Annotated in this window: 130 protein-coding genes, 1 tRNA gene, 2 pseudogenes and 1 riboswitch (1 of these 134 only partly in view); of the genes and pseudogenes, 67 read left to right on the top strand and 66 right to left on the bottom strand. The window is 39.4% G+C overall.

Annotated elements, in window-relative coordinates:
* Window positions 1-78 precede the first annotated feature (78 nt).
* The 4 genes from AC559H_RS11190 to AC559H_RS11175 form a co-directional block, all read right to left on the bottom strand.
* Window positions 79-765 (bottom strand): GvpL/GvpF family gas vesicle protein, encoded by a 687-nt coding sequence (locus AC559H_RS11190; protein WP_036832386.1) that lies wholly within the window; start codon window positions 763-765, stop codon window positions 79-81.
* 205 nt (window positions 766-970) lie between these two features.
* Window positions 971-2,689: a hypothetical protein gene (locus AC559H_RS11185; protein WP_026794601.1), complete on the bottom strand. Its 1,719-nt coding sequence runs from the start codon at window positions 2,687-2,689 to the stop codon at window positions 971-973.
* A 546-nt stretch (window positions 2,690-3,235) separates the two neighbouring features.
* Window positions 3,236-3,973 (bottom strand): RRXRR domain-containing protein, encoded by a 738-nt coding sequence (locus tag AC559H_RS11180; protein ID WP_036832383.1) that lies wholly within the window; start codon window positions 3,971-3,973, stop codon window positions 3,236-3,238.
* Window positions 3,974-4,173: 200 nt separating this feature from the next.
* A complete protein-coding gene (locus AC559H_RS11175; protein ID WP_026794600.1) occupies window positions 4,174-6,111 on the bottom strand; it encodes a serine/threonine protein kinase in 1,938 nt (645 codons plus the stop codon).
* Window positions 6,112-6,201: 90 nt separating this feature from the next.
* On the opposite strand from AC559H_RS11175, the gene AC559H_RS11170 reads away from it, so the two are divergent.
* The 3 genes from AC559H_RS11170 (at window position 6,202) to AC559H_RS11160 (ending at window position 7,838) form a co-directional block, all read left to right on the top strand.
* Window positions 6,202-6,507 carry a hypothetical protein gene (locus AC559H_RS11170; RefSeq protein ID WP_026788752.1) on the top strand — a complete coding sequence of 102 codons (306 nt, stop codon included), beginning with the start codon at window positions 6,202-6,204 and terminating at the stop codon, window positions 6,505-6,507.
* 162 nt (window positions 6,508-6,669) lie between these two features.
* Window positions 6,670-7,161 carry a 2Fe-2S iron-sulfur cluster-binding protein gene (locus AC559H_RS11165; protein ID WP_026788753.1) on the top strand — a complete coding sequence of 164 codons (492 nt, stop codon included), beginning with the start codon at window positions 6,670-6,672 and terminating at the stop codon, window positions 7,159-7,161.
* Window positions 7,162-7,355: 194 nt separating this feature from the next.
* Window positions 7,356-7,838, top strand: a complete 483-nt coding sequence (locus AC559H_RS11160) for a bilin-binding protein (RefSeq protein ID WP_026788754.1) — start codon at window positions 7,356-7,358, stop codon at window positions 7,836-7,838.
* Between the two features lie 13 nt (window positions 7,839-7,851).
* On the opposite strand, the gene AC559H_RS11155 is transcribed toward AC559H_RS11160, so the two are convergent.
* The 20 genes from AC559H_RS11155 to AC559H_RS11060 all read right to left on the bottom strand — a co-directional run bounded on the left by AC559H_RS11155 (window position 7,852) and on the right by AC559H_RS11060 (window position 29,598).
* Window positions 7,852-9,015 carry a pentapeptide repeat-containing protein gene (locus AC559H_RS11155; protein ID WP_026788755.1) on the bottom strand — a complete coding sequence of 388 codons (1,164 nt, stop codon included), beginning with the start codon at window positions 9,013-9,015 and terminating at the stop codon, window positions 7,852-7,854.
* Between the two features lie 102 nt (window positions 9,016-9,117).
* Window positions 9,118-9,771 carry a V4R domain-containing protein gene (locus AC559H_RS11150; RefSeq protein WP_026794599.1) on the bottom strand — a complete coding sequence of 218 codons (654 nt, stop codon included), beginning with the start codon at window positions 9,769-9,771 and terminating at the stop codon, window positions 9,118-9,120.
* A gap of 119 nt (window positions 9,772-9,890) precedes the next feature.
* The gene (locus AC559H_RS11145; RefSeq protein WP_026794598.1) at window positions 9,891-10,352 is read right to left on the bottom strand and encodes a bilin-binding protein; all 462 of its coding nucleotides are present in this window, start codon (window positions 10,350-10,352) and stop codon (window positions 9,891-9,893) included.
* A gap of 133 nt (window positions 10,353-10,485) precedes the next feature.
* Entirely contained in the window at window positions 10,486-10,752 is a 267-nt protein-coding gene (locus AC559H_RS11140; RefSeq protein ID WP_026788758.1) for a hypothetical protein, read from the bottom strand.
* On the bottom strand, window positions 10,749-11,450 hold the full coding sequence (locus AC559H_RS11135; protein WP_026788759.1) for a V4R domain-containing protein: 702 nt from the start codon (window positions 11,448-11,450) through the stop codon (window positions 10,749-10,751). The genes AC559H_RS11140 and AC559H_RS11135 overlap by 4 nt, the downstream gene beginning before the upstream one ends.
* A gap of 350 nt (window positions 11,451-11,800) precedes the next feature.
* Window positions 11,801-12,199: a hypothetical protein gene (locus AC559H_RS11130; RefSeq protein ID WP_036832378.1), complete on the bottom strand. Its 399-nt coding sequence runs from the start codon at window positions 12,197-12,199 to the stop codon at window positions 11,801-11,803.
* 15 nt (window positions 12,200-12,214) lie between these two features.
* Complete coding sequence (locus AC559H_RS11125) at window positions 12,215-13,717, bottom strand: arylsulfatase (protein WP_026788761.1); 1,503 nt, start codon at window positions 13,715-13,717, stop codon at window positions 12,215-12,217.
* Window positions 13,718-13,771: 54 nt separating this feature from the next.
* Window positions 13,772-14,452, bottom strand: a complete 681-nt coding sequence (locus tag AC559H_RS11120) for a MarC family protein (RefSeq protein ID WP_026788762.1) — start codon at window positions 14,450-14,452, stop codon at window positions 13,772-13,774.
* Window positions 14,453-14,631: 179 nt separating this feature from the next.
* The gene (locus tag AC559H_RS11115) at window positions 14,632-15,216 is read right to left on the bottom strand and encodes a Uma2 family endonuclease (protein ID WP_026788763.1); all 585 of its coding nucleotides are present in this window, start codon (window positions 15,214-15,216) and stop codon (window positions 14,632-14,634) included.
* Window positions 15,217-15,383: 167 nt separating this feature from the next.
* Window positions 15,384-16,880: a hypothetical protein gene (locus tag AC559H_RS11110; protein WP_026794597.1), complete on the bottom strand. Its 1,497-nt coding sequence runs from the start codon at window positions 16,878-16,880 to the stop codon at window positions 15,384-15,386.
* A gap of 47 nt (window positions 16,881-16,927) precedes the next feature.
* Entirely contained in the window at window positions 16,928-17,365 is a 438-nt protein-coding gene (locus AC559H_RS11105; protein ID WP_026788765.1) for a YidH family protein, read from the bottom strand.
* A gap of 6 nt (window positions 17,366-17,371) precedes the next feature.
* Window positions 17,372-18,232: a bile acid:sodium symporter family protein gene (locus AC559H_RS11100; RefSeq protein ID WP_026788769.1), complete on the bottom strand. Its 861-nt coding sequence runs from the start codon at window positions 18,230-18,232 to the stop codon at window positions 17,372-17,374.
* A 127-nt stretch (window positions 18,233-18,359) separates the two neighbouring features.
* The gene (gene gloA, locus AC559H_RS11095) at window positions 18,360-18,794 is read right to left on the bottom strand and encodes a lactoylglutathione lyase (protein WP_026788770.1); all 435 of its coding nucleotides are present in this window, start codon (window positions 18,792-18,794) and stop codon (window positions 18,360-18,362) included.
* Between the two features lie 164 nt (window positions 18,795-18,958).
* Window positions 18,959-19,747, bottom strand: coding sequence for an ABC transporter permease (locus AC559H_RS11090; RefSeq protein ID WP_026788771.1), 789 nt, complete (start codon window positions 19,745-19,747; stop codon window positions 18,959-18,961).
* A gap of 4 nt (window positions 19,748-19,751) precedes the next feature.
* Complete coding sequence (locus tag AC559H_RS11085) at window positions 19,752-20,780, bottom strand: glycosyltransferase family 2 protein (protein ID WP_026794596.1); 1,029 nt, start codon at window positions 20,778-20,780, stop codon at window positions 19,752-19,754.
* A gap of 101 nt (window positions 20,781-20,881) precedes the next feature.
* Window positions 20,882-22,360, bottom strand: coding sequence for a carotenoid oxygenase family protein (locus AC559H_RS11080; protein WP_026788773.1), 1,479 nt, complete (start codon window positions 22,358-22,360; stop codon window positions 20,882-20,884).
* A gap of 9 nt (window positions 22,361-22,369) precedes the next feature.
* A complete protein-coding gene (locus tag AC559H_RS11075) occupies window positions 22,370-23,731 on the bottom strand; it encodes a folate/biopterin family MFS transporter (protein ID WP_087882133.1) in 1,362 nt (453 codons plus the stop codon).
* A gap of 231 nt (window positions 23,732-23,962) precedes the next feature.
* Window positions 23,963-25,279: a homoserine dehydrogenase gene (locus AC559H_RS11070; protein WP_026794595.1), complete on the bottom strand. Its 1,317-nt coding sequence runs from the start codon at window positions 25,277-25,279 to the stop codon at window positions 23,963-23,965.
* A 149-nt stretch (window positions 25,280-25,428) separates the two neighbouring features.
* A complete protein-coding gene (locus AC559H_RS11065) occupies window positions 25,429-26,253 on the bottom strand; it encodes an SWIM zinc finger family protein (RefSeq protein WP_026788775.1) in 825 nt (274 codons plus the stop codon).
* A 216-nt stretch (window positions 26,254-26,469) separates the two neighbouring features.
* Complete coding sequence (locus AC559H_RS11060) at window positions 26,470-29,598, bottom strand: sll1366 family intein-prone helicase (protein ID WP_026794594.1); 3,129 nt, start codon at window positions 29,596-29,598, stop codon at window positions 26,470-26,472.
* A gap of 142 nt (window positions 29,599-29,740) precedes the next feature.
* On the opposite strand from AC559H_RS11060, the gene AC559H_RS11055 reads away from it, so the two are divergent.
* The 7 genes and pseudogenes from AC559H_RS11055 to AC559H_RS11025 all read left to right on the top strand — a co-directional run bounded on the left by AC559H_RS11055 (window position 29,741) and on the right by AC559H_RS11025 (window position 33,518).
* A complete protein-coding gene (locus tag AC559H_RS11055) occupies window positions 29,741-29,998 on the top strand; it encodes a DUF262 domain-containing protein (RefSeq protein ID WP_026788777.1) in 258 nt (85 codons plus the stop codon).
* Between the two features lie 213 nt (window positions 29,999-30,211).
* Window positions 30,212-30,304: pseudogene (locus AC559H_RS11050) on the top strand (type II toxin-antitoxin system HicB family antitoxin); the annotation flags it as partial.
* A gap of 68 nt (window positions 30,305-30,372) precedes the next feature.
* Window positions 30,373-30,513 (top strand): type II toxin-antitoxin system HicA family toxin, encoded by a 141-nt coding sequence (locus AC559H_RS11045; protein WP_237745569.1) that lies wholly within the window; start codon window positions 30,373-30,375, stop codon window positions 30,511-30,513.
* Complete coding sequence (locus AC559H_RS11040) at window positions 30,510-30,755, top strand: type II toxin-antitoxin system Phd/YefM family antitoxin (protein WP_026794593.1); 246 nt, start codon at window positions 30,510-30,512, stop codon at window positions 30,753-30,755. Before AC559H_RS11045 ends, AC559H_RS11040 begins: the two co-directional genes overlap by 4 nt.
* On the top strand, window positions 30,752-31,138 hold the full coding sequence (locus tag AC559H_RS11035; RefSeq protein WP_026794592.1) for a type II toxin-antitoxin system VapC family toxin: 387 nt from the start codon (window positions 30,752-30,754) through the stop codon (window positions 31,136-31,138). The genes AC559H_RS11040 and AC559H_RS11035 overlap by 4 nt, the downstream gene beginning before the upstream one ends.
* Window positions 31,139-31,355: 217 nt before the next feature.
* A complete protein-coding gene (gene bioD, locus AC559H_RS11030) occupies window positions 31,356-32,036 on the top strand; it encodes a dethiobiotin synthase (RefSeq protein WP_026794591.1) in 681 nt (226 codons plus the stop codon).
* Window positions 32,037-32,282: 246 nt separating this feature from the next.
* Window positions 32,283-33,518 (top strand): M20 family metallopeptidase, encoded by a 1,236-nt coding sequence (locus tag AC559H_RS11025; protein ID WP_026788780.1) that lies wholly within the window; start codon window positions 32,283-32,285, stop codon window positions 33,516-33,518.
* A 38-nt stretch (window positions 33,519-33,556) separates the two neighbouring features.
* On the opposite strand, the gene AC559H_RS11020 is transcribed toward AC559H_RS11025, so the two are convergent.
* Window positions 33,557-34,072: a hypothetical protein gene (locus AC559H_RS11020; protein WP_026788781.1), complete on the bottom strand. Its 516-nt coding sequence runs from the start codon at window positions 34,070-34,072 to the stop codon at window positions 33,557-33,559.
* 56 nt (window positions 34,073-34,128) lie between these two features.
* Window positions 34,129-34,755: an orotate phosphoribosyltransferase gene (pyrE, locus tag AC559H_RS11015; protein WP_051319593.1), complete on the bottom strand. Its 627-nt coding sequence runs from the start codon at window positions 34,753-34,755 to the stop codon at window positions 34,129-34,131.
* Between the two features lie 152 nt (window positions 34,756-34,907).
* Here pyrE and AC559H_RS11010 point away from each other — a divergent pair, with 152 nt between their 5' ends.
* A complete protein-coding gene (locus AC559H_RS11010) occupies window positions 34,908-43,700 on the top strand; it encodes a CHAT domain-containing protein (protein WP_026798498.1) in 8,793 nt (2,930 codons plus the stop codon).
* 305 nt (window positions 43,701-44,005) lie between these two features.
* On the opposite strand, the gene AC559H_RS11005 is transcribed toward AC559H_RS11010, so the two are convergent.
* Window positions 44,006-45,928, bottom strand: a complete 1,923-nt coding sequence (locus AC559H_RS11005; RefSeq protein ID WP_026788785.1) for a tetratricopeptide repeat protein — start codon at window positions 45,926-45,928, stop codon at window positions 44,006-44,008.
* 665 nt (window positions 45,929-46,593) lie between these two features.
* Between AC559H_RS11005 and AC559H_RS11000 the strand changes: the two genes are divergently transcribed.
* Window positions 46,594-46,818 carry a hypothetical protein gene (locus tag AC559H_RS11000; protein WP_141295399.1) on the top strand — a complete coding sequence of 75 codons (225 nt, stop codon included), beginning with the start codon at window positions 46,594-46,596 and terminating at the stop codon, window positions 46,816-46,818.
* Between the two features lie 177 nt (window positions 46,819-46,995).
* Here AC559H_RS11000 and AC559H_RS10995 read toward each other — a convergent pair whose 3' ends face one another.
* Window positions 46,996-51,351 (bottom strand): Calx-beta domain-containing protein, encoded by a 4,356-nt coding sequence (locus AC559H_RS10995; RefSeq protein ID WP_026798497.1) that lies wholly within the window; start codon window positions 51,349-51,351, stop codon window positions 46,996-46,998.
* A 412-nt stretch (window positions 51,352-51,763) separates the two neighbouring features.
* Between AC559H_RS10995 and AC559H_RS10990 the strand changes: the two genes are divergently transcribed.
* Window positions 51,764-51,949: a hypothetical protein gene (locus AC559H_RS10990; RefSeq protein ID WP_036832366.1), complete on the top strand. Its 186-nt coding sequence runs from the start codon at window positions 51,764-51,766 to the stop codon at window positions 51,947-51,949.
* Between the two features lie 20 nt (window positions 51,950-51,969).
* Here the strand turns inward: AC559H_RS10990 and AC559H_RS10985 are convergent, their stop codons facing one another.
* Both AC559H_RS10985 and cpcD/petH read right to left on the bottom strand, forming a co-directional pair.
* Window positions 51,970-52,923 (bottom strand): GDSL-type esterase/lipase family protein, encoded by a 954-nt coding sequence (locus AC559H_RS10985; protein WP_036832364.1) that lies wholly within the window; start codon window positions 52,921-52,923, stop codon window positions 51,970-51,972.
* A 303-nt stretch (window positions 52,924-53,226) separates the two neighbouring features.
* A complete protein-coding gene (gene cpcD/petH, locus AC559H_RS10980) occupies window positions 53,227-54,429 on the bottom strand; it encodes a bifunctional rod-capping linker CpcD/ferredoxin--NADP reductase PetH (RefSeq protein WP_026794586.1) in 1,203 nt (400 codons plus the stop codon).
* Window positions 54,430-54,711: 282 nt separating this feature from the next.
* On the opposite strand from cpcD/petH, the gene AC559H_RS10975 reads away from it, so the two are divergent.
* On the top strand, window positions 54,712-55,512 hold the full coding sequence (locus AC559H_RS10975; protein ID WP_173400987.1) for a sulfite exporter TauE/SafE family protein: 801 nt from the start codon (window positions 54,712-54,714) through the stop codon (window positions 55,510-55,512).
* 29 nt (window positions 55,513-55,541) lie between these two features.
* Here AC559H_RS10975 and AC559H_RS10970 read toward each other — a convergent pair whose 3' ends face one another.
* The 4 genes and pseudogenes from AC559H_RS10970 to AC559H_RS10955 all read right to left on the bottom strand — a co-directional run bounded on the left by AC559H_RS10970 (window position 55,542) and on the right by AC559H_RS10955 (window position 62,166).
* Window positions 55,542-56,351: a tetratricopeptide repeat protein gene (locus AC559H_RS10970; RefSeq protein WP_026794585.1), complete on the bottom strand. Its 810-nt coding sequence runs from the start codon at window positions 56,349-56,351 to the stop codon at window positions 55,542-55,544.
* Between the two features lie 388 nt (window positions 56,352-56,739).
* Complete coding sequence (gene leuS, locus AC559H_RS10965; RefSeq protein WP_026794584.1) at window positions 56,740-59,307, bottom strand: leucine--tRNA ligase; 2,568 nt, start codon at window positions 59,305-59,307, stop codon at window positions 56,740-56,742.
* Window positions 59,308-59,624: 317 nt separating this feature from the next.
* Window positions 59,625-60,446, bottom strand: a complete 822-nt coding sequence (locus AC559H_RS10960; protein WP_026794583.1) for a DUF3800 domain-containing protein — start codon at window positions 60,444-60,446, stop codon at window positions 59,625-59,627.
* 428 nt (window positions 60,447-60,874) lie between these two features.
* Window positions 60,875-62,166, bottom strand: a pseudogene (locus tag AC559H_RS10955) (carotenoid oxygenase family protein).
* Between the two features lie 110 nt (window positions 62,167-62,276).
* On the opposite strand from AC559H_RS10955, the gene AC559H_RS10950 reads away from it, so the two are divergent.
* Window positions 62,277-62,780: a hypothetical protein gene (locus AC559H_RS10950; RefSeq protein ID WP_026788793.1), complete on the top strand. Its 504-nt coding sequence runs from the start codon at window positions 62,277-62,279 to the stop codon at window positions 62,778-62,780.
* A gap of 95 nt (window positions 62,781-62,875) precedes the next feature.
* The gene (locus tag AC559H_RS10945) at window positions 62,876-63,367 is read left to right on the top strand and encodes a YajQ family cyclic di-GMP-binding protein (RefSeq protein ID WP_026788794.1); all 492 of its coding nucleotides are present in this window, start codon (window positions 62,876-62,878) and stop codon (window positions 63,365-63,367) included.
* A gap of 69 nt (window positions 63,368-63,436) precedes the next feature.
* Here the strand turns inward: AC559H_RS10945 and AC559H_RS10940 are convergent, their stop codons facing one another.
* Together AC559H_RS10940 and AC559H_RS10935 are read right to left on the bottom strand one after the other, a co-directional pair.
* On the bottom strand, window positions 63,437-64,390 hold the full coding sequence (locus tag AC559H_RS10940) for an Rpn family recombination-promoting nuclease/putative transposase (protein ID WP_026794582.1): 954 nt from the start codon (window positions 64,388-64,390) through the stop codon (window positions 63,437-63,439).
* Between the two features lie 53 nt (window positions 64,391-64,443).
* Complete coding sequence (locus AC559H_RS10935; protein WP_026794581.1) at window positions 64,444-65,397, bottom strand: Rpn family recombination-promoting nuclease/putative transposase; 954 nt, start codon at window positions 65,395-65,397, stop codon at window positions 64,444-64,446.
* A gap of 302 nt (window positions 65,398-65,699) precedes the next feature.
* Between AC559H_RS10935 and AC559H_RS10930 the strand changes: the two genes are divergently transcribed.
* On the top strand, window positions 65,700-68,927 hold the full coding sequence (locus tag AC559H_RS10930) for a DUF4347 domain-containing protein (RefSeq protein WP_026798496.1): 3,228 nt from the start codon (window positions 65,700-65,702) through the stop codon (window positions 68,925-68,927).
* Between the two features lie 124 nt (window positions 68,928-69,051).
* Here the strand turns inward: AC559H_RS10930 and AC559H_RS10925 are convergent, their stop codons facing one another.
* Entirely contained in the window at window positions 69,052-69,306 is a 255-nt protein-coding gene (locus AC559H_RS10925; protein ID WP_148292216.1) for a hypothetical protein, read from the bottom strand.
* Between AC559H_RS10925 and AC559H_RS10920 the strand changes: the two genes are divergently transcribed.
* From AC559H_RS10920 to AC559H_RS10890, 7 genes are all read left to right on the top strand, one after another.
* The gene (locus AC559H_RS10920; RefSeq protein WP_052349593.1) at window positions 69,290-71,842 is read left to right on the top strand and encodes a calcium-binding protein; all 2,553 of its coding nucleotides are present in this window, start codon (window positions 69,290-69,292) and stop codon (window positions 71,840-71,842) included. The genes AC559H_RS10925 and AC559H_RS10920 overlap by 17 nt on opposite strands.
* Window positions 71,843-72,012: 170 nt before the next feature.
* Window positions 72,013-72,477 carry a (2Fe-2S) ferredoxin domain-containing protein gene (locus tag AC559H_RS10915; RefSeq protein ID WP_036833738.1) on the top strand — a complete coding sequence of 155 codons (465 nt, stop codon included), beginning with the start codon at window positions 72,013-72,015 and terminating at the stop codon, window positions 72,475-72,477.
* 155 nt (window positions 72,478-72,632) lie between these two features.
* Window positions 72,633-73,280: a response regulator transcription factor gene (locus AC559H_RS10910; protein ID WP_026788798.1), complete on the top strand. Its 648-nt coding sequence runs from the start codon at window positions 72,633-72,635 to the stop codon at window positions 73,278-73,280.
* A 378-nt stretch (window positions 73,281-73,658) separates the two neighbouring features.
* Entirely contained in the window at window positions 73,659-74,180 is a 522-nt protein-coding gene (locus tag AC559H_RS10905) for a LabA-like NYN domain-containing protein (protein ID WP_026788799.1), read from the top strand.
* 143 nt (window positions 74,181-74,323) lie between these two features.
* Window positions 74,324-75,943, top strand: a complete 1,620-nt coding sequence (locus tag AC559H_RS10900) for a 2-isopropylmalate synthase (protein ID WP_026788800.1) — start codon at window positions 74,324-74,326, stop codon at window positions 75,941-75,943.
* A gap of 61 nt (window positions 75,944-76,004) precedes the next feature.
* Entirely contained in the window at window positions 76,005-76,202 is a 198-nt protein-coding gene (locus AC559H_RS10895; RefSeq protein WP_026788801.1) for a hypothetical protein, read from the top strand.
* Window positions 76,203-76,481: 279 nt separating this feature from the next.
* Window positions 76,482-76,922: a hypothetical protein gene (locus AC559H_RS10890; RefSeq protein WP_026788803.1), complete on the top strand. Its 441-nt coding sequence runs from the start codon at window positions 76,482-76,484 to the stop codon at window positions 76,920-76,922.
* Here the strand turns inward: AC559H_RS10890 and AC559H_RS10885 are convergent.
* Window positions 76,919-77,965, bottom strand: a complete 1,047-nt coding sequence (locus tag AC559H_RS10885) for a glycosyltransferase family 2 protein (protein WP_026794577.1) — start codon at window positions 77,963-77,965, stop codon at window positions 76,919-76,921. The genes AC559H_RS10890 and AC559H_RS10885 overlap by 4 nt on opposite strands.
* A gap of 188 nt (window positions 77,966-78,153) precedes the next feature.
* On the opposite strand from AC559H_RS10885, the gene AC559H_RS10880 reads away from it, so the two are divergent.
* Window positions 78,154-79,548 carry an NACHT domain-containing protein gene (locus AC559H_RS10880; protein ID WP_026798495.1) on the top strand — a complete coding sequence of 465 codons (1,395 nt, stop codon included), beginning with the start codon at window positions 78,154-78,156 and terminating at the stop codon, window positions 79,546-79,548.
* Here the strand turns inward: AC559H_RS10880 and AC559H_RS10875 are convergent.
* From AC559H_RS10875 to lpxC, 4 genes are read right to left on the bottom strand one after another with little or no spacing between them, the layout of a single operon-like run.
* Window positions 79,545-79,982 (bottom strand): DUF29 domain-containing protein, encoded by a 438-nt coding sequence (locus tag AC559H_RS10875; RefSeq protein WP_237745617.1) that lies wholly within the window; start codon window positions 79,980-79,982, stop codon window positions 79,545-79,547. The two genes, AC559H_RS10880 and AC559H_RS10875, sit on opposite strands and share 4 nt — an antisense overlap.
* Before the next feature lie 41 nt (window positions 79,983-80,023).
* On the bottom strand, window positions 80,024-80,839 hold the full coding sequence (gene lpxA / locus AC559H_RS10870) for an acyl-ACP--UDP-N-acetylglucosamine O-acyltransferase (RefSeq protein WP_026794574.1): 816 nt from the start codon (window positions 80,837-80,839) through the stop codon (window positions 80,024-80,026).
* A gap of 40 nt (window positions 80,840-80,879) precedes the next feature.
* Window positions 80,880-81,341 (bottom strand): 3-hydroxyacyl-ACP dehydratase FabZ, encoded by a 462-nt coding sequence (gene fabZ, locus AC559H_RS10865; RefSeq protein WP_042153372.1) that lies wholly within the window; start codon window positions 81,339-81,341, stop codon window positions 80,880-80,882.
* Window positions 81,342-81,394: 53 nt separating this feature from the next.
* Entirely contained in the window at window positions 81,395-82,231 is an 837-nt protein-coding gene (gene lpxC / locus AC559H_RS10860; protein WP_026788809.1) for a UDP-3-O-acyl-N-acetylglucosamine deacetylase, read from the bottom strand.
* A 217-nt stretch (window positions 82,232-82,448) separates the two neighbouring features.
* On the opposite strand from lpxC, the gene AC559H_RS10855 reads away from it, so the two are divergent.
* Entirely contained in the window at window positions 82,449-83,306 is an 858-nt protein-coding gene (locus AC559H_RS10855) for a 2OG-Fe(II) oxygenase (protein WP_026794572.1), read from the top strand.
* 49 nt (window positions 83,307-83,355) lie between these two features.
* Here the strand turns inward: AC559H_RS10855 and AC559H_RS10850 are convergent, their stop codons facing one another.
* The 6 genes from AC559H_RS10850 to nadA all read right to left on the bottom strand — a co-directional run bounded on the left by AC559H_RS10850 (window position 83,356) and on the right by nadA (window position 88,278).
* The gene (locus AC559H_RS10850) at window positions 83,356-83,538 is read right to left on the bottom strand and encodes a PDC sensor domain-containing protein (protein WP_026794571.1); all 183 of its coding nucleotides are present in this window, start codon (window positions 83,536-83,538) and stop codon (window positions 83,356-83,358) included.
* A 160-nt stretch (window positions 83,539-83,698) separates the two neighbouring features.
* Window positions 83,699-84,316 (bottom strand): CP12 domain-containing protein, encoded by a 618-nt coding sequence (locus AC559H_RS10845; RefSeq protein ID WP_026788812.1) that lies wholly within the window; start codon window positions 84,314-84,316, stop codon window positions 83,699-83,701.
* A 163-nt stretch (window positions 84,317-84,479) separates the two neighbouring features.
* Entirely contained in the window at window positions 84,480-85,472 is a 993-nt protein-coding gene (locus AC559H_RS10840; RefSeq protein WP_026794570.1) for a pentapeptide repeat-containing protein, read from the bottom strand.
* A gap of 30 nt (window positions 85,473-85,502) precedes the next feature.
* Window positions 85,503-86,330 carry a pentapeptide repeat-containing protein gene (locus AC559H_RS10835; protein ID WP_026788814.1) on the bottom strand — a complete coding sequence of 276 codons (828 nt, stop codon included), beginning with the start codon at window positions 86,328-86,330 and terminating at the stop codon, window positions 85,503-85,505.
* Between the two features lie 129 nt (window positions 86,331-86,459).
* Window positions 86,460-87,092 (bottom strand): TIGR04282 family arsenosugar biosynthesis glycosyltransferase, encoded by a 633-nt coding sequence (locus AC559H_RS10830; RefSeq protein WP_026794569.1) that lies wholly within the window; start codon window positions 87,090-87,092, stop codon window positions 86,460-86,462.
* A 190-nt stretch (window positions 87,093-87,282) separates the two neighbouring features.
* A complete protein-coding gene (nadA, locus tag AC559H_RS10825) occupies window positions 87,283-88,278 on the bottom strand; it encodes a quinolinate synthase NadA (protein ID WP_026788816.1) in 996 nt (331 codons plus the stop codon).
* Window positions 88,279-88,404: 126 nt separating this feature from the next.
* Between nadA and AC559H_RS10820 the strand changes: the two genes are divergently transcribed.
* The 3 genes from AC559H_RS10820 to AC559H_RS10810 all read left to right on the top strand — a co-directional run bounded on the left by AC559H_RS10820 (window position 88,405) and on the right by AC559H_RS10810 (window position 90,585).
* A complete protein-coding gene (locus tag AC559H_RS10820) occupies window positions 88,405-89,328 on the top strand; it encodes a TIGR04168 family protein (protein ID WP_026794568.1) in 924 nt (307 codons plus the stop codon).
* A gap of 25 nt (window positions 89,329-89,353) precedes the next feature.
* Window positions 89,354-89,438, top strand: a tRNA-Ser gene (locus AC559H_RS10815).
* Between the two features lie 46 nt (window positions 89,439-89,484).
* On the top strand, window positions 89,485-90,585 hold the full coding sequence (locus tag AC559H_RS10810; RefSeq protein WP_036833732.1) for a DNA-methyltransferase: 1,101 nt from the start codon (window positions 89,485-89,487) through the stop codon (window positions 90,583-90,585).
* Window positions 90,586-91,461: 876 nt separating this feature from the next.
* On the opposite strand, the gene AC559H_RS10805 is transcribed toward AC559H_RS10810, so the two are convergent.
* Window positions 91,462-92,088 carry a ribonuclease D gene (locus AC559H_RS10805; protein WP_026788818.1) on the bottom strand — a complete coding sequence of 209 codons (627 nt, stop codon included), beginning with the start codon at window positions 92,086-92,088 and terminating at the stop codon, window positions 91,462-91,464.
* A gap of 115 nt (window positions 92,089-92,203) precedes the next feature.
* Window positions 92,204-92,719 carry a CAP domain-containing protein gene (locus AC559H_RS10800; RefSeq protein WP_026794566.1) on the bottom strand — a complete coding sequence of 172 codons (516 nt, stop codon included), beginning with the start codon at window positions 92,717-92,719 and terminating at the stop codon, window positions 92,204-92,206.
* Window positions 92,720-93,241: 522 nt separating this feature from the next.
* On the opposite strand from AC559H_RS10800, the gene AC559H_RS10795 reads away from it, so the two are divergent.
* Window positions 93,242-93,997, top strand: a complete 756-nt coding sequence (locus AC559H_RS10795; RefSeq protein WP_051319873.1) for a uracil-DNA glycosylase family protein — start codon at window positions 93,242-93,244, stop codon at window positions 93,995-93,997.
* 53 nt (window positions 93,998-94,050) lie between these two features.
* On the opposite strand, the gene trpB is transcribed toward AC559H_RS10795, so the two are convergent.
* Entirely contained in the window at window positions 94,051-95,301 is a 1,251-nt protein-coding gene (trpB, locus tag AC559H_RS10790) for a tryptophan synthase subunit beta (RefSeq protein WP_026794565.1), read from the bottom strand.
* A 471-nt stretch (window positions 95,302-95,772) separates the two neighbouring features.
* Here trpB and cphA point away from each other — a divergent pair, with 471 nt between their 5' ends.
* The 3 genes from cphA to AC559H_RS10775 all read left to right on the top strand — a co-directional run bounded on the left by cphA (window position 95,773) and on the right by AC559H_RS10775 (window position 100,944).
* Complete coding sequence (cphA, locus tag AC559H_RS10785) at window positions 95,773-98,370, top strand: cyanophycin synthetase (RefSeq protein WP_026794564.1); 2,598 nt, start codon at window positions 95,773-95,775, stop codon at window positions 98,368-98,370.
* 551 nt (window positions 98,371-98,921) lie between these two features.
* The gene (locus AC559H_RS10780) at window positions 98,922-99,224 is read left to right on the top strand and encodes a hypothetical protein (protein ID WP_026788822.1); all 303 of its coding nucleotides are present in this window, start codon (window positions 98,922-98,924) and stop codon (window positions 99,222-99,224) included.
* A 229-nt stretch (window positions 99,225-99,453) separates the two neighbouring features.
* Complete coding sequence (locus tag AC559H_RS10775) at window positions 99,454-100,944, top strand: ATP-binding protein (protein WP_026794563.1); 1,491 nt, start codon at window positions 99,454-99,456, stop codon at window positions 100,942-100,944.
* A gap of 18 nt (window positions 100,945-100,962) precedes the next feature.
* On the opposite strand, the gene ftsW is transcribed toward AC559H_RS10775, so the two are convergent.
* Window positions 100,963-102,165 carry a putative lipid II flippase FtsW gene (gene ftsW, locus AC559H_RS10770; RefSeq protein ID WP_026794562.1) on the bottom strand — a complete coding sequence of 401 codons (1,203 nt, stop codon included), beginning with the start codon at window positions 102,163-102,165 and terminating at the stop codon, window positions 100,963-100,965.
* Window positions 102,166-102,298: 133 nt separating this feature from the next.
* On the bottom strand, window positions 102,299-103,465 hold the full coding sequence (locus tag AC559H_RS10765; RefSeq protein WP_233422939.1) for an RNA-guided endonuclease InsQ/TnpB family protein: 1,167 nt from the start codon (window positions 103,463-103,465) through the stop codon (window positions 102,299-102,301).
* Window positions 103,466-103,702: 237 nt separating this feature from the next.
* A riboswitch (guanidine-I (ykkC/yxkD leader) is annotated at window positions 103,703-103,843 on the top strand.
* A gap of 81 nt (window positions 103,844-103,924) precedes the next feature.
* On the opposite strand from AC559H_RS10765, the gene speB reads away from it, so the two are divergent.
* From speB to AC559H_RS10735, 6 genes are all read left to right on the top strand, one after another.
* Entirely contained in the window at window positions 103,925-105,118 is a 1,194-nt protein-coding gene (speB, locus tag AC559H_RS10760; RefSeq protein ID WP_026794561.1) for an agmatinase, read from the top strand.
* 72 nt (window positions 105,119-105,190) lie between these two features.
* Window positions 105,191-105,607, top strand: coding sequence for a hydrogenase maturation nickel metallochaperone HypA (hypA, locus tag AC559H_RS10755; RefSeq protein WP_026794560.1), 417 nt, complete (start codon window positions 105,191-105,193; stop codon window positions 105,605-105,607).
* Window positions 105,608-105,656: 49 nt separating this feature from the next.
* Entirely contained in the window at window positions 105,657-106,370 is a 714-nt protein-coding gene (gene hypB, locus AC559H_RS10750) for a hydrogenase nickel incorporation protein HypB (protein ID WP_036832815.1), read from the top strand.
* Between the two features lie 38 nt (window positions 106,371-106,408).
* Window positions 106,409-107,446 (top strand): ABC transporter substrate-binding protein, encoded by a 1,038-nt coding sequence (locus AC559H_RS10745; protein ID WP_026794558.1) that lies wholly within the window; start codon window positions 106,409-106,411, stop codon window positions 107,444-107,446.
* Between the two features lie 4 nt (window positions 107,447-107,450).
* Window positions 107,451-108,260 carry an ABC transporter permease gene (locus AC559H_RS10740; RefSeq protein WP_026788828.1) on the top strand — a complete coding sequence of 270 codons (810 nt, stop codon included), beginning with the start codon at window positions 107,451-107,453 and terminating at the stop codon, window positions 108,258-108,260.
* 179 nt (window positions 108,261-108,439) lie between these two features.
* Complete coding sequence (locus AC559H_RS10735; RefSeq protein WP_081696193.1) at window positions 108,440-109,303, top strand: ABC transporter ATP-binding protein; 864 nt, start codon at window positions 108,440-108,442, stop codon at window positions 109,301-109,303.
* 116 nt (window positions 109,304-109,419) lie between these two features.
* On the opposite strand, the gene tkt is transcribed toward AC559H_RS10735, so the two are convergent.
* On the bottom strand, window positions 109,420-111,426 hold the full coding sequence (gene tkt / locus AC559H_RS10730) for a transketolase (RefSeq protein WP_026794557.1): 2,007 nt from the start codon (window positions 111,424-111,426) through the stop codon (window positions 109,420-109,422).
* Window positions 111,427-111,682: 256 nt separating this feature from the next.
* Window positions 111,683-112,258 (bottom strand): (2Fe-2S) ferredoxin domain-containing protein, encoded by a 576-nt coding sequence (locus tag AC559H_RS10725; protein WP_026794556.1) that lies wholly within the window; start codon window positions 112,256-112,258, stop codon window positions 111,683-111,685.
* 291 nt (window positions 112,259-112,549) lie between these two features.
* On the opposite strand from AC559H_RS10725, the gene AC559H_RS10720 reads away from it, so the two are divergent.
* Complete coding sequence (locus tag AC559H_RS10720) at window positions 112,550-112,819, top strand: hypothetical protein (RefSeq protein ID WP_233422940.1); 270 nt, start codon at window positions 112,550-112,552, stop codon at window positions 112,817-112,819.
* Here the strand turns inward: AC559H_RS10720 and AC559H_RS10715 are convergent.
* From AC559H_RS10715 to AC559H_RS10705, 3 genes are all read right to left on the bottom strand, one after another.
* Window positions 112,794-114,023 (bottom strand): Sll1247 family protein, encoded by a 1,230-nt coding sequence (locus AC559H_RS10715; protein WP_026794555.1) that lies wholly within the window; start codon window positions 114,021-114,023, stop codon window positions 112,794-112,796. The genes AC559H_RS10720 and AC559H_RS10715 overlap by 26 nt on opposite strands.
* Before the next feature lie 392 nt (window positions 114,024-114,415).
* The gene (locus AC559H_RS10710; protein WP_051319640.1) at window positions 114,416-118,069 is read right to left on the bottom strand and encodes a WD40 domain-containing protein; all 3,654 of its coding nucleotides are present in this window, start codon (window positions 118,067-118,069) and stop codon (window positions 114,416-114,418) included.
* Window positions 118,070-118,431: 362 nt separating this feature from the next.
* Complete coding sequence (locus AC559H_RS10705; protein ID WP_081692362.1) at window positions 118,432-118,722, bottom strand: DUF2949 domain-containing protein; 291 nt, start codon at window positions 118,720-118,722, stop codon at window positions 118,432-118,434.
* 366 nt (window positions 118,723-119,088) lie between these two features.
* Here AC559H_RS10705 and AC559H_RS10700 point away from each other — a divergent pair, with 366 nt between their 5' ends.
* Together AC559H_RS10700 and AC559H_RS10695 are read left to right on the top strand one after the other, a co-directional pair.
* Window positions 119,089-119,865 (top strand): DUF362 domain-containing protein, encoded by a 777-nt coding sequence (locus AC559H_RS10700; RefSeq protein ID WP_036832819.1) that lies wholly within the window; start codon window positions 119,089-119,091, stop codon window positions 119,863-119,865.
* A gap of 386 nt (window positions 119,866-120,251) precedes the next feature.
* A complete protein-coding gene (locus AC559H_RS10695; protein ID WP_148292214.1) occupies window positions 120,252-120,983 on the top strand; it encodes a hypothetical protein in 732 nt (243 codons plus the stop codon).
* Window positions 120,984-121,070: 87 nt separating this feature from the next.
* Here AC559H_RS10695 and AC559H_RS10690 read toward each other — a convergent pair whose 3' ends face one another.
* On the bottom strand, window positions 121,071-121,817 hold the full coding sequence (locus AC559H_RS10690) for a Uma2 family endonuclease (RefSeq protein WP_026794552.1): 747 nt from the start codon (window positions 121,815-121,817) through the stop codon (window positions 121,071-121,073).
* 123 nt (window positions 121,818-121,940) lie between these two features.
* On the opposite strand from AC559H_RS10690, the gene AC559H_RS10685 reads away from it, so the two are divergent.
* Together AC559H_RS10685 and AC559H_RS10680 are read left to right on the top strand one after the other, a co-directional pair.
* Window positions 121,941-122,141, top strand: coding sequence for a type II toxin-antitoxin system Phd/YefM family antitoxin (locus AC559H_RS10685; RefSeq protein WP_148292213.1), 201 nt, complete (start codon window positions 121,941-121,943; stop codon window positions 122,139-122,141).
* 44 nt (window positions 122,142-122,185) lie between these two features.
* On the top strand, window positions 122,186-123,682 hold the full coding sequence (locus AC559H_RS10680; protein ID WP_051319642.1) for a hypothetical protein: 1,497 nt from the start codon (window positions 122,186-122,188) through the stop codon (window positions 123,680-123,682).
* A gap of 220 nt (window positions 123,683-123,902) precedes the next feature.
* Here the strand turns inward: AC559H_RS10680 and AC559H_RS10675 are convergent, their stop codons facing one another.
* Window positions 123,903-124,880 carry a LamG domain-containing protein gene (locus tag AC559H_RS10675; RefSeq protein ID WP_026794551.1) on the bottom strand — a complete coding sequence of 326 codons (978 nt, stop codon included), beginning with the start codon at window positions 124,878-124,880 and terminating at the stop codon, window positions 123,903-123,905.
* 296 nt (window positions 124,881-125,176) lie between these two features.
* Complete coding sequence (locus AC559H_RS10670) at window positions 125,177-127,600, bottom strand: CHAT domain-containing protein (RefSeq protein WP_026794550.1); 2,424 nt, start codon at window positions 127,598-127,600, stop codon at window positions 125,177-125,179.
* A gap of 390 nt (window positions 127,601-127,990) precedes the next feature.
* On the opposite strand from AC559H_RS10670, the gene AC559H_RS10665 reads away from it, so the two are divergent.
* From AC559H_RS10665 to petP, 12 genes are all read left to right on the top strand, one after another.
* The gene (locus AC559H_RS10665) at window positions 127,991-128,221 is read left to right on the top strand and encodes a hypothetical protein (RefSeq protein WP_227350388.1); all 231 of its coding nucleotides are present in this window, start codon (window positions 127,991-127,993) and stop codon (window positions 128,219-128,221) included.
* Complete coding sequence (locus AC559H_RS10660) at window positions 128,218-128,484, top strand: type II toxin-antitoxin system RelE family toxin (RefSeq protein ID WP_026788846.1); 267 nt, start codon at window positions 128,218-128,220, stop codon at window positions 128,482-128,484. Before AC559H_RS10665 ends, AC559H_RS10660 begins: the two co-directional genes overlap by 4 nt.
* Before the next feature lie 363 nt (window positions 128,485-128,847).
* A complete protein-coding gene (locus AC559H_RS10655; RefSeq protein ID WP_026794549.1) occupies window positions 128,848-130,224 on the top strand; it encodes a DUF3370 domain-containing protein in 1,377 nt (458 codons plus the stop codon).
* 73 nt (window positions 130,225-130,297) lie between these two features.
* A complete protein-coding gene (locus AC559H_RS10650; protein ID WP_036832821.1) occupies window positions 130,298-131,227 on the top strand; it encodes a DHH family phosphoesterase in 930 nt (309 codons plus the stop codon).
* A gap of 322 nt (window positions 131,228-131,549) precedes the next feature.
* Complete coding sequence (locus tag AC559H_RS10645; RefSeq protein ID WP_237746358.1) at window positions 131,550-134,177, top strand: zinc-dependent metalloprotease; 2,628 nt, start codon at window positions 131,550-131,552, stop codon at window positions 134,175-134,177.
* A gap of 27 nt (window positions 134,178-134,204) precedes the next feature.
* The gene (locus AC559H_RS10640; RefSeq protein WP_051319643.1) at window positions 134,205-136,850 is read left to right on the top strand and encodes a tetratricopeptide repeat protein; all 2,646 of its coding nucleotides are present in this window, start codon (window positions 134,205-134,207) and stop codon (window positions 136,848-136,850) included.
* Window positions 136,851-137,191: 341 nt separating this feature from the next.
* Window positions 137,192-138,721 carry a glucose-6-phosphate dehydrogenase gene (gene zwf, locus AC559H_RS10635; protein WP_026788848.1) on the top strand — a complete coding sequence of 510 codons (1,530 nt, stop codon included), beginning with the start codon at window positions 137,192-137,194 and terminating at the stop codon, window positions 138,719-138,721.
* 188 nt (window positions 138,722-138,909) lie between these two features.
* The gene (opcA, locus tag AC559H_RS10630; RefSeq protein ID WP_026794547.1) at window positions 138,910-140,241 is read left to right on the top strand and encodes a glucose-6-phosphate dehydrogenase assembly protein OpcA; all 1,332 of its coding nucleotides are present in this window, start codon (window positions 138,910-138,912) and stop codon (window positions 140,239-140,241) included.
* 317 nt (window positions 140,242-140,558) lie between these two features.
* A complete protein-coding gene (locus AC559H_RS10625; protein ID WP_026794546.1) occupies window positions 140,559-141,902 on the top strand; it encodes a hybrid sensor histidine kinase/response regulator in 1,344 nt (447 codons plus the stop codon).
* A 71-nt stretch (window positions 141,903-141,973) separates the two neighbouring features.
* Window positions 141,974-143,455, top strand: a complete 1,482-nt coding sequence (locus AC559H_RS10620; RefSeq protein WP_026794545.1) for a dolichyl-phosphate-mannose--protein mannosyltransferase — start codon at window positions 141,974-141,976, stop codon at window positions 143,453-143,455.
* Between the two features lie 146 nt (window positions 143,456-143,601).
* Complete coding sequence (locus AC559H_RS10615) at window positions 143,602-143,814, top strand: hypothetical protein (protein WP_026794544.1); 213 nt, start codon at window positions 143,602-143,604, stop codon at window positions 143,812-143,814.
* 83 nt (window positions 143,815-143,897) lie between these two features.
* Window positions 143,898-144,104: a cytochrome b6f subunit PetP gene (petP, locus tag AC559H_RS10610; protein ID WP_026788853.1), complete on the top strand. Its 207-nt coding sequence runs from the start codon at window positions 143,898-143,900 to the stop codon at window positions 144,102-144,104.
* A 198-nt stretch (window positions 144,105-144,302) separates the two neighbouring features.
* On the opposite strand, the gene AC559H_RS10605 is transcribed toward petP, so the two are convergent.
* On the bottom strand, window positions 144,303-144,791 hold the full coding sequence (locus AC559H_RS10605) for a DUF29 domain-containing protein (protein WP_026788854.1): 489 nt from the start codon (window positions 144,789-144,791) through the stop codon (window positions 144,303-144,305).
* Between the two features lie 107 nt (window positions 144,792-144,898).
* Here AC559H_RS10605 and AC559H_RS10600 point away from each other — a divergent pair, with 107 nt between their 5' ends.
* Window positions 144,899-145,993, top strand: a complete 1,095-nt coding sequence (locus AC559H_RS10600; protein ID WP_026788855.1) for a Get3/ArsA fold putative tail anchor-mediating ATPase NosAFP — start codon at window positions 144,899-144,901, stop codon at window positions 145,991-145,993.
* 230 nt (window positions 145,994-146,223) lie between these two features.
* On the opposite strand, the gene AC559H_RS10595 is transcribed toward AC559H_RS10600, so the two are convergent.
* Window positions 146,224-146,616, bottom strand: a complete 393-nt coding sequence (locus AC559H_RS10595; RefSeq protein WP_026788856.1) for a hypothetical protein — start codon at window positions 146,614-146,616, stop codon at window positions 146,224-146,226.
* A gap of 256 nt (window positions 146,617-146,872) precedes the next feature.
* Between AC559H_RS10595 and AC559H_RS10590 the strand changes: the two genes are divergently transcribed.
* The 3 genes from AC559H_RS10590 to AC559H_RS10580 all read left to right on the top strand — a co-directional run bounded on the left by AC559H_RS10590 (window position 146,873) and on the right by AC559H_RS10580 (window position 151,525).
* Complete coding sequence (locus AC559H_RS10590) at window positions 146,873-149,917, top strand: MFS transporter (RefSeq protein ID WP_026794543.1); 3,045 nt, start codon at window positions 146,873-146,875, stop codon at window positions 149,915-149,917.
* A gap of 105 nt (window positions 149,918-150,022) precedes the next feature.
* Window positions 150,023-150,508, top strand: a complete 486-nt coding sequence (locus AC559H_RS10585) for a Crp/Fnr family transcriptional regulator (RefSeq protein WP_026788858.1) — start codon at window positions 150,023-150,025, stop codon at window positions 150,506-150,508.
* A gap of 45 nt (window positions 150,509-150,553) precedes the next feature.
* The gene (locus AC559H_RS10580; RefSeq protein WP_043937957.1) at window positions 150,554-151,525 is read left to right on the top strand and encodes a bestrophin family protein; all 972 of its coding nucleotides are present in this window, start codon (window positions 150,554-150,556) and stop codon (window positions 151,523-151,525) included.
* 212 nt (window positions 151,526-151,737) lie between these two features.
* Here the strand turns inward: AC559H_RS10580 and AC559H_RS10575 are convergent, their stop codons facing one another.
* Window positions 151,738-152,076: a DUF4870 domain-containing protein gene (locus AC559H_RS10575; RefSeq protein WP_026788859.1), complete on the bottom strand. Its 339-nt coding sequence runs from the start codon at window positions 152,074-152,076 to the stop codon at window positions 151,738-151,740.
* 119 nt (window positions 152,077-152,195) lie between these two features.
* On the opposite strand from AC559H_RS10575, the gene AC559H_RS10570 reads away from it, so the two are divergent.
* Window positions 152,196-153,296, top strand: a complete 1,101-nt coding sequence (locus AC559H_RS10570; RefSeq protein ID WP_026788860.1) for a nucleotidyltransferase domain-containing protein — start codon at window positions 152,196-152,198, stop codon at window positions 153,294-153,296.
* A gap of 106 nt (window positions 153,297-153,402) precedes the next feature.
* Here the strand turns inward: AC559H_RS10570 and AC559H_RS10565 are convergent, their stop codons facing one another.
* Window positions 153,403-154,365 carry an aldo/keto reductase gene (locus AC559H_RS10565; protein ID WP_026794542.1) on the bottom strand — a complete coding sequence of 321 codons (963 nt, stop codon included), beginning with the start codon at window positions 154,363-154,365 and terminating at the stop codon, window positions 153,403-153,405.
* Between the two features lie 69 nt (window positions 154,366-154,434).
* On the opposite strand from AC559H_RS10565, the gene AC559H_RS10560 reads away from it, so the two are divergent.
* From AC559H_RS10560 to AC559H_RS10535, 6 genes are all read left to right on the top strand, one after another.
* The gene (locus AC559H_RS10560) at window positions 154,435-155,016 is read left to right on the top strand and encodes a DUF1802 family protein (RefSeq protein ID WP_026794541.1); all 582 of its coding nucleotides are present in this window, start codon (window positions 154,435-154,437) and stop codon (window positions 155,014-155,016) included.
* A 361-nt stretch (window positions 155,017-155,377) separates the two neighbouring features.
* Window positions 155,378-157,753, top strand: coding sequence for a dynamin family protein (locus AC559H_RS10555; RefSeq protein WP_026794540.1), 2,376 nt, complete (start codon window positions 155,378-155,380; stop codon window positions 157,751-157,753).
* Between the two features lie 6 nt (window positions 157,754-157,759).
* Window positions 157,760-158,581: a hypothetical protein gene (locus AC559H_RS10550; RefSeq protein ID WP_026798494.1), complete on the top strand. Its 822-nt coding sequence runs from the start codon at window positions 157,760-157,762 to the stop codon at window positions 158,579-158,581.
* Between the two features lie 11 nt (window positions 158,582-158,592).
* Window positions 158,593-160,056 (top strand): dynamin family protein, encoded by a 1,464-nt coding sequence (locus AC559H_RS10545; RefSeq protein WP_237746357.1) that lies wholly within the window; start codon window positions 158,593-158,595, stop codon window positions 160,054-160,056.
* Between the two features lie 22 nt (window positions 160,057-160,078).
* Window positions 160,079-160,918 carry a hypothetical protein gene (locus AC559H_RS10540; protein WP_237746356.1) on the top strand — a complete coding sequence of 280 codons (840 nt, stop codon included), beginning with the start codon at window positions 160,079-160,081 and terminating at the stop codon, window positions 160,916-160,918.
* A gap of 398 nt (window positions 160,919-161,316) precedes the next feature.
* Window positions 161,317-162,915: a YcjF family protein gene (locus tag AC559H_RS10535; protein WP_026794536.1), complete on the top strand. Its 1,599-nt coding sequence runs from the start codon at window positions 161,317-161,319 to the stop codon at window positions 162,913-162,915.
* 216 nt (window positions 162,916-163,131) lie between these two features.
* Here AC559H_RS10535 and AC559H_RS10530 read toward each other — a convergent pair whose 3' ends face one another.
* A protein-coding gene (locus AC559H_RS10530) for a M23 family metallopeptidase (protein ID WP_026794535.1) crosses the window boundary here: on the bottom strand, window positions 163,132-163,234 show its final stretch. The gene runs 1,001 nt beyond the window's last position; 103 of the gene's 1,104 nt are visible here — the last part of the coding sequence; its start codon lies beyond the right edge, outside the window; the stop codon is at window positions 163,132-163,134.

Raw genomic sequence — 163,234 nt, 5'->3', positions numbered from 1 at the left:
CTTTCAGACGATTGCTTCTTTCAATATTTATATGGAAAGGATGGAAATTTTTTTGAGACTGGTTTTGGCAGTTGACTTTTATAAGAAATGGTAGGGAGGTAGAGCATCCCCAAGGCTTAACTGCCAATGGTGGGACTGGCTTTGCCATTGGTTGAATTGGTCTTGCAGTTGGAGGGTTTGGGTTTGGTCAATCAATATATAGATGCGTTCTCGGTTGGGTTGGCTGTCGGCGAAACGGTTTTCTGGATAGGTTTGGCTAATGGTGCCAACTAGCTCTTGCCATTCTTGAGCTTGTTGCTGTTGATATTCCAGTTGACGCTGATGGAATTGTTTTTTGCCTAAGAAGTAGTCTCGCCCTCTCTGGGGGGACGAGTTTATGGGGTTGGGTTGAGTAAGAACTGGGGTGGGTTCGAGAGGAATTCCCTGTAAACAATACTCGGTCTTATGTTGGAATTGCTCTAGTTTTTGCAAGTAGTCCTGTTGATGTAGGGCTAAATGCTCGGAAAGTGCTATGTCAGAAGGAAAACAAATGCCAAAGCGTAGCGGTAAGAGGGTGGTTTGTTCAAAAACGGAACGGATAATTTGATCATGAATTAAAATAGCTTGTATTAATTGTTCATCGGTATCTGGGAGGTCTTGAGCTTTTAAATCAGTTTCTACCAAGGCGGATAATCCTTGAAAATTGATAATTTCTAAACAACCTCTGATCCCAGAAGAAAGTTTAAGGGGTGATATGGGTGTTTTGAAAAAAGCATAAGTGTACATTTCAGTCACCAGTTATGAGTGTAAAAGTTTCATTTGAAAGCTAATGACTATAAATTAAGTCTTAACTGTTTCAGGACTTACGCACAAGACCAAAGAAACCGGGTTTCTGACCCTGATTTTACGGATAAAATCGGTGATTTATCGTTCAAAAACCCGGTTTCTGCGTAAGTCCGATGTTTAAGAATCATTGATGATTAGAAATGACTTAAAACTGATTTTTCACTGATGACTGATTGGGAATCCATTCAAAATCAAAGCTGAGTTGGGCAAATCCAGATTTCCAAGGAATAGATAGTGTTAAATTTTCATGGGAATTACCCCAATCTATTTTGACTCCTTTGATCCAACTTTTAAGTTCAGGAGTGGTTTCTAATAAATTAATGATTTGCATTTTTAAAAATTCTAGTGATTGAGGAAATCGACACCATTCATGGTCATCTGACTGGATAATCGAGTTAGAGATAAGGAGATTTATGTCAAATTTCAGAGGTTGGCTGCTGGCAATATCTACTTCCCAAGAATCGTTTAGAAATTCGGCATTTAAAACTGCTAATAATCTCAAGTGTCCGGTTTGCCAAACCAATCCAGGTTGCAGGACTTTGGCTTTAATTCCACTAATAAGTTGCATAATATTATAACTGCTTTTAACCATCTGCCATAGCAATCTTAGGGATAATTCTGTTAGTGGTATTTCAGGTTGAAGACGCATCAAACTGGAAGGAGATTGGGGACTGTAAATAATATCAACTAATTCATCTGCAATTTCAATTAAGTCAATTAAATAAGACTGTTCGGCTTGCAGATCAAGATTTGAAATGGGTTCGGCGGAAAGGTTCAGATTATAGGATTGTTTTTGTTGTTTAAGCCAGTGTAAACCATGATTTTGGATTTGGTTTTGAATATAAGGTTGAATGATTCCTGGGTCAGTTAGTCGAATTTGTGTTTTGAATAAAGACGCCTGAGAAACGGAAGCTAGGATCGAATATTCAACATTTTGAATGGGTGTATGGATAAAAAGTTCTTCGTCTTTTTTGTCATTTTCTAGCGAATAATAAAAGGGACTGACTTCTGATGTTTCAGGGTCAGCAATAAATTGAAATCCCATCTTTATGTGGATTTGACTTGATTCCCATTGACTTTTTGGATAAATAATTTCAGTGTTGATGGGATCATTAAAAAAATTAATTTGATTAAAACTATCTTGAAGGTTATGGGTAATTTGTGTTAATAAAGATTGAACTTCTAAAGGATGTTGACATAGGGAACAGTCATTAGATTGAACATAGGCTTCAGTCGGAATCAAGGGAGGAGGAAAAAAACTGGTTGCCAGATCGATTGAACTCTCTAGATTTTCTGTTTTAATAATTAAACTGGCAACTAATCTTAATTTTCCAGGTGTCCAATCTTGATTAGGTAATAAAATTTCAGCATTAATTCCGGTTAAAAGTCGCATAAATTGATAGGAAGTCTGGGATAAATTCCATAATAATTGAGGAACTAATGTATTAAGAAATAAAATAACTGGGGGCTGGAGCAGGGGAGCAGGGGAAGTAAAATATTCCCCATTCGTAATTCGTAATTCGCAATTCGTAATTCCCCTATAAGCTGTTAATACTTCAGAAACTTCTTCTATAACATAAGGAATGAGGTTTTCAGGGGTTTGGGGTAAATTGCTTGGCCATGCTCCATTAGGAGATCGCAAATGAGCAAGAATTTGAATCAATTCTTGCATGGCTTGGACTAAATTAGCGGGAATTTCAGGAGAGTTAGAGATAGAATTAAAGGAAACTAAATCAATAAATTTAATTAGGGTTTGATCGAGAAAATCATCTAGGTTTTGAGGTTGGGTTGTTGATGATTTTTCAATAGTATTTATTGTGATTTCTATGGAATCAATTGATTCTATTAATGGATTGTTATTCATCGAAAATTTGGGTAGAAACCCCGTCCTTTAGCGAAGCGGAGGACGGCTTTATATTTCTTTAACAAGTAATAATTAAACCGTTTGAACGTCTAATTAAGGTTATTTTGCTAAAGGCTATCTGTCCTAACCGTTTCCAGTTAGCATCGCTGACAGATATTTGTTTTTTAGTTTGACCAGAAACGTAGCCAATTCCTTTTGGAGAATTAACGCGCGTCGCCTTTTCTCAAACCAAATTCTGTTGTAGTGCCACCATATTTTCGTCTAACGTTACCCTTGGAAGGAACCATTAAATGAAGTTGGCGACGACTAATAGGGGGACGTTTAATTACTGCAAAAGGACAAGACGTTATCGTTACATTCCCTTGCCAACTATGCCCATGAGTATTGCTAGAAAAATGAGCTTTATACTCAAGAAAATAATAAGTAGTTACACAAAATAAATTACCTAGTTGAGAGAGGGAACAGCCCCCCCAAACCCCCCGTGCACGGGGGGCTAGGGGGGGAGGGAACAGGGTGGAGGATGTGTAATTAATTTTGTTTAGGTACTTAGCAAGCTAAAGTAATACCATCTACAGCATGAGATTTGACTGTTTGTTCTGACTTGTCTTTTGATTTCTCTAACTTAAGATATTTTCTTAGATTAGATGTTTGCCAACCATAAATAGTATGTACAGTAGCTAATTGACTCAACCAATTAACCATGTATTTTTGACCTACCATAACGGCTGAAAATCCTTTTCCTGATTTAGCTCCTTTCCGTCCAGACGTTAAATCAACATCAGCTTTGACGTACTCAAAATAAATGTCGGTAATTGGAAACATTTTAAAAAGCTCTTTTACAACTCGTAATTCAAGTTGTCGATTAGCTCTAATTGATGGGGATAATTTACCTTGCCTACGGTTTGAAAATCGTACTTGACGATGCGCTCTTTGGTTAAAAGGAATATTACGGTTAATCCGTCTTCCCCTTCTTCCATGCCGCATCATTCGTCGATTATCCATGCGTTCTCGAACTTTCTTAAAAGGTAATTCAAGATGTCCTGTCCAGAGGGTGAAATTGGCTGATTGAACACCAATTCCTGAGTACAGCTTCCCAGGATCAATACCGACAGCAATGGGTTGAATTTTGTCGTCAAGTGGTTCAACTTTTAGTTGGACATAAAATTGTCCTAAATCGTTAAATTTACCAATAGCTTTACCTTCTTTGATCCATCGTCTAGCTCGACTAGATTTAGTCGGCATTAAAGGTTGATTATTAGAAGATATTACAGGTACTCTTTGCATGGAGATAATCCTCAAGAGTTAAGTTAATAGTCCCTTTGCCCACCGTTAGAAATATGACTTGTCTTTAACAACACCTGAACCAATCAGGTTTAGAAGGAATCCGAACTAGGGAAGTATTCGGAGGTCTGTAACATCTAACGGCTCTGCGGGCTATTCACCTCTTGCGTCAACCGAATTGGTTCGGTCAATCCCCGTCCGTTTTACGGCGGGGTTGGTGAAAGGTCTTGCTCAAGATTAATAGATTTTACAAAGTGTAAGTCACCCTGGGGTTCGGAAGCGGTGAGAATTGCTAAACCTGTTTTTCCCCAAGAGGTTATGGCTTGAGGATGAACAGGGCCAAGATAATCTCCTAACAATTTTCCTTCTAAATTAAAGAAGGTATATTTTCCCTGTTTATCTACTATAACATATCCCCAGGAGGTAGCGCAAGCGATGGTGGGCGGAGAGTTTAAGGAGATGCGAATAATACTTAAGGGCTTTAGGTGTAAAAGAATAAGCTGAGGTTGATCATCGCATCCAATACCCAATACAGTATAGGGTTGAGGAGTGGGAATGATTTGTTTTAAAGGAATGAATAATTTAAGGTTGCCAATGGGGGTTCCTCGGCGGGTATAAACCCTGAGCAACGTGCAGTTTTTTTGTTTGAAGTTTAGCCAAACTCCGAGTAAATATCTACGGTCTAAAAATATAAGTTCTGGAATTTGAGGAACAGAAAGAGATAATTTTTTAATCAGTTTTAAAGCGGGAGAACCATGTTTATCCGTAAGGGAATAAAATCGTAATTGTCCCGAAAAAGCTAAAGCCATATAATGACTCTTTGGTTCAATGGCAACTCTATATAATAAATCTTTATGTGAAGCTATATTTAAAGGATTTAAAGGATGGTTTTTTTCTGCTTTAACTTGATTAGAGTCTTGTGATTCTTGATCATAAGATGTATGAGATTGAATCGCACTTAAATTCAATAAGGATTTAGGATTGTCTTGAAAATTAGTCGCATAATAAATTTTATTTTTGGTCATCACACAACACCCATTTCTCATCATTTGCATGGCTAAAATCGGTTCTGGGAAATGAATTGGATTTTGAGCAATAACCTGAGTTTCTTCAGGAGGGGGAGAAGACCAAATTTTTAATGTTTGACCAAACGCTGTATAAAGATAGGGAAAATTAGTAATACAATTTAGGGGGAATTTGGAATTTCCAACGGAATATAATGGAATAGAATGATCAACTGATAAAGTTAGATTAGAAATCTGAGCTTTGGAGAATTGTTCGTCTTCGGGGGAATCAGGAAATTTCCCCAAAATAATAGAGTTAGCTAGACTTTGAATTTGAGGATTAACTATGGCTGTTTGCAATGCTTCTGCCATCTCTGCTGCGGTTTTATAGCGACGGGCTGGGAGTTTTTCTAAGGCTTTTTGAATGATTGTTTGTAGGGCTTCAGGAATCTCTGTAGACATCTCTAACCGCTGATTTAAGTGGGCTGACATCAACTCACCGGGTAACCCATGAAAGGGGCGATCGCCCACCAATAGTTCAAATAAGACAACCCCCACCGCATAAATATCTGATCGAGGAGAATAAATACCATAAAATCTTTCTGGAGCCATGTAAGCAGGAGATCCTCCAGTAAAAGTGGGGGGCTTTTCTGAAGAGGACAGTTTTCCAGCTATGGGAAGACGGCGAGCAATGCCAAAGTCTGATAATTTTGGATGCCACCCTTGGGATTTGAGGGTGAGTAGGATATTTTCAGGTTTAATATCACAGTGAATAATACCCCGTTGATGGGCGTAGTCTAAACCCTCTAAAACGCCGATGATCAAGTTTAATGCTTCTTGTAGACGTAGAGAATTCTGTTGTTCGACAAGATGACGAAGTGTTCCTCCTTCACAATATTCCATGACTAAATAGCGTCCGGTCTGGATGTGTTCAAGACCTAGACAAGCGACAATATTAGGATGTTGTAGACTGATAATAAACCATAGTTCTTGTAAAAATTGGTGAGTAGGGGCGCTTTGATGACTCAGTTCCTTCAGAGCTACGAGTTTTCCAGTACGGCGATCGCTGGCACAGTAAACCTTACCAAACTGGCCTTGTCCTACTAACCCTAAAATTCGGTATCGAGAAGCCTGCATGGTGTGTTTTAGACCGCCTCGTTAATTCCCTATCCTATAGTATATGGGTATTACTGACAAATTAACCTTATCCAGTAACCAGGGGTGTTTATGTTTTCGACCGTTGAATCAGACTCTACAACACCAGTTACAGGGCCAGCCCCAACTAAAATCATTCAATCTCAAAATCAGTATCGCACTTGTCGGATCAAGGTGCCGGATTTGGAGCAACCTGTTCCTGCGGTTTGTGTTGATCAGGAATACTACAGTTTTTTTAAGGCGGTAGAGAATGCTGAGAAAACTTTAGAAATCGTTGCTAAACTGGGAAAGGTCGGAGACAGCACTGTCATTACTAAAACTCCAAAAGGTTATGCAATTTGGGTGCAAGAGCCTAATGCTCAACTTCATCGCTCTTAAGGCTTGAATTTGTTATGAAAATAACAGGGGAGATGAAAAACGAGCCTGTATAAGGATACTGAAACTGTTAATGTGCCAGAATAATGGGACGTTAATGTCCCTGAAATTTTGAATCTAACTGCTAACTTGTGCAATCTACATTTGATTCTCTAATCTAAACAAATGGCTAAAATACTTCGACTAGAACCGATTGCGGAAGAAATGGCAGTTCAGACTAATTCTAATTTGCTTTCGGCATTGATGACCAAGGAACTTCATGTTCTGAAAGAATGCGGGGGGCGGGGAATGTGTGCCACCTGTCATGTTTTTATTAAGGATGGCATGGATGGTTTATCTAAAGTCAGCCGCCGTGAACAAAGAACCTTAGAAGTGATTACAACGGCTAAACCTAATTCCCGTTTGGCCTGTCAAGCTCATGTTCTTGGGGAGGGTATTGTTGTTGAATTACCCTCTGGGATGTATATTGATGCCATCGAAGATATAGAATCTTTAGTCGGGCGACGAGCAGAACAGGAACTTCTACATCCTATTACTGGGGAAGTGGTTGTGGAAACTGGAAAACTAATCACTCGATCAATTCTGAATCAATTGAAAGAAACTCGTTTACAAGTGGGCGAATATTTAGCTCGAACTCGGAATGCGAAAGATGAGTAATAAACAGTTATAGCAGGGAACAGGGAACAGGCTGCGTCGTGAGCCGTGAGCCAGTCGAACGGTCGAACGAGAACAGGGAACGCCGGATCTGGGAGGAAAAGACTTCACCGTCTAGCTTTGCTGCATCACTCTTTGTCCTAATAGGTCTGGCGACTGCTATATCAGTTATCAGTCAACAGTTATCAGTATAAGATATGTTTACTAATTTAGAACGTTTGAGTGTGGAAGTTGATGGTCGTTATGCAACACCGGAAGAACTGGATTTTTTAAAATCCTATTTTGGTACGTTTAAATATCGGATCAGTGCCTATCAAAAAATCAAAAATAATGAATCGCTTATCATGAATCAAATTCAAGAGAATTTGGAAAAAATGAACCCTGATATTTTCATGCAAGGTTCAGTTAATTTAAAATCAAAATGGCATTTAGATACAGTTAGAGTTTTACGGTATTCAGCCATGGCGTTATTGATCGATGATCCCGAATATTTGCAACAACGCCTATTAATTTGGTTTTCGACAATTTTACAAGCCTTTAAAGTTCAAGCTCTAACTGAATTAACACATCAAACCATGTCCGATGTAATTAAAGGTTATTTAACCTCGGAAGAAAATAATCTATTTTTACCTATAATTGAAATGAATTACAATACTTTATGCAAAAAAAGACCTTCATAAAATTCCTTTACTTTTAAGAGTTATAAACTTTTCCATTCGGTAATGTAGCTCCATGTAACTTTGCACCCTTAATTTCGGCATTGGCTAGAATTGCCCCCTTTAAAATTGCCCCTCTTAAATCAGCCCCGCTCAAATTAGCTCCCATTAAATTCGCATCGGCTAAGTTAGCATTACCCAGATGACTATTTCTTAAATCGGCATTAATTAGACAAGATTTACTCAAATTAGCAGAACTTAAATTACTGGCATTTAAGTTAGCATCCATTAATAAAGCGCCTTCCAAGTTGGCTTCACTTAAATATGCCCCCGCTAAATTGATTCCCGTTAATAATTTTTGTCTTAAATCAATTCCGCCCAAATCCGCCCCACTCAAATTAATTCCACTTAAATGAGCACCATTTAAACAGACATTCCTCAGATAAGTTTTGCTCAAATTGGCTTTACTCAGATTAGCACGAGTTAAGTTAGCTTCATTGAGATCGGCTTCTAATAAAGTTGCAGAATTAAGAAAAGCATCGGTTAAATCAGCGTGTCTTAAATTAGTTTTTAACATTTGGGCCTTGGTTAAATCAGCCCCGGTGCAATTAGCTCCACTTAAATTAGCTCGGACAATAATAGCTTGAGTCAAATCTGCACCGGATAAGTCTACATCTTTCAAATTAGCCTGAGTTAAATCCGTATTTTTCAAGATAGCTTGGTGAAGATTCGCCTTAATTAAATAGGCCTTAACCAGAGAGGATTGAGTCAAAATAGCTTCTAGGAGAATTGCGGAACTAAAATCAGCACCTTTGAGATTGCCATGATTAAGATCTGCCTCTTGCAAATTAGCCCAATTTAGATGAGCGCCTTCGAGATTAACCCGACTCAAATTAGCCCCGGTTAAAATAGTGCCACTGAGACTGGCTCCACTGAGATTAGCCCCGGTTAAATTGGCTCCAGTCAAATTAGCCTTACTGAGATTAACTAAACTAAGATGGGCTTCGCTTAAGTCAGCATGACTCAAATCGACACCAATTAAATGCGGTCGATTTTGGGGTTCTCGAATATTAGCCAAACCCATAGTTGGTAAGGTATTGGGTCGATAAGAATTGGTACTCAGAATCATACCCCGCAGACTCACGCCCTTAAAATCCCGTTCTCCATCTCGATATCGACTCAGCAGTTCAATCGCATCCATGGGTTAAACCTAATACGAATTATGAATTACGAATTATGAATTACGAATTAATATTCTCGTAATTTGTAACTCTTAATTTTTAATTCTTAATTAATTAATATTTCATGCCAGTGATTTTAGAATAGTGTCATGATCTTTCCCCTGATCTACTAAGGCTTCGACTGATTGTAAACGATTACTCAAACCGAGAATAAATTGGTTAGAATCTGCACCCATGGACTCACAGGTTGTTTGAACACAATGGAGGTCTCGTCCGGTTAATCGGCTAAAAAAGGAGCTAAAAATTCCAGCTTCCAAAAAACAAACTGGTCGATTCCAGTCCTTAGCAACACTAGCAAAGGGGGAATTTTTGGTAATCAGGATCAAAAATCCCGTGTTAGTATATTGGGCATCCAAATCAAATGTTCCCCAACCATGGGTTTTCCAACATTGTTGTAAACATTGAATGAATTCGATCATTTCCATTTGCGCCACAGTTTTGTCATAATATTCGCTGATTTCTTCACAAAAACGGACATAAAAATTTTTTCCCCACCAGCGACCACAATTGAATAAGACTAAGCGGGCGGCTTGACCTGTTTCTTGTTCTAATCCAGTGTAAATTGCTTCAAGTAAGGTTGAGGGAAGACCTAGTAAACGACCTCCGAGGCGATTTTCTAGTAAGCCCAATTCCAGATCCCCTTTCACATAAGCATCATAAGCAAAATAGTTGCCCGGAAGTTGAGGTTTAATTAGTAAATTGTTGATTTCAATCATGATTTAAACAGGTGATATTGACGGTTGATAGTTAACCGAATCGCGGTTGTGATGAACAGATATTTTTTTACCAGGGTTTCCATAAAAGTGCTAATCAGAATCAATTAACTCTTTTTTATTCAAGGTTTTAGCAAGTAACTTTTAACTTGTTCTAGGAATGGTTGGATAAAAACCATTGCCTTTGCCGAGAGTAATTCATTTAAACGGGTATTAAGCAATTGGTAGACTTGAGTATCAATTGCTTGGGTATTATGGGCTTGAACTATACCTGATAACCAATCAATCACTCGTCGCTGAAGGTATTCTGAATCATTTAATAACATCGCCATTGCACTATGGCGCAAAATCAGAATCCATTGTTGTAAAACCTGTTCTAAGCGTTCTTGTTTTTCCTGGGGAAATATAACTGAAATTTGATCGGCAACAGGCTGAAAAATCACCACTTCTCGATCACGAAGAAATTCATAAATTTTTAATCGTTGGGCTAAAGTTTCTGAATAGCTCTTGAAACCCAGCAATTCTTCGGTTTGAAGATAGCGATTTTCCGCTTTGACTAATAATTGATTTAATTCAGCTTGCATAGTAATCAGTAATCAGTAATCAGTAATCAGTAATCAGTAATCAGTTACTAATCATCAGTCATCAGTTGAGGAGTTAATAAATTAACTGTAAACTTCTTAACTGATAACTGTTAACTGTTAACTGATAACTGATTTAAAATAAACCCATTAAATCGTCGATGGTGACATCAAGTTGATCCGGGGTATTAGAAGCAGCAGCAGGTATAATCGGCATAACTCCGACCTGGGGAACTCCTTCCCAATCAATCCGTTGAAAAAAATCAGCGACGGATAGGGTTAAATTGGACTGTGATGAAGTAGTCGGATGACTCTTTTCTACCCTCGCGGGTGTACCTAACCAGTTAAGATTACTGAAAAAGTCTTGAACAGATTCACTGAGCCAACCCGGGGGATTATTCATCGCAAGACCACTCCATCCTGTAATTTTCGCTGAATATCCCTGGCGGTGGCTCCTTCATTCAGCCAAAAACCCGCAGCATCAATCCGGTCTGGGTTTCCCAAAAGAAACTTACAATAGGTTTCTCCCATGGAATAACATTGCAGTTCGATACAACTTAGGCTTTTTTTAACCAGATTACTAAAAAATCCAGCAAATAATCCAGCATAGATATGACAAACGGGTTTGCCCACATCGCCTAACGTCCGGGCAACGGCTGAGTCAAATAGGTTAATAAAGATACAGCCATGTTTGCGATCGCTCATGTCCACTTCCCAGCGTCCCCAACCTTGGGCAGTAAAAGGCCACCACCAAGTTTCTAGGAGAAACATCAGGTTAGACTGTCGAATACTTTGGCCATATTCGGCTTCATACCACTGCTGGAAAAAGATAGCATCCTTAACGCCCCATTCTTTGCCAATGGTATACATGATTACCGAGGAGGCGCTACCGACTTCTTCCTCTAATCCTTCGACCAAACCGATGATAAAATCTTCACTGGTAAAGATATTTCGCATTTGATTCCAGTCTGTGACCGTACCCATAGACGGATCAAAGCTGAAAAAATCTTGAAATCGATAATGATTATGGGCTTTAGGATTACTTATTTTGAGTTTGGATTGATGCTCAACAGGATGTTGAGGGGCGGCGCTTGAAGCCATTAGCTGCATACTCCTTTTTAATCGACAGGGTTTAAAACTGGGGTCAAATTTCTCAACCTAGGACTGACAAATAGTAGGGAACACTGGAATAGGGAACATCGGAACAGGGGTATACCTTTTGCCTCTTGCTCCTTTCTTCGGTAGATTCAAATTATAGGGGATTAATTCTCCTAGCGGATGTTCTGAGTCAGTTTGATTAATGCACCTGTTGTATCTAATTTAACTCGATTCTTCGCCATGAAGCACTACATTTTTTGAGACTCACTGACAGATAGGGAAATCAACACCACTTTTGAGGGGAGTGGGTATCAGATTTTGGAATTGATTTTTGTTTAACTTACACCGCCTACTTACTGATCTTTTGGTTGTAATTCGGTCAGGAATTTTCTCTTAAACCAAGCGTAGGTGAGAAGGATGCTAAAGACTGTGTGAAGTGTCGCAGCCAACCACAACAATCTCCCAACCCATTCACCTCTGATTCCCAAATAAATAAGGTAGATTGCTATCAAGATATTGTAGGTGAGCATCCCCAGAACTACTTGATCGGAACTGTCAATATCGTGCGATCGCGGATAACAAGCCAATCCCAAAGCAAACAAACCAAAGCTAGCTACCCGACTTACCACAGTCCCGATACCAGAAACCCCATCCCCTAGCAACAACATAGCGACATCCGAAGGAGCGATGATTAGGGCTAAACCTGTGAGTATTTCGAGAACAGATGCTAGACCGAGCAGCTTTTTGATCATGATTTTTCTTGCTGATTAACGACTTGCAATACCAGAGGTAATTTTCTCCATCACCTGATCAACAGTAAAACTGGCAGCTTTTTGGCGTGGGGGAAACTCTTGGAAAGTGGCGATAAATTTGGCAACGATAGGCTGGGCTGCTAATACTAAAGGAATGTGATCAAACATCCAATCCCAATAGGTATTTGAGGTAATATCTGCACGCTCATAGGGATCGGTACGGAGATTAAACAGTTTTGGAACTCGCAACGTGACCAAAGGTTCGGCCCAGATTTGGCAAGTGCCTTTTACCCGTTGCTCCATGAAAACCGTCTTCCAGTGGTCATAACGCAATGCCATCAGGTCGCCATCATCACTAAAGTAAAAGTATTCGACTCGTGGGCTTTTGTCCACCTCGCCTTTGAGATAAGGCACAAGGTTATAGCCATCCAGATGTACCTTGAAGGTTTTATTACCCGCCTGATAGCCTGTGAGTAATTTTTCCTTAATATCTGGATCACCTGCCATCGCCACAAAAGTTGGCAACCAGTCCAGATGACTCACAATTTCATTCGAGACACTACCCGGCTCAATTACACCGGGCCAGCGCACCAATTTGGGTACACGGAATGCGCCTTCCCAATTAGTATTTTTTTCACTCCGAAAAGGGGTCATCCCGGCATCAGGCCAGGAGTTGATATGGGGGCCGTTATCGGTGCTATACATGACAAACGTATTATCAGTGATACCGAGGGCATCGAGATAATTGAGCAATTCCCCAACGCACTTGTCATGGTCAATCATAACGTCGTGGTATTCCGACTGCCAGCGTCCCGACTGCCCTAAACTCTCAGGCTTGGCATGGGTACGGAAGTGCATGTGGGTCGTATTAAACCAGAGAAGGAAGGGAATACCTGCCTTTACCTGACGATCGATAAAATCCTTGGCTTTGGCCAGCACTTCATCATCAATGGTTTCCATCCGCTTCTTGGTCAGCGCACCCGTATCGACAATGGTTTGAGTCCCGTCTGGGTTGGCTTTACAGTCGAGGACACCGCGCGGGCCAAACATTTTCTTGTAATTAGGAAAATCTGCGGCCGGGGGATAGTCTCGTAATTCCGGTTCTTCTTCTGCGTTGAGGTGATAGAGATTACCAAAAAATTCGTCGAAGCCGTGGTTGGTGGGCAGCATTTCGTCTTTGTCGCCCAGGTGGTTTTTGCCAAATTGTCCGGTGGCGTAACCCAAGGGCTTCAGGAGTTCGGCAATAGTCGGATCTTCAGCACGCATTCCCAGATTAGCTCCAGGCATCCCGACTTTACTTAAGCCCGTGCGAAAAACACATTGACCCGTGATAAATGCCGATCGCCCGGCTGTACAACTCTGCTCGGCGTAGGAGTCGGTAAATAGCATCCCCTCTTTGGCAATCCGATCAATATTAGGGGTTTTATAGCCCATCAAACCGTGAGTATAACAACTGATGTTGGATTGACCAATATCATCACCCCAAATGATGACAATGTTTGGTTTTTTATCGGTCATTTTTAGTTGCTCCTTGGATCTAGAATTGTATTGATATGGTAATCGCCTTTAATTTTATCGGAGTTTCAAAATTTCAGGCACAATTTGAACAACAATGATATTGGTTAAACCTGTCACCATAAATTGAACACCGATCGCCGCCACAAAGAGTCCAAGAGTTCGTTGAGCAATACTGAGTCCCGTATCTCCGATCATGCGCTGTAACCCTCTACCCGATAAGAGAATAACGAACACGAAGAAACTGACTAAAATTGTCATCAAGATTAATCCCAGCAGCAGGCCACTCTCTTTCTTTGCCTCGGCTTCACTGGCATAAAGTATGACGTTGGCAATTACACCGGGCCCTACCAATAAAGGCATCGCCATCGGGATCACGATTTGGCGATAGATAGATTGGGCTTGGGTTAAATCGCTTTCTTTTGCCTTGGTAATGGTAATTTCTGTTGTCGTGGATGCTACTCCATTTACAATGTTAATCCCAATAATTAATAATAGGATGCCTCCCGCAATCCGAAAGGAATTCAGGGTGACACCAAAAAATTGCAGGATAGATGCACCTGTTAACATAAACAACAGTAGCAAGCCCAACACAGTCACAGAAATAAACAAAGCTAACCAGCGTTGCACCCCTGGTCGCTCACGACCCACATAACTGATAAAAATTGGCAGCATCCCTAAAGGATTTAAAAGGGCAAATAGGGTAATTCCAAAGTTTCTTAAAAACGACCATTCCATAGGATAAAAAATTACCTCCTAATTTTGAAATACTTCGATATTATCGTGGTATTTTAGAGGTAATGTCATAGGAAATTTGCAATCTTAATATATTGACATAATTACTAAAATGTGTATAACAACAATACTGACCAGAATATTGATATCTAATGAGTAAAAGACCAACAAATTGCCCTCAATTAGTCTATCAACGGCCTCTGTTTTAACCAACCAAAAATTTGAGAGACCGTTAAATTAATATCAATTGATTCTAAAATGGGTAACTTTTCTGCTGAATCAATCTTATAATTCTTCAAAATTTGATTGGGTTGAAATACAAAAATTGATCGTTCATCTGGATCAATTAACCATCCCAATTTACAACCATATTCTAAACAATGCAGAATATTATCGATGACTTTTGTTGGTTTTTGATTGGGTGATAAAATCTCAATAGTCCAGTCAGGGAAAGAATCAAATTGATTAGCAATTTCTTCTTCTGGGGTTAGGGGTATTCTATTCCATAAAAAGACAGCAATATCAGGTACAATGGAACGCCCGCCAAAAGTACAACGGAGTTCCGGTAAAGCATAAGCGATTTTAGAAGGTTCTGCTATTTGGTTAATCGTTTCACAGAATTTATATTGTAGTTTACTATGTTGTCCTTGAGGCATTGGTTTTTGTCTGATTTTACCATCAATATATTCCCAGGCAGGAGATTCATCAATATAATATTGTTGAAGAAAAGATTCTAGACTTAAGGATTTAAGTTGGGTAGTAGTCATGGCAAATTTAAGGTATTATTTTACATTTTATAGCAATTTTAAGATATTATCGGATAGTCTGATTATATCAAACCGTCTGCTTCAGTAAGGGAAAGCATGGATTAAAATTTTAAAATTCTAATCCATAAGCTAAACCTTTAATCAGTTTCAGTGGGTTTGTGTTTAAACTAGAAAGACCAAGCTAATCCTAAACGCATTCCTTGTGCAGTCATCTTAACCGTTGAGGTGCCAATATTCCCGGCTTGTTCGACTTTTAATTGATATAAACGATAGCCTGTAGATAAGGTTAAATCCCGCGATATTTGCCAATCCAAAGCTACTAATAAATCCCAATTGGCTAGGGCTTCACTTCCTCCTGTGATTGCGGTTCCGCCTCTAGTTTTAATTTTAAGATTATCGGCTAAATTGAGTGTAATTTGCGCTCCCAAGGAAGGATCAAACCAATCCGGTCGATAGTTGATTTTGGGGCCAGGATTAAAATCAAAATCCGTATCGAGATAACCAAAACGAGTCCCACCATAGACTTCAAAATCAAGGGAAGGATAGACACTATTCGGTTTTGAGGTATCTTTAACAGTAGTTAAGGGAAGGGTTCCTAAATGCCATGCAAGTAAGACTTCTGCGACTAATAATTGAGTATTAAAATCAATATTAATCTCTGAACCTTTGTTAGTTAAACCGATTTCAGTATATGACCCCTGAAAGATTAATCCAATATCCCCATTCCATGCTTCTAAACGGGTTCCTAACTGTAAAATTTTGGTAAAATTAAGATCGAGAAGTTTTCCTATACCCAAATTAAAATCAACTTGAATCGGAACTTGACCGTAGGGAACTCGATTTATTATTGTTTGTACTCCTTCTCGAATTTGAGTTTCTAAGCGTGCTGTTAGGTCTTGTCCCCGTTCTTTTAAACGGTCTCTTACTCCTTGAGCAATGCGGTCTTCTAACCGAGTATTACTGCGATCAAAGGGTAGGCGTTCTAAGACTCGATTAACGCTTTTTTCAATGATATCTTTGGGCAATTGATTTAAGATTCGATTCGTTATTTCAGCCGTAATTAAGTCAACTAAAACCACTCGATTTACACTTGCACCTTCTCCGACAATGGCATAACCCTGAATATTAAAAGGCACAAATAACATCGGTTCAACTTTAAATCTCCATCGGGATTTCTGTTTAGATGCTTCAACCTCTGGAGTGGAATTAGGTATATCTTCAGCTAAGAATTCATTGACAATATTATTGGGATTTTGGCTGAGTGTATTTCTCTCAATATTAGGTTGAGTTAGAATATTCGTTTCTGGAGCGATCGCATAATTAATTGTTCCCTGTTGGGAGGATTGCAAATCAGCAGCATTAATGCTAGGATTTAAGAAGGTTGAAGTGAGTTGAGAGAGTTTATAATCTGCTGCATTTTTTTCAGTTAATTGTTGTGATGGAGGAGGAGCGATCGCAATTTTTTCAACGGAAACCGGATTAATTTCAACCGAATATTTATCTACGGGAAAATGCAGATCAGAATTAATCAAAAACTGACCTTGATCTTCAGAAAAAGCTGAGGATACCGTCGGATCAGAATCCAGATTAACAGCACTCGCCCAAGCAGGTGCAGCCACCAGAAATGTTAATATACTTAAACCAGAACTTAAAGTTGATTTCATTTGATAATTGTTATTTACTTGAACGAGTTTTCTAAATTTAGATTATATCAAAAATTTAGGCTTCTAATTACTACTCCAATAAAACTAACTAACCCAATTACAAGCAAAGCAATTCCGATAATTTCCGCACTGTAAGAGGTTTCGTATGTATAGCGATCGCTTTCAATTCGTTGAAGTAACCGACGGTGTTCTCTTAATCCTAAAGCCATTCCTACCATTCCCGTACTAATAAAAGATAGTCCAACGATAACAGAAAATCTTACGGGGTCAAGCTTAGGATGAAGGTGGGTTTGTTCAATTGTTCTAACAATAGTGGGAATACCAAAACCAAAAGCAATTAACGAGAGACAGGTGCGTATCCAAGCCATTAAGGTGCGATCGGCGGCGGCTCGACTGCGGTATTTAGCCATTTCGGTACGATCTGTGGCTAATTCATCATTAGAAAGATGTTTAGGGGGTTCTGAATTGACGGGTGGCTGATTCATAATGGGTTAGGTTTCGGGGGGTAATGTAGCTAATTTGCGCTTATTCCAAATGGAGTAAGGAACACCTAAAATAGCTCCCAAAATTAAATAAGCTATCAGTGTCGGAATCACTTGCTGTTGTACATTATTCAAAATAGCAATAAATAGGGCTAAACCGACATTACGAGCAATACAAGAAACCGCTAGAATTGACCGATTATGATCATCTGGCCCCCCTAAAGTGTGTCCAATACCTAGAGATGTAATTACCATAATAGCGATCGCAATCATCGGTAATCCCCAAACTTTCAACAATAAAGGGAATCCCAATACACATAGTAATATGGCTAATACAAAAAACAAACCATTCGACATAAAAGTTAAAAATTTAGCGATAGCATCTACATATTTAGCTCCATATTTTTGTAATAAAAGACCAATAGTAACAGGTAAAAATTGCGCCACTGTTACTTGTTTAGCGACTTCTAAAATTGTTGTTTTTTCTGGAATTTCTTTAAATAAAATAGCGAAAATAGCTAAGGTTATAGGAGTAATGAAGACCGCCAGTAAAGCTAGGGTTAGCTGAAGACTGGCTGAGTAACGAAATCTACCTCCAGCAATTTGCGATCGCATTGTGGTTAGAGGCGCGCCAGGAGAGGCTGCTAACAGCACTAATCCTATTATTACTCCCGGCGGTAAATTAAACAGTTTGATCAGGATAATAACAACTAGGGGAACCAAGACAACAACGGCTAGAAGCGCACGGAATAGTAAAGCAGGTTTGCGCCAAAAGGAGAGCATTTTCTCAAAAGAAAGATTGAGTCCGATGGCTAACATCAGAGCAAAAATCGTGACTTTGACGAAAATCAGTAATAAAGGATATTGCATAACTTTAAAAGCTTACTTTTTGTGATGATTTGTGGCTATAAAAGATGCGCGATCGCAATTTAACAAAAACTTAACTAAAAATCCTGTCCCCTCCCCTTACCAAGAGGAGGGTTAGGGTAGGGTTTTATTATGTTTTAGAAGCAGAAACAGTAGTTTCTTTTTCGGAATTTGATCCCTGAGTTCCTAACTGAATTAACTCAATTTTATAACCATCGGGATCTTCCACAAACGCAATTACAGTGTTTCCATGTTTCATTGGGCCGGGTTCACGGGTAATTTTACCCCCGGCGGCTCTAATTTGTTCACAAGTGGCGTAAATATCATCAACACCGAGGGCTATATGACCATAACCTGTACCAATTTCATATTGTTCGACGCCCCAGTTATAGGTTAACTCAATCACGCTATGATCGGATTCATCACCATAACCGACAAAGGCTAAGGTAAATTCACCCCCTGGATAGTCTTTCTGGCGCAGTAGTTTCATTCCTAAAATATCACAGTAAAATTTTAAGGAATGGTCTAGGTTTCCCACCCGTAACATTGTGTGAAGTAGTCTCATTGTTGTTTTTTTTGGTGATGTATTTATATTAATATAACCCATTAAATCGTAGTAAGCCCTTTAGGGCTTTATCCTAGAAAGAGAGTCCTAAAGGACTCACTACGAGTTTTGTAGTAAGCCCTTTAGGGCTTTATCCTAGAAAGAGAGTCCTAAAGGACTCACTACTAGGCGCCCATTCCTGAATATTGTTTTAATCCCCGTTTCCATAGCCAACGGTTGATAATTAAAAACAAAATTCCCCAAAAGAACATGATCAATAAACCTCGAAATAAATCAACGGGAAATCCCACAATAATAGAAGCGGGAAAATAAATTAGGTAGGGAAAGGGAGTCCATAATGTTATTTCCCGAATTAAGGGAGGAAAGACTGTTAAAGGGGCAATTATTCCTGATAAAAATATATAGGGTAAATACCAAATTTTTTCAATAGCACTGGCTCTTTCTATCCAAAATGACAATAAAGCAAAGGTATATTGAATAATAAACCGTAGCATAAAAGCTAAAATTAATACTAATAAAAATAATAAGGTTTGTCCTAAACTGGGTATCCAAAAAGATTCAGGATAGAGGGCAAAAAATAAAAGAATTAGCCCAACAATAAAGGGAAAACGGGCAAATCGTTCGGCAATATGGCTAAGAAAATGATGCCAAACTGGATCAATGGGCTGTAATAATCGAGGGGAAAGTTTTCCTTGAATTACTTCTTTTTCAAACTCCCAAATTACCCAAACTACATTACTTTGTCGGACAATAAAAGCAGCCAAAAAATATCGAGCAAATTCAATAGAAGTGAGTCCAATATTACCTGTTTCGGAGGCTTTTATCCAAATTCCCATTAAAATAAAAGGTAAGGAACCCGACAATACCCAGAAAAACAATTCGGCTCGATATTCAACCATATAAGCATAGTAGGTTGATAGGAAAGTTTGAGCTATTTTTAAAATATATTTCATAATATTATTCAATTAAAATTATTTTTTTCACGGAAAGTTCTGAGGTTTTATCTACTTTTAACATTTGTTTTAATTTTGACCATTGTTGTCTTCGATTTAAAAGAGAGGATATTAATAATTTCCAGCCTTGAGCAGAAAACAAAGATTTTGAGGAAAAACAAATAGCGTTTTTAATTTTAGCTCTTTTTAATGCTACCAGACTCCAATGCAGTTTCAGATAATCACGAATATTTTCCATCCTAGGGAGTTGGATTTGATGTTTTTTATTAACTAATTGATAAATTTTTTCCTTGATTAAAATATTGGTATCTAATCGTTTTTTTAGGGATATTTTTTGATTAAAAGCTCCTGGCCAAATTGTTCGATAAGCTAAACACTGATTAATAAAAATTGCATCCCCAAATTGAGAAATTTTAATCCAAGAATCAATATCATCACAATTAGTATCCAAACTCGAATCCCAGCCACCGGATTTGATAAATGCTTCTTTGGAATAGGCAACTTGAACAGGGGTTCCAAATGGCACTTGTTCCAATAACATTCCATAGTGAATATCTTCCTGGGGAATATAATAAACTTTGCCAGGGCCGGTTAAGCGAGTCCGACTTAATTCTGTACCATTCGGGTCTATTTGACTCGCTTGACAAGAACAAATTACCGCCTGGGAGGATGAATTTTGATTGACTTTAGTTTGATAGGTTTCAATAGCTTTATTCATTTCCTCGATGCAATTTAACGCCAAATAATCATCATCATCTACGGGTTTAATCCAGTCTCCAGAAGCGGCTTTAACTCCAGCATTCATTGTGGCAGAATGACCGAGATTACTGGGGTTACGATGATAAACTAAACGGTGATCTCCCTGTTGAATTAAGGAGGAAGATAAACTACGAACATAGTCTTCTGTTTGATCAGAGGAAGCATCATCAGCAACAACAACTTCACAAGGAATTGTTTGTTTCAATGCGGAATCAATTGCCCGTTTCAGTAAAGCAATGCGGTTATAGGTTGTAATCACGATGCTAAACTTCATCGGACTTCCTCGCTTAATGGTCTGCTAATTCTGTTATTATTAGCCTAACATATTTAGGGATCTCCTATATTGTTGTTTTTAGGATCGTCGGAGGCTGAATATTAAAAGCTCACAAAGTTTCCATGCAAACCGTAGGGAATATGATGTTTTAAGTGTAATCGAGCGATCGCACCTTTGCTCAAATCTCGACCATCTAAAATCACAATATCTGAGCGATGATTTTGGGAATCATACACTACTGTTAACACCCATCCATCATCTTCGGCGATCGCATTTTTACGCGGAACAAATATGGGTTCACTCACAAATCCTTCCGGTGCTGCACTCCATAATTGACGCTGATTTGTGTTTAAATCCACTTTCAAAATTGCCTGTAAGGGGGCATTTACTTCGGCGTCGTGGGCGGCTGCTAAATATAAATAACGATAGGGTCTACCGACATAATTCGGATGTAAAGTCGGAAATTCACAACAGCGAGATTCAATCAGTTGACGTTCTACTTTTCCCGTAGTTAAACCCAAGGAAAAACGCCATAATTGTCCGGGGTCTAATAGACTAAAATCCGTTTCTCGATAATCTTGATTTGGGCTAATTTGGGATAAGGATTTATAACAAATAGAATCCACAAAAATAGTATCATCTTGTTCATAAGCATTGGCATGATGAAACACAAATCCCAAAGGCATTTCAAAATATTGAATTTTGCCATTTTTACCCCTGGGAATTACAATAATTTTAGTCGGTTTTTCGGTTTGAAAGTTAATACATTCTCCCGCTCCCGATAATCCTAATAAATAGGGAATGGGATTAAACTGGACTGGATTTTGGAAGAAAATACAATAATTAGGAGTAATAGCAAAATCGTGAATAAAAGCAAATCCAGGTACAGAATGAACCTGTTTTCTGAGTAACTTTCCTTGAGTAGAAATTTCATAAATTGTAATGGTGGTTGATAACATCGGTTTAATCGAAAAATTGACTAAACAGGGTTCACCGCCATTCCATTCACAATTAGGATCAATTCGAGGATGGGCTGAAAAGGCATCTCCGGGTTCTAAAATTCCCTCTAAATTATCAATTCCAATGGTTTCTAAGGTATTTGCATCCAGATGATAGGGTTGGGCAGCTTCCCATAATGCTAATAGTTTTCCCGCCCAATAAATGACGCTTGTATTAGCAATATTTTTGATTTTTAAATCCATAAAATTTGCTAACCATCCCCCAGCTTTTTGGGTTCCAAATACACCACGATAGAGAATTTTTCCGGCTTTTTGTTCTTCTAAATAACCTTGAGTTTTGACAAATTTATTACAATAGTGGGCAGTACCTTTGGTAAAGCGAATCGCAGAAATCATGCCATCACCATCAAAGGGATGACGAAAACTTTGTCCATTAATATCTAATAAGCCTGGGCCATTTCGATAGAGGGTTCCTTCTAGTTCAGTCGGAATTTCTCCTTCAATATCTTCAATCCAATAGTCGTATTCATTAGGTTGAGAAAGATATCCTTTTGCCCAATCTTGGGGACTATAGGATAAGGTTTTTGTGGAATTTTCTGGTTGAGAAATTATATTTTTCATGTCTCTTAATTAAGGATTTACGGTTAATTGATCAAGTTCTGAGGGTTGAATGCTGACCATTGGAGGTTCGATTTCTGCATTACTATTGGGCAACCAATGAATTAGGGGAATAGGTAATAAGCTACTTAGGTTAGTAATCATCACCAGTAACCATAATTGGTCAAAATTGGTTTCCGTAATTCCTAAATAATAGGTAAGGATACCACCTAATTGATAAGAAATTAAACCTGCTAAATTAGAAACCGACATTAATAGGGCAAATAATGTGGCTTCTACCCCGGGAGGACAGAGGCGAGCAGCTAATATCAAAACAGGCATATAGGCAATTTGTCCCATCACGGTTAGGATTAAACTATCCCCCAAACTAAACCAATGATCATCAATTCCTAGGGTTCGGTTAGTGTGGGTGACTAATAGTAACATTGTCATCCCTAATAAGGTGGAAATAATTGTTGACCAAAAAAAGATTGTCCGAAAAGGAACGGACTTAAAAAATCTTTGAAATAGCCAAATTCCGAGTAAGGAGGCAATACTTGTAACTAAACGAACTCGCCCTAAAAATTCGGGTTGAAATCCTAATTCATTAGTGGTAAAAAAGAAAAATGCAGAATCAGCCGTGGGTGTGGCTTGCCAAAGAAAAATAAAGGCTGTAGGCAACCAAATTGATTTTTGGGTGATGGCTTGACGCAGATTTTTAATTTGAGATTTAACCGTTTGCCAATTGGAGGGTTGACCCTGAAATTCTTCTGCAATTAATCCCGCCACCATGGAAGTAATTAAGGGAAAAGTTGCTGTAATTAAAAATATGGTTTGCGGGGGAAATTGCTCTAATAAAAACCCCCCTAAATAGGCGGTAATTAATCCGCCAATAGCCGACGCTCCCCAGGAAGCGGATTGCAGCGAACCAATATTATTAATTGATTCGTGACGGGCTCTTTCAACAACTAAGGAATCGACAATTACATCGCCAATGGCCACGGAAAGGGAACTCAAGGCAATCGCCCCCGTAGCGGCTAAAGGAGTATGAACAATTGTGGCCATAGCCACCCAGGATAAGGCCCCCAATATTCCTGATAGGATTAAATAGGGACGACGGCGATAACCGAAAATCGGCAGACCGTCGGAAATAAAGCCAAATAGGGGTTTAATAATCCAGGGAATCGCCACAATTCCCAGTAATATTGACACTTCCGCCGGACTCATTCCCAGTTCATCCTTGAGGAAAAAACTCACCCCTAAACGGGCCAGTCCTAAAATTCCCTGGACAAAGTACACCAGTAAAATGGCTATCAGTTCTGGGGTTGGCTCGTTGTCAAAAAATATGGTTTTCTTAAAGAATTGCTTGGTTTTGGCGATGCTTGTTGCAGTCATCAGGATTTTGTAAACAAAAATTAAGAAATATGAATATATTTATCATAACCTACGGATCTACACTCCTAATCAGTTAACAGTCATCAGTCATCAGTCATCAGTCATCAGTCATCAGTTAACAGTCATCAGTTAACAGTCATCTCTTTACTGTTAACTGACAACCGATAAATTTTACGGTGATAACTGATAACCCTTGCACTGATAACTGATAACTGTTTACTGATAACTGATTTACAGTACCCTTAAAATACTAGGAATACTGTCAATTTCATCAAAACCTTTAATTTCACTTAAAGCTTGATTAAAATTACCCTCCAAAACATCATGGGTAACTACAACAATTTCTGCTAAATTTTCATGAAATCCCGTTTGTACAATTGATTCTATACTGACATGATGCTGACCAAAACAAGTTCCTAATTTTCCAATTACCCCAGGAGAATCCTTGGTTAGAAACCGAGTATAAAAACGGGTGACTAAATCCTCCATCGGCGCAATTTTACAGTAATGTTGATGGGTACAATTCATCATTTCATGGGGAATAATCGGATTAACAACTTCTGCTTCTTGCATTTGTAAAACAGCAACAATATTTAAAATATCAGAAACTACCGCACTCGCCGTAGGCCCCGATCCGGCTCCTCTGCCAAAAAACATCACCTGTCCAATCGGTTCCCCTTCAACTAAAATGGCATTATAAACATCATTAATACTGGCTAAAGGATGGGATAAGGTCACTAAAGTCGGATGAACTCGAACCGATAATAAATCCTGATCGGGAGTCGCCTGGGGACTGCGGGATGCGATCGCTAATAACTTAATCACAAATCCCAATTTTTCCGCATAGGTGATATCCGTCGCCGTTACCTTTCTAATTCCTTCACAGTAAACCTGTTCTAACTTAATTCTGCCTCCAAAAGCTAGGGATGCCAGAATCGCAATTTTATCCCCCGCATCTAAGCCATCAATATCGGCGGTGGGGTCAGCTTCTGCATATCCTAACCGTTGAGCATCCGCTAAGACTTCGGAGAAATCTGCCCCTTCATTTTTCATCCGGGTCAAAATATAGTTAGTTGTGCCATTAATAATTCCGGTGACTGTTTGAATTCGATTCGCACCCAAGGATTGTTTTAACGGTTGAATCACCGGAATCCCACCCCCAACGGCGGCTTCTAACATCACATAAACCCCTTTTTTATTCGCCGCATCAAAAATTTCACTCCCATAACGGGAAATCACGGCTTTATTGGCGGTGACAATATGCTTGCCATTTTCAATCGCTTGGAGAATTAGCGATCGCGCTGGTTCCAAACCCCCGATTAATTCCACCACAATATCAATGGCTGGATCAATCACAATTGTTTCTAAATCCGTTGTCAGTATATCTTCTGGTATATTGACACTCCGGGGTTTAGAAAGCGATCGCACCCCCACCCGATGCAAACTTAACTCCGATAACAAGGGATGACGACCCTCCGGGTTGGACAGAATTTCAACCACTCCGGTTCCAACTGTTCCCAGTCCTAATAAACCAATTTTAAAAACCACGATTCTAAACCATCCCTAACGCAAGGCTACACTTCCCATTTTTACATTAGAGGTTGACAATCTTGTTGATGAATATGAATATGATCACCTAATTGATCTTCTTTTTAACAGACCAGATACTAAATTACCCTATTTTGTTGATTGATTAATTAATTTTCTTCCCGATTAAGTGCTACTAAAACCGCTTGCTGGCTGACATTTTTGTAAACTGTTTCTAAATATTGCATCACAATATCTATGTCAGATAACGTAGAACGATTTGTAGATTTAATTCCTATTGTAGCTAAATTTATTGCCCCTAAAATATCAAGTACCGTTTCACTACTCGGAGGAGGTGTAATCACAACTAAAGCGGAATCTAGCTGTTGAGAGTAATTCCAAAATTGATCTAATTTCAAGGAATTAGGATTAGATTTTATAGTGATTTCTTCCGAGGTAGCAACGTTAATTTCATCTTGACTTTGACCTCGTAACTGTCGTAAAGAATTAATAATTTGTTCGGCATTTTTCCCCCTAAGTTGAAACAAAACAAAAGGATCTTCACTAAAGCGATCGCCTAACATATAATAAACTGCGGCAATATGTTTACAGGGATTAGCTTGATCTGGACAACTACATTCAGAATGAACATTATCTAGGGAAAAAGGAAATAATCTTAACCCATTGGCGGCAAATACATCCTCAATATCCTGTGGCATTTCTCCGGCTAATAATTTAGCACTAAAAATCGCCCGTTGTGATAGAGTTGCAATAATATAATTCCATTCTTCATCACTAAATATATCCAACCACAAAGAAACGGTATAAGGTTCGATTTGAGTCCCCTGAACCTGTGCTAAAACTTTTTGATCTTTAAATTCAATCTTTAAAACATTACCTTCTCTAGCGTAATTTCTGGCTCGTTCCAGGCGTTTTTTAAACCGATATTTGTCTAATAAATCTAACCATTGTTGTGACCACCATTCCTGACTCATTTTATCCTCCTTCTAGTTGTTGCGCTTTAGCGCAGATAGTTGTTGCGCTTTAGCGCAGATAGTTGTTGCGCTTTAGCGCAGATAGTTGTTGCGCTTTAGCGCAGATAATTGTTGCGCTAAAGCGCAGATAGTTGTTGCGCTTTAGCGCAGATAGTTGTTGCGCTTTAGCGCACATAATTGTTATAAGATAAGATGCGCTTAAGCGCAACAACGGTGCTACAACGGGGTTTCTTCATCAATAATTGAGTTCCGATCTAATATTAATAGATTTCTGAGTTGATCGGTATCTAAAGCTGTTAACCAATCTTCTCCCGCACTAACAACCTGTTCCGCCAACGCTTTTTTACTTTCAATTAAATCATGGATTTTTTCCTCTAAAGTTCCTGTACAAACAAATTTATGGACTTGTACATTTCGGGTTTGACCAATTCTAAAAACTCGATCTGTCGCTTGATTTTCCACTGCTGGATTCCACCATCGGTCAAAGTGAAAAACATGATTCGCCCGGGTTAAATTTAAACCTACTCCTCCAGCCTTTAACGATAATATCATAATCGGTGGAGCTTGGGGATCATTTTGAAACCGATCAATCATTTCTTCCCGTTTATTTTTTGAGGTACTTCCATATAAAAATAATATTTCTCGGTTGAAATAATCTTCTAAATAGGGTTGTAATACTTTTCCCCATTCAGCAAATTGAGTAAAAATTAAAGCCCGATCTCCTTCAGCTAAAACCTCATCTAACATTTCCGTCAAACGTTGTAATTTTCCCGAATATTGGGTTTTAATTATATCTGATTTTTTACTATTTTTAACTTTAGCTTCGATTAAAACCGGATGGTTGCAAAGTTGTTTAAGTTTCACTAATAAAGCTAAAATCATTCCTCGACGTTGAATTCCTTCCGCATCATCAATTTTTGCCAAAGAGTCATCGACAATTTTTTGATATAGGGTTGCTTGTTCAGTTGTTAAAGGACAAAATACTATATTTTCCTGTTTTTCGGGTAAATCTTGAATAATATCCTTATCGGTTTTTAACCGACGTAAAATAAAAGGTTGAACAAGCGATCGCAAAATCTTTAAAGAGTCCGTATCCCCATATTTTTCAATCGGAATTGCAAACCGTCGTTGAAAAAATAGCCGTTGCCCTAAATACCCTGGATTTAAAAAATCCATAATTGACCACAATTCCGATAGGCGATTTTCTACCGGAGTTCCTGTTAATGCTATTTTAAACGATGCGTTAATATTTTTAATAGTTTTTGATTGTTTAGCATCGGGATTTTTGATATTTTGAGCTTCATCTAATACCAATCCTTGCCAAGTTACTCCCTGCAATTCTTTCTCGTCTCGGAAGGTTAAGGGATAACTGGTAATCACTAAATTTTTATCTTGAATTATTTTAGCAAAATTTTTACCTTTGGCGCGTTTATCGCCATGATGAACTATTACATTTAAGGTCGGACTAAACTTTTTAACCTCCCGTTCCCAATTCCCTAAAACCGATGTTGGACAAACCAATAAAACCGGATTTTCTAAACTATTTTGTTCTTTTAAATGCAGTAAAAAAGCAATAAATTCTATGGTTTTTCCCAATCCCATATCATCAGCTAAACACGCACCTAAACCCCATTGTTCTAGGAAAGATAACCAACCTGCACCTCTAGCTTGATAGGGTCGTAATTCCCCTTTAAAATCTTTAGGATTTGGAATCGGTTCTAAGTTACGATTATTGGTTAAAGTATTCAATAATTCCTGTAATTTCCCCCCCGCTTCAAAATTAACAACAGGTAATTTTTCAATCATTTGAGTATCTCCCGTTGATAACCGTAAAGCATCTTCTAAAGAAAGAGTCATTTCATCTTTTCTTTGACTGAAAAATATCTTTGCCGATCTAATATCCGATTCGCGTAATTCTACCCATTCCCCATTAATTTCTACTAACGGACTTTCCTTAGCAACTAAGCGATCAAATTCTGCCTTAGTCATGGTTTGACCACCAATTGATAATTGCCATTTAAAGTTTAATAAACTTTTTAATCCCAATCTTTCATTGGTTTTTAATTTAGGCGTTTCTGCTTTAATACTTAATCCTAATCGACTCGCCCATCCCTCTCGATTTGCTAAACTCGGAGGTAATATTACCCCTAAACCACTATCAGTAAAACGCCAAGCATAGCTTTTCAAGAATTGATAAGCTTGTAAAGGATTTAAACTACAGCTTTGGGGGCGTGCTTGCTGTAAACTGGTTTCAATTACCGGATATAATTTTGAAGCCAGTCCTAAGCCTTTTAACAGGGTTTCCTGGGGATGTTTAATTGTTCTCCCTCGATAATTAAACGAGTCAACGGGATGATTCCAAACAATATTGGAATTAACAATAAATTCAGGTTGATCAATAGCTTGTAGACAATATTCTAATTGCCAATTAGGATTATATTCTGTGGGAGGATGTAAATGAAAAGCCGTCGAAAATAGATTAGGTTCAGACAAGGAATATTGTAGGGGAGCAGTCCAATTTTTTAAAGTGGTTTCTAAGGATTCTATTTCTATTAATTCGGCATTAATAGTATTTTCCTGTTCCCCCAAACTTTGTAACCATTTCTGCCAAATTGGAAGTGATAAAATCGCTTTTTGATCAACTTCTTTAGCTATATTTTTCACCTGTTGATCAATCATTACCGACAAAAAATTAATAATAATATCCTGAGCAGATAGGGGCAAATTAATCGCTAAACTATCACCTACTATTAATTCTTGATACACTCGACAAACCCTTGGCATTTGTTGAGCAAAACGTAATAATCGAGTTTGATCAATAGCACTATCAAGAAGCGGTTGCCATTGAGATATAATAGTTTGATCAGATTGTTTAATTAATCCAGGTAAAAATTTAGATCTAGCTAATAAATCCAAACTCCAACGAGCAATATGTGACCAAAAACGTAGATCTTCCCCCAGGTCGGAATCAGATGTGATAACGGTATTTAAGGGTAGGGATTGTAAAAATTGAAACGCTTGTTTAGGATTAAGAGAAATTCCCGTAATTTGCCAAGGATAAAGATAGGATTTAGGAATATTATTTGTAGTAGAATAAATCGGAGTAAGTTCCCCAGATTCGGAAATATCTGTTGGTAACGCTATAATTTGTTGGGATAGAATATTTGATAACCCCATATTTTTTAACAAGGGTTGAGTCAATAATTCTGTATCATTTAAAGCAAAGGGATATGGAAAAATTTGTTCTGAAGAAAAGGACTCCGACGGGACTCGCCGCCAGGTTTCTCCCCAGAGGAAAAAACACCCCTTCGACGTCATGCACCAACTTCCATGTAAAATTGCCATATTGATCAGATTGTGATTGGAAAAAATATTGGGTTTTCTTGCGTTAACCCAACCGACGAGAAAAGATTGGAAAAATAGCCTTATTGCTAAACCACCAATATCAAACCCTAAATAATTTTAGTTTAAATATCCCTAAAAAAATATGAAAGCCTCGGAAACCAAGCTACAAAAGATTTTAGAAGGAACCCAACAATATCTCGTTCCCCTATTTCAACGTTTCTATAGCTGGGAACGTCAACAATGGGAAAATTTATGGGACGATCTGATAGATTTGACAGAACAGGAAACAATGAGACCTCATTTTATGGGTTCTATTGTGACTATGCAAACGGTTTCTGTCCCGGAAGGAGTGTCTAAATATTTATTAATTGATGGACAACAAAGACTGATAACTATATAGTAAAAGATTCTTAATAGGTAATGTTTAAGCTCTTTAATGTTAGCATAAATAGATGGAGCGCGTGAAGCGAAACTATCCCGAATCCCAAAGCGCTTAGGCTCCACCAGCCGCAGGCATCGCCCCTAAAAACTCAACTACTAACCAATAGCATTAGCCAAACTCTAATCCCTCGATAGTTGCTATAATATCCTTAACAAATAACTCAATAAATGTATGAAAATTAGAGCGATCATTCATCCATCAGCAGAAGGTGGCTATTGGGAAGAAGTTCCAGCACTTCCCTGCTGTATTACTGAAGGAGAAACCAAGGTTGGGTTTTAAAAAGAATTACTGGAAGTCATTATATCTATGAAAACCCATAATTAGAACAAATTTTGTCAATTCCTGTTCACCGCAATCAAGATTTGAAAGTTGGAACCTTGAGAGCTTTAATGAAAATAGCCGAGCTATCTGAGGAAGATTTACTCTGTCTGAACGAACCCTTACAACTCAAAAAGCAAGAAATAATACCATGATTACCCTAAATATAGATGACATTCAACACAATTTATCAGGATTTATCAAACTGATTCATGAAGGTAATAGCTTGATCATTACTCAAGCTGATCAACCTATTGCTGAAATCAAACCAATACTAACAAAACCACCTCAAAAAGAACGCCGTCCTATTGGTTTATGTGAGGGTGAATTTGTTGTACCTGATGATTTTAATGATCCCCTCCCTGGAGAAATTATTAAATTATTTGAAAATCCATGAAAATTCTGTTAGATACTCATATATTTCTGTGGCTTATTACTAATAATAAACGACTTTACCCAAAAATTTGTGATGCTATTAGCAATCAAGATAACGAAATTTATCTCAGTGTAGTTTCTGTTTGGGAAGCGATGATTAAATATCAATTAGGTAAATTGCCTTTACCGGAATCTCCTGAAATTTACCTTCCCCAACAACGTGAAAAACATCTAATTTCTAGCTTATCTATTGCTGAAACTACGATTACTCAATTAACTAAATTACCACCATTACATAATGATCCTTTTGATCGTCTTTTGCTTTGTCAATCTTTAGAGCATGATTTAATTATCATGACAGAAGATAAAGCGATTCTCTCCTATCCAATGGCAAATTTTTTCTAAAAATTTTGAATCTCAGATTTTTACTTTTCATCAAGAGCTTAATAATTGTATTTTTAGAAAGCAATGCCAATTGGACTGTGAATTCTTCCCGGATAAATGTCTTCTGGTAAACTACCTCTAATTATAAAATAAATTTTATTTTTCTAATATAACAGGTTCTATGGGAAAATTATAACTGTGTAATATTTTATTTATTGACTGGTTACTGGTGAGAGTTATGAACAAGACTTTATTGATTGCTGGAACGGATACAAATGTGGGGAAAACAGTATTAACAACGGCGTTAATTTCCTATTGGCAAACCTATTATTTATCTCGAACTTTAGGGGTATTTAAACCGATTCAAACGGGAGAGGGCGATCGGGAATTATATACTCAACTTTTTGATTTAGGTCAGTCGATTGAAGACATTAATCCTTTGCATTTTAAAGCCCCTCTTGCTCCTCCAATTGCAGCCGAACTGGAAGGAAAAATAGTCGATTTAAAGTTAGTTTGGTCGCATTTCTTTCGGTTGCAAGAGCGTCTGGATTTTGTATTAATAGAAGGGTTGGGGGGGTTGGGTTCTCCAGTGACTCATGAATTAATAGTTGCTGATTTGGCACGGGATTGGCATTTACCGACTATTTTAGTGGTTCCGGTTCGTTTAGGTGCGATCGCTCAGGCGGTGGCTAATGTGGCTTTAGCTCGACAAACGGGGGTATTTCTGAAAGGTTTGGTCTTAAATTGTGTCGAACCTGTTTCTGAACAGGATATTGAAAATTGGACTCCTACCCATCTGATAGAATCTTTAACCCAAATTCCAATTTTAGGAATTTTACCCCATCTTGATACACCAACGGATCGAGAAAAATTGACTCAAATTGCTGCAAATTTAGACATAGAAACTATTTTTAATTAATCACAAAGATGTAGGGGCGGGTTCTGTAATAATTTATGTTCAGCACAAATAATCTGAAAAACCCGCCCAAACCCAGCATTGATTTTCAGTTAATCTGGAATTTTATTGGACAATAGTTGGGGCGGGTTTAAGTAGGTTATTTGTGCAGATTAAAGATTAATTCGGAACCCGCCCCTACAAACATTAAAATAATGTTATAATTAATTTTAGATCCTTAAATAGATTTTTCAGATTTTCTGCACACCGATGGTTTCTACAATTCCCAGCTTAAATTCAGTCAATAACTCACAACTGCGACTAGATATCCGTAACTTACAGCCGCAGTTAATCGAATGGCGTCGCCACTTACATCAGTATCCTGAATTGGGATTTAAGGAAACCTTAACGGCGGAATTTGTTGCCGAAAAACTGAAAAAATGGGGAATTGAGCATGAAACCGGAATTGCTAAAACCGGAATTGTGGCTATTATTGATAGTGGAAAACCCGGGCCAGTTTTAGCGATTCGCGCCGATTTAGACGCCTTACCAATTCAAGAAGAAAATGATGTTTCTTATAAATCTCAACATCAAGGAATTATGCACGCCTGCGGCCATGATGGTCATACGGCGATTGCTTTAGGAACTGCCTATTATTTAGCCCATCATCGCCATAGTTTTCAAGGGTTAGTTAAAATTATTTTTCAACCCGCCGAAGAAGGGCCGGGGGGTGCTAAACCGATGATTGAAGCGGGGGTTTTAAAGAACCCTAATGTTGATGCTTTGATTGGACTCCACCTATGGAATAATTTACCCTTGGGAACTATTGGAGTCCGTAGTGGCGGGTTAATGGCGGCGGTCGAGAAATTTCAATGTACAATCTATGGAAAGGGCGGACATGGTGCGATTCCCCATCAAACTATTGATTCAATTGTGGTTGCTTCCCATATTGTTTTAGCCTTACAAACTATTGTTTCTCGGAATGTTAATCCCTTAGATGCAGCCGTTGTTAGTGTGGGTTCCCTTCATGCTGGAAATACCGATAATGTGATTGCGGATAGTGCTAAAATGTTGGGAACAGTGCGCTATTTTAATCCTAGCTATAAAGGGTTTTTTGGGAGTCGAGTTGAACAAATTATTGCCGGGGTTTGCCAAAGTCATGGGGCGAGTTATGAACTTAATTATGCCTCTTTATATCCTCCGGTGATTAATGATAAACGGATTACGGAGTTGGTACAAAGTGTGGCGGAAACTTTAGTTGAAACTCCCGCCGGAGTTGTGCCAGAATGCCAAACTATGGCGGCGGAAGATATTGCCTATTTTCTCCAAGAAGTTCCCGGTTGTTATTTCTTTTTGGGTTCGGCAAATGTGGATAAAAATTTGGATTTTCCCCATCATCATCCCCGTTTTGATTTTGATGAAACGGTCTTAGCTATGGGTGTGGAAATGTTTGTGCGCTGTGTGGAAAAATTCTGCGTTGGTAATCATTTAACAGTTAACAGCTAGTAGAGACGCGCCATGGCACGTCTCTACTGATGACTGAATTATTGGCAAAACTCAAATTTAGCAAGGTCTTTGGGTAAGGATGGAGCATAGGGAACCTTAACTCCTTTGGGTGCTAAAATACCAATTCCATAAACACATCCATCTTTGCGGCTACAACTGGTCATATTAAGATTAAGTTCATAAATATTAGCAGCCGGAGGTTTAAATGGCATCACAGATAAAGTATCTTTTTCTGATTGTAAAACCTTCCCATCCAGGGTTTTAATACTTAAATTTACATCGGTACAATTTTCGTCACAATAGCCAACAAATAAATATTCTATCGCAGGATCAAGTCTAATGGTTAGAGGAGCATTCGCCTTCGCTGGCCCCTTACGGACAATCGGCCAAAATGCCAATTCAAAACCGTCTCTCCCCGCATCCTTAACTACTTCTTTGAGTTTACAAACGACTGTTTTCTCATCTGCGGTGAGTTCCCTAGCAACCGCAGTCCCCAGGAACACTGTACCCAACAAAAGCGCAAATCCAGGCAAGATAAAATGTTTGCTGTTCATCGATAATTTTTGGGAAGGGATGGTATGTCGCAAAATTGAAAATACTCAGGAGGATATCATACTTTGGCACAATTGTTACTGGCATTATGGGCTTTTAAATCATCTATCGTAAATAGACTCTGAAATTCTAAGCCTTCCTGCTGATAGAGTTCCCCGCCCCCCTGTTGTCTGTCTACTAAAGCGATAATATGATGGGCCTGATATCCCGCATCCTGTAGGCGTTTGACCGCTTTCATTGCCGATTGTCCCGTAGTCACCACATCCTCAAGGACTACCACCTGGGCGCCAGGGGGTAAAGTTGGCCCCTCAATATAGGCCTGGGTTCCGTGTCCTTTGGCTTCCTTGCGAACAATTAAGGCAAAAACTGGCCGATTTTGATAGGCAGAAACCACACTCACCGCCGAAACCATCGGGTCAGCACCGAGGGTTAATCCGGCCACCGCTTGGGTATCTTCGGGTAACATTGCTAATAATAAACGGCCAATAGCCAAAGCTCCATGGGGATGCAAAGTGACTTGTTTACCATTAATATAGTAGGAACTCTGTTGACCGGAAGAAAGTACAAAATCTCCTTCTTTATAGGCGAGTTGACAAAATAAATCCAGTAGCCAATGGCGCAGGGTTGCTAAGTCCGTTGTGGCGACAGACTCATTCAGAATTACCGGATGTTGATGTTGATCCATTGATGATTAGACGGGATTGAGTGCATTTTCTTAGTTTACTATAGAAGTTGATGAATTTATAAAGATTTATAATTTATTATCAAAATTAAGAGTTGCCATTTAGAAAAAACTGGCTTAGGATAGAGACAAGTTTCTCTGGATTGGGTGAAAATATGAATCGGAAACAAACGCGCCTCCCTAAGTTGCAACCTTTTGCACAAATTCCGGTTCTATTCACTCCCCGGGTCATGGTTCCCTCGTTACTGTTTATTTGCCTATTTCCCACTTCAATTGTGGCACAAACAATTATTCCGGCACAGGATGGAACCGGAACCCAAGTCACCCATCAGGGAAATCAGTTTAATATTAATGGCGGCAGTTTATCGGGAAATGGAGCAAATTTATTCCATAGTTTTGAAAAATTAGGACTTTCTCAGGGTCAAATTATTAACTTTATTTCTAATCCTAAAATTCAGAATATATTAGGACGAGTTACCGGGGGAGAAGCCTCTTTTATTAATGGATTAATTCAAGTTACGGGCGGAAATTCTAACCTATTTTTAATCAACCCGGCTGGAATTATTTTTGGAGAAAATGCTAGTTTAAATATTCCTGCCTCCTTCACCGCTACGACAGCAAATTCGATTGGATTTGGGAATCAAAATTGGTTCCAAGCTATCGGGGAAAATCAATGGCAAACCTTAGTCGGAACTCCTAGGGATTTTGTGTTTAATTCCGAAAATCCTGGGAGTTTAGTTAATTTAGGAAATCTCACGGTTTCCCCTGGAGAGAATATAACATTATTAGCAGGAACGGTTTTAAATACCGGAACAATATCCGCACCCGCCGGAAATATTACTATTGCGTCGGTGACTGGGGAAAATTTAGTTCGACTTTCCCAGGACGGACACCTATTAAATTTAGAATTAACTTCAGATATTCCTCAAAATAATTCTACCTTTACCGCCTTATCTTTACCGGAATTACTCACTGGAGGAAATTCAGTTAGTGCGAGTCAAGTTAAGGTTAATGAACAGGGTCAGGTTATTTTAACTGCTTCGGGAATTACAGTTCCCACCACACCTGGAACTACGATTTTATCAGGAACTATTGATGTCAGTTCACCCAATCAAAGCGGGGGAAATCTTCAGTTAACTGGGGATAGAATTGGCTTAATTAATAGTACCTTAAACGCTTCGGGATTAACCGGAGGAGGAACAATTTTAATCGGGGGAGACTATAAAGGATTAGGGGATTTTCCCCATGCCAAAAAAACCTTTATTAGTTCCGATTCTTTTATTAATGCTAATGCTTTAGACACGGGAAATGGCGGTCGAGTTATTATTTGGTCTGAAGATTTAACTCAAGTTTATGGTAATATTCAGGTGCGGGGAGGAATCCAAAATGGCAATGGCGGATTTGTTGAAACCAGTAGTCGCGGTATTTTAGATATTAACACCGCCCCCGATATTTCAGCCCCCGTCGGGTTAGGAGGAACCTGGTTACTTGACCCAAATAATATTGATATTGTTGATGATACGGGGGGAAATACAAACCTGAATCAAAATGCTTTACCCACGGGTGAATTACTATTTAATACCAGCGATGATAATGGAAGATTAAGTGTTTTTGTATTGAAGTCGGCGCTAAGTGAAGGAAATGTTGTTGTAGAAACCGGAGATGTGGGAAACAATTCCCAAGATGGGAATATTACCTTTCAGACCTCCTTTGATTTTGATGGAATTGGGGGAGAAAGAAGTTTAACCTTAAATGCGGCGGGGAATATTATTCTGGATGGACAAACTATTAGGGATAGTATCCCGAATGATAGTGATAAATTAAACCTGAATTTTAAGGCGGATTTTGAGAATAATAATAATGGTGCTATTTATATTAAAAACGCTACCCTCGATACAAAGGGAGGAGATTTTACCGCAACAGGTAGAGGAAATGCCCTATTTCGTTCTGGGGTTTGGATTGATAATAGTCAAATTAATACCCTGGGGGGAAACATCACCCTAGATGGCATTGCGGTTAATAACCAACCCTTTAATCATGGGATTCTATTAACGAATAGTAGCTTAAATTCTGGGAATGGAAATGTTAATTTAACTGGAACCAGTGGTCTACAAACCGAGACTAATATAGGAGTTTGGTTAGAACAATCTACTATTAATTCAGAGGCAGGAAATATTAGTATTATTGGCAATAGCAAAGGCAGTCAAAGCAGTAATATTGGTGTTTTACTCAATAATAATTCTAGCGTGCAAAGCAGAACAGGGAATATTACCTTAACAGGAAGTAATGAGAATGGATTAAATAGTTTTGGTGTGAATTTGAACCAAAGTAATATTTCAACCGTTGATGGCACAATTCAAATAACAGGAACTCCCGCCGGAACAGATAATACTGTGGGGGTTTATATGAGTCAAAGTAATATTACTTCTACGGGAATAGGAAATATTAATTTAAACGGAAATAATAACGCTACTGGCAATAATAATGACGGAATTTCTATATTAAATAACTCCCTAATTTCTTCCACAGGAACCGGAAATATTACTTTATCGGGGGTTAGTGGTCAGGGTAATATTAGCGAGGGCATTTTTATTGCGAATGGAAAAATACAAACCCTAAATGGGGATATTAAAATTAACGGTTTGGGACGGGGTTTAACCTCAAGTCCAGGGATTTTTATTGGGGATGGAGGTGAAATTGTTTCTACTGGAATTGGGAATATTAATTTAGATGGACTTAGTAGTGCTACGGGGAATAGTAGTCATGGAATTGCCCTATTTGGAGGTGCAAATATTACCGCGACAGCAACGGGAAATATTAATTTAGTGGGAAGTAGTAGTCAAACTCCCGATAGTCATGGGATTCTTTTAATTAATACCGCACAAATTAATAGTTTAAACAGTGGGAATATTAATATTCAAGGTCGCGGGTTGTCGGCTACTAATAGTCAAGGTGTGGGAATATTTGGGGGAAGTCAAATTCAAACTAATACGGGGTCAATTTTAATCAATAGCGTCAATAATGGCGAAAATACAAATAGTGTTATTATTGGAGAGAATACCCCGATTAAAACCACAGGTTCAGGAAGTATCACAATATCAGGAAATCGAGATTTATTGATTAATTCCTTGACCAATTCCGGGGGTAATATTAACCTCAAAAGTAGTGAAGGAAATATTAATAGTAGTTTTGGAACCCTTGATAGTAGTTCTAGTGTTGGTAGCGGGGGAAATATTGCTATTGATGCGGCGGGTAATATTAGAGTTGCGGGTATTAATGCGAGTGGGAATACTCAAGGAGGAAGTGTTAGTTTAACTTCTGCTAATAATAGAGTTACGGTGACTAACAATATTAATACTTCTGCCACTACAGGTCAAGGAAATAATATTACGGTTTCTGCACCCTTACAAATTGCCCAACCTACCATTACTTTTAATACTGCCGGGAGTACGGGGAGTGGCAATATTATTTTTAATAATACTATTAATGGGATTACCCCAGGAAGCAATAGTTTAATTCTGCAAGCGGGAAATATCAGTTTTAATAATAGTGTTGGGAATATTATCCCCCTGAATACTTTAAACATTACCGGAGGGAATATTAATAGTATAGCACCGATGAATCTGGCAAACTCTGGATTAACAATTAATGCCAGTGGGAATGTAAATTTAGCTAATATTTTAACCACCGATAGCGGGATTATTAATATTCTGGCAACCGGAAATATTACCACTCAAAATATGACCACCGCCGGGGGAAATATTACCTTAGAAAGTAGTAATAATATTGATACGACCGCCGGAATATTAAATAGTCTTGCTACCGCCACAAATGGGGTTTCTGTCAATCTAAAAGCAACTAATAAAATTAATACGGGAACGATAATTACTGGAGGAGAAACTATTAATTTAACCAGTACCAATGGGGCAATTAATACCCAAGCTGGAATTTTAGATAGCAGTTCTTCTGATAATAATGGCGGCAACCAAACCCTCAACGCATCGGGAACTATTACCCTAGGGAATATTAACACCAGTACCGCCTCTAATTCTAGCAATAGTCAAGCAGGAACCCTGAATATTTTATCGGGAAATAATACTATTAATTTAACCGGAGATATTAATACCTCTGCTACCCAAGGTCAGGGAAGTAATGTTAATTTTAATGCCAATGTTATTCTACCTGAACCTAATATTACCATAAATACAACCGGAAATAATAGCGCAGGAAATGTCACTTTTAATGGAACTGTAAATAGCAGTATTGAAAGTAATGCTGGGAGTAATAGTTTAACTCTGGAAACTGGAACGGGAGATACAACTTTTAATCAAGCTATCGGTGATAATATTCCTCTGCAAACCTTAACTATTAATAGTGGAAATGTCGTTACCCAGTCTCCTGTTAATATTGAAAATGGCGGCATTAATATTAATGCCACTCAAGATGTTAATTTAGGTGATACCATAACGACAAATAATAATAGTCCCGTTAATGTAGTTGCATCCGGGGAAATTAAAACCGCAGATATTATTAGTAATGGGTCAAGAATTACTCTCACCAGTAATACCGGAAATATTAATACAGCATCGGGTATTCTCAATAGTAGTTCAACCACCGAAGACGGGGGAGAAATTAACCTAAATGCGGCTCAAAATTTAACCCTAGGGGAAATCAATACCCGTACAGAATCTAATTTAGGAAGCAGTCAAGCGGGAACCCTAACCCTCGCCGGAAATACGATTAATTTAACCAATAATATAGATACTTCCGCCAATATTGGTTCAGGGAATAATATTACTTTTAATTCTCCGGTAATTTTAGATGCAAATACCGTTACTTTAACCACATCGGGAAACGCCGGAAGTGGAAATGTTACCTTTAATAATACCGTTGATAGTAATACTCCAGGGAATGCTAATTTAACCCTGCAAGCGGGGACGGGAACGGTTAATATTAATCAAGCAATAGGAGCAACAAATCCCTTAAATACTTTAAATCTAACCAGTGGAGATGTCAATAGTAATGGGGGAATTAATCTTGAGGGAGAAGGAATTAATATCAATAGCAGTGGTACGGTTAATTTAACCCAACCCATCACCGCCACGAATACCGCCACTATTAATATTAATGCTGAAAATAATATCACCACCGCCAACCTAACTACCCAAGGTCAACCTATTATCTTAAATAGTAATACGGGAAATATTGATAGTAGTGCCGGAATTATTAATAGCAGTTCCACTAATAGCAATGGTGGTGATATTACTATTACAACCCCCGCTAATATTACCCTAGGGGAAATTAATACCAGTACCCAAACTAACCAAGCGGGAACTCTAACGGTTACAGGAGAAAAGATTGCGTTAACTGGAAATATTAATACCTCTGGAAATAGCGGGACAGGTAGCAATTCAACCTTTAATAACCCCGTTGAATTAAATCAACCTATTACCGTTAATACCTCTGGAACATCGGGAAGCGGAAATATAATTTTTAACAATACTATTAATAGTATTCCCGCCAATAATAACGGTTTAACTATACAAGCGGGAAATGGCAATATTCAATTTAATAATACGGTCAACCTGGGAGGGTTAGAAATTAATGCCCAAACCGTTAATAGTAATTCTCCTATTACCCTTGATACCGGGAATTTAAAGATTAATTCTAGTGATACTGTCACCCTTCCCCAAGATATTAATACAACCAATGGTAGTAACGTTGAAATCACCGCAACCAATAATATTATTACCGGAAATATTACTACCAACGGTCAACCCATCACCCTGAATAGTTCCAATGGAAATATTACGACAAACCCCGGTATTCTGAATACCAGTTCCCCGAATAATGGGGGAAATATTACTATTATTACCCCCCAAACCCTGAATTTAGGCGGGGTTAATACCAGTACCTCCAACGGTCAAGCGGGAAATGTTACTTTAAACACTGGAAATAATCCAATTATTTTAAATGGTGATATTAATACCTCTAGCAATAATGGGGTCGGAAGTCAACAACAATATAATAGTCCCCTACAACTAGCATTTCCTGATATTACCCTAACTTCATCGGGAACTAATAATAGTGGTGATATTATTTTCAATAATTCTATCAATGGAAATAGTAACTTAACCCTGAATGCGGGTAGCGGTAATATTACTTTTTCTACTGTGGGTGATAGTAACCCCCTGTCTAGTTTGCAAGTTAATACCACCGGACTCACGACCCTAAAAGGCAATTTAACTACAAATAATAATATTGATTTTAGTAATGCTTCTGGGGGAACTCAACTCGAAAATCCTATTATTATTAATACCACCGGAAATAATGGTAATATTCTATTTAATAATAGTCCGATAACAGGTTCCCAAACCCTAACACTCAACGCCGGAAACGGAACAATTTCCCTGAATACCGTTGGTAATAATAATAACCCCATAAACGGATTAATTTTTCAACAAGCGAGCGCCCTTAACCTGTTTGGAGATATCTACACCAGCGCCGGACTTAACTTTTCCTCCGTAAATACCGTTAATGTTTCTGGAAATTCAGTTACATTAGACACCAGTATTGGAAACGGAGTAATTGACTTTATTGGTTCAACCCTTGCCGGACAAGGAAAGTTAACCCTTAATGCGGGGAATAATGATGTAAATTTAGATACCTTTACCACCGAATCTTCCCTGAACGGTTTAGGGATTACCGCCGGAACCGTCCAAGCTAACGCCCCCATCACCCTAGGGTCAGGGGGACTGAATATTAATGCCAGTAATATTGTTAACCTTAATGCTAATATTGTCAGTAATGGTACGGTTGCAGTCACCGCCAATAATGATATTACCACCCGTGATATTACCGCATCCCCAGGAATTACCCTTAATAGCCGCAACGGGAATATTACGGTTAATTCCCTCAATAGTTCATCCCCTAATGCTAACGGTGGGGATATTTCCCTAAGTACCCCCCAGGGAAATATTACTACTAACACCCTGAATAGCTCATCCCCAGGTAATACGGGCGGAAATATCTCCCTAGAAGCGAATACCGGAAATGTTACAACCGGAAATATACTGACATCCGGTTCGACAGGCGGTAATGTTACGGTCAAAGCCCAAACCAGCATTACCACCGGACAAATTGATACCCAAGGTCAAACCCAGGGCGGTAACGTCTTCCTCGACCCGATTAATGATGTTCAGGTCGAATTTATTAACGCTGAATCCCCCAATGGTCGCGGGGGTAACGTTTTTGCCGAATCAACTCAAGGCTACTTCCGTGCTACCAACTCCTTCCCCACCCAATTTTCCCCCACGGGAACCGCCAGTATCTCCACCGCAGGACGTCTGGGCGGGGGTTCGATTACGATTCGTCACGCCGGAGGGCCACTGAATCCCCCCGTTGCTCCCTTTGAAATCGGAGGTAACTTAGCAATGAATGGAACAGCCTCCACCATTACTACAGGAGACTTTAATATTCTGCCACCCCAAAGTTTTAAAGGTTCATTCACATCAGGAAATATTGTTATTTCCACCGATGACGCGCCTAATATTCCTCCTAATATTCCCCCCAATGTAAATCAACCCTTAATTGATACCGAAGTTATCCTACAACAAGATGTATTAATTCGTCCTGACCAAGAACAAAAAATAGAAGAAACTTCTCCTGAAATTATTATTAATGATAACAATAATTTTCTGTCCAAGGAAATTTTATCAACAGTAGATATTGCTTTTGGTTTTGATAACTTAGATTCCACATTTTTAGCATTAGAACAGTCAAGAACTCAAGAATTTCAACAACATTTAGGAGTCCAAGGAACCCAATTAAATCGTTCAGAAGTTCAACAACTGTTAAAAGAATTAGAGATAAAAACTAAACAGGTTTATGCGATTGTTTATATTGTTTCCAGGGAAGAGCAATTAGAAATCATTGTGGTTCCTTCCTCCGGTAAACCCATAAGACATAGCGTTCCTGAAGCCACCCAAGAAAAATTATTCCCCGTCGTTCGACAATTACAAAGTGAAATTACCAACCCCCGAAAACGGGATACAGTCAGTTATCAAGCTCCGGCGGAACAACTTTATCAATGGATGATTCAACCGATAGAAGATGATTTGAAAAGATTAGGAATTTCGACAATTCTATTCTCCCTGGATGCAGGTTTACGGAGTTTACCGATGGCAGTTTTATGGGATGGTCAACAATTCTTAACCGAAAAATATGGGATTAGTTTAATTCCGAGTACCAGCTTAATTGACTTTCGATATCAACCCATTGGTCAAGCGCAAGTCCTAGCCATGGGAGCCAGTCAATTTCAACAACAAAATCCACTTCCGGCGGTTCCAATTGAACTCCAAAATATTACTGAAATTTGGCCTGGGGAAAAATTCTTAAACGAACGATTTACCCTGGAAAATCTGAAATCCCAACGGCGTATATCTGATTTTCAAGTGATTCATTTAGCCACCCACGCTGATTTTAAAACCGGATCTCCGAGTAATTCTTTTATTCAATTATGGAATGAAAAATTACCCTTAACAGAACTTCCTAATTTGGGTTGGGATAATCCCATAGTGGAATTATTAACTTTAAGTGCTTGTCGAACAGCATTAGGAGATCGACGGTCAGAATTAGGATTTGCTGGGTTAGCGGTGCAGGCTGGAGTTAAATCAGCTTTAGCGAGTTTATGGTATGTTAGTGATCAAGGAACCTTGGGATTAATGAGTGAATTTTATGAATCTTTAAAGCAAGCTCCGATTAAAGCGATCGCTTTACAAGAGGCACAAATTGACATGATTCAAGGAAAAACTCGGATCGAAAATGATCAATTGATAACCACCTTTGGCGCTATTCCTCTCCCTGAGAATCTGACAGAATCTAATATTACCAGCCTATCCCATCCCTATTACTGGTCAGGATTTACAATGATTGGAAGCCCTTGGTAAACTTAGGGAGCGGTTTTTTAAAAATAACCTTTAAGGTTGCAATTGCTAAAATTTCTACCTTGTTGTATAGTCAATTTATTTTTTCAAAAGATGTTTTAAACTATGATCTAGTAGATTTTTTTCAACGAAATTCTTTGTTGATCCGAAAGGACAGTTATCTATTATAGCAACCGCCAAGGCAGTTAGGATACCAGACGGTGAAGTATTTTCTCCCCTGTTCCCTGCTATACCTAGCAACCTAAAAAGCAAAGCCTCCATCACTTATTCCCCAAGTCAGGGAAATAGGGAAAGGAGGCTTTAAGCGATTATTTCAGTAAGCGTTGGCGAGCAGTCATCCGCCAAGCCAGCAATTCAGGTAAACGCCAGGTAACACCATTAGATTTTTGATCTAATTCGTCCTGTTCTAAGGCCGTTTTCCAAAACGTTAAGGCTTGTTTATGACGGTTTTGGGCTTCTAAAACCTGAGCTAAAAGATAGTAAGCCACCACATTAGATTCTTTTAATTCTAAGGATTGACGTAACTCAACTTCAGCCTGTTTTGGATTATTTTCTAGGAAATAAGCCCAGCCTAAATTCTTATATAAGGCGGCTCGGATTCCTTTATCCTTAACTTGTACCAAGGTTTTTTCTAATTTATCAATAGCTTCCTCGGTTTTGCCATCTAAAATTTCCAATCGTGCTAAATTATTCACCGCCGCCTGTGCTGCGCGGTTATTATCCACATCGACTAGAATTTGATAATGTTTTCTGGCTTCTTCAAACTGATCGAGCTTTTCATAGGTCGAACCTAAATTATAATGACCTGCACTTAAAGCCGAATGATAGCGAATTGCTTGCAATAAATTGATTTTAGCCGATTGAAACTCCCCTTCTAAGTAGTGTTTATAACCCAGTTCATTAAAGGATTTACCCATTAACTGATACCAGACGGCTTTTCTGAAGTTACTATTAACCGTGTAAGCCATAGGAGCGCTAAAATTAGTTGTTTCTAACAGCGATCGCTCAACTAAAAATTCTAAGGAAGTCTGGACTTCGGCTTCAGTTTCCGAGAGAATTAAATCCGTTGCTAACTCACTCAAGGTTGCCGCTTTTTGATTTACCGCCAACCAACAGACTAAACGAATTTCTAGGTCGGACAATTCCTGTTCTGCTCGCAGGGATTGACGTACCAATTCTTCAATAACCAAGGTATTTTGCTTGATTAATTTCGTCAGATTTCTAATTGTAAAATCAGGAATCTTAGCCGCCCATAATTTTAAAATTAAGGGGTTGCCACCACATAAATGAATCAATTCTGATAGGAATTTTTCATCTAAATAGAGGGATTCTTGACCGGATAAAACCATTTGTTGAGAGTCTTGTTCCGATAACCCAGTTAACTGTACTGAGGTTTTAGACGCGAACTGTTGCCACGAAAGCGGAAATTCCCAACCGATTAATAAAACACTGCTACGATGGGAAGACTCACTAATCTGTTGAAATAAAGATTCATAACTTTTGAAAGCCGCATCTTTACTCCCGAGTTGTGAGATATATTCTATCTCATCAATTACTAACAAATACCGAGAATCCGATAAGGTTTTCAACAATTGGGCGATTTGTTCCGAATCATCCCAACCTAAAGGGGCTTGAGATTGTTCAGGAAAAGTTGAGGCGATAAACTCACTCGGAGAAGGTTTATCTCGGAGTGAGCGCCAAATCACTTTGTCAAAGTCCGGGGCAATTTCCTGAACTAATTTAACCGCCAAAGCCGTTTTCCCAATACCGCCCATGCCCTCCAACATCATCAGGTGAGCACGTTCGGTGACTAATCCTTGTTTTAAGGCAGCCATAGCTTCCAAACGGCCATAAAAGGCTGCCAATTTGGGTGCATTCCCCCAATCAATTTGAACATTACTACTGAAACCTTGGGGGTCAAGGCCACTCATCGACCGCTTTTTGCGACCGGATTGGCCATTGATTTGGCCCCCTTGATTAGTACCATCGGTTTGATATTCTGACAGTAACTTTTGCTGCAATTTGGCTAATTTTCCCGGCCCTGCACCGCTAATATTTAGTTTCCTATAAACCTCACCCAAGCGTTTCTGCAAGGCATCCTTGCGAACCCCTAATTGCTTAGAAATCGCAGTCATCGGTTCTCCTTGGATTGCCCGCGCCATCACTTCGAGTTCATTGTCGGAAATTCCAACTCTCGTAGCTACAGTCTTTAAAAATTCTCTCGGTACCATATCAAATTTAACCTAATAAATCAACTGTGAATTCAATATTGATGCTCAATTCTAATTCTGTCAATAGGTGTTAATTTCTATTGATTTCTATTCAGAATCAAGGATCAATCCCATCTGATCTTCGGTGAAGGTACAACCCAGCTATAACAATTTTCAGTTATACATCAGAGTCGGCTCCACCCCTTCAAAAATCGCTCAGTTCTAGCTTGAGCAATTAGTCCAAGAAACTAAAAACCTCTAATTTTTGATTTTATCATACATTCTCGGTTTTATGAGTTATTTTTTGCAATTTTGGGTTTCCCCCCCTCTACTGCTGAAAACCAGGTTGACACCGAATCCGCTTTTGATCTGCGAAGACCCTACCTAGACCAATTTTAAGTCTAGCAGGGAGAACAGTCTTAGGGTGAAAATGAGAACTTGGGATGATTTTGGGAATAATCGTTTGTAATCAGATAGGTGCTTCTAGGTTAAAAGTGAACGACATTGACCGTCCTAAATTATAGGGTAGGAAAAATTTTGGACAACAGAGTTGAGCAACATTTTGGCAAAAGATCGGATTAGACAATTGACCTAAATCAAAATTTATTAAACTAGAATCTTGCCTCAAAATGAGTAACCCCAGAGAATCTAAATTGAATCTTTAAATTGTTCTCAATGTCAAAAAAATGATGCTAAGATTTACCAATATTTCCAAAATCAAGAAAAATATGGTGATTAATCGTACCCACCCTCAAGATCCCCACCATTTAAGGACAGAAACCCTTGAACCTTGCTCCTCGCCTCAAAACTTAGCACAAGTCAGAAAAGTAAAACTATTAGCAACAGGAAAATACTTGCCCAAAAATAAGGAGGGTGGCTTTGAATTTATTCAACGCCGAGATCCCTCCTAAGCAGAAGTCAATGAGTTTTCAAACTGATATAGCAGGGAACACCGGAACAGCCCCCCCAAACCCCCCGTGCACGAGGGGCTAGGGGGGAGGGAACAGGGGGGAAATACTTCACCGTCTGGGTTCTAAGATCCGTCAGGTGTCCTAACTGCCTTGGCGGTTGCTATAACTAATAACTGATTAAAACAGTTGGGACTCAAAGGCTCCGATATCAATAATGTTATTGATGATCCGGTTAAAGCCTGCCCCCCGTTGATCAAATTGTCCAGGGTCAGTATAGGGGGCAATAAAGCTATTACTTCCCTTGTTAATAGCAAGACTGGTACTAGCTAGAGCCAAGGTTGGTGTAGTGCCACCGTTATTTTGTAAGGGACTGAGTAAGGGATCGATTGGGGCGACCGCACTGCCGACAACATCATTTTTAACCCCATCGACTAAACCCTCTCCTCCAGTTCCGTCTCCAATTAGGTTATTGCCGCCACTCTTGAAGGCAAATTCAATGGACGCTCCAACATCGGGGTTAAGGGGGGAGGTGTTACTAGCAATAATTGTGTTTTTCAGGTTGGCTACCCCCCCAATATTCCTTACCCCGCCACTGTTTCCGCTCGCATTATTGAAGGCAATTGTGCTATTAGTAATCGTCAAGTCCGCAACGGAGTTAAACACGCCGCCACCGATCATACCTTTATTGTTAGCAATCGTGCTATTAATAATTTGGACTTGACCATCAATCACAATAATTCCACCACCGTTGCTACCTATGTTATTGCTGATGGTACTATTTTGAACAGTAAGTTGGCCGGAGTTGGCGATCGCCCCCCCATTATTCGCCTGGTTTCCATCTAGCCAACTATCGAGAACCTTAACCTTACTGGTAGAAGACGTAATATTAATCGCACCGCCCCGACTACCTGTGGTGGTACTACTGGTATTGGGTATCGTTCCGGCGGGGAAACCATTGCTCAGTTTCAATTCTTCAAAGGTAACATTCCCGCCATTAACAGTGAAAACATTGTAGTCCCCCCCCGTATCTCGACGAATAGTCAGCTTATCGGCTCCTGGCCCATCAAAAATTACATCGCTACCGATACCGGGTAAAGCCCCTGCCAGATTAATCACCCCAGAAGCGGCTTTGTCAACAAAGGTAATCGTATCTTCTCCGGGTAGAATTCCAGCATTGAGAATCGCCTGACGTAATGAACCTTCTAGGGTGGCATAGTCTTCGGGGGCTTGACTCTTAGTATCCCCTAGTTGAGTCACGGCGGTATCATTGGCCAGAATCGTCACCTGTGCCGTATTTTCTTTGGGATTAATCTTATAGTTCCCGTCCGCTAAGACTAGGGTTAAAGATTCATCAGCTTCGGCTTGGACATCATTAATGGGAGTCAAGATGATATCCATACTGGCTTGATTGTTGGGAAGGGTAACAGTAGCGGTGGAGTTACCTGTGACCGCTACGGTTTGACCCGTTGAGGTGCTCAGGGTATAGTCCGCCGGGCTAATTTTATCGGGTTCTAGGGTGAGGTTGATGGTTAAATTCCCAAAGGTATCCGGGGCGCGACTAATCCGATAAATTCCATTTTTGGGCTGTTCATTGGGGACTTTTGTGGTGACAGGTTCCGTGGCTATTGCTTCTACCGTGGTTAAACTGAGGGTGGCTTTGTCGTCATCTTTGATGGTAACGGTACTGGTAGGGATATTATTTCCATCTTGTCCGTTTTTGTTAAAATTGGCAAAGGAGAGTCCAAAGCTGCGGTCAGGTTGCACCAGGGTGTTCCCGATAATACCAAGGGGGACAATTTGTTTGTCTTGGTTAATAGCAAATTGAATTCTTTGTGGCCCTGGTGTAAAGTCCGTATTAGCGATCGCGGTATCACTGGTAAATACCACATCCACACTAGAGGTTTGAGTAATATCTCCTGAGCGAAGCACCTGAACTTCATTAAACAGGTTCGTGATGTCTCCTTCATCTAAGCTGTAGTTATTCTGGGTAAAGTTATAGGTTGGTGGGGAATCATCATCTTCAATGATTAGAGCCGCCTGCGGGACTGTGGTTCCAGATTGTCCATCGTTATCGAAGCCAGAAAAGGACAGAACTACAGTTTCGGTAGATTCGGATATTTGATCCCCTTTAATCGTAACTGGTATCGTTTTGCTAATTTCTCCCGGTGCAAATTGCACCGGGATGGTACTCGGAGTAAAATCCTCTCCCGGGGTCGCTCCATTTTGGGCAGCCGGGTTTAAGTCCACCGTCACCGAGGAGTTAATATCAACCTTTCCTGAGCGAATAATAGTAATTTCACTGTAGGTAATATCATTATTCCCTTCCCGAATCCGATAAGTATTAGTGGTGAAGTCGTAGGTCGGAACATTATCATCATCAATCACCAGTAACTCTGAGGTGGGATGGATATTTCCCACTAAAGCCCCTAGGGGGGGATTGAGGGAGAGATTCAGGGTTCGGTTTTGATTGGGTGTGAGGTTGCCCAGAATAGTGATCGGGACGGTTTGGGTGATTTGTCCCGGGGTGAAGTTCACGGTGATTGGCCCGGGAACAAAATCTACATTGGGGATAGCATTGACCCCAGTGACATTGACTGAGACGGAGGAGTTGACATTAATATCCCCAGAACGATCAATTTCTACCAGTTGGGTAATATTAGTTGAGTTACCTTCAAGGGTTTTGAATAGGGGTTCTTTGAAATCATAAGTAGTGGGGCCATCGTCGTCATTAATAATTAAGTTGGTTGTAGGATAAAGGGTTCCAGCCTGTCCGGTGGGTAGAAAACCGTCCGGTGCAAAAGAGAGGATAATTATTTCTGAAGGTTCAATAACATCATCACCAATGATCGGGATTTGGAAGGTATTCTCGGTCTGACCGGGGGCAAATTGGAGGACGATTTCCGTGGGTTCAACATCAACTCCAGGTGTTCCGCCATTCTGTCCGGCGGGGGTGAGGAGAATCTTGACACTTGATTGCTGACTGGTATCAAAAGTACGATTAACCGTAATAGTAGCTTGCCCAGGATTGCCAGGATCACCCTCAAAGATGGAAAATTTAGATTGACTAAAGTTATAAACCGGGGGTTTGGGCGGGAGATCTTCGCTCTGGATACTGGCTACGGCGGTGGATTGTTGAGGATTAGCGGTGTATAAAAAGCCGGATTCTCTTAAGGTGATATCGATAGTTAGGGGGTCTTCTTCAAATTTATCGTTGTTGATCGGGGCGAGTTTGAGGGTGGCGATGGTACTATTTGCTGGGAAGGAAACGCTACCCCCTGTATTCGTAAAGGTTTCGTTATCAATAACGGTATAGTTTTCCCCTAGTTTTGCTGTTCCTCCTACGGCGAAGTTAACGTTAATGGGTAGGTCTAGGGAACCTCCCGCCCGTGTAAAGGTATAAACAAAGTTTTCTTGGCTATTTTCCAGAATAGTAGAGGGAGCAACGGACAGACTAATCGTGGAGGGAAAGGGCCCGATGGGAAAAACGATCGGCGGTTTTGAATCTATGGGCGGGACAGTTCCCGGTGAACTACTATCATTGTCTTGTAGGGTAATAACAATTGCCTGAGATTCTCCTAGGGTAGCTCCTCCCGTGGGATTGGCTAGGGTTAATTTAAAGATTTCATTCGGTTCGGCTTCCCGATCATCAATAACGGTGAGGGGAATAGGAACAATTTTGAAAGTTTCGTAAGGTTTGAAAATGACTTCTATGGGTTCTAGGCTAACGTCACTAGCCGTGGCGGTATCGAGTTGTAGTTCCAGTTTGGCACTTACCGTATTAAAAGGAGAACCTGCTCGTTGAACGTTGACAAATAGGGCTGGTGTTTCGCCTTCTTTGACTACCAAGGAATTATTATTGGTAAACTCAATAACGGGTGTAAGGCTTTCGATTGATTGGGTAAAGTTGGCTTGATTATTAAGGGTTGTAGCTTGAGTTTCCTGAATAATAATCAGTTTTTGATTGCTGATCTTATCTTCAATTACGGTATCATTTCCCACTTGAACAAACCGCAAATCAGCAAATTTTAATTCCTTAGTTAATCCAATTAAATCGACTCCAACTCTAAAATCAGTAATACTATCAACTTCAGTATCTATCAGTTCTCGACCAATTACAAATACATCGGAACCTCCGCCTCCGGTGAGTTCATTTTTCCCGCTTCCGCTATAAAGTAGGTCGTTTCCTCTATCTCCAAATAGTTGATCATTTCCACTACTATCAAATAGGGTATCGTTACCCTGTCCACCATAAAGGAGGTCGTCACCGTCACCGCCATTGAGTTGATCATCCCCATTATTGCCATAGGCAATATCATTCCCTGCTTCTCCTTCGAGGGTATCATTTCCCAGATCCCCAAACATCAGATCATTCCCATTACCCCCAGACAGTAAATCCTGATCCTGACCTCCATTTAGAGTATCGTTTTCGCCTAATCCATTCAGGGTATCGTTTCCAGCAAATCCTAAGATTTCATCGGGTTCGGGTGTCCCAGCTAGGAAATCATCGCTCGCGGTGCCAATAAGTTGTGCCATATCTAAAAATCTAATTTAAGTGAGTAATTGATTTTAGGCTTTAACTGAGTCAAGTATCATTTTTCTGTATTTCATGATACAAAATACGAATTAACTCCAGTCTGGTGCATCCTGTCCCTAGGTTAGTGAGTCCTGTGCTGAAATATTTCCCTCTAATAGAAATTTTGTTAACACTACAGAGCTTACCCATAAGTGCCATTTTTGTTAACAAATCTCAATATTGGAATGATTAGCGGTCAGTCGTTTAGTTGCCTCCCATCTTCCTCGATCTGTAACGAACTGTAAAGATTATCCCCAAAACCGTTAAACTTCGTTGCGGGATCGTACAGTCTGGCAAAAGACGTGATACCTTCTACCTAGTGACGAAAAAACACAGTTAAGCGTAAAGGGAGAAAAACCTGTGAAGTTAGAGATGGGATACTCAACGGTTTCTGATCAGCAAGGCGTAAGTGCTTATGTGGCAGATTTACAACTGCACATGACGTTACAAGCTCGTAATTTAGTTCCCAACCTGACGATAGCTCGTGATTCTCGTGAGCAAATGCTACAACAAACTCAGGCGGACTTGGAAAAATTTGTTTCTCGCCAAACTCTCTAGTCGGTTTGGAATATCCGCTTTTAGATAAGTTGGGGGATTTCGATTGACTGATCTGGAGGGAGAACCTCTGATATTAGGTTATTGCGGATGGAGATTAAATCGCAATAATCGAAATCCTGTTGTCCTAATGTTTTTAGGGTGATTTTTTCTAGGGTATCTCCAGGTTTGACTTTATAGGAAACCCAACGGTAGGACTGTCCATTTAAGGGAAGTTCTGATGATTTTTGTAACCATTTTTGATAGTTATGATCTCGATTTTTGGATAGGCGAGACTCGGTTTGTTTGAGGGCAAATTGCCAAACTTTGTAACCTTCTGGACTCAGGTGTAAACCATCGGTTGTTAATTCAGAGCGGATATTTCCCTGGGTATTGGTAAATCGTTGATGAAAGTCTAAATAGATGCTTCCCTGGTCGTTAACTTGTTGGGCTAACTTTTGATTTAGTTCTTTAATTAAAGAATTTGGAATCGAAAAACTTAGAGTTTCTGTTGGTAATTGAGTCGGAAAAATAGATTGAACTAAAATTTGAGTTTCAGGATAATTTTTTTGTAAATAATCTAAGATTTTTTGATGGTTTTCTAATATCTCTACAACGGGAACTTGCCTTTTTAAATCATTAATTCCAGCTAAAATATAAATATTATTAGGATTATTCTTAGCAAAAATATCCAGACGTTTTAAAATTCCGCTTGTCGTATCTCCTGAAATCCCTTGATTTAACCATAATGCTTCCGATGGTAATAAATTATTAGGAAACCACATACTTAGGGAATCTCCTAATAAAATATTCAGACGAGATGAATCAGAATTTTTGGCAATTTTATCTTGGATTAAATCAGATTCTTGCTTTAATATATCCAGCCAATCTTGATAATTTAGCTGATCAATTTCATCATCTAAATTAGTATAAATTTGACTTTTATGCAGAGCAAAAAGTCGCTTTTGGTACATTTCAATGCCAGTTTTTGGGATCATAAAATAATCAGTTATCAGTCATCAGTCATCAGTTATCAGTCATCAGTCATCAGTCATCAGTCATCAGTCATCAGTCATCAGTTATCAGTTATTAGTTATTATAGTAAATAATTGATTTTAATTTGTCAGTTAACAGTTGTCATTGAATAACTATTTTTAAGTTAACTACAATAAGCAGTTAACTTAAAACAGTTAAGAACCAGTTTATAATCGGTGATTTTCAACTTAAATAAATTATTAACCTGGCAACTGATAACTGGTAACTGTTAACTGATAACTGGTAACTGATAACTGATAACTGATTTAGTAGGTTTCAACGTGCCAACGATGTCCCTTTTTGAGTGTTTTCTGGTAATCACTCCAGTTAACATCGGATTTACCCGCAGCCGAAGTCATGCCTTCGTCAATACCGCCTTCCATACCTTTAAGGCCACAAATATAGGTATGGGTATTATCTTTCTGAACTAATTTCCACAGTTCATCGGCATTTTCCTTAATCCGATCTTGAATATACATTCTGCCACCTTCGGGATTTTGTTCTTCACGACTGATGGCATAGGTCAAGCGGAAGTTATCAGGAAATTCCCGTTGTAACTGTTCCAATTCTTCTTTATACAGAATATTGGCGGTGTAGGGAATACCAAAGAATAGCCAAGCTAAACCCTTGAATTTGTAGTCTTCATGTTGTTCTTTGAACATCCGCCATAGGAAAGCCCGGAAAGGTGCAATACCCGTACCCGTTGCCATCATCACCACCGTAGCTTCTTCGTCATCAGGGAGTAACATTTCCTTACCCACTGGCCCGGTAATCGTCACATCTGCTCCCATTTCTAAATTGCACAGATGGGTCGAACAAACGCCATAGACGGTTTCTCCGGTTTCAGGATGTTTGTATTCCAGTTGACGAACACACAGGGAAACGGTTTTATCATCGAGTTTGTCACCATGACGAGTAGAGGCAATGGAATACAGTCTTAACTTATGGGATTTGCCTTTGTTATCTTTTCCGGGAGGAATAATCCCAATACTTTGACCTTCAACATAGCGTAAGTCCCCACCGGAAAGGTCAAAGGTAAGGTGACGGACAGTGCCCGCACCCCCTTCACTTACGAGTTCATAGTTCTCGATACATTTCCCAATATAGGGACTGTTCGGACGATAGATATTAACGGGAATTTCCGTTTTAGCCTTGGTTTCAGTCATGGGCTTGCTTTTTTCTTCAGATGGTTGACTCTGCTGTCCATGGACGGTAGTTTCGGTGGTTGCAGCTTGAGGTTCACCTGCGGGGCGAATATTGACAATTTTCCCCCCCAATCGAGCAATCCGACGCATTTCTTGATTCATGCGCTCGTAGGGGACAGTGATATAAACGACACCACTGCGACGAATCGGGAAGTTGAGTTTGTCTGTATTTTCCCCTTGTCGGAGTCCCTCCACTTCAAAGATAAAGACACGGCCGTTAGCTCCTGTCTTGGTTGCAACACCAGTTCCACTCTTGAGATACATTCGTTGGTTCTCCCTTATAATACCTAAGCTCTTAACTAACAAAATGTGACGAATACATCACTTGCCAGTTTTTTTAACGTGCGATGGACGGAAACAGTTAAATATTACTTTTCCCTCTCAAACTGGCTTGAGGGCCGTCACTGTTGTCAATTTGCACTTTGCACTATTTTACAGCTTAGTGTTCATCGGCTAATCGGAATTAATCACAGTTTGGGAGAAGCGTGCTTTGAAAATTTGTGCCACAATACATTCGGCCTATTGCTTGAAACTGGATATTTTTTGATGATCATGGGGATTCTACCTTGGGTATTATTAGCAATATTGGGACTAGCCGCGGGAACAACGGCCGGATTACTCGGTATTGGTGGGGGAATGTTAGTTGTCCCTGGGTTATTTTATATTTTTAATTTAATGGACTTTCCGCCCGATTTGGTGATGCACAGTGCGATCGCCACTTCGATGAGTATAATGACTTTTACGGCGACTGCTTCGATTGTGGCACACCATTCTAAAGGAGATGTGCAATGGGGAGTTTTTTGGAAAATTATTCCGGGGATTTTATTAGGTGTTTTATTAGGTGCTTTATTAGATCATACTTTATCCAGTGCTTTACTTAAAATTATTTTCGGATTATTTTTATTATTGATTTCTGTTAAACTATTGTTAGATTTTAAACCTCAAGTACAATCAGAATCCTTACCAAGATTAGCTATAATCAACGCCGTTGGGTTGGGAATCGGTTTTAAGTCAGGACTCCTAGGAGTTGGAGGTGGCGCAATTAGTGTTCCTTTTTTAATTTATTGTGGATTACCTATGTATGAAGTCGTGGGAACATCTTCATCCTTTAGTTTACCAATTTCTATTTTAGGAACTCTGGCTTTTCTATTATCTTCCCATGGTGATTCTTTTCTACCTGGATTTATTGGATATATTTACTGGCCAGCATTATTATTAATCGCCCCATTTACAATTTTAGGAGCTTTTTTAGGGACATCACTTTCCCATTTAATTTCAGGGGAAAAATTACGGATGGCTTTTGCTTTATTTTTATTATTCATTAGTTTAAATATGTTATTGACTTAAACCCAGAGACTGAAGCACCCGATAAGTTTTTATTCGTTGATAAATTCAGCTTCACAGATAGTTGAGTCCCTTTGTTCTAGGTCTTCAGCATCCCATAATCCATTTAGAAATGTAGTATAAAAATATTCTCCCCCATGTTGCATATCAACTTTAGGAGAGTTTTTAGAATAGGGAGTAGGATCGGAAATCCCCCGTTGTGCTTGATAATGAATATAGGTATCTGAATTTACACACATTACATGATAAAAGTCTTTATTCGCGCCGGGTTCATCTCCTAGCTTATAACGAGATAAACCTCGATTCAAATAGGCTTTAATAAAGTTGGGGTCAATATTTATAACTTGATCAAAATCATCAATTGCAGCTTGATATTGTTTTAAATTATGGTGAACACAACCTCGATTATAATAGGTTTTATGATTCTCAGGATTTAAAGATAGAGCTTGATTGTAATTATTAATGGCATCTTGATATTGTCCTGATTGGGCGATCGCTAATCCCAAATTATTATAAACCGCATCACTTTTGGGATTAAAACTTAGGGCGATTTTAAAATCTTGAATCGCTTTTTCATATTTGCCTAAATGTCTCCAAGCATTGCCTCGATTCAAATAAGCATCGGGTAACTTAGGTTCAAGTTGTAGAGCTTTTGTTAAATCACCAACCGCTTTTTGATAATCTTTCAAATAATAATAAATTAGACCCCGATTATTATAAGCACTGGCATAATTAGGGTTTAATTGAATCACTTGATTAAAATCTTTTAAAGCACCCTGATAATTACCTTGGCGTGCTTTTGTTAAACCTTGTTCATAAAATCGTTTATTATTATTAAACATGGAACTCCCTTTTAGTAAATTAAACTCAGTTGATTTTTATAGAAATATTAAATTTGATTAACAACAGGCAAACCCTACTTAAATCTAGGATTATGCTTTGAGCTTGATTTTCTCAGTCTGGGCAAAAATTCCTTTGTACTTCCCCATTGTCCATGATATCAAATTGAGAATTTATAGCGCTAGGGAACAGGGAACGCCGGATCTGGGAACAGCCCCCCCAAACCTGCCGTGCACGGGGGGCTAGGGGGGGAGTGAACAGGGTGGAGGATGTGTAATTAATTTTGTTTAGGTACTTACCCAACCTAATCCCTGATTTATTTATTCTGAATAAAAAACCCCCAAACCGGAAAAGTTTGGAGGCATCTTAAAGTATTTTAACCATTCTAGGTTAAACGACCACAAAATTAACTAATTTTCCTGGGACAACAATCACTTTTTTAATGGTTTTATCCCCAATATGACGTTGACTAACTTCAGAATTTCGGGCATATTCTTCTAAAGTTTGGTGATTGGCGGTTGCTGGTACTTGCAGCGTGCCGCGGGTTTTTCCATTAATTTGAATCACTAAGGTAATTTCATCAACTACCAAGGCTTCTGGCTCATGCTCAGGCCATATTTGAGTATGAATTGAACCCGTTTTTCCAATTATTTGCCATAATTCCTCCGCAATATGGGGGGCAAAAGGTGCTAATAATTTCAACAGGGTTTCAATGCCTTCAGAATAAACGATAGACTCCTGACAATTCGCTTCTGATAAAGCATTACTGAGTTTCATCAATTCAGATACCGCCGTATTAAATTGATAGTCTCCGTTTAAATCCTCGCTGACCTCCTTAATAGCGGTATGAATTGCCCGCTTTAAGTCTTTTTCAACTTTACTTAATTCCCGATTCTTAGGTTTAGAAGTCACAATTTCAGTAAATTCTGTGACAATTCTCCAAACTCGATTTAAGAAGCGAAATTGTCCTTCAACATCGGCATCATCCCATTCTAAATCCTTCTCAGGAGGAGCTTTAAATAGAATAAACATTCGAGCGGTATCGGCCCCATATTTGCCCATCACTTCTAACGGGTCAACCCCATTATATTTAGATTTAGACATCTTCTCATAAAAGACTTCTAACTTTTCTCCCGTTGTCGGATCTTGGGGATTACTAGGACTAACTTGGGAGGCGGAAAAATACTTGCCCGTGGTGCGATTTTTATAGGTAATTCCCTGCACCATGCCTTGAGTTAATAACTTTTCAAACGGTTCTTTACAATGTAATAATCCGCGATCGCGCACAACTTTTGTGAAGAATCGAGAATATAATAAATGTAAAATTGCGTGTTCAATTCCTCCCACATATTGATCTACCCCCATCCAATCATTAGTAATAGCTGAATTGAATACTTGTTGATCATTTTTGGCATCAGGATAACGCAGATAATACCAAGAAGAATCAATAAAAGTATCCATGGTATCGCTTTCCCGTTTAGCAGGAGTTCCACAACTCGGACAAGGTACATTAATCCAGTCTTCTAATTGGGCTAAAGGAGATAAACCTCGACCACTAAATTTGACATTTTCTGGCAATTTTACGGGTAAATCTTGATCAGGAACAGCCACCGCCCCACAGTTCGGACAATGAATAATTGGGATCGGAGTTCCCCAATAGCGTTGACGAGAAATCAACCAATCTCTGAGGCGATATTGAATAATTCCTTTGCCATATCCTTCGTCTTCAGCATAGTTAATAATTGCTTGTTTTCCGTGTTCGGAATGTTCCCCACTAAAATTGCAGGATTCGACTAAAATTCCCGTCCCAGTATAAGCATTTGTGATAGTATCACTTTCCTCATTATCATTATCTGCATCATCAGGAACAATCACCTGTCTGATGGGTAAATTATATTGAGTAGCAAATTGAAAATCACGAAGATCATGGGCTGGAACTCCCATCACCGCGCCTGTTCCATATCCATATAAAACATAATCCGCAATCCAAATCGGAATTTCTTCTTCATTAAATGGATTAATGACTTTTCCCCCGGTAGGAACGCCACGTTTAGGTTTATCTTCTGAGGTGCGATCGGTTTGACTTTCGTTTTTTACCTCTTGAATAAATGCTTCTACGGCGGCTTTTTGTTCCGGGGTTGTTACCTGAGCAACTAAGGGATGTTCAGGGGCTAATACCACATAGGAAACCCCATAAACCGTATCGGGACGGGTGGTAAAAACCGCAATGTTTTCATCTAACCCAATGATCGGAAATTCTAACTGTGCCCCAATGGATTGTCCGATCCAGTTAGCCTGCATTAATTTAACCCGTTCCGGCCAGCCGTTTAAATGCTCTAAATCGTTGAGCAATTCGTTAGCATAGTCGGTAATTTTTAGGAACCATTGACGCAATAATTTCTGTTCAACAATAGCCCCAGAACGCCAAGAACGTCCCTCATTATCAACTTGTTCATTAGCAAGAACAGTTTGATCAATTGGGTCCCAATTCACGGCGGCTTCTTTTTGATAGGCGAGTCCACACTTATAGAATTGTAAAAACAGCCATTGTGTCCAACGGTAATATTCCGGGGAACAGGTGGTCACTTCCTTTTCCCAATCAATGGAGAACCCCAACTTTTGCAGTTGTTCCCGCATTTGGGCAATATTTTGATATGTCCATTCCGCCGGAGGAATTCCTCGGTCAATGGCGGCATTTTCGGCGGGTAGTCCAAAGGCGTCCCACCCCATAGGATGTAAGACACGATAGCCTTGCATCCGTTTGAGTCGGGCGATCACGTCGGTAATGGTATAATTGCGAACGTGACCCATGTGTAGACTCCCCGACGGATAGGGGAACATGGATAGGGCGTAAAATTTGGGCTTGTCTTTATCGGTTGGGGTTTTGTACAACCCCTGTTCTGCCCAGGTTTGTTGCCACTTTTGTTCGAGGGATGCAGGATTATATCGAGACTCCACAGCCATACTTAGTGCCGGATACGTTTTCTTATTTGTTTATTATTTTTGCATATTGGTGTTGAGTGTTGAAGGTTAACAGCGAACATTCAACCGTTAATATCCTACGGGGTTTAAGATCCGTAAAAAAATGGAGGAACTTGAGTGATGTTAATTCCAGAGAAAATGCAAATCCAAATTAATTGCATATTCTTGACCTAAATTATCAAGAACTTTTTAACTTCAGGTAAATATTTTAAACTTCCAATTATATGATATAATATAATTGTGGGCGAACGTCGGCTTCATGCCGTGTGTTTGAGTGGCTTGTCTGCTTAAACCTAGCCCACAAACCATTTTAGTTTATCCAATGATAGCGGGTTAGAATCGGTGTACCACTCTCCATAGTTCTTATTTCGCCGATCATCTAAATCCATAATCATCCTATATTTTGGAGCAAGGGGAATAAAATACTTATCTTCGTGACGCTCATATAATCTTTGTAAAGCCCATAAATAGTAATCAACAACTTGCAAGCCAGCATACTCTGATGGATAGGCTGGTTTAATAATTGTTTGATTATTTGATGGTATTTTCCATTTAGTTTCAAAATTATTTTTTGCTTGATTAATTGCTTGTTGTAGTGCTTCTTCCCGTGCCGTTTTACCACGTCTAGCAAAAACTATATGATTAATATTTGCTTTGTGTAATCTGTCTTTAAATAGTCGTTTTACCAGATCATCATATATATCATCTTGATGAATTTTTTTACTTAGTGCTTCATAAGTTTTTTGGGTTGCTGTGGCTAACTCAGCTTTGTATCTAATAGCCACAAATATTTTGAGTTCAAAAGTTTGCATTAGTTTGAATACTTCCATCCTCACATCTTGATGATCGTCTTTTGCATGAAAGGTAATTGCTGTTTTTTTAGCTGAGGTTTGCATTGAGGGAATATTTTTAAAACAGGGATCATTGCAAAGTTGTTTTCTGAGTTCTGCAAGTTCTAAAATCACCTTTTCTGGTTGAAAAATCTGGGCTACACCTACCATGAAAAATTTAGATGCTCCTGGTTGTCCTACTATAATTCTTCCTTTTTTGTCAAAAAATGTTAAATCTCCTGCTTCGTCAACGAAGTAATGATTAGTTTTTTCTTTTTCTGTCATGCGGGTTAGATAAATTTACAAGATTGATTTTTCAATAATTTTAACAAAGGTTATAGAAATTAACAATTTCAACTGAACAAGGCTGTTAATTTTTAATTGTGATTTTTTTACCTTACTCTAAATTATCCATATTACAAGGAGATTATACTAATTAAACTCTCCGAAATGTTAGAATTTCCGTAATATCAGTCAGCATAATTTGATTGGCTTTGGCTTGATTATTCATTCTAGCCATTTGGGGAGTTTGATTTTGCTGAATTCTACGGCTTGAATAAGCTTTATCGTAAATAAGATACCCAGCTAACTCCCATAAAGACAGGATGCTCAACTGGGAAGCTTTTTGTCAAATCATGTTGAGTTGGGACTTACCGATCGCCCAAACCCCATCTTGAGTTATACCCGCACCGATTCAACCTAACTATACAAACCTAAGTCGCGGGTTTCCAAGTTCCATGAAATCCATTTGGAACTACATGGGGTAATCCTAACCGACAAACAGGTTCCGTGTCTAAAGATTGAGCATCAAATATCCAAACTTCGCTGGAATTTTGCCGAGCATCATAAACAACGGTTAAAATCCAACCCTGTTGAGGATGATCAATATCTTGAACAAATATTGAGCTTTTTTTCCCACCTCTTGGGGGTTGACCGAGGGAAATTCACAATGGCGATCGCAGAGTTCTTCCAATTGTAGTAATTTACCCGTTTGAGGTTGTAATATCATCCGCCATAGGGTTGATTTAGCTAAGGTTTGAGTTTGTCCGGTGGCAACTTCTTTTAAATATTGATTGGTTTGGAAATCTTGATATCGGACAAAATCAACAATAACTGTTCCATCTCCTGCAACATAACCATTACTAAAATGCCACTGAAACCAAGGTTCGGTTTCAATCCGATTTACTAAGGTTAAATTCTGGCGATCAATAATTAAAATTTGGGTGGGGGTTTGGGGTTGCCAGGATAGGGCTTCACTAAAGGATTTCAACTGAAGAAATACGGGTAAAAGTTTTAACCGCAGTGGGGGAATTACAAAAATTAAATATTCACCCGCTAGGACAAAATCATGAATTGCAGAAATCCCATCCAGAGGAATTTTATTTTGTTGTTTGATGTTACCCGTGCGATCGCTCCGATATAAAATTAACTCAGGAGTCGGCCCCAAAATTTGCCCAAAATTAAAAATATCGCCCGTTTCTGGATCAATTTTAGGGTGAGCAGAATAGGGGGTATTTTCAGCTAAACCCTGGAGGTTGTCCAGTCCCTGGGTTTCTAAGGTTTCTAAATCTAAACTATGGGGTTGTCCCCCTTCCCATAATGCCAATAATTTATCGGGTAAAGCTAAAACTGAAGTATTCGCCGCATTTTTTAGGGGTTTACGAAAACGTTCCCAAAGGTTTCCCGAGGCTTTCATTCCATAGCCACCATAGATAAAACGGTTTTTTTGTTCTTCCTCTTGATAGCCTGCGGTTTGAACATAACGATAGACCCCGGTTGCCCCTTTTTCGGTGAAATGAACCGCTAAAATCGCCCCATCTCCATCAAACCAATGTCCGACTCGGTATCCCCCCCGTTCTAATCGTCCAGGGCCATTACGATATAAAGAACCCCTTAACCCTGGGGGGATTTTTCCCGACAAAATCCGTAGGGGCGTGGGCGAGAATTCGGTGCCGGGGGTGGTAAACTGTTGATTCCAGGTCGGTTGGGCGGTTGTTGCTGTCATAACAATCACAGTCAATGAAATTAGATAAAAACTTTAGTTGCACTCAGAATAATTGTCGCTGAATTTGCTAAAATCTACAGGATTGTCCTGATTATATTTTGTAATTATCCTTGAACCAATCTATCAATCTGCCGAAAGTAGATGACTTTTTAGAAGAATTGGCAGCCATTCAACAAACTGGCTCCAAGCGTGTTGCTTTGTTGGGTTCCCGCCATATTCCCCTAACCCATCAAAACTTGATCGAGATGATGAGTTATGCCTTGGTTTTAGAAGGCAATCATTTGATTACATCGGGTTCAACGGGAACGAACGCGGCGGCGATTCGAGGCGCAATGCGGGCTAACCCCAATTTGTTGACGGTAATTTTGCCCCAAAGCATGAAACGTCAGCCTAGGGAGTCCCGCCAGCAGTTAGAACAGGTGATTCATGTGGTGGAAAATGCTAAGGGTGATGATTTATCCCTAGCTGAAGCTAGTGGGTTTTGCAACCAACAGATTATTTCTCGGTGTCAACAGTTAATCTGTTTTGCCTACCATGATAGTGTCACCCTCCTGAGTACCTGTGAGGAAGCTGAAAATCAGCGCAAAATTGTGACGCTATTCTATTTGGATTAGTAGTTAATACCAATGTTGAATCAGTCACTCGTACAGACGCGCTCTTGGCACGTCTCTACGCTGATAATTTTCTTATTAAATAATTACAATTGACTATGGCTTCTACTTATTCATTTGATATTGTTAGTGATTTTGACCGCCAGGAATTAGTTAATGCTGTTGATCAAACCGAACGGGAAATTAAAAGCCGTTATGATTTGAAAGATACTAAGACCACCTTGGAATTAGGGGAAACTGCGATTATTGTTAATACCGATAGCGAGTTTACCCTCGATGCAATTCATACAATTTTGCAAACTAAATCCGCTAAACGTAATCTTTCTTTGAAGATTTTTGATTATGGGAAAGTAGAATCTTCCAGTGGTAATCGAGTCAGACAGGAAATTAAACTCAGAAAAGGTTTAACTCAAGAAGTATCAAAACAAATCACTAAATTAATTAAAGATGAATTTAAAAAATTACAAGCATCTATTCAGGGGGATTCTGTTAGGATTTCAGCTAAATCTAAAGATGATTTACAATTAGTAATTCAACGTCTGAAAGAAGAAGATTATCCGGCTGCATTGCAGTTTACAAACTATAGGTAAAATATACACAGTTATCTTTGATTGATACTCCACTACCTAAAGGCTAGTGGATTCTTAGTTTATTCCATTTCAATTAGGAAAATTAGTTTCTAGCCAACTGGATAAATCACCTACACTAGAAAAGTCGAAAATAGCTTCAGCCAAAGCCGATAATTGCTCTGAAGTTAGTTGTGATAAACTATCTTCTATTGATTGATTTAGTTCACCTAATTGCCGTTTTAATTGGCGTTTAATCAGATTTATTTTACCCCTTTGTTCACCAATTTGTTCACCAATTTGTATCCCTTCAGTTCGCCCTTCAGTTCGCCCTTGAGCTTTACCCAACTCAATAGCACCTATTCTTTCCCGTTCAAACTGTTCTCTTTTCTCCAAATCATCTACTTCCTCTAAACTTAAGTTTACCCGATCAGCGATCGCAAAAGCCTTCTCAATTTCTGGTACTATTAACATAGATTCTGGCACGACTTCTAAATCCGGTGCTTTGCGTAGAAAATAAAGCCATTTATCCGTAATAGTTGTTAATTCTTCCAGAGTTTTATTAAATTTTGGTAACTCCACAAATACTAATTTTAACGGACTATGTTGATAATTTACTTGTAACTCATCTTCCTTGAGCGTAAATTGTGAAATGACTTTATTGTGTTCATTAAACATGATAAAATCCGTCACCGCTACACCAATTGCTGCTCTTAATTCTGGATAAACTTCCCTTAATTTTAGTTGATTAACATACATTTTTGCCGTATTATAAAGAATCCTTTTTCCAAAAGCTGGTACATTAAACGCCTGCATTTCAATTAACACATTTTCGCCGTTATTTAGTTGAGCTTTGACATCAAAATAAGTAGTTTTTAATCCAGAAATTCTCCCTGGTGCGTAGGGATCAATAATTTCTAAAGAAGTGATGAAAGTCTCACCTTGATAGACAATTGCATTCAGGAAACTAATTAAAATATCTTGACTTTGATCCGAACCAAAGATTTTTTTAAAGGCGTAGTCTGTTTTGGGATTAATAAATTTCATAGTGTTAGTGGAAAATAATATAGGTAGGGACTTAGGTAATACCTCAGTCATGTTCAACTAGGGCAATTAGTTTCTAGCCAACTGGATAAATCACCTACACTAGAAAAGTCGAAAATAGCTTCAGCCAAAGCTGATAATTGCTCTGAAGTTAGTTGTGATAAACTATCTTCTATTGATTGATTTAGTTCACCTAATTGCCGTTGTAATAGGCGTTTAATCAGATTTATTTTACCCCTTTGTTCACCAATTTGTTCACCAATTTGTATCCCTTCAGTTCGCCCTTCAGTTCGCCCTTGAGCTTTACCCAACTCAATAGCACCTATTCTTTCCCGTTCAAACTGTTCCCGCTTCTCCAAATCATCTACTTCCTCTAAACTTAAGTTTACCCGATCAGCGATCGTAAAAGCCTTCTCAATTTCTGGTACAATTAACATAGATTCTGGCACTACTTCTAAATCCGGTGCTTTGCGTAAAAAATAAAGCCATTTATCCGTAATAGTTGTTAATTCTTCCAGAGTTTTATTAAATTTGGGTAACTCCACAAATACTAATTTTAACGGACTATGTTGATAATTTACTTGTAACTCATCTTCCTTGAGCGTAAATTGTGAAATGACTTTATTGTGTTCATTAAACATAATAAAATCCGTCACCGCTACACCAATTGCTGCTCTTAATTCTGGATAAACTTCCCCTAATTTTAGTTGATTAACATACATTTTTGCCGTATTATAAAGAATCCTTTTGCCAAAAGCTGGTACATTAAATGCCTGCATTTCAATTAACACATTTTCGCCGTTATTCAGTTGAGCCTTAACATCAAAATAAGTAGTTTTTAAACCAGAAATTCTGCCGGGGGCGTAGGGATCAATAATTTCTAAATAAGTGATGAAAGTCTCACCTTGATAGACGATTGCATTCAGAAAACTAATTAAAATATCTTGACTTTGATCGGAACCAAAGATTTTTTTAAAGGCGTAGTCTGTTTTGGGATTAATAAATTTCATAGTATCACCTGGAAATAATATAGTAAAGATTAACGCAGATGGTTATTTATATTTACTTTTTTTGACTATAACACAAACACATAAAATCAATTTATTCACGACAAATTTGCTAAAGATTACCTGGAAAAATTACTAATACTTAGGTATTGACATCTACCTTTCGATAGATTTACAATATCATGGTTAGGGTTCTCACGCAGTTAGTGCCTTGAACAATAGGTACATAGTTGAACTTGGGCGATTCTTAAGAGTGCTGAAGCGCAACTACATACCTAAGAATTAAATTCCTTTACAAAAAAATCATGCAATCTACCGTGAACAAGCAAATCATTTTCGTAGACTCCTCAGTACAAGACTATCAAAGCCTAATTAATAACGCCGATGCCGCTCAAATTTTCATTTTAAATGAAAATTTGAGCGGTATCGAACAAATTACCAATACCTTAGCCAATCAAAAAGATATTGAATCTGTACAAATACTTTCTCACGGTAGCGAAGGCAGTTTAAAACTCGGTGCAGATGTACTGAATGGGACTGATATAGAAAATTTCAACACTCAGCTACAACAGTGGGGAAATGCCCTAACTGAAAATGGCGATATCCTATTATATGGATGCGATGTAGCCGCCGGGGAAACGGGCAAGAATTTTGTTAAACGATTAAGTGAAATCACCGGGGCAGATGTCGCAGCATCTAATGACTTAACCGGAAATCAAGCATTAGGTGGCGACTGGGATTTAGAAATAGCAACGGGCAATATAGAAGCCGCCGTTCCCTTTAATCAGAAGGCGATGGCAGATTATGACTATACACTGGCTAACTTTGATGTCTCGGTGGCAACGGATGATGGCACTGGCACTGTAGCAGGCACATTAAGCAAAGCCATTTTAGATGCGAATACCGCAGCAGGGGATGACACTATTACCCTTACTACAAATGTCCGGTTTACGGCAGTTCCCCAAGTTCTGATTGACAGCAATATCGCCTTTATTGGTGGCAATTTTACCGTTAGCGGGGATGTCAATAACAATAGTAGCAATGATGCGGGTGATGTTCGTCCCTTCTTCATCAAGTCTGGAACTGTTAGCTTCTCCAACCTAACCATTACCGGAGGCAGGGCACAAGGCGGAAATGGCAGCGGGACTAACAGCGGCGGCGGTGGCGGCGCTGCTGGTATGGGTGGCGCGTTATTTATCTATAACGGTGATGTGACAATTGATAATGTCATTTTTACCAGTAACCAGGCGATCGGCGGGAGTAGCGCCAATAATAATAGATTCTTAGCCGGCGGTGGCGGTTTTGGTGGTAACAGCGGAGTTGGGATGGCTGGCTCTAGTGGCGGCAACGGCGGCGGCGGGTTTGGCGGCAACGGCGGCAGTAACACTAACGCCTCCTACATCGGTGGAAATGGTGGTTCTGGCGGGGCTTTCGGCGGTAGCGGTGGAGCTGGCGGTAATCGCACGAATGGCGGTAATGGCACTGGCGGCGGCGGTGGCGGCGGCGGTTTTAACTGGACCAACGGAGGCAACGGTGCATTCGGCGGCGGCGGCGGTTCTGCGGGCGACCAATCCTCTTTAAGTGGTGGTTGGGGTGGCTTTGGCGGCGGCGGCGGCGCGGCGGCGGGCTCAGGTGGCAGAGGTGGCTTTGGCGGCGGCGGCGGCGTGAGTATTCACACTAACACCCCAGGCGCAGGCGGCTTTGGCGGTGGCGCCGGTGGCAGGACTACAAACTATTCCCCTCTGCTGCCTGGTGGTGGCGGTGCCGGAATGGGGGGCGCGATTTTTGTCAGAGAAGGCTCTTTAACGCTACAAAACACAACCTTCACCAACAACACCACGACAGGCGGCACAGGAGCGAATAATGGCAAAGCCCTGGCAGGTGCGATTTTCGTGTTGGATGCAGCCGCACAAACCGCACAAACCACCCAAGGCAACACACAGGGAATGCCAGCGGCTCTTCCCACTGTCAATGTTGTTGGTTATCTCCGCAGCAGCGGCAACAGTGCTGCTCAGAACGCAAGCGCTACTACAGATAATAACGATATCTACGGCAGCCTCAATACAGCACCCACCCTTGCGGATACGGCTGTCACCCTCACTTCTGTTCTAGAAGATGCGGTTGCGCCCACAGGAGCCGTTGGGACGCTGGTTTCCCAAATCGTCAGTTTAGGCGGGAACGTCACCGACCCCAATACATCACCCCTCACCGGCATCGCCCTCACCGCCGCCGACACCACAAACGGCAGTTGGTTCTACACGATCGATGGCGGCACCACCTGGAACCCATTAGGAGCAGTATCCAGTACCAGCGCTCGCTTGCTAGCTGCAGATGCCAATACCCGCATATACTTCCAACCAAACACCAACTACTTCGGCACCCTTACCAACGCCATAACCTTTCAAGCCTGGGATCAAGTCGCAGGCACCAATGGCAGCACAGCCAACACCAACATCAAAATCGGTATCAGCACCGCCACCGACACCGCAGCCATCATCGTTACCCCCGTTAACGACATTCCCAGCTTCACCGCCACCGACCCAACCGCAGTTAACGAAGATAGCGGGGCGCAAACAGTAGCAAATTGGGCAACATTCAGCGCCGGCCCCACCAACGAATCCGCCCAAACAGCCACTTATACTGTGAGTAATATCAGCACTCCTAGCTTATTTGCTACAGTGCCAACAATAGACGCAAGCGGGAATCTTACCTATACCCCCGCCGCCGATGCCAACGGCACTTCTACCTTTGATGTTGTAGTCCAAGATAACGGCGGTACCCCAGGTGTTGATACTTCCACAGTACAAAACTTTAGTATTACCGTTAATCCTGTCAACGACAAACCCAGTTTTAGTAACGCTGGCAACCAGATCCTAACAGCTTGGACAAACACAGTTCAAACTGTTAGCAACTGGGCAAATACTGTTATCTTCGGCCCCGCGAATGAATCAACTCAAGCTGTTAGCAACTATACCCTTACTAACACCGACAATACCTTATTTACCATTCAACCAAGTGTAGCAACCGATGGCACACTGACCTACACTCCCAGTGGTAAACCCGGTACTGCTACCGTGAGTGTGCAACTGCAAGATGACGGCGGTACGGCGAATACTGGTGATGTTGACCTTTCTGATGCAGCTACTTTTAATATTACCGTTCCCGCACCGAAAGTTAACCTTACTGCCAGCACAACTACTGCTAGTGAAGCCGGGACAACAGCTATTACCTTTACCGCCACTGCTGAAGGTAATGTCGTCGGCAATCAAACCATTGATTTAGCATTAACTGGTACTGCTAGTGCGGCTGACTTTACTGGTGCTATTCCCACTCAAATAACCATCCCAGATGGCAATAGTACGGGACAAGTAACCATCACAGTTAATGATGATTTGATTGCTGAAGGTGATGAAACAGGTATCTTAACAATTAGCAACCCGTCAACAGGAATAGCATTAGGAACTACTAACCAAAGTGTGACGATTACTGATAATGATACGAAAGGCATCACTGTCACTCCCACCACAGTTTAACCTTCACAGCAGCTAACTGGAATACTCCCCAAACCGTCACAGTTACCGGAGTAGATGATTTAGTTGTTGATGGGAATATTGCCTACAATATTGTTACTGCGGCGGCTACCAGTACCGATACTAATTATAGTGGTGTTGATGCTACCGATGTTGCAGTTAGTAATACTGATAACGATACCAAAGGCATTACAGTTACACCCACCACAGGTTTAACCACCACCGAAGCCGGGGGAAATGCCACATTTACAGTAGTTCTAAATAGCCAACCAACAGCCAATGTCACCATCCCATTAACTAGCAGTAACACCGCCGAAGGTACGATAGATAAATCCAGTTTAACCTTCACAGCAGCTAACTGGAATGTGGCACAAACAGTCACCGTTACCGGAGTAGAGGATTTAGTAGATGATGGAGATATTGCCTACAATATTGTTACTGCGGCAGCTACCAGTACCGATACCAATTACAGTGGTGTTGATGCTACCGATGTTGCAGTTACTAATACCGATAACGATACCAAAGGCATTACAGTTACACCCACCACAGGTTTAACCACCACCGAAGCCGGGGGAACTGCTACATTTACAGTAGTTCTAAATAGTCAACCCACAGCCGATGTCACCATCCCATTAACTAGCAGTAACACCGCCGAAGGTACGATAGATAAATCCAGTTTAACCTTCACCACTGCTAACTGGAATACTCCCCAAACCGTCACCATTACCGGAGTAGATGATTTAGTTGTTGATGGGAATATTGCCTACAATATTGTTACTGCGGCAGCTACCAGTACCGATACTAATTATAGTGGTGTTGATGCTACCGATGTTGCAGTTAGTAATACTGATAACGATACCAAAGGCATTACAGTTACACCAACCACAGGTTTAACCACCACAGAAGCGGGAGGTACGGCTAATTTTACAGTAGTTCTAAATAGCCAACCAACAGCCAATGTCACCATCCCATTAACTAGCAGCAATACCGCCGAAGGTACGATAGATAAATCCAGTTTAACCTTCACAGCAGCTAACTGGAATGTGGCACAAACAGTCACCGTTACCGGAGTAGATGATTTAGTTGTTGATGGGAATATTGCCTACAATATTGTTACTGCGGCAGCTACCAGTACCGATACCAATTACAGTGGTGTTGATGCTACGGATGTCGCAGTTACTAATGTAGCTTCCACACCAGTTCCAACGGTAACTCCGACCCCAATTCCAACCGTAGCACCGACACCAGTTCCAACCGTAACTCCGACCCCAATTCCAACTGTAACTCCGACCCCAATTCCAACCGTAACTCCGACACCAGTTCCAACAGTTGCACCTACCCCAGTTCCAACAGTTGCACCTACCCCAGTTCCAACAGTTGCACCTACCCCAGTTCCAACCGTAACTCCGACACCAGTTCCAACCGTAACTCCGACCCCAATTCCAACCGTAGCACCGACCCCAATTCCAACCGTAGCACCGACACCAGTTCCAACCGTAGCACCGACACCAGTTCCAACCGTAGCACCGACACCAATTCCAACCGTAACTCCGACACCAGTTCCAACCGTAACTCCGACACCAGTTCCAACAGTTGCACCTACCCCAGTTCCAACGGTAACTCCAACCCCAATTCCAACGGTAACTCCAACACCAGTTCCAACGGTAACTCCGACACCGGAACCAACGGTAACTCCGACCCCAGTTCCAACAGTTGCACCGACACCGGAACCAACGGTAACTCCGACCCCGGAACCAACAGTTGCACCGACCCCAGTTCCAACGGTAACTCCAACCCCAATTCCAACAGTTGCACCGACACCAGTTCCAACGGTAACTCCAACCCCAATTCCAACAGTTGCACCGACACCAATTCCAACAGTTGCACCGACACCAGTTCCAACAGTTGCACCTACCCCAGTTCCAACAGTTGCACCGACCCCAGTTCCAACAGTTGCACCGACACCAGTTCCAACCGTAACTCCAACACCGGAACCAATACCGAGTCCCACACCGGAACGAATTCCCGAAACTCCGGTATTCAATGGCAGTGTGGATATCTATGACTCCACCAATTTTATAACAACCATCGAATTTCCTACCCAAGAAGTCAAGGTTCCTGGCGATGAACCCATATCACGTACAGCAGAAGCCAATGTCATCTTTGCCTTAGAAGGTAACGATACCGTCCTCGGTGGCAAAGATAACGACCAAATCATCGGAAATGATGGAGCAGATGAACTCTACGGGAACCTGGGTAACGACATCATTACGGGTAATGGCGGGAATGATTGGATTAACGGCAACCTAGGAGAAGACCTGATTGATGGAGGTGATGGAGAGGATGAACTCTTTGGAGGTCAAGAGAATGACTTAATTAAAGGTGGCAACGGAGATGATACTATCTTGGGAAACAAAGGAGAAGACATAATAGAAGGAAACGAAGGTGATGATCTTCTCTTTGGTAACGAAGCCAATGACACCATTTCGGGTAATTCAGGAGACGACATGATTTATGGCGGTCAGGGCAATGAACTTCTCGACGGCAGCGAAGGCAATGATTTGCTCTCGGGTGATCAAGGTGATGATACCCTCGATGGCGGAGAAGGCAACGATATCTTAACCGGAGGTCAGGGTAATGACTGGTTAGTTGGAGCCGAGGGCGATGACACCCTAACTGGTGGTGCGGGTAATGACCGCTTCTATCTGGCCAGTAGTTTTGGGAATGAGCTAATTACCGACTTTACTAACGGAGCGGATATTATCGCTTTAACCGGAGGTTTAACTTTTGAACAGTTACAAATCACCTCTTTTAACGACTCCACCCTAATTAAAATAGCCAGTAGTCAACAACAGTTGGCTGAACTGTTGGGAGTCGATAGTAGATTGATAGGTAAGAGTAATTTTGTTCTAGGATAACAGTCATTATTGTAGAGACGTGCCACGGCGCGTCTCTCTAATACTGATCTTTCCCGATGCAGTCCAACCTTGCTCAATCCCCTCATCAACATATCAACAGCTAACACCTGTACGCTTCAAAAACTGTTATGATGGAGTTTTAAGGTCTTTTTTATCAAACTGCGAATTGTATGTCATCTTCGTCGGAATTTGCGAGTATTACTTCCTCTGAGTCCGATTTAATCACGGTCGATTTGGCTAATAAGGTACAGACTTTAGGATTAAATCAAATTGAACGTCATATTTTTATTTGTGCGGATCAGACTAAGCCCCTCTGTTGTTCCAAAGAACAAAGTTTAGAGGCGTGGGACTATTTAAAAAAACGATTGACTGAGTTAAAACTAGATCAGGTGACTGAGGGTAAACCCAGTTGTACCTTTAGAACCAAGGCAAATTGTCTGCGTGTTTGTACTCATGGCCCTATTTTAGTAGTTTATCCCGATGGGGTTTGGTATCATTCTGCAACATCGGAGGTGATTGAACGAATTCTTCAAGAACATATTTTAGGTTCTCAAGTAGTGCAAGAGTATGTGTTTTTAACCCCTCCTCTAACCCATCCATTACAAATTACGAATGACAAATTGCTTAATTCTTAATTAATTGTTGGGTAATCTATTATACTTGCTGATATATCTATATTTTGGTGAAAACTGTTTGTCTAAATAAACCTATAAAGAGATATCACCGAACTAGATATAAAAAATTGACCTTGATGTTGTTACGCCGATTCCCCATTGGAACAGATTTTAAAATGAAGGATAGAAACGGAGATCAAAAACGACTGATGCTTGTGGATGATGACCCTAACCTGATTTTATTGGTCAGGGACTATTTGGAATTTCGGGGATATGATGTGGTCACGGCAGAAAACGGTGTAATTGCGTTGGAGATTCTCGAAGATGAACTTCCTGATCTGATGATCTGCGATATTATGATGCCAGAAATGGACGGTTATAGTCTGGTGAAAAAAATTCGAGAAGACCCCCGCACCGGATGGATTCCTGTTCTATTTCTATCGGCTAAAGGTCAAAGTCAGGATAAAGTTAAAGGCTTAAATACCGGAGCCGATGTCTATATTGTCAAACCCTTTGAGCCAGAAGAATTAGTGGCTCAAGTCGAGTCTTCCCTGCGCCAAGCATCCCGTTTGACCAACGGCCACAGTGCCAATCTTAATAGTAATGGCCCTAAGTTGCGGGTGCGTCGGAATGTACAACTAACTCCAACGGAGTTAAAGGTTGTCCGCCTAGTTACTCAAGGTTTAGCTAACCGTGATATTGCTCGGATTATGAAAATCAGTCAACGCACGATTGAAAGTCATATCAGTAATATTTTGGGAAAAACCGGCCTCCATAATCGGACAGAACTGGCCCGATGGGCACTAGAAAGCAAAAAATTTTAGCCCCGTCAGTCACCAGATCGAGGTCTTGAGTTCAGAAAAATGTCAGATGAGTTTCTCCATCAGGGATATAGACTTTGAGGGTTTTCAAGAGATTTTCCCAAAATGGCTGGGATTATTGTAAATTTTCGTTAAACTTATAATTAAATATAATCATATATGGTATTTTATAAACATAAAATTATATGAATAACCAAGATATATTAGTGTTGAGTGCCAAATTAATGCAGTAGGATCAAATTATATCTTTACATCTATCGAATAAAATATTTATGGCGAGACAACAGCCTTTGTTGATGCCTATACTTTATTTGATTATGGATGTTAAGATAGAATATTTAGATTAAATTCATTTCTACAAATATTAGGTCTTAATTTTCTATGCCTAACGTAAAAAACCGTCTTTCTATTTTTGTGGACGGTAACAATATGTTCTATGCTCAACAAAAAAATGGTTGGTTTTTTGATCCCCGTAGGGTTTTGACCTATTTCAAAACAGAACAAGTGGATATCACCCTAGTCAATGCCTTCTGGTATACAGGACTCAAAGACCCCCAAGATCAACGAGGATTCCGAGATGCTCTGATCAGTTTAGGTTATACAGTTCGCACTAAAATTCTCAAGGAATATTACGATGATAGTTCCGGTCGGTATTCCCAAAAAGCTAATTTAGATATTGAAATTGTTGTAGATATGTTTAATACCGTAGAACAATATGATCGGGTCGTCCTCTTTAGTGGAGATGGGGACTTTGAACGAGCGATTGAACTGTTACGATCTAAAAATACTCATATTACCGTTGTTTCTACAGAAGGAATGATCGCTAGAGAACTGCGGAATGCCACCGATCGTTATATCGATCTCAACGATATTCGAGAACAGATTGAAAAAACAGACTATTAACGATTAGGGAACACCGGAACAGGCCACTCCCAACCCCCCGTGCACGCAGGGCTAGGGGGGGAGGGAATACCGGAACAGCAAATCAGTTATCGGTTATCAGTCAACAGTCGATAAATTAAGGATTACAAGGAGATTTTCGCGCGATGAAATTTCAACCTAACCCCGACCGAATTATTATTTTTGATACGACTTTGCGCGATGGCGAACAATGTCCGGGGGCTACCCTGAATGTAGATGAGAAGTTGGTAATTGCTCGACAATTGGCCCGTTTAGGGGTGGATGTGATCGAGGCAGGATTTGCGATCGCCAGTCATGGAGATTTTGATGCGGTTTCTCGAATTGCCGAAGCAGTAGGCACAGAAGATGGCCCGGTGATTTGTAGTTTAGCCCGATCTGTGAAAGGGGATATTGAAGCCGCTGCTAAGGCGGTTTCCCCGGCTTTCCATCGCCGAATTCATACTTTTATTGCTACCAGCGATATCCATTTACAATATAAATTGAAAAAAACCCGGTCTGAGGTCTTGGATATTACCTCAGAAATGGTCGCATTCGCCAAATCCTTTGTCGATGATATTGAGTTTTCCCCTGAAGATGCGGGACGGTCTGACCCAGAATTTTTGTATCAAGTTTTGGAGCGAGCGATCGCAGCCGGGGCGACAACGGTTAATATACCTGATACCGTCGGTTATACCACCCCGGCGGAATTTGGGGCGATCATTAGAGGGATTAAGGAAAATGTCCCCAATATCGACCAAGCGATTATTTCCGTCCATGGCCATAATGATTTGGGTTTGGCCGTTGCTAACTTCTTAGAAGCGGTAAAAAATGGGGCGCGACAGTTGGAATGCACGATTAATGGCATCGGAGAACGGGCTGGAAATGCCGCCTTAGAAGAACTGGTGATGGCTTTGCACGTCCGTCGGCAGTATTTTAATCCTTTTTTGGGTCGAGAGCCAGAATCAGAAGCCTCCTTGACCAATATTGATACCCGCCAAATCTATAAAACCTCTCGCTTGGTTTCTAACTTGACGGGAATGTTAGTGCAACCGAATAAGGCGATTGTCGGGGCGAATGCTTTTGCCCATGAGTCGGGAATTCATCAAGATGGGATATTAAAGCATAAACGCACCTATGAAATTATGGATGCTCAATCTATTGGGTTGAATGATAACCTGATTGTCTTGGGCAAACATTCCGGGCGTCATGCGTTTCAATCTCGGATGCGGGAGTTGGGATTTGAGTTAACCGACCCGGAGGTGAATAAGGCGTTTGTCCGGTTTAAGGAATTGGCCGATAAGAAAAAAGAAATCACCGATTGGGATTTGGAAGCCATTGTTAAGGATGAAATTCAACAAACCCCGGAATTATTTCACTTGGAATTTGTCCAGGTGTCCTGTGGAAATCAAGCCCGTCCCACGGCCACGGTGACAGTCCGCACCCCCGATGGTCAGGAATTAACCGATGCGGCGATTGGGACTGGCCCAGTGGATGCAGTGTATCAGGCGATTAACCGGGTCGCCAATGTACCTAATGAGTTAATTGAGTTTTCTGTACAGTCGGTGACGGCGGGAATTGATGCGATTGGAGAAGTTACTATTCGGTTACGTTATCAAGACCGGGTATTTTCCGGTCATGCGGTTAATACCGATATTATTGTAGCCTCCGCTCAGGCCTATTTGAACGCTCTGAATCGTTTGTATGCTTCTATGCAGACCGAAAGTATACCCCAGTCTCAAGAGGTTGTCCAAAGTTCGGTGAGTTAATTAGAAGGTAGTTGGCGGTTAATGTTTAACCGTCAACTTTCAACCCATAATACTAAATTCCATGAATCCAGAACCTTCGGAACAAGAGAAAAAAATTAAACAGGAAATGTTGTTGCAATATGAAGCAGCAACGATGAAAACCAAAAAAGTCTTTATTGTGGTGATGGCAATTTCGGCTTTAGTTTTGGCGGGGTTAGGATTATTGACTTTTAAAAAGGCTAAAACGATCAATACCCCGGTAGAAAGAATACAAAATTAATTGCTAGGTCTGCTGGTTATGTAGGGAAGTTCTGAGATTAACCCAGGGTTTACTTATGAATCTGATTAAAAATTTAAACCAATGGGAAATTAGTTAATGTTAAACTGGAGGGTAGAATAAATGATAGGTAAATCATAAAAAGCCGTCATAAGTGGGTAATGGGTAATAGGTAATGGGTAATGGGTAATGAATGGGTAATAGCAAGAGTTTACTCCCCCTGCCTCCCCTGCTTCACCAAAAGACGGAGCTTTATAATGAATTTTTTGGTAAGGACGAACCATGTTACCCCAACCGATATCTGATGATCGTGCGCTAAGTCAGTCTTTGCATCAGGCGTTAATTAAACGTTTCTCTGACGCTCTCACTCCCTTAAACCAGTCTCAACTTTCTGAATGTAGCTTTGGTTTTGCTCCTAGTCCCACCGGAGTCAAAACCTTTTTTATTGTTACCCCTTCTTTGTTGGCGGCGGAAACATTACTCGTGGATCTCGATCAAATTCTTGAACGAGTGCAAACCTTAATGATTGGAGTTGGACAGGTGGCTGTTTGTATTCAACCTCAAAACAATCCGGCGGAAACTCCTTCCTCCTCATTGGTTTGTCACCCGTCCGGCCCCCACAAACCCCCTGTGCACGGAGAGCTTGGGGAGGGGTTTCACCCTGAATACATGATGTGTAAAGTTTTTCCTGTCAACAGTGTTATCGCCAGTTTAGAAGATTAATTGGTTTTTGAGTTATTGCTCTTACCATTAGATCCGATCACTTCACGAACTCGATAGATCGGTCGATCTTGGGATTCGTGATAGGTTCGCATTGAGAGTTCGGCTAATAGACCAAAACAAAAGAGTTGAATTCCAGTAAGGGTCATGAGTACCGCCAGGGTAAGTAAGGGACGAGCGGCAATCTCTTGGCCTAAGACCAGGCGAATAAAACTCAAATAAGCACCAACAACAATTCCAACCCCAAAAGCTGATATTCCCAACAGACCAAAAACGTGCATGGGTCGAGTTAGGAATTTTTTGATAAAAGAAATCGTTAACAGATCCATCACCACCCTAAAGGTGCGATCTAAACCATACTTACTCTGACCAAAACGACGAGCATGATGGTTAACTGGAATTTCAGTAATTTTTGCCCCTTCAATAAATGCTAAAGCGGGTAAAAATCGGTGTAATTCTCCATAGAGGTTCATATCGGCGATTAACTCAGTCCGGTAGGCTTTGAGGGAACAGCCATAGTCATGTAACTGCACTCCAGTCATTTTGCTAATCAGCCAGTTCGCAATGCGGGAGGGAAGCAAACGGCTCAATTTGGCATCCTGTCGATTTTTCCGCCAACCACTGACGACATCATACCCCTTACCTAATTCCCTCAGCAGGAGAGCAATATCCTGGGGATCGTTTTGTAAATCACCATCCAGGGTAATGATCACCTGACCCTGGGAATACTTAAACCCCGCCGCCATAGCTGCGGTCTGACCATAATTACGTCGGAGAACAATGGCTTTAAGATTAGGATTAATTTCGGCTTGTTGTTTCAGGAGTTCCGTAGACCCATCGCTTGACCCATCATCAACACAAATCAATTCATAGGTTAAACCCAAATCGGCCATATTTGTATCAATCGCTGCAATCAGTCGGGGTAAACTTTCTACTTCATTGTAAATAGGTACAACGATTGAAATAGCTAAGGTGTGGGAATCAAAAATCAAATCTCCATATTCAGGTTCTGGAGTTTTTAAAATTGGTGCTTGTGAAATATCCATTTTTATCTTTTTAAATCAATTATCAAATCCCAGTCCTGAATGCTTACACAGCTTTAGACTGTTTTATTGTAGAGGTTTGAAGACAAAATTCCTATGTTTTTTTCACAGAAGATTTGGGATTGCTATATACTGGTGATATTTTCGCGGAAACGGGTAGGTTACAGTTTTTCACTTATTCTAAATTTTCAATGTCAAAATTGACTTCTTCCCAGGTTCAATTACACAATCGTCAAAAGTTGCTGCTTCAAGTCCAAAATGAAGTGAGACAGTATCGCTTACAATCTTTACATCGAGGGGTATTAACTTATTTAGCTCAAGAAACGCCACCCTTGAAAATGCGACGAATCTGGGATGTGGAGTTAAAAGTTAGTCATCATCCGAGTGTTCGTTTAACGAATGATACGGGAATTATTCAAGTTTTTGATCGTTTAAATGGCAGATTATTAATTTTAGGATCGACTGGTTCGGGAAAAACTACAACCTTAATCGGATTAGCTAAAGTATTAGTTAGTCGCGCTCAAACTGATGTTGAAGAACCTATCCCTGTTTTACTGGATTTATCAACTTGGAAGAATCCCGATCAATTGATTATAGATTGGATTGTTGAACAACTGCATATTAAGTATGGAATTTCTATTGCTGTGGTTCAAAATTGGATTCAACAGCTTCAGATTTTACCATTAATTGATGGATTAGATAAACTTTCTTTGAATCAACAAGTTAAATATATTCAACAAATTAATCAAATGTTGAATGGGGATATTTCACTTTTACATTTGGTGATCTGTGCTAATGTTATAAGTTATCAAAAATTATCGGAACGCTTGGATTTGAATGGGGCTATTTTTTTACGTCCTTTAACGATTCCACAAATTAAAGATTATTTAATTAATTCTCGTAGTCGAGAACTTTGGCACAATATTGAAACCGATAAACCATTATTAAATTTAGCAAAAACACCGCTATATTTAACGATGATGACATTAGCTTATGAAGAAATTTTAATCATGTCTTGGAAACATCTTAATTCCTTTGAGGAACAGCGTGATTATTTATTTAATGCTTATATTCGTCGTCAACTAAATCAGGATATTCATAAATCCCAATATCTCCCCGGAAAAGCTCCTAAATCTGAAGGTTTTAGACGGTGGTTAGGATGGTTAGCAACTCGACTAATAACTGATGAAGTCACAGAATTTTCAGTAGAAAAAATACCCATTCATTGGTTAGATGAGAATGAACAAAAACAGCGTTATAAGTTAATATTAAAGTTAATTCTAGGTTTGATTTGGGGAATTATTCTAATACTAATATTAGCAGGAGTTATTCTCAGAACAACTCCACTTTTAATCGTGGGGATGGGACTAGGATTATTATGGGCAATTTTATTAGAAAAATCGGGTTTAAAGCAAAAAATAGAACAGTTTGTAATTCGATGGATTTTGTGGAAAGATGGGAATATTCCTTGGAATTATCAACGATTTTTGAATGATGCTACGGATAAGTTATTATTACAAAAAAATGGCGATCGCTATCGTTTTATTAATCGTTTATTACGGGATCATTTTTATAATAAAATCTAAACTGGAAACCAATCAATATCTAGTAATTGTCCCAGGGTATAAGGACATTCTGGGGGAAAATAGACGATATTTTGAGTTTTAATCTTGACAAATCCTAACGCATCCTGATAAATAGATTCAAATTCTGAATCTAAATAATTACGCAGATTTGTAGTAATTTTTCGTCTCAACTGAACTCTAAAACTATAGATTTCTTCTTCCGGGTGAACTCTATTATACTCAACTTCCCCTGTCCAATATTGCAGTAATAATAAATGACGGATAATCTGTTCCAAAAGACTCACTACCGCGTTTTTCTTTTCCCTACCCAAATCCTCTAATTCCTCAATTAAATTTTCTAAATCTAGCTGTTCAAATTGGTGATTTTTAATCAATTTAACCGTTTCTTGTAACCATTCAACATCATCGGTTTCATAGAGTGTTTTTAAATCCATGATCATCAATCATTCACCCCCTAAATTGGATAAAATTGTGCTTAATCTTCCTTTGTTTTGCGTTTTCCCCCCGGAGTCATTCCCCGACGTCCGGGATCGTTTTGAGAACGTTTAATAAACTGGCGTAAATGTTGAATCGCCGCATGATCCGGTAATAAATCTAACTGTTCTAATCCTTGGGTAAAAGAATATTCAGAACGATATAATAACCGAAAGGCTTTCTTTAATAAAGAAAAATCATTGGAAGTAAATCCCGCACGTTTTAACCCGACTAAATTAAGCGATCGCACCCGAGAAGGATTCCCCTCAACTAACACAAACGGAGGTACATCTCGATCAATCCGGGTCATGCCGCCAATCATGGCTAATTGCCCAATATGCACAAATTGATGCACCCCTAAAACCCCACTTAATCGGGCTTTTGATTCAATATAAACATGACCTGCTAGGGCGACGGAATTGGCAATTACAACCTGATCTTCAATTACACAATTATGGGCAACATGAACATAGGCCATTAATAAATTTTGATTCCCAATAATAGTCGTTTCCCCGGCATTTGTAGCGCGATTAATTGTTACATATTCCCGAATCAGATTATCATTACCAATTTTCACTAAACTCAAAGAACCATCATATTTGAGATCTTGAGGTTCGGAACCAATTACCGCCCCCGGAAAAAATTGATTGCGATCGCCAATTTCCGTGCGGCCATGAATCACAACATGGGAACCAATGACCGTATCCGCACCGACCTTAACATATTCCCCAATTACAGCATAAGCGCCAACTTGAACCGTCGGATGGAGTTCTGCACCAGGATGAATCACAGCAGTGGGGTGAATTAAGGTCGTCATAGAAATTAAAATTAGTTAAAACCTAACAAGGTATAAGAATTCAGTCTACAAGAGAGAACATTAGTTCTCCTTCACAGGCCAGTTTACCATCGACTTCGGCGCGAGCTTGCATTTTACCAAAACGGCGTTGTTTCACGACCAATAATTCCGTAGTCATGATCAATTGATCCCCCGGAACTACGGGACGACGGAATCGGACTTTATCAATTCCCGCAAATAAAAATAAACTCCCTTTTAAATCAGGAAGTTGAGTTAAAACCACTCCTCCGACTTGGGCCATGGCTTCCACAATCAAAACTCCGGGCATAATTGGACGTCCGGGGAAGTGGCCTTGAAAATGGGGTTCATTAATGGTGACATTTTTGAGGCCCACGGCCTTTTTACCTGGGACATATTCAATAATTCGATCCACCAACGCAAAGGGATAGCGATGGGGTAACAGATTTTGAATCTCCTCAATCATCAATACTGTTTCAGCGTTCAACACAGGGGCGTCGTCCATATCCGATGAATTTAAGTTAACGTTAGTGGTAGAAAGAAGCCCTAAAGGGCTTACTACTTTGATATTTCCTGAACCAGTTGAACATGGAGATGGTGTCCGGCTTTGTATGCTAAGTAATGAGCTTGAGGCAGAAAACCCAATAAACTCAAATCCCCTACTAAGTCTAAAATTTTATGACGCACGGGTTCATTTGCATATCTCAAAGGTGGATTTAACCATCCTGATTTTCCGCACACAATCGCATTATCCAGACTACCTCCTTGAATCAGTCCCGCTCTTGCTAACTGTTCCACCTGTGCTTCTAGGGTGAAGGTTCTGGCCGGAGCAATTTCCCGCGCAAAGATTTCAGGATCAGCCGTGTAACTATACCATTGATTGCCAATGGCTGGAACTGAAAAATCAATCCCGTAGGTAAATCGGGTTTCGGATGCGGGAAAGGCGGCGACAAAACCATCGCCCTGCTGGACGGATAGGGGTTTGGTAATTTGAACAGTAGGGACGTCCTGGGAGGGAATATCGAGGGGTTGACGTCCAACGGTTGCGATCGCCTCTACCCAATTTTGAGCCGAACCATCTAATAAGGGGACTTCTGGGCCATCAATTTCAATTCTAACGTGATCAATTCCCATTCCAGTTAAGGCGGCCAACAAATGTTCAACGGTTCTAACTTTAGCGTTTTTAGTGCCTAATTCTGTGGATAAAGTGGTGGATAATACCGATTCTAATCTAGCCGGAATTTGAGGATTTTCCGGTAAATCAACTCGCACAAAATAGCGTCCTTCCCCTGGATTTGCAGGTAAAACCCTAACCGTTGTATTCACACCAGTATGTAATCCTACCCCAGAACAACTAAACCCTGCTTTTAGGGTATATTCGCTGTGATTAATCAATGTTCAATTCTCCTAATTTTTATGGATTTGTATGTTTAATTATGGCATCGTTTTTGTTATAACTTATTTTTAGTTTAATCCCCTTTGAGAATTTTTTTTGACTTGGGGGAGCAAAATTAAGTATAATCTTGGTAAGTTCGTTGTTGGGCTTTAGCCCCAACAAAAATTGGCTAAAGCCCAACAACCCTAATTAATCATTCTATCAAAACTTTAATCTATGCCAGAAAAATCATCTCCAATGTTATCTAATATGGAAGAAAATCAAGACTATAATAGCAATTTTGATCAGATTTTAAACCAAGCCTTAGATATTGTCAAATCCAGTCTAAATCAACCGGACATCACCTACGAACAAAGGCTAAATGCCGCATTAAAAATATTAGAAATAGGAATATTATCTCAGCAGAAAGATTTTAATTCAAATTTATCAGAAGTTATTCCATCTCCTGATAATTCGTCTAATATTACCGAATCAGAAGCAATTATTATAAATCCTGATTATGTCCAAATTGATAACTTTTTCTCAGAAGAAGATTATCAAAAACTTTTAAATTCAACCCTTGCTAATCAAAATAATTTCTTTTCCTCGGAAGTAATTAATCAAAAATCACAATATCGTCAATCCTATATTTTACTTCCTGAACACTTTGCCGAATTTCATGAACTTATCACCCATAAAATTCTCACCGCTAGACCGCAGGTGATGGAACAATTACAAATACAAATGTTTTTAGTTGCTTATTTAGAAATCCAAATTACGGCTCATTTACATGGAGGATATTATAAAATTCATCAAGATGTGGATGGGGGAAAAGCAGCTAATCGTAAATTAACATATCTGTACTATTTTTATCAAGAACCTCAAGGTTTTTATGGTGGAGATTTGAGATTATATCAAACAAAAATTCAAGGAGAAGAAGCCATCATTTACGAAAATTTTACTCAGATTAAACCGCTTAATAATAGTATTATATTTTTTGATAGTCGGTGTAAACATGAAGTTTTACCCGTGTATTGTCCCTCTCAACAGTTTACTGATAGTCGATTTACTCTCAATGGTTGGATTCATGGTTAACTAAGATTTTTGGATTATATTTTCCAAGACATTAAAAATTAAATCGAACCTAAAATGATTCACCCAATATTCTAATTCTTCCGATAACGCGATTATAAATAGGTTCTAAGGCGCTTATGAGTAAACTCGGTTCTAAAAAGGAAATAAACACATCACTCCAAGATAATTTTCCTGATTTAACTGCTTTCTGATAACTGGGATGTTGACGCAGATCATAATTTTTGACAATCAAATTTCCCGTGGTACGAGTGATCTTGCATAATTTTCCCTTATTAATATTGCTTATTCCCTGTTTTTAGACAAAGACACACCCCCTCTATACCATTCGGTTAGAGGGGGAAATTGTTGCAATTAGTGAGAAAACTTCTCATCTAAATCACTCTGATTAATGATTAGGTATCATAGAACCGAGCTTCTGCCGCGTCGGGATTTTCTTCACAGTACAAATCAAAGGCACTTTTTTCTAAACGTTCGGCTTTTTGGTGAGCCGCTTCTGCTTCTAATTCCTCTACAATATCCCAAGCCGCGGCACATTCTTTTGAGGTTGCTCCTTTCTCGGCACAAATCGCCCGGGCTTCATCAATCGACTCTTGAATCCGTTCTTCTAATAGAATGCTTTTAGGATTTTCTACAAAGTCTCCCTTAGCCAGAATATCAGTTACAGAAATAATTCCTAGGAGTTGATCCTGAATCACAGGAGCGCGACGAATTTTAGTTTGAGCAAAAAGTCGAGCTACATATTCCACACCCAGGTCAGGATTGACGGAAATACAAGGTTTAGTCATAATTTCATAAACCCGGATTTTTTTAGGATCTTTGCCGTAGGCGGTGACTTTATAAACAATATCGGTCTCGGTGACGATTCCATAAGCATCCTGTGGATAACGGCGTTCAACAATCAAGGCGCGTAAACACAGAGTACTCATTTGTTCAAAGGCTTCGGCAACGGTGGCGGAACCCTTGATGGTGACCACCTCGGCGGTCATAATATCTCTAGCTTTCAGCATCATAGTGGCTAATTCACAAAAAACTCTATACTTCTATTTTACCTTGAATTGGCAATAAAAAAAAAGGGTTGTTTTATTTATTCTAAAATGTTGAAATATGGAAATTTAAAACCTTAAAAAACTAGGATTTAAGGAGATTCAGAAAGTCTGACTGGGAACAGCTATCTTAACCTGGATTAACTGTCCCATCCGAAAGGGTAGCCCCGGTTAAATTAACATTTGTTAAATCAACTCCCTCTAAGTTAGCACCGCGTAAACTGGCGCCATAGAGGTTGGCTCCCGCTAAATTAGCCCCGGATAAATCCGCTTTCCAGAGATAGGCATTTCGCAGGTTAGCGCCGCGCAAATCGGCTTTTTTCAAGATAGCTAAATTCAAGTTGGCGCCCATCATAGCCGCATGGGTTAAAATAGCCTCGGATAAATCCGCCCGGATTAACACCGCATCAGTTAAATTACTACTAATTAGATTAGCTTCAACTAAATTAGCATCTTGTAATTTAGCCCGACTTAAATTCGCTTGTTTTAACTGAGTTTGGCTTAAATTTCCCGCCGTTAAATCACAATCTTGTAAATTAATTCGGGTCATTACTGCTTGGGTAAAATTGACTCCACTTAAATCCAATCCCTGAAGATTCAGTTCTAATAAATGGGAATTACTCAGATTAATTCCGGTCATTTGGGTGTCTTTAAGAATCGCCCCCGTGAGTCTAGCGCCAGTCAAATTTGCCCAGTTTAAATTAGCTTGACTTAAATTAGCCCCGCGCAAATTCACCCCGACCAAATTAGCTCCACATAAATTCACCCCGGATAAATTAGCTGCTCGCAGGTTAACTCCGCGTAAAATTGCGCCACTGAGTTTAACGCCACTCATCTCGGACTTAACTAAAAATGCCCCTTCTAGGTTAGCTTTGGTTAAATCCGCATTTTTTAATTCTCCTCGACTCAACTTGACAAAACTTAAATTACTCCCGTACAAAAAGGCATTGGTTAAGTTCACTTCATGAAGTATAGCCCTGGTTAAATCGGCCCGGGCTAAAGATGCTCCAGTTAAATTAGCCCCAACCAAATTGACTTGACATAGATGCGCCCCAATCAAGTTAACATGGCTAAAATCTCTTTCTCCAGCTAAATAACGACGCAACAGTTCTTGAGAATCAATGGTCGATTGTATTTGCACAGAACCTATCCATTATTTATTCGGTAAAATTGCACCTCGGGTATCCGCATCTCTCAAATTTGCTTGATCTAATTTAGTATCAATCATAATCGCTTCAATCAGATTAACACCACTCAAATTAGACCAGGATAATTTAGTGCGGTAGAGTCTAGCTCGGCTCATATTAGCCCCGCGTAAAGTTGTCCAAGTTACATTTGCCCCTCGAAAGTTGGCTTCACTCAGGTTAGCTTCGCTTAAATCAGCCCCAATCATCGTGACTCGGGTTAAATCCGCTTCATGAAAATTAGCCCCAATCATCATTCCCCCACTCAGGGTCGCATTCGTTAAATTTGCCCCTTCTAGGATGCTTTCTCGCATAATCACGTTGGTTAGGTTAGCACTTTCTAAAATCGCTCCGGTGAGATTAGCTTTCATCAAATTAGTTCGGACTAGGGTAGCATGGGTTAAATTCGCGCCCACAAAATTAGCACTGGCAAAATTCGATTCCGTCAGGTTAGCTTCGGTGAGATTAGCTTGAGTGAAGCTAACATTTTTGGAAGAAGACCCGCGCAAACTCGACCCGCTTAAGTTGGCTCGATTGAACTTGGTATCGCCTAAATAGCTCCCAATTAAGTTAACATCGCTTAAATCCGCATCGGTGAAGTCAACACCCGTAAACTTAGTTTCTCGAAAATTTACCCCAATTAAGTTCGCCCCCACGAAGGAGGTATTTTCCAAGTTAGCCCGAGCAATCGTGGCTTCCCGGAGGTCAACACCCCTTAAATCCACTCCGACGAGGCTAACGGCTCGAAATAGGCGCTCTCCTTCTGCATAGCGTTTTAATAATTCATCAACCTCCATATCATTAGCCTCACGAATAGTCCCAGTATTAATTTAGAATGACACAGCCACAGAATACTCCCTCCATCATCCCAGATTACTTAGGTTTTGGGGAGTCTGTCTTTAATCTCAATCTCTAGGAAATGGGCATCACAGGCCATAATACCCTAATTGTTCATTGCTAAATTCAGTAAAAACTAAATCTTCAGGACGATCAATATCTAATAATACAGGTAATTTACCGACGGATAAATTCAAGGTTTCACAAATATTGAGGGTGATATCACAAACCGTTGCTGTACCCCAAGGAATATCTTTAAATAATTCAGGAATATAACTCTTTAAACCAATTAAATAATATCCCCCATCTTTAGCAGGGCCGACCACAATATCATGATCTTGCAATAGCTTAAATCCTTGAGATAAAATATCAACAGTTAATTCTGGGCAATCGGTGCCAATCATCATAATCTGGGTTTTTTCCTCATAAAATGCCATTTGAAATGCCTTTCCCATCCGATTTCCCAAATCCCCAAAACTTTGGGCATCATAAATTAAATCTGCCCCTAACCAATTTTGCATCACATCTAAATTGCCTCCAGTAAATCTAATTTCAATAGATAAAGGCTCTATTTTTTGTAATTTTCGGACTGTATTTAGGGTTTTTTCCGTCATTTGACGATGTAAATTTGCCGCTCCAATTTCTCCCACAACCGGAATTAATCTGGTTTTTGTTTTTCCGGGTTCGGGATAACGGGTGAAAATAATTAAATGTTTATCCATGATAAATTTATCCGTTTGATCTTAAGAAAGAGATTTTTGATCTAGGTTTTATATTGCAATCATAAGTGATTCCTGAAAAAAAATGTAGGAGTTCACTCTCTAAACTAGACCTCAAATCGGGTTTAGAGAACAAACTCCTACCATAGAATATTACAATTTTGACAAAAATTGTAATTTTGCTGACTCCTTCCTATCCTTTGGAAACATTAATATTTTGACTCATTTCTAACATTCTTTGAATCGGACGTAAAGCCGCGATTCTGATTTCTTCGGAAAGGATAATTTCGGGAGAACAATTTTTCATCGCTAAATAAAGTTTTTCTAAGGTATTTAACCTCATGTGCGGGCATTCATTACAAGCACAATTACTCATGGGCGGGGCAGGAATAAAAGATTTTCCCTGGGTTTCTTTCTCCATTTGATGAATAATTCCCGGCTCCGTTGCCACAATAAAACTTAACTTAGGACTACTTTTGACATAGTTTAATAATGCCGTAGTCGAACCAATATAATCCGCCTGGTCTAAAACCGGAAGTTCACATTCAGGATGGGCAATAATTTCCGCTTCAGGATGTTCAATTTTTAGCTGCACTAACTTCTTCTGGGAAAAGTTTTCATGCACCATACAAGCCCCTTCCCATAATACCATTTCCCGCCCCGTTTCTGCCATCACATATCGGCCCAAATTGCGATCGGGCGCAAAAATAATCGGCTGATTTTCGGGAATTTGCCGGACAAGCTCCACCGCATTAGAACTGGTGCAAATAATATCACTCATCGCCTTAATTTCGGCGGTACAATTAATATAAGACACCACAATATGATCGGGATATTGGGCTTTAAATTGAGCAAAAGCATCGGGGGGACAACTTTCGGCCAAGGAACACCCCGCATCCAAATCCGGTAACAACACCAACTTATCAGGATTCAAAATTTTAGCTGTTTCTGCCATAAAGTGAACCCCAGCAAAAACAATCACATCGGCATCGGTCTGGGCCGCTTGTCGCGCTAGTCCCAGGGAATCTCCAATATAATCAGCAATATCTTGAATATCAGGATCTTGATAGTAATGCGCCAAAATAACCGCGTTCAATTTTTGCTTAAGCTCTTGAATAGCTGCAAACAAATCTTCGGGTAAATCGGTAACAGTCGAACGGTTTGTCGCGGAAAGGGTGGATGTAAACATAGGAACAACCTTATCGGAACTCTCAATATTGTTCAGGGTAGTTTAATTATAGTTGAATTCACCAAAAACGGGTATTCACGATCGCCCCCAAAATTGCTTATTCTTAGGTTAGGAACCTTTGAAACCATGACCATTGTGAATACCAAACCCCTGAAAATTGCTGTTGTTGGAGATATTCATGATCAATGGGAACAGGCCGACGCCCTAGCATTGAAGTCTTTAGAGGTCGATTTAGTTCTATTTGTCGGGGATTTTGGCAATGAAGCGGTAGACGTCGTGAAAACCATCGCCGCCGTAGATACCCCCAAAGCCGTCGTTTTCGGCAACCATGACGCCTGGTACACCGCCACCGAATGGGGGCGTCAAAAATGTCCCTATAATCGCAAAATAGAAGATCGCGTCCAAGAGCAACTGGAAATCATCGGGGAAGATCATGTTGGCTACGGAAAACGGGATTTTCCCGATTTACAATTAACCGTAGTCGGAGGGCGTCCCTTTAGTTGGGGGGGGCCAGAATGGAAATATCACGATTTTTACACGGAGCGATTTGGTGTGGATGGTTTTGCAGCATCCGCCCAACGCATGATTCAGGCGGTGGAAACGGCAACTTATGATCGGATTCTATTTTTAAGTCACAACGGCCCCACGGGTTTAGGAGAGGCAGCAGAGGCCCCCTGCGGGAAAGATTGGAACCCAATCGGTGGGGATTATGGTGATCCAGATTTGGCTGAAGCGATCGCCCACGCCCGCACCCTGGGTAAAACCATTCCCTTAGTCGCTTTTGGCCATATGCACCATCACCTGCGTCATACTAAAAGCCGTGAGCGTCAACGGTTAGTAACCAGTCCAGAAGGGACGGTGTATCTGAATTCAGCCTGCGTTAATCGGATTAGAACAACCCCCCAAGGGAAGCAACGGAATTTTTCGCTAGTCAGTTTAGACCAAAACCAAGTATCGGAAGTGTCCTTAGTCTGGGTGGGTAAGGACTTCCAGGTCGTTGAAACAGAATTATTATCTCGGCGCTTGGCACAATCCTCATCCATGCTATAATTATTTAGCTCAACGATGAGCAACTGGAGAGGTGGCAGAGTGGTCGAATGCGCCTGACTTGAAATCAGGTGAGCCGCAAGGTTCCGGGGGTTCGAATCCCCCCCTCTCCGTTATTTTAGGGATAATTAAATCATCTCAATTGAAAGGTGAATTATAATGGAACATCACCAGGATAAAAAACATATCCCACTAGATAAAATTTTTCCAGGGAATTGCATTGAACTGCTAAAAAACTTACCAGATGAATGTGTTGACTTAGTTGTATCCTCACCACCATACAATTTAGGTAAGGAATATGAAGCCAGAAAAGCTCTGGAAATTTACCTAGAAGAACAGACAATTGTACTGCAAGAATGTAGTCGTGTTCTGAAAAAATCTGGTTCACTTTTCTGGCAAATCGGTGCTTTTTCCGACCGAGGAATGTTAATACCCCTAGACGTTCGTTTTTTTCCCATTTTAGAATCTTGCGGCTTAATTCCTCGGAATAGAATTATCTGGGCGAGACAGCATGGACTTCACGCTCAAAAAAAATTTTCTTGTCGCCATGAAACGATCCTTTGGTTTACAAAATCCGACAGTTATACATTTAATTTAGATGCCATCAGAGTCCCGCAAAAGTATCAAAACAAAAAGCATTTCCGAGGCGATCGCAAGGGTCAACTTTCCTGCAACCCAGACGGAAAAAACCCCGGCGATATTTGGATGTTTCGGAATGTCAAACATAATCACGAAGAACAAACAATACATCCTTGTCAATTTCCAGAAGACTTGATTGCTAGAATTGTATTAGTGACAACTTTAAAAGGTGAGATTGTACTTGATCCCTATATGGGATCGGGTACGGTGGCAGTTGTAGCAACAGATCACGAACGTCATTTTTTAGGGGCAGAAACCGATGATAAATATTATCAAATTGCCCAACGGCGGTTAAGTGGAAAACCAGATGATCGCGGTTATTTTCCCAATTTAAAAACTCTACGAAATTATGTAGAAAAAACCGGGGAGTCAATTGATAAATTTCGTTTTGATGTGCAAGTAGGTGAAAGGGCAACCGAACGCAGTCAGGCGAAAATATACCCGGAAGAATATCATTTACAAGAGTTGGAAGATCGTTTACTTTATGAAGAATCGGCTTTTGCTGCTGATATTCGTGGCAAAGATAGACCTGTAGATCGTAAACTAAATGGAAAAGGTAACAAGACAAATAATTCACCTCAACAAATAGCAGAGTATATCCAACCGGAATTATGGAGCTAATCTGTTATATTTTAGAGAATCCAAAGCCCACATTGACTGTTAGGAAATCGCCCAGCAATTATTTGACATTGCCGTTCTTCCTGCGTTAATATTGTCCTTGATGTTTTATCTTTGTAAATAGTCCATTTAGCAGGTACGGTTTCATTTTTCAACTCAAATAAGCCAACAACTTATAGGATAATTTAAAGGATATCAGAATTTATTTAATAATTCTTCAATTTGATTAAATAATATTCCATCATGAAATGTTTGCTACATATTCCTCCTGTAGAGACGTTGCATACAAAGTCTCTACAGGAGGGGTGGAGGGATAATCTGTAGCATCTATAATTGGATTTCATATTTAGGTTGGGGAAATTTTTTTTTGAGAATATCCTGATCAGAACCAATCGCCCAGGAATAAGTAAGAGTAGATGCACCCTGATGGTTTTCCTTCAACTTAGGTTGGGAGAATTTTTTTTGAGAATATCCCGATCAGAAATAATCCTAAAAGAATAAACAAAAATAGATGCACTCTGATGGTTTTCCTTCAACTTAGGTTGGGGGAATTTTTTTTAAGAATATCCCGATCAGAAATAATCTTAAAAGAATAAACAAAAATAGATGCACTCTGATGGTTTTCCTTCAACTTAGGTTGGGGGAATTTTTTTTTGAGAATATCCCGATCAGAAATAATCCTAAAAGAATAAACAAAAGTAGATGCACCCTGATGGTTTCCTTCAACTTAGGTTGGGGGAATTTTTTTTAAGAATATCCCGATCGGAAATAATTCTAAACGAATAAGCAAGAGTAGATGCACCCTGATGGTTTTCCTTCAACTTAGGTTGGGGGAATTTTTTTTTTCAGAATATCCCGATCAGAATTATGCGTTAAAATTTAATGATGCTCAAAAATACCATTAAATTGTAACAAATCCAAGGTCACAAGCACAGGTAAACAGGAAAAACATTGTTGTGCGAGTTCTAAACGGTCTTCTCGCGCTAACATAGAAACCAGCTTTTTCTGTACATTCAATAAATAGCGAACATCATTGGCGGCATAGTTTAATTGATTTTCCGATAAGTTACTCGCATTTCCCCAGTCGGAACTTTGGGAAGTTTTATCTAGTTCGACTTTTTCCAATTCCTGAACTAACTCTTTCAGTCCATGTTTTCCGGTATAAGTTCTAACTAATTTACTAGCAATTTTAGTACAAAAAATCGGATTAACTTCAATCCCTAAATAATAACGAATTGTAGCAATATCAAAACGAGCAAAATGGAATACCTTCAGAATATTAGGAGCTTCTAGGAGTTGTTTTAAATTAGGAGCTTCTTTTTGACCCTTGGCAATTCTAATGGCGGTCACTTGACCATTGGGGTCGCAAATTTGAATTAAGCAAAGGCGATCGCGCCAAGGGAGTAACCCCATTGTTTCCGTATCTACCGCTAAAGCATCTGCGGTCAGATATTCAGATAATAATGCTTCGGAAATATCCCCATCACAAACTTGAAAGTTAGACATATTATTTTAAAACATTTTTAATTAATTTTACCCTATTGAGGATTAGGCAGATTAACACAGATTAAAATCCGTGAAATCCGTGAAATCCTCTTAAATCCGTGATCCCCATTCCTAACTATCTTTTCCTAACAAAAATCTGAGTAAAATAATACTCTCCCTTGGCATTTTTAACAATACCCACTCCAGTTAAGTCAAAATTTCCCACCATATTTCGTTGATGACCCGGACTTTCTATCCATCCTTGAACTGCTTCTTTTCCTGGGTTAGAATAACCAGAATTAAAAGCCACATTCTCGGCAATTTCTCGCCATGGAGCAAACTTACTAATGTTTTGAAACCGAGCTTCTGCACCCCCATGACCAAAAGCAACTTTCCCATTAGCCATTGCATAGCTATGAATTCGGGACTGTTCACTAATATTAGGGTCAAGTTTTAACGGAAGTAAATTCTTGGATTTGCGATATTCATTGACCTGCTGATAAACCGATAATTCTAACTGTTCAATGTTAGAAGAATTTGAAGCTAAAATAGGTTTTGCCTCCGGTAAGGATGGGGAAATTAAGTTAGTTTTCGATAAAAATGTACATCCTCCCAATAATAAGACTATTCCCATTAAAGGTAACTTAAACATAGTTTATTCTGGCTATATTGTTGACGCGGTATTGTTGCGAGAGGTCTGGGAAATTGCGATCGCTTTTTTTGGCATACATCACAAATTTTGATTTTTGTCAAGACCCTTATTTGTGGCTTCCGGTTTCGTTGCTAAAATTTGTTTCTGATCAAGCTAAAATTTCGTCAGAAAACCCTAATATTTTAGGAAAGAATAAGAGCTTTAGCTTAATTTTTTGCCTTTAGATAAAGTAACCCCTTGAGAGATACTTCTCTAAGTGTACCAGAACCCCCATAATCTCGTCAACTATGAATTTCGGGAGTTTTATACAGAAGTTTTCCGTATATAGCAGTCGCCAGACCTATTAGGACAAAGAGTGATGCAGCAAAGCTAGACGGTGAAGTCTTTTCCTCCGGTGTTCCCTGTTCCCTGTTCCCCGCTATAATGTGTAGTTAGACCTCAGTTTTAATTTCCTCCTCTGACCACAAGGTATTGAATTTGCTAGTATAAATTTTGCAAATAGGTTTTATATCCGATAAAGAAATGACCGAAAAAACTCTCCTAGATGAAATTGTTAATTGCTCCCATGCACAACAATGCTTAGGGGATTCTGCTGCTGAAAACCCTTGTCGTGCAATTGTTGAGTATCAAAATACCCTCAGCTTAAAAAAATTCCAAGTTCCTGAACCGTGGAGTGGGCAAATAGAGGAAGCACCCATTCTATTTCTCAGTTCCAATCCATCAATTGGTGGTGATGAGGTGTATCCTACTTGGGATTGGTCATCGAAAGAAGTCCATGATTATTTTAATCATCGTTTTGGAGGCGGACATAAAACCTGGATTCGGGATGGGACAAAATCGTTGCGAACAGATGGAACTTATAGTCGCGTTACTCAATTTTGGGCAGCAGTGAGGAAACGTGCGATTGAACTTCTTCAACGAGATGTTATCCCAGGATTCGATTATGCGCTGACAGAAATTGTGCATTGCAAATCCCATCACGAATTTGGTGTGGAACAAGCGCAAGAGCAATGTGTACAAACCTATCTAATGAGGATTTTAGAACTAGCAAAAGCAAGGGTGATAGTCGTCTTAGGAGCACGTGCAAGACAATTTATTCAAAGGGAATTTAAAATTCCCCCAGAAAAATTGCTATCTGAATTGATTGAAATAGGGCGGAATCAAAGATTGTTTACATTTCTTCCCCATCCAAATGCGCGAGCTAATCGTTCTTTTGCTAAGTGTTTACAAAACGATGAACTTGAAAGGCTACGTTCTGCTTTGCGACATAACCAATAAAGTTCTAGTATCACCCATCCTTCCTACAAACGATTTTGCTGTTAGTGCTGAATTTAACTGTTAGGATGATTCAGGAATTTTTGTACCGTTTGAACATCTTTATCCCCCCGTCCTGAACAATTTAAAATAATCCGAGGACTACCTTTTAATTGAGGACAAAGGGTTTCTAAATAGGCGATCGCATGGGCCGTTTCCAAGGCTGGAATAATCCCCTCCAAACGGGATAACCGTTGAAACGCATCCAAGGCTTGCTGGTCAGTCACACTATAATATTCCGCCCGACCCAAATCCTTTAAATAACTATGTTCTGGCCCCACCCCCGGATAATCTAAACCCGCACTAATCGAATGGGCTTCCATAATTTGGCCATCATCATCCTGTAAAAGATAACTCATCGCCCCGTGTAACACTCCCACCCGGCCATGGGTAAGGGTAGCAGCGTGTTTTCCCGTTTCCACCCCCGACCCGGCGGCTTCGACTCCAATGAGGCGAAGGTCAGTTTCCTGAATAAACTCATTAAACAGCCCCATGGCGTTAGAACCACCTCCGACACAGGCTAATAAAATATCAGGTAAACCACCCCATTTTTCTAAACATTGGGCGCGGGTTTCTACCCCAATCACATTATGGAAATCCCGAACAATCATGGGATAGGGATGAGGGCCAGCAACGGAACCGAGAATATAATGGGTTGTTTCAACATTAGTTACCCAGTCGCGGATGGCTTCAGAGGTGGCATCTTTTAAGGTTCCCGTACCCGCTTCCACCGGGCGAACTTCCGCCCCTAATAGTCGCATTCTAAAAACATTTAGGGCTTGACGTTCCATGTCATGAATACCCATATAAATCACACAGTCTAAGCCATAGCGGGCGCAAACCGTCGCCGTGGCTACCCCATGTTGACCCGCCCCGGTTTCGGCAATAATGCGCTGTTTGCCCATTTTTTTGGCTAATAGGGCTTGGGCGAGGGCGTTATTAATTTTATGGGCGCCAGTGTGGTTGAGGTCTTCCCGTTTCAGATAAATTTGTGGGCCCGTGCCGTCGGGTCTGGCATAATATTGGGTGAGGCGTTCGGCAAAATATAGGGGGCTAGGTCGTCCCACATAGTCTTTCAGCAGGCTTTGTAGTTCGGCTTGGAATTCAGTATCTTGACGATAATGATTATAGGCTGTTTCCAGTTCAGCTAAGGCGGGCATTAGGGTTTCTGGGACATATTTGCCCCCAAATTGTCCGAAGCGTCCGAGCAGGTCTGGGCGTTGTGTGGCGGGGCGTTGGGGGTTGGGAGGTAAGGGAGTGGTAGTCACGGCGATTGGGAAATAATTACTGAAGAACAATTTTATAATTATAGATCGACCCACCCTGTTTTTTCGATATAGAAATTGACATCCTCCCCGGCGTAAACGGGCAGGGATTCCATCTATAATTTAGCAGGTCAAAAAATAATTATAACCTCAGCACGGATTGCTATAAATTTCTATTAATCTTTAAAGGATATCTAAAAAATTACTTCGAGATGCTTGATCAGTTGCTAGTCATGTTCTCAAAACGAAAGCTGATCTTAGGGTTTAAATCATTATTAATTAGTCAATCCTTGCTCCAGGGAATTGTGGGGTTGATTGTAAAGTCTTAACAGAATCTAATATTTTCCTTAAATTTTGGAAAATTTGTCCAACTTCAGGCATTTTAGTGTTTATATATTCCTAAATTGTGAGATAATTAATTTCGATATTGAATTGCTGAAATGGCTGTATCCATGAGTTTAGGAGGGAATACCAATGAAAATTATAAAAACTCAAACCTTATCAGGGCCTAATTATTGGAGTATTGATGTTCACAATCTGATTATTATTCACCTCGATTTAGAAAAGGATAATCGCTACACCAATGAAATTCCAGATTTCTGCGATGGACTTTGTGAAATTTTACCCAATTTAACTCAACCAAAATATCAAGATTTCCTGACAAATCTAAAGACCGGAATCTTGATGAGTGATGTAGTTCTACAAGTTGCCTTAGAATTGCAAAGATTAGTCGGAATGCCCGTAGACTTTGGCTGTACTCGTCCGAGTTCCCAACCCGGAGTCTATCGAGTGATCTTTGAATATAAAATAGCCAAAGCTGGACGCTATGTATCCAGGTCGGCACTGCGGTTATGCCATCGTTTAATTGATCATGGATTTTATCGGGAAACCGAACTACGGCAGGATTTAGAAGACTTACAAGAAATTTTCTCAGAGGCTCAACTTGGCCCGACAACGGAGGCAATTGTTGAAGAAGCTGAAGCTCGTGGAATTCCCTGGAAAGAATTACCCGCCCGCCATGTAATTCAATTGGGTTATGGCAAAAAACAACGACGAATTCAAGCTTCCCAAACCGACGGCACCAGTATTTTAGGAATTGAATTTGCTGGAGATAAAGAAGGCACAAAAACCCTTTTGGATGTAGCCCGTTTACCCGTTCCCAAAGGAACCGTTATTGATAGTTTAGATGATTTAGAAAAAGCTATTGATGATATTGGTGGATTTCCGATTGTTTTAAAACCCCTAGACGGGAATCATGGTCGAGGTATTACCCTAGATATTCAAACCTGGAGCGAGGCGGAAAACGCCTACGAAATGGCTAAAAGTGAATCAAAAATTGGCACTATAATTGTTGAAAGGTACTATCAAGGAAATGATTATCGGGTGTTAGTTGTGGATGGAAAAGTTGTGGCGGTAGCTCAACGGGTTCCGGCCCATGTTATTGGAGATGGTCGCTCAAATTTAGTAGAATTAGTCGAAGAAACAAACCTTGATCCCCGTCGAGGTAGTGGTCACGAAAATATGTTAACTCGGATTGAAATTGATCGCAATAGTATTGATATTTTAAAACAACAAGGCTATCGGTTAGAAAGTATTCCCAAAAAAGGAGATATTTGTTATCTAAAGGCAACTGCTAATTTAAGTACGGGTGGCATTGCCATTGATAAAACCGATGAAATTCACCCGGAAAATATTTGGATTGCCGAACGCGCCGCCCAAATTATTGGCTTAGATATTGCCGGAATTGATATTACCGCCCCCGATATTAGTCGCCCCCTGCGAGAAGTGGACGGGGTGATTGTGGAAGTGAATGCCGCCCCTGGGTTACGGATGCACATTCACCCCAATGAAGGCAAACCCCGAAACGTTGCAGTTCCGATTGTGAATATGCTGTATCCCCCTGGAACTTCCAGCCAGATTCCGATTACCGCTATTACCGGAACTAACGGTAAAACTACTACCACCCGTTTAATTGCCCATATCCTTAAAGAAACTAAAAAAGTTGTAGGCTTTACTACCACTGACGGTACTTATATCGGAGATTTTTTAGCAGAAGCCGGAGATAATACCGGGCCTCAAAGTGCCGCCTTAATTTTAAATGATCCCACCGTGGAACTAGCCGTATTAGAAGCCGCCCGGGGGGGGATTCTCCGGTCTGGGTTGGGGTTTAATCGCTGTGATGTCGGAGTGGTGTTGAATGTTTCCGAAGACCATCTGGGGTTACAGGATATTAACACCGTGGAGGAGATGGCAGAGGTGAAAAGCGTTGTGGCAAAAGCGGCTAGTGAATATGCGGTGTTAAATGCCGATGATCCTTTAGTTGTAGCCATGGCATCACAGGTAAAAGCAAAAGTGGCTTATTTTTCACTAAATGCTGATAACCCAATTATTAGTGAGCACGTTGCTCAGGGAGGAGTTGCCGCGATTTATGAATCGGGTTATTTATCCTTTTTAAAAGCAGATCAAATGATTCGGGTGGAACAGATGGCGAATGTTCCCCTCACCTTACGGGGGTTAGCTCCCTTTATGATTGCTAATGCTCTGGCCGCTAGTTTAGCGGCCTATGTCCAGGGAGTCACCATTGAGGAGATTAGTCAGGCTTTGCGGACATTCCAGATGTCGGTGGAACAAACCCCCGGACGGATGAATTTAATTCCCTACCAGTCTTTCCATGTTTTACTCGATTATGCCCATAACCGTGCTAGTTTTCAAGCAATTCTGGAGTTTGTTCGCAATTGGCCCGATGGGAAACGAATTGGGGTGGTCTGTGCACCCGGAGACCGTCGCCCGGAGGATTTTATCGAATTAGGACGATTATCAGCCCAAATGTTCGAGCGGATTATTATTAAGGAAGATGAGGATAACCGAGGATCTCAACGGGGAGAAGTCGCTAAATATATTGAAATTGGGGTTAAACAGGAAAATCCTGATTTTGATTATGAGATTATTCTCGAAGAAGTGCAAGCTATTCAAACTGCTCTGGGTGAAGCAACTCCGGGTAGTTTGGTGGTGATTTTCCCCGAAGGTGTGAAGAAAGTTTTAGCTCTGCTTCAGTCACATAATTGCCCTTAATTCGTTGTTGGGCTTTAGCCCGCCTAAATTCTTGGGCTTTAGCAGCAACAACAAATTAAGATTAAAGACAATTTCTGATAAAATGTTATAAAACTTAAAATTATTCACCAAAAAACGAGCGAGAAGCCCCTGGCTTTAGACATGGGGAGGAAAGTGGCTGCGGTTTCAACCGCCTTCAATATTTCCTGATCTAACTGATTGAAAAGTTGAGTTAGAATAGATCGTAAGTAAAACAACCATCTGCGTGTTGAAACACTCTAGTATCGGAGAAATCCCGGCACAGTGAGCCACCACACTCCTTGAGGAGTAGTAAGCCTGTATAACTGACAAGTAATGGCAGAGTGTGAAGCGTACCTATCTGGCGTTGTGATGGTCTATGAAAACAAACACAATTTAAAAGTAAGCGCAATTGCAATATCTTTTATAAGGGTAGTTGTTTTGAGCGTGTAGAGGTGATTTGATAGCGCCTTTGAGAGTTTTCGGATTCATTCAAGAATCCCCGTGGCTTCAGCCCTGGGGAGTATCAAAACTCAAATTAGCGGGAGAGTCAGATGGCATTATTTGGTTTGTTTGGCAGAAAAGGGGATTCTAAACCCCAGGAAGAAACGGGAAGTGGTTTTTATCTCGACGGTAATGCAGCCCAAGGTCTGGGGGATATGGACAGATTCAAGGATTTACCTCCAGTCAAGAAGACTTTCCCCGTTGAAGTTGAGGCTCCTAAATCTACAACGCCAAAAGCACAGGTATCTTTTAATCCTGTGGCTGAGGAATCTTCTAGCAAAACTGAACGCCGTCGAGCCGATAGCAGCATGGATATGTACCGAAATCTGGCTAAGGAAATCAAAAAACCGTAACCTCTAGCCAAAAATAATTTAACGATTCATCGGGTTGAGAATTGTAGTAGAGACGTTAAAAACTCGTCTAGTAGCTACTGTTCTTAACCCTATTTTAATTTTATGGGAGAGAAATACCCCCTATAGCAGTGTAATAATAGATACAAATAATAGATCAATAAGTTTAGACAATTGAGATATAGGGAATCAGGATTAGTCTTTGTTGATTAATTCAAGGACGTAACCAATTATGAGCAAGTGGGGGATACCGATGATTAAGCTTGATGATTATTTTAATCTCGATGAAATTCATGCTGTTCAAAATATTAGTGCAGCGATCATTAATCTCAGTGGTCGTCAACGAATGTTATCCCAACGAATTGCTTTATTTTGTTTGAGGTTAGTTAATCATAAAAGTTTGGCAGAACGAGAGCAGATTATCAGGATTTTACAAGATAATCTCCTCAGTTTTGAGGAATCTCATCAAATGTTAATTTTGGGTCAGTTTAATCACGGTTTAAAATCTACTCTATCCTCAGACATTCATAAAATATATTATTTACCTCCCTATCATCTGGATCAACAGGTTCGCGATTATATAGCTGCGGTTAAATCCTTGTTAAATACACCGGATCATAATTTAGGACTGGATAATTTGGATCTAAACTTGATTTTAAGCTCGGCTTCAGATCAATTATTAGATGCTTTAGATGCCGTTGTTAGTCAATATCAGCTTGAAAGTGAGGAAGAACAATTAGAAGTAGAAAAACAGCAAATTTCATTGTATAAAAAAAGCTGTGAAACCACTGCGATCACCTATGCTCAAGCCCAACAACTATCTCATACCTTAAAACAACTCAAAGAAACCCAAGCCCAAATGTTCCATCAGGAAAAAATGGCTTCTTTGGGTCAACTGATTGCCAGTTTAGCCCATGAAATCAATAATCCTGTTAACTGTATTTACGGAAATATTAATTGTATTGATAACTATATTCAAGATTTGATTTATCTCCTGCGACTCTATCAAAAACAATGTCCTCAACCCATTCCAGAGATTACAAGCTATATGCAAGGGGTGAGTTTGGATTTTGTGATTGAGGATTTACCGGAAGTTTTTAAGTCAGTAAAAATATCTGCGGATCAGATTTTTGAAATTTCCCGATCGCTGAGAAATTTTTCACGAAAAGATGAATTGACGGTGCAACCTAGTAATTTACATGAAGGCTTAGAAAGTACATTATTAATTTTAAAAAATCGGTTGAAGGCAAAATCTAATCGCCCGGAAATTATGATTCAAAAAGACTATGGAAATTTACCTTTAGTTGAATGTTATGGCGGCAAAATCAATCAGGTGTTTATGAATGTTTTAGGTAATGCTATTGATGCTTTGGAAGAATCAACAGAAAAATGGGAAAAGGGTCAGGAAACCCCCATAATTCATATTAAAACAGAGGTAATTCAAACTAATACCGTTCGGGTACGAATCACCGATAATGGGTTAGGAATGGATGCGGATGTAAAAATGCGACTGTTTGAAAAGTTTTTTACAACAAAAGTAATCGGAAAAGGTACGGGACTTGGACTCGTTATTAGTCGCGAAATTGTTGAAGATTATCACGAAGGGATGCTATCCTTTGAATCTGAATTTGGACAAGGAACCGAATTTATGATTACTATTCCGATTCAATATCATTCCTCTGTATCCCTCAATCCTTGCTTAGATTCTATGACCTGTTCTTAACTGAAATGGAATAATTGTTTAACGGATTGGCGATCGCCCAATTCCGCGACGTGGGTTTGGGGTTGACCGATGATCAGCTAAAGAAATTACCTGGGCTTGATTTTCTTCTCTAGCTACCCGAATTAATAACCCAGCTAAAGCTAAACTAGCAATCATGGAACTTCCCCCATAACTAAATAGGGGTAAAGGTAAACCTGTAGTTGGTAAAACCCCCGTGGCTACCCCAATATTTAATAAAGATTGTCCCACCATCACTACCATCACTCCCACCGCTACTAATTGATGTTCAATTTGTTGTGCTTTCATCGCCACTCTTAGGGCTAGGGTTGCATAAATTGTTAACAATAATAACAATAATATCCCCCCAATAAAGCCAAATTCTTCCGCATAAACCGAGAAAATAAAATCACTATATTGAATCGGTAAATAATATAATTTTTGGTGAGATAATCCTAATCCCGTTCCCCAAAACCCTCCAGAACCTACCGCTAAAAGACTTTGAACTAACTGATATCCGTCTCCCATTGCATCAGACCAAGGATTTAAAAAAGATAAAATTCGTCGTCTTTGATATTCTTTAATAGTAACACTTAAAATAGCTAAAAGTACCCCGCCTAAAGCTGTTCCTCCTAAATAAGAAAAAGGCAGTCCCGCCGCTAAAGCAACTAACCAAAGAGTCATTCCACAAAGGGCGGTTGTACTGAGGTTTGGTTGGGTAAGAATAGATAATAAAACTATCCCAAAAATTCCTAACCAAATTAACCGAATTTGCCAATTTAAACGATACCAATTACCAAAAAAACGAGCACTTTGTAAGACCAAAAAAGGCTTCATTAACTCCGAAGGTTGAATCGGAATCGGCCCAATAGAAATCCAACGAGTAGCTCCATTAATAGTAGTTCCTAATCCGGGAACTAAAGTCAGAAATAATAATCCCAGAACAATTAAAACCCCCCATTGGGCAATTTTTAACCAAAATCTCAGGGAAGATTGAACAATAAAACTAAATCCGACTAATCCTACGGCTGTCCAAATTAATTGACGTTTAAAATAATATAATCCATCTCCTTGTTCAGCATAGGCGATGGGATAGGAAGCAGAAAACATCACAATTAAGCCTATAAATAACCAGAGAAAGGTTATCCAGTGTAACCATCTTGCTTCCGTTGACCAATGGGTCAAAAAAGAGGTAGAAAAAGGGAAAATTTGTCTTAAGTTCATCAGCAAGAAAATTAATGAGTTAGGCTTAGGGTTATTGACATCCGCCCCGCCGTAAAACGGACGGGGATTCCATCTATTTAAGCAGATCAACCCTTCGACCGTTCGACTGGCTCACGGCTCAGGAGACAACTGCTTAAATGCTGGAAGGGTTGACGCTTCGCCGAGATGCGCTTTCTTTGCAGAAAGTCTTACCTTCTCTCCACGTCCGTTTAGAGTCTCCGTGCATCCCTCCGGCGACTAAAATATTAATTGCAGCGTTAATATCTCGATCATGAGAAATGCCACAGTTTAAACAAATCCACTCTCTAACATTTAGCTCTTTTTTGCCACCTTTAAAACCACAACAAGAGCAAGTTTGAGAAGTAGGAGTCCATCTATCAATTACTCGAAAATCACGTCCATACATGACTGACTTAGCCTCTAGCATAGTTCTGAAATACTGCCAGCCTAAATCAGAAATAGCGCGAGACAACTTTCGATTCTTAATCATTCCTGAAACATTCAAGTCTTCTAAGACTATTGTTTGATTCTCACGAATAATCTTAGTTGACAACTTATGTAAAAAATCATTTCGGGTATCAGAAATTTTAGCGTGAAGTTTAGCTAGTTTCTTTCTAGTAACTTCCCTTCTTTTGCTACCCTTCTGTTTTCTTGACAAATTTTGCTGTAATCTCCTTAAACGCTTTAATTGTTTCTTTAAAGGTTTAGGAGATTTAATTTTTTCACCATTACTTAGTGTAGCAAAATCAGTGATTCCTAAATCAATTCCAACACTTCGTCCGTTTTTAGGTAATTGTTGAGGATTAAACTCAACTACAAAACTAACAAAGTATCGATCAGCACTGTCTTTAATTAAGGTAACACCCGAAGGCGTTGCGGGTAACTCTCTACTCCAGATTACTTTAATCTCACCAATTTTGGCTAAGTAAATGTAATCAGAATTGGGATAGAGTTTAAAACCATTGTCGGTGAACTTAGCAGACTGTTTAGACTTACGTTTCTTGAACTTGGGAGGTTTAACTTTCTTGCCCTTTCTTTGCCCTTTACAGGATTTAAAAAAGCCTGTACTGAGCGGAGTCGAAGTATTTGAATAAGCCTGCTCTAAATCTCTCAAAGACTGCTGCAAGGGAACAGAGGAAACTTCTGTTAACCATTCTTTTTCCTCGGTTTTCTTGAGTTCTGTAAGTCTTTTAGAGAGTTCACTGCTAGAAGGTTTTTTATTACCTGCACGGTATTGCTCTTGGCAATAGGCTAAGGCATCGTTAAAAACTACACGACAACAACCGAACAATTGGGACATTAGCCTCTTTTGTTGGTCAGTTGGGTAGATTCTATACCGATACCTTAACTTCATTCTTTGCGCTTAAAATCTTCTTCTTCACTATACACTACAATTGAATAAAAAGCCGTCGTGGAACGACGGGGTTTTAAACCCATTTTTCTGATAACTCTTAAAAACAGGAAATGAGACTTCTGTAACTTTTGATACTGTCTTTCGATTCAGAACTTGTTAATTTCAGGACAAGTTTTAACTCAAATTAATTGCTTCTAGGGTTCCGGTTTGCTGCAAATTGCTGAAAACGACAGGTCCGAGAGAAGCAAGCTATCCTGGATTCAGATTTTAGGAATCCGTTCTTCAAAGAGGGTAGCTACACGGCGGGAAAAAAGCCCGGGAGAAGTTTGTGAGTGGACGTACCTCGCAACGGCTCTCGGCTTTTTGCATGGTACGGATTGATCTGCATCTAACAGGAGTTATTCCATGAGTGAGCAATCTGTTTTTCAACCTCCCGATGAAAATTTCAATGAATTTTCAACTGAAGCTCAACGCGCATTAGAACGGGAAAATCGCTTACCTTTAACAGGTTGGCAACAGGAAGTAGATCGCGGTTTAGAATACGGTTTAGAAGCCGCAGAAAGTATCAAAGATCGCCGAATTCCGACGTTTTCCAGAGGAGAATTACCCCATTATGCGGGGATTAATACGTTTCTAAAAGCTCCTTATTTAGAAGATGTTCGTTTAGTCGGAAATTATGATGTTGCGATTATTGGAGTTCCCCATGATTCGGGTACAACCTATCGCCCCGGAACTCGTTTTGGCCCCCAAGGAATTCGCCGAATTTCTGCTCTTTATACCCCCTACAATTTTGAATTAGGGGTTGATTTACGCGAACAAATTACGGTTTGTGATGTCGGGGATATTTTTACGATTCCCGCTAATAATGAAAAATCCTTTGATCAGATTTCTAAAGGCATTGCTCATGTTTTTAGTTCCGGTGCATTTCCGATTATTTTAGGCGGAGATCATTCCATTGGTTTCCCCACTGTTCGGGGTATTTGTCGGCATTTAGGCGATAAAAAAGTTGGGATTATTCATTTTGATCGTCACGTTGATACCCAGGAAACCGACTTAGATGAACGGATGCACACTTGTCCCTGGTTTCATGCCACAAATATGAAGAATGCCCCAGCTAAAAATTTAGTTCAATTGGGCATTGGTGGTTGGCAAGTTCCCCGTGAAGGCGTTAAGGTTTGTCGAGAACGAGCAACTAATATTCTTACGGTAACTGATATTATGGAAATGGGGTTAGATGCGGCGGCAAACTTTGCTTTAGAACGGGCATTAGATGGCACGGATTGTGTGTATATTAGTTTCGATATTGACTGTATTGATGCGGGTTTTGTCCCTGGGACAGGATGGCCGGAACCTGGGGGTTTATTACCTCGTGAAGTCTTACATTTACTCAAAAAAATTGTTCAAAATGCTCCCGTTTGTGGCTTAGAAGTTGTTGAAGTTTCTCCGCCTTATGATATCAGCGATATTACGTCTTTAATGGCAACTCGCGTCATTTGCGATACCCTCGCTCATTTAGTGGTTTCAGGTCAATTACCCCGCAAACAAAAATCCTCCTATATTTACCCCGAATCTCAACCCGAACTCGTTCAATGGTCATAAATTAGGTGTCGGGTGTCGGGTTTCTCATGATTTCCCCATCTTTTGCTATCTGCTCTCTCCTGTTTCCTAATTATGCACGAAACTGACATGACAAAGGCGTTAATTCTAACGGTAAAAAACTGGTGGAATTCACAGCCTGAACCTTATAAAATTGATAAAATTCATTTGATTGTGGGTAAATTTACCTGTGTTGAACCTGTTAGTTTGCAGTTTGCTTTTGAAGTGCAAACCCGCAATACTTTTTTAGAAGGGGTAATCCTAGAAATTCAAGAAACTCCATTAATTGCCTATTGTCATACTTGTCAAACGGAATATTCCCCAGAAATCGGTTTACATTATGCTTGTCCGACCTGTCAGTCACCGATGGAAGATATTTGTTCAGGACGAGAATTAAAAATTGATCGCATTGAATATTCTATAGCAGGGAACAGGGAACAGGGAACAGGGAACAGGGAGGAAAAGAGTTTACCTTCTGGTTTGTGCCCTTAGTCTCTGTCCTAACTGCCAGCACAACTTTAATTAACAATAGGAGAACAAAATGCACCAAACCTTTGATGCCAGTTTAGGAATTAATTTACTCCATGCGAATCAACATTTAGCCGATGATAACCGTTCCCATTTTGATCAATGGGGAATCACCTGTTTAAATATTATGAGTAGTCCAGGGGCGGGAAAAACGGTATTATTAGAAAAAACCCTAGAAGCTTTAAATTTAGAGTTAAAATTGGCGGTCATAGAAGGAGATATGACCACAGAATTAGATGCAGAACGATTGCGTCAATATAACGTTCCCGTGATTGCAATTAATACCGGGCGTTCCTGTCATTTAGATGCTAAAATGGTCTGGGGTGGAATTCATAAATTAGAACAAGATTATGATCCTCAAAGTTTTGATTTAGTCTTTGTGGAAAATGTGGGAAATTTAGTTTGTCCGGCCGAATTTGAAGTTGGAGAACACGCTAAAATTGCGTTATTAAGTATCACAGAAGGAGAAGATAAACCCCTGAAATATCCCATTATGTTTCAGGAAGCCGATTGTTTATTAATCACAAAAATGGACTTAGCCCCCTATTTAGAGATTGACGTTGAACGCATCGCTGCTAATGTTCGACAAATGAATCCTCACGTTAAAATTATTCCGGTTTCTGCGAAAACGGGAGAAGGGTTAGAAACTTGGTTTGCATGGGTAAGAACACAAGTCAAAGCCAAGCAAACCCTAACCCCAGAAGCCTTAAATCTTCAGTCCATTTAATCCTAAAAATTTACAATTAAATAATGAGGTTTAAATCAATGAAACGCCGAAAAATTATATCGTTATTAGGCTTATTTGTAGCCAGTTTAATGTTGATTGTCAGTTGTAATCAAGCCCAAAATTCTACCCAAAATAATAACGCTTCAACTCCGACAACACCCCCCCTAATTATAGGATATAGTAATTGGTCTGGATGGTGGCCTTGGGCGATCGCAGAATCTGAAGGATTATTTAAAGCCAATGGCTTGAACGTTGAATTAAAATGGTTTGATGGCTATTTAGAATCCTTACAAGCAATGGCGGCGGGACAATTAGATGGGAATTGTCAAACCTTAAATGATACGATTGCCTTTGTAGGTGATTCTAAAAATGGTCAAGTGGCGGTTTTAATTAATGATAACTCTGCCGGGAATGATAAGATTATTGTAGCAGAAAATATTAATACAATTCAAGATTTAAAAGCTAAAAAAGTCGCCGTTGAAGAAGGTTTAGTGGATGATTTCTTATTGGCGTTAGCTTTAGAAAAAGAGGGAATGTCTCGTCAAGATGTCGAAATTGTTAACTTAGAAACGGGGGCTGCATCTGCCGCCTTCGTAGCGGGACAAGTTGATGCAGTGGGGGCATTTCCTCCCTTTTGGTTAACAGCATTACAACGAAAAGGCAGTAAAGAGTTAATCAGTTCTAAAGAATTTCCGGGGGCTATTCCCGATTTATTAGTGGTGAGTCAAAAATTGATTCAAGACCGTCCTGAACAGGTGCAAGGATTAGTTAAAACTTGGTTTGATATTCGAGAATTTATGGCAAAAAATCCTGAAAAAGCCAATGAAATTATGGCAAAACGGGCGGGAGTTTCTGGTGAGGAGTTCAAAATGTTTAATGAGGGGACTAAATTTTTTACCATTCAAGACAATTTAGAAGCCTTTAATTCTGGAAATTCCATGAAATATTTACCCTTTGCCGCCAAAAAAATGAGTGACTTTATGTTACAAGTGGGACTCCTCAAAACCAAACCCAATTTAGAACCCATTTTAGATGCTCAATTTGTTAAAAAATATGCAGAAACTCTCAAACAATAATTCAATGGAACCCAAACCTCGCCAAGCTTTAAAACCCACTGTTTTTTGGCGTATTGCTGAAAACATTCCTCCCGCTCTCAATTGGGTATTAGTCACCCTTTCCATTGTTATTCCTTTCTGTTTATGGTGGGTCTTAGCGTTAATTCTTAATTCTCGCTTTCTTCCCACTCCTCCCCAAGTTTTACAAGCGGGTTTTGGACTCTGGGAAAAAGGGTATTTAGTACAGGATACCGTAGCCAGTATTACACGGGTAACGTTGGGATTTTTCTTGGGGGCAATGTTAGCAATTCCGTTAGGAATTTCGATGGGATCTTTTGCCAGTATTCGGGCATTAACTGAACCCTTAATTGGGATTTTACGCTATATGCCCGCCCCGGCATTTATTCCCCTTTTAGTCTTATATCTTGGTATTAATGAAGCTCCGAAAATCATGTTAATTTTTATCGGAACATTGTTTTTCAATACCTTGATGGTTATGGATGCGGTGAAATTCGTTCCCAAGGATTTAATTGAAACCACCTATACTTTAGGAGGAAATCGTCAACAGGTGTTAACGCAAGTGATTATTCCTGCCATTATTCCTAATATTATTGATGCCTTACGAATTAATATGGCAGCAGGTTGGAATTTAGTCGTTGTAGCCGAATTAATTGCCGCCGAAGTGGGGTTAGGCAAACGCATTGTTATTGCTCAAAAATTCCTGAGAACCGATGAAATTTTTGCCTGTTTAATCATTCTAGGTTTAATTGGGTTTGCCATTGATTTATCTTTTCGACTCCTATTAAAAACAACCTGCAAATGGGCTGTTGATTAATCAACTGTATTCTAACCGTAGGATGGGCTTTGCCCATTATCTAAAATAATGTATCCTACTTAACAGTTAATGAATTAACTGTTAGTTACAATTAACTCTCAGTTAGAAAGAATTGCCATAGAATTTATAAAAATTTAATTGATACTAACGATAGTATAATTCAGTTTGGACTCAAAAAAATGCACCTAGAAATCAATAATCTTCATAAACAATTTCCCACCCGAACAGGGTTTTTAGTCGCCTTACAAAATATTAATCTGCACGTTGAAACCGGAGAATTAGTCTGTGCTGTTGGCGCATCCGGTTCAGGAAAATCCACCCTATTAAGAATGATTGCCGGGTTAGATTATCCCACTTCGGGTAAAATTATCGTGGATGGAATGGAAGTCACCGGGCCTGGAGCAGACCGGGGAATGGTATTTCAACGCTATACCTTATATCCCTGGTTAACCGTCCAAAAAAATGTAGAATTTGGCTTAAAATTACAGGGGGTTTCCCATCAACAACGCCGAGAACAAACCTCCTATTATTTAGATGTTGTTAGCTTAACTCCCTTTGCCCAATGTTATCCCAAACAACTCTCAGGAGGTATGAAACAACGGGTAGCCATTGCCCGTGCTTTAGCCACACAACCGAAAATTTTGTTAATGGATGAACCCTTTGGGGCGTTAGATATTCAAAGCAAAGAAACCATGCAACAATTTTTACGGCAACTGTGGCAAAAAACAGGTTGTACAATTTTAATGATTACCCACGACGTTGAAGAAGCGGTATTTCTATCCCAAAGAATTTATGTATTAAGTACCAGACCCGGACAAATCCAAGATGAATTTATAATTAATTTACCCGAAGAACGTAATTATAAAATCAAACGTCAATTAGAATTTCAAAAATATGTCGGTGATATTATGGATTTACTGCGGGGAAGCAAAGAAGAATCTGTTATAGCAGGGAACACCGGAACAGCCCCCCCTAGCCCCCCGTGCACGGGGGGTTTGGGGGGAGGGAACAGGGGGGAAAATAGTTCACCGTCTGGGTTCTAAGATCCGTCTGGTGTCCTAACTGCCTTGGCGGTTGCTATACTGTTTATTTTAAGTAGTTACACAAGACGGAAAAAGGTGGGTCTAGCCCACCTCAATCAATCTAATTGATTTCTGGCTTAACCCAATAACGCTTTCGCCTTAGCCAAAACATTATCAACGGTGTAACCGAATTTCTCCATCAACACACCACCCGGAGCCGAGGCACCAAAGGTATCAATGCTGATGCTGTCGCCTTCGCTACCCGTGTAACGTTGCCAACCAAAACTACAACCCGCTTCCACAGCCAGACGTTTGGTAACAGCTTTAGGTAACACAGACTCTTTATAAGCAGCATCTTGTTCTTCAAACAGTTCCCAACAAGGCATAGAAACCACCCGAACTTTTTTCCCAACCTGGGTTAATTTTTCGGCGACTTCCACACACAGAGAAACCTCGCTTCCAGTTCCGATTAGAATTAAATCGGGAGTTCCTTCGCTATCGGACAGAACATAAGCCCCTTTGCCGACCACATCAATAGAACTACCGTTTAAGTTCGGTAATGCTTGGCGAGTTAAGGCTATCAATGTGGGACGATGACGGTTTTCCACAGCGATTTTATACGCTCCAGAGGTTTCGTTACCATCCGCCGGACGCATCACCAACAAGTTAGGAATCACCCGCAAGGAGGCAATGGTTTCCACAGGTTGGTGAGTTGGGCCATCTTCCCCAAGGGCGATGGAGTCGTGGGTCATCACATAAATCACACCGACTTCCGATAACGCCGATAAACGAATCGCCGCCCGCATATAGTCAGCAAAGACTAAGAAGGTTGCACAATAGGGAATTAATCCTGAACCATGCAAACCAATCCCATTACAAATTGCCCCCATTGCGTGTTCACGGACACCGAAACGCAGGTTACGATTTTGATATTGTCCTTTTTGGAAATTACCAAAACCCTTGATCTCCGTTAAGTTGGAGTGAGTTAAGTCCGCCGAACCCCCAATTAATTCGGGAATAGCCGGAGCTAAGGCATTCAGACATCCTTCGGAATATTGGCGAGTGGCTTTACCTTTTTCATCGGGAGTGAATGTCGGTAAGGATTTTTCCCAACCTTCGGGGAGTATTCCACTGGTGCGGCGTTCAAATTCCGCAGCTTCTTGGGGATATTTGGCTTTATAGTCAGCCCAAGTTTTATTCCATTCAGTTTCCAGATTAGCCCCACGTTCAACGGCTTTGCGGGTATGGGCTAAGGCATCTTCAGGAATTTCAAAGGGTTCATAGTTCCAACCCAGGTTTTTCCGAGTCGCGGCCACTTCATCTGCGCCCAAAGCGGCTCCGTGAACTCCAGCAGTATTTTGTCTGTTGGGAGAACCGTAACCAATGATGGTGGTAACTTTAATGAAAGTGGGTTTATCGGTGACAGCCTTGGCTTTAGCAATAGCATCGGCGATACCATCTAAGTCGGTATTCCCATTTTCAACGTGCAGAACGTGCCAGCCGTAGGCTTCAAACCGTTTGCTCACATCTTCGGTAAAGGAAATCTCGGTATTTCCATCAATAGAAATATGATTATCGTCATAAAGGGCAATTAATTTACCCAGTCCCAGATGTCCCGCTAAGGAACAGGCTTCACCAGAAACCCCTTCCATGTTGCAACCATCACCCAGGATCACATAGGTATAGTGGTCTACCAGTGCAGCATCGGGTTTATTGAAGGTCGCCGCGTCATGAGCTTCGGCCATCGCTAACCCAACGCCATTGGCAATCCCTTGACCTAAAGGGCCAGTGGTAACTTCCACACCCTCAGTTTCAAAGTTTTCTGGGTGGCCAGGAGTCCGAGAACCCCACTGACGGAATTGTTTAATATCATCTAAGGTGACGCTATCATATCCCGTTAAATAAAGGAGGGCATACTGCAACATACAGCCATGACCTGCGGATAGGACGAAGCGATCGCGGTTATACCATTTAGGATTTTTGGGATTGAACCGCATAAACCGATCCCACAACACAAAGGCCATGGGCGCGGCACCCATTGGTAATCCTGGGTGGCCGGATTTAGCTTTTTCTACCGCATCAATGGCTAGGAAGCGAATCGAATTAATGCAAAGTTCTTCAAGTGATTGGGCTGGATCAACCATAATTATTGTTATCTGTAAACTTTAGTGAGTGCGTGAGCGCTCATTTTATAGAATCTCAACAAGTGATTCTCTGCCATAAGTCGCTCTGGAATTACCCTTAGACCGCATCACAATCATCTCATCACTTGAGACACGCAAGCAACCCAATTCTTGATTTTTGGTCAAAGTTTATTTTCTTGCCTATGCACAAATTGTCAATTTTGTCAATACCCTACCCGTTACTTGCCATTTTCCCCAATTTAAGATTGCTATATCTTTAAAAATGTTTATCAATTAACACTGGAATTTGTTTTGATTCAACTTTGCTATAATGGATTTTATCGGGTAACATCACAAGATTAGGGCCAGATTTACATTTTTTCAGACATCCTGTTTTTTGAATCGTGACTTGATCTTCTAATCCCCGTTGGGCTAACTCTTTTTCTAATAACGAACAAACCCGATCTCCTCCCCGTTTGCGACAATCGGATTTTTGACAAATTAGGATTTTTGCAGGTTTAACAGGAATAACTGAAGGTTGAGTTAAGGGAATTTCGCCGTCTTGATCAATCTGAGAATTAAAAGAAACTGATGGAGTTAGAGTTGATATCGGTTTTGAACTTGAAAGCACTTGCGTTGCTTTTAGCTTAATTTTTCCGGTTTTAAAATCTTGTTTTTTCTGGCCTGTAACCTTGACTTGATAACCCGGAGCTAAATCAGAAATTCCAATAATTCTGACTTGTTTGGAAACTTTAATCAATAATAATCCCAAAGAAGTCATCAAGGTAATTACTTTAGGTCTTCCATCTTTAATCCCCACATTTTGGATTGTTCCAGTGAGATTGAATTCCATATTTAATGAATGGGATGATTGAACTCTATTTTGAATCATGGGGACAAACCAGCCCACAGATCAAGCCCTAGACTCTGATCGGTGAACCTCTATAGACTAGGATACCTCAAATGAAAATTATTCTCAATAGATCAAATAAAATTTTTCTCAATTCTGACGAGATGGCGATCGCCAGTTGTGGCCAGGGATAAACCCCGATCTTAAATACTGAGAAATGCTAAGTTTATAAAAATTTCTGTTACTTAGGATACATTTTGCTAAAAATATGTAAAAATTTTAGATAGAGAAATCATGGAGTCGATTAATATGAATCTGGAAGACAAAGCCCGGGAACTCTTGGTACAAGATCGCCAACACCAAGAACACATCAGTGAAAATATGCTCAACCGAGTAGCCGAAGAAGAACAAGCGGTGGAACAAACCCACGAACAAGCGCGAGAGTTATTAGCTCAAGATCGCCTACATGACGACCATCTCCAAGAAGCGATGTTGACTCGGGCTGAGGAAAAATCAAGTCATTTTCCGGTGTTCCTTCCTATACTTTCAACTTTCCCCAGTTAAGACCAAAAGCAATATTGAGATTTTCCAAAGATTCCACTAGCCAAAATACTTTATCTCGGGGAAAAGTGGCATAATGGTTAAATAGAATCGAGAACCGTTTTTCTAAATCTGATTTAACCTTCCGACAAATTAAGACAATTTTTAAGAGTAACCCAATTGAACGAGTCACACCCAAGTTACTGCTTAAATCTAAAAACACAAAGTGATGGGGTTGTTGGGGACTTTCTACGACTAGGAAATTTAATAACTTGCGACAGGTTCCCGCTATCAGAGTATCATTCACTTTCTGACTATCATTGTGTGAGAGCGTCCCTTGAAGTTCTCGGTACAAGCGATTATTAAAATGTTTTTTTGCATATTTAGTATCAACTGCCTCCGTTAAATATTCATACAATTCTTCTTTAAATGTCCGATAAGTACGAGCGTTTTGAATTTGATTGACAAAAATTTTGGCTAAATCATCATAGGTATGATAACCGTCAATTCTCCCCGTAAAATGTTTGAGGGAAAAATTCAATTTTTTATCCGTTAATAGGGTAGGGTTTTCCACAGTTGGTAAGATTAACCGTTGTTCCCGAGGAATATTTTTAAAGGTGAGATATTGAGATAAATCATGTTCAAAAGTTTCTTGAGCCTGCGTCCGCATATCCCGAATTTCCTGGCGTTGTTCATCGGGACTATCATCGGTTAAAAAACAATGATCATATAAATAGGGATAACGACTAATTAAACCCTCGACATTATCACTTTTTTTATCTTCTTCCGCTTTGATTTTTTCTTCAAAAACCATACTCAAACGGCGCAGAGCTTGGTATTGTTCGGTTTGAGTAAATCGTTTAACTAATGAACGGAGGCGTTTTGCTGTCCAACAGGAGGGTAAACCCGAGGGTGTTTGTTCAAAACTATGAATCAGTTCAGGAATCGCCCACTGATCCCTGGGATGTTTGCGCCATCGGTTAATTAAAATATAGCAACTGCGGTTCAGAACATACTGAAATTCTATATTAGCTAAATCGGAATCAACAATCCGACCGACGGCTAAATTAACTGCTAAATCGGGGTATTCCCCACCTTGGATAAACAGATTAAAGAAACGCTGAATCAGTTGTCGGGGTGCTTCAAGATCAACACAGCATTGCAGATGAACATAAATGACTTGCTCATCTGACGAATGGTAATACTGGCTGAACCCCGAACTATTCACGGTATAACCCCTCTTTTTCTAGGGACAGATCGAACACAACAAGAAAACTATTACAACCCCACACTGTCACCCAACATCATAACCTACTTGAGTCCGTTTTCCTAACCGTCCCAATGGTCGAACAAGTGAGATTTCAATTTTCCCTCCCGTCTCTTTCGGAGTATGCTCCTACTGGTATCGAGGCAAGTACAACGTCCAGTTATCTTTAACCCACTTCTTCTGTAACAACAAAAGAAATTTGAATAAGAATCAACCAAGGATGACTGAAAACTTGAGGCAGAGTGTGGCTTACGTAAGAATACATATATTCTATAGATAAATCATTACAACTTCTATAAAGATTTAGCAAAAATCAACGATAAATTGTAAAGATTCGGTAAAGCTATTTCTTATCAGCTTTGATCACGGTTAAGATCGATGGCTCCCAGGGCTTTAAGTGTAACTTTTTGTGCCGTTGTGATTCCGGTCACACCCGTAATATTTAAGCCATTGTATGGCTTATCAGCGCGTAAGGTTTTTAAACATTCATTAGTGTGTAAATCCCACACCTTAATCCCTTGATCATGACTTCCACTCGCCAAAAAATTTCCTTGAGGATCACCATGAACTGACCAAACGGGGTGATCATGACCCTTGAGGTTTTTCACACATTCCCCGGTGGCAATATCCCACAATTTAACATTATGATCATAGCTGCCACTTACCCAAACTTCTTTCTGAAGATAGAATAAAATTCCTTGGACTCGTTCAAGTTCACCTCGCCAGGTTTGCAGACATTCACCAGTTTCAACATTCCAACATTTCACCGAACGATCATAACTCCCACTGACTAAAACAGAACCCTTGTCCGTAAACCCCAAAACATGAACCCGATCACTGTGACCTTCGAGAACCGCCAAACATTCTCCCGTTAGTACATTCCAAACTCGGATCTGATGGTCATTACTCCCACTAGCTAAAATCCGATCTCGCGGACTAAAAGCTACCGAACCCACCCAACGCTGATGACCTTCTAAAGTTTGTAACAGTTCTCCAGTCTGCACATCCCAAACCTTCACCGTTTGGTCATCACTAGCACTGGCGAGTAGCATACCTTCGGAACTAAAGGTCACAGCTTGAATCCGATCGCTATGACCATGTAAGGTTTTGAGACATTCCCCCGTCTGTGCATCCCAAACTTTGACCGTTTGGTCATAACTCCCAGTGGCGATTAACCCGCCATCGGGACTAAAGACCACTGACCATACCCAATCCCGATGACCGGGTAAATGCTTGAGACAACGACCTGTCCCCACATCCCACAGTCGCACCTTATTGTCATCACTACCACTAGCCAAACGCCGACCATCGGGACTCAAAACAAACGACCAAACCTGATGACGATGACCCCGTAAGGTTCGTAACCGTTGCCCAGTTTGGACATCCCATAACTGCACTATCCGATCTACACTTCCAGTGGCGAGGGTTTGGTTATCGGGACTAAAGGCTAAGGAACAGACCTGACTTTCCAGTCCGGTTAAAGTCTTTAAACACATTCCCGTTCGGATATTCCAGAGTTTCACGGTTTGGTCATCGCTGCTACTGGCTAATAGTTCTCCATCGGGACTAAAAACCACGATCCAAACCGAGTCTTGATGACCTTCAAAGGTATGGAAACTGTTACCAGTATTGGCATCCCATAGATGAACTGTTTTTTCCTGGGTACTACTGGCGATCAAATGAATTTTACCAGGAGTTAATCCCGAAGCAACGAAGGTAACGGCCCAATTCCAGGCCTCATTTCCATAAAAAGTGCGTAAACAAGTTTCGGTTTGAACATCCCAGAGTTTGACCGTCTGATCCTCACTGGTGCTGGCAATCTGTTCACCATTGGGACTCCAGGTGAGGGTGGATAGACGGTCAGTATGACCGATGAACTGATGCACACATTGTCCCGAATGAATATCCCAGATCCGAATCTTTTGGTCATCGCTACCACTGGCTAATAAATCGCCTTGGGGACTAAAACCCACGCAATTTACTGTTCCTTGATGGTCTGACCAACGGTTTAGGCATTCTCCGGTTGAGACTTTCCACAGTCGCACAGTTCGATCCTCACTACCACTGGCGAGTAAAGTACCATCAGAATTGAAACTGAGGGACTTGACGCTTCCGGTTTGACCTTGACAGACTAATAATAGTTGACCTTCTTCGACTGTCCATAAAATAATTTTGCCTTCTGTATCTCCGGTGGCTAGAATTCCGTTATTTCCCAGGGCGACGGTGAGGGAATTTCCTAGGGTTTTGGCAAACACTGATCGAGATAAATCGGAACCGGAAAAGTTAACGTTTTGTAAGTTAGCATCTTGTAAATAGGCTTGCCAGAGTGTTAATTGAGAAAAGTCATACTCTGCTAAATCGAGATCTAAGTGGTGACAAAGATTCAGAATATTCCCGCCTCCATAACCGGAGGAATGATGGTCTTGTTTTAACCGTTCAATTAGGGTTTTAAATTTTTGATTGAGTTCTCCTGAAATTCGATAACGGTTGAGGAGTTTTTGAACAATCGGTTGCAGGATTAAACGGGTTTGACTTTCTCTAATATAATCTTTGGCTTGGGATTTTATTATGGGATATTGATTAAGAATATTAATGGTTTCTGTTTCGATTTCTTCGATAACTTTTTCAATCAATTTTTCAATGATATATTCCATGACTACGGGTTGTTGGGTGAAACTCCCACTACTTTTTTCAATTAGCGATCGCCGACTCAAGGATTCTAAGGCTTCGATCAGTTCTACGGGGGAAATAATTGATAACAAATCTTTCCTTAAATCCACTATTGTAGAAGGTTCTCGATTAATTGCTAACCAGTACATAGTTTCTAATTCCAGTTCAGAAATTCGCCCCAATTGTTGTTCTAATAAATCCCTAATATCCCCAAATATCGCTGTTCCTTCGCGGATCTGGTCTAAAAAATCACCAACATTCCCCGCAAATAAATCATAAATAGTAGTGGTGACAATTTTCAATGCTAGGGGATTTCCGGCATAGCGTTCAATTAATTCTTGCCATTGTTCTAAGGAACTATAAACTCCTTTAGCTTGAATAATTTCTTGGCAATTTTTCGTATCTAATCCGGGTAAAGGTAAACAACGAACTTTCAGAGTTTGACCTTCTAATGCTGATATTTCTCTGGGTTTTTCTCGACTGGTAATCAATAGACAACTTTTATGTTGGGTTTCTCCTAAACGTTTAAATAGATCCCCGTAATTTTCATAACCTGGATAGTAGCGTCCAACTCGATTTCCTTCTTGTAAAATTGATTCTAAATTATCTAAAATAATTAAACATCGAGAGTTTCTTAATAATTCCATCAATTGAGAAATTTGACGGGCAGGATCGGTCGATAAGTTATATTCAATCTTATTAGCAAAAAATTGAATTAAATCGATTAAAATTTCAGTTAATGGCGGTGCATTTCTGAGCGATCGCCAAATCACATAATCAAAATTAGGATGAATTTGTTGAGCAAATTTTACCGATAAAGAGGTTTTTCCCATTCCCCCCATTCCTAATAACGCAATCACCCGACAATCTTCCTGCAAAGTCCACTGTTCAAGTTGGGCGAGTTCTTGAAGGCGTCCATAGAACTGAGACACATCCGGTGCTTCTCCCCAGTCCACATTTGAGGGGGTTGACTTTTGAGGATTAAGGTTTGAGGGTTGAGGGTTGACGGTTAAGAGCAAACTAGGGAGAACAATTGTACTACTGACTTCTCCATCTTCCTCTAATAAAGCGTCTAAGGAACGACGTTCAATGACGGCGCGAAAATTCTTTTTCCCAACTTTTTCACCTAACTCATCTGATAATAACTTCCATAATTTTGGCCCTACGTCCTGCTTCAGATATTCAGGAGTACAGCGATATTCTAAAGCAATTTCATGATATTTCTGACAGTACCAAGTTCCTTGAATAACGGCGGTTTGTGCGTCAGTCAAGTGTTTTCCGGTTTTGTTAAAAACCAATGTATCGGTAATTGCAAGTGCCTGTTCAAAGTTCATCATGACCAACAGATACAACCGAGTTTGTTTTTGCTGTTTATCCCGCACCTTTACTATACCGTCGCAGGAATTGTAACAGAAAGTGGTTATATCGGAACTTATCTTTGATCTTCTCAAGGTCAGAATTTTATTTTTTATATAGAAGATATCATATCCATTAACATCAATGAACTTTGAAAGTTTTCTTTTTGAGGCGGTTGTAATTCTTAACTAAAATTAAAGTCAGCCTTGTATTAAAGCTGACTTAGTAATTATTGAATTGAGATTGTGGTCGTTGAAATCTTCTAATTAAACATCGTGACATAGACAGAATTTAAAAAATGGGATTTAAGACATTTTCTCAAAATAGTTTAAGCCAGAGGAAACTACGCTGCCAGCGAAACAGAGATATGTATAGTTTCATCCATTGAAGACTGGGAATAATCAGGATAAGAATACATGACGGATTTCGCTTCCATGATGCTTCCAAATCGTTCCAACCAATCAAAAATTCGATCCAGTTGTTCTAGTGTAATTAATCCATACTGCCATAGGATCATCGGTAACTGACCTGAATCGTTTTCAGGGTGGCGCAAAGCTGTAGCAATTGAGGACGCGGGGATCGCTAACTCCCAACGTAAAAACTGAATTAGTTGTGCTTGTTTGGGTGAAATCATTTTGAGGTTCCTAGAAATCGGGCATAAAAAGTTAGATTCTGGTAGAAATTAAGTTCCACATTATTAATCTTACCGAAAATCTAGGGCTACTCAGTGACAGATATCTGGCGAAATCTGTGATTAAATCTGGTTAATGATGTGATCATCATCACAGGGCAAATAATCACTACACTCAGTCTCTACAAGATTTTATTTTCGGGGTTGAATTGAGATAATGCTACCACTCTTTGGGTGAACATCGCTTTTTGATGGTATTTTAGTTATGGAAGTTTGAGTACCTTTGCTAAAAATGGTTTAATAAAAATCGATTCATTAAAAAAATATTAAAAATTCCCGAATTTGGTTAATCGTTGAAATGCAGGTTTTATGAGAAATTCTATCGTTCAGGGTGTCAAAACAGCAGAATTCGTCTATTACCCCCCCAAAATCGCATTAACGGCAAAACGGATTTTGGTCAAACCCAATTTAGGATATCCCGTTGGGCCGCCCGTTACCGTCAGTTTGCAGGTCTTAACCACGGTAATCCAAACCCTGCGACATCAAAACCCTGATGCGGAAATTTTAATAGTAGAAGGGGTTTGTTCTCCGGTGTCTCTGGATGAAATTGTTCGTCGTCATGGGATAGATCAAATTTTAGGGGACGGGATGCGGATTTTGGATGCGGATATCCTCCCTTTAACTGAATATCCAAATTTGTCCCCCCAACCCGTGCGGTTTAAATCGATGTTCGCCCCCAGTTTATTGACAGAGGTGGACTGTCGAATTAGTATCGGGGCATTTAAACGAACTATTCTAAATGGAAACCCTTTAATTTCTGCATCCTTAAAAAATTTATATGGTTTGTTTCCCAGGGCGCATTATCGCGCGAGAAGTCCCCATTCACGAGGACAATTACACCGTCCTTCTGTTCCGTTAATCTTACAGGATGTTTATTTTTGTATCGGACATTTATTTGATGGGGCTATTGTAGATGGCGATCGCCAATTTATCAGTCCTAATTGGAAACCCGACCGAGGTGAATCAATCCCATTAGGAAAAGTATTTTGGGGGGAAGATTTAATCAGCGTTGATCGAGAAGCCTGTAGGGTTGCAGGGGAAATAATTCCCAGTTATTTAGACCGGATTGATCAACTGCGTTCGTAAAATAATACCCCCATTTTGACCACACAAATGAAAGGCTTTTTGGGTAGCTAAAATATGTTCTGGGGTTTCGGCAATCGGAACCGTTACCGCACAATTATCGACTAGATAATCATGTAACTTTGATTAAAATTGTTCCAGAAATCTATTGAAAACGAGGAACGGTTTGATTAAGATATAGTTTAACAGGGGATAGAGCAAGGGATTGTCACTGAGGGAATAGAAGAATAATTTTTATGTTTAGGTTTGATGATTTTATAGTATTTAAGGATATTCTAAAGAAGTGTTAGAATCAAGGAATAGCCATACCACACCGGACGAGGCTTGCTCCCAAGTCAAATTAAAGGGTAAATTCCTGATACCTAAAAAATCCTAATTCAATGAGGACTATGATGCTAAACCGATTCAAAGCGATTTATAGGATAGTAATTTTAAGTTTAGGGTTGGTTTTCCTACTGGGAATCACACCTACTTGGGCTGCTCAACCCCTCCCTGAACCTAATGCTCAAGGTAACTATGTGAGCCTATCTTCCCATCTATATTGGCAAGTTGTTGATTCCGATCCTAATGGGTTGAATTGTCGCATGGGAAATTCAAGCATTGAAGAAATTTGGAATCCTGATAACCCTGGATTTCCTAGTATTAGTAATTGGCCAGTAGTTGCCACATTTAAACCCGATGAGATTTTTCAAGCGCAAGTGAGTTATAGTGGCTTTGTTTTCACCAGAGATGCTCAATTTTTACCTTGGATTTTTGTTAAGAAAAAACTTGATGGCACACCTGCAAACTGTTTTATCCGGGCGAATAGTGCGTTAATTAAACCTGTTGAACAACCAAAGGATAATAACGTTTCAACTCCCACTGTTGAACAACCAAAGGATAATAACGTTTCAACTCCCACTGTTGAACAACCAAAGGATAATAACGTTTCAACTCCCACTGTTGAACAACCAAAGGATAATAATATTATTTCAACTCCACCTGTTGAACAACCAACAGATAATAATATTATTTCAACTCCAACTGTTGAAAATCCAACGGATAATAATATTTCAACTCCAACTGTTGAAACGCTTCCTGATACTAGCATTGACAACACTGAACCCTTTGTTGATTTGTAGGGATCTCTCGTTTCTAGGTTCTACCTAGAAACAAGAGATAGGAGTTACTAATTTTTTTTTGGTTTTTTTTGTGAGATTTAATAGTATTTAATCTGGCAAATCTGGATCAATTCCCAATTCCCGCAACTTAGCCGCCAATCGTTCTGCCCGTTGTTGTTCTTGGTCTGCTCGTTGGCGTTCTTGAATAGCTTCTTCTGAACTCCACAGTAACAAATTACCTGAATTATCCCACCAACGCAGCCAATTCATAGTTTGTTGCAACCGTTCCCCCGACCAAATTCCCAGATATAATTCTAGTTGGGGAATCCATACCCGTCCCTGATCATTTGCTGGGTGTAAAACATATCGCCCATCTTGCAAATAACGGACTTCTAAACTTCTATCGTAGGGGTCATAAGTGACATAAGTAGGAACTTGAAGAATCTGTTCATAAAAGTGGAATTTGCCATAGGGGGGAGTTGAGCGGATGGATAATTCTCCTCCATCTGCTTCTGATAGAAATTCCATCACAATCGCAATATTAGCACCATCAATATTAGGGCTATAACTCCGACGAATAACTCCTTGGGGTAGGGGATGGACTTGAGGCACATAAAACCAGTCTGGAGCTTTAACAACAGTGTTTTTATTAACAGTTGCAACTAACGCTAAATTAGAAGCAATTAGCATTTCTGGCTGAATATATCCGGCGGCTCCGAGTGCATCGGTGAGAGCCGCAGCCAGAACGGGTTGTTGAACATTTTCCACCGGATCATCAGGTAATACGAAGTCTTCGGGTAGGGGTTCCCAGGTAATAATTGGTTTGGCTTTTATATAAGGGGCTTCGAGTACCATTTTATTAACCCTCAGCAGCAACTTGCATGATTGTAGCAGGAAACAGATTAACTACTGGTTAAATAGATCCCAAATGGGTTCTATAATGGAATTCAAAACATCTTAAAGGTATGGGTGCTGAGGGTGGGTACAAGCAAAGCTGAATTATCAAGTTTATTAGAAACGCTGTATTTGTTGCGATCGCCTGCGAATGCTGCTCGCTTAACTTCAGCATTGGAACGTTCAAAGGCAGGAACAGTTCAACCACAGGCAATCAATGAACTGTATCAGAGATTTGGACTTGAAGATAATGATACTGGCAACGAGATTACATCCTCCAGTTAAATCAAATACCTGACACGACCTTATCTTATCATCTGGATCTACTGATGGAAATTTATAAACAGTTTAGCTTCGTTGGAAATTTGAAAAAGCTGCATGAGAATGACAATCAACCTATTGAAAACTTTTCTGCTGGTATTCAGTGCCACAGAAATGGAAATATTTTTCTCGAAATTGATTCAAGGGTACATGAAAAATTAAATCATAAGAAATCTTATGAATTTCCACCCATATATAAATTTACAAATCCCCCGAAGTTTACAGAAGATGAAATGAGAGAGCCATCTTTTCTTCTTCAATTGAACGAACTTGAACAAGAGCTAGTTCAGAAATCTTATAAAGGCAATTACATTATTGAAGGAAAAACTCTTGAAGGATGGGTTGTAATGGCGGAAATAGCAGATTATAATTATACTTATACTTTATCCTTTGGGGAAAAAGTTTACCAAGAAGTTGAGTATATTACCAAAAAGCATCTTATTGAGCTAAATAATTTATCTATTGACTATAATCCTGAATGTACAGAAAGTAAAAAACTAGAAATTGTTTATGGTCTTGCTAACTTAAAGTTAACTCCGAATTTGCCAACTCAAGTCCTAGATTCTAAATATGAATTGAGTCTTGTTTCACTTACGTCTGGAGATCAGAAAAATTATGAGACTTTAAGTGCTGAAATGGTGCTTAGATCTATTGATAAAAATGACACTGAGGTAATTCATTACAAAACTTATTCTGCATGGCTTGAACTGTTAATCTCATTTGCAACTGGAAAATGTCTCAAAGAGATTTATAGAATTGAGACAAGTCAAAGCAATGATAGTCAGAAGAAGGTTGAATACTGGTCTGGTAATCAGTTGTTCAAGGAAGGTCGGGGAATTGCTGTAGTGCAACAAGCACACCTAACTTTATTTATTCAGCAGTGCGCCTCAAAAGTAACATGGGAGAACTTTAGCGATAAAGGATTAGGATCAGCATTAGGTTGGTATACAGACGCATTTTCTAGTAATACAGTTTCAGTTGAATTTCTACTATTCTGTACAGTTCTGGAAACACTTATTGAGCACCATTTTTCAAAAACAAGTAGTAAATTAATTCCAACAGCTATTTATAGAAAAATCAGGAAAGATGTTGTTGAAATATTGCAAAAATATGAATGTGAAATCAATAATCATGAAAATGATCTACAGAAATACAAGAGCTTTCAAGCCAAGTTAGAACAATCATTCCCTGATTGTAATAAGTTAACTAGCTTAAGAACAAAGCTTAAACAAATGCTAGAGTTTTATAAAACCCCTTACAAAGACTTATTTCCAGAATTAGAATTTATAAAAATAAGAAACGATATCGTGCATAGGGGATTTGGTGGGGACAATATTTCATCAGATCTTCGTAAACTTGGAAATCTTATAGTAAGATTAGTGCTTTCAATTCTTCAATATCAAGGTGATTATATTGAGTCTACAAAAAGTGATATTACCAGTCTAGTAGATTTTGAAAAGTATTGTCTTTCTTACAAAAAATTTCCTTTTGACGAGAAGCATTGATTTTAAAAATTGCTTTAACCTTAGTTCAAAGTAGTTATTAGACATCTCCGAAATAAAAATCTTGAGAGAATTACTGCCCGTAAAAATCAAGTCATTGTCATCCCACCAATCGGCAAAACCGCTTCGATTCGGTCATAATTAGATCCGCGATTGATGGGACTTAAATATTTGCTGTTATCTGGGTTTCAAGCAATAATATTGCCCGTTGCCAGTTAAGGAGTTAGGCAGAGCGCGACCAATTGACTGTGATAGTGCTGGTGTTATCGCAGTAACACCCAGGCACGTCATTAAGAATGAAGATTAAAGTTTCACCCGCTTTGACAACTAGAGTCGTTTCTTGACCCACTTCTGCCACAACCGCACCGGTTTGCTTGTTCACCGCCAGCAGAGCAAAGGATGTATTGTTAGGATATTTCATCACATCCTGATATTTGAAGTCCTTAATTCCTGCTGATGTACACTCCGGCAAAAATTCCGCAACGCTAAATCGGCCTGATGGGGTAAATTTAAACGTGACATCCTGACTCTGCTCGTTAGTAAATTCTACCCCTGTTTCCAATTTGCAGGGAATTTGCAATTGGCCGTCTAAAATAATAGGTTTCACTGGGGTCGGGTTAACCACTGCCTGAATTTCTTCTGGACTGAGGGCGACATTATAAATAGATAAACCCTTGATACTGCCCATGAAATAATTCATGCCCGCATTTTGATAACCTCGGCAACCCAGATAGAGGGGACTATTAGTTTTGGTATTCCCAGTAGTCGTATCTGTATTGCTACCCTCTAATTTTCCATTAATATAGAGAGAGAGTTTCCCTTGATTATTTTCCTTGCTGCGGACAAACGCGACATGATGGAATTGCCCATCATTAACTTTGCTGGTTGACCGCACACTAGGATTATTGCTGCCATCATAGCGGGCTGCAACAATTATCCCAGAGCTATTCCCCGCTTTTTGATTTAGGTAGCGAATCACATAAGGATATCCCCCAGAGCCACTGATCCACTTTTCAAGGACATCATTATCTCCATTTTTCGTGTCTTTTTGTTGACTTTCGGCTTTAACCCAAACGGCTATGGTGAAGTCCTGATCGGCGCTAAAGTTGATCGCGTCACTATTATTAACTTTTTCAAAGTCACTGATGCCATTAAAGCTGTAAACTTTGTCCTCTGAATTGTAAACAGGTATGGGAGCCATTTTTTATCCTCGTATCCACGTAATTGTTTTGGGTTAGTTTGAGTTCTAATCTATAAGAAGATCTCAGAAGGAAATTTCTGAAATTTTCGAGCTAGATGCGTTTTTTCTCAACAAATGCACCCCATCAAACAGGCACTTAAGATTAAAACTAAACTTTGCCCAATACGTTACCATATCTTCCACTATCGAAGCAATACTCGCTCTACAAAAGTTTTCCCAACTTCAAGCATACATCTATTAATTCGGGTTATGGATGGGGCTATCTTCGGGTAAGTTTTGATGATTTCAATAATCATCTATTTCTGTTGTAACAATAATTGCCAATCTCGAATTAACTCCTTAGACCACATCCAATTTTGAGATAATTCATTAGGTTCAAATTTATTAGGTGCTTCACTCATCACTTTACTACTAAATTTAACCGCTTTACTCAACATAAACTCTTTTTCTTTACTAGGCAAAGTTTGAGCAAATCTCCACCAAACCAAGGAAATTCCCGCATAAGCAGTTAACTTATCCTGTTGTTGAACTTGAGACTGGATATTATTAGCAGTTCCGGGTGTTATTTTCCCTGATAAAGTCGGTTCCTCAACCTCTAAAACTTGCATCCAAACTTGATAGGCATTTTCTAACTTTCCTTCGGTATAATAAGCAAAACCCAAGGCGTTTTTATACTTCATAGATTTAGGATTTTGTTGAACTGCTTTTGCCCAATGGCGTCGGACGTCATCAATTTTATATTCCGTACTTCCCCTTTGAATTGATTGCCAAGCTAACCGACCATGAAGAAAATTAACCATAGGATTATTCAAATCTTGAAACTGTACCGCAGCTAAGGCAGCTTTAGCTTTTTGTAATGCCCCTCTATCTAACAATTCTGTAGTTGCTTCTTCTGCCGATAATAGATTTCTCTGATAAAATTGTTCAACAGCAATTCCTAAAACATAATCAGTATTTGCTGTTTTTAAATCCGTAGCTTGAGGTTTATCAGTTCGTAGAGACGTGCCATGGCGCGTCTCTCCATGGCGCGTCTCTGCTAATTTTTTCGATTGTAAAGCCATATTTTGCCACCACAAAGCCCCAAAACCCAAGGGAATTAGCAAAAATGGCAAAACCCAGAATAATCGTTTTCCCTTAAACAAATTAACGGCACTTAAACCCGATAAAAAGTTTTTAGAATCAGAGTTTAAAGACTTATTTGTAATAGTTTTTGACGGTGAATTTAAAGATAAAGAAGGTATTTTTTCTGCTGCTAAATTTGGTATTGATTCGGTTTTTATGGGAGGATTTTCAACCTTTGATTTATTTAGAAAATCTCCAATAAAGTCAAGATTATCTGAATCATTGTCTAAATTATCTTCATAAACGATATCATCTAATAAATCTTCGATATTATCATCATTCATATTATCCAATTCGGATAATGATAGAGTTTCAGGGGTAGATTTTAGCTTCAAATCTTGTTCTGCTGGAGGAGAAGGTAAAGGTAAAAATTCCTGTTCTTCCAGAATCGAATTATTGGCGTGATTTGCGGTTAAATATCCATTAAATTGTCGATGTAAATATAAAATTGGCAATGCCCAATATAATTGATCGGAACCATAAGCAGAAATTAATCCTTGTCTGGCTCGACTTAAACTTAAATCAATCGGATAACCCTGATTTAGATTTCTATATAATAATCGCGTTAAGGTCAGTGCCACATCATCAGGAATGCGTTCTGCCATGGCTAACACCCCTGGAATACCGCGCTTAACGGCATATTCAGCTAAATTTAACTGGGCAGAATCATCGCTAACATTTGGTATATTTCCATAAGCTCCCCGACAGGAATTTAACACCACCATTTGCACGCCATTATTAACTAATAATCCGGCTAAATCATCGCCATTTAGGGTTTCTGTTAACCCGGTTCGACGACTAACTAAATATAATTCTCCCCCAGATACACCTAAATTACTATGTCCGGCATAATGAAATACTTGATATTCTCCTTGTTCCAGGGCTTGGGTGAGTTGTTCTCGGTCGGGTTGTTCTAAAATAGTTAGTTGAATATCGGGGGTTATGGGTTTCACAAAATTGCCGTTACTTCGTCTATTTTCCCGTCGCAATTCTTCTTGTAAATGCAACACTTCCCGCTTTAGTTGTAGGGTTTCTTGGTCGGTGGGGGCGGCAATAGCAATTAAAATTTTTAAGGGTTGATTGGGTTTTCTAACTTGGGTTTGGGGAATAGAATTCATCCCAGGTTGGTAACGAGAAAAAACCACATCGGTTCCCGTCGCTATTGGACGATCTGCGGCGTGTAATACTTCCCAAGGTAAACTCGATAATCGTTTGCCTTTTACGCCTAAGCGTAATTGTAATAATTCTTGACGATTTTGGGCGATCGCTTGGGCGCAAGTCCAACTATTGTGTAAAGTTCCTTGAAATAAGCCATGATAAAGCTGTTGACCCAATTCTACTAAACTTAATAGGGGCGGATCACTGGTGGATTGAGTTGCGATTGTTTGGCCAAAACCACGGGAACGACGAACTGTTTGGCCCTCCAATAGACCTAACAGGGGATCATTCATCAATTGACGAGCCTGGGCTAACCATTCGTCCACAGGCCATTTAACTTGTTCTTCGGCTAAAGGAACACCGGATGCGACTTTTTCGGTTCGCACCAAATATTCATTATCTCCAACCGGGGTAACGGAAATATGGAATTCCTGAGTCATAAAAATCTATGACGGAAATGTAACTATTTTGCTCCTGAGTCTAGGGTAACTAATATTAGGCAAATTTGCTTGCGGAAACCGGAAATTTCCTGTCCGTAGGGACTGATGAGGAGCTATAGTAATCCTAAACATTTATGAATCAATTCTACTTCATAGTAAGCCCTTCAGGGCTTAATCCATATTTGCTGGTAAATTTATCCTTGATAATTGGGATTTATGAATAAGCCCTGAAGGGCTTACTACAAATAGGCAATAATCAACATTAAAATTCAAGATTACTTTTTTTGTTGCCAGCGCATCCAAACATTGACACGATAAATTATAAGGGATATTCTGTGCACTATTTTAGAGGCGTGAAGCTATAACTAAGCTATAACTAAGCTAGAATATATGTTACCTCAAAAAAAAGCCATGACTGAAATTACCCTAGACGAAACTAAACTCAAAGAATTGCTCAAAACAGCTATTTTTGAGTTGGTGCAAGAAGAAAAAGAAGTATTTTCTGAACTTTTTGCCGAAGTCATACAAGATATCGGAATGGAAAATGCGATTAAAGAAGGCGAAAATACTGAAGTAGTCAGCCGCGAGGAAATTTTCAAAATTCTGCATAGAAAACCATGAATATTGAATTTAGAAAGAGTTTTGAAAAGGATTTAATCGAGATTCTTGATCCCAACTTATTGCCCAGAATTCAGGAAGTTATTGAACGGGTTGAGCAAGTAGAAAAATTGAGTGAAGTTAGCAATCTAAAAAAACTAAAAGGTGAGGCAGAATACTATCGCATTAGAGTTGGGGATTACCGAATCGGTATCAAATTTAATGATAGTGTCGTGTCTTTCATCAGGGTATTGCATCGGAAAGAGATTTACAGATACTTTCCCTAGATTCTGATAATTATCCAGGATTCAATCAATTAAGAAACCGGGTTTCTTGAAATTTAATCCTGATGGTAGGTGTAATTCATGAATTGCCCCCTAACACAAACTATTCAGGATTGCTATACTTATGAAGAAACTCTAAATGATGTGCGACCAGCTATTCTATTTCATATTGAGACTTTTGGAGAATCGTTGCTAGAATCTGAATCCTCAATCCTAATCCTCGAAGCTTTTGTCGCAGAGATAAGCGTATAATGGCAAGGTTTCCGGTTGACGCCCCCAAATCAAAAGTTATTAAGCGTAGTAAGAAAGACCTTGCTGGGCTTAATCCATATTTGCTGGTAAATTTAGGAGATTAAATCATTATCTATGTTTCCTTTTATTCCTACATTTTTTTTAGCAGAAGTGATTACCATTCCCCCGCCAAATCTAGGGAAACGATATATTACTCAAGCGCAGGAAATTCGAGCTTTACCTGGACAATTGAATGAAATTCCGGTATTAAATAGTAATAGTCCCGAAGTGGTTAAAGGGGAAGGAATTTTATTGTCTACCTTTCCCCAAACAGCGAAAAAATTTCCTAATGCTCACCTAAATGTTCCTATCAGTGGACAGTTTGAATTTTTTTCCCATCATATTGCTCGTCCGATTAATAAACAACAAACCCTATATCAAGGAGTATTAGTTTATAACCCCAGTCCTCAACCTGTGACCCTGAATATTCTGCAAGGGATTAGTTATGTTACCTCACCGGACGCGCCTTTTGTGGAACTACCACCTTTGGTGGAAGACCCCCAAGGTCGGGTATTTTCTGGGCCAGGGTCACGGATGGCGGGGGATATTTTACGGGGAAGAAATCAACGCAGCTTTCCTGAACAAATCATAATTCCGCCCCAACAAACCCAGATGTTGTTTAGTTTACCCATCCCAACGGCCAGCGCCCGTTCAACCCTACTTCGATTACAAAGTAATGGCCCTGTATACCTGGCGAATTTAGTGCGGTTTAATAATTCTCCGATGATTCCCAATATTCCCCGCTTACCTTTATCTCCGTTTTTTCCCGCACAAATCCCAGCTTTAGTCCAATGGTGGGATTTTTTAAATACGGGAAAACTAGCCGAACCCAGAGATGTGATCCCAACCTCCGGCGATAATGTCTACACGGGAGAAAAGGTTTATGGTCGTGTGGCGGGGGTGTCTGTGGGTTCCCAATGGACAGGAACAGTAGTAGACCGTCCGGGGATGAATTATTTAACCATTCCCGATCGGGGTTCGGCTTTTTCCTATCCTTTAAGTACGGTATCGACGGCAACTTTAGGAACCCAACAGGTTCAAAGCGCACCCTTATTAGCTCGTTATCCTGATACAGCCCTACGCGCCCACGGCAATTATGGGGTGCTTTATAGTCTCACTTTACCCTTATATAATTCTACCCGACAATCCCAAACCGTGAGTTTATCAATTCAAACTCCATTTAAACAAAATGTGGCGTCTAATCGGTTAACCTTTATTGAACCCCCCCAGGGACAAATATTTTTTCGCGGGACGGTGCGACTGAGTTATGTTGATGATTTTGGACAAAACCAACAGCGTTATTTTCACCTAGTCCAACGTCAGGGACAACAGGGGGAAGGGTTAGTTAACTTAAATTTACCTGCGGGGGGTTCTCGTGCTGTGGGAGTGGAGTTGATTTATCCCCCCGATGCGACTCCGCCCCAAGTATTAACGGTAAAAACTTTAGACTAAGAGTGGAAACTGACCTTATTTAGCTCTAAAATTAAGCACTATAATTAGGATATTCAATCCCAAGGAAAACACAATGACTCAAAAATATAGATTAGTTACCCGTAGCGATTTTGATGGTTTAGTCTGTGCGGTGCTTTTAAAAGATTTAGAGATGATTGATGAAATTAAATTTGTTCATCCTAAAGATATGCAGGATGGCAAAATAGAAATTACTAATCAGGATATTACCACGAATTTGCCCTATGTTGAAGGGGTTTATCTTGCCTTTGATCATCATTTAAGTGAAACCCTTAGAAATCCTTCTATTAATCAAAATTATATTATTGATCCTAATGCGGCTTCGGCGGCCAGGGTTTTATACAATTACTATGGAGGAAAGGCTAAATTTCCTAATATTTCCGAGGAAATGATGGAGGCGGTAGATAAGGCAGATTCCGCCCAATTTAATCAGGAAGAAGTTTTAAATCCTGAAGGCTGGGTATTATTAAACTTTCTGATGGATGCTCGAACTGGATTAGGAAGATTTCGAGATTTTCGGATTTCCAATTATCAACTGATGATGGAGTTAATTGATTATTGCAAAAATCATCAAATTGTTGATATTTTACAGCTTCCTGACGTTAAAGAGCGAGTAGAAATTTATTTTGAACATGAAGAAAATTTTAAAGAACAACTGAAACGCTGTTCCCAAGTTCATCAAAATTTGGTGGTTTTAGATTTACGTTCCGAAGAAACTATTTATGCGGGAAATCGGTTTATGATTTACGCTTTATTCCCAGAATGTAATATTTCTATCCATATTTTATGGGGAGTTAAACAACAAAATACGGTATTTGCTGTGGGTAAATCTATTTTTCAGAAAACCTCTAAAACCAATATTGGAGAGTTGATGTTAAAGTATGGGGGTGGGGGTCATGAAAACGCCGGAACTTGCCAAATTGATAATGATCAGGCTCCGCACATCCTAAAGGAATTAATTGCTCAAATTAATCAAGACGGTTAAGTTTAATAGTCTAGTTTCTAGGGATGTTTCATGTTTTAGAATGATCGCCTCGTTTTGGGCTATATAGTAATGGACATGGTTATGAGGACAAAATATAGCCATGTCCGGCGGGTAAGCGGAGAGAGAGTCTATGTCCTAAGCACTCTTGGCAACTACTTATATCCCCATTGATAGGATTATAAAGAAGACTGTAAATTATGACTAAATTCAAGAAAGTTAAACGTTTTTTTTGTTAGGGTTGATATCATTTTTAATAGTAATTTTAAGATTATCTCAAGTTGATGCTCAAGAGGTTTCGGTCTCTGAATTTAGAGAAAATTTAGTGGCTCAAGAAGTTGCTCAACAGTCTTTTGAGGAGATAATTAAAGGCAGTAAAAAATTAGAAGGTTTATTCACAATTTATCAAAATAAAGAATCGGGAAAGGTTTATTTAGAATTAACACCTGAACAGTTAAATCAAGATTTTCTGTGTTTTGTGACATTGGAATCTGGTATCGGAGAAGCCGGAATTTTCAGTGGATATGCTCTTAGAGATATTCTCTTTCAATTTCGTCATTTACAGAATAAAATTCAATTTGTTGTTCCTAATATTAATTTTCGTACTCAAGAAAATGATCCTCAAATTGATTCTATCAATCGTTCCTTTAGTGAATCTGTTTTAAAAACTTTACCTATTTTAAGTATTAATCCTGATACAAAAACTATATTAATTGAAATTGGGGATTTATTCAATGGGGAAAGTGATTTACCCGGGTTAATGATCCAATTCTCGGATTTTTTAAAAACTAACTATGCGATTGATCCGAGTAAATCCTATATTTCTGAAATTCAAACCTTTCCAGAAAATGTCGAAATTGAATCCCTATTTGGATTTTCTCTTTCACAATATGCAGATGAACAATATATTCCATCCTTACCCGATAACCGCACCTTTAATTTAAAAGTTCGTTATAGTTTATTAGCAGTTCCTTATGGTAATAATTATGTTCCTCGGTTAGCAGATGAACGAGTTGGGTATTTTACAACCACCTATAAAGATTTATCAAAACGGGATGAAAGATCAACAGCCGTTCGTTATATTAATCGCTGGAATTTGGAAAAACAAGACCCCAATGCTGATTTTTCTCCCCCGGTTAAACCGATTACATTTTGGATTGAAAATACCGTACCTTTAGAATATCGGGAGACAATTCGAGAGGGAATTTTATTCTGGAATAAAGCCTTTGAACAAGCCGGATTTATAAATGCGATTCAAGTCGAACAAATGCCCGACAATGCCCCTTGGAACCCCGCAGATGTTCGTTATAATACCATTCGCTGGTCTACTTCCTTTGATGTTGACTTTAGTGGTTATGGCCCCTCCCATACTAACCCCCTAACCGGGGAAATTTTAGATGCAGATATTATTATAGAAAGTAATGCTATCCGAAGTTTATCTGATGAAATAGATGTATTTTCAGGAGAAAATTTATCAACGATATGGACAGAAAATTATCCGCCCAATTCACGATTAAAGACAGAAAATCAACTTTGTCCGACAGGATTATCCGCCTATTCTATTGCCAATCAATCTGAAGCTCAAAAAAATAAAAAAGCCCTAGCTAATTTTACCCATGAATCCTGCTTTCATCGAGGTTCTAAGCAACAATTCAATGTAGGAACAATGGCTTTATCTCTCTTGGGAAATGTGATGCCCAATAGCCCGAAAATGGAACTCTATATCAAGCAATATTTACGTCTTTTAATTGCCCATGAAGTCGGACATACCTTGGGATTAAGACATAATTTTCAGGGGAGTACCCTGCTATCTCCAGAGGAATTAAATAATACTGAAATTACCCAAAAAAAAGGATTAGTGAGTTCAGTTATGGATTATGTTCCAGTTAATTTAGCCCCCCAAGGAACAATCCAGGGAGATTATTTTTCTACCCGAATTGGGCCCTATGATCAATGGGCAATTGAATATGGTTATCAACCCATTGCTAGTACAACTCCACAGGGAGAATGGCAAAGGTTACAAGAGATTGCAAAACGATCAATTCAACCGGAATTAGCTTATGCAACAGATGAGGATTTGAGATTTTTTCTTGACCCAGCAATTAATCGTGACGATTTAAGTAATAATATGTTGCAATATTCTCAATGGCAATTTGATAATGCAATTGAGATGTGGAAACGGTTAGAAAAATATACCCCAAGTCGGGGAGAAGGTTATGATAAAATTCGGAAAATGTTTAATACAATTGTTAACTATTATTTTATTCAAGCTAATCATTTAACTCTTTATATTGGCGGACAATCTTTTACTCGAACCCGGGCTGGAGATGGAAATAATCGTCTACCTTTGGAACCGATTTCGATTGAAAAACAAAGAAATGTGTTAAAACTCTTGGAAACCTATATTTTTAACGATAAAGCATTTAATTTTTCTCCTGATTTATTAAACAAATTAGCTCCGTCTCGTTGGTCAGATTGGGCAAATCCCGATCAAAATAGTCAGTTAGATTATCCTATTACTAGCTTAATTAGTCTTATTCATCGTTATGTTTTACAAGATTTATTTAATCCTATAAGGTTATTTAGGTTACGAGATTTAGAATTAAAAACAACGGCAAATAATGTCTTAACCATACCCGAATTATTTGAAACTATTCAGAATGGCATCTGGACGGAAATTTTAGCTAATAATGGAGAAATTGAAATTTCCAGTCTACGGCGTTCTTTACAACGGCAACATTTAGACATTTTAAGCAATATGGTATTGCGAAAAATCTCAATTCCTGAAGATGCAGAAACCGTAGCTTGGTATCAGCTTAAACAGTTAAATAATCAGTTAGAAACAACCTTAAAACGAAGCAAGAATAAAATGAATGCTTACACCTTAGCCCATTTAGAACAAACTCAGAATCGGATTCAAAAAATATTGGAATCACAGGTAGAATCTTATTAAATTTATATTGAATTAAAAGGTAATCCAGTGTCAGAAAATACAACCTCAAATCAGCCTCTATCTATTCCTGAACTCCAAAGTCTAGGACATACTTATTTAGGTCAACAACAGTTTTTAAAAGCCATCTCGGTTTATGAACAATGTATTTTAGAGTCTCCTGATATTGTTGCTAATTATTGGTATTTGGGATTATCTTGGTTATTACAGGGAGATGTATTACAGGCGCAAACAATATGGTTTTCTGCTTTTGCTGAATCTAATTTAGAAACAACTGAAATTACTGAATTTGTCAATTTTTTAAAAGGTAAAGCAAGAGAATATTTATCCTCCCAATCTTTTGAATTTGCCCAACTAATTTATGAAGCAATTTTAGAATGGTGTGAAACCGATCTTGAGGTTTATGATAATCTAGGTCATACTATTGCACTTCAAGGAGATTTAGAAGCAGCTATTAGGATTTGGCAAAAAGGGATTGAGTTAGAACCCAATTCTATTCAAATGTATCTTAATCAAGCAAATATTTTTCAAAAATTAGAACAATTTGAAGCCGCAATTCAATGTTATCGAGAAGTTGTTAAATATTCCCCAGATTATTTAATTTATTACCAATTAGGATTATGTTTAACTCAGATTAAACAATGGGAATCTGCGATTAATGCCTTTGAAAATGCAATCCAACTTCAGCCAAACTATGCACCCGCTTATAGTGATTTAGGAATGAGTTTAATAATTTCGGGGTTATTTGAAAAAGGAATTAGTTTTCTTAAACAAGGAATCCAGAAACAGCCTCAATTTTATCAGGATTTAACTGGGAATAAAACTCTATCAACTCGTAATATAAATTCCTTAGTAATTAATTTTTTAAGACTGTTATTATCTCCCTCAATACCCCCAATAGAGTTATATATTGGCTTGAGCAAAATGTTATCTAATTTCTATCCAGATCCAGCCTTGATTTTACTTCAAAAAGCTCAGGATATCGCCCCCAATAACTTTCTAGTTTATTTAAAATCTGGAGATATATTTTATAATTATAAACAGGATTATGTAGAAGCATTTCAGTGTTATTTAGGAGCTAATTTATCGGGTTCTTTATCTGTAATAGATAATACTATTTCCTGGGAAGAAAAACAAGCTCATTATCATTTGGGATTAGGAAAATGTCGATTAAAATTAGACTTTTATCAACAAGCGATCGCTAATTTTAAAACGGTTATTGATTTTAATTATAATCTAGTTGAGGCTTATTATGGTTTAGGTCAGGCTTTATTTCATACTGGAGAAATTGATCAAGCTATTGATAGTTTAAAACAATGTTTAAAATTTGATTCTGAATCAGCTTTATATTCAGGATATTTGGGATTTTTATTAATTTATAATAACCAGATTGAAGCCGGATTATTTTATTTTAAAAAAGCCATAATTTATGAATCTTCTGTTGCGAATTGGATTGATAGTTTATTAAACAATTTATCAGAATTAGGGAAATTAAATACTTCTGTTGATCTCTCAGAAATCAAACCAATTAACCCTCCAATTCAATTTGATCAATCAACGGAAGATTGGCTAAAATCTAATCCTTCAACTCCAGACAATTATCAACAAATTTATCCCGAAACTATTGTTAATCTAAAACCCCCAAAATCCTTGGATAATTCTATCCATTTTAGTTTTAGATTTGGTCAACAGATGGAACTTCCTGCTGCTTTTGTGCTTAAAATTCCTCAAGGGCGATTTTGGTTAAGTTCTGATCAAAATCAATCGGCTATTTTAACCCGAGAACAACATTTTTTAGGGGATCTTTCCCCAGAATTTCCTTTATTAAGTCCGGGTCATCCTGACAAAAATCCCAGTCAGCATTCTATTTTATCTATTAATAAATTACCTCCAATTTATTTTATCAATGGGACTGTGGCTATTTTAGCTGGACTTTCAAATTCAGTTTATTTTCATTGGATGTTAGATGTATTACCTCGAATTGAATTATTGAAAAAAAGCAGTATTAATTGGCATGAAATTGATTACTTTATTGTTGACAATCGTTTATCTTTTCAAAAAGAGACTTTAGAGAAATTACAAATTCCCCAAAATAAACAAATTAATATTAATGAATTCCATCATCTCCAAGCCCAAGATTTAATTGTGCCTTCTTTCCCTGGTTGTGCGGCTTGGATGGCCCCATGGACTTGTGATTTTTTAAAGCAACATTTTTTGCATCCTGATGCTGTTGCAAATTCCCCTAATATTAAACGAATTTATATTACTAGAAATGCCGCAAAAAGCCGTCGAATTTTAAATGACGATGAATTATTAAGGGTTTTACAACCCTGGGGATTCCACTCTATTGAATTAGAATCAATGTCTGTGATCGAACAAGCTGCGTTATTTTCCCAGGCTGAAATAATTATTGCACCTCATGGGAGTGGGTTAACCAATCTTATCTTTTGTCAACCCAACACCAAAGTAATCGAGTTATTTTCCCCAAATTATGTCTATCATTGCTATTGGTGGATTAGTAATTTAGTCGAATTAGATTACTATTATTATATTGGAGAAACCTTCCCAGGTTACTATCTCCACCGTTTAGTTTATCCTCAACCTTTTTCCGAAGATATTTTAGTTAATATTCAAGAATTTTTAAATCTGCTGGTACTAAGTAGTTACACAAAATAAATTACCTAGTTGAGAAAGGGAACATCCCCCCAAACCCCCCGTGTACGGGGGGCTAGGGGTGGAGGGAACAGGGTGGAGGATGTGTAATTAATTTTGTTTAGGTACTTATTGGGAATGGGTTAAAATTACCGATAAATTAATATCTAAAAACCAGCAATCCCAAGCTAATCTTAAATTAAACAAAAATTTTGCCGGATCAAGGACGATCAACGGTAAAAATTAGAAATTAACTCAATTCTATAATCGGGAAATATCTCTGGCTGACTCTGACAGGGTAAACGTGCTACCTTAATCCCAGAGTCCACCAGAAAAATAATCTCGCTGTCGCAAAAGGAATAGACATGGTAACACTGATTGAAAATCCCTTGCGGGTGGGACTGCAACAAGATCGAATTCCCGAACCCCAGATTTTAGTAATTTTTGGTGCATCGGGAGACTTAACCCAACGGAAATTAGTCCCAGCCCTCTACCAGATGAAATTAGAGCGCAAACTTCCGCCAGAAATAACCATTGTCGGGGTTGCTCGTCGGGAATGGAGCCACGACTTTTTCCGCGAACACCTGCGGGAAGGGGTGGAAGCATTTGGGGGCGGTTTATATTCCCAAGCCCTTTGGGACGACTTCGCCCAAGGGATTTTTTACTGTTCGGGGAATATGGATGAACCCGAAAGTTACCAAAAACTTAAAGCATTTTTAGGGGAAATTGATGAACTGCGCCACACCAGAGGAAACCGAGTCTTTTATTTATCCGTAGCCCCACGTTTTTTTGCCGAAGCCATTCAACAATTGGGTGGAGCCGGAATGCTCCCCGACCCAAAAAAACAGCGTTTAGTCATCGAAAAACCCTTTGGTCGAGATTTAGGTTCGGCCCAAATTCTCAACCGGGTGGTGCGTCAAGTCTGTTCCGAAGAACAGGTCTATCGGATTGACCATTATTTGGGGAAAGAAACCGTCCAAAACTTGATGGTGTTTCGTTTTGGCAATGCGATTTTTGAGCCGATGTGGAACCGTCAATTTGTCGATCACGTCCAAATTACCGTGGCGGAAACCGTGGGTTTAGAAGGACGGGCGGGCTATTATGAAACATCCGGGGCGCTGCGGGATATGGTGCAAAATCACCTGATGCAGTTATTTTCCCTAACGGCGATGGAACCACCCAACTCCCTCGATGCCGATAGCATTCGTAACGAAAAAGTTAAGGTGGTACAAGCGACCCACCTAGCAGATACTAATTTTTTAGAATATTCTGCGGTACGGGGACAATATACCCCCGGTTGGATGAATGGCCTACAGGTTCCGGGTTATCGTTCCGAAGATGGAGCCGCCCTGGAGTCCATCACCCCAACCTATGCCGCGTTAAAATTTTATATTGATAACTGGCGCTGGAAGGGTGTCCCGTTCTATTTGCGAACCGGAAAACGAATGCCGAAAAAGGTAACGGAAATTGCCATTCAATTTAAAGAAGTGCCATTTTTGATGTTCCAGTCCGCGGCAAAACAGGCCAACCCGAACGTTTTAGTCTTGAGAATTCAACCGAATGAAGGAATTTCCATGCGCTTTGAGGTGAAAACCCCAGGAAATTCTCTGCGGACTCGTTCCGTTGATATGGATTTTCGCTATGATACGGCTTTTGGTAAAGCGAATACAGATGCCTATGCCCGTTTATTGGTTGACTGTATGTTAGGAGATCAAACCCTATTTACACGGGGGGATGAAGTCGAAGCCTCTTGGCAAGCCCTCACCCCGGTTTTAGAAGTTTGGGATGCTCCGGCTCCGGCTGAGTCTATTCCCTTCTATGAGGCCGGAACTTGGGGGCCAGTGGAATCGGAAATTCTGCTCAACCGAGATGGCCGTCGTTGGAGAAGACTTTAATCAGTCATCAGTTATCAGTTAACAGTTATCAGTGTAAGAGTTATCAGTGTAAGAGTTAAGAATTTGATCAACTGTTTCTTAATCACTTCTTTTCTTTACTAATAACTAATGACTAATAACTGATGACTAATAACTGATGACTAATAACTGATCACTGATAACTGTTAACTGATAACTGATAACTGATTATGACTACACCACTTGTTGCGTTACAAAAACCCAAGGATATTTCCCTCAGTCAAATTGAGGCTGAGTTAGGTAGTATTTGGCTGAGTCAGAATATTGGAAATGGTAAAACCACGGCCATTGCTACCCGGGCGGCTACCTTTAGTATGGTGGTTTATGAACCCGAAGAATTTCAACAATTGTTGGGAGCTTTAGGGTTTTATCTGGGCAGTATTGATGGGATTCATGGAACATCAACCCGGGATGCGATTAAAGAAGCTCAGAAAATTTATGGTTTACCGATTAACGGGCGAGTTGACCCCGATACCTTGGTAAAATTACGCCAAGAATTTGCCAAACTTCCCCCCGCAGATCAAATTATTCCGAATCTGGATGGACGGGGATTTAGTATTAGTGAAACCATTGCCGCTCAAAATCCCTGTCGGATTATTACCCTGTGTCCAATTGTAGGAGAGGATACCGGAGTCACAGCCCAGGTTTCTGCCTACTGCCCGATTCAGAAAAAAAGTGAAGAAGGGTTAGTCTGTTGTGAATATATTACCCTCAGAGGCACAAAAGCAGCCTTAGAACGGGTGGGAAGTGTGGTTTCCTCCCTGATGATTCCCGATTTACCTAAGTTTGTTTGGTGGAAAGCCACACCTAACCCAGAGCAGGAATTGTTTAAACAATTAGCGGGTTGTTGTAATTGTGTGATTGTGGATTCCTCTTATTTTAGTGATCCAGAATCAGAATTGTTAAAAATGAACGATTTGATTGAACAGGAAACCTATATTGCTGACTTGAATTGGCATCGACTTTCCCCTTGGCAAGAATTAACTGCCTCTGCCTTTGACCCCCCAGAACGTAGAGCTTCCTTGGTCGAAATTGATAATATCACCATTGACTATGAAAAAGGCAATGCGGCTCAAGCCCTAATGTTTTTGGGGTGGTTTGCGAGTCGTTTGGAATGGAAACCTGTTTCTTTTGTAGCTAAAGGTGGGGATTATGATTTAAAACTTATGGAGTTTATCGGGCCGAATGATAAAAAAATTATGGCCGAACTCGCGGCAATTCCCACGGCGGATTATGGTGAAATTCCAGGAGATTTAGTGGGGTTACGGTTAACTTCTAGTAATCCTAACGCCAACTGCTGCACAATTTTATGTTCGGAAACCACCGGATGTATGCGGATGGAAGCCGGAGGAAGCGCCCAATCTTGTCGGACTGAACAAGTGATCGCCGCCACGGATCAAAAAGCGGAATCCCTTATGGCTCAACAGTTACAGCGTTGGGGACGGGATGTTCTCTATGAGGAAAGTCTGGATCTAACGGCTCAAATTCTGAAGTTACAATAAGTTCAGATTCAAGTAAGAATAGCCCCCTTTGTTGCACCCCATGATGGGGTGTTTTTTGTTGAGTCCGCCATTAGTTGTGATGGGTGTCATTGTCAAATCATGATCAGTCAACGTAAAATATAATCTAAATAGTTCCATATAAGTTTAGATACTCAACAGGTTGGGGGTATTGTGTCTTTTGTTTCCTTTTGGGAAACATTCAAAATAAATCCGTTGATCAACGGTTATGAATATTTATCATTACGTTGAGTTGAGATAGTAATTTGCTTTTTGCTGGAACAATTTCGATTGATCCATAAATCCTAATCCCATTCAATATGCACTCCAACTCATTCAAAGAAACCACCATATTAATTGTCGATGATAGCCCAACAAACCTTAATTTATTATCAGGTTTCATTGAGAATTGTGGCTGGAGAATTTTAATTGCAAACCATAGTAATCAAGCCATTAAAGTTGCGGAAACTGAACAACCTGATTTGATTTTATTAGATGTGGTCATGCCCGAAACCGATGGGTTTGAAACCTGCAAACACCTCAAAAGTCATGCTTCAACCCATGATATTCCGATCATTTTTATGACCGCAGTGATGGATAATTTAGAAAAGGTCAAAGGCTTATCAATTGGGGCTGTGGATTATATTACTAAACCGTTTCAAGCTGAAGAAGTGATTGCTAGAATTAAAATTCATTTAAAAATTAGTTCTTTAACACAACAATTATTAGAAAAAAATCAAGAATTAGAACAACGGGTTTTAGAAAGAACAGCCGAATTATCCCAAGTATTAGAAGATTTAAAACAGTCTCAAATGCAATTAGTACAAAGTGAAAAAATGTCAACTTTAGGGCATTTGATTGCTGGAGTAGCCCATGAAATTAATAATCCGATTAACTTTATTGCGGGTAATTTGAATCATGCTAATATTTATATTAAGGATTTAATTCAGCATTTAAAACTGTATCAAAGTTATTATCCTAATGCCGATCCTTCTATTCTTGCCCATGCTGAATCCATTGATTTAGACTATTTAATCGAAGATTTACCTAAATTGATTTCTTCTATGAAATTAGGCACAGATCGAATTTCTAATATTAGTACCAGTTTACGCACTTTTTCTCGGAGCGATATTAAAGTTCAAGTTCCTTTTGATATTCATGAAGGCTTAGAAAGTACCCTATTAATCCTGAAACATTTATTACAAGCAACCGATCACCGTCCCGATATTAAAGTGATTAAAAAGTATGGTCAAATGCCTTTGGTTGAATGCTATCCGGGGCAATTAAATCAGGTCTTTATGAATTTAATTAATAATGCTATTGATGCCTTAAATGAATCTAGCGCCACTAAATCCTATCAAGAATTACTGCAACATCCGAATCAAATTATAATTTCAACCTATCTGGTTTCTAATAGTCGTGCTGTTGCTGTTTCAGTTAGGGATAATGGGACGGGAATGTCTGAAGATACTAAAAAATGTGCCTTTGATTATTTATTTACCACTAAACCTGTAGGAAAAGGCACGGGACTGGGACTATCCATTAGTCGAAAGATTATTGAAGATACCCACAAAGGGCGATTATTGTGTCGTTCTCAGTTAGGAAAAGGATCGGAATTTATTATCGAGATTCCGATTTGTAAAGAATTAGAAATCATTAATTAGTAATCAGTATAGAGACGCGCCATGGTGAGTCTCTACTATCAGACCCAACATAGGAATTAAATCCAAAAATAATGACTGATACAAAATATAAATTTCAACTCAAATTATCTAGTTTTACTTTGGGAATGATCTCAATATTTATTGGGTCTATTCTTTTAAGATTTTGGGGTTTAGGCCGATTTAATAGTTTGGTTTTTGATGAAGTTTATTTTGCTCAATTTGCTAATAATTATTTAACTGAAACTCCTTTTTTTAATTCCCATCCCCCCCTAAGTCAATATTTAATTGCCATTGGAATTTGGCTCGGATCTAAACTACCCTTTGGACAAGAAACCATTAATAATTTAACGGGTTCGACCCTATCTACTTGGAGTTATCGGTGGTTTAATGCTTTATTTGGTTCGTTTATTCCCTTAATTGTAGGTGCGATCGCCTATCAACTAACTCAACGTCGCAGTTATACTTTAATTGCTACCTTTTTAATGGCAACAGATGGATTATTTCTAGTAGAATCTCGCTATGCTCTGAGTAATATTTATATTGTATTTTTTGGATTATTAGGACAACTATTTTTTTTAAAGGCTTTACATAAAAAAGGGATTAACCATTGGTTTTGGATGGGTTTAGCCGGAATTGGATTAGGAGCAGCAGCCCTAACTAAATGGAATGGATTAGGATTTTTATTGGGGATTTATTTAATATTAATAGTCTCAGGATTGATTCAATATTGTACCAAAAATTCAAAAAAAATAATCCCAGAAACATCTTTTAAATCTCCCTTACAAAATCTAAATCAACTCACCACAATTATTATTCTAGTCACCTTAATTATCATTCCTATTCTGGTTTATTGGATCGGTTGGCTTCCCCATTTACAACAAAATCCAGATCCGCCCTTTTGGGGTCTTCAAGCTAAAATTTGGGCTTATCATCATAACTTAGGAGATGGTACAAAAGTTCATCCCTACTGTTCTAAATGGTACAGTTGGATTCTGATGTTACGACCAATTGCCTATTTTTATCAGAAAGTTGATACTACCACTCCCCTTGATCCAACTTTACCTTTAAGTTATCCCGATGAACTTCCCATTATTTATTCAGTTCATGCGATGGGAAATCCATTTTTATGGTGGTTATCGACCTTAGCAAGTTTATTATTATGTTTTCTGTTAATTCAACGAGTTTGGATGGCTTTATCTGTTAGATTTCCCTATTTAAAACCTAGATTATCCCTAGAATTTCCGCCGACACCGGAACTGTGGTTGGCTCTATTTTTAAGTTTGAATTGGTTAGCAAATTTATTACCCTGGGTGAGAGTTACTCGCTGTTTATTTATTTATCACTATATGACCGGATTTGTGTTTAGCTGTATGGCTTTAGCTTGGTGTGTAGAACGATGGTTATATAGTCATAATCAACAATTTCGGTGGCTAGGATTTCTGATCATATTCTTGGTTTTATTTGGTTTTTTGTATTGGATGCCCTTATATTTGGGACTGCCTTTATCTCCTCTACAATGGCAACTACGGATGTGGTTTCGATCTTGGATTTAGCTTCTGGGACTGATCCCAATTTAGAATAAAAGGTGAGATTCATCACATTAATTGGTAATAATGATCACAAATAATCTTGATAGATATTGCGGAAATCTCAAGCTAGATCGTGAATACTTGTAATAGGTTCTAAAAAATATAATTTTATGAATAACAATAACTCTGATTCCAAAGAATACCCCGTACCAGAATCCCAAGAAAAACAATTAGATGCGATCGCTAAACTAGCAGTTTTAAGTTTAACCTGGTCTTTAGCGGGTCTATCCCCAAAAAATAGATCCAGTGCCAACCCCAAAATAGCCACCCCCAATATCCATATTAACTTGTCTGGACTCAAAGATGGGGTTTTTCCCTCTTAGTTGCCCATTTTTTCGATAATCTGGGGCAAGGACATATTAAACTAAATTGTGAATTGGTTAATACCCCAAGGAGAACACCGGACGTGGCAATCGAAATTGGTCAAAGAGTCAAGATTCGTCGAGTTATAGAGCGAGTCCCTGCCGATATTATCGCTCAACTCAAGCAAAATCCTTTTGGAACTGTCAAAGGCTTCAAAATGGTAGATGGGAGTGGAGTCGGTTTTATTGTCCAACTCGATAATAAAGCAGCAACTTGGTTCTTTGAAGATGAACTAGAAGTTTCTCGTTAATATTCCCCTATGGTGGGGACGGGAAATATTAAGAGGATGATCTGCAAGTTTGGCTTCGGGCTATTATGGATCATCCTCTTGATTTTTGGAAATTGTCGAAATGTCATTCGCTTCTATAGCAATCCTATTTAAGTTGTAATATTTTTTGAAATTTAATCCTTGTGGTAGGGGCAATTCATGAATTGCCCCTACCACAACCTATTGAGGATTGCTATATATATGACTATTATCGGAATCGGGTAAATAATCAATATTCAGTGTTTCTTCAATAGAAAATGGACAATTTTCAGGAAAAAAAGAACGGGGTAAACCTGTTTCTGCGGCTGCTAATTTTTTAGCACCTTGATAACATTGTATAAAAATATTTTCTAAAAATGGCTTGAGACTGGGACTGTTTTCGAGTGCATCTTCAATCCTTTGACGATGCTCAATGATTGTATATTGCCAACTATTAGAACGTTTTTCTGGCTGAAATCTATATTTCAGTAAGTGCATTAATAAAATCCTCAGATTACTTTTTAAGGCATTTTTATCATTTTTTCCCATACTGTCTAATTCTTCAATTAAATTTTGACAATCTAATTCTTCAAAATGTTTGCTTTCTAGCAATTGAATCGTTTGCTGTACCCATAAATGGAAATCTTGTTCATAAAGTTGGTTGAGTTTGAGTGATAATTCAGAGTTCATCAAATTAGCTCCTTGATGAGTTGAAAATATACCGGATTGCCGTATACCTATTCTAATTGATTTGTTGTAGGATCAAGTTTCCATAAACGAGATTAGGAAAATCATAAATGGCCTTAACATTAACATTTTTGGGCAAGGGGGGTACGGGTCGGACAACACTGGCGATCGCAGCCGCTCAACAATTGGCCGCCAGTGGGAAGCGGGTATTATTAGTCGGACAAGATGGTAGTCCCGCCTGGAATATCCTACTAGAAACGGAAGTGGGGTGTGATCCAACGGAAATCGCCACCCATTTAAAAGCCGTACAATTGAAAAGTGCAGTTTTACTCGAACGCAGTTGGGAAGAAGTAAAAAAGCTGGAAAACCAATATGTTCGTACCCCGTTTTTTAGGAATGTTTATGGTCAGGAATTGGGAGTTTTACCCGGGATGGATAGTGCCCTGGCCCTCAACGCGATTCGCCAATATGATGCCAGTGGCGAATATGATGTAATTGTTTATGATGGGTTAGCCAGTCAAGATACCCTGAGAATGTTAGGAATGCCAGAGATTTTAAGCTGGTATTTACGCCGTTTTCGGAATGTATTTATGGAGTCGGATTTGGGAAAAACCCTCTCTCCTTTTGTACAACCGATTGCCAGTAGTATTCTGAATATTGATATTTCTGGGGATACTTTTGCCCAACCAACTCAAGACATGAATAATATCTTGGAGCAAGGGAAAACGGCGGTATCCGATCCTCAGCGAGTGGCGGCTTATTTAGTTAGTAATCAAGATGAAGTGGCGATCGCCACAGCCAAATATTTATGGGGAAGTGCCCAACAGGTGGGACTCACCGTGGGCGGGATGCTATTAAACCAAACATCCCTAACAGAAGCAATTACAGAGGCATTTGATCCGTTAAAAGTCAGTGTAATTCCCCCACGTTCGGGTCAAAGTTGGCAACCTCTGATCGAGTCTTTACCTGATTTTACCCAGGCTGGGTTAGCGCCAAAACCAATTAGTATTGATGTGGCACAACGCAAGGTTAGCCTGTTTCTGCCCAGTTTTGATAAAAAACAAGTCAAGCTAACCCAATACGGCCCAGAAGTCACGATAGAAGCCGGAGATCAACGGCGGAATATCTTCCTTCCCCCAGCCTTAACCGGAAAACCCGTAACTGGAGCCAAGTTTCAAAACGGTTATTTAACGATTAGCTTTTAATCAGTTATCAGTCATCAGTTAACAGTTATCAGTTATCAGTCATCAGTTATCAGTCATCAGTCATCAGTGCGATAGTTAATCGTTAACTATTAATTTATTCATCGAAAAACAAACCACTATCACCAATTACCTATTCGTAATTCGTAATTCGTAATTCGTAATTCGTAATTCGTAATTCGTAATTCGTAGTTCGTAATTTCCCATTACCCATTACCCATTACCTTAAATTATTAATAGGGTTCAGAGGAAGAAGAACGGGGTGAAGGTTCTACTTGAGAATCTATAGTTTGATTATTTAAGTTTAATTTTTCATTAATTGTCAGGGATATTCCCAGGAACAAAAGACTGCTAATAATCGCTAAAAGTGGTAATCCTTTCGTTAAGCTTAAATCTCGTAGAATTCGGGCAAGGGGATGACTTTGGCGTCGGAGCATTTGGGCAACGGCACACTGTTGGAGGCAAAAGGGATCTCGCACATAATGACCACTGTGACTCAGGACAAAATTGGTATGGCAGTGAGGGCAAGTAAAGAGTCCACCTAACATTCCAATTGAGGGCAAAATGCTAGTATGATGGCAAATTGGGCAGGTAACAGAATGGGTGTTAAAGGTATCTGCGTTCATAATAACTGGACTCAAACGTAGAAAATTAAAGGTTTGTGGAAGCTTGGGCACATGGCAACAGCTTGGACAGTGAGTTATCTTCGTTGCTTTCTATTACTTCTAGTCTACCTCTAAGGTAGGAGAGTTTATCAAGGAGAAACATTAATATTTGTAGAGCAGAAACCACCAACCCTCAACTCCAACTCAAGAGGGGCGATAAATCAGTTAAACTTTATTCAGAGATTTTGATCATCACAAAAAGGGGTTTGGGCATCGCATGGAAAAACCAGTCAGTGGTTCCGCTATGCTGGGACAGGGGGTGCTGCGGGGACTGAATCTCCGTCAGGAAGAAGTAGAAAGAACCCTACTGATGTTTTTGGTCTACACCTTAGCGTCCGTGGGGTTAATTTGGTTAGAACTCAGTACCGTGGGTTTATTCCTGGATGAATACGGCGCTGATAAATTACCCTGGATCTATATCGCCAGTGCTGGGATGGGTTCAGGCTTGGGCTTTGTGTATTCATCGCTGCAAAAGGTTTTTCCCCTACGTCAAGCGATTGTCATTATCTTTGTGATCATGGCAATACCCCTATTTTTATTTCGTTGGGGACTAGGATTATCCGATATCAAAATATTAGGGTTAAGTCTTCAATTTATCACCCTATTTTTAATGTGGTTATGGGTGGAAGCCTCTTATGTTCTCAACGACTTAAATAATGCGATTACCGCCAACCAACTGTTTAATATTCGAGAAATTAAACGCACCTATCCAATTATTAGTAGTGGATTTCTAGTCGCTGGGGTAATTAGTGGGTTTTCCCTTCCCCTACTATTAAGAGTGGTGGGACTGAATAACGTCACTTTGGTTTCCGGGGTGATGGTACTCCTAGCCGCCGTAATTTTATTTTATCTATCCAAACGCTACGGTCAATCCTTCCCCGACTCCACACGCTGGACACCGGAAGATGAAGAACAAGAATTTAGTACCCGCAATCTCAAGGGCCCGGTGTTGGGTTATGTAATTCCCCTAGTCTCGTTTTTTGTTCTAGCAGAAGCCCTATATGTATTAGTCGATTTTCAATTTTTTAGTCAATTAGAATTTCAAAGCGATACGGCTGGAGCCAGTGGGATTGTTAGCTTTCTGGGAATCTTTGAAGGGATTTTGAGTGTGGCTCAAGTCCTAACTCAGTGGTTTGGGTCTAGCCGATTAGTTGAACGCACGGGAGTCTTTGTCACCGCCATTGTTTTACCCGTTGGGGTGATTATTTTAGGAACTATATCCTTGATTGGCGGAATTACCGGGATATTTTCTGTTTTTATAGGATTTGTGATCCTGCGATTTTTAGATGAATTATTCCATTACACCTTAATTGAAACCACCGGAGCCGTCCTGTTCCAACCATTGCCGGATCACGTTCGCAGCGATATTCAATCAATGGTAAACGGGGTGTTTGAACCGATGTCCACGGGGGTGACGGGGGTACTGATTTTAATTACCCTCTGGATTTCGCGGTTGATTTTTCCCGAATCGACCCAAACCCAGTTACAAACTCAACAGGGATTAATGTTCGTCGGTCTGATCATCCTCATGGCCTTCGTCTGGTTATTTGTGGTTTGGTTAATTCGCGCCCAATATGTGAGTTTATTGGTTCGGAGCGCCGAACGGGGGCGGCTGAGTGTGTCGGATATTGATATGCCCCAACTCAAGCGGAATGTGGTGGAAACCTTGAAGAAACCCGGAGAAGAAGCCGATAAACGCTCCTGTATTGAACTTCTGAGTCAACTGGATGCCAAAAACGTCGGTGAAACTTTGGTTCCCCTCCTGGGTAGTCTTTCCCCAGGGTTACAGCGTCAGAGCTTGGAAATTATGCTCAATCACCCCAATCCCGCCTATTTGGAGGAAATCCGAGCTTTTACCCAAGGGACTTTGGCCCCGGAAGTCCTGGCCCTGGCTTTGCGATACCTGTGGTTAACCGAAACCAGTCCCGATATGGAACAGTTGCGCCCCTATCTCCAACCCCAGGTTGATCCGGTGGTGCGGGGAACGGCCGGGGCCTTGATTTTGCGTCGAGGCGATCGCGAACAAAAGGCCGCCGCCACTAATACCATCCGGCGGATGATTACCAACGGCCAAGAACGGGAGCGGGTGATGGGAGTCCGCGCCCTGGGAGAAGCTGACTATTTACAAGGACTGCGGCTCTATCTTAACGATTTATTACAGGATGAATCCCTGCGCGTGCGTTGTGCATTATTAGATGTGATCGCCTCTACCCATTTGGAAGAATACTATCCTTCTTTAATGAAAGCTCTAGCCTATCGTTCCACAAGGGATACGGCTTTACAGGCTTTAGTGAGATTAGGAAATGAGGCAATTCCTTTATTAATCCAGCAAGCTAGTGATATCTATAAACCGGATTTGGTGCGGTTACAGGCTTGGACAGCCCTCGGCGAAATTGCTACTACCGAAGCCCTGGATACTTTGATCGGTGAATTGATGATTTCCTGGGGAACTACCCGACGCAATATCCTGAGAATTTTGCTAAAAATTCCTCAAGATGCTGGAATTGAAGGAGTATTAGATCGGGTCGGACGCACCGGGGTAGAAATTTTAATTGAGCAGGAATTAATGTTCATCGGTCAGATTTATGCGGCTTTGCTGGATTTGTCCCTAGAAACACCTATGCTGTCGGACTCGGAAGATGAAGATTCAGATACCTTTGATCCCTTCGATCCGGTTGTCCCTGATATTCATGCTCCCCAACAGTTATTAAAACGCGCCCTGGAAGGATTAGAAATTGATGCGGTCGATCGTTGCTTTTTGTTAATGAAGTTTTTGTATCCCCATGACTCCATTCAAGCAGCATCCTTTAATGTTCAGTCAAATTCTTCAGATAATGTGGCACGGGGGTTAGAAATTATTGATAATATTGTTGATATTGCCCATAAACGGGCATTAATTAGCATTCTCGATCAGCACTCTAAATTAGAGAAATTGCAAAATTTATCCGATTTAGTTAGCTATCAACCCCTGAAACCAAGTGATCGCCTACGCCGTTTATTAGAGTTACGTCATTTTCTCTCGGACTGGGCCTTGGCCTGTTGTTTCCATGTCGCCAAAAGCTCCCGATGGAGTTTAACGGCTGAACAAGCCCTGATGTGCTTACGTCATCCCACCGGGTTTGTTCGAGAAGCTGTCTTAGCATATCTAAAGATTGCATCTGAACGGGCTTTGATAGAATTATTGCCAATGCTACAAAATGATCCCGATCATTTAGTCGCAAACCAAGTTGAGGAGTTAATGATGCAGCTTGGAGTTAAGTAGGGATGAAAGGTGTAGAGTCCGGAACACAGAAGTTAATGATTTTCCCCCTGTTCCCTGTTCCCTGTTCCCTCCTAGAAATGAATTTTTTAATTTTTTAGTAAACCTATGTTAACTAGCGTTGAACGCCTTTTATTTGTCAGGGGTGTCCCGATTTTTAAAGAATTGCGAGACGATTTTTTAGTCCGTCTAGCATCGGTTATGGATGAATTATCCTTTCCTAATGAACATAGTATTTTTACTGAAGGTCAAGAAGGACGGGCGCTTTATATTGTGGTTTCTGGACGGGTACGAGTTCACATTGGCGATCGCAATTTAGCTGAATTAGGAAAGGGGACTTGTTTCGGTGAAATGTCTCTATTTGATGCCGAACCTCGCTCCGCCACCGTCAGCACCCTAGAAACCTGCGAATGTTTAATATTAACCCAAATGCAACTCTATGATGCCATTGATGAAACCCCCGGAATTGCGATTAATATTATTCGTTTATTATCTCGACGCATTCGAGAACTAAATCAAAAATTAAACCCTCCTACCTCTCCCCCGACCGTCGAGGGTAATAAAGTTATTGAACTGCGACCGTCGGCGGGATAGTCTGTTAGTAGGAATTTTCTGGAGGATAAACGTTCAAAAACTTATATGTCTAATCTCGAAAAAAACTGGTTTCAGTTAACACTCCGTATCCAAAATTCCGTAATTCCAGCCATCATGCCCCGTGTGATTTTATGTACAACATTGGGCATTATTATTTCTCTGTTAGATCATCAGAATTTACCCTTACCTACCGAAGTATTTAGTTATTTTATTTTTCCTGATTTGGTTCTAGGTTTATTATTAGTTTTTAGAACAAATACAGCCTATGATCGATTTTGGGAAGGTCGAAAACTCTGGGGAACTTTAGTTAATACCGTTAGAAATTTTGCTCGTCAAATCTGGTTAATGGTTCCCGAAAAAGAGGTTAATGATACCGCTCATAAAATCGCCACATTAAAACTATTAGTTGCTTTTGCCGTAGCCACCAAAATTCATTTAAGGGGAGAAAAAGTTAATTCAGAAATTGAGGCTTTAACTTCTTCAGAACAGTATACAAAACTGCAAACCATGAATCATCCCCCTCTGGAAATTGCCTTTTGGATTGGAGATTATTTACAGGATAAAAATAAACATCATCACCTTCATATCTACCAATTAACAGCTTTATATAAACTCTTAGATACCATGGTAGATGTTTTAGGAGGTTGTGAGCGAATTTCAAAAACTCCCCTGCCTTTAGCTTATCAAATTCATCTACAACAAATTTTATTAATTTATTGTTTGATTTTACCGTTAAAAATTGTCAATAATTTAGGACTATTTACCGGGTTAATCGTAGCAATTATGACGTTTACCCTATTGGGAATTGAAGAAATTGCCCGCCAAATTGAGAATCCTTTTGGTTATGACGAAAATGATTTACAACTGGATGCAATTTGTCAAACAATGTTAAGAAATATTCAAGATTTAATTTCTCTCCCCCCCAGTGTTCAGAATTATGAACAAGAAATTAAATCTAAACTTAATGATACAGCAGTCGCCCAGGAATTTAGGACTCCTACCGATTCTGAAACCTAAACTTGTACTCCTTCAATTCCCCATTACCCATTAAGTAGTTACACAAAATAAATTACCTAGTTGAGAGAGGGAACACCGGAACAGCCCCCCCAAACCCCCCGTGCACGGGGGGCTAGGGGGGGAGGGAACAGGGTGGAGGATGTGTAATTAATTTTGTTTAGGTACTTACCCATTACCCATTACCCATTACCCATTCCCTATTCCCTATTCCCTTAGTCTTGAATAATTCTAAAAATGAAAGGATAGGAATAGGGTTGATCAGGATTAGAAACAACAGAAACAATGGCCAGAATGGGCATGACTAAACTAAAAACCCCCAAAATCACTAATAAAGGAAACCCAATTAATAAAAAAGTCAGCATTCCAAATACAAACGCATAAACATATAAATTAATATGAAAGTTTAAGGATTCTCTCGCATTGGCTTTGACCACGGAATCTTTGACTAAAAATAAAATAGCAATGGGAATCCCAATGGCGACTAAAGTAGCACTAAAGAAGATTGCGCCATGACTCAGTGCCGATAGAATCAGTCGTTTATCTCGTTCCATGAGGATCACTCCTTAAAGGGTAATTGACTTATTATATCAACTCCGGATAACATTTGTGTTAGACCCAAATTAAATTACAACAACAATAGCAGAACGCACTTTATTTAATTTCTGTCCTTATGAACCGTTTAGAGATTGAAAACCGGACAATTTTACTGGCGTTAACGGGTTCCAGAGGTTATGGACTGGACACCCCTGCTTCTGATTATGATTATCGTGGGGTATTTATTGCCACTGAACCCTATTATTTGGGATTTAATGTTATTGAACAAAAAGATCGGGGTTGGGAGACAGAACCGACAGAAAAGTTCCCCTTTTTATCTAAAGATACTTGTTTATATGAATTAAAAAAATTTCTGAAACTCTTAATTGATAATAACCCTAATATTTTAGAATTATTATGGTTTAAAGACTATGTTCATCTGACGGAAGTGGGAGAACGATTGAGAGAACATCGTCAGATTTTTTTATCTAAAAAAGTCAAACAGACCTATTCTGGCTATGGCTATGCTCAAATTAAAAAGTTAGAATCCCATCGTCGTTGGTTATTGAATCCTCCAACGGAGAAACCGACGGCGGCAGAATTTGGTTTAGTGGAAACACCGCCCTTAACCGTTAGTCAAATGAACGGTTTTTTAGAATATTTATATGGGTTAGTTCGCGATCGCATTGAATTTTTAGAACCCACCCAAGAACTTTATAAACTGCTAACGGCGGATATTGATTTTAAAGGAGTTTTAAAACAGTATCCCTTACCAGAATCTACTTTAGAAATGACTCAAAAGTTGTCTAATTCTTCTAATGATTTTATCCAATTATTGCAGAAAAGTCAACAGTATCAACGGGCTTGTCGAGAATACCAACATTATCAGGATTGGAAAAAAAATCGCAATCGAGATCGGGCTGAAATGGAGGCAAAGGTCGGATATGATTGCAAATTTGCTATGCAAGCAATTCGGCTATTAAAAACCGGAATTGAGGTCTTAGAAACCCAATCTTTAATTGTAGACCGTCGAGAAACTGGAGATGCGGAGGAATTATTAGACATCAAAAAAGGGAAATATTCTTATGATCAGGTGATGGAAATTGCTAAAGGTTTGTATGAGAAACTCGACCAAGCAGCAGAAAATTCTACCTTGCCAAAACAGGTAGATGCGGAAGTTGTGAATCAACTTTGCATTGAATTAGTATCTCGGCAAGGATTTGGATCACAGATTTAAGGGGATTTCACAGATTTTAATCTGTCTCTTAATCAAGTTGAGGGCAGGGTTAATGTGCGTAATTTTCTTAAATCCGTGATGGGGAATGGGTTAAGAATATCACCTTTTAAAAATTCCACATCACCGGACTATCATCTAAATAATCAGTAACAGTTCGTCCGATTTTATCAATTTCTGCAATATCTTCGGGCGAAAGAATAATCTCAGTTGCCAGAGTATTTTGTTGGGCTTGTTCGGTATTTCTAAACCCAATAATTGCGTTAGTTTGAGGTTGAGCAATTAACCAAGCGATCGCTAATTGTCCTAAAGTACAGCGATAAACTTCAGCAATGGGGCGTAATTTGTCTAAGGCATTTTGTACCCGTTGATAATGGTCTTTATCAGCAAAAAGTTTATTTTTAGAACGATGATCTCCTTCGGCAAATTGATGATTAAAACCGAATTTTCCCGTTAATAATCCTTGGGCTAAGGGAGAATAGGCTAAAATCGAAATATTCTGTTCAATGCAATAGGGCATGGCATCTTTTTCTACCTTTCGCCAGAATAAAGAATAGGGGGGTTGTAGACTTTCTATTCTTCCATATTGGGCGGCTTCCTCTAATTGAAAACGAGAAAAATTAGAAACACCAATAGCTCGAATTTTGCCCTGTTCTTTTAAGTGATTTAAAGCCTCCATAGTTTCTGCAATAGGAACAATTTCTGAATTCATAAATCCAGAAGGCCAATGAATTTGATAGAGATCAATATAATCGGTATTCAGATTTTTTAAAGATCGTTCACAGGCTGCAATCACTTGATCATATTTTAAATGATTGGCAAAAACTTTACTCGCATAAACCACTTGATCTCGAACATCCGATAACGCTTGGGCGACGATTTGTTCCGAGTGTCCTTCCCCATAAATTTCTGCGGTATCAACAGTGGTAATACCCGCATCAAAGGCGGCACGAATAGCCTTAATAGTTTCTGCGTCTTCAATTCCCACCCACATCCGTTTTCCCGCTTGCCAAGTTCCAATTAAAATTGGAGTAATTAAAATATCAGATTGACCCAGAGTTCGTTTTTCCATGTTAATTTTCCCAGTTGTAGGTTATTATTATATATAATTTTAGCAAAAATTAGCATCTATAGTTAAATCATGGAAACCGTAACAAATTATGCTTTAAAAGAATGGGATATTGCCATTCAAGCCTTAGAACTGGGTGAAACAATTATGTTATTGAGAAAAGGAGGAATTCGGGAACATGGGGGAAAATTTAAGGTAGATCACGATAGAATTCTACTCTATCCTACCTTTGAACATCAAAAACCCACTTTATTAAAACCTGAATATGCGAACCTTGTGCAACCTGTTGCTTCTGGTTGGCATCCTGAAACCGTTAAAATTAGTAGTTTTGCTGAAATTACTCATATTTTATCATGGAATAATGCTCAAAATGAATCTTTAATTAATTTCTTAATAAAATATCATATTTTTAATCAAGAATTTGTGCGCGATCGCCTTCAATTCAAACCCGATCAACCCCTTTATATTTTATTATTGAGAACCTATAAACTTGAGAAAGTTTATAATATTCCTTATCATTCAAGTTATGGAGGATGTCGTTCTTGGATTGAGTTACAAGAAATGATTCCTTTAACCCATAGTAGACCTGTTTTAACTCAAGAAAATTATGATCAACAAGTATCAATTATCCATCAAATTCTTCAACCCTCGTAGTGAACCCTTCAGGGTTCTATTCCATATTTTTTAAGAAAGCCCTGAAGGGCTTACTACGGGATTCCAACCCTCGTAGTGAGTCCTTCAGGACTCTATTCTTCTTAAGAAAGCCCTGAAGGGCTTACTACGGGAGATGGTGCTGAAGGGCTTACTATTAAATCTGTAACTCCGGGTTGCAATGCAAAGTGATCCTGATTTTTGTCCCAAGCTCAATTGTAAAGAAAGTTATATCTTATCCTTACAGCTATAGTCTGCTCACTTTGAGCTATAATTGAAGAGTCGGGCTGTGATTCCTCGATGAGTTGTGGCTCAATTATGTTATTTAAGATACATATTTACTATCACCAGCAGGATTGGACACATGGGTAAACAATTAGACAAAATTTTTGGCAAAGTAGAATCCAAAGCTCAAGAGCTTAGTGAACACTGGAATAATTTTGCTACAGAAATTTCTGGATATTTACCAGAAACATATCAACCTGAAATACAAGAACTTTCTAGGAAATTAGAGGACGCTTTAAATCATTTAATTGATCAACTTCGTAATCCTACTTTGGTTCTTGCAACTACAGGAACTACCAGTAGTGGCAAAAGCACCTTGGTAAATTTGTTATGTGGTGCAGAAATTGTTCCTGTAGCCGTCAGTGAAATGAGTGCAGGAGCCGTTACTATTGAATATAACCCGGAAAAATCTTTAATTATCCATGAAACACCGGGCGCATTATGGGAATGTGGAGAATGGAAAGGTATTACTGAAAAGCAAGTTTATGATCGCTTAAATCAAGTGATGATAACTTATATTGATAATCGAGAAAAACAACCGAATTTAGCTTGTCCGCAATCTACAATCTTTTACCCTTTTAGACTTTTAAAAGAATCTCAACTACAACTTCCAGAAGGAACAAGGGTAAGGATTTTGGATTTACCTGGTTTGGCGTATGTGGGTGATCAAGGTAATGCAAATATTATTAGACAGTGCCGTGAAGCATTGTGTATTGTAACATATAATAGTGCAGAAACAGATTCACAAAAAGTAAAAAGCTTGTTGCAAGAAGTTGTACAGCAGGTAAAAGACTTAGGGGGTTCCCCTGCGCGGATGTTATTTATTTTGAATCGCATTGACGTTTTTAGAGCCGATAAAAATTGGCCAGAAACAGAAAATCGCTTTATTGAAAATACTATCTACAGTATTAAAAATGAATTAACTGATCACTTAATAGAATATACAGAATATATTGAGAATTTACAGGTCATTAAACTGAGTACATGGCCTGCTTTACTAGCCCTTCAGATCCAAAATAATGATGATGTTTTAAGTGCTGAAGCGTGTAGAACAGCACGCAACTATTTTTCTGGATTAATTGAAGATGTATTAGATGATTTGCCAGGTAATGTACAAAAATGGTCTGGCCATGATCGAATCAGAGTTTCTAAAGCATTATGGCAACAATCTTATGCAGAGGAATTTCAACAGAATTTAAAGGAACATATTACTCAACACTTTCCCCAGTTAGTAATACCGCAAGCTATAGAACAATTTAATGTAGCTGCTGGAAATGCCGTAGCGGAATGGGCTGTACAAACAACAACAGCTATTCTTAATAGTTCAAAAAAAGAATACCAGCAGGAATGCGAGAATATATTACATATTAGGTTGGCGATTGAGCAATTTCTTGAAGAGAACGATAAAAATTTGAGACAGCCATTTGAAGAGATAGATACGGAAATCAAAAAAATTTTTGCAGGTAAATCAAAAAATGATGCTTTGTATCAACTTCAAATCACCATTTCAAAAATTAATGAAAAAAAACCCTATAATGAATTAGGAAATAAATTAAGGCCTCTTTTTGCATGGCGGCAAGAATTAAAAAAAGGGATCAACCAAGTTTTAGAAGCAGTAGGAACGTCTTTAGATAGTGGAAAAGTAAACTTAGACAATCCTAACCTAAAAAGAGCAAGCTTTTCCCATATCAAGCCCCTAGAAAATAACTTAAAACGGCTAATAGGTTTAGGATATACAGCTTCTATTGCTAAAAACGGTGAAACAATACAAGCTAAAACAGATGATGATAAAAAGAAACTTTCCCAAATCAATCAAGAGTTAAATGAATTATCTATCCATCTTAATCATGTTATGGAGGATGTATTAAACAAAATTTCTAGTCAAGAAATAGAGAGAATTTATGAGGCAGTGGTTGAGCTTTTAAATTGCCATTTATCCCATTTAGAAAAAGGTGTTAATGATATTGCACCTAACATAATAATCAGGTTCCCTGAGTCTCAGCTAAACCAAGTTAAAAGAGAACTTTTATTTAGGTTAAACTGTGAATCTGGGTTTTCAATTAAAAAAGAAACTTGGAAGGAAGAAACTAGAAGTTTTTTGTACTGGTTTTGGTTGATCGCAAAATCCGAAACACGATCTAGTGATAATGCTACAATTCCCAGCACTGAACAGCTTCTCAAAAACTGGAATGATCAGCTACAACTAGCTGAATCAGAGATAATTAAAGAAATGATCAGTTGGTTACTCGAACAAATTGATTATCTCAACAAAGATGTTAAGAAAATTCAAAATGATATTTTTGACCGCTATCAGACTAGACTAGATAAAGCTCACCAAGAAATTACTTTAGATTATGAAAAGCAAAAAAACGTTTGGCAACCAATGGAACGCAAAGCCCAAGGATTAGCAGAGGAATTTACTATTTTAGGAAAACTATTGAGAAAGGAGGACTAAATTAAAGTGGCAAATGAGTATTTGGAAACCCTGTATCAAAATGTTTTTGAGCAAGTGTATCCCCAGATCAAAGATCATAAAAACGGTGTTTTATACAAAGTAATATATATCTTACTTGAGGGGCAAGAATCAAAAGCAGATGAGATTTGCACTGATTTAAGGATTAAAGATAATGCTTCACGAGAGGATGATCGAGATCAAATTAATTCCTTCATACCCCCATCGCATCTCTCCTCAGATCCATTTTGTAATAATTGGCTTGATTTTTCTAATTTGTTTAAAAATATTATTAATCCAGATATGGTAATACTTGCTTGGATTGTGATTATAGCCTGCTCACTTGTTGGATTCCTTGTCTGTAGCCAATACATAAATAAACGTAAACAAAAGCCAACAGGTAATACAACAAAGCTGCAACCTTCTCCGTCTTCACAAGAGCTTCCACCAATTACTGCTGCTTTATGTCTTGTTGTTCAAGCCTCTGTATTTATTGATTTAAGGAATAATTATCCAAATGCTTTGGAAGATAACCGCCTAAGCTGCTATGATGTCAAAATGCTCATAGATTATTCCTCACATTTTTTATGTATAGGAGTTGAAGATGTTGCATCAATAGAGGAGCATTTAGAAATAACAAGAGAAGAAATTCCCAATGATAGCAACCAAGAAGTTTATATACGAATTCACATTAGTAATGGGCAAAATATAATAGGAAAAGAAGTTCCTTACATCCTCAAAAGAGACTTACCCTCTGATGGAAAACGAATTATTCAACGGAGGGTAAGTCTAAAAAATCTGTCTGGATTAGAAAATTTTAACCATATTTAAGGAGTCTAAAAATGGATTGGAAAATAGCATCTTCTTACTATGAAGCACGTCTTACCGACGCTTTAAACGTGCAACGACACGCGGTAGATTTAGCTAATTTACCACAAGCACAAGTTCCGCCTCGATTAAAAGACATTCTTTTAGAAGAAGAAGAACCAACTCGTCGCCAACTTGAAAGACTCAAAAAACGTGAGTTTCGTATTGCCGTTGTGGGACTAGAAAAAGCCGGAAAAAGCACCTTTATTAATGCTTGGTTAGAATGTGATTTACTACCAGCAAAAGGAGGACGATGTACCTTTACAACCACCCAAATTTATTCCGTTGAAAATGAGTCTGAACAAAGGCTGGAAGTACAAGCGAGAAACGAAGAACAGTTTATCAATTTACTCAACGAACTTGAAAAAGTAAAAGCGACAGAAGACCTAAATACTATACGCTCAAACGAAATAACTTTACAACAGGTTAGAAAAGAAGGTAATCTGAATTTTCCCTTTACTAGACTGGAAGATATTAGAGATAAACTCAAGAAGTATGTAGCAGATGAAAAATATGCTCATGCTGTTTTAGATGCGAGACTTTATACTAACAAACTGGCTCAGGCTGAAGGGATTGTTTTTTATGATGTTCCCGGTTTAGATTCCGGTTTAGCAAAGCACGTTGATGAAGCACAAGCAATGCTGTCTGACTGTGATGCTGTGATATTGGTACAACGTGATCCTAGTCTCAAAGAGAAAGAACAGGAAATAATAAAATTTACAGAACTTGGCGATAAAAATGTTACTGTTGCTGATAAGCTTTTTGTTTTTTTAAGTCGGATTGATTCATTGGCAACTCCAGAAGCTCTAAAAACACATATTGAAGAAGCATCCCAAGATTGGTTAAGACGCGCAAAACTTCCCCCTCAGCGTATTGTCTCAGGTTCAGCCGGAGCTTACCTAAGCTTGAATAATTTAGCAGGAGAACAGACTAAGTTAGAGATTGGGGATGCTAGTGATATTAAAGCTAAGTTGCAGAAATTAACTGGAATTACTGATGAAGAAACTCTTCGGACAAAAGCAACTGGTATTCCAGTCATTAAAGATAAAATATTTAACTATATTAACACAAAACGGGTTGATATTTTAACAAAAAGATGCGAAGCTTCTATCAATAAAATCATGAGTAGTTCTGAAGAAATTTATCGGATAGTTAGTAAAAATTATCCTGAAAATCCTGAAGAAGCAAAGCTTTTTGAAGAAAATAATCAGCTAGTCTTATTTACAGAGTGGTGGGATCAAAAATGGCAAACTATTAAAGCTGATTTACAAAAATACTATCAAGATTCTATTGCCAATGAATCTTTAGAAAGTTCAGAATCTAAATCATTGGCTCAAATAGAAAAATTTAGAGAGCGATATTTACAAATCGTTGATGTCGAAATGAAAAAACTTCGAGAGGAAACATTTAAAAAGAAAGATACGATTTTTTCTGGCTAATGCTTTTCCAGTCTTTGCTCGAATGAAAGCTAATTTTGCTTGGCGTGATGATTTGTATAGTGATATTACCAAACTTCTTTCTTCAATTGCTCATCAACTTGCTGTAGAACTTAAAGATGAAGCCTTAGAATTAGTTAAATACATGACCCATTTATTATGGGGAAGTAATCAAGTAAAATCCAGACTCATTCAAAATTCAGAGGAGTATTTTTTAGAAAAACTAGAGAATAGCTTAAGTGTATTATTTTTACGCTTTGCTCGTCCTGTTGCAGAGGCACTGATTCGTTGTCCCCTTAAGAGTGATATTCGCCACAAAATTATCAAAAGTTTAGGAGTAGATATTGAAATTATTGATAACTACTATACGGGTGAAGAAATTGCATTTAAAGTCCTTAAAAAATATGCAAAACATGGTTCTGATTTGCTATTTAATCCTGAACTTCGGCAAGAAGTATTAGGAGTTAAAGAAGTAGCGCCACAAATTTCTGATCTATTAAAGCAAATCGTAGCAGATGTTTCTAATGAGCTAGAATTTCCACAAGAAAGAGAAGAAGCTGAAGCGGTAGTTTTTGAGGTACAACATGATATTAATGCGCTTGAGGAATATTTACGCTATGCAATTTTTGATGCAGCAGGTTTTGAGTCCTACTGTATTCAAGAATTAAAAGGTTTAATTGATAGTTTTAGAGATAAAAAAGGGACTTGGAATGGGGTTGCCATCAATGAATGGAGGCAAGGAAATTCACTTCTATTTGCTGAAATTCCTGATAACTTAAAGTCACCAGAATCAAATTTAGAAGTTAGCGAACGATTAAGACAATTATCTATTGCCTTAAAAAGAAATCCTTCACTAGAGGTATAATCATTTGTAGTTTTAATAACTCTAAACCGCAGAATTTATGCGATAGTAAACCCATAAAATTGTTTATTTTACCTAGAAGAAAAAATGTAAAAGTTACGATGAAATGACTTTTTTTTGGAAGCACCGGAAGGTCATCTTCCGCATCTAAATCAACTTGCAAAAGTCATGAAAATGGAATCTAATTATCAGCTTATTTCTCCGAACAATCTCCCCTTGTCTTCTCAAGAAATCAAAGCTAGAACTTTATTTTTTGCCCGAGTTGATACTTGCAAACTGTAGGTTAATATGAGAGTTTAAGAAGGTAGACGGACTTAGGAGCGATGAATTTATCTCCTGGGTTAGTTACTATAGAAATAGATAAATAAAATTGGCTGATTTAAGGTTGGAGCGATCGCATTATGCCCATCTCTCGTTATTTACTTTTAATTTTTGGAATTTGTCTAATTTTAGGCTTAATGATTTGGCTGGTTAGTTCCTTATCGGCTCTTTATAGTCAGGTAATTTGGTCAGCTAATCCTATTTTAGCAAATTTGCTGCTTTTATTGTTAATTATATTGTTAGGATTGGCAATTTTTGCCTTTTTTTATTATACTAGATTCTTCCAAAAATCAGGAAAATCTCGCAAAAAACGGCGACCTTTAAAAATACCTTTAGACAAAATAGAAGCGGCGGAAGCATCCCTCAAATCCGTAGAACAACAGGTAACTCAAATTCAGGACGAAGTGGCTAAAAAAGCCTTATTAAGTCGCTCTCAAGATATGGCTTCAGAATTAGCTAAAGGCAATATTCAAGTTGTTGTATTTGGTACGGGTTCGGCGGGAAAAACCTCTTTAGTTAATGCGTTAATGGGTCGAATGGTGGGGAAAGTTAATGCACCCATGGGAACAACAGAAGTGGGAGAAACCTATCATTTAAAATTAGATGGAATTGACCGGGAAATTTTAATTACCGATACCCCCGGAATCTTAGAAGCAGGAATAGCCGGGTCTGAGCGGGGAAAATTAGCGCGTTCGGTGGCGATGGATGCTAATTTATTATTATTTGTTTTAGATAATGATTTAAGACAGTCGGAATATCAATCTTTACAAGCCTTAGTTGAAATTGGCAAACGATCGCTTATTATTTTAAATAAAAAAGATTTGTACACAGCAGCAGATCAAAATATTATTTTAGCAAAACTTAAAGATAGAGTTAAACTATTTTTAGATGCCAATGATGTTATTTCTATTGCGGCGAATCCGTCATCAATTAAATTAGAAACGGGGGAAATGATTCAACCAGAACCGGATATTATGCCCTTAATTCGACGCATCGCCCTAATTTTAAGAGCCGAAGGAGAAGAATTAATTGCGGATAATATTTTATTACAATCTCAACGGTTAGGAGAAGAAGCCAGACTATTAATTGATAGCCAACGCAAACGGGAAGCTGAAAAAATTGTGGAGCGGTTTCAATGGATAGGTGCGGGGGTAATTGCAGTAACACCTTTACCCGTAATTGATTTAATTGCTACGGCGGCTGTTAATACCCAAATGGTGATAGAAATTGGTAAAATATATGGGTGTGAATTAAATAGCGATCGCGGTCGAGAATTAGCCCTATCCCTAGCAAAAACTTTAGGAAGTTTAGGAGTAGTAAAAGGAGTAATTCAGTTAGTTTCAACCGCCCTACAATTAAATTTAGCAACCTTAGTAGTCGGACGGGCAATTCAAGCGGTGAGTGCGGCCTATTTAACTCGAATTGCTGGTAAAAGTTTTATTGAATATTTCCGCCAAGATCAAGACTGGGGAGATGGAGGGATGACAGAAGTAGTACAACGACAATTTCAGTTAACTCGTCGGGATGAATTTGTAAAACAATTTGTTCAGGATGCCTTTGCTAAAATTATTGAACCCCTGAATTTTAATAATACTGAATTAGAGGAAGAAGAACAACCCATCGCAGCAGATATTAAACCGTTATTAAAGCGTTATTTAGATGATTGGGAAGATGAGTAATCAGTAATCAGTCATCAGTTATCAGTTATAGCAAGAGGCAATAGGGAATAGGCAATCTCGCTATAGGTAAATACTTACTGTGAGCAGCTTTTAGCCTTCAAGAATGTCCTAATAGATGTGGCGACTGCTATATCAGTTTAGGAGTGATCAGTATTCCCTATTCCCTCCCCCCCAAGCCCCCCGTGCACGGGGGTTTGGGGGGCTGTTCCCTGTTCCCTATTGAATTTCCATTTGATTTTGAGTTTTAACTAAAGTGCGATCGCCTCGAATTAATTGATATTCTGCTTTCCAAACTCCAGAAGTTAAGGGTTGTTGAGGA

The sequence above is a fragment of the Planktothrix prolifica NIVA-CYA 540 genome, assembly GCF_963864145.1.
GTDB lineage: Bacteria > Cyanobacteriota > Cyanobacteriia > Cyanobacteriales > Microcoleaceae > Planktothrix > Planktothrix agardhii.
Note: the sequence above shows the minus strand (reverse complement) of the source record. Positions and strands in the feature narration are given on the sequence as shown.

Bases quoted from the DNA above. Each gene is read 5' to 3' on its own strand.
- AC559H_RS11190 (WP_036832386.1), bottom strand. From the start codon at position 765: ATGTACACTTATGCTTTTTTCAAAACACCCATATCACCCCTTAAACTT.
- AC559H_RS11185 (WP_026794601.1), bottom strand. From the start codon at position 2,689: ATGAATAACAATCCATTAATAGAATCAATTGATTCCATAGAAATCACA.
- AC559H_RS11180 (WP_036832383.1), bottom strand. From the start codon at position 3,973: ATGCAAAGAGTACCTGTAATATCTTCTAATAATCAACCTTTAATGCCG.
- AC559H_RS11175 (WP_026794600.1), bottom strand. From the start codon at position 6,111: ATGCAGGCTTCTCGATACCGAATTTTAGGGTTAGTAGGACAAGGCCAG.
- AC559H_RS11170 (WP_026788752.1), top strand. From the start codon at position 6,202: ATGTTTTCGACCGTTGAATCAGACTCTACAACACCAGTTACAGGGCCA.
- AC559H_RS11165 (WP_026788753.1), top strand. From the start codon at position 6,670: ATGGCTAAAATACTTCGACTAGAACCGATTGCGGAAGAAATGGCAGTT.
- AC559H_RS11160 (WP_026788754.1), top strand. From the start codon at position 7,356: ATGTTTACTAATTTAGAACGTTTGAGTGTGGAAGTTGATGGTCGTTAT.
- AC559H_RS11155 (WP_026788755.1), bottom strand. From the start codon at position 9,015: ATGGATGCGATTGAACTGCTGAGTCGATATCGAGATGGAGAACGGGAT.
- AC559H_RS11150 (WP_026794599.1), bottom strand. From the start codon at position 9,771: ATGATTGAAATCAACAATTTACTAATTAAACCTCAACTTCCGGGCAAC.
- AC559H_RS11145 (WP_026794598.1), bottom strand. From the start codon at position 10,352: ATGCAAGCTGAATTAAATCAATTATTAGTCAAAGCGGAAAATCGCTAT.
- AC559H_RS11140 (WP_026788758.1), bottom strand. From the start codon at position 10,752: ATGAATAATCCCCCGGGTTGGCTCAGTGAATCTGTTCAAGACTTTTTC.
- AC559H_RS11135 (WP_026788759.1), bottom strand. From the start codon at position 11,450: ATGGCTTCAAGCGCCGCCCCTCAACATCCTGTTGAGCATCAATCCAAA.
- AC559H_RS11130 (WP_036832378.1), bottom strand. From the start codon at position 12,199: ATGATCAAAAAGCTGCTCGGTCTAGCATCTGTTCTCGAAATACTCACA.
- AC559H_RS11125 (WP_026788761.1), bottom strand. From the start codon at position 13,717: ATGACCGATAAAAAACCAAACATTGTCATCATTTGGGGTGATGATATT.
- AC559H_RS11120 (WP_026788762.1), bottom strand. From the start codon at position 14,452: ATGGAATGGTCGTTTTTAAGAAACTTTGGAATTACCCTATTTGCCCTT.
- AC559H_RS11115 (WP_026788763.1), bottom strand. From the start codon at position 15,216: ATGACTACTACCCAACTTAAATCCTTAAGTCTAGAATCTTTTCTTCAA.
- AC559H_RS11110 (WP_026794597.1), bottom strand. From the start codon at position 16,880: ATGAAATCAACTTTAAGTTCTGGTTTAAGTATATTAACATTTCTGGTG.
- AC559H_RS11105 (WP_026788765.1), bottom strand. From the start codon at position 17,365: ATGAATCAGCCACCCGTCAATTCAGAACCCCCTAAACATCTTTCTAAT.
- AC559H_RS11100 (WP_026788769.1), bottom strand. From the start codon at position 18,232: ATGCAATATCCTTTATTACTGATTTTCGTCAAAGTCACGATTTTTGCT.
- gloA (WP_026788770.1), bottom strand. From the start codon at position 18,794: ATGAGACTACTTCACACAATGTTACGGGTGGGAAACCTAGACCATTCC.
- AC559H_RS11090 (WP_026788771.1), bottom strand. From the start codon at position 19,747: ATGAAATATATTTTAAAAATAGCTCAAACTTTCCTATCAACCTACTAT.
- AC559H_RS11085 (WP_026794596.1), bottom strand. From the start codon at position 20,780: ATGAAGTTTAGCATCGTGATTACAACCTATAACCGCATTGCTTTACTG.
- AC559H_RS11080 (WP_026788773.1), bottom strand. From the start codon at position 22,360: ATGAAAAATATAATTTCTCAACCAGAAAATTCCACAAAAACCTTATCC.
- AC559H_RS11075 (WP_087882133.1), bottom strand. From the start codon at position 23,731: ATGACTGCAACAAGCATCGCCAAAACCAAGCAATTCTTTAAGAAAACC.
- AC559H_RS11065 (WP_026788775.1), bottom strand. From the start codon at position 26,253: ATGAGTCAGGAATGGTGGTCACAACAATGGTTAGATTTATTAGACAAA.
- AC559H_RS11060 (WP_026794594.1), bottom strand. From the start codon at position 29,598: ATGGCAATTTTACATGGAAGTTGGTGCATGACGTCGAAGGGGTGTTTT.
- AC559H_RS11055 (WP_026788777.1), top strand. From the start codon at position 29,741: ATGAAAGCCTCGGAAACCAAGCTACAAAAGATTTTAGAAGGAACCCAA.
- AC559H_RS11040 (WP_026794593.1), top strand. From the start codon at position 30,510: ATGATTACCCTAAATATAGATGACATTCAACACAATTTATCAGGATTT.
- AC559H_RS11035 (WP_026794592.1), top strand. From the start codon at position 30,752: ATGAAAATTCTGTTAGATACTCATATATTTCTGTGGCTTATTACTAAT.
- bioD (WP_026794591.1), top strand. From the start codon at position 31,356: ATGAACAAGACTTTATTGATTGCTGGAACGGATACAAATGTGGGGAAA.
- AC559H_RS11025 (WP_026788780.1), top strand. From the start codon at position 32,283: ATGGTTTCTACAATTCCCAGCTTAAATTCAGTCAATAACTCACAACTG.
- AC559H_RS11020 (WP_026788781.1), bottom strand. From the start codon at position 34,072: ATGAACAGCAAACATTTTATCTTGCCTGGATTTGCGCTTTTGTTGGGT.
- pyrE (WP_051319593.1), bottom strand. From the start codon at position 34,755: ATGGATCAACATCAACATCCGGTAATTCTGAATGAGTCTGTCGCCACA.
- AC559H_RS11010 (WP_026798498.1), top strand. From the start codon at position 34,908: ATGAATCGGAAACAAACGCGCCTCCCTAAGTTGCAACCTTTTGCACAA.
- AC559H_RS11005 (WP_026788785.1), bottom strand. From the start codon at position 45,928: ATGGTACCGAGAGAATTTTTAAAGACTGTAGCTACGAGAGTTGGAATT.
- AC559H_RS11000 (WP_141295399.1), top strand. From the start codon at position 46,594: ATGATGCTAAGATTTACCAATATTTCCAAAATCAAGAAAAATATGGTG.
- AC559H_RS10995 (WP_026798497.1), bottom strand. From the start codon at position 51,351: ATGGCACAACTTATTGGCACCGCGAGCGATGATTTCCTAGCTGGGACA.
- AC559H_RS10990 (WP_036832366.1), top strand. From the start codon at position 51,764: ATGGGATACTCAACGGTTTCTGATCAGCAAGGCGTAAGTGCTTATGTG.
- AC559H_RS10985 (WP_036832364.1), bottom strand. From the start codon at position 52,923: ATGATCCCAAAAACTGGCATTGAAATGTACCAAAAGCGACTTTTTGCT.
- cpcD/petH (WP_026794586.1), bottom strand. From the start codon at position 54,429: ATGTATCTCAAGAGTGGAACTGGTGTTGCAACCAAGACAGGAGCTAAC.
- AC559H_RS10975 (WP_173400987.1), top strand. From the start codon at position 54,712: ATGATCATGGGGATTCTACCTTGGGTATTATTAGCAATATTGGGACTA.
- AC559H_RS10970 (WP_026794585.1), bottom strand. From the start codon at position 56,351: ATGTTTAATAATAATAAACGATTTTATGAACAAGGTTTAACAAAAGCA.
- AC559H_RS10960 (WP_026794583.1), bottom strand. From the start codon at position 60,446: ATGACAGAAAAAGAAAAAACTAATCATTACTTCGTTGACGAAGCAGGA.
- AC559H_RS10945 (WP_026788794.1), top strand. From the start codon at position 62,876: ATGGCTTCTACTTATTCATTTGATATTGTTAGTGATTTTGACCGCCAG.
- AC559H_RS10940 (WP_026794582.1), bottom strand. From the start codon at position 64,390: ATGAAATTTATTAATCCCAAAACAGACTACGCCTTTAAAAAAATCTTT.
- AC559H_RS10935 (WP_026794581.1), bottom strand. From the start codon at position 65,397: ATGAAATTTATTAATCCCAAAACAGACTACGCCTTTAAAAAAATCTTT.
- AC559H_RS10930 (WP_026798496.1), top strand. From the start codon at position 65,700: ATGCAATCTACCGTGAACAAGCAAATCATTTTCGTAGACTCCTCAGTA.
- AC559H_RS10915 (WP_036833738.1), top strand. From the start codon at position 72,013: ATGTCATCTTCGTCGGAATTTGCGAGTATTACTTCCTCTGAGTCCGAT.
- AC559H_RS10910 (WP_026788798.1), top strand. From the start codon at position 72,633: ATGAAGGATAGAAACGGAGATCAAAAACGACTGATGCTTGTGGATGAT.
- AC559H_RS10905 (WP_026788799.1), top strand. From the start codon at position 73,659: ATGCCTAACGTAAAAAACCGTCTTTCTATTTTTGTGGACGGTAACAAT.
- AC559H_RS10900 (WP_026788800.1), top strand. From the start codon at position 74,324: ATGAAATTTCAACCTAACCCCGACCGAATTATTATTTTTGATACGACT.
- AC559H_RS10895 (WP_026788801.1), top strand. From the start codon at position 76,005: ATGAATCCAGAACCTTCGGAACAAGAGAAAAAAATTAAACAGGAAATG.
- AC559H_RS10890 (WP_026788803.1), top strand. From the start codon at position 76,482: ATGTTACCCCAACCGATATCTGATGATCGTGCGCTAAGTCAGTCTTTG.
- AC559H_RS10885 (WP_026794577.1), bottom strand. From the start codon at position 77,965: ATGGATATTTCACAAGCACCAATTTTAAAAACTCCAGAACCTGAATAT.
- AC559H_RS10880 (WP_026798495.1), top strand. From the start codon at position 78,154: ATGTCAAAATTGACTTCTTCCCAGGTTCAATTACACAATCGTCAAAAG.
- AC559H_RS10875 (WP_237745617.1), bottom strand. From the start codon at position 79,982: ATGGATTTAAAAACACTCTATGAAACCGATGATGTTGAATGGTTACAA.
- lpxA (WP_026794574.1), bottom strand. From the start codon at position 80,839: ATGACGACCTTAATTCACCCCACTGCTGTGATTCATCCTGGTGCAGAA.
- fabZ (WP_042153372.1), bottom strand. From the start codon at position 81,341: ATGGACGACGCCCCTGTGTTGAACGCTGAAACAGTATTGATGATTGAG.
- AC559H_RS10855 (WP_026794572.1), top strand. From the start codon at position 82,449: ATGCCAGAAAAATCATCTCCAATGTTATCTAATATGGAAGAAAATCAA.
- AC559H_RS10845 (WP_026788812.1), bottom strand. From the start codon at position 84,316: ATGATGCTGAAAGCTAGAGATATTATGACCGCCGAGGTGGTCACCATC.
- AC559H_RS10835 (WP_026788814.1), bottom strand. From the start codon at position 86,330: ATGGAGGTTGATGAATTATTAAAACGCTATGCAGAAGGAGAGCGCCTA.
- AC559H_RS10830 (WP_026794569.1), bottom strand. From the start codon at position 87,092: ATGGATAAACATTTAATTATTTTCACCCGTTATCCCGAACCCGGAAAA.
- nadA (WP_026788816.1), bottom strand. From the start codon at position 88,278: ATGTTTACATCCACCCTTTCCGCGACAAACCGTTCGACTGTTACCGAT.
- AC559H_RS10820 (WP_026794568.1), top strand. From the start codon at position 88,405: ATGACCATTGTGAATACCAAACCCCTGAAAATTGCTGTTGTTGGAGAT.
- AC559H_RS10810 (WP_036833732.1), top strand. From the start codon at position 89,485: ATGGAACATCACCAGGATAAAAAACATATCCCACTAGATAAAATTTTT.
- AC559H_RS10805 (WP_026788818.1), bottom strand. From the start codon at position 92,088: ATGTCTAACTTTCAAGTTTGTGATGGGGATATTTCCGAAGCATTATTA.
- AC559H_RS10800 (WP_026794566.1), bottom strand. From the start codon at position 92,719: ATGTTTAAGTTACCTTTAATGGGAATAGTCTTATTATTGGGAGGATGT.
- AC559H_RS10795 (WP_051319873.1), top strand. From the start codon at position 93,242: ATGACCGAAAAAACTCTCCTAGATGAAATTGTTAATTGCTCCCATGCA.
- cphA (WP_026794564.1), top strand. From the start codon at position 95,773: ATGAAAATTATAAAAACTCAAACCTTATCAGGGCCTAATTATTGGAGT.
- AC559H_RS10780 (WP_026788822.1), top strand. From the start codon at position 98,922: ATGGCATTATTTGGTTTGTTTGGCAGAAAAGGGGATTCTAAACCCCAG.
- AC559H_RS10775 (WP_026794563.1), top strand. From the start codon at position 99,454: ATGAGCAAGTGGGGGATACCGATGATTAAGCTTGATGATTATTTTAAT.
- ftsW (WP_026794562.1), bottom strand. From the start codon at position 102,165: ATGAACTTAAGACAAATTTTCCCTTTTTCTACCTCTTTTTTGACCCAT.
- AC559H_RS10765 (WP_233422939.1), bottom strand. From the start codon at position 103,465: ATGTCCCAATTGTTCGGTTGTTGTCGTGTAGTTTTTAACGATGCCTTA.
- speB (WP_026794561.1), top strand. From the start codon at position 103,925: ATGAGTGAGCAATCTGTTTTTCAACCTCCCGATGAAAATTTCAATGAA.
- hypA (WP_026794560.1), top strand. From the start codon at position 105,191: ATGCACGAAACTGACATGACAAAGGCGTTAATTCTAACGGTAAAAAAC.
- hypB (WP_036832815.1), top strand. From the start codon at position 105,657: ATGCACCAAACCTTTGATGCCAGTTTAGGAATTAATTTACTCCATGCG.
- AC559H_RS10745 (WP_026794558.1), top strand. From the start codon at position 106,409: ATGAAACGCCGAAAAATTATATCGTTATTAGGCTTATTTGTAGCCAGT.
- AC559H_RS10740 (WP_026788828.1), top strand. From the start codon at position 107,451: ATGGAACCCAAACCTCGCCAAGCTTTAAAACCCACTGTTTTTTGGCGT.
- AC559H_RS10735 (WP_081696193.1), top strand. From the start codon at position 108,440: ATGCACCTAGAAATCAATAATCTTCATAAACAATTTCCCACCCGAACA.
- tkt (WP_026794557.1), bottom strand. From the start codon at position 111,426: ATGGTTGATCCAGCCCAATCACTTGAAGAACTTTGCATTAATTCGATT.
- AC559H_RS10725 (WP_026794556.1), bottom strand. From the start codon at position 112,258: ATGGAATTCAATCTCACTGGAACAATCCAAAATGTGGGGATTAAAGAT.
- AC559H_RS10720 (WP_233422940.1), top strand. From the start codon at position 112,550: ATGGAGTCGATTAATATGAATCTGGAAGACAAAGCCCGGGAACTCTTG.
- AC559H_RS10710 (WP_051319640.1), bottom strand. From the start codon at position 118,069: ATGATGAACTTTGAACAGGCACTTGCAATTACCGATACATTGGTTTTT.
- AC559H_RS10705 (WP_081692362.1), bottom strand. From the start codon at position 118,722: ATGATTTCACCCAAACAAGCACAACTAATTCAGTTTTTACGTTGGGAG.
- AC559H_RS10700 (WP_036832819.1), top strand. From the start codon at position 119,089: ATGAGAAATTCTATCGTTCAGGGTGTCAAAACAGCAGAATTCGTCTAT.
- AC559H_RS10695 (WP_148292214.1), top strand. From the start codon at position 120,252: ATGATGCTAAACCGATTCAAAGCGATTTATAGGATAGTAATTTTAAGT.
- AC559H_RS10690 (WP_026794552.1), bottom strand. From the start codon at position 121,817: ATGGTACTCGAAGCCCCTTATATAAAAGCCAAACCAATTATTACCTGG.
- AC559H_RS10680 (WP_051319642.1), top strand. From the start codon at position 122,186: ATGGAAATTTATAAACAGTTTAGCTTCGTTGGAAATTTGAAAAAGCTG.
- AC559H_RS10675 (WP_026794551.1), bottom strand. From the start codon at position 124,880: ATGGCTCCCATACCTGTTTACAATTCAGAGGACAAAGTTTACAGCTTT.
- AC559H_RS10670 (WP_026794550.1), bottom strand. From the start codon at position 127,600: ATGACTCAGGAATTCCATATTTCCGTTACCCCGGTTGGAGATAATGAA.
- AC559H_RS10665 (WP_227350388.1), top strand. From the start codon at position 127,991: ATGTTACCTCAAAAAAAAGCCATGACTGAAATTACCCTAGACGAAACT.
- AC559H_RS10660 (WP_026788846.1), top strand. From the start codon at position 128,218: ATGAATATTGAATTTAGAAAGAGTTTTGAAAAGGATTTAATCGAGATT.
- AC559H_RS10655 (WP_026794549.1), top strand. From the start codon at position 128,848: ATGTTTCCTTTTATTCCTACATTTTTTTTAGCAGAAGTGATTACCATT.
- AC559H_RS10650 (WP_036832821.1), top strand. From the start codon at position 130,298: ATGACTCAAAAATATAGATTAGTTACCCGTAGCGATTTTGATGGTTTA.
- zwf (WP_026788848.1), top strand. From the start codon at position 137,192: ATGGTAACACTGATTGAAAATCCCTTGCGGGTGGGACTGCAACAAGAT.
- opcA (WP_026794547.1), top strand. From the start codon at position 138,910: ATGACTACACCACTTGTTGCGTTACAAAAACCCAAGGATATTTCCCTC.
- AC559H_RS10625 (WP_026794546.1), top strand. From the start codon at position 140,559: ATGCACTCCAACTCATTCAAAGAAACCACCATATTAATTGTCGATGAT.
- AC559H_RS10620 (WP_026794545.1), top strand. From the start codon at position 141,974: ATGACTGATACAAAATATAAATTTCAACTCAAATTATCTAGTTTTACT.
- AC559H_RS10615 (WP_026794544.1), top strand. From the start codon at position 143,602: ATGAATAACAATAACTCTGATTCCAAAGAATACCCCGTACCAGAATCC.
- AC559H_RS10605 (WP_026788854.1), bottom strand. From the start codon at position 144,791: ATGAACTCTGAATTATCACTCAAACTCAACCAACTTTATGAACAAGAT.
- AC559H_RS10600 (WP_026788855.1), top strand. From the start codon at position 144,899: ATGGCCTTAACATTAACATTTTTGGGCAAGGGGGGTACGGGTCGGACA.
- AC559H_RS10595 (WP_026788856.1), bottom strand. From the start codon at position 146,616: ATGAACGCAGATACCTTTAACACCCATTCTGTTACCTGCCCAATTTGC.
- AC559H_RS10590 (WP_026794543.1), top strand. From the start codon at position 146,873: ATGGAAAAACCAGTCAGTGGTTCCGCTATGCTGGGACAGGGGGTGCTG.
- AC559H_RS10585 (WP_026788858.1), top strand. From the start codon at position 150,023: ATGTTAACTAGCGTTGAACGCCTTTTATTTGTCAGGGGTGTCCCGATT.
- AC559H_RS10580 (WP_043937957.1), top strand. From the start codon at position 150,554: ATGTCTAATCTCGAAAAAAACTGGTTTCAGTTAACACTCCGTATCCAA.
- AC559H_RS10575 (WP_026788859.1), bottom strand. From the start codon at position 152,076: ATGGAACGAGATAAACGACTGATTCTATCGGCACTGAGTCATGGCGCA.
- AC559H_RS10570 (WP_026788860.1), top strand. From the start codon at position 152,196: ATGAACCGTTTAGAGATTGAAAACCGGACAATTTTACTGGCGTTAACG.
- AC559H_RS10565 (WP_026794542.1), bottom strand. From the start codon at position 154,365: ATGGAAAAACGAACTCTGGGTCAATCTGATATTTTAATTACTCCAATT.
- AC559H_RS10560 (WP_026794541.1), top strand. From the start codon at position 154,435: ATGGAAACCGTAACAAATTATGCTTTAAAAGAATGGGATATTGCCATT.
- AC559H_RS10555 (WP_026794540.1), top strand. From the start codon at position 155,378: ATGGGTAAACAATTAGACAAAATTTTTGGCAAAGTAGAATCCAAAGCT.
- AC559H_RS10545 (WP_237746357.1), top strand. From the start codon at position 158,593: ATGGATTGGAAAATAGCATCTTCTTACTATGAAGCACGTCTTACCGAC.
- AC559H_RS10540 (WP_237746356.1), top strand. From the start codon at position 160,079: ATGAAAGCTAATTTTGCTTGGCGTGATGATTTGTATAGTGATATTACC.
- AC559H_RS10535 (WP_026794536.1), top strand. From the start codon at position 161,317: ATGCCCATCTCTCGTTATTTACTTTTAATTTTTGGAATTTGTCTAATT.